Source organism: Azospirillum ramasamyi (assembly GCF_003233655.1).
GTDB lineage: Bacteria > Pseudomonadota > Alphaproteobacteria > Azospirillales > Azospirillaceae > Azospirillum > Azospirillum ramasamyi.
Genome location: NZ_CP029829.1, coordinates 1,963,733 through 2,187,782, shown reverse-complemented (window position 1 = coordinate 2,187,782; position 224,050 = coordinate 1,963,733). Strand labels below are relative to the sequence as shown.

General features: G+C 69.0%; 209 protein-coding genes, 2 tRNA genes, 1 other RNA gene and 1 pseudogene (2 of these 213 cut by a window edge). 113 read left to right on the top strand and 100 right to left on the bottom strand.

Going from position 1 to position 224,050, the window contains the following annotated elements; all coding sequences use genetic code 11:
* From DM194_RS10235 to DM194_RS10205, 7 genes are all read right to left on the bottom strand, one after another.
* A protein-coding gene (locus tag DM194_RS10235) for an ATP-binding protein (RefSeq protein ID WP_111067220.1) crosses the window boundary here: on the bottom strand, positions 1-98 show its 5' end (the start). The gene continues 1,456 nt to the left of window position 1, outside the view; the window shows 98 of its 1,554 coding nt (coding positions 1-98); the start codon lies at positions 96-98; its stop codon lies off the left edge, out of view.
* A 237-nt stretch (positions 99-335) separates the two neighbouring features.
* Positions 336-1,112, bottom strand: a complete 777-nt coding sequence (locus DM194_RS10230) for an ABC transporter ATP-binding protein (RefSeq protein ID WP_111067219.1) — start codon at positions 1,110-1,112, stop codon at positions 336-338.
* Between the two features lie 5 nt (positions 1,113-1,117).
* Positions 1,118-1,978, bottom strand: a complete 861-nt coding sequence (locus DM194_RS10225) for an ABC transporter ATP-binding protein (RefSeq protein WP_111067218.1) — start codon at positions 1,976-1,978, stop codon at positions 1,118-1,120.
* A 3-nt stretch (positions 1,979-1,981) separates the two neighbouring features.
* A complete protein-coding gene (gene nikC / locus DM194_RS10220; RefSeq protein ID WP_111067217.1) occupies positions 1,982-2,902 on the bottom strand; it encodes a nickel transporter permease in 921 nt (306 codons plus the stop codon).
* Positions 2,899-3,909, bottom strand: a complete 1,011-nt coding sequence (locus DM194_RS10215; protein WP_111067216.1) for an ABC transporter permease — start codon at positions 3,907-3,909, stop codon at positions 2,899-2,901. Before DM194_RS10215 ends, nikC begins: the two co-directional genes overlap by 4 nt.
* Before the next feature lie 255 nt (positions 3,910-4,164).
* A complete protein-coding gene (gene trxB / locus DM194_RS10210; protein WP_111067215.1) occupies positions 4,165-5,169 on the bottom strand; it encodes a thioredoxin-disulfide reductase in 1,005 nt (334 codons plus the stop codon).
* 51 nt (positions 5,170-5,220) lie between these two features.
* A complete protein-coding gene (locus DM194_RS10205; protein ID WP_111067904.1) occupies positions 5,221-7,146 on the bottom strand; it encodes a hypothetical protein in 1,926 nt (641 codons plus the stop codon).
* 193 nt (positions 7,147-7,339) lie between these two features.
* On the opposite strand from DM194_RS10205, the gene DM194_RS10200 reads away from it, so the two are divergent.
* The 10 genes from DM194_RS10200 (at position 7,340) to sigJ (ending at position 14,179) form a co-directional block, all read left to right on the top strand.
* On the top strand, positions 7,340-7,963 hold the full coding sequence (locus tag DM194_RS10200) for a PadR family transcriptional regulator (RefSeq protein ID WP_111067214.1): 624 nt from the start codon (positions 7,340-7,342) through the stop codon (positions 7,961-7,963).
* 20 nt (positions 7,964-7,983) lie between these two features.
* Positions 7,984-8,292: a DUF2218 domain-containing protein gene (locus DM194_RS10195; RefSeq protein WP_111067902.1), complete on the top strand. Its 309-nt coding sequence runs from the start codon at positions 7,984-7,986 to the stop codon at positions 8,290-8,292.
* Between the two features lie 237 nt (positions 8,293-8,529).
* The gene (locus DM194_RS10190; protein ID WP_111067213.1) at positions 8,530-8,985 is read left to right on the top strand and encodes an RrF2 family transcriptional regulator; all 456 of its coding nucleotides are present in this window, start codon (positions 8,530-8,532) and stop codon (positions 8,983-8,985) included.
* Positions 8,986-9,155: 170 nt separating this feature from the next.
* Positions 9,156-10,115, top strand: coding sequence for a cysteine synthase A (gene cysK, locus DM194_RS10185; protein ID WP_111067212.1), 960 nt, complete (start codon positions 9,156-9,158; stop codon positions 10,113-10,115).
* A gap of 154 nt (positions 10,116-10,269) precedes the next feature.
* A complete protein-coding gene (locus tag DM194_RS10180) occupies positions 10,270-11,058 on the top strand; it encodes a hypothetical protein (protein ID WP_111067211.1) in 789 nt (262 codons plus the stop codon).
* Positions 11,059-11,138: 80 nt separating this feature from the next.
* Positions 11,139-11,939: a HesA/MoeB/ThiF family protein gene (locus DM194_RS10175; RefSeq protein ID WP_111067900.1), complete on the top strand. Its 801-nt coding sequence runs from the start codon at positions 11,139-11,141 to the stop codon at positions 11,937-11,939.
* A 34-nt stretch (positions 11,940-11,973) separates the two neighbouring features.
* Positions 11,974-12,438, top strand: a complete 465-nt coding sequence (locus tag DM194_RS10170; protein WP_111067210.1) for a DsrE family protein — start codon at positions 11,974-11,976, stop codon at positions 12,436-12,438.
* Positions 12,439-12,466: 28 nt separating this feature from the next.
* Entirely contained in the window at positions 12,467-12,724 is a 258-nt protein-coding gene (locus DM194_RS10165; RefSeq protein WP_111067209.1) for a hypothetical protein, read from the top strand.
* A 106-nt stretch (positions 12,725-12,830) separates the two neighbouring features.
* Positions 12,831-13,283 (top strand): carboxymuconolactone decarboxylase family protein, encoded by a 453-nt coding sequence (locus tag DM194_RS10160; RefSeq protein ID WP_111067208.1) that lies wholly within the window; start codon positions 12,831-12,833, stop codon positions 13,281-13,283.
* A complete protein-coding gene (gene sigJ / locus DM194_RS10155; RefSeq protein ID WP_111067207.1) occupies positions 13,280-14,179 on the top strand; it encodes an RNA polymerase sigma factor SigJ in 900 nt (299 codons plus the stop codon). The genes DM194_RS10160 and sigJ overlap by 4 nt, the downstream gene beginning before the upstream one ends.
* Before the next feature lie 28 nt (positions 14,180-14,207).
* Here the strand turns inward: sigJ and DM194_RS10150 are convergent, their stop codons facing one another.
* From DM194_RS10150 to DM194_RS10135, 4 genes are all read right to left on the bottom strand, one after another.
* Positions 14,208-14,582, bottom strand: a complete 375-nt coding sequence (locus DM194_RS10150) for a response regulator (RefSeq protein ID WP_111067206.1) — start codon at positions 14,580-14,582, stop codon at positions 14,208-14,210.
* A gap of 76 nt (positions 14,583-14,658) precedes the next feature.
* Positions 14,659-15,405, bottom strand: a complete 747-nt coding sequence (locus DM194_RS10145; protein ID WP_111067205.1) for an HAD family hydrolase — start codon at positions 15,403-15,405, stop codon at positions 14,659-14,661.
* Positions 15,406-15,496: 91 nt separating this feature from the next.
* Complete coding sequence (locus DM194_RS10140) at positions 15,497-15,895, bottom strand: hypothetical protein (RefSeq protein ID WP_111067204.1); 399 nt, start codon at positions 15,893-15,895, stop codon at positions 15,497-15,499.
* 196 nt (positions 15,896-16,091) lie between these two features.
* Positions 16,092-16,523 (bottom strand): Fur family transcriptional regulator, encoded by a 432-nt coding sequence (locus DM194_RS10135; RefSeq protein WP_044550826.1) that lies wholly within the window; start codon positions 16,521-16,523, stop codon positions 16,092-16,094.
* A 425-nt stretch (positions 16,524-16,948) separates the two neighbouring features.
* On the opposite strand from DM194_RS10135, the gene DM194_RS10130 reads away from it, so the two are divergent.
* A complete protein-coding gene (locus DM194_RS10130) occupies positions 16,949-18,103 on the top strand; it encodes a sensor histidine kinase (RefSeq protein WP_246024180.1) in 1,155 nt (384 codons plus the stop codon).
* A 64-nt stretch (positions 18,104-18,167) separates the two neighbouring features.
* On the opposite strand, the gene htpG is transcribed toward DM194_RS10130, so the two are convergent.
* The 7 genes from htpG to DM194_RS10095 all read right to left on the bottom strand — a co-directional run bounded on the left by htpG (position 18,168) and on the right by DM194_RS10095 (position 25,935).
* Positions 18,168-20,048: a molecular chaperone HtpG gene (gene htpG / locus DM194_RS10125; protein ID WP_111067202.1), complete on the bottom strand. Its 1,881-nt coding sequence runs from the start codon at positions 20,046-20,048 to the stop codon at positions 18,168-18,170.
* A gap of 168 nt (positions 20,049-20,216) precedes the next feature.
* On the bottom strand, positions 20,217-21,848 hold the full coding sequence (locus DM194_RS10120) for a hypothetical protein (protein WP_111067201.1): 1,632 nt from the start codon (positions 21,846-21,848) through the stop codon (positions 20,217-20,219).
* 95 nt (positions 21,849-21,943) lie between these two features.
* Complete coding sequence (locus tag DM194_RS10115) at positions 21,944-22,612, bottom strand: glutathione S-transferase family protein (protein WP_111067200.1); 669 nt, start codon at positions 22,610-22,612, stop codon at positions 21,944-21,946.
* 134 nt (positions 22,613-22,746) lie between these two features.
* Complete coding sequence (locus DM194_RS10110) at positions 22,747-23,208, bottom strand: GNAT family N-acetyltransferase (RefSeq protein ID WP_111067199.1); 462 nt, start codon at positions 23,206-23,208, stop codon at positions 22,747-22,749.
* A gap of 129 nt (positions 23,209-23,337) precedes the next feature.
* The gene (locus DM194_RS10105) at positions 23,338-24,669 is read right to left on the bottom strand and encodes a TAXI family TRAP transporter solute-binding subunit (protein ID WP_246024179.1); all 1,332 of its coding nucleotides are present in this window, start codon (positions 24,667-24,669) and stop codon (positions 23,338-23,340) included.
* Positions 24,670-24,765: 96 nt separating this feature from the next.
* Positions 24,766-25,260 (bottom strand): HupE/UreJ family protein, encoded by a 495-nt coding sequence (locus tag DM194_RS10100; RefSeq protein ID WP_111067198.1) that lies wholly within the window; start codon positions 25,258-25,260, stop codon positions 24,766-24,768.
* 111 nt (positions 25,261-25,371) lie between these two features.
* Positions 25,372-25,935 (bottom strand): hypothetical protein, encoded by a 564-nt coding sequence (locus tag DM194_RS10095; RefSeq protein ID WP_111067197.1) that lies wholly within the window; start codon positions 25,933-25,935, stop codon positions 25,372-25,374.
* Between the two features lie 302 nt (positions 25,936-26,237).
* On the opposite strand from DM194_RS10095, the gene DM194_RS10090 reads away from it, so the two are divergent.
* On the top strand, positions 26,238-27,698 hold the full coding sequence (locus DM194_RS10090) for a Y-family DNA polymerase (RefSeq protein ID WP_246024178.1): 1,461 nt from the start codon (positions 26,238-26,240) through the stop codon (positions 27,696-27,698).
* Between the two features lie 90 nt (positions 27,699-27,788).
* On the opposite strand, the gene DM194_RS10085 is transcribed toward DM194_RS10090, so the two are convergent.
* On the bottom strand, positions 27,789-28,745 hold the full coding sequence (locus DM194_RS10085) for an acetyl-CoA carboxylase carboxyltransferase subunit alpha (RefSeq protein ID WP_111067196.1): 957 nt from the start codon (positions 28,743-28,745) through the stop codon (positions 27,789-27,791).
* Positions 28,746-28,939: 194 nt separating this feature from the next.
* On the opposite strand from DM194_RS10085, the gene DM194_RS10080 reads away from it, so the two are divergent.
* Positions 28,940-29,692 (top strand): class I SAM-dependent methyltransferase, encoded by a 753-nt coding sequence (locus DM194_RS10080; RefSeq protein ID WP_111067195.1) that lies wholly within the window; start codon positions 28,940-28,942, stop codon positions 29,690-29,692.
* A gap of 38 nt (positions 29,693-29,730) precedes the next feature.
* On the opposite strand, the gene DM194_RS10075 is transcribed toward DM194_RS10080, so the two are convergent.
* Complete coding sequence (locus tag DM194_RS10075; RefSeq protein WP_042688610.1) at positions 29,731-30,294, bottom strand: HNH endonuclease; 564 nt, start codon at positions 30,292-30,294, stop codon at positions 29,731-29,733.
* A 410-nt stretch (positions 30,295-30,704) separates the two neighbouring features.
* On the opposite strand from DM194_RS10075, the gene DM194_RS28435 reads away from it, so the two are divergent.
* Together DM194_RS28435 and gluQRS are read left to right on the top strand one after the other, a co-directional pair.
* Complete coding sequence (locus DM194_RS28435) at positions 30,705-30,872, top strand: hypothetical protein (RefSeq protein ID WP_014248815.1); 168 nt, start codon at positions 30,705-30,707, stop codon at positions 30,870-30,872.
* Positions 30,873-31,071: 199 nt separating this feature from the next.
* The gene (gluQRS, locus tag DM194_RS10070; protein WP_111067194.1) at positions 31,072-31,962 is read left to right on the top strand and encodes a tRNA glutamyl-Q(34) synthetase GluQRS; all 891 of its coding nucleotides are present in this window, start codon (positions 31,072-31,074) and stop codon (positions 31,960-31,962) included.
* Positions 31,963-31,965: 3 nt separating this feature from the next.
* On the opposite strand, the gene DM194_RS10065 is transcribed toward gluQRS, so the two are convergent.
* The 4 genes from DM194_RS10065 to DM194_RS10050 form a co-directional block, all read right to left on the bottom strand.
* Positions 31,966-34,176, bottom strand: a complete 2,211-nt coding sequence (locus tag DM194_RS10065) for a phytoene desaturase family protein (RefSeq protein WP_246024177.1) — start codon at positions 34,174-34,176, stop codon at positions 31,966-31,968.
* Positions 34,177-34,383: 207 nt separating this feature from the next.
* Entirely contained in the window at positions 34,384-34,905 is a 522-nt protein-coding gene (locus DM194_RS10060; protein WP_111067192.1) for a hypothetical protein, read from the bottom strand.
* Between the two features lie 28 nt (positions 34,906-34,933).
* The gene (locus tag DM194_RS10055) at positions 34,934-35,500 is read right to left on the bottom strand and encodes a hypothetical protein (RefSeq protein WP_111067896.1); all 567 of its coding nucleotides are present in this window, start codon (positions 35,498-35,500) and stop codon (positions 34,934-34,936) included.
* 135 nt (positions 35,501-35,635) lie between these two features.
* Positions 35,636-36,703, bottom strand: a complete 1,068-nt coding sequence (locus DM194_RS10050) for a GGDEF domain-containing response regulator (protein WP_111067191.1) — start codon at positions 36,701-36,703, stop codon at positions 35,636-35,638.
* 298 nt (positions 36,704-37,001) lie between these two features.
* Here DM194_RS10050 and DM194_RS10045 point away from each other — a divergent pair, with 298 nt between their 5' ends.
* Positions 37,002-38,894, top strand: coding sequence for a potassium transporter Kup (locus tag DM194_RS10045; protein ID WP_111067190.1), 1,893 nt, complete (start codon positions 37,002-37,004; stop codon positions 38,892-38,894).
* 45 nt (positions 38,895-38,939) lie between these two features.
* On the opposite strand, the gene DM194_RS10040 is transcribed toward DM194_RS10045, so the two are convergent.
* Both DM194_RS10040 and DM194_RS10035 read right to left on the bottom strand, forming a co-directional pair.
* Entirely contained in the window at positions 38,940-39,503 is a 564-nt protein-coding gene (locus tag DM194_RS10040) for a hypothetical protein (RefSeq protein WP_246024176.1), read from the bottom strand.
* Positions 39,504-39,659: 156 nt separating this feature from the next.
* A pseudogene (locus DM194_RS10035) lies at positions 39,660-39,988 on the bottom strand (transposase); the annotation flags it as partial.
* Positions 39,989-39,999: 11 nt separating this feature from the next.
* On the opposite strand from DM194_RS10035, the gene DM194_RS10030 reads away from it, so the two are divergent.
* Positions 40,000-40,728: an SDR family oxidoreductase gene (locus DM194_RS10030; protein ID WP_111067188.1), complete on the top strand. Its 729-nt coding sequence runs from the start codon at positions 40,000-40,002 to the stop codon at positions 40,726-40,728.
* A gap of 248 nt (positions 40,729-40,976) precedes the next feature.
* Here DM194_RS10030 and map read toward each other — a convergent pair whose 3' ends face one another.
* On the bottom strand, positions 40,977-41,786 hold the full coding sequence (gene map / locus DM194_RS10025) for a type I methionyl aminopeptidase (protein WP_111067187.1): 810 nt from the start codon (positions 41,784-41,786) through the stop codon (positions 40,977-40,979).
* 56 nt (positions 41,787-41,842) lie between these two features.
* The gene (gene sfsA, locus DM194_RS10020) at positions 41,843-42,592 is read right to left on the bottom strand and encodes a DNA/RNA nuclease SfsA (RefSeq protein ID WP_111067186.1); all 750 of its coding nucleotides are present in this window, start codon (positions 42,590-42,592) and stop codon (positions 41,843-41,845) included.
* A gap of 66 nt (positions 42,593-42,658) precedes the next feature.
* Here sfsA and DM194_RS10015 point away from each other — a divergent pair, with 66 nt between their 5' ends.
* Both DM194_RS10015 and DM194_RS10010 read left to right on the top strand, forming a co-directional pair.
* A complete protein-coding gene (locus DM194_RS10015) occupies positions 42,659-43,444 on the top strand; it encodes a competence/damage-inducible protein A (protein WP_111067185.1) in 786 nt (261 codons plus the stop codon).
* A 106-nt stretch (positions 43,445-43,550) separates the two neighbouring features.
* Positions 43,551-43,796 (top strand): hypothetical protein, encoded by a 246-nt coding sequence (locus tag DM194_RS10010; protein WP_111067184.1) that lies wholly within the window; start codon positions 43,551-43,553, stop codon positions 43,794-43,796.
* 63 nt (positions 43,797-43,859) lie between these two features.
* Here the strand turns inward: DM194_RS10010 and DM194_RS10005 are convergent, their stop codons facing one another.
* Positions 43,860-44,039 carry a hypothetical protein gene (locus DM194_RS10005; protein ID WP_111067183.1) on the bottom strand — a complete coding sequence of 60 codons (180 nt, stop codon included), beginning with the start codon at positions 44,037-44,039 and terminating at the stop codon, positions 43,860-43,862.
* A gap of 254 nt (positions 44,040-44,293) precedes the next feature.
* Here DM194_RS10005 and DM194_RS10000 point away from each other — a divergent pair.
* Positions 44,294-44,378 (top strand) — tRNA-Leu (locus tag DM194_RS10000).
* A 52-nt stretch (positions 44,379-44,430) separates the two neighbouring features.
* On the opposite strand, the gene DM194_RS09995 is transcribed toward DM194_RS10000, so the two are convergent.
* Together DM194_RS09995 and DM194_RS09990 are read right to left on the bottom strand one after the other, a co-directional pair.
* On the bottom strand, positions 44,431-44,814 hold the full coding sequence (locus tag DM194_RS09995) for a rhodanese-like domain-containing protein (protein ID WP_111067182.1): 384 nt from the start codon (positions 44,812-44,814) through the stop codon (positions 44,431-44,433).
* A gap of 252 nt (positions 44,815-45,066) precedes the next feature.
* Positions 45,067-45,151, bottom strand: a tRNA-Leu gene (locus DM194_RS09990).
* A gap of 218 nt (positions 45,152-45,369) precedes the next feature.
* Here DM194_RS09990 and DM194_RS09985 point away from each other — a divergent pair.
* Both DM194_RS09985 and DM194_RS09980 read left to right on the top strand, forming a co-directional pair.
* Positions 45,370-45,888 carry a disulfide bond formation protein B gene (locus DM194_RS09985; protein ID WP_111067894.1) on the top strand — a complete coding sequence of 173 codons (519 nt, stop codon included), beginning with the start codon at positions 45,370-45,372 and terminating at the stop codon, positions 45,886-45,888.
* Positions 45,885-46,457 carry a demethoxyubiquinone hydroxylase family protein gene (locus DM194_RS09980; protein WP_111067181.1) on the top strand — a complete coding sequence of 191 codons (573 nt, stop codon included), beginning with the start codon at positions 45,885-45,887 and terminating at the stop codon, positions 46,455-46,457. The genes DM194_RS09985 and DM194_RS09980 overlap by 4 nt, the downstream gene beginning before the upstream one ends.
* A gap of 52 nt (positions 46,458-46,509) precedes the next feature.
* Here DM194_RS09980 and aceB read toward each other — a convergent pair whose 3' ends face one another.
* Both aceB and pspF read right to left on the bottom strand, forming a co-directional pair.
* Positions 46,510-48,114, bottom strand: coding sequence for a malate synthase A (gene aceB / locus DM194_RS09975; protein ID WP_111067180.1), 1,605 nt, complete (start codon positions 48,112-48,114; stop codon positions 46,510-46,512).
* A 91-nt stretch (positions 48,115-48,205) separates the two neighbouring features.
* Positions 48,206-49,255 (bottom strand): phage shock protein operon transcriptional activator, encoded by a 1,050-nt coding sequence (gene pspF / locus DM194_RS09970; protein ID WP_111067179.1) that lies wholly within the window; start codon positions 49,253-49,255, stop codon positions 48,206-48,208.
* A gap of 179 nt (positions 49,256-49,434) precedes the next feature.
* Between pspF and DM194_RS28430 the strand changes: the two genes are divergently transcribed.
* The 5 genes from DM194_RS28430 to DM194_RS09950 all read left to right on the top strand — a co-directional run bounded on the left by DM194_RS28430 (position 49,435) and on the right by DM194_RS09950 (position 52,146).
* Positions 49,435-49,599: a hypothetical protein gene (locus DM194_RS28430; RefSeq protein ID WP_176581380.1), complete on the top strand. Its 165-nt coding sequence runs from the start codon at positions 49,435-49,437 to the stop codon at positions 49,597-49,599.
* Between the two features lie 17 nt (positions 49,600-49,616).
* A complete protein-coding gene (pspA, locus tag DM194_RS09965) occupies positions 49,617-50,288 on the top strand; it encodes a phage shock protein PspA (RefSeq protein WP_111067178.1) in 672 nt (223 codons plus the stop codon).
* Positions 50,289-50,362: 74 nt separating this feature from the next.
* A complete protein-coding gene (gene pspB / locus DM194_RS09960; RefSeq protein ID WP_111067177.1) occupies positions 50,363-50,590 on the top strand; it encodes an envelope stress response membrane protein PspB in 228 nt (75 codons plus the stop codon).
* 145 nt (positions 50,591-50,735) lie between these two features.
* Positions 50,736-51,137, top strand: coding sequence for an envelope stress response membrane protein PspC (gene pspC / locus DM194_RS09955; protein ID WP_111067176.1), 402 nt, complete (start codon positions 50,736-50,738; stop codon positions 51,135-51,137).
* 427 nt (positions 51,138-51,564) lie between these two features.
* A complete protein-coding gene (locus DM194_RS09950; protein WP_111067175.1) occupies positions 51,565-52,146 on the top strand; it encodes an MAPEG family protein in 582 nt (193 codons plus the stop codon).
* Here the strand turns inward: DM194_RS09950 and DM194_RS09945 are convergent.
* Positions 52,085-53,080 carry a glycosyltransferase family 2 protein gene (locus tag DM194_RS09945; RefSeq protein ID WP_111067174.1) on the bottom strand — a complete coding sequence of 332 codons (996 nt, stop codon included), beginning with the start codon at positions 53,078-53,080 and terminating at the stop codon, positions 52,085-52,087. The genes DM194_RS09950 and DM194_RS09945 overlap by 62 nt on opposite strands.
* On the bottom strand, positions 53,077-54,486 hold the full coding sequence (locus DM194_RS09940) for an O-antigen polymerase (RefSeq protein WP_111067173.1): 1,410 nt from the start codon (positions 54,484-54,486) through the stop codon (positions 53,077-53,079). The genes DM194_RS09945 and DM194_RS09940 overlap by 4 nt, the downstream gene beginning before the upstream one ends.
* Positions 54,487-54,731: 245 nt before the next feature.
* On the opposite strand from DM194_RS09940, the gene DM194_RS09935 reads away from it, so the two are divergent.
* Positions 54,732-56,684 carry a right-handed parallel beta-helix repeat-containing protein gene (locus tag DM194_RS09935; protein ID WP_111067172.1) on the top strand — a complete coding sequence of 651 codons (1,953 nt, stop codon included), beginning with the start codon at positions 54,732-54,734 and terminating at the stop codon, positions 56,682-56,684.
* 161 nt (positions 56,685-56,845) lie between these two features.
* Here DM194_RS09935 and DM194_RS09930 read toward each other — a convergent pair whose 3' ends face one another.
* The 4 genes from DM194_RS09930 to hemC form a co-directional block, all read right to left on the bottom strand.
* On the bottom strand, positions 56,846-58,195 hold the full coding sequence (locus DM194_RS09930; RefSeq protein WP_111067171.1) for a heme biosynthesis protein HemY: 1,350 nt from the start codon (positions 58,193-58,195) through the stop codon (positions 56,846-56,848).
* Positions 58,192-60,087 (bottom strand): mitofilin family membrane protein, encoded by a 1,896-nt coding sequence (locus DM194_RS09925; protein WP_111067170.1) that lies wholly within the window; start codon positions 60,085-60,087, stop codon positions 58,192-58,194. Before DM194_RS09925 ends, DM194_RS09930 begins: the two co-directional genes overlap by 4 nt.
* Positions 60,088-60,223: 136 nt before the next feature.
* Positions 60,224-60,994, bottom strand: coding sequence for a uroporphyrinogen-III synthase (locus DM194_RS09920; protein ID WP_111067169.1), 771 nt, complete (start codon positions 60,992-60,994; stop codon positions 60,224-60,226).
* Positions 60,995-61,019: 25 nt separating this feature from the next.
* Complete coding sequence (gene hemC / locus DM194_RS09915; RefSeq protein WP_111067168.1) at positions 61,020-61,958, bottom strand: hydroxymethylbilane synthase; 939 nt, start codon at positions 61,956-61,958, stop codon at positions 61,020-61,022.
* Between the two features lie 159 nt (positions 61,959-62,117).
* Here hemC and tsaD point away from each other — a divergent pair, with 159 nt between their 5' ends.
* Entirely contained in the window at positions 62,118-63,191 is a 1,074-nt protein-coding gene (gene tsaD, locus DM194_RS09910; RefSeq protein WP_111067167.1) for a tRNA (adenosine(37)-N6)-threonylcarbamoyltransferase complex transferase subunit TsaD, read from the top strand.
* 91 nt (positions 63,192-63,282) lie between these two features.
* Complete coding sequence (locus DM194_RS09905; RefSeq protein WP_111067166.1) at positions 63,283-64,302, top strand: NAD(P)H-dependent glycerol-3-phosphate dehydrogenase; 1,020 nt, start codon at positions 63,283-63,285, stop codon at positions 64,300-64,302.
* Positions 64,303-64,411: 109 nt separating this feature from the next.
* Here the strand turns inward: DM194_RS09905 and DM194_RS09900 are convergent, their stop codons facing one another.
* Positions 64,412-65,260 carry a LytTR family DNA-binding domain-containing protein gene (locus tag DM194_RS09900; protein ID WP_246024175.1) on the bottom strand — a complete coding sequence of 283 codons (849 nt, stop codon included), beginning with the start codon at positions 65,258-65,260 and terminating at the stop codon, positions 64,412-64,414.
* Positions 65,261-65,305: 45 nt separating this feature from the next.
* Between DM194_RS09900 and DM194_RS09895 the strand changes: the two genes are divergently transcribed.
* Positions 65,306-65,761 carry a DUF2141 domain-containing protein gene (locus DM194_RS09895; protein WP_211110587.1) on the top strand — a complete coding sequence of 152 codons (456 nt, stop codon included), beginning with the start codon at positions 65,306-65,308 and terminating at the stop codon, positions 65,759-65,761.
* 17 nt (positions 65,762-65,778) lie between these two features.
* Here DM194_RS09895 and DM194_RS09890 read toward each other — a convergent pair whose 3' ends face one another.
* The 9 genes from DM194_RS09890 to DM194_RS09850 form a co-directional block, all read right to left on the bottom strand.
* Positions 65,779-66,474 carry a helix-turn-helix transcriptional regulator gene (locus DM194_RS09890; protein WP_111067164.1) on the bottom strand — a complete coding sequence of 232 codons (696 nt, stop codon included), beginning with the start codon at positions 66,472-66,474 and terminating at the stop codon, positions 65,779-65,781.
* Between the two features lie 24 nt (positions 66,475-66,498).
* Positions 66,499-66,876, bottom strand: coding sequence for a VOC family protein (locus DM194_RS09885; RefSeq protein WP_111067163.1), 378 nt, complete (start codon positions 66,874-66,876; stop codon positions 66,499-66,501).
* 108 nt (positions 66,877-66,984) lie between these two features.
* Positions 66,985-70,140, bottom strand: a complete 3,156-nt coding sequence (locus tag DM194_RS09880; RefSeq protein ID WP_111067162.1) for an error-prone DNA polymerase — start codon at positions 70,138-70,140, stop codon at positions 66,985-66,987.
* A 187-nt stretch (positions 70,141-70,327) separates the two neighbouring features.
* Complete coding sequence (locus DM194_RS09875) at positions 70,328-70,879, bottom strand: hypothetical protein (protein ID WP_111067161.1); 552 nt, start codon at positions 70,877-70,879, stop codon at positions 70,328-70,330.
* 294 nt (positions 70,880-71,173) lie between these two features.
* The gene (gene recR / locus DM194_RS09870; protein WP_111067160.1) at positions 71,174-71,767 is read right to left on the bottom strand and encodes a recombination mediator RecR; all 594 of its coding nucleotides are present in this window, start codon (positions 71,765-71,767) and stop codon (positions 71,174-71,176) included.
* Positions 71,768-72,030: 263 nt separating this feature from the next.
* Complete coding sequence (locus tag DM194_RS09865; RefSeq protein WP_014248810.1) at positions 72,031-72,354, bottom strand: YbaB/EbfC family nucleoid-associated protein; 324 nt, start codon at positions 72,352-72,354, stop codon at positions 72,031-72,033.
* A 3-nt stretch (positions 72,355-72,357) separates the two neighbouring features.
* Positions 72,358-74,244 carry a DNA polymerase III subunit gamma/tau gene (locus tag DM194_RS09860; protein WP_111067159.1) on the bottom strand — a complete coding sequence of 629 codons (1,887 nt, stop codon included), beginning with the start codon at positions 74,242-74,244 and terminating at the stop codon, positions 72,358-72,360.
* Positions 74,245-74,348: 104 nt separating this feature from the next.
* An RNA gene (gene ffs / locus DM194_RS09855) (signal recognition particle sRNA small type) lies at positions 74,349-74,446 on the bottom strand.
* A 128-nt stretch (positions 74,447-74,574) separates the two neighbouring features.
* Positions 74,575-75,768: a phosphoglycerate kinase gene (locus DM194_RS09850; protein ID WP_111067158.1), complete on the bottom strand. Its 1,194-nt coding sequence runs from the start codon at positions 75,766-75,768 to the stop codon at positions 74,575-74,577.
* A 293-nt stretch (positions 75,769-76,061) separates the two neighbouring features.
* Between DM194_RS09850 and DM194_RS09845 the strand changes: the two genes are divergently transcribed.
* Both DM194_RS09845 and DM194_RS09840 read left to right on the top strand, forming a co-directional pair.
* Complete coding sequence (locus DM194_RS09845) at positions 76,062-77,666, top strand: CYTH and CHAD domain-containing protein (protein WP_111067157.1); 1,605 nt, start codon at positions 76,062-76,064, stop codon at positions 77,664-77,666.
* A 12-nt stretch (positions 77,667-77,678) separates the two neighbouring features.
* Positions 77,679-78,302, top strand: coding sequence for a ParA family protein (locus DM194_RS09840; protein ID WP_111067156.1), 624 nt, complete (start codon positions 77,679-77,681; stop codon positions 78,300-78,302).
* A 2-nt stretch (positions 78,303-78,304) separates the two neighbouring features.
* Here DM194_RS09840 and DM194_RS09835 read toward each other — a convergent pair whose 3' ends face one another.
* The 3 genes from DM194_RS09835 to DM194_RS09825 all read right to left on the bottom strand — a co-directional run bounded on the left by DM194_RS09835 (position 78,305) and on the right by DM194_RS09825 (position 80,998).
* Positions 78,305-79,087: a methyltransferase domain-containing protein gene (locus DM194_RS09835; protein WP_111067890.1), complete on the bottom strand. Its 783-nt coding sequence runs from the start codon at positions 79,085-79,087 to the stop codon at positions 78,305-78,307.
* 133 nt (positions 79,088-79,220) lie between these two features.
* A complete protein-coding gene (locus DM194_RS09830; protein WP_111067155.1) occupies positions 79,221-79,409 on the bottom strand; it encodes a hypothetical protein in 189 nt (62 codons plus the stop codon).
* A 119-nt stretch (positions 79,410-79,528) separates the two neighbouring features.
* Positions 79,529-80,998: a sensor histidine kinase gene (locus DM194_RS09825; RefSeq protein ID WP_111067154.1), complete on the bottom strand. Its 1,470-nt coding sequence runs from the start codon at positions 80,996-80,998 to the stop codon at positions 79,529-79,531.
* A 122-nt stretch (positions 80,999-81,120) separates the two neighbouring features.
* Here DM194_RS09825 and rfaE1 point away from each other — a divergent pair, with 122 nt between their 5' ends.
* Complete coding sequence (rfaE1, locus tag DM194_RS09820; protein ID WP_111067153.1) at positions 81,121-82,566, top strand: D-glycero-beta-D-manno-heptose-7-phosphate kinase; 1,446 nt, start codon at positions 81,121-81,123, stop codon at positions 82,564-82,566.
* A gap of 52 nt (positions 82,567-82,618) precedes the next feature.
* Here the strand turns inward: rfaE1 and DM194_RS09815 are convergent, their stop codons facing one another.
* Positions 82,619-82,777 (bottom strand): entericidin A/B family lipoprotein, encoded by a 159-nt coding sequence (locus DM194_RS09815; RefSeq protein ID WP_111067152.1) that lies wholly within the window; start codon positions 82,775-82,777, stop codon positions 82,619-82,621.
* Between the two features lie 262 nt (positions 82,778-83,039).
* Between DM194_RS09815 and lpdA the strand changes: the two genes are divergently transcribed.
* Complete coding sequence (lpdA, locus tag DM194_RS09810) at positions 83,040-84,437, top strand: dihydrolipoyl dehydrogenase (protein WP_111067151.1); 1,398 nt, start codon at positions 83,040-83,042, stop codon at positions 84,435-84,437.
* 133 nt (positions 84,438-84,570) lie between these two features.
* Here lpdA and DM194_RS09805 read toward each other — a convergent pair whose 3' ends face one another.
* The 5 genes from DM194_RS09805 to fsa form a co-directional block, all read right to left on the bottom strand.
* Entirely contained in the window at positions 84,571-86,622 is a 2,052-nt protein-coding gene (locus tag DM194_RS09805; protein WP_483960492.1) for a methyl-accepting chemotaxis protein, read from the bottom strand.
* A gap of 365 nt (positions 86,623-86,987) precedes the next feature.
* Positions 86,988-88,361 carry an IS1595 family transposase gene (locus tag DM194_RS09800; RefSeq protein ID WP_162629991.1) on the bottom strand — a complete coding sequence of 458 codons (1,374 nt, stop codon included), beginning with the start codon at positions 88,359-88,361 and terminating at the stop codon, positions 86,988-86,990.
* A 424-nt stretch (positions 88,362-88,785) separates the two neighbouring features.
* Complete coding sequence (locus DM194_RS09795; RefSeq protein WP_425457283.1) at positions 88,786-89,688, bottom strand: tyrosine recombinase XerC; 903 nt, start codon at positions 89,686-89,688, stop codon at positions 88,786-88,788.
* Positions 89,689-89,747: 59 nt separating this feature from the next.
* Positions 89,748-90,470 (bottom strand): DUF484 family protein, encoded by a 723-nt coding sequence (locus DM194_RS09790; protein ID WP_111067147.1) that lies wholly within the window; start codon positions 90,468-90,470, stop codon positions 89,748-89,750.
* A 17-nt stretch (positions 90,471-90,487) separates the two neighbouring features.
* The gene (gene fsa, locus DM194_RS09785) at positions 90,488-91,144 is read right to left on the bottom strand and encodes a fructose-6-phosphate aldolase (protein ID WP_063635338.1); all 657 of its coding nucleotides are present in this window, start codon (positions 91,142-91,144) and stop codon (positions 90,488-90,490) included.
* A gap of 195 nt (positions 91,145-91,339) precedes the next feature.
* Between fsa and DM194_RS09780 the strand changes: the two genes are divergently transcribed.
* Together DM194_RS09780 and DM194_RS09775 are read left to right on the top strand one after the other, a co-directional pair.
* Positions 91,340-93,556, top strand: coding sequence for a primosomal protein N' (locus DM194_RS09780; protein ID WP_111067146.1), 2,217 nt, complete (start codon positions 91,340-91,342; stop codon positions 93,554-93,556).
* A 196-nt stretch (positions 93,557-93,752) separates the two neighbouring features.
* Entirely contained in the window at positions 93,753-94,259 is a 507-nt protein-coding gene (locus DM194_RS09775) for a cache domain-containing protein (protein ID WP_246024174.1), read from the top strand.
* A gap of 138 nt (positions 94,260-94,397) precedes the next feature.
* Here the strand turns inward: DM194_RS09775 and DM194_RS09770 are convergent, their stop codons facing one another.
* Positions 94,398-94,781, bottom strand: a complete 384-nt coding sequence (locus DM194_RS09770; RefSeq protein WP_111067144.1) for a hypothetical protein — start codon at positions 94,779-94,781, stop codon at positions 94,398-94,400.
* A gap of 383 nt (positions 94,782-95,164) precedes the next feature.
* Between DM194_RS09770 and DM194_RS09765 the strand changes: the two genes are divergently transcribed.
* The 9 genes from DM194_RS09765 to gstA all read left to right on the top strand — a co-directional run bounded on the left by DM194_RS09765 (position 95,165) and on the right by gstA (position 104,385).
* The gene (locus tag DM194_RS09765; protein ID WP_111067143.1) at positions 95,165-95,734 is read left to right on the top strand and encodes a F0F1 ATP synthase subunit delta; all 570 of its coding nucleotides are present in this window, start codon (positions 95,165-95,167) and stop codon (positions 95,732-95,734) included.
* Positions 95,734-97,263 carry a F0F1 ATP synthase subunit alpha gene (gene atpA, locus DM194_RS09760; protein WP_111067142.1) on the top strand — a complete coding sequence of 510 codons (1,530 nt, stop codon included), beginning with the start codon at positions 95,734-95,736 and terminating at the stop codon, positions 97,261-97,263. The genes DM194_RS09765 and atpA overlap by 1 nt, the downstream gene beginning before the upstream one ends.
* An 87-nt stretch (positions 97,264-97,350) precedes the next feature.
* The gene (locus DM194_RS09755; RefSeq protein WP_111067141.1) at positions 97,351-98,235 is read left to right on the top strand and encodes a F0F1 ATP synthase subunit gamma; all 885 of its coding nucleotides are present in this window, start codon (positions 97,351-97,353) and stop codon (positions 98,233-98,235) included.
* 85 nt (positions 98,236-98,320) lie between these two features.
* Positions 98,321-99,742 carry a F0F1 ATP synthase subunit beta gene (gene atpD, locus DM194_RS09750; protein WP_111067140.1) on the top strand — a complete coding sequence of 474 codons (1,422 nt, stop codon included), beginning with the start codon at positions 98,321-98,323 and terminating at the stop codon, positions 99,740-99,742.
* Positions 99,743-99,886: 144 nt separating this feature from the next.
* Complete coding sequence (locus DM194_RS09745; RefSeq protein ID WP_111067139.1) at positions 99,887-100,303, top strand: F0F1 ATP synthase subunit epsilon; 417 nt, start codon at positions 99,887-99,889, stop codon at positions 100,301-100,303.
* A gap of 257 nt (positions 100,304-100,560) precedes the next feature.
* Positions 100,561-101,385 (top strand): acyl-ACP desaturase, encoded by an 825-nt coding sequence (locus tag DM194_RS09740; RefSeq protein WP_111067888.1) that lies wholly within the window; start codon positions 100,561-100,563, stop codon positions 101,383-101,385.
* Positions 101,386-101,892: 507 nt separating this feature from the next.
* The gene (locus DM194_RS09735; protein ID WP_111067138.1) at positions 101,893-102,207 is read left to right on the top strand and encodes a hypothetical protein; all 315 of its coding nucleotides are present in this window, start codon (positions 101,893-101,895) and stop codon (positions 102,205-102,207) included.
* 14 nt (positions 102,208-102,221) lie between these two features.
* Positions 102,222-103,673, top strand: a complete 1,452-nt coding sequence (locus DM194_RS28945; RefSeq protein WP_162629990.1) for a methyl-accepting chemotaxis protein — start codon at positions 102,222-102,224, stop codon at positions 103,671-103,673.
* A gap of 97 nt (positions 103,674-103,770) precedes the next feature.
* The gene (gene gstA, locus DM194_RS09725) at positions 103,771-104,385 is read left to right on the top strand and encodes a glutathione transferase GstA (protein WP_111067136.1); all 615 of its coding nucleotides are present in this window, start codon (positions 103,771-103,773) and stop codon (positions 104,383-104,385) included.
* 89 nt (positions 104,386-104,474) lie between these two features.
* Here gstA and DM194_RS09720 read toward each other — a convergent pair whose 3' ends face one another.
* Positions 104,475-106,010, bottom strand: a complete 1,536-nt coding sequence (locus DM194_RS09720) for a DEAD/DEAH box helicase (RefSeq protein WP_111067135.1) — start codon at positions 106,008-106,010, stop codon at positions 104,475-104,477.
* Between the two features lie 297 nt (positions 106,011-106,307).
* A complete protein-coding gene (locus DM194_RS09715; protein WP_111067134.1) occupies positions 106,308-106,862 on the bottom strand; it encodes a superoxide dismutase family protein in 555 nt (184 codons plus the stop codon).
* 142 nt (positions 106,863-107,004) lie between these two features.
* Between DM194_RS09715 and DM194_RS09710 the strand changes: the two genes are divergently transcribed.
* The 10 genes from DM194_RS09710 (at position 107,005) to DM194_RS09665 (ending at position 116,462) form a co-directional block, all read left to right on the top strand.
* The gene (locus DM194_RS09710; RefSeq protein ID WP_111067133.1) at positions 107,005-107,427 is read left to right on the top strand and encodes a Fur family transcriptional regulator; all 423 of its coding nucleotides are present in this window, start codon (positions 107,005-107,007) and stop codon (positions 107,425-107,427) included.
* On the top strand, positions 107,424-107,648 hold the full coding sequence (locus DM194_RS09705) for a hypothetical protein (protein WP_111067132.1): 225 nt from the start codon (positions 107,424-107,426) through the stop codon (positions 107,646-107,648). The genes DM194_RS09710 and DM194_RS09705 overlap by 4 nt, the downstream gene beginning before the upstream one ends.
* Before the next feature lie 313 nt (positions 107,649-107,961).
* Entirely contained in the window at positions 107,962-108,780 is an 819-nt protein-coding gene (locus DM194_RS09700) for a phage capsid protein (protein ID WP_111067131.1), read from the top strand.
* Positions 108,781-108,854: 74 nt separating this feature from the next.
* Positions 108,855-109,127: a hypothetical protein gene (locus DM194_RS09695; RefSeq protein ID WP_111067130.1), complete on the top strand. Its 273-nt coding sequence runs from the start codon at positions 108,855-108,857 to the stop codon at positions 109,125-109,127.
* A 77-nt stretch (positions 109,128-109,204) separates the two neighbouring features.
* Positions 109,205-109,774 (top strand): phage connector family protein, encoded by a 570-nt coding sequence (locus tag DM194_RS09690; RefSeq protein ID WP_111067129.1) that lies wholly within the window; start codon positions 109,205-109,207, stop codon positions 109,772-109,774.
* A 25-nt stretch (positions 109,775-109,799) separates the two neighbouring features.
* The gene (locus DM194_RS09685) at positions 109,800-111,698 is read left to right on the top strand and encodes a phage tail protein (RefSeq protein WP_211110586.1); all 1,899 of its coding nucleotides are present in this window, start codon (positions 109,800-109,802) and stop codon (positions 111,696-111,698) included.
* Between the two features lie 20 nt (positions 111,699-111,718).
* Complete coding sequence (locus tag DM194_RS09680; RefSeq protein WP_111067127.1) at positions 111,719-112,504, top strand: hypothetical protein; 786 nt, start codon at positions 111,719-111,721, stop codon at positions 112,502-112,504.
* A gap of 55 nt (positions 112,505-112,559) precedes the next feature.
* Positions 112,560-114,590, top strand: a complete 2,031-nt coding sequence (locus DM194_RS09675) for a glycosyl hydrolase family 28-related protein (protein WP_111067126.1) — start codon at positions 112,560-112,562, stop codon at positions 114,588-114,590.
* Positions 114,587-116,107 carry a phage terminase large subunit gene (terL, locus tag DM194_RS09670; protein ID WP_111067125.1) on the top strand — a complete coding sequence of 507 codons (1,521 nt, stop codon included), beginning with the start codon at positions 114,587-114,589 and terminating at the stop codon, positions 116,105-116,107. Before DM194_RS09675 ends, terL begins: the two co-directional genes overlap by 4 nt.
* A gap of 34 nt (positions 116,108-116,141) precedes the next feature.
* On the top strand, positions 116,142-116,462 hold the full coding sequence (locus tag DM194_RS09665; RefSeq protein ID WP_111067124.1) for a hypothetical protein: 321 nt from the start codon (positions 116,142-116,144) through the stop codon (positions 116,460-116,462).
* A 47-nt stretch (positions 116,463-116,509) separates the two neighbouring features.
* On the opposite strand, the gene DM194_RS09660 is transcribed toward DM194_RS09665, so the two are convergent.
* Positions 116,510-116,728 carry a hypothetical protein gene (locus DM194_RS09660; protein ID WP_111067123.1) on the bottom strand — a complete coding sequence of 73 codons (219 nt, stop codon included), beginning with the start codon at positions 116,726-116,728 and terminating at the stop codon, positions 116,510-116,512.
* Between the two features lie 371 nt (positions 116,729-117,099).
* Between DM194_RS09660 and DM194_RS09655 the strand changes: the two genes are divergently transcribed.
* The 3 genes from DM194_RS09655 to DM194_RS09645 are packed head-to-tail and all read left to right on the top strand — an operon-like array spanning position 117,100 to position 119,798.
* Positions 117,100-117,474 (top strand): DUF952 domain-containing protein, encoded by a 375-nt coding sequence (locus DM194_RS09655; RefSeq protein ID WP_111067122.1) that lies wholly within the window; start codon positions 117,100-117,102, stop codon positions 117,472-117,474.
* A complete protein-coding gene (locus DM194_RS09650) occupies positions 117,471-118,544 on the top strand; it encodes a quinone-dependent dihydroorotate dehydrogenase (protein WP_111067121.1) in 1,074 nt (357 codons plus the stop codon). The genes DM194_RS09655 and DM194_RS09650 overlap by 4 nt, the downstream gene beginning before the upstream one ends.
* A gap of 36 nt (positions 118,545-118,580) precedes the next feature.
* Positions 118,581-119,798, top strand: coding sequence for an EAL domain-containing protein (locus DM194_RS09645; RefSeq protein WP_111067120.1), 1,218 nt, complete (start codon positions 118,581-118,583; stop codon positions 119,796-119,798).
* A gap of 10 nt (positions 119,799-119,808) precedes the next feature.
* On the opposite strand, the gene DM194_RS09640 is transcribed toward DM194_RS09645, so the two are convergent.
* Both DM194_RS09640 and DM194_RS09635 read right to left on the bottom strand, forming a co-directional pair.
* Complete coding sequence (locus tag DM194_RS09640; protein ID WP_111067119.1) at positions 119,809-120,156, bottom strand: type II toxin-antitoxin system PemK/MazF family toxin; 348 nt, start codon at positions 120,154-120,156, stop codon at positions 119,809-119,811.
* Positions 120,153-120,398, bottom strand: coding sequence for an AbrB/MazE/SpoVT family DNA-binding domain-containing protein (locus DM194_RS09635; RefSeq protein ID WP_111067118.1), 246 nt, complete (start codon positions 120,396-120,398; stop codon positions 120,153-120,155). Before DM194_RS09635 ends, DM194_RS09640 begins: the two co-directional genes overlap by 4 nt.
* A gap of 203 nt (positions 120,399-120,601) precedes the next feature.
* Between DM194_RS09635 and thrS the strand changes: the two genes are divergently transcribed.
* A complete protein-coding gene (gene thrS, locus DM194_RS09630; protein ID WP_111067117.1) occupies positions 120,602-122,566 on the top strand; it encodes a threonine--tRNA ligase in 1,965 nt (654 codons plus the stop codon).
* 84 nt (positions 122,567-122,650) lie between these two features.
* Positions 122,651-123,178 (top strand): translation initiation factor IF-3, encoded by a 528-nt coding sequence (gene infC, locus DM194_RS09625; RefSeq protein WP_111067886.1) that lies wholly within the window; start codon positions 122,651-122,653, stop codon positions 123,176-123,178.
* A gap of 77 nt (positions 123,179-123,255) precedes the next feature.
* Here infC and DM194_RS09620 read toward each other — a convergent pair whose 3' ends face one another.
* The 3 genes from DM194_RS09620 to DM194_RS09610 all read right to left on the bottom strand — a co-directional run bounded on the left by DM194_RS09620 (position 123,256) and on the right by DM194_RS09610 (position 126,647).
* Entirely contained in the window at positions 123,256-124,638 is a 1,383-nt protein-coding gene (locus tag DM194_RS09620) for a CocE/NonD family hydrolase (protein WP_111067116.1), read from the bottom strand.
* Between the two features lie 117 nt (positions 124,639-124,755).
* Positions 124,756-124,953 (bottom strand): DUF2783 domain-containing protein, encoded by a 198-nt coding sequence (locus DM194_RS09615; protein WP_111067115.1) that lies wholly within the window; start codon positions 124,951-124,953, stop codon positions 124,756-124,758.
* Positions 124,954-124,979: 26 nt separating this feature from the next.
* Positions 124,980-126,647 (bottom strand): FAD-dependent oxidoreductase, encoded by a 1,668-nt coding sequence (locus DM194_RS09610; RefSeq protein ID WP_111067114.1) that lies wholly within the window; start codon positions 126,645-126,647, stop codon positions 124,980-124,982.
* A gap of 264 nt (positions 126,648-126,911) precedes the next feature.
* Between DM194_RS09610 and DM194_RS09605 the strand changes: the two genes are divergently transcribed.
* Positions 126,912-127,550 carry an acyltransferase gene (locus DM194_RS09605; protein WP_111067113.1) on the top strand — a complete coding sequence of 213 codons (639 nt, stop codon included), beginning with the start codon at positions 126,912-126,914 and terminating at the stop codon, positions 127,548-127,550.
* Positions 127,551-127,578: 28 nt separating this feature from the next.
* Here DM194_RS09605 and DM194_RS09600 read toward each other — a convergent pair whose 3' ends face one another.
* Entirely contained in the window at positions 127,579-128,127 is a 549-nt protein-coding gene (locus tag DM194_RS09600) for a MarR family winged helix-turn-helix transcriptional regulator (RefSeq protein WP_111067112.1), read from the bottom strand.
* A 171-nt stretch (positions 128,128-128,298) separates the two neighbouring features.
* Between DM194_RS09600 and DM194_RS09595 the strand changes: the two genes are divergently transcribed.
* From DM194_RS09595 to DM194_RS09585, 3 genes are all read left to right on the top strand, one after another.
* Positions 128,299-129,435, top strand: a complete 1,137-nt coding sequence (locus tag DM194_RS09595) for a homogentisate 1,2-dioxygenase (protein ID WP_111067111.1) — start codon at positions 128,299-128,301, stop codon at positions 129,433-129,435.
* A gap of 49 nt (positions 129,436-129,484) precedes the next feature.
* A complete protein-coding gene (locus DM194_RS09590) occupies positions 129,485-130,501 on the top strand; it encodes a fumarylacetoacetate hydrolase family protein (RefSeq protein WP_111067110.1) in 1,017 nt (338 codons plus the stop codon).
* Positions 130,502-130,798: 297 nt separating this feature from the next.
* Complete coding sequence (locus tag DM194_RS09585) at positions 130,799-132,883, top strand: methyl-accepting chemotaxis protein (RefSeq protein ID WP_111067109.1); 2,085 nt, start codon at positions 130,799-130,801, stop codon at positions 132,881-132,883.
* 63 nt (positions 132,884-132,946) lie between these two features.
* Here the strand turns inward: DM194_RS09585 and DM194_RS09580 are convergent, their stop codons facing one another.
* The 4 genes from DM194_RS09580 to paaX form a co-directional block, all read right to left on the bottom strand.
* Positions 132,947-133,999: a 2Fe-2S iron-sulfur cluster-binding protein gene (locus DM194_RS09580; RefSeq protein ID WP_111067108.1), complete on the bottom strand. Its 1,053-nt coding sequence runs from the start codon at positions 133,997-133,999 to the stop codon at positions 132,947-132,949.
* A 187-nt stretch (positions 134,000-134,186) separates the two neighbouring features.
* Positions 134,187-135,215, bottom strand: a complete 1,029-nt coding sequence (locus DM194_RS09575) for a hypothetical protein (RefSeq protein ID WP_111067107.1) — start codon at positions 135,213-135,215, stop codon at positions 134,187-134,189.
* Positions 135,216-135,489: 274 nt separating this feature from the next.
* Positions 135,490-135,975 carry a BLUF domain-containing protein gene (locus tag DM194_RS09570; RefSeq protein WP_111067106.1) on the bottom strand — a complete coding sequence of 162 codons (486 nt, stop codon included), beginning with the start codon at positions 135,973-135,975 and terminating at the stop codon, positions 135,490-135,492.
* Between the two features lie 160 nt (positions 135,976-136,135).
* Positions 136,136-137,080: a phenylacetic acid degradation operon negative regulatory protein PaaX gene (gene paaX / locus DM194_RS09565; protein WP_111067105.1), complete on the bottom strand. Its 945-nt coding sequence runs from the start codon at positions 137,078-137,080 to the stop codon at positions 136,136-136,138.
* Between the two features lie 446 nt (positions 137,081-137,526).
* Between paaX and DM194_RS09560 the strand changes: the two genes are divergently transcribed.
* The 7 genes from DM194_RS09560 to DM194_RS09530 all read left to right on the top strand — a co-directional run bounded on the left by DM194_RS09560 (position 137,527) and on the right by DM194_RS09530 (position 145,981).
* On the top strand, positions 137,527-138,693 hold the full coding sequence (locus tag DM194_RS09560) for an ABC transporter substrate-binding protein (RefSeq protein ID WP_111067884.1): 1,167 nt from the start codon (positions 137,527-137,529) through the stop codon (positions 138,691-138,693).
* Positions 138,694-139,023: 330 nt separating this feature from the next.
* Positions 139,024-139,899: a branched-chain amino acid ABC transporter permease gene (locus DM194_RS09555; RefSeq protein WP_111067104.1), complete on the top strand. Its 876-nt coding sequence runs from the start codon at positions 139,024-139,026 to the stop codon at positions 139,897-139,899.
* A gap of 14 nt (positions 139,900-139,913) precedes the next feature.
* Complete coding sequence (locus tag DM194_RS09550; protein WP_111067103.1) at positions 139,914-140,861, top strand: branched-chain amino acid ABC transporter permease; 948 nt, start codon at positions 139,914-139,916, stop codon at positions 140,859-140,861.
* Positions 140,858-141,682, top strand: a complete 825-nt coding sequence (locus DM194_RS09545; protein WP_111067102.1) for an ABC transporter ATP-binding protein — start codon at positions 140,858-140,860, stop codon at positions 141,680-141,682. The genes DM194_RS09550 and DM194_RS09545 overlap by 4 nt, the downstream gene beginning before the upstream one ends.
* A gap of 13 nt (positions 141,683-141,695) precedes the next feature.
* Positions 141,696-142,400, top strand: a complete 705-nt coding sequence (locus DM194_RS09540) for an ABC transporter ATP-binding protein (RefSeq protein ID WP_111067101.1) — start codon at positions 141,696-141,698, stop codon at positions 142,398-142,400.
* A gap of 218 nt (positions 142,401-142,618) precedes the next feature.
* Positions 142,619-143,269, top strand: a complete 651-nt coding sequence (gene maiA, locus DM194_RS09535; protein ID WP_111067100.1) for a maleylacetoacetate isomerase — start codon at positions 142,619-142,621, stop codon at positions 143,267-143,269.
* A gap of 117 nt (positions 143,270-143,386) precedes the next feature.
* Positions 143,387-145,981 (top strand): hybrid sensor histidine kinase/response regulator, encoded by a 2,595-nt coding sequence (locus DM194_RS09530; RefSeq protein ID WP_111067882.1) that lies wholly within the window; start codon positions 143,387-143,389, stop codon positions 145,979-145,981.
* Positions 145,982-146,001: 20 nt separating this feature from the next.
* Here the strand turns inward: DM194_RS09530 and DM194_RS09525 are convergent, their stop codons facing one another.
* Complete coding sequence (locus DM194_RS09525) at positions 146,002-146,904, bottom strand: DMT family transporter (RefSeq protein WP_246024173.1); 903 nt, start codon at positions 146,902-146,904, stop codon at positions 146,002-146,004.
* Between the two features lie 203 nt (positions 146,905-147,107).
* Here DM194_RS09525 and DM194_RS09520 point away from each other — a divergent pair, with 203 nt between their 5' ends.
* The 3 genes from DM194_RS09520 to DM194_RS09510 all read left to right on the top strand — a co-directional run bounded on the left by DM194_RS09520 (position 147,108) and on the right by DM194_RS09510 (position 149,001).
* Entirely contained in the window at positions 147,108-147,695 is a 588-nt protein-coding gene (locus DM194_RS09520; protein ID WP_111067098.1) for a hypothetical protein, read from the top strand.
* Between the two features lie 82 nt (positions 147,696-147,777).
* Positions 147,778-147,975, top strand: a complete 198-nt coding sequence (locus DM194_RS09515) for a hypothetical protein (protein WP_111067097.1) — start codon at positions 147,778-147,780, stop codon at positions 147,973-147,975.
* Positions 147,976-148,134: 159 nt separating this feature from the next.
* On the top strand, positions 148,135-149,001 hold the full coding sequence (locus tag DM194_RS09510; protein WP_111067096.1) for a cold-shock protein: 867 nt from the start codon (positions 148,135-148,137) through the stop codon (positions 148,999-149,001).
* Positions 149,002-149,019: 18 nt separating this feature from the next.
* Here DM194_RS09510 and DM194_RS09505 read toward each other — a convergent pair whose 3' ends face one another.
* From DM194_RS09505 to DM194_RS09495, 3 genes are all read right to left on the bottom strand, one after another.
* Positions 149,020-149,286: a DUF2934 domain-containing protein gene (locus tag DM194_RS09505; protein WP_111067095.1), complete on the bottom strand. Its 267-nt coding sequence runs from the start codon at positions 149,284-149,286 to the stop codon at positions 149,020-149,022.
* 35 nt (positions 149,287-149,321) lie between these two features.
* Entirely contained in the window at positions 149,322-149,756 is a 435-nt protein-coding gene (locus DM194_RS09500; RefSeq protein ID WP_111067094.1) for a CBS domain-containing protein, read from the bottom strand.
* Between the two features lie 79 nt (positions 149,757-149,835).
* Complete coding sequence (locus DM194_RS09495) at positions 149,836-150,507, bottom strand: NnrU family protein (protein WP_111067880.1); 672 nt, start codon at positions 150,505-150,507, stop codon at positions 149,836-149,838.
* Between the two features lie 169 nt (positions 150,508-150,676).
* Here DM194_RS09495 and DM194_RS09490 point away from each other — a divergent pair, with 169 nt between their 5' ends.
* The 3 genes from DM194_RS09490 to DM194_RS09480 all read left to right on the top strand — a co-directional run bounded on the left by DM194_RS09490 (position 150,677) and on the right by DM194_RS09480 (position 152,828).
* A complete protein-coding gene (locus DM194_RS09490) occupies positions 150,677-151,315 on the top strand; it encodes a DedA family protein (RefSeq protein WP_111067093.1) in 639 nt (212 codons plus the stop codon).
* A gap of 149 nt (positions 151,316-151,464) precedes the next feature.
* Positions 151,465-152,046: a DUF4398 domain-containing protein gene (locus DM194_RS09485; protein ID WP_111067092.1), complete on the top strand. Its 582-nt coding sequence runs from the start codon at positions 151,465-151,467 to the stop codon at positions 152,044-152,046.
* The gene (locus tag DM194_RS09480) at positions 152,043-152,828 is read left to right on the top strand and encodes an OmpA family protein (RefSeq protein ID WP_246024172.1); all 786 of its coding nucleotides are present in this window, start codon (positions 152,043-152,045) and stop codon (positions 152,826-152,828) included. Before DM194_RS09485 ends, DM194_RS09480 begins: the two co-directional genes overlap by 4 nt.
* Before the next feature lie 107 nt (positions 152,829-152,935).
* On the opposite strand, the gene DM194_RS09475 is transcribed toward DM194_RS09480, so the two are convergent.
* Complete coding sequence (locus tag DM194_RS09475) at positions 152,936-154,579, bottom strand: phospholipase D-like domain-containing protein (protein WP_111067090.1); 1,644 nt, start codon at positions 154,577-154,579, stop codon at positions 152,936-152,938.
* 394 nt (positions 154,580-154,973) lie between these two features.
* On the opposite strand from DM194_RS09475, the gene DM194_RS09470 reads away from it, so the two are divergent.
* Positions 154,974-155,372 carry a hypothetical protein gene (locus tag DM194_RS09470; RefSeq protein ID WP_111067089.1) on the top strand — a complete coding sequence of 133 codons (399 nt, stop codon included), beginning with the start codon at positions 154,974-154,976 and terminating at the stop codon, positions 155,370-155,372.
* A 130-nt stretch (positions 155,373-155,502) separates the two neighbouring features.
* Here DM194_RS09470 and DM194_RS09465 read toward each other — a convergent pair whose 3' ends face one another.
* Positions 155,503-156,279: a gamma-glutamyl-gamma-aminobutyrate hydrolase family protein gene (locus tag DM194_RS09465; RefSeq protein WP_111067088.1), complete on the bottom strand. Its 777-nt coding sequence runs from the start codon at positions 156,277-156,279 to the stop codon at positions 155,503-155,505.
* Between the two features lie 14 nt (positions 156,280-156,293).
* The gene (locus DM194_RS09460) at positions 156,294-157,316 is read right to left on the bottom strand and encodes an amidoligase family protein (RefSeq protein WP_111067087.1); all 1,023 of its coding nucleotides are present in this window, start codon (positions 157,314-157,316) and stop codon (positions 156,294-156,296) included.
* A 338-nt stretch (positions 157,317-157,654) separates the two neighbouring features.
* On the opposite strand from DM194_RS09460, the gene DM194_RS09455 reads away from it, so the two are divergent.
* Complete coding sequence (locus DM194_RS09455) at positions 157,655-160,759, top strand: PAS domain-containing protein (RefSeq protein WP_111067086.1); 3,105 nt, start codon at positions 157,655-157,657, stop codon at positions 160,757-160,759.
* A 116-nt stretch (positions 160,760-160,875) separates the two neighbouring features.
* On the opposite strand, the gene acnA is transcribed toward DM194_RS09455, so the two are convergent.
* Positions 160,876-163,563 carry an aconitate hydratase AcnA gene (gene acnA / locus DM194_RS09450; RefSeq protein ID WP_111067085.1) on the bottom strand — a complete coding sequence of 896 codons (2,688 nt, stop codon included), beginning with the start codon at positions 163,561-163,563 and terminating at the stop codon, positions 160,876-160,878.
* A gap of 345 nt (positions 163,564-163,908) precedes the next feature.
* On the bottom strand, positions 163,909-164,808 hold the full coding sequence (locus DM194_RS09445) for an SAM-dependent methyltransferase (RefSeq protein ID WP_246024171.1): 900 nt from the start codon (positions 164,806-164,808) through the stop codon (positions 163,909-163,911).
* Positions 164,809-165,226: 418 nt separating this feature from the next.
* Between DM194_RS09445 and DM194_RS09440 the strand changes: the two genes are divergently transcribed.
* From DM194_RS09440 to DM194_RS09425, 4 genes are all read left to right on the top strand, one after another.
* A complete protein-coding gene (locus tag DM194_RS09440) occupies positions 165,227-165,829 on the top strand; it encodes an NUDIX domain-containing protein (RefSeq protein WP_111067083.1) in 603 nt (200 codons plus the stop codon).
* A 22-nt stretch (positions 165,830-165,851) separates the two neighbouring features.
* Positions 165,852-166,481, top strand: a complete 630-nt coding sequence (locus DM194_RS09435; protein ID WP_111067082.1) for a 3'-5' exonuclease — start codon at positions 165,852-165,854, stop codon at positions 166,479-166,481.
* A gap of 86 nt (positions 166,482-166,567) precedes the next feature.
* Complete coding sequence (locus tag DM194_RS09430; RefSeq protein ID WP_111067081.1) at positions 166,568-166,852, top strand: YciI family protein; 285 nt, start codon at positions 166,568-166,570, stop codon at positions 166,850-166,852.
* Positions 166,853-166,869: 17 nt separating this feature from the next.
* Positions 166,870-167,289 (top strand): EVE domain-containing protein, encoded by a 420-nt coding sequence (locus DM194_RS09425; protein WP_111067080.1) that lies wholly within the window; start codon positions 166,870-166,872, stop codon positions 167,287-167,289.
* A gap of 106 nt (positions 167,290-167,395) precedes the next feature.
* Here DM194_RS09425 and DM194_RS09420 read toward each other — a convergent pair whose 3' ends face one another.
* A complete protein-coding gene (locus DM194_RS09420; protein WP_111067079.1) occupies positions 167,396-167,620 on the bottom strand; it encodes a hypothetical protein in 225 nt (74 codons plus the stop codon).
* Between the two features lie 412 nt (positions 167,621-168,032).
* On the opposite strand from DM194_RS09420, the gene acs reads away from it, so the two are divergent.
* On the top strand, positions 168,033-169,973 hold the full coding sequence (gene acs / locus DM194_RS09415) for an acetate--CoA ligase (RefSeq protein ID WP_111067078.1): 1,941 nt from the start codon (positions 168,033-168,035) through the stop codon (positions 169,971-169,973).
* Between the two features lie 100 nt (positions 169,974-170,073).
* On the opposite strand, the gene DM194_RS09410 is transcribed toward acs, so the two are convergent.
* From DM194_RS09410 to DM194_RS09400, 3 genes are all read right to left on the bottom strand, one after another.
* Complete coding sequence (locus DM194_RS09410) at positions 170,074-170,568, bottom strand: hypothetical protein (RefSeq protein WP_111067077.1); 495 nt, start codon at positions 170,566-170,568, stop codon at positions 170,074-170,076.
* Positions 170,565-171,104 carry a hypothetical protein gene (locus tag DM194_RS09405; RefSeq protein WP_162629988.1) on the bottom strand — a complete coding sequence of 180 codons (540 nt, stop codon included), beginning with the start codon at positions 171,102-171,104 and terminating at the stop codon, positions 170,565-170,567. The genes DM194_RS09410 and DM194_RS09405 overlap by 4 nt, the downstream gene beginning before the upstream one ends.
* A gap of 145 nt (positions 171,105-171,249) precedes the next feature.
* Complete coding sequence (locus tag DM194_RS09400; protein ID WP_111067075.1) at positions 171,250-172,287, bottom strand: DctP family TRAP transporter solute-binding subunit; 1,038 nt, start codon at positions 172,285-172,287, stop codon at positions 171,250-171,252.
* Between the two features lie 142 nt (positions 172,288-172,429).
* On the opposite strand from DM194_RS09400, the gene DM194_RS09395 reads away from it, so the two are divergent.
* The 6 genes from DM194_RS09395 to cowN all read left to right on the top strand — a co-directional run bounded on the left by DM194_RS09395 (position 172,430) and on the right by cowN (position 177,021).
* Positions 172,430-173,035, top strand: a complete 606-nt coding sequence (locus DM194_RS09395; protein WP_246024170.1) for an OmpA family protein — start codon at positions 172,430-172,432, stop codon at positions 173,033-173,035.
* Positions 173,036-173,125: 90 nt separating this feature from the next.
* Positions 173,126-173,590, top strand: a complete 465-nt coding sequence (locus tag DM194_RS09390) for a cupin domain-containing protein (RefSeq protein ID WP_111067073.1) — start codon at positions 173,126-173,128, stop codon at positions 173,588-173,590.
* A gap of 89 nt (positions 173,591-173,679) precedes the next feature.
* Positions 173,680-174,825 carry a UDP-3-O-(3-hydroxymyristoyl)glucosamine N-acyltransferase gene (locus tag DM194_RS09385; RefSeq protein WP_111067072.1) on the top strand — a complete coding sequence of 382 codons (1,146 nt, stop codon included), beginning with the start codon at positions 173,680-173,682 and terminating at the stop codon, positions 174,823-174,825.
* A gap of 107 nt (positions 174,826-174,932) precedes the next feature.
* Positions 174,933-175,709 (top strand): RNA methyltransferase, encoded by a 777-nt coding sequence (locus tag DM194_RS09380; RefSeq protein ID WP_111067071.1) that lies wholly within the window; start codon positions 174,933-174,935, stop codon positions 175,707-175,709.
* Between the two features lie 29 nt (positions 175,710-175,738).
* The gene (locus DM194_RS09375; RefSeq protein WP_111067070.1) at positions 175,739-176,467 is read left to right on the top strand and encodes a LytTR family DNA-binding domain-containing protein; all 729 of its coding nucleotides are present in this window, start codon (positions 175,739-175,741) and stop codon (positions 176,465-176,467) included.
* A gap of 257 nt (positions 176,468-176,724) precedes the next feature.
* The gene (gene cowN, locus DM194_RS09370; protein WP_111067878.1) at positions 176,725-177,021 is read left to right on the top strand and encodes a N(2)-fixation sustaining protein CowN; all 297 of its coding nucleotides are present in this window, start codon (positions 176,725-176,727) and stop codon (positions 177,019-177,021) included.
* Between the two features lie 13 nt (positions 177,022-177,034).
* Here cowN and DM194_RS09365 read toward each other — a convergent pair whose 3' ends face one another.
* On the bottom strand, positions 177,035-178,393 hold the full coding sequence (locus tag DM194_RS09365; RefSeq protein ID WP_111067069.1) for a PQQ-dependent sugar dehydrogenase: 1,359 nt from the start codon (positions 178,391-178,393) through the stop codon (positions 177,035-177,037).
* A gap of 270 nt (positions 178,394-178,663) precedes the next feature.
* On the opposite strand from DM194_RS09365, the gene DM194_RS09360 reads away from it, so the two are divergent.
* From DM194_RS09360 to DM194_RS09335, 6 genes are all read left to right on the top strand, one after another.
* A complete protein-coding gene (locus tag DM194_RS09360) occupies positions 178,664-182,563 on the top strand; it encodes a response regulator (protein WP_111067068.1) in 3,900 nt (1,299 codons plus the stop codon).
* A gap of 8 nt (positions 182,564-182,571) precedes the next feature.
* The gene (locus tag DM194_RS09355) at positions 182,572-183,489 is read left to right on the top strand and encodes a diguanylate cyclase (protein ID WP_111067067.1); all 918 of its coding nucleotides are present in this window, start codon (positions 182,572-182,574) and stop codon (positions 183,487-183,489) included.
* Complete coding sequence (locus tag DM194_RS09350; RefSeq protein WP_111067066.1) at positions 183,486-184,676, top strand: molybdopterin-binding protein; 1,191 nt, start codon at positions 183,486-183,488, stop codon at positions 184,674-184,676. Before DM194_RS09355 ends, DM194_RS09350 begins: the two co-directional genes overlap by 4 nt.
* Positions 184,677-184,700: 24 nt before the next feature.
* The gene (locus DM194_RS09345) at positions 184,701-186,677 is read left to right on the top strand and encodes a molybdopterin biosynthesis protein (protein ID WP_111067065.1); all 1,977 of its coding nucleotides are present in this window, start codon (positions 184,701-184,703) and stop codon (positions 186,675-186,677) included.
* A gap of 280 nt (positions 186,678-186,957) precedes the next feature.
* On the top strand, positions 186,958-187,533 hold the full coding sequence (locus DM194_RS09340; RefSeq protein ID WP_111067064.1) for a sigma-70 family RNA polymerase sigma factor: 576 nt from the start codon (positions 186,958-186,960) through the stop codon (positions 187,531-187,533).
* Positions 187,534-187,543: 10 nt separating this feature from the next.
* Positions 187,544-188,215, top strand: a complete 672-nt coding sequence (locus DM194_RS09335; protein WP_246024169.1) for a ChrR family anti-sigma-E factor — start codon at positions 187,544-187,546, stop codon at positions 188,213-188,215.
* A gap of 17 nt (positions 188,216-188,232) precedes the next feature.
* Here DM194_RS09335 and mtgA read toward each other — a convergent pair whose 3' ends face one another.
* A complete protein-coding gene (mtgA, locus tag DM194_RS09330) occupies positions 188,233-188,907 on the bottom strand; it encodes a monofunctional biosynthetic peptidoglycan transglycosylase (RefSeq protein ID WP_111067062.1) in 675 nt (224 codons plus the stop codon).
* 112 nt (positions 188,908-189,019) lie between these two features.
* Here mtgA and DM194_RS09325 point away from each other — a divergent pair, with 112 nt between their 5' ends.
* Positions 189,020-191,785: an ATP-dependent DNA helicase gene (locus tag DM194_RS09325; RefSeq protein ID WP_111067061.1), complete on the top strand. Its 2,766-nt coding sequence runs from the start codon at positions 189,020-189,022 to the stop codon at positions 191,783-191,785.
* Between the two features lie 3 nt (positions 191,786-191,788).
* Here the strand turns inward: DM194_RS09325 and DM194_RS09320 are convergent, their stop codons facing one another.
* Both DM194_RS09320 and DM194_RS09315 read right to left on the bottom strand, forming a co-directional pair.
* The gene (locus DM194_RS09320; RefSeq protein ID WP_246024168.1) at positions 191,789-193,933 is read right to left on the bottom strand and encodes a putative bifunctional diguanylate cyclase/phosphodiesterase; all 2,145 of its coding nucleotides are present in this window, start codon (positions 193,931-193,933) and stop codon (positions 191,789-191,791) included.
* Between the two features lie 497 nt (positions 193,934-194,430).
* Positions 194,431-195,378, bottom strand: a complete 948-nt coding sequence (locus tag DM194_RS09315) for an AEC family transporter (protein ID WP_111067876.1) — start codon at positions 195,376-195,378, stop codon at positions 194,431-194,433.
* 173 nt (positions 195,379-195,551) lie between these two features.
* Between DM194_RS09315 and DM194_RS09310 the strand changes: the two genes are divergently transcribed.
* The 6 genes from DM194_RS09310 (at position 195,552) to DM194_RS09285 (ending at position 201,646) form a co-directional block, all read left to right on the top strand.
* Positions 195,552-195,977 carry a tellurite resistance TerB family protein gene (locus DM194_RS09310; RefSeq protein WP_111067059.1) on the top strand — a complete coding sequence of 142 codons (426 nt, stop codon included), beginning with the start codon at positions 195,552-195,554 and terminating at the stop codon, positions 195,975-195,977.
* Positions 195,978-196,025: 48 nt separating this feature from the next.
* Entirely contained in the window at positions 196,026-196,913 is an 888-nt protein-coding gene (locus DM194_RS09305; RefSeq protein ID WP_111067058.1) for an NAD(P)-dependent oxidoreductase, read from the top strand.
* Between the two features lie 202 nt (positions 196,914-197,115).
* Positions 197,116-198,717, top strand: a complete 1,602-nt coding sequence (gene cimA / locus DM194_RS09300) for a citramalate synthase (RefSeq protein ID WP_111067057.1) — start codon at positions 197,116-197,118, stop codon at positions 198,715-198,717.
* A 160-nt stretch (positions 198,718-198,877) separates the two neighbouring features.
* A complete protein-coding gene (locus DM194_RS09295) occupies positions 198,878-199,345 on the top strand; it encodes a preQ0 transporter (protein ID WP_111067056.1) in 468 nt (155 codons plus the stop codon).
* Positions 199,346-199,460: 115 nt separating this feature from the next.
* A complete protein-coding gene (locus tag DM194_RS09290; RefSeq protein WP_111067055.1) occupies positions 199,461-199,997 on the top strand; it encodes a flagellar basal body-associated FliL family protein in 537 nt (178 codons plus the stop codon).
* A gap of 293 nt (positions 199,998-200,290) precedes the next feature.
* On the top strand, positions 200,291-201,646 hold the full coding sequence (locus DM194_RS09285; protein ID WP_111067054.1) for a DEAD/DEAH box helicase: 1,356 nt from the start codon (positions 200,291-200,293) through the stop codon (positions 201,644-201,646).
* Between the two features lie 114 nt (positions 201,647-201,760).
* On the opposite strand, the gene DM194_RS09280 is transcribed toward DM194_RS09285, so the two are convergent.
* The 3 genes from DM194_RS09280 to cobS are packed head-to-tail and all read right to left on the bottom strand — an operon-like array spanning position 201,761 to position 203,780.
* The gene (locus DM194_RS09280; protein ID WP_111067053.1) at positions 201,761-202,291 is read right to left on the bottom strand and encodes a pyridoxamine 5'-phosphate oxidase family protein; all 531 of its coding nucleotides are present in this window, start codon (positions 202,289-202,291) and stop codon (positions 201,761-201,763) included.
* A 53-nt stretch (positions 202,292-202,344) separates the two neighbouring features.
* Entirely contained in the window at positions 202,345-202,989 is a 645-nt protein-coding gene (locus DM194_RS09275) for a histidine phosphatase family protein (RefSeq protein ID WP_111067052.1), read from the bottom strand.
* Positions 202,986-203,780 (bottom strand): adenosylcobinamide-GDP ribazoletransferase, encoded by a 795-nt coding sequence (cobS, locus tag DM194_RS09270; RefSeq protein WP_342792438.1) that lies wholly within the window; start codon positions 203,778-203,780, stop codon positions 202,986-202,988. Before cobS ends, DM194_RS09275 begins: the two co-directional genes overlap by 4 nt.
* 151 nt (positions 203,781-203,931) lie before the next feature.
* On the opposite strand from cobS, the gene def reads away from it, so the two are divergent.
* Genes def through truA form a run of 3 tightly spaced genes read left to right on the top strand, consistent with a single transcriptional unit; the run spans position 203,932 to position 206,176 of the window.
* Positions 203,932-204,444, top strand: a complete 513-nt coding sequence (def, locus tag DM194_RS09265) for a peptide deformylase (RefSeq protein ID WP_111067050.1) — start codon at positions 203,932-203,934, stop codon at positions 204,442-204,444.
* Between the two features lie 32 nt (positions 204,445-204,476).
* A complete protein-coding gene (gene fmt, locus DM194_RS09260; RefSeq protein ID WP_111067049.1) occupies positions 204,477-205,433 on the top strand; it encodes a methionyl-tRNA formyltransferase in 957 nt (318 codons plus the stop codon).
* Between the two features lie 5 nt (positions 205,434-205,438).
* On the top strand, positions 205,439-206,176 hold the full coding sequence (truA, locus tag DM194_RS09255) for a tRNA pseudouridine(38-40) synthase TruA (RefSeq protein WP_111067048.1): 738 nt from the start codon (positions 205,439-205,441) through the stop codon (positions 206,174-206,176).
* Here truA and DM194_RS09250 read toward each other — a convergent pair.
* Positions 206,170-207,054, bottom strand: coding sequence for a LysR family transcriptional regulator (locus DM194_RS09250; protein WP_111067047.1), 885 nt, complete (start codon positions 207,052-207,054; stop codon positions 206,170-206,172). The two genes, truA and DM194_RS09250, sit on opposite strands and share 7 nt — an antisense overlap.
* Positions 207,055-207,138: 84 nt before the next feature.
* Between DM194_RS09250 and DM194_RS09245 the strand changes: the two genes are divergently transcribed.
* Positions 207,139-207,744, top strand: coding sequence for a cysteine hydrolase family protein (locus DM194_RS09245; RefSeq protein WP_111067046.1), 606 nt, complete (start codon positions 207,139-207,141; stop codon positions 207,742-207,744).
* Between the two features lie 48 nt (positions 207,745-207,792).
* Here DM194_RS09245 and DM194_RS09240 read toward each other — a convergent pair whose 3' ends face one another.
* A complete protein-coding gene (locus DM194_RS09240; RefSeq protein WP_111067045.1) occupies positions 207,793-209,403 on the bottom strand; it encodes an ABC transporter substrate-binding protein in 1,611 nt (536 codons plus the stop codon).
* A 236-nt stretch (positions 209,404-209,639) separates the two neighbouring features.
* Between DM194_RS09240 and DM194_RS09235 the strand changes: the two genes are divergently transcribed.
* Both DM194_RS09235 and DM194_RS09230 read left to right on the top strand, forming a co-directional pair.
* Positions 209,640-210,659: an aspartate-semialdehyde dehydrogenase gene (locus DM194_RS09235; protein WP_111067044.1), complete on the top strand. Its 1,020-nt coding sequence runs from the start codon at positions 209,640-209,642 to the stop codon at positions 210,657-210,659.
* 138 nt (positions 210,660-210,797) lie between these two features.
* The gene (locus DM194_RS09230) at positions 210,798-212,108 is read left to right on the top strand and encodes a branched-chain amino acid ABC transporter permease (protein ID WP_111067043.1); all 1,311 of its coding nucleotides are present in this window, start codon (positions 210,798-210,800) and stop codon (positions 212,106-212,108) included.
* A gap of 65 nt (positions 212,109-212,173) precedes the next feature.
* On the opposite strand, the gene leuC is transcribed toward DM194_RS09230, so the two are convergent.
* The 3 genes from leuC to DM194_RS09215 form a co-directional block, all read right to left on the bottom strand.
* Entirely contained in the window at positions 212,174-213,577 is a 1,404-nt protein-coding gene (leuC, locus tag DM194_RS09225) for a 3-isopropylmalate dehydratase large subunit (RefSeq protein ID WP_111067042.1), read from the bottom strand.
* A gap of 140 nt (positions 213,578-213,717) precedes the next feature.
* Positions 213,718-215,136 carry an FAD-binding oxidoreductase gene (locus tag DM194_RS09220; protein WP_111067041.1) on the bottom strand — a complete coding sequence of 473 codons (1,419 nt, stop codon included), beginning with the start codon at positions 215,134-215,136 and terminating at the stop codon, positions 213,718-213,720.
* Positions 215,137-215,246: 110 nt separating this feature from the next.
* A complete protein-coding gene (locus DM194_RS09215) occupies positions 215,247-216,242 on the bottom strand; it encodes an L-threonylcarbamoyladenylate synthase (RefSeq protein ID WP_111067040.1) in 996 nt (331 codons plus the stop codon).
* Positions 216,243-216,372: 130 nt separating this feature from the next.
* On the opposite strand from DM194_RS09215, the gene parA reads away from it, so the two are divergent.
* Positions 216,373-217,017: a ParA family partition ATPase gene (parA, locus tag DM194_RS09210; protein ID WP_111067874.1), complete on the top strand. Its 645-nt coding sequence runs from the start codon at positions 216,373-216,375 to the stop codon at positions 217,015-217,017.
* A gap of 60 nt (positions 217,018-217,077) precedes the next feature.
* On the opposite strand, the gene bfr (DM194_RS09205) is transcribed toward parA, so the two are convergent.
* Positions 217,078-217,557, bottom strand: a complete 480-nt coding sequence (gene bfr, locus DM194_RS09205; protein ID WP_111067039.1) for a bacterioferritin — start codon at positions 217,555-217,557, stop codon at positions 217,078-217,080.
* 14 nt (positions 217,558-217,571) lie between these two features.
* Positions 217,572-218,054 carry a bacterioferritin gene (bfr, locus tag DM194_RS09200; RefSeq protein WP_111067038.1) on the bottom strand — a complete coding sequence of 161 codons (483 nt, stop codon included), beginning with the start codon at positions 218,052-218,054 and terminating at the stop codon, positions 217,572-217,574.
* A 399-nt stretch (positions 218,055-218,453) separates the two neighbouring features.
* On the opposite strand from bfr (DM194_RS09200), the gene tyrS reads away from it, so the two are divergent.
* Positions 218,454-219,722 carry a tyrosine--tRNA ligase gene (gene tyrS, locus DM194_RS09195; RefSeq protein ID WP_111067037.1) on the top strand — a complete coding sequence of 423 codons (1,269 nt, stop codon included), beginning with the start codon at positions 218,454-218,456 and terminating at the stop codon, positions 219,720-219,722.
* A gap of 140 nt (positions 219,723-219,862) precedes the next feature.
* On the opposite strand, the gene DM194_RS09190 is transcribed toward tyrS, so the two are convergent.
* Positions 219,863-223,579: a YhdP family protein gene (locus DM194_RS09190; RefSeq protein WP_111067036.1), complete on the bottom strand. Its 3,717-nt coding sequence runs from the start codon at positions 223,577-223,579 to the stop codon at positions 219,863-219,865.
* Positions 223,580-223,684: 105 nt separating this feature from the next.
* On the opposite strand from DM194_RS09190, the gene DM194_RS09185 reads away from it, so the two are divergent.
* Positions 223,685-224,050, top strand: the 5' portion of a protein-coding gene (locus DM194_RS09185; protein ID WP_111067035.1) for a bifunctional [glutamine synthetase] adenylyltransferase/[glutamine synthetase]-adenylyl-L-tyrosine phosphorylase. It continues 2,655 nt past the right edge of the window; only the first 366 of its 3,021 coding nucleotides appear in the window; it begins with the start codon at positions 223,685-223,687; the stop codon falls past the right edge of the window.

Below are 224,050 nucleotides of genomic sequence, written 5' to 3'. Positions count from 1 at the left end.
TTGCCCTGGACCAGCAGACGGGTCGCCAGCAGCTCCTCCAGGTCGAGCGTCGCGGCGCTGCCCGCGTTCGTCGTCCCCATGTCGATGCCGACCTTCATCCCGCTCGCCTCCCACTCACCCGAACCGCCTCACCCGAACCGCCTCCATGAATGGCGGGGACTTCCTATAGCGCAGGCGGGCGCGGCGATACGAGGATTCGATTCGGGACGGCCGGGCCGCGGACACCATCAACGCGGTCATCGCCGACCACAAGGCCGTCGCCAAAGGGGCGGAGGACAAGCTGTGCGTGGTGCGGCTGGCGTGAGGGGAGTTACGGCGCGCGATTGCCCCCTCCCTCACGCATAATCCCGGAAGCCCTCCGCCGCCGCGCGGTCGTAGCCCTGGCTGGCGCGCAGGAGCTGCAACGTGTAGGGCTCGCGCGCGGCGCCTCGGCGCAATCCCTCGACATCCATCTCCTCCACCACCCGGCCGCGGTTCATCACCGCCAGCCGGTCGCACAGATTGGCGACGACGGCGAGGTTGTGGCTGACCAGCACCATGGTCAGGCCATGTTCGGCCCGCAGCCGGCGCAGCAGGTTCAGGATTTCCGCCTGGACCGACACGTCGAGCGCCGAGGTCGGCTCGTCCAGCAGCAGGATGCGAGGCTCCAGCACCAGGGCGCGGGCGATGGCGACGCGCTGGCGCTGGCCGCCCGACAGCTGGTGCGGATAGCGGAAGCGGAAGGCGGGGCCGAGCCCGACGTCGCGCAGCACCCGGTCGACGCGCGCGTCGGCGTCGCCCAGCCCGTGGATGGCGATCGGCTCCGCCAGGATGCGGTCCACGGTGTGGCGCGGGTGCAGGGAGCCGTAGGGGTCCTGGAAAACCATCTGGCAGAGCTTGTAGAAGCCCTTCGGCCGTCGGCGCCCCTGGTCCGTTCCGGCGACGGCGATGCGGCCGGTCCACTCGTCGTTCAGGCCGCTGACCGCGCGCAGGACGGTGGATTTGCCGGACCCCGACTCGCCGACAAGGCCGAAGCTCTCCCCCTCCCGCACCGACAGGGTGATGCCGTCCACCGCCGTGACCGTGTCGGCGCCCTGGCCGAAGCGGACATGCAGATCCTGGATGTCGATCATCGTCGTCACCCCTCCAGCCAGGCGGGATCGCGGTTCAGCACCGGCAGGTCGCCGTGCGCCTCGTCGATCCGCGGCAGGCTGGCCAGCAGGCCGCGGGTGTAGGGATGCCGGGCCGCGTGCAGCTCCGACGCGCGGCAGCTCTCCACCACCCGGCCGGCATACATGATGAGGATGCGGTCGCAGAAGGAGGCGACGAGATTCAGGTCGTGGCTGACGAAGATCATGCCCATGCCGCGCTGGGAACAGAGATCGTCCAGGATCGCCAGAACCTGCATCTGCACGGTGACGTCGAGCGCCGAGGTCGGCTCGTCGGCGATCAGCAGGTCGGGGTCGGGGATCAGCATCATCGCGATCATGATGCGCTGGCCCATGCCGCCCGACACCTCGTGCGGATAGCGGTCATAGACCCGCTCGGGATCGCGGATGCGCACGGCGGCCAGCATCTCCAGCGCGCGGCGCCTGGCCTCGGCCGTACCGGCCTTGCTGTGGACGCGGTAGGCCTCGGCGATCTGGCGGCCGACGGTCATCACCGGGTTGAGCGAGTATTTCGGATCCTGCATCACCATGGCGATGCGCCTGCCGCGGATGTCGCGCATGCGCCTGGGCGACGCCGCCAGCAGATCCTCGCCGTTGAAGGCCAGCCGGTCGGCGCTGACCCGGCCCGGCGGCGGCACGAGGCGCAGGATGGAGCGCCCGGTCATCGACTTGCCGGAGCCGGACTCGCCGACGATGCCGAGCTTCTCCCGCCCGAGCGTGAAGGAGACGCCGCGCACCGCCTCGGCCATGCCGGTGCGGGTCGGAAAGGCGACCCGCAGGTTGGAGACCTCCAGCAGGGGGGCGCCGTCCGTCGTCTTTTCATCGGCCATGGCTCAGTCCCCCTTCGGGTCCAGCACGTCGCGCAGCCCGTCGCCCAGCAGGTTGAAGCCGAGGCTGACGATGAAGATGGCGAGGCCGGGCATGGCGGCGACCCACCATTGCTCCAGCACGTATTGCCGGCCGTTGGCGATCATCGCCCCCCATTCCGGCAGCGGCGGCTGGGCGCCGAGGCCGAGGAAGCCGAGACCGGCGGCGGTCAGGATCACCCCGGCCATGTCCAGCGTCGTCCGCACGATCAGCGACGGGACGCACAGCGGCATGATGTGGCCCAGGATGATGCGCGGGCTGGAGGCGCCCTGCAGACGGGCGGCGCTGATGAAGTCGGCGCGGCGGACGGTCAGCGTCTCCGCCCGCGCGATGCGGGCATAGGGCGGCCAGGAGGTGATGGCGATGGCGATCACCGCATTCTCGATGCCGGGACCGAGCGCGGCGACGAAGGCCAGCGCCAGGATCAGCTTGGGGAAGGCGAGAGCGATGTCGGTGACGCGCATCAGCACGGTGTCGACCCAGCCGCCGAAATAGCCGGCGACCGTGCCGATCACCAGCCCGGCCAGCGGCGCCGTCGCCGCCACCAGCGCCACGATCATCAGCGTCAGCCGCGCGCCGTGGATCAGGCGGGAGAGGATGTCGCGGCCGAAGGCGTCGGTGCCGAGCCAATGGGCGGCGCTGGGCGGCATCAGCCGGTTGTTCAGATCCTGGGCATAGGGGTTGTAGGGCGCCAGCACCGGAGCCAGCGCCGCGACGACGACCAGGGCCAGCACGATAAGCAGCCCGGCGACGGCCAGCCGGTTGCGGCGGAAGGCGGTCCAGCCGGTCCAGGCGCGGCCCAGCCGGGCCTGGGCGCGGGACTGCGGCGTGTCGGTGGTCAGCCAGTCCCGCCAAGTGGCGGTGGGGGTATCGGTGCGCACGGTCATCGGGCCCGGGGATCCAGAAGGCGGTAGAGCAGATCGGACAGCAGGTTCAGCGCGATGAAAACCCCGCCGACCACGAGCGTCCCGCCCAGCACCGCGTTCATGTCGGCGCTGAGCAGCGAATTGGTGATGTAGAGCCCCAGCCCCGGCCAGGCGAACACCGTCTCGGTCAGGACCGAGCCCTCCAGCAGGCTGGCATAGGACAGGGCGATGACGGTGATCAGCGGCACCGCGATGTTGCGCAGCGCATGGCCCCAGACCACGCGGGTCTCCGACAGGCCCTTCACCCGCGCGGTGGTGATGTATTCCTGGCGCAGCTGGTCGAGCATGAAGCCGCGCGTCATCCGCGCGATGTAGGCGACGCTGTAGAGGCCGAGGATGGCGGACGGCAGCACCAGATGGCCCACCGCGTTCCAGAAGATCTCGGTCTCGCCGGCCAGCAGGGCATCGAGCGTGACGATGCCGGTCACCGGGTCGACCATCCCCTCATAGAAGACGTCGACCCGTCCCGGTCCGGGCGCCCAGTCCAGCTTGGCGTAGAACAGCAGAAGCGCCATCAGCCCCAGCCAGAAGACCGGCACCGAATGGCCGATCAGGCCGAGCAGGCGGATGGAATGGTCGGGCCAGCGCCCGCGATGGACGGCGGCGAACACCCCGGCCGGGATGCCCAGCACCGCGCCGATGACGACGGCGACCGTCGCCAGTTCCAGAGACGCCGGGAAGACGCGCAGCACATCCTCCAGCACCGGGCGGGAGGTCAGCACCGAGGTGCCGAGGTCGCCCTGCAGCACGTCGCCGACATAGTGGAGGAACTGCTGCCACAGCGGCAGGTCGAGGCCCAGCTGCGTGCGCATCTGCGCATAGCTTTCGGCATTCGCCCGGTCGCCGAGCGCCGACAGCACCGGGTCGATCGGCACCACGCGCCCGATCAGGAATGTGACCAGCAGCAGGCCCAGCAGGGTGGCGGCCACCGTGACCAGCAGGGTCAGGCCGCGTTTCAGCGTAGGCAAGAGGACTCCCTCGCGGTTGGAACGCCCAATCGAACGCGCCCAAGGGAATCACAGTCGGGGCTTTGTGCAAAGCCCGTCAAGGGCATAGAGGGGTATGGGGAGGGAGTTGCTGTCGGGATCCCCCTCCCTAACCCTCCCGCGCCGGCGCGGGAGAGGGAACTCCGCCTCTCCCTTGCTTTACATCAAGCCGACAAGCGTCCAACCCCCCTCTCCCGCAAAGCGGGGGAGGGATAGGGAGGGGGCAAATGCCTCAGTTCACCAGGTTCCGGCCGGGCTGGGATCGCCATGCGCGCCGGCGGCCGGCTCGTGGTGGGCGAGCCAGCGCTCGGCCTCCAGCGCCGCCATGCAGCCCATGCCGGCGGCGGTGACCGCCTGGCGGTAGATTTTGTCCTTCACGTCGCCGGCGGCGAAGACGCCGGGGATGTCGGTGGCGGTCGAATCGGGGGCGGTGATGATGTAGCCCGACTCGTCCATCTTCACCTTGCCCTGGAAGATGCCGGTCGCCGGCACATGGCCGATGGCGACGAAGACGCCGGCCACCGGGATCACCCGCTCCTCGCCCGACTTGACGTTCTTGACGCGCACGCCGGTGACCGCGCGCGGGTTGCCCATCGTCCCGTCGCCCTCGCCGACGATCTCCTCGACCGTGCTGTCCCATACCACCTCGATCTTCGGGTGGCGGAACAGGCGGTCCTGCATGATGCGTTCGGCTCGGAAGCTGTCGCGGCGGTGGATGACCGTCACCTTGGTGGCGTGGTTGGTCAGGTACAGCGCCTCCTCCACCGCGGAGTTGCCGCCGCCGATGACCGCGACCTCCTTGCCGCGGAAGAAGAAGCCGTCGCAGGTGGCGCAGGCCGACACGCCGAAGCCGCGGTAGATCTCCTCGGTCGGGATGCCGAGCCAGCGCGCCTGGGCGCCGGTGGCGATGATGACGCTGTCGGCGGTGTAGGTGTCGCCGCTGTCGCCCTTGCAGACGAAGGGCCGCCGGGTGAAGTCGACGTCGGTGATCAGGTCGAACACCATCTTCGTGCCGACATGCTCCGCCTGCTTCTGCATCTGCTCCATCAGCCAGGGGCCCTGGATCGGATCGGCAAAGCCGGGGAAATTCTCCACATCGGTGGTGATCATCAGCTGGCCGCCCGGCTGCATGCCCTGGACCATCAGGGGTTCCAGGTTGGCGCGCGCGGCGTAGATGGCGGCGGTGTAGCCGGCCGGGCCGGCGCCGATGATGAGGACCTTGGTGTGGTGCGTGGTGGCCATGAACGTGATCCCGCAAAATCCCGGCGAAGGGGAGTCGTGATTAAAACGGTTCTAGAAGCCGAACATATGGTCGAGGCTGAAGGCGCTGTCACCCGCAAGGCAGCCATGGTAGCCGAACAGGCGGCAGGTGGTGTCGCGGATCAGCACATAGGCGTGGTCGCCCGCGGCAATCCGTTCCGCTTCCGAAAACATCTCGTGATAGCGCCAGAAACGCGAGCCGCCGCAGGGAATCTCCAACTGCTTCCGCGCCACCTCCACGCCGTCGCGGCGGCGCAGGATCAGCTTGGTGTCCGACAGGGCATGCCATTGCGTCGAGGCAGGGTAGACGAGGTGGCAGAGCGTGTCCCACGGGGCGGTGCCCAGCCGCAGGAACAGGCGGGTCGACAGGCCGGGCGGACGGCCATGGTAGCTCTGCGGTTCGTCGCGGTAGATCATCGCCATGTTGAACATGTGGCTGCCGAAGCTGGTCTCCGCCACATGGCCGGTGTTTACGTCCTCGTAACGGACCAGCGCGTGCAGCCAGCCGTCGGCAACCGTTCCGGCTTCAAAATCATAGACCAGTTCGACATGGCCCCAGCCGTCGGCGACCGCCTTGTCGGCGACCAGCCCAGTCACGTCCAGCGCCACGCTGTCGGACCGCTTCAGGTTGCCGAAGCGGTGTTCGGCCACCGCGGCGCCGTTGCGGTCGTAGACGACGGCCTTCACCGGCAGCTCGGTCTGCGCCGTGCTCATCGGCGTCGGCAGCAGGATGGTGCGCCAGCGGCCCATCGGCAGCAGCGGCGCCGGCAGGATGTGGCCCTTGCCGACCACGCCCTTGTCCACCGCGCCGCCGGTCAGCAGCGGCAGCTTGGGGTCGGGCTTGAGGTCGGTGCGCTCCACATTGGCGTGGGCCATGCGGCGGCGGCCGTCGGCGGCGACGATCTCGTAGCGCGGGCGGACGAAATGCCTGCCGGCCTGCACCTCGAACTGCTGGGGCCAGCGCGCTTCGGGGAACAGGCTGGCGGTGTCCAGTTCGACGGTGGCGAAGGCGGGGACGGCGCGGTCGAGCACGCGGATTTCCGGAGACCCCATCAGGTTCAGCCCGACCGCCCCCGCCGGGATCGGGGTGGGATGGCTGTTCTGGATCCACAACGACACCCGCTCTCCCTCGCGCGGGGCGGGCAGGCCGGCATAGAGGTCGGCCGGCCAGGCGTTGGCGTCGTGGGTGCAGGACAGCACCGTGTCGTCGTCGCCATAGGTGTCGAGGGCGTATTTGACCACGTCATGCCCGGCGGCGCCGATGATGTGCAGGAACAGCGACCCGCAGAAGTCCGACAGGCCGAAGCGTTCGCGAATCTGCCGGCTGTCGATCACGACGGTGCCGTCGGTCGGCGGCATCGGCTCCGTCCAGTCGGCGATCGGGCGTCCTTCGCCGTCGAACAGGCAGGCCCACAGCCGGGTGCCCTTGGCGCCGTAGCGCGGCCAGTAGTTGGCCGACACCACGCGCGTGTGGTGGCCGTCGCCGTCGCGGAACCAGGCGAAATTGGTCGCCCAGTTGAACTTCGACAGGTAATGGCCGGGATCGTTCAGCATGTCTTCCGGCACGCGCATGGCGTCCAGCGAGACGACGCCCGCCTGTTTCGGGATCAGGTGGGCGATGTGGCCTTCCAGGCGCTGAGAGTCGAAGGCGACGATGAAGACGGTGCGGGCGCCGCTGGCCGGCAGGTCGGTCACCGGGCGGGCGGCGTGGCCGAACACCTCCTTCCCCACCTGCTCCACGTCCTGGACGTAGATGCCGCAGACCGGCACCGCCGACAGGTCGTAGAACTCCGCCAGCCCTGAAAGAAGGCCCAGCGGATCATAGACGGCCACCGGGCCGTAGGAGGCCAGGCGCGCGATCAGGATCGCAGCCTTGGGCGCCGCCAGGGGATGGCCCACCGCCTTGAAAAAGCTGGAACCGCCGGTGACGTTGGAAAAGGTCTCGATCCGAAGGGGCATCAGGTCACACACGCGCGAAAGCAAAGCCGGGGCGTCGGTTATAGCCCCTCCGCAGGGCGGGTGACAGTGATTTGCTGGCGACCGCGTATTGTCGGGGAGCATGTGCGTTCGCCGGAGCGCACCCCTTGTCTGAGAGCGGGTTCCGATATATCTAAGATTTCGTTATATCGAAACTGCATCGGAAGAGGGTTCCATGCTTCGTCATCTGTTTCGCGGCCATGGGTGCCGCTTCTCGCGTCCGGATTTCGACGACGAGGCGTCGGACGGGCGCGGACGCCATGGGCATCGTGGCGGCCGGGAAGGCTTCGGCGGCGGCCGGGGCGGCGGCTTCGGGGGTCGCCGGGGCGGCCGGGGAGAGCGGCGTGTCTTCGACCATGGCGACCTGCGCCTTGTCCTGTCCTGGCTGATCGCGGAAAAGCCGCGCTCCGGCTACGACCTGATCAAGACGATTGAGGAGATGGTCGGCGGCGCCTACAGCCCCAGCCCCGGCGTGATCTATCCGACGCTGACGCTGTTGGAGGAGCAAGGCCATATCCGCGTCGCATCAACCGAAGGCAACAAGAAGCTCTATGAGATCACGCCCGAAGGGACGGAGGCGCTGAAGGCGGCGGAGCCCGCCGTTGCCGCGGTGCGCGAGCGGATCGCCCGCGCGAAGGCCTGTCAGCAGCGCGAATCCTCGCCGCAGATCGTCCGCGCCGTCGAGAACTTCAAGCTGGCCCTGCGGTTGCGGCTGTCGCGCGGCGACCTGTCGGCGGAGCAGATCCAGGCCATCGCCGATGCCATCGACGCCGCCGCCCGCGCGGTCGAACGGACCTGACCATGGAGGAGGCGAAGAGCATGGCTGCATCGACCGCCCGTATCGCGACCGCCCGCATCAAGACCGCCAATGGCCGCCGCTACATGACCCAACTGTGCAAGCACTGGGCGCACAAGTTCGAGGTCGTCCATGACGAGAACCAGGGCCTGGTGCCCTTCTCTCCCGACCGCCGCTGCCGGATGGCGGCGGACGGCGAAGGGCTGACGCTGACCATCGAGGTCGAGGATGCCGCACAGCTGGAGCGCATGCAGGAGGTGGTGATCGACCATCTGAAGCGCTTCGCCTTCCGCGAGGATCTCGGGGAGGTGGCCTGGACCGCCGTGCGATGACGGTGGCGCTGCCGGACATGCGGTGTGTGTAGGATGCCATTTTCCCGAGTCTGTCTGGGACAAATCCTGTTGTGAATTCCCGCGTTGGAGGTGTAAAACACTCCTTAACCAACAGGCGGGAATGAGGGGGATGACGGAGTTTCCACCTGCGGACCGGTACGAGGCCGGTGCCCGCGGGATCCGTCGGTTTCCTTGCTGCCGCGGCATGCACTGTCAGAACACCGGGAGTCGCTCGTGATGCTCCGCATCTCCAAGAAGCTGATGTTCGCCATCGAGGCGGTCCTCGACATCGCCTACAACGCGGGCACCGAGCCGGTGCAGTCCGGGGAGATCACCCGGCGCCAGGGCATCCCGAAGCGCTACCTGGAGCAGGTGCTGCAGCAGCTGGTGCGCGAAGGCGTGCTGGCCGGCGTGCGGGGGCCGCGCGGCGGTTACCGGCTGGCGCGCGAGCGGCGGCGGATCACGCTGGGCGAGATCGTGCGGGTGGTCCGGTCGATGGAAACCGCCACCGACCCGATCGAGGAGCCGGCGGGCTCGATCCTCGGCCATCAGGTCGTGCGTCCGCTGTGGGGCGAGCTGCAGGAGGAATGCATGGCGAAGCTCGACACCATCACGGTGGAGGATCTGTGCATGCGCGCCCGCCGCGCCGGGGTGGAGAGCGAGACCGAGGACCGGATCGACTTCACGATCTGAAGCTTCGGCTGAAGCTTCGGCTGAAACCTCGGCCGGGACTTGAACCGAGCCGGCGGGGTCGTACGGACGGCCCGGCGACCCCACTTCCCGTTTGACAGGCCACCCGTGCTGGATAATGCTCTGCCCGGGGTGTTGAACTCACTTATAACACAAATCCAAGAGGTGGAATCATGGCTGCACCCGAATTCCGTGGCAAGATCTATGACAGCATCCTCGATACGATCGGCGCCACGCCGCTGGTGCGGCTGAACCGCCTCGCCGAGGATGCCGGGGTCAAGGCCCAGATCATCGGCAAGCTGGAGTTCTTCAACCCGCTGGCCAGCGTCAAGGACCGCATCGGCAGCGCCATGATCGAGGCTGCGGAGGCCGCCGGCACCATCGCCCCCGGCCGCACGACCCTGGTCGAGCCCACCTCCGGCAACACCGGCATCGCGCTGGCCTTCGTCGCCGCCGCCAAGGGCTACAAGCTGATCCTGACCATGCCGGAAAGCATGTCGGTCGAGCGGCGCAAGATGCTGAAGCTGCTGGGCGCCGAACTGGTGCTGACCCCGGCGTCGGAAGGCATGAAGGGCGCCATCCGCAAGGCGGAGGAGATCCTGGCCGCCGACCCGAACGCCTATCTGCTGCAGCAGTTCAAGAACACCGCCAACCCGGCCGTCCACCGCGTCACCACGGCGGAGGAAATCTGGAAGGACACCGACGGCCAGGTCGATTTCCTGATCTCCGGCGTCGGCACCGGCGGCACCCTGACCGGCACCGCCGAGGTCATCAAGTCGCGCAAGCCGTCCTTCAAGGCCGTGGCGGTGGAGCCGGAGGACAGCCCGGTGCTGTCCGGCGGCATGCCGGGCCCGCACAAGATCCAGGGCATCGGCGCCGGCTTCGTTCCCGACATCCTGAAGAAGGAGCTGATCGACGAGGTGGTGCGCATCTCCAACCAGCGTGCCTTCGAAACCGCCCGCAAGGTCGCCCGTCTGGAAGGCGTTCCGGTCGGCATTTCGTCGGGCGCGGCGCTCGCCGCGGCGCTGGAAGTCGGCGCCCGTCCCGAGAACGAGGGCAAGCAGATCGTCGTGATCCTGCCGTCCTTCGCCGAGCGCTACCTGTCGACCGCCCTGTTCGAAGGGCTGGAGTAACCGTCGACGCCGCGGGGCGGGGGCGGATAATCGCTCCCGCTCCGCATCCTATCCGCGAAATTCCGGCCCGAAATTTGACGGAATTGGTAGTTCGCGCTACTCTCCCCGGCAGCAGAAGAACCTTTTCCGTCCGCGCCGCCGGGGAGTGACCGCCATGTCGGATGTGACCGCCGCCACCTATGTCCCGAACCTGTCGAACAGTTCCTTCGCGCAGTTGAAGGGGCAGACGACCAAGATCGGGGCCGACGGAGCCAACGCCGACACCCAGACCTTCACGGTCAGCAAGGCCGGCGAGTTCAATTTCAAGGTCAACGACACCTTCACCAACGTCGAGATCCGCAACGACCGGAACGAGGTGGTGACGACCATCCGGTCGAAGGAATCGGCGTCGGAGGCCACCGCTCGGCTTGGGCCGGGCACCTACACGGCGACCATTTCGCAGGCCAACCGGGCGGCGGGCATCCGCGACTATTCGCTGGAGGTCACGGAACGGCAGAACGTCCTGGTGACCGGCGCCGGCGCGACGCTGAAGGGCACCGCCCAGCCGCCGGGCAACGGCGACACCGGCGTGCAGAGGCACACCTTCAACGTCCTGCAGGGCGGCACCTTCACCGCCAACATCTCGCTTCCCAACACCCGTTGGGCGATGATGGACAAGGACGGCAAGGTCGTCGCGGCCAGCGACTCGGGCAAACCCGACTCCCAGCAGACCTTCCTGCAGAAGCCGACCTACAAGCTGGAACCCGGCCAGTACACGATGGTGGTGGTCCCGCCCTCCAGCTTGAAGTCGCCGAGCGATTTCATGCTGAGCCTGGTGCCGCGCAATTCGGAGCTGTCCGAGGCGGGCGTTCAGGAAAGCGCCATTTCCAAGACGTTGCGTGAACGGCAGAACCGGCTTCGACAATGGGCGTCGGAAGCGAAGACCACCTCGACGCGGGCCTGACCATTCCGGCGGAGCCGGGCTGCGCCCGCAGGTCGGAAAATGCCGCATCGAATGTTGCCGCAACGGCGCATCCTTGCGCTATGCTGCCGGCCATGGACTTCACCGACACCCAGCTTCATCGTTATTCCCGCCACATCGTGCTGCCGGAAGTCGGCGGCATCGGGCAGGAGCGGCTTCTGCGATCCAAGGTGCTGGTCGTCGGCGCCGGCGGCCTTGGCGCCCCCCTTCTTCTCTATCTGGCGGCTGCCGGCGTCGGCACCATCGGCATCGTCGATGACGACACGGTCGACCTGTCGAACCTGCAGCGGCAGGTGATCCACGACGAATCGACGCTCGGCCATCCCAAGGTGGAGAGCGCCGCCGCCCGCATCCATGCGCTGAACCCCGATGTCCGGGTGGAGGCGCATCGGACGCGGATCAACCGCGACAACGCGCTGGAGCTGATCGGCGGCTATGATCTGGTCGCCGACGGGTCGGACAATTTCGCCACGCGCTTCCTGCTGAACGACGCCTGCTTCCTGGCGGGAAAGACGCTGGTGTCGGCGGCGATCCTGCGATTCGACGGACAGCTGAGCACCTTCAAGGCCCATCTGGGCGCGCCGCACCCCTGCTATCGCTGCCTGTTCCCGGAACCGCCGCCGCGCGGCACCGTGCCGTCCTGTTCGGAAGGCGGGGTGCTGGGGGCGCTGGCCGGTTTCGTCGGCTCGCTGCAGGCGACGGAGGTGCTGAAGGAATTGCTGGGATTGGGTGAAAGCCTGTCGGGCAGCCTGCTGATGATGGACACGCTCTATGCGTCCTATCAGCGCATCGCCATCCGGCGGGATCCCGACTGCGCGCTTTGCGGCGATCATCCGACCATCCACGACCTTTCCGCCCATTGACGGGCGCCACGGCAAAGATGGGAGGCGGCCCACCATGTCCACCACCATGTCGCAGTCCTCGGCCGAGAGCACCTCGGCCCTGTCGATCGTCCTCTTCGCCGGCGGCTTCGACCGCGTCCATTACGCGCTGGTGATGGCCAGCGCCGCGGCGGCCACCAACCGCAAGGTCACGCTGTTCTTCACCGGCCGCGCCCTGCGCGCGCTGGTGCATGAGAAGGAGCCGGGCGTGCTGGGCTGGCACGACCTGGATCCGGCCGACGACGGCAGCTCGCCGGTGGCGCGCGACCGCTATTTCGCCACCCACGGCCTCGCCACATTCGAGGAACTGCTGGAGGCCTGCGTCGCCATGGGCGTGACGGTGATGGCCTGCGAGATGGGGCTGCGCGCCCTCGGCCTGCCGGCGGGCGCTCAACTGCGCGCCGACGTGCCGGTCGCCACCGGCGGCGTCGTCACCTTCCTGAACGATGCGCCGAAGGGCGGCGCCATGCTGTTCATCTGACACCATTCTCCGATCCGGCGGAAAGAGCATGAACGACAACCGCGAGATCCTCGACCTCGCCAACCGTTTCGAATCGATCGCCACCGACGGGTTCGAAGGGCGCCCCTACCGGACGGCGCTGGCCGGTCTCGCCCGCCATGTGCGGGGGCATGCCGGGCTGGCGCCGCAGGTCGCCCATGCCCTGGGGGTGATGATCCGGCTGATCGGCGAAAGCGATCCCGAAGGCCGCTTCGCCGCCAAGATCGCCATCCTGCGCGAGGCCGTGGAACTGCTGACGGAGGATTGAGGGGGGGTACGTGCAGCCTTGAACGGAGCACGGGGCTGCCATGCGTCACGCCGGAGCTGGTCATCCCGTCATGGGGGCGATGACACTCCATGAGAGGATGCGAACCATGGCTTTCCGTTTCACCGTCGCCACCGACGCCCCGTCCCTGTTCGCCACGCTGTACGCCACCGCCAAGACCATCCGCGGCAGCGGCCTGCCGACCGGCTTGATTCATCTGATCGACCTGCGCGTGTCGCAGATCAACGGCTGCGCCTATTGCATCGACATGCACAGCAAGGAAGCCCGTCACGACGGCCAGTCGGAACAGCGCATCGCCGCCCTTGCCGAGTGGGAGCGGTCGGATCTGTACCTGCCCGACGAACGCGCCGCCTTCGCCTGGGCAGAGGTGCTGACTCGCGCCCGGCATGACCGTATCGACGAAGCCTATCGGGAACTGCAACGCCATTTCAACGCCGAGCAGATTGCCCAGCTGACCGTGACGGCGGCGCAGATCAACGCCTGGAACCGCATCGGCATCGCCCAGCACATCGAGGGCACCGCCGTCGGGATTGCGGCGTGACGGCGCTGGCCGACCCGGAGACCGCGCTCGCCGCCTTCGCGGGCGAGCGGGCGCGGCTGCGCGCCCTGGCCTACCGGCTGCTCGGGTCGGTGGCGGAGGCGGAGGACACGCTGCAGGATGCCTGGCTGCGCTGGGCCGCGGTGGTCCCCGGCAGCGTCGGATCGGCCCCCGCCTTCCTGACCACCCTGGTGACGCGGCTGGCGCTCGACCGGCTGCGCTCCGCCCGGGTGGCGCGGGAGCGCTATTATGGGCTGTGGCTGCCCGAGCCGGAGGTCGCCGGCTGGGCCGATGCGGCGGATGAGGCACCCGACACCGGGTCGGTGCCGATCGCGATGCTTCTGCTGCTGGAGCGGCTGGCACCGGACCAGCGCGCGGTCTTCGTCCTGCGCGAGGCCATGGACCTCGATTACGCCGAGATCGCGACGGTTCTCGGCAAGTCGGCGGAGGCCTGCCGCCAGATCATGCGGCGCGCCCGCAACCGGCTGAACGAGCCCTCTGGGGCCTGTGCCGATGCGGAGGCCGGGCGCCGTCTGGCCGATGCCTTCGCCGAGGCCAGCGTCCGGCGCGATTACGCCGCCATCGTGGCCCTGCTGTCGGACGATGCCCAGTGGCTGAGCGACGGCGGTGGCATGGTGCGGACGGCGGTCAACCCGCTCTTCGGCGCCGACCGCATCGCCCGCTTCCTGGTGGGCGTCCAGCGCAAGCGGGGCGTCGGGTTCGGCTTCGTGCCGGTGCGGGTGAATGGAGGACCGGGTCTGCTGACCGAACTGGGGGGCTCCTTCCGCAGCGTGCTGGCCTTCGACATCGCAGATGGCCGCATCCGGCGGATCTACCAGATCGCCAACCCGCAAAAGCTGGAGCATGTGGCGGGCTTCGGGGACGCCGGCGTCCAATAGGGAAAAGCGGCGGGGCACATGGCCGGGCCTATTCCGCCGCCTCGTCCAGCCAGCGGTCGAGCGCCGTCAGGTCGACCGGGCGGGGCAGGATGGGGAAGGGGGCGTTCTGCACGCGCCGGCCGGTCATCAGGATGCGGGTCTGCGGATAGAGCATCGCCGCCAGCGCCGCGGCGCGGTCGCCGTCGTCGCCTTCATGCACCAGCGGAAGCAATGCGACGGCCGGCGCCTCCGCGCCGATGATGGCCAGCGCTTCCAGCGCATCGTCGGTCTGCGAAACCTGGAAGCCGCGGCCGGACAGATGGCCGGCCAGCGCCGCGCGCTGAATGCGGTCGGCATCGGCCACCACGGCCCGGCGCCCGCCATAGCCCGGCATCCGGATGTCGGCGTCGATGCTGAAGCTCACATTCCCCTCCGTCCATCATATTTTCTTCATGGACGGGAGGGAGTATGCGGAGTATCTGGCGGGTTGTAAACGCCTGCTACCTGCGGTTCGACCTTCGTCGAATGCGGATCACTTCGCCCTTGTGCATCAGCGCCAGCATCGGCAGGTCGCTGGGATGGTTGCCGTAGCCCCAGGTGGCGGCGACCGGGCCGTTGCCGGCAATCCAGGCGGTCACCCGTTCCGCCTTGTCCAGGCGCACGCAGTTGGCGGTGCTGAGCCTGCCGGTCAGCTTGCCGTCCACCACCTCCATCCCCGTCGCCAGCAGGTCGTCCACCTCCAGCCCGCGCAGAAGCGCGGGCATGTAGAGGTCGAGTGCGCCGGTCGCGACCACCACCCGGCGTCCCTGCCGGCGATGCTCCTTCAGCACCTCCAGCATGGGCTGGTGCCAGCGGACGCGGGGCACCATCCGTTCCGACGCGGCCAGCGCCTCGGCCACCGGCAGGCCGCGCAGGGTGCGCTTCAGGTAGATGGCCTTCACCGATCCGGGAAAATCGCAGCCCGGCCCGCGGCCGCGGACATGACGGTGCATCGCAGAGCGGATGGCGTCGGCCAGAGCCAGCGCGGCGCGGCGCCGGCCGATCACCTCGCCGACGAACATCGGCAGGCTGTCTCCGTGGATCAGCGTGCCGTCGAAGTCGAAGAAGGCGACGCCGGACGGACCGCATACCGGCGAATCGAAAGCAGGCGAATCGGACGCCGGCATTTCGAGATGCTGCGTCGGCAGGAGCGCCGGCGGCGTCGGGCTGGCGCCAAGCGCGGGATCGGGAATGGAGCTGGTCTGCATGTACCGTTTATCCGGCCACCATGCCACGGCGGGCAAGGTCTTTTACGGCATCCCTGGAATCGGCTCCCGGCCTGCGCGAGCCGCGGGACCGTCAATGCAGCATCGTCGGGCCGCAGGGTGTTTCGAACAGAGGGCCGTCCTCCGCCCCGTCTTCGGACTCCTCCTCGGCCTCCGCGGCATCCAGCCCGTCCTCCAACTGTGCGATCAGGTCGCCGGAAGCTTCCTCCAGGCCGGCCTTGACGGCGATCAGGAGGTTGATGATCTCGCCATTGTCCTGCTCCAGACTGCGGACCCGCTCCTCCAGCCGGTCGATGCGGCGCAGCAGCAGATCCGACAGGCGGTCCAGCCGCTCGAGAACGGGATCCGGTCCGGCTGGGTTCGAGCCGGCGGGAGCCTGGACAGAGCCCAGGGAATTGATCGGTTCGGTCCCGGACGTGGTCGGCGGGCTTTCGGGCCGGGTGTCGGGGCGGTCGTCGTGGCGGTCATCCATGGTGCGGCCGGTTCCGGTCAGTGAGGTTTGCTCCTCGCCTAACCTCGGGCCGCCGGCCCGCAAGGTCCAGACCGGCACCCGATGCACCCCGCAAGCGATACCCGCCTGACCCGCCCGTCGCGCGTGTGGCGATTCCGGATGGGTGTAGGATCAGCCGCCACCTCTTGTGCGCAACGCCCCGGGGTCCGGTGTATAGTTAAGACTCAGATTTATCGGCACGCCGCTTGCGGGGAACCCCGTACAGTTCCAACCGATGGCCGATGAGGTCATAGCCCAGTTCGCGGGCGATGCTTTCTTTCAGCCGTTCCATCTCATCATTGGTGAACTCGATCACTTCACCGGAATCGACATCGATCAGATGATGGTGATGGTCGGTTCTTGCTTCCTCATAGCGCGCACGGCCATCCCCGAAATCGAGCCGGTCGATGACGTGCGCCTCCTCGAACAGCCGCATCGTCCGGTAGACGGTGGCGATGGAAATGCGCGGGTCGATGGCGGATGCGCGGCGATGCACCTCCTCCACATCGGGATGGTCCGTCGCCTCCGACAGCACGCGCGAGATCACGCGGCGCTGGTCGGTCATCTTCAATCCCTTCTTCACGCACAATTCTTCAAGGCGCGAGGGCATGGACATCCCCTGTAATCCTATTCTGTGTGACGGGCGGCGGATCGCCCCTCCGGTTCTCCCTGATGCCCGGAATGCCGACAACGAAGACCAGCCGGCCGGACAAGCCCCGGTCAGCCGAACGCGGCACCCCGAATATCCGAGCATCATACTGTGTTTCGGAACCATTCTCAAACACCCAGGTCACAGCCGGAGGGCCGAACGTGTAAATCCCTTTATTCCCATAGTTATAGGCTTTTAGTATTGTGGTGTGGCGGTGTTGATGGGCGGGGCGGAAACCAATTGCTCATAAATCCGCTGCTAGGTTTTGTCACAGGAGCACCGCGCATCCCGCGACCGGTGCCGACCGGGCGGATCGCACCGGAGAGGGGAGGGGGTGAGACGCCGTGACGCCATTCGATCCGCCGCTTCCCGTGCCGGAAGCGCACATGGATGAAGCCGCCTTCACCGCCGCCGGGCTGGCGGTTCCGGTGCTGCCGCTGGCGCCCGGACAGGATTGCGCGGCAGCGGCTGCCCGCTTCGGCCGCCAGCCTGATTTGCCCGCCCTGCCGGTGGTCGATGGCGAAGGGCGCGTCGTCGGTCTGCTGGAGCGCAGCCGTCTTGCGCCGGACGGGGGAACGGCTGCTCCGGCCGCAGCGGTGTCCGCACTCATGGACCCGCATCCGCTGCTGGTGGAGGGGACGACCCCGCTGGCGGAGATCGGGCGGCGGCTCGCCCGGCTGAAGCCGGCGGCGCTGGTGACCGGCTTTCTGGTGGTGGATCGGGGCCGCTATCTGGGCGTCGGCACGGTGACCGGGCTGATGGCGCGCTCCGCCGAACAGACGGATTTGCGTGCCCGCCAACTTGAGGAGGCGCGCCGGCAGGCCGAGCAGGCGATCCGGGCCAAGACCGCCTTCCTCGCCAACATGAGCCACGAGATCCGCACGCCGCTGACCGCGATGATGGGCTTTGCCGAACTGCTGGAGCAGGAGGTGGCGGGGCCGCACGCCATCCCGCTCTATCGCGACTACGCCCGCGACATCGCCGAGAGCGGCCGGCACCTGATGGAACTGATCAACGACCTGCTCGACCTGTCCAAGGCCGATGCGGACCGGCTGGAACTGGTGGACGGGACGGTGGACGTGGTGCGGGTGGCGATCGGCACGGCGCGGCTGCTGGCCGAACGGGCGGGGCGCCATGGCGTGCGCATCGTTACCGCCGTGCCCACGGACTTGCCGCCCTTGCGCGCGGATGAGCGCAAGCTGCGCCAGATGCTGCTGAACCTGCTGTCGAACGCGGTGAAGTTCACGCCGACCGATGGGGTGGTGACGCTGGGCGCCCGCGTGGCGGACGGCGGATCGCTGTGGCTGTCGGTGCATGACACCGGCATCGGCATGACCGGGGAGGATCTGGCGAAGGCGCTGGAACCCTGGGGCCAGATCGACAGCGCGCTGGCCCGCAGCCAGATCGGCACCGGGTTGGGTCTGCCGCTGACCAAGCGCCTGATCGAACTGCATGGCGGCTGCCTGGACGTCGTCAGCCGGCGTGACGAGGGCACCACCATGTCGCTGGTCTTCCCGCCGGAACGGGTGGGGCGGGGGTAAGGAAAAGCCCCCTCCTTTGGGGAGGAGAGGGCTTGCTTCTCGGATTTTCCCGCCGCGGCGATGCTTACGCCAGACCCTTCTCCATCGCGCTCGCCAGACGGCGGGCGAAGGCGGCAGGGTCGGGCAGGGGTTCGCCCTCGACGATGCGGGCCTGGTCGAGCAGCAGCCACGCCGCATCCTCCAGCGCGTCGGTGGCGCCGCTGCCCTTGGCCCGTTCGGCCAGACGCTTGATCAGGGCGTGGGACGGGTTGATCTCCAGGATGCGCTTGCCGACCTCGCCGCTCAGCTGCTTGTGCTGCTTCAGCAGGCGTTCCAGGTGCATGTCCATGTCGTTGTCGTCGGCCACCAGACAGACGGCGCTGTCGGTCAGGCGTTCGGACTTGCGGACGTCCTTCACCGCGTCGGACAGGGTCAGCTTCAGCAGGGCCAGCAGATCGGTCAGCTCGCCTTCCGGCGCCTTCTCCTCCGGCTTCTCGGGTTCGGCGCCCTTGATCTTGCCGAGATCGGCGCCGCCGCGGGTCACCGACTTGAAGGGCTTGCCGTCATAGACGCCGACCGACGGCATCCAGAACTCGTCCACCGGGTCGGTCAGCAGCAGAACCTCGACGCCCTTGGCCTTGAAGCCCTCCAACTGCGGGCTGCGCAGCAGGGTGTCGATGTCGTCGCCGCTGATGGTGTAGATGGCGTCCTGGCCTTCCTTCATGCGGGCGACATACTGCTCCAGCGACACCAACTCCTCGCCGGCGGTGGTGCGGAAGCGCAGCAGCTTCAGCAGCTCGTCCCGGTGCTCATAGTCCTCATAGAGGCCCTCCTTCAGCACCGCGCCGAAATTCTCCCAGAACTTGTCGTATTCGGCGGCGTTCTCGGTGTCCTTGGCCTTCTTCGACAGCTCCGACAGGACGCGCCGCGTGATGCCGGCCTTGATCTTGGCCAGCATCGGGTTGTGCTGCAGCATCTCGCGGCTGATGTTCAGCGGCAGATCCTCGCTGTCGACCACGCCGCGCAGGAAGCGCAGGTAGGGCGGGATCAGCCCTTCCGCCGCGTCGGTGATGAAGACGCGCTTGACGTACAGCTTCACCCGGTGGGAGCGCTTGGGATCGAACAGGTCGAAGGGCTTGGTCGAGGGCACAAAGAGCAGGTTGGTGTATTCCAGCGCCCCTTCGGCCCGCCAGTGCAGGGTCAGCCACGGATCGTCGAAGGCGTGGCCGACATGGTGGTAGAATTCCTTGTACTGGTCGGGGGTGATCTCCGACTTCGACCGGGTCCACAGGGCCGACGCGCTGTTCAGCGCCTTCGCATCGTCACCCTCGCCGAACAGGATGGGGATGGCGATGTGGTCGGAATACTTGCGGACGATGCCGGCCAGCCGCGCCTCGTCGAGATACTCGTCGTCGCCCTCGCGCAGATGCAGGACGATCTTCGTGCCGCGCGACAGGCCCTCGGCCTCGGCGATGGTGAACTCGCCCTTGCCGTCCGATTCCCAGCGCCAGCCATGGGCCTCGCCGGCCTTGCGGGTCAGCACCGTGACCTTGTCGGCGGCCATGAAGGCGGAATAGAAGCCGACGCCGAACTGGCCAATCAGGTTGACGTCCTTCTTGCCGTCACCCTTCTCGGCGGTTTCCAGCGACTTCATGAAGGCGGCGGTGCCGGAGCGGGCGATGGTGCCGAGATTCTCGACCAGATCCTCGCGGTTCATGCCGATGCCGTTGTCGGCGACGGTCAGGGTCCGCGCGTCCTTGTCGACCAGCAGGCGGACCTTGAGGTTCGGATCGTCGGCCGAGAGTTCCGGCTGGGTCAGGGCCGCGTAGCGCAGGCGGTCGCAGGCGTCCGACGCGTTGGAGACCAGCTCGCGCAGGAACACTTCCTTCTCGCTGTAGAGCGAGTGGGCGACGATGTCGAGCAGACGGCTGACCTCGGCTTGAAAACTGAGCCGTTCCTCGGTCATGGGGGCACCTTTGTTGGTTTTGCACTGGTGGTGGCGTCAAGACGGCGGAGATATGTGAAAGCGTCTCCGCCGTTCAAGAGGCTTGTGCCGTGCAACCGCGGGCGGTGTGCGGCGGGGTGTCGCGGCGCGGGGCTCTGTGGGAAGGTGCCGGCTGACGATGCCCCCGCCTTACTTCTTCTTCGGCGCCGGAGCCGGAGCCGGCTCGCTGCCGCCGGCCAGCAGGGGGGTCATGTCGGCGCCGTTCAGCAGGAGCTGGCCACCCTCCGTCACGTCGATCTTGTAGGTGCGGATCTCGGCGCCGCTGTCGTCCTTGCCGGCCTGGCCCAGGGCCTGGACCATCGCCAGCCCGGCCAGCAGCTCCTGCGTCTCCTGGTCGGGCTTGGCGCCCGGCGCCGGTTGCATCGCCTTCACAGCGGCGTCGATGCCGCGCAGCAGGACGGTGGCGCCGCCGGTGACGCCGAGGGCGGCCTGGGTCGCGACCTTGAACGCGCCGGTGGCGGTGCCGGCGGTGGCGGGGGTGTCGAGGTTCAGCGCCTCGATGCGCAGCTCGGTCCCGGCCTCGCCCATCGCGGTCATCGCCTGCTGCATGACGACTTCGGAGGAGGGCGGGGCGTTGGCGGGCTTGGCGCCTTTCTTCGGCGGCGGCGCCTCTTCCGCCTCGGCGGCCTTGGCGAGTTCGGTGAAGGCCTTCCACAGCGCGCTGTTCGGCAGCTTGGCGACCGACAGCTTCATTTCGAAGGTGCGCGGGGTGAAGGCGGCGGGGGCCGGCGACGGCGTCATGGCGAAGTCGCGGGCCTCGATGCCCATGCTGACGGTCGACAGGGCCTGATCGAGATCGGTCAGGCCGCTGCGGAAGGTGAGCTGGCCCAGCGAGATCTTCGCGCCGTCCTCCGGGTTGACCAGCGACAGGTTCGACAGGCGCATCGCGCCGGTGATGCCGCCGAACATTCCCTGCATCTTCGGCAGCAGCTCCGCCGCGGTCGGCGACACGCCCTGGGCGGCGGCCTGCTCCGACAGCTTCTGCAGCGCGCTGACCTTGGTCAGGTCGACGCGGCTGTAGGTGGCCTCGGCGGTGACGCCGCCGATCTTCACCAGCTCCTTGTTCTTCTCGTCCAGCACCGACAGCCCGCCGAAGGCGAAGGCGGCCGGGCCGCTCCACAGCGTGGCGCCGCCGGCGCCGGCCTCCGGCTTCAGATCCTGGACCATGGTCATGGAGGCGATGGAAATCTTGCCCTTGCCGTCGGCGGCGTTGACGGCGATGTCGTTGAAGGCGCCGTCGACCGCCAGCAGCGTCTCCAGCGTGCCCGACCAGGTGCTGGTGAAGGACTGCTTGCCGATGGAGATGGTGGCCGCGTCGACATACTCGTCGTTCTCGTCCAGGTTCTGCACCTTGATCGCGCTGGGCAGCGTGATCGAGACGCCATACTGGCCGTCGTCCTTCGGAGTCACCGACAGGAGGACGGTGCCGATGTCGAACAGCGTGCCTTCGGCATCTTCCGCCGACAGGCGCGGCAGGGCGACGTCGTAATGGTCGCCGGCCGGCCTGACGGTCGGGTCGCCCTGCCATTCGAAACCGATGCCCTCGCCATCCTCGCTGGGCGGCGGGAACCAGCGGGGCAGATCCTTCTTGAGCGACGCGGCGAGCGCCTTGGCGCCGGCCTCGTCGACCGCGGGAGCGGCCTGGGCGGCCTGGGAGAGTGGCCAGCCTGCCACCAGCGCCAGCATGCCGCCGGCGATCAGGGCAGGCCGCAGGGAACGGACCGGCAGGGCGGGAATGGACGAGAGACGGCGCGGACGCATCGAGGAGGAACTCCCAACATACGATTTTGGGAGCACGTTAAGCCTGATAAGCGAGGCCGGTCCATTCCTCTGATGTGTCGGTTCCCGGGATGGCGTCAAAAATCCAGATCGGCATAGTGCCGGGGCGGCGGGCAGCCGGTGATGTTGTCGGCCAGAATGGCGCGGAAACTGGGGCGCGACTTGATCCGGGCGTACCAGTCCTTGGCGTCCGGGCTGCGGTCCCACGGCACGTTGTCGATATAGTCCAGGCAGGACAGCTGGGCCGCGGCGGCGATGTCGGCCAGCGTGAAGGTGGTTCCCGCCAGCCAGGGCCGCCGTTCCGACAGGAAGGCGATGTAGTCGAGATGATAGGTGATGTTGGCCAGACCGGCGCGAATCGCCGGCGCGAAGGGATGGCCCTGGCCGGACAGCCGCTTGATCAGCTTCTCGCCCACCAGATTCTCACCCACCTCGCGCTCGAACTTGTGCAGGAACCAGTCGGCGACCCGCCGCACCTCCGCCCGCGCCGCGACCTCCCGCGGCAGCAGGGGAGTGTCGGGGTAGGCCTCTTCCAGATATTCGATCACGGCGAGGCCACCGGCGACGACCGTCCCATCCTCCTCCACCAGCACCGGCACCTCGCCGGCGGGGTTCATCTTCAGGAAGTCGGTGCGCCTCTCCCATGGTTTTTCGACCACGGATTCGAAGGGAAGGCCCTTCTCGGCGAGCATCACGCGCGCGACGCGCGACGCGGGGTGGATCGGGTGGTGGTACAGGGTTCGCATGGCGGCGGGACTTTACCGCAACGCGGCACGTGAAAACAGCCCGAGCATCGGTGCTTGCGCGTCTCGTTGGGGGAGGGGCAGCGGGGATTCCGGCGGAACCTGCGGCAATGATAGATGGTGGATGAGCGGGCCTCTCACCCCGCCCGCGAAAGGCGGTAGAGCACCAGCGTGTCCCCTTCGTCGGCCGGCCCGTCCACCGGCGTCCAGCCGTTGCGTTCGTAGAAGGCGCGGGCGGCGGCGTTGCGGGCGGCGCAGGCGAGTTCGGCCGGGCGCTGCCCGCCGCGCAGCAGGCCCAGGGCCTCGCGCAGCAGGGCGGAACCGATGCCGCGCTTGTGCCATCCGGGGTCGATGAACAGGTTGTGGATGATGCGGGCCTGCGGATCGAGTGAGACGAAGCCGACCACCGTTCCGTCGGCCTCGGCGACCAGCACCGCATCCTCGCGCACGCAGTCGTAATAATCGTCCAGTCTGAAGCGGTCGGCGGGCTGCCAGGAAAAGGCTTGGCGGCGTCCATGCAGGAAGATCTCGGCGCAGCGCGGCGCGTCGGCGCTGCGGATGGACCGGATCGCGATGCCCCTCCCTTCGCCGGCCGGCATGCCTCCCCCTTCTGCCCGTTGCGGTCGATCGCCTGGATCAACCGGATGGAAAGCAGAATATTCCCTTGGCGGGTCGTCCGGGAACGCTCCTTTCGTCTCGTCCGGGGAGCGGACGCCTCGGCGTATCGTCTACTCCGCCGCAGCCCGGTCCTTTGCGGCCCGATCCTTTGCGGCCTTGTCCCCGGCAGGCTTTTCCCCAGCCGGCTTTTCCCCAGCCGGCTTTTCCCGCGGCAGCTTGTCTTCGGCGGGCTTGCCGCCGGTGCCGGCGCCGTTTTCCGGTGTGGATGCGGGCGCGCGGTTCTCCTCGTTGGCGGCGTTGCCCAGCAGGCCGGCCTCCCGGTAAAAGCGCTCCGCTCCCGGATGCAGGGGGACGGAGACGTTGGCGACCGCGCGGGAGGGATCGAAATTGCGGCCCTGCGGATGCCCGTCGGCCAGGAGGCGGCGGGTGTTCTCGTGCCACAGCGCCCGGACGATGCCATAGATCAGGTCGGGGTCGCGGTCGGCGCGGGTCAGCAGTTCTGCCCCCAGGCTCAGCGTCGGGGTGAGGGCGCTGCCGGGATAGGCGTTGGCGGGGATCTCGTCCTCTATATAGAAGCGCTGGGTCCGCAGCAGCCGGGCGGCCGGCTCGCCATCCAGCGGCACCAGCCGGATCGGCACGCGCGCCGCCACGTCCGCGACCGCCGACACCGGATAGCCGCCGACCATGACGAAGCCGTCCAGCTCGCCCTTCGCCAGACGGTCGGCCGCCATGCCGGGCTTCAGGTAGTGCGGCGTGATCGTCGTCTCCGACAGGCCGTAGGCGTCCAGGATCAGCCGCGCTTCCACCAGCGTGCCCGACCCTTCCTCGCCCAGCGAGATGCTGCGGCCCTTCAGGTCGGCCATGCGGTCGATGAAGCCGTCGGAACGCACGACGATCTGGATCGCCTCCGGATAGAGCATGCCGAGCGAGCGCAGTTCCGTGAAGGGAGCCTTGCCGGTGAAGTTGCCGGTGCCGCTGTAGGCCCAATAGGCGACGTCGGCCTGGGCGAAGCCGGCTTCCACCGTGCCGGCGCGCAGCATCTCGATGTTGTCGACGGAACCGTTGCTGGCCTGCGCCACCACGATGAGGCCGGGAATGCCGCAGCTCCCCCCCTTGTCGCAGGGCCGGGATCCCGGCGGGTTGGAGATGGCGTTGGCGATCAGCCCGCCGATCGGGAAATAGGTGCCGGCGGTGGTGCCGGTGCCGATGCGGAAATAGCGCAGCTCCTGCGCCGCCGCCGGCCGCCCTCCCAACACCAGACCGCCGGCCAGACCGCCGGCGGAAGCCAGCAGCGGCGTCAGCGCCAAGCCGCCCAGCAGGTGCCGGCGGGTCAGCCGGCGGGGCGGTTGGCGAGTCGCGGGGGCCGCGTCGGAATGCGTCTGAGACCCCGGAGCGGGAAGCTCCGGCGGAGTTGGGCAGGCTTTGGCGGCTGCGCGGGGCACCGGGGCGTTCCGTTCGTCTGGCCCGGTCATCCGGGCTGGGAAGGGGGGTGCCTTCAAAGATTCCCGCACAACCCCCTCATTTCAAGGCGCAACCGGTCAAATCACGCCGACGAGGTCGAGAACGCCCGCGACTGCTACCGCACCGCCACACACGCGCACCCCCCGGCTCGACTCGGCCTGCGTCACCGCGATCGACAGGCCGAGCCCGCCGCAGGCCACCAGCATCAACCCGGCGGCGAAGCCGGCCCAGTAGAGCGGCGGCCCCTGGAGGCCGTGGCCGTGGAACACCGCGGCGACCGCGGCGACCAGAACCGCCACAATGGCCGGCGCCCTCACCCCCAGCGCCACCAGCGATCCGATCACGATCAGCGAAGCCGCCAGCCCCGGCCCGGCATAGGGCAGCCGCAGCCCCATCTGCGCCGCGAAGCCCGCCGCCAGCGCCGCGGTGACGGCGGCGGCCGGCACCTGCCAGACCGCGGTGCCGCCGGCCTGTCCCGCCCACATGCCGATGCCGAGAATGCCCAGCAGATGCTGCAGCACCCACACCGGCGTGGTCAGCCCGTTGCCGAAGGCCCCCGTCACCGTCGTCATGCGCCCGCATCCTCCGTCCGTTCCGAATAACCGGGCCGGTATGGCGGCAGAGCGGGGGCGGGGTCAAGCCGCCAAGGTGGAGGTTGCCGGAGGAATGCAGCCGGGGGGATGCTAGCGCGCCAGCGGGTCCCCCAATTGGCGCAGGTCGTTCTCGCGCCGCATCAACTCGCGCTGGCCCAGCGGGTCGAGCCGCCCCATGGCGTCTTCGGTGCGCAGGCGGTCGACCTCCGGCCGGATCAGGTCGCGCTTGAAGGCGTCGGTGGCGCTCTGCGAGGAGGGCGGGGGCGGCACCGGGATCGGGCGCGGCGGCTGCGGCAGGGCGGCCGGGTCGGGCGGGGGCGACGAGCTGCCGCGGGGACGCATGGGGGGCGGCCGGCCGATGTTTTCCGAGCCGGGGTCTCTGGAGTTGGCGCGGGGCTGCGGTGCCTCGGCCTGCCGCGGCCCGGCGGTGGTGCCGGGGCTTGAGCCGGCGCGCGACTGCTCCGCCTGGATCTGGCTCCAGGTCCGCCACTCCCCGCTTCCCGGGAGGACTGTCTGGTTGGAGACCGGCGGGACGGCCTGGGCGCGGCCGGGGGCGTCGTCGCGCAGCTGCGACGGTGCGCAGGCGCCTGCGGCCAGCAGAAAAGCCAGCGGTGCCAGGCGGCGGAGGACGAGAAGCGGGGGATGAGGGATCATGAACGGAATGTCGGTACTACCAAACGTTTCGGCAAGATAACCCTAAAGGAGGGACTCCCCTCGCGGCCAAGCCGGCGCTAGAGTGTTCTTTCTTTGTTCTGATTGTCGGTCCCCGTATGACTCGCTCCTTCCCATACCCGCACCGATCCCCTTCTCCGTTCCGGGGAGAGGGCCGGAGAGAAGGCTGGAGAGAAGGCCGGGGTGAGGGGGATGCGCGGCGGGCCTCCGGTCGGGAGAAAGGACGCCGCCGCATCCTCGCCCTTTGGCTGCCGCGGCTGTCCACCGATGCGCGGGAGCGGAGCATGCCGCCCGAGTTGCGGGGCCGTCCCTTCGCCCTGCTGCGGACGGAACGCCAGCGGCGGATGGTGGTGGCGGTCAACCGGGCGGCGGCAGCGGCCGGCATCGCTCCCGGCCATACCCTCGGTGACGCCCGCGCGCTGGAACCGGCGCTGGAGGTGGCGGAGGCGACGCCGGAGGCCGATTCGGCCCTGCTCGGCCGCATCGCCGACTGGGCGCGGCGCTACAGCCCCTGGACCGCGGCGGACGAACCGGACGGGGTGGTGATCGACATCACCGGCTGCGCCCATCTCTTCGCCAACCATTTATGGGAGGGCGAGGCGGCGCTGGCCGCCGACCTGACCGGCCGGCTGCGCGCCGCCGGCTTCAGTGCCCGCGCCGCCATCGCCGACACCCCCGCCGCCGCCTGGGGGCTGGTGCGGTTCGGCGGCCCGGAGGACCGGCGGCTGGAGCGGCTGGACGGTCTGCCGCTGGCCGCCCTGCGTCTGCCGGCGGAGACGGCGGAGGGGCTGCATGCGCTGGGATTGCGCCGGATCGGCGACCTGCACGTCATGCCGCGGGCCGGCCTTGCGGCGCGGTTCGGGGGCGGGTTGCTGCAACGCTACGATCAGGCCTTCGGCCGGCTGGACGAGCCGATCTCCCCGCGCCGGCCGGTGCCGGAGCACCGCGAGCGCCTGACCTTCGCCGAGCCGATCGCGACTCCCGAATCGATCGCCGGGGCGCTCCGCCACCTGCTGGGCCGGCTGTGCAAGGGGCTGGAGGCGGCGGGGCAAGGGGTGCGCCGGCTGCGGCTGGACGCCCACCGCACCGACCAGCGGGTGGACGACGAACCGCAGAGCCTGACGCTCGGCACCAGCCGCCCGACCCGCGACCCGGCGGCGCTGGCCCGGCTGGCCGCCCCGCTGCTGGAGCGGATCGACCCCGGTCCGGGGCTGGAGACGCTGGTGCTGTCCGCGACGGAGACGGGGCCGCTCACCGCCATCCAGACCGGCATCGACGGCGAGGGGACCGATGGCGGGTTGGCGGAGCTGGTCGACCGGCTGGCTCTGCGGCTGGGGGAGCGGGCGGTTCTGCGGCTGGTGCCGCGGGAAAGCTGGTTGCCGGAACGCTGCGTGGCGCCTCTTGCGCCGGTGGACGCCTTGCCGGCGCCGAAGCCCTGGCCGGCCGGCCGGCCGCGGCCTTTGCGCCTGCTGACCCCGCCCGAACCGGTCGAGGCCACCGCCCCGCTGCCCGACGACCCGCCGCTGCAGTTCGTCTGGCGCGGCCTGCGCCACCGGGTGAGCCGGGCCGAGGGGCCGGAGCGGATCGAATGCGAGTGGTGGCGTCCGGAAGGATCGCTGGGGCTGGCCGTGCGCGATTACTACCGCGTGGAGGATGGCGCCGGCCGCCGCTTCTGGCTGTTCCGCGCCGGACTGTACCGGCCGGGGGAATGGCCGCTCTGGTTCCTGCACGGGTTCCTGGGGTGAGGTGCGATCACCCCCTCACCACCCTCCCCGGAGGGACGGGGAGGGGGCATCAGACATGAGGGCAGGCATGTGGGGGCAGGCAGGCGGGGCTTACCCCAGCCCCTTCTGCCCCATCTCCAGGAACTTCTCGCGGCGCATGGCGCGCAGCGTGACGCCGTCGAGGCCGTCCAGTTCGGCCAGCGACTCCTCGATGCAGTCGCCGAGCTTCCTGATGGTGTCGGCCGGGTCGCGGTGGGCGCCGCCGATCGGCTCGCTCACCACGTGGTCGATGACGCCCAGTTCCTTCAGGTCCTGGCTGATCAGGCGCAGCGCGATGGCCGCCTCGCCGGCCATGTCGGAGCTGCGCCACAGGATCGACGCGCAGCCTTCCGGCGAGATCACCGAATAGATTGCGTGTTCCAGCATCAGCACGCGGTCGGCGGTGGCGATGGCGATGGCGCCGCCCGATCCGCCTTCGCCGATGACCGAGGCGACCATCGGCACGTTCAGCCGCAGGCAGCGCTCGATGCTCTTGGCGATGGCCTCGGCCTGGCCGCGCTCCTCCGCCTGGACGCCGGGGAAGGCGCCGGCGGTGTCGACCAGCGAGACGACCGGCAGCTTGAAGCGGTCGGCCAGATCCATCAGGCGCTGGGCCTTGCGGTAGCCTTCCGGCTTCGCCATGCCGAAATTGTGGCGGACGCGCGAATCGGTGTCGTTGCCCTTTTCCTGGCCGATCACCACCACCGAGCGGCCACGGAAGCGGCCCAGCCCGCCGATGACCGCCCGGTCCTCGGCGAAATGGCGGTCGCCGGCCAGCGGCGTGAAGTCCTCGATCAGGCCGTGCACATAGTCCAGGCAGTGCGGACGATTGGGGTGGCGGGCCACCTGAACCTTCTGCGCTGGCGTGAGCTTGGCGTAGGTCTGCCGCAGGAGCTTGTCGACCTTGGCCTGCAGCTTTGCGACCTCGTCGGCGATGTTGATGTCGCCGGCGTTGGTCAGGTGCCGCAACTCCTCGATCTTGCCTTCAAGCTCGGCGATCGGCTTCTCGAATTCCAGGAAGGTCTGCATGCCGGACACGGGTGGTTGGCGGGGCGCACGAAAAAGCGCGGGCTTGGTTACCACGCCCGGCGCGCCTGCGCCACAGCGGAAAGATGCGGGACGGCCTGGGAAGGGTTCCGCGACGAACCCACAGGGTTTATCCTCATCCGCCGGGGAATTCCAACCCTAAACATTGCGGGGCGACTCCAGGGCGACTCAGGGTGATGACCTCCTTCAAGGATCATTTCTCCGGCCATGCCGGCGATTACCGCGCTTTCCGGCCGACATACCCGGATGGGCTGGCCGCCGCGCTGGCCGATGCGGCTCCGTCCCGCGGGCTGGCCTGGGACGCCGGCTGCGGCAACGGGCAGGTCGCCGTCGCGCTGGCCGCCCGCTTCCGAACGGTCCATGCCACCGATGCCAGCGCGGAGCAGATCGCCCAGGCCGAACCGCATCCCAACATCCGCTATGCCGTCTCCCCGGCGGAAGCCGGCGGCCTGCCCGACGGCTGCTGCGACCTGATCGTCGCGGCGCAGGCGGCGCATTGGTTCGACCTCGGCCGCTTCTATGCCGAGGTGCGGCGGGCGGCGAAGCCGGGGGCGGCGGTGGCGCTGGTCTGCTACGCGCTGCAGCGGCTGGACGACCCGGCGCTGGACGCGGCGGTGGAGCGTTTCCACAATGGCACGCTGGGGCCCTATTGGCCGGCCGACCGCTGGAAGGTGGTGAACGGCTACCGCGACCTGGATTTTCCGTTCGCGGCATTGCCGGCGCCGCCGCTGGCGATGGAGGCGGTCTGGCCGCTGCCCCGGCTGCTCGGCTACATGAACACCTGGTCGGGGGTGAAGGCGGCGTCCAGGGCGTTCGGCCGGAACCCGCTGGAGGCGTTCGCGGAGGAGATCGCTCCGCTGTGGGGCGACCCGGAACGCGAGCGGCGGGTCCGCTGGCCGCTGACGGTCAGGCTGGGGCGGGTGGCGTAGAGCGGCGGCAAGACCCCGCCCCCGTCCGCATCGCGGTCCTACATCGGGTCCAGCTCCGAATCCCAGTAAAGAAAATCCCGCCAACTTTCGTGAAGGAAGTTCGGCGGGAAGGCGCGTCCGTTTTCTTGCAGCTCGTAGGCGGAGGGCTGGAAGGGCGGACTGAGCGGGATCATGCCGCAGACATGGGGAAGGCGGTCGCCCTTCGCCAGATTGCAGGCGGAACAGGAGGTGATGACGTTTTCCCACGTCGTCCGACCGCCGCGGGACCGCGGAATCACATGGTCGAAGGTCAGATCGTGGGTGGGGAAGGGGCGGCCGCAATACTGGCAGGTGAAGCGGTCGCGCAGGAAGACGTTGAAGCGGGTGAAGGCCGGACGGCGCGTTGCCGGAATGAACTCTTTTAAAGAGATGACGCTGGGCAACCGGACTTCGAAACTTGGGGATCTGACGACCCGGTCATAGTGCGATACGATGTTGACCCGTTCCAGAAAGACCGCCTTGACCGCTTCCTGCCAGGACCATAGCGACAAGGGGAAGTAACTGAGCGGGCGGAAATCCGCGTTCAGCACCAGAGCCGGACAGTGATCGGGTGGTGGAGCCAATGGCCACTCCCTTGTCTGAAACCGTGTCTGGATCCCGGCACGCGACACAGAGGCGGCTTCGTGCGCGGGGGTGTGTACTCCGCCCCGGCGGCCGGCCCAACTGCGGGATCGCCGATCCGGGACAACCAGATACATAGTGGATCGGCGGCCCGGACTCAACATCGTGACCCGGCGGGGCCGAATTTCTTCACCGTTGTGTAACCTTTTTCGCACTGTGGGCATTGCCGGCGGGAGCTAGGGAACCGGCCGTCCGCCACTGCGCGCGGCGGCTGTGACATCCGGAAAAAAGACTCGCGCCCGCTTATACGCTTACCCCTCGTTAACCATAGCGACGTCATGGTGAGCCTCGTTGATCCAAGCCGATCCTGCCGGCCCGAGCCGGCCGGAAGCGACCCCGAGGAAAGTTCGCCATGACCGCCGTCATCATCGACCTCGCCCAGAAGCGCCGTGAACGTGAGGAGCGTGAGCGCCAGATCCGCATCGACGCTTTCGATCGCGAGCTGCGCCGCCGTCTGGCGCTGTATCTGGAGGGCGAAGAGATCCCGGTCGAGCCGATCCGCGACAACCCCTACATCTGATACCGGCGAACGCTTGAACTGACCTTTCGAGCGTTCGCCGGCCGTCGCGACGGCGACGGCGCGCCCCCAGGGGCGCGGTAAAGCCTGCGTGGCGTTTGAACGCAATACGGCAGGTCAATTCATTGGCCCGCCGGTATGATACCAACCGGATCGTCACTTCCCGCGTCCCGTCCGGCGCGCGATCCGCTATAAAGCGGGGATGAGCGATCTCGTCACCCGCTTCGCCCCCAGCCCCACCGGGCACCTGCATCTGGGCCATGCCCATTCCGCGCTGTTCGGCTGGACCACCGCCCGCAGCGCCGCCGGCCGCTTCCTGTTGCGGATCGAGGACATCGATCCCAACCGCTGCCGCCCCGAATACGAACGCGACCTGATCGAGGATCTGGCCTGGCTCGGCCTCGACTGGGACGGTCCGGTCCGGCGCCAGTCCGACCATTTCGACGATTTCCGCGCGGCGTTGGCCCGGCTCGAGTCGCTGGGGGTGCTCTATCCCTGTTTCTGCACCCGCAAGGACATCGCCGCGGAGATCGCGCGGGCCGGCGCCGCCCCGCACGGCCCCGACGGTCCCCTCTATCCCGGTACCTGCCGCCACCGCCCGCCGGCGGAGCGGGCGGAGCGGATCGCCCGCGGCGATGCCTGGGCGCTGCGGCTCGACGTGGCCGCCGCCCACCGGCTGACCGGGCCGCTGCGCTGGCACGACCGCGCCCGGGGCTGGCAGGAGGCGACCCCGGAACTGCTGGGCGACGTGGTGCTGGCCCGCAAGGACACGCCGACCAGCTATCACCTCAGCGTGACGGTCGACGACCATCTGCAGGGCGTGACGCTGGTCACCCGCGGCGAGGATCTGTTCTTCGCCACCCACCTGCACCGGCTGCTGCAGGCCCTTCTGGGCTACGATCCCCCCGACTACCACCATCACGGCCTGCTGCGGAACGCGGCGGGCGAGCGGCTGGCCAAGCGCGACCGCGCCCAGACCCTGCGCTTGCTCCGCGACGAAGGCCGCAGCCCGGCAGAGGTCCGGGCGTTGGCGGGGTTCCCTGGGGCCGGATTTGGCGGGGCCGGGTTTGGCGGGGTAGGGATCGCGGGATAGGGCTCACCCCATCTGCGCCACAGGCAGGGGGTAAGCGCAGGCGGCGCTCCGCCCGGTGGCGTTGCGCAATGCATCGGAGGTCAGCCGCTCGCTGCCCAGCAAGGCCTCGGCGGCCAGCCGGCCGGAGATGACGCAGGCCTCCACGCCGGGGCCGGGGAAGACGCCGGCGCCCGTCAGGCACAGGCCGGGGATCGGGCTGCGGCGGGTCAGGCGTTGCTGGTCGGGAGCGATGCCGTAGATGCTACCGGCGCTGGTGTAGGCATAGCGGGCGAAGGTGGCGGCGCTGGCCTCCTGCCGGGTGATGATGTGGCGTTCCAGATCGGGGATCAGGCGGGAAGCGGCGGCGATCATCGCGTCGCCCTCCGCCCGCTTGCGCGCCTTGTAGGCCGGGTCGGCGCGGTTCCAGCCGGCATCGGCCGGGGCCAGCCGCAGCAGAGACACCGCCGCATGCCCTTCGGGCGCCAGGCTGCGGTCGTGGATGGACGGAACGGCGATGGCCATGCCGAAGCCGGTCCGATCCCGCGGCAGGAAGGTCATCGCCGGCAGGTCGGGGATCATGTCCAGCCCAAGCGTGACCATGAAGGCCGAGGTGGACGGACGCATCGCGGCGCAGCGGGCGGCGTAGGCGGCCGGCAGATGCTCCGCCCCCACCAGTTCCAGCATGGTCCGCCGCACATCGGCGTTGGAGATCACGGCGGGCGCGCGGATGATACGGCCATCTGCGGTCCTCACCCCGGCGGCGCGGCCGTTCTCGATCAGGATGCGCGTGGCGGCGTTGCGCAGCCTGATCTCCCCGCCATCGGCGCGGATCGACTGGGCCAGCGCGTCGGCCAGAGCCTGCGACCCGCCGGCAGGATAGCGGCCGCCGGAAAACCAGTAGCCGAAGATCGGCGCCATCTGGCCGACGGTCAGCAGATCCGCCCGGTCGCTGAGATAGCCGGTCAGCACGGTCAGCAGGCGCTGGCCGGCGCGGTCGGGGATGTAATGGTCCAGCATCTCCTGGAAGGGGCGGGCCATCCAGCGCATGGCATGCGGGCTGTCGGTCACATAGCGGCGCATCGCCGCCACCGATTGCGGGATGTTGGGCAGGCCGCGTTCGGGGCAGCCGCGATACATGTCGTCATAGACCGCCCGCATCTCCGCCAGGAAGGCGGCGGCCCCGGCGGCGCTGGCGGGATGGTCGGCGGCGATCTGGGTTGCCAGTCCATCAGCGTCATCGGCCAGTAGGCGCAACCTGCCGTCCAGCGCGACGCCGCGGTTCACCGGCTGCCACCCCACCCGGTCCCCAACCCCCAGCGAGCGCAGCAGATGGTCGACCGGACCGCCGGGATGGGCGCCGCTGATGTCGTGGACGCCGGCATCGAAGACGTAGCGGAAGGGTTCGGCGCCCGCTTCGCCGCGGTTGCGCGCCTTGACCGTCCAGGAGGTGCAGAAGCCGCCGGGGCGGTCATGCGCCTCCAGCACCGTCACCCGCGCCCCGGCCCGCGCCAGCAGCGCCGCCGCCGTCAGACCGCCGATGCCGGAACCGACCACCACCACGTCACGCTCGTTCGGCGTTGCGCGCGTCCGGTTCAGGATCGCGGGAGCCGGCCAGGGGTGCGGATCGGCCTCCGCCAGCCGGCGCCGCATCGCCCGCCCGACGATCCAATCCGGCAGCAGCCGGTTGGCGACGATGCCCAGCGCGCTGGCGCCGATGGAGAAAGCGGCCTCCCAGCCGGGCAGGGCGGCGAAGCCCAGACCGCCGATCAGGAACAGCACGCCCCAGACCGCCGTCATCAGCCGGTTGACGGCGACGAACTGCGGCAGGTGCCAGTATTCGCGCGGCCAGTCGTCGCGGGCGTATTGCAGGGTGAAGGGGCTGCCGGCGGCGATGCTGCCGAAGGCCATGGCGGACAGCGCCAGATGGATCGTGAGGCCGAGATTGCGGACCGGCCAGTCCCAGCCCAGCGGACCGCAGGCGGGCAGGACGGCGAAGAAGGCGGCGGCCACCAACTCGGGCGCCTTGTAGGAACCGCGCAGCTTGTCGAGGACGCAGAGGGCGAGGCTGGCCGCCAGCGCGGTCAGGGAGGCCGGCAGCAGTCCGGCGAGCGGCAGAACGGCGCCGAACAGCAGCCACGGAGAGAAGCCCAGCAGGATACGGAACGCGATGGGAAGCTTGACGGGCGTGCGCATCGGGATGGTGCCTTCGCGGTGGTGGAAACTGCGAAGGACCATCTGCGGGAGGCGGGTGTACGTGCCAGCGCAACTGCGTAAGGAGCGGGTCTGGCTTCGTGAACTGCGGCGTATGGCGGTTCGCGATGCGTGAAATGCGGGGACGTACGGGGCAGTACATGGCGGGACTGTACCTGTCGTGTACGCGTGCCCCCTCTCTTGACCCTCCCCCTGTTCGAGGGAGAGGGGACAGCCGCAAAACTCACGGCTTCAACCCAGATAGGACTCCACGCCCATGACCGTGAAGCCCTTGTTCTCGGGGAAGCGGGCGTTGACCTTCTCGCGGGCTTTCTTCTCGTCCAATGCCCAGACCAGGAAGCGGCGGCCGCGTTTCCAGCTGTCCAGCGCGGTGGAGGTGAGGTTGGCGTTGACGCGGGCGCCGTATTCGATGTTGACCACCCGCAGAAGCCAGCCCTGATCGTTCTGGGTGCGGCGGTCGTCCAGAACATAGATGCGGCGGTCGGCGGCACCGGCGGCCTTAAGGCGCCGCTCCAGTTCCTCGCAGCCCAACTCGGCCTTCTCCTTGCGGCGGCGGGCATCGCGCAGGTCGCGGGCCTGCTGAAGCGTGGCGCGGGCGACCCTCTTGATCCGCTCGACCTGCGCCTGCTTGCGCGAGACGGCGTTGGCGATCCGTTCCTCCGAGGTCTTCAGCCGGCGCATGGCCAGCAGAATCGACACGGACAGGGAGGCGAGGCCGACCAGACCGGCGAAGATGTAGGGCATGCTGTCCATGGGCGCGTCCTTCTCAACCGGCTTTCTCTCAACCGGCTTTGGCGATGGGGGCGTCGGCGGACAGGAACTCCTGCATCCGCGTCACCGCATAACCGAAGGCGGGCGGGTAGCGCCGCTCGATCTCCGTCCGCGCCTCCGCCATCGAGCGCGCCCACACCTCGATCATCTGCGGCTGGGCCCAGCCGGGGTCAACCAGCGCATGCTGGCTCTGCTGGGCGGCGCTGGTGCCGACATATTTGTTCACGATCATCGCGACGTAGCAGGGGCTGCCCTGGACCTCCTCGCCGATCAGGCGGACCAGCCTTTCGCCGGACTGCCGCGACTCCTCGATCTGGCGCTCCAGCACCTTGCGGCGGCGCAGGACATCCTCCACCGCGCCGTCCAGCTCCTTCAACTCCTGGACGCGGTCGGCACGGCGGGCTTCGAACTTCGTTTCCATCTTGGCGCGGCGGGCGATCACGTCGCGCACCCCTTCCGACCCGTGGCGGCGCTCGATGGCGCGCTCACCCAGCAGGATGACGAGCTTGCCGATGCCGAATCCCAGGCCCGCCAGCCCGAAGGCGGAGATGAGCGCGTTGCCGTAGTTCTGCCACATGTGCGGATTCCCGGTCGGGAGCACCATCCGAGTGGATGCCTCCAATGATAGGAGTACCCCCTGGTTCTTCGCCGTTCAATCGCCGCGCTGTAACGATATTTCACATGAAACGCACAGTCGCCGGCGGTGGAGCGGCTACCCGGCCGCCCGCTCCACCCGGTTGCGGCCGCCCTGCTTGGCGGCCCGGAGAGCCCGCTCGGCGCGGTGCAGGGTCTGTTCGACGCCGGGCTCGCCGGGCAGCCAGTCGGCGATCCCGATGCTGGCGGTGACGGCGACGGTGACGGCGCGGCCGTCCACGATGATCGGGCTGTCGGCCAGGGCGGCGCGCACCCGTTCCGCCACCACGGCGGCGCCGGCGGAGTCGGTTTCCGGCAGCAGCGCGGCGAATTCTCCCCCGCCGGATCGGGCGACATGGTCGGAGATGCGCAAGGCGGCCCGCATCCGCTTAACCACCGCGCGCAGCACCGCGTCGCCGGCGGCGTCGCCATGGGCGTCGTTGACCGCCTTGAACCCGTCCAGGTCGAGCAGGAAGACCGTAAGCGGCCGCCCATAGCGCCGCGCCCGCGCCAACTCCGTCGCCGCCAGTTCCAGGAAGCGGCGGCGGTTCCATACGCCGGTCAGCGGATCCAGCACCGCCAGACGGTTCAGGCGGACGGTCGCCTCCTCCAGCGCGCGGGTGCGCTCGGCAAGCTGTCGTTCCAGCGCTTCGAAGGCGGCATAGGCGCGCAGCGCCGTCACCACGCTGGTGAACAACCGGCGCGCGGTCAGTTCCGTCTTCGCGGTGTAGCCGTCGATCTCGTAGGCGAGGACGAGTTCCTCCTCCGGGATCCGGGCGGGCTGGCCGGTGCGCAGGACGATGCGGACGGCCCGGTTGCCCAAATCCTCCCGGATGGTGCGGACCAGCCGCAGACCGGCATCCTCCGTCTCCATCACCACGTCGAGCAGGATGACCGCGATGCCGGGCGTTTCCCGCAGGATGCGTTCCGCCTCCGCGGCGCTGGCGCAGTCCAGCAGGCGGACGGGGCGGCCGCGGAAGCGCAGGCGGGCCAGGGCCAGCCGGGTGACGGCATGCACCTCCGGCTCGTCATCGGCGACCAGCACCAGCCAGGGCGGTGACTGAGGGTCCGGGTTGTCGGTGTCGGATCGGTCCGGGAGCGGTGTCGCGGGGGACTCGTCCGAGGCGAACAGGAAATCGTTGGACATGGCTGCCGGCTCGGAGCTGCGCGCGGTACACGCATGGATGGAAGCATGTCGGCGTACCGGATGCAACGGTGCCGAGTGTCGTGCTCCGTTGCATCGGATCGGACTATCGAAAGGGTGTGGATGGCGGGGGGATCGGACCGCCCTTCGGCGTGTTTCGCCATTCGGTGCTTGCGCGGCCACCGCGAGCCACCTTAGGCAAGACAGTGCGTATGTCGATGGCCGGTCCGGACGATGTAGCGGGCGGTCCGGCGGCGGTCCTTCACGGGCGCGATGAAACGGCACAGGAGCGGACCTGGTCATGGAAGCAGGCATCGACGGGCCGGCGCATGCGGCGAAGCTGCGTGCGCTCGCGCTGGGGGCGCTTGGTGTCGTCTATGGCGACATCGGCACCAGCCCGCTCTACACGCTGCGCGAATGCCTGACCGAGGGCGGCGGCTTTCCGCTGGTGCCCGAGATCATCCTGGGCGTGCTGTCGCTGATCTTCTGGGCGCTGATCATCACGGTGACGGTGAAGTACGTCGTCTTCGTCATGCGCGCCGACAACCAGGGCGAGGGCGGCATCCTGGCGCTGACCGCGCTGGCGTTGCGCGGCATGCGGCCGGGGCACCGGCGTACCGGCGCCGTCATGGCGATCGGCGTGATAGGCGCCTCGCTGTTCTACGGCGACAGCCTGATCACCCCCGCAATCTCGGTGCTGAGCGCGGTGGAGGGGCTGCATGTCGTCGCCCCCGCCCTGGACCACTACGTCCTCCCCATCACCCTGACCATCCTGATCGGGCTGTTCGTGCTGCAGCGCTTCGGGACGGAGAAGGTCGGCCGGCTGTTCGGGCCGGTGATGCTGGTCTGGTTCATCACGCTGGGCATGCTGGGGGTGTGGCAGATCGTGCGCTATCCCGGCGTGCTGGCCGCGGTCTGGCCCGGCCATGCCGCGGAGATGCTGTTCAACCATGGCTGGCACGGCTTCCTGCTGCTGGGGGCCGTGGTTCTGGCGGTGACGGGGGCGGAAGCGCTCTACGCCGACATGGGGCATTTCGGCCGCAAGCCGATCCGCGGCGCCTGGTACACCATCGTGCTGCCGTCGCTTCTGCTGTGCTATTTCGGCCAGGGCGCCCTGCTGCTGCACGAGCCGGAGGCGATCGAGAACCCCTTCTTCCATCTGGCGCCGGACTGGGCCCAGGTGCCGCTTCTGCTGCTGGCGACCGCGGCGACCATCATCGCCGGGCAGGCGGTGATCTCCGGCGCCTATTCGGTCACGCTGCAGGCGATGCATCTGCGCTATCTGCCGCGGATGGAGGTGATGCACACCTCGGAGCACGAGAAGGGCCAGATCTACATGCCGCAGCTGAACTGGCTGCTGCTGGCCGGCGTCCTCATCCTGGTGCTGACCTTCCAGACCTCCAGCAACCTCGCCGCCGCCTACGGCATCGCGGTGACCGGCACGATGGTGGCGACCACGCTGCTGGCCTACAAGGTCGCGCGCTCGCTCGGCCGCTGGAAGCTGTGGCAGGCGGTGCTGGCGCTGGCGGTGTTCCTGACCGTCGACATGGCGCTGTTCCTGGCCAATCTGGTCAAGGTGGAGGAGGGCGGCTGGTTCCCGCTGGTGGTCGGCGCGGCGGTCTTCCTGCTGATGGCGACCTGGCGGCGCGGGCGCGAGGTCGTGCGCAAGCGGCTGGCCGAGGACGCGCTGCCCTTCGACCTGCTGGTGGAGCGGCTGAAGAGCGGATCGGTGCAGCGTGTTCCGGGCACCGCGGTGTTCCTGACCGGCAACCCGCGCGGCCTGCCGCCGGGCCTGCTGCACAGCCTGAAGCACTACAAGGTGCTGCACCAGCGCATCGTGCTGCTGACCGTCGACATCGAGGACGTGCCCCATGTGCCGGACGAGCGGCGGTTCGAGTTGAAGACGCTGTCCGCCGGATTCTTCCGGCTGATCGTCCATTTCGGCTTCAAGGACGAGCCGGACATCCCGCATGCGCTGGAGACGAAGCGGATTCCCGGCCTGCCCTTCGAGCCGATGGAGACCACCTATTTCGTCAGCCGCGAGACGCTGATCCGCAGCCACGGCAAGCTCGGCCTGCCGCGCTGGCAGGAACCGCTTTTCATCTTCCTGTCGAAGCTGTCGACCAGCGCGTCGGAGTATTTCTGCATCCCGCCCAACCGCGTGGTCGAACTGGGCATGCAGTTGGAGATATAGGGCGCTGGGCAGGGTCCGTCCGTCCGGCCCCCTGCCACGGGCGGGTCAGCGCCGGACCATCGGCGCCAGATCCTTTCGGATGCCGGCGTCGAGGCGGGCGTTCAGGTCGTCCATCATCCGGCGGGTGATCTCGAGGAAGGTCGCCTCGCGGTCGGCCAGCGAGATGTTCTCCGGCACGGTGGTGGAGTGGGTAACGGTGGAGCGGGTCACGCCGCGGAAACCGCCATTGCCGGTGTCCGGCACCTCGCCGGTGATCTCCACCTCGATCCGGCCGTCATAACGCTGGGCCTGATCGTTGGTGAAATAGCCGGAGATGCCCTTCCTGGTCGGCAGTTGGACCTCGACGATGCTGGCGTCGCGGATGGTGACGCGCACGCGCCCCTGACCGCCGGCCGCCTGCAGCCGCTCCGCCGCCCAGCGCCGCACCGCCTCGCCCGGCGGAACGGCGGAACGGCCTTCCACATGCTTGGCCCCCATCGGGCGATAGGCGTCGACCACGTCGATGCTGCCGGCATTCAGCACGATCGGCCCGAAATTGGAGAAATCGATCGGACGCGGCGCCGGCCGGGGCGGGGTGCTCTGGCAGGCGGCAAGCAGGAGAGTCGTCATTCCGGCGGCAATAACAAGGCGGCGCGACAGCATGGAGGCTCCGGGTAAGGGAGAAAAACAGTTGATCGGCGAGGCACTATAATCGCCTCCATACGGCGCTGCATCATGTCTCTTTTGGGGAACTCAAAGGGGATTGCCTCAACCTTATGGGAGTCTTCCTTTGCCCGCGCCTGCCGAACGATGGGCGCGCATCGCCGTGGAGCCCGATCATCGCCTGGGCCGGGGAGCACCCGCCGCCAAGGTATGGAGGATGTCTTCCCGGACCCCCTTGGCCCCCCCTTGGACGCCCGGCGGGCGAAGCGGTTGTCGAGCGTCTTGCCGGGGCCGTAGACCGGCGGAGCTTCCGCCCAGCGCCCGCCCGACTCCAGCACATGGAGGGTTCCGCTGATCGAACGGCGATCGTCCACACGCGGCTTGCCGGGGGTGTCGCGCGAAGGTTGCGGCTCAAGCCGCCCAAACTGCTCCGCCGTCAACCGGAACCTCACAGGACAAGGTCGTGATTATCACCGGTGCATCGTCGGGGATCGGCGAGGCCACGGCTCGACTGCTCGCGCAACAGGGCGCCAAGGTCGTGCTGGGCGCGCGCCGCGAAGACAAGCTGAAGCGGAGGATTGCCGATGACATCGGCAAAGGTGGCGGGCAAGCCGCCTATCAGGTGCTCGATGTCACCAAGCCGACCGACAGCGAAGCAATCGTGCGTCTGGCGAAGGAGAGGTTTGGCCGCGTTGATGTTGTCTTCCTGAATGCCGGCATCATGCCGACGTCGCCCGTCTCTGCTCTCAAGACCGATGAGTGGAACCAGGCTGTCGACATCAACATCAAGGGCGTGCTCAACGGTGTCGCCGCCATAATGCCCGACTTCATCGCGCAGAAATCCGGACAGATCATCGCGACATCTTCGGTCGCCGGCATCAAGGCATATCCCGGAAGTGCGATTTATGGTGGAACAAAATGGTTCTTGCGCAATTTCATGGAGGCTCTGCGCATGGAATCGGCCATGGAGGGCACGAATATCCGCACGGCGACGATCTATCCCGCTGCGATCAGTACCGAGTTGCTGAACGGAATCACCGATCCGGCCGCAGCCGAGGGTATGAAGAAGCTGTACGATACCTACGCGATCCCGCCGGACCGGATCGCCCGCGTCGTTTCCTTCGCGATTGACGCGCCGGAGGACACCACGATCAACGAGTTCACGGTCGGACCCAGCAAACAGCCATGGTGAAGAGGGTCGAGCAGGCCGCAGGCAGGGTCAACTTGCCGACCACTCAGCTGCCGGGGGGGGGCCGTGCGGGGAGAGTGACGACGCCCCCCCGCCCCCGCGGAGCCCCATGCCTCGACCAGCGATCCCGAGGCCCGGCTGTACCGCAACACCCCACTCCAGCCCAAAACGGGCACCGCAGTCCCCGCATTCAAGCCTCAGCGAAGGAAAGGGCATCGCAGGGAGCCGTTTTTCCCGTGTCCTGCCGGGCCTCACTCCACCGGGTAAGGCGGCTTGGTGTACCCTGCCGGCGACAGGGTGAAGATCTCGGCACCGTCCGCCGTCACGCCGATCGAATGCTCGAACTGGGCGGACAGCGACTTGTCCTTGGTCACGGCGGTCCAGCCGTCGCCCAGGATCTTCACGTCGGGGCGGCCGGTGTTGATCATCGGCTCGATGGTGAAGATCATGCCTTCCTTCAGGACCAGACCCTCGCCCGGCTTGCCGTAATGCAGGACCGACGGCGGTTCGTGGAAGACGCGGCCGACGCCGTGGCCGCAGAAATCGCGCACCACCGAGAAGCGGTGGGATTCGGCGAAGGTCTGGATGGCGTGGCCGATGTCGCCCAGCGTGGCGCCCGGCTTCACCGCGGCGATGCCGATCATCAGCGCGTCATAGGTGACGTCCACCAGCTTGCGCGCCTTCACGCCGACCTCGCCGCACAGATACATGCGGCTGCTGTCGCCGTACCAGCCGTCGACGATCGGGGTCACGTCGATGTTCAGGATGTCGCCGTCCATCAGACGCTTGTCGCCGGGGATGCCGTGGCAGACGACATGGTTGACGGAGATGCAGTTCGCGCGCGGGAAGCCGCGATAGCCCAGCGGAGCGGGGACGCCGCCATGGTCGCGGATGAATTGCTCCAGCAGGCGGTCGAGCTCGCCCGTGGTGACGCCCGGCTGCACATAGGGGACGATGTAGTCCAGTGCCAGCGCGGCCAGCCGGCCGGCCTTGCGCATGCCTTCGAATCCCTCCGGACCATGAAGACGGACGCGGTTGGATTCGACGTGATCCTGTTCCAAGACGAAAGCCCCTATGCCAAGTAACCGAAAGCCCGATGCCGAAACCTGCCGCGGCCCTAAAGCCGGATCGGCAGCGGCCGGTCCAATTCAATCGATTCGGGTGTGATCGCGCAAGACCAACACAGCGCCTCCACCCCCGAATCCAGTGCGCGGCGCAGACCATCGTGATAGGTCGGGTCGAGATCGGCCGCCGTGCGGAAATGGGTGCAGTCGCCGCGCTGGACAAGGTAGAGCATGACCGCCCTGCAGCCCTGGGACACCATCGCCGCCATCTCCTCCAGATGCTTGGCGCCGCGGGCGGTGACGCAGTCCGGGAACTCGGCGGCCCCATCTTCATCGGGGCCATGCGGGCCTTGCGGGCGGCGCAGATGGACGTTCTTGACCTCGACATAGGCGGGCGGACGCGGGTCGGGCTTGGCCGGATCGTCCTCCAGCAGCACGTCGATCCGGCTGTTGCGGCCGTATTTCACCTCGCGCCGCAGCCGGTCGTAGCCGGCCAGTTCCGGGATGGTGCCGGCGGCGATCGCGGCGGCGACCAGCGCGTTGGGATGGCCGGTGTTGACGCCGACCAGCCCCTCGCCCCAGGGGGCGGCGGCCTCGACCAGCTCCAGCGTGTAGGCCAGCTTGCGGTTGGGGTTGGCGGAGCGCGACAGCCAGACGGCGGAACCGGGAAGGTCCAGGCCGATCATGCTGCCGGAATTGGGCACATGCGCCGTCACCTCCACCCCGTCCAACAGGACGTCGGCGAGGAACCGTTTGTAGCGGCGGATCAGGCGGCCTTGAAGAAGGGGGGTGGGAAAGCGCATCTTGGCGGCGACGCTACCCTCGGCCTTCCCGCTCGACAAGAGCGTTCCCATGGAGACCCCTGCCAGATGACGTCCGAAGCCGCCGCAATTCCGACCGGAACCAATCCGACCGCCGCCGTCCTGGTGATCGGCAACGAGATCCTGTCGGGCCGCACCAAGGACGCCAACCTGGGCCACATCGCCGAGAAGCTGAGCGAGATCGGGGTGCTGCTGCGCGAGGCCCGCGTGGTGCCGGATGTGGAGGAGGAGGTCGTCGCCGCGGTCAACGCCCTGCGCGCCCGCTACACCTATGTCTTCACCACCGGCGGCATCGGCCCGACCCACGACGACATCACCGCCGCCTGCGTCGCCAAGGCCTTCGGCGTGGCGCTGGAGCGCAACCCGGAGGCGGTCGCCCGGCTGGAGCGTCATTACGCCGCCGGCCAGCTGAACGAGGCGCGGCTGCGCATGGCCAACGTCCCGGCCGGCGGCATCCTGATCGACAACCCGATCAGCCAGGCGCCGGGCTTCCAGATCGGCAACGTCTTCGTCATGGCCGGCGTGCCCAACATCATGCGGGCGATGCTGGACGGCATCCTGCCGCGGCTGGCCGGCGGGCCGGCGCTGCATGCCCGCACGGTGGCCTGCGAGTTGGGGGAGGGGGTGATCGCATCCGACCTGTCGGCCTTGCAGGACCGCCATCCGAATCTCGAGATCGGCAGCTATCCTTACTTCCGCAACGGCTTCTTCGGCGTCAGCCTGGTCCTGCGCGGCACCGACGAGGCCGAGGTGACGGCGGCGGCGGATGAATTAGCGGCGATCATTCGCCGTCTGGGCGGTACGCCGACCATCACCGTTGGTACGAAAGGGTAGTGCGCCGCCATGATCGGGGCTATGTCGGCGGATCGATTGTCCCGGACCGATTCGGTCCTACATTAGCCTCTCATCATCTCAACCGAGTCTGCCGGGAGGCTCCGCCATGAAGAGCTTTGAGAAAGCGGCGTTGCTGTTCCTTCTGCGTCATCTGGCCGCAGGCGTCGCGGGTGCGGTGGTGCTGGCAACTGGCCTCTTGTGGTTCGACGTCGCCAATTTGGCGACGCTGATCGGCAGCAGCGAATACGGGATCACCGCGACCGTCATGCTCTATGCCGGCCTGATGCTGACCTTCGGCAGCGTGTCGATGGGGATCGGCATCATGGCGATGAACGAGGACACCCGGCCCTGAAGCACTCCGGTCCCTGAGGCACTTCGACGCAGTTGGCCGGCGGGCCGTTCGGATTGTCCGCGCTCAGAAATTGCCGCCGAACGGTCCGAAGCTGTTATAAATCCACACCAGCGCCACGATCACCGCCAGCCAGAGCGCGGCATTGCGCAGCGCGACGCCGCGGTTCCGGCGAAGGGCCGCCGGCACCACCAGAACGGCCACCATCAAAAGCGCCACCAGCGACAACCAGTTCGTCTCGCTCACGCCGCGTCCTCCCATTCTCCGGCCCTGCTCAGGGCCGGTCCCACAGTTGCGCTTCCTTCCATATGGGAATGCCCGCGGTATTGCGAAGGCCCCTTGACCCGCAGCCCCGCGATTGTCTAAGTCATGACCACGGAACGGTGCGTTGCATATCACGGTATGCAATCTGTGCGGGCAGCGCGGGGCCGCTCCGTCGACATGGGCTTTGCCGTCATGATCCGGTTGCCTGACCGGCCTATGATGGCGGAGTCCGGGGCGCGGGCGTGGCGAAACTGGTAGACGCAAGGGACTTAAAATCCCTCACCCTTAGGTATGCGGGTTCGAGTCCCGCCGCCCGCACCATCTTCATTGCAGTCCGGCTTCATTGCAGTCCGGCCTTCTTCCAAACCGACAATCAGCGCTCCACCGGACCCCCGGCATTGACCCAGGCGGCGAAGCCGCCGCGCAGGCGGTTGATGGTGCCGGTGTGGCCGGCGGTCATCATGCGTTCGGCGGCGGAACCGCAGCGCATGCCTCCCTGGCAGTGGAAAACCAGATGCTTGGCCGGGTCGGCCGGTACCCGCGACGGGTCGAAAGAGGACAGCGGGTTCAGGATGGCGCCGGGAATATGGCCGGCGGCATGTTCATGGGGTTCGCGGACATCGACGATCACCGCTTTGCCGCTGGCCTGCAATTCGATGGCGGTCGCCGGGTCGATCTGGCGGATGGCACCGGTGCCGGTCTGATCGGCCGATGGGGCGGCGGGGAACAGTCGGCGGATCAGTGTGCACAGGAGCATGGTCGGCTTGCCTTGAAACAGGTGTGATCGTCGGGCCGGGCGGATGCCGGGAAAACCCCTGCCTTTAAAATCAGCAAATTCTAATTTAATGTCAATGGGCGCGCCTGCCGATCCTGTGCGAGCTGGGTCAGATGGAGCGCAGTGTCGGTCAGCCAGTCGGCCCTGCCGCTGTCAGCGACGCCGTGTGCGATCCGGTTTTCGAAGAGGGGGCGGCGACTTGCCGGTCGGGACCGGGAGGCCGGTCGGAGTAGGTGGTGCGGGCGGTCGGACTCGAACCGACACTCCTTGCGGAACCGGATTTTGAGTCCGGCGCGTCTACCAATTTCACCACGCCCGCAGCGACGCCTCTTCTAACGCAACAGTCCGCAAACGGAAAGCGCAAAAGAAAGGCTGCTCCATCCCATCGGCGATGGGCGACGCCGCCACGGCCGCGCCTATTCCCCGGCGGCGGTGCCGTCCCTGCCATGCGGTCGCAGGGGCGGTGCGCGCGTCGCGGACGGCTGGTCGAACGGTCCGGCACGCGCTACCTTGTCGGTCATGACGACCAAGCCCCTCATGTCCCGCATCTTCGACGATCCCCGCGTCGCGGCGCTGCTGCTGGCGCTGGCCAGCGCGGGCGTGCTGCTGTCGGCCCTGTTCTTCCAGTTCGTGCTGGATTACCAACCCTGCATCCTCTGCATCATGCAGCGCTGGCCCTATGTGGCGGTGATGGTGTTCGGGCTGGTGACCTGGCTGTTCCGCCGCTGGAAGGGGCTGGGCGACGCGCTGCTGGTGGCGAGCGGGCTGGCCCTGCTGGCCGGTGCCGGCATCGCCGCCTATCATGTCGGGGTGGAGCAGCATTGGTGGGCCGGCACCTCGTCCTGCGGCGGCTCGGCTCCGGCGAACTCGCTGGAGGCGTTGCGGGCGCAGGTGATGGCGGCGCCGGTCACCCGTTGCGACGAAGTGGCCTGGTCGCTGTTCGGCATTTCCATGGCGGGCTACAACGTGGCGATCTCGCTGGCGCTGGCGGCCTACGCCTTCGTCGCGGCGCGCACCGCCTACATCCGCACCCCGGTGTCGAGGACTGCATTGTGAGCGAAACGACTTCTCCGACCGCCATCCCGCGCCATGGCGCCTTGCCCGGCGACCTGCCGCGGCGGGAACGGCTGGCCCGCATCGTCCGCGTCGACCATGCCGGCGAATATGGCGCCAAGCGCATCTATGAGGGCCAGATCGCCGTCATCGGCAAGGGCCGGCATGGCAAGACCCTGCGCCACATGGCGGAGCAGGAACTGGTCCATCTGCAATATTTCGAGAAGCAGCTGAACCGGCGCCGCGTGCGGCCGACCATGCTGCAGCCGCTGTGGCACGTCACCGGCTTCCTGCTGGGGGCCGGCACCGCGATCCTCGGCGAGCGTGCGGCGATGGCCTGCACCGTCGCCGTCGAAGAGGTGATCGAGGAGCATTACGAGGCGCAGTTGAAGCACCTCGGCCCCGACGAACAGGAACTCGCCGACAGTATCCGCAAGTTTCAGGCGGAGGAGGTCGAGCACCGCGACATCGGCATCGTCAACGAGGCGGAGCGCGCGCCCGGCTATCCGGTGCTGTCGGCGGCGATCAAGGCCGGCACCCGTGCGGTGATCTGGGTGGCCGAGCGGGTCTGACGGAATCGCGGGTTCGAGGGGGCGGTCACTCCCCCTCTCCCCGCAAAGGGCTTTACGCCCCTTCCGCCACCACGCGCTGGTAGGCCGGCAGCGTCAGGAATTCGGTGAAGTCCTCGCGCGCGACCAGATCGCGGAACAGGGCGGCGGCATCGGCGTAGCGGCCCTTGGCATAGGCGTCGGCGCCGACACGCGCCTTCCAGGCGGACAGTTCCTCCGCGATCACGCGATCGACGAGGTCCAGGGTGACGGGCTGTCCGTCGTCCAGCGCCGTGCCGGTGTGGACCCATTGCCAGATCTGGGTGCGGCTGATCTCCGCGGTGGCGGCGTCCTCCATCAGGTTGAACAGCGGGACGCAGCCCTGGCCGCGCAGCCATGCCTCGATATAGCCGATGCCGACTGCCACGTTGTTGCGCAGGCCGGCTTCGGTCTTCGGCCCGGCGGGCACCGCCAGCAGGTCGGCGGCGGTGACGGTCACGTCGGTGCGCTTGCGGGCGATCTGGTTCGGCGTGGTCATGTAGGCGTCGAACACCTCGCGCGCCACCGGCACCAGACCGGGATGGGCGACCCAGGTGCCGTCATGGCCGTTGGACGCCTCGCGCTCCTTGTCGGCGCGCACGCGGGAGAAGGCGACCTCGTTCGCCTCGGGGTTGTCCTTGACCGGGATGAAGGCGGCCATGCCGCCGATGGCGGGCGCGCCGCGGCGGTGACAGGTTTTGATCGCCAGCTGGCTGTAGGCCGACAGGAAGGGGGTGGCCATCGTCACCTCGGCCCGGTCGGGCATGACGGCGGCGGGATCCTTCCGGAACTTCCTGATGAAGCTGAAGATATAGTCCCAGCGCCCGCAGTTCAGGCCGGCGGAATGCTCGCGCAGTTCGTACAGGATCTCGTCCATCTCGAAGGCGGCGAGGATGGTCTCGATCAGCACCGTCGCCTTGATCGAGCCGTGCGGCAGATGGAGGTATTCCTCCGCCACCAGGAAGACCTCGCGCCACAGCCGCGCCTCGAAATGGCTTTCCAGCTTGGGCAGGTAGAAATAGGGGCCGCTGCCGCGGGCCAGAAGCTCCTTGGCGTTGTGGAAGACATGCAGGCCGAAGTCGAACAGCGCGCCGGTCATCGGCTCGCCTTCCATCAGCACATGGCTTTCGTCCAGATGCCAGCCGCGCGGGCGGATTTTCAGCACGGCCGTCTTGTCGCTCAGGCGGTATTTCTTCCCGCTGGCCGGATCCTCGTAAGAGATGGTCCGGCGCACGGCGTCGCGGATGTTGATCTGTCCCTCGACCAGATTGGTCCAGGTCGGACAGGTGGCATCCTCGTAATCGGCCATGAAGACCTTTGCGCCGCTGTTCAGCGCATTGATGACCATCTTGCGGTCGACCGGCCCGGTGATCTCCACCCGGCGGTCGAGCAGGTCGACGGGCAGCGGGCTGATGGTCCAGCCGGCTTCGCGGATGGCACGGGTTTCCGGCAGGAAGTCCGGCTTGTGGCCCTGGTCGAGCAGTGCCTGGCGCTTGGTCCGCACGTCCAGCAGCCGCAGCCGTTCCGGCCCGAAGCGACCCTCCAGTTCCGCCAGGAAGGCCATCGCCTCCGGCGTCAGGATCTCCTCGAAACCGGGCTTCATCGGACCGCGGATCTCAAGGCTGGGCATGCTGGTGGCCATCGTGCTGCTCCCCTTCCCGTATGGTGACGAACCGCTCGCTCGACGGTTGAGCGACCGGTATAGCATGGTACGGGCGCGACCTGGGGACGGCCTATGGTCGCAGAGGGGGTGGCGGGATCAGCCCGTGCTTCTTCAGCATGCCGCGCAGCTGGTGGTAGCCGAGCCCCAGCGCCTCGGCGGTCTGGCGCTGGTTGAAGCGGTTCCGCTCCAGGGCCTCGCGCAGCTTGGCGGCCTCGAAGGCGCGGACCTGATCGAGGATACCGCCGTCGAAGGCGGGGAGGGCCGGCGCAGGCGCCTTCGGGGCGGGCGCCGGCGCCTGTGTCTGAGCAGGGAGGGCGGTCGGCGCGGGGATCGGCGCGGCGGCCGGGCGCCAGGGCGAGTCGAAGGGGTCGAGGATGATGCGGTCCAGCGGCTCGTCGGTCTCGGCGGCGGCGACCGAGCGCTCCACCGCGTTGCGCAGTTCGCGCACGTTGCCGGGCCAGTCATGGGCGCGCAGCCGGTCGAGCGCGGCGGCGGTGAAGCCGGAAAACAGCGGGCGCTCCAGTTCGCGCACCATGCCCAGCGCGAAATGCTCGGCCAGCGGCGGGATGTCCTCGGGCCGGGCGCGCAGCGGCGGCAGGGTCACCACGTCGAAGGCCAGCCGGTCCAGCAGGTCGGCGCGGAAACGGCCTGCCGCGGCCAGGGCCGGCAGGTCGGCGTTCGTCGCGCCCACCACCCGCACGTCGACGGTGGCGGTGCGTCCGCCGACCCGCTCGATCTCGCCATACTCCACGGCGCGCAGAAGCTTTTCCTGCACGGCGGGGGAGGCGGTGGCGATCTCGTCCAGGAACAGCGTGCCGCCGTCGGCCTGTTCGATCCGGCCGATCTGCCGGCGGGTGGCGCCGGTGAAGGCCCCGGCCTCATGCCCGAACAACTCAGAATCGAGCAGCGATTCGGGCAGCGCGGCGCAGTTCACCTTGACGAAGGGACGGTCCCACCGCTGCGACAGGTAGTGCAGGCGGGCGGCGATCAGCTCCTTGCCCGTCCCACGCTCCCCGATCACCAGCACCGGCCGCTCCAGCGGCGCCACCCGCGAGACATGGGACAGCGTCGCCAGAAAGGGCGGCGATTCACCGAGCAGGGAGGGAGGAGCGGCTTTCATCGTGCATTCAACCACTTCATCGCCATATATGCGATGATATTGCTGAAACGGCGATGCGGCAAGCCGGGAGGCGCCGCCTGATCCAGGGCGAAAAATCTATTAATTTCAATTGTTTGACAGATTTTCGGCCGAGTTGGCACGCTGGTTGCGATAGAGACGGTATGGCAAGGAGGTCAAGCATGAGCGACTTCAGCGATTTCCGCCGCCGCTATGGCGGCGACCGATTCAACACCGCGCAGAGCCGCCCGACGCTGCGGCGCGTGCGCAACTATCTCGCCACACGGCCGGTCGAAAGCTGGCTTTTCTTCGTCGCCGGCATCGTCGCCGGCGCCATCATCGGCTGATACACGGGACACCGACCATGAGCATCTTTTCGCGCCTGACCGACATCGTGCAGTCGAACCTGAACTCCCTGCTCGACCGCGCCGAGGAGCCGGAGAAGCTGATCCGCCTGATCGTCCAGGAAATGGAAGACACCCTGGTCGAGGTGCGCTCCTCCACCGTCAAGATCATCGCGGAGAAGAAGGAGATCGAACGCCGCGTCGCCGACCTCCACCGCGAGCGCGACGAGTGGGACCGCAAGGCCGAGGTGGCGCTGACCCGCGACCGCGAGGATCTGGCCAAGGGCGCCCTGCTGGCCAAGGCCAAGGTCGCCGAGCAGGCCGACGCGCTGACCGAACAGCTGGTGCAGGTCGAGGCCGCGCTGTCCAAGGCCAACGAGGACATCGCCCGCCTGCAGGCCAAGCTGACCGACGCCAAGACCCGCGAGAAGGCGCTGGTCGCCCGCACACAGACGGCCAGCAACCGCGTGAAGCTGCGCGGCGCCCTGCATGACGAGCGCATCAACGAGGCGCTGTCGCGCTTCGAGCAGGTCGAGCGCAACCTGGACGAGATGGAGGGCCGGGTCGAGGCCTATGACGTGGGCCGCACCAAGAGCCTGACCGAGGAAATCGCGGAACTCGAGGCCGCCCACAAGGTCGAAGAGGATCTGGCTGCGCTGAAGGCCCGCATCGCCGCACGGCGCAACGGCTGACCGTGCTCCGGTGCCCGGGTGGGGCGGTGACGCCCCGCCCGCTTCCCTCACGACAACAAGAAGGCCCGACGACCATGGGGTTCCTGGGTTTCGTCCTCGCGGTGCTGTTCATGGTGGTGGTGGCGCCGGTCTGGATCGTCTTCCATTACATCACCAAATGGCGGGCGCAGCGCGGGCTCACCGCGCAGGACGAACGGCTGCTGGCCGAGTTGTGGGAGATCTCCAACCGGCTGGAGGCCCGAGTCCATGCGCTGGAACGCGTGCTCGACGCCGAGGCGCCGAACTGGCGCAACAAGGTGTGAGCGCTTTGGCGAACGCCCCCTCCTCTCCAACCCTTTCCTGCTCTCGTCCGATCGGGGGCGGGGGCGGGGGAGGTGGCAGCCGGAGGGGCAAGCGCCGCACGACGCCCTCACCAACCTGAAACTGAACGAAAGGAACGAGGCCGCCATGGACCGCACCTCCTTCTACGACTCGCCGAATCCGCATCGGCTGTATCGCGATCCGCAGCGCGGGGTTCTGGGCGGGGTGTGCACGGGCGTCGCCGATTACTTCGGCGTGCGGCCGGGGGTCGTCCGGCTGGCGATGCTGGTCGCCCTGTTCTTCTTTTCGGTGCCGCTGATCATCGCCTATGTGATCGCGCTGCTGGTGCTGCCGGTGCGTCCGGCGCAGCTCTATCGCGATGCCGAGGAGGAGGCGTTCTGGCGGACGGTATCGACCAAGCCAGACCGGACGCTCGCCGGCCTGACGCAGCGCTTCCGCGACATGGAGAAGCGGATCGTCGGAATGGAGGCCTACGTCGCCTCGAAGGAATACGAACTGAACCGCGCGATCCGCGACCTGGACCGCTGAGCATTCCGCACAAATGCGTTCGGAGCCGGTGACGTCAGCGACGCTGACGGCGCCGGTCGCGGACGCGGACAGGAATCGGTTTCGGCGTAGGCATCGTGGCGATCAAACCGGCCAACGCCGCGGCCGTCGCCACCGCACCACCGAGCAGAACGAGATCCATCATAGGCCCTCCACCATCGAGATCCCCGCATTCACCCACATGGTGATGCAGATGGTTAGAACATGGTAGCGAAAAGAGAGGCTGGCAACATCTATCCCCTTGGGAAGGCTCCCAGTACCCATCGGCATGGGACGCGCGCCATGCTCGGCGGGCCTTGATCCAAATCACGGGCTGGGCCGTTATTGGAAGGACCGGGCGCCCTCTTTTCCAGATGGGAAGGGCCGGCGCCTTTGTCGAATCCCCGCCCTTTGACGGAGCCCCGCCCCGATGTCCGACGGCACCCTCGGCCAAGACACCCCCCATGGGCCCGGTCCCCGCCGGCGCAAATCCCTGGTTCTCCGCGCCCTGATGCTGAACGGAGCGTCGGTGGTGGTGACGCTGCTGCTGTTCGCCCTGCTGCTGTCGCTGGTGGCGCCGCCGATGGGCGTCAACGCGCCCGGCGCCCGGATGGCGCTGTGGGCGCGGCTGGCGGTCTGGCCGGCGCTGGTCCTGTTCGGCATGGTCGTCGGTGTGATGGCGATGCGCGGGCGCACCCAGGCCTTCAACCCGATCGAGGATCCCGAATCGCGCGGCCAGCGCGTAGCCCAACGGGTGCTGGCCAACAGCGTGGAGCAGTCCGCCATCTTCGTGCCGGCGCTGGCCGCCCTGGTCGCGACGCTGCCGCAGCCCTCGCTGGGCGCGGCGGTGGTGGCGACCGGGCTGTTCGTGCTGGGGCGGCTGCTGTTCTGGGCGGGCTATCTGGTGCATCCCTTCGCGCGGGCACCGGGCATGGCGATGACGCTGACCGTCAATCTGATTGTGCTGGGCTGGGCCGTTCTGCTGCAATTGGGCGGGGTCCAGCCGGGCTGACCGGCTTCTCAACCAGCTTTTTTTCCGCCGGCCTTTTTTCCGCCGGCCTTTGTTCCACTGGGGGCGCGCTGGCCGGAGCCGCCGTCTTCGCCAGATGCAGCCAGCGGCGGTAGGCCTCCACGCTCACCGGCGCGCGGTGCTTCAGCCCGATGCGGAGGATCCGGGGCAGGGCCAGCAGCACCTTCAGGTCGGTCAGGCGCGGGCCGTGGCGCAGGTTCTTCCAGCTGTTGCCGGCCCAGGCGCGCGCCAGCCGCCACGCCATCAGCGAGGACGGGCAGCGCGCCACCTCGCGGATCAGGTCGTTGCGGTGGTTGTAGAAGCGCTCCATCCCCGGCTTGCGGCCCTTCTCGCTCTTGTCGTGGTAGACCATGACGTCGGGCAGCGCCACGACGCGATAGCCGGCGCCGACCAGCCGCAGGCAGCGGTCCTTCTCCTCCCCCTGGCGGTAGAGTTCCGGCATGTAGAGGCCGATCCGCTCGACGGCGCTGCGCCGCAGCAGATGGCCGCAGCCGACATACCAGGGCACATCGAAGGGGGCCGCATCCTTGGGGAAATAGACCAGCCCGTCGCGCGTCTCGATGTTGCAGGCCACCGCGGCGACCTCCGGGTTCCGCTCCAGATAGGCGACGCAGCGGGCCAGCCCGTCGGGATCCTCGAACCAGCTGTCGTCGTCCACCGACAGGACGCAGTCGCCGGTGGTGTTCACGAAGCCGAAGTTGCGGGCCAGGATCAGCCCGGCATTGTGCGGCTGGCGGACATAGCGGACGGTGGGGAACTCCGCCCGCATCATCGCGCCGGTGCCGTCGGTGGAGCCGTCGTCGATGACGATGATCTCCATCGGCGGGGCGGTCTGGCTTATCAGCCGGGTCAGCGCGGTGCGCAGCTCCGGCCCGCGGTTGTAGGTGGCGATGACGGCGCTGACGGTCAGCGTCATGACGGCTCCCTTCGAGCGATATGGGGCGGCGCCACCACCGGGCGCAGCGGATCGTCCTCCAGGATCCCCCAGGCGCGCAGCGCGCGGGTCAGCCCGATCCACAGCAGGATCGGCAGCAGCGAGAAGAAGCCGAACTTCACGATGGTGATGTTGCCGTCGCGGAACCATTGCAGGCACAGCGGCAGGAAGGCGCAGTAGAACAGCACGGCGTAGCGGTTGCGGAACCCGCTGGTCCAGAACCAGCGGTGCAGCCGCCCCAGGATCAGCCCGACCACCACCATGGTGACGATCATGCCGATCCAGCCGCCGCTCATCCAGCCGTCGCCGGGCAGCGAGGTGGTCAGGTTGTAGAAGACGCCGTAGTCGTTCAGGTCAACCCACTTCACCGGCGCGCCCACCGGCTTGCTTGGCCACAGTATGCGCGGGATCGGCTCGGTGAACAGCTGCAGATATTGGGTGAACCAGGTGTAGGTGGCCGACTGGTTCGGCACCACCCACAGGATGTAGGCGAGGAAGTCGAAATTGGCCAGATCCTGGCCGGCCAGCGCGTCGACCGCCCGGCCGCCGCCGCTGCCGCCGTTGAACCTCAGCAGGACCGAGGGCGGCGCGTCGCCGGCCAGCACGTCGCGGAAGGCACCGCGGTTGTTGCCGAGCAGCGTGAACAGCCCCATCACCGGAACCGCGGCCAGCACATGCCACAGCCGGAACCATTTGGTGCGGGTGCGGTACAGCAACAGCAGCACCAGCCCCAGGATGCCCATGATGATCGCCCAGCGGCCCCAGCCCAGATAGGCCCGGTAGGCGACGAAGGCGCCGAAGGGGATGAAGGACAGCGGGTGGAACCGGGAGATCCAGATCAGCCCCAGCGTCAGCGGCAGGCCCATCGAATGGGCTTCGGCGATGTAGCCGGTGGTGTTGGTGTAGATCGGCTGGCCGGTCAGCGGATCGCGCTCCATCTGCACGTCGCCGGTGCCGTCGAAGCTGGCGCCGCCCTGGCGCTGGATCGCCGAGTAGATGGCGAGCGGACCCAGCAGCGCCGCGGTGGTCAGGAAGGCCACCACGTCCACGCGGTCGAAGGTGAAGGACGGGGCAGGCTCCCCGTTCGGGGTCCAGTCGGGACGGACCATCCCGGCCCAGGTGCAGGCGGCGGCGAAGGCGACCAGCCCGACCGAACTGACCACCAGCGTCATGACGAATTCCTGCGGGCTGGGCCAGAAGCCCATGAACAGCCACACGTCGTCGAAATTCTGCGTGTAGACCAGGATCGGCCGCATGACGAAGACCAGAGCGTGGAAGATCAGGTACAGCGTCAGGGGATGGAACATCGACGCGCTGCCGGTGCTGAAAAACACCACGGTCACCAGCACCAGCACCAGGACCTGCGCGATCAGCGCCATTTCGATCATCGGCAAACGGTCCCCGGTTGTAGGCTCCGCCTGAACGGGGGACGCTCCGCGGGCAAGCGGATACGACCGGCCGGTCAGGCTAGGATGAAAAGCCAGCCTATACGTCCCGTCCCGGCCCGGCAGGGGTGCAGAGGGCGTGGCCCCTTCGCACCCGCACACCCCCTTCGCGCTTTTGCCGGTTGCTGTCGGCCTGGGTCAGTCTCCCCCTTCGGCGGATGGTCTGCCGCAACGGAGGAGCTTTCTTCATGCCCCGTTCCCACCCCGGTCCCCCGGGCAGCCACCCGAGCAATCTCTGGAACCGCATGCTCTGGAGAGCCTGCCTCCTGGCGATCTGCGCGCTTCTGCTGCCCGCTGCCGCATGGGGACCGGCGGCCGCCGCGCAGATAACCTTCTACGTGTCGCCCGCCGGCAACGACCGCTGGTCCGGCCGCCTGTCCCGGCCATCGGCGGACGGGCGCGACGGTCCCTTCGCCACCCCGGCCCGCGCGCTGGCCGCCGCCAAGGGAAGCGGCCCGGCGACGGTGCGGCTGCATGGCGGCACCTACCGGCTGACGGCGCCGCTGGTGGTGGACGGCTCGCTGTCCGGCCTGCGGCTGACCGCGGTGGAGGGGGAACAGCCGGTGCTGTCGGGCGGCGAGGCGGTGGGCGGCGCGCGGCTGGCCAACGGCGTGCTGTCGGCGCCGCTGGCGCGCGATCCGGGGCTGGACGTCGCCATCGGCGCTCCCGGCGACGGACGGCGGCTGGATGCCGCGCGCAGCGGCGACTTCACCCCCGGCGACCCGCGCAGCGGCTGGTTCCCGGCCAAGGCGGTGCAATCCGATCCCAAAAGTCCCGGCTCCAAGCGGCAGATGCAACTGCCTCCGGGCGTGCTGAAGGCCGCCTGGGCCGGGCCGGGGGTGCGGGCGCAGGCGTTGGACCGCGAAAGGCTGTCCGACGATCTGCTGGGCGTCGTTTCCGCCGACCCGAAGGGGCTGCTGAGCTTCGCCGCCGACGGGCAGTATCCCTACCGCGACGGCTCCACCGTGCGGCTGCTCGGCCATCCCGATTTCCTGACGCGGCCGGGCGAATTCGCCTGGGACGCCAAAGCGAAGCGGCTGCTGGTGAAGCCGCCGACCGGGCTGGACGGCGGGCGGGCGGAACTGACGGTGGCGAGGACCGCCAATCTTCTCCGGCTGGACAACGCCCGCAACGTGACGGTGGAGGGGCTGACCTTCACCGACGTGCCGTGGGACGGCAGCGCCGTGCTGGCGAAGGGCGGCAGCGGCCTGCGCATCGCCGGCAACCGCTTCGCCCTGGTCGGCACCGCGGTAACGCTGGACGGGGCCACGCGCAGCGAGGTGTCTGGCAACCGGATGGAGCATCTCGGCCGTTCCGGCATCGCCCTGGCGCCGGGCAGCAGCGACAACCGCATCCTGGCCAACCGCATCAGCGACGTGGGCGAGGTGCGGTTCTTCGGCGGCGGGGTGATGGCGGCGGGCATCCACAACACGCTGATCGCCCACAACGACATCCGGCGGGCGGCGCGCTACGGCATCTCGGTGAAGAACTGGAATCCGCAGACGGTGAACAGCGGCAACACCATCGAATTCAACCGCATCCGCGACAACGCCCGCCAGACCGCCGATGCCGGCGCCATCGAGATGCTGGGCCGCAGCGGCAACGACACCCGCAGCATCGTCCGCTTCAACGACATCCGCGACACCGGCGGCCTCGCCACCGATGCGCAGGGGCGCTGGCTGGTGCGCTACAAGGGATTCGGCATCTATCTGGACGACATGACCAGCGGCGTGACCGTGCAGGGCAACCTGCTGGAGAACACCGGCATGGCTGCCATCTTCCTGCATGGCGGCGACGACAACCGGGTGGTGGACAACATCAGCGTGTTGACCGAGCCCAAGGACCGTTTCCTGCGGCTGGAATGGGTGCCCAGCGCCGGCAAGAACGGGCTGATGCATGGCAACGTCGCCGACGCCAACGTGGTGGCCGGACCTTCGCCGAAGGAGCAGCTCGTCGTCAGCCTGACCGGCGGCGAATACCGGATCGAGAACACCCTGCTGGAAGCCGTGGCGCCGGCCGCCGGCGCGGCGAGCGCGGCCAGGGCGGCGGCCCCGCCGGCCGGCGGGCGCCTGCTGGACCGGTTGCTGGCGTTGAAGCAACTGCCGCTGGACCGTGTCGGGCCGGAGGGAATGCGGCAATGAAAAACCCCTCTCCCGGGTCGGGAGAGGGGCTTTCGGTGAACGGAGTGCTTAAGGCGAATATGCATTCGCTTTAGGTTCATATGACCTCATCCGCCGGTCGGGCTTCGGCCGCATGAGCGGCCGGGACCGCCGTCGCGGTCCAAAGCGGATTGCAATCCGCTTTAGGCCGTCGCCGGGCGAGCCAGCACCGGGGGGATGTCGGTCGGCTCCATCAGCGGGACGGGGACCGCCGGGGACTTCCAGGTCAGGCTGTCGAAAGCGCCGCAATGGCCGCACAGCCCGCCCCAGTTGTGGCTGACCGCCCCGCAGGAGTCGCAGGTCCACACGGGATCCTCCGGCGCGTTGACCGCCTTGGCCAGCCAGTCCTTCGCCGCGTCCTCGTCATGGCGCTCGTTCCGGTCCAGCTCGGCCATCAGGCGATAGACGCGGCGGCTCGGCGCGATCTCCATGGCGCGGTTCAGGTGCTGGCGCGCCTCGCCCCACAGCTGGGCATCGATGGCGGCCTGGGCGACGGCGAGATGCGATTCGGCGGAATCCGGGGCCTGACGCACCAGCTTCTGGAACAGGCGGACGCGGGCCAGCGGGTCGTAGCTGGACACCAGGCCGCGGTAGAGCTCGGCCAGTTCCGGATGCGGCGACTTGCGCCACGCCCGCTCCACCACCTTGGCGGCCTGCTTGGGCCGGTCGGCGGCGATCTGCAGGCGGGCCAGACGCACCGCGGCGGGAACGAAGCCCGGCAGCATGTCGTGCGCCGCCTGGGCGTGCGACAGGGCGGAATCGGCGCGGCCGCGGCGCTCCGCCTCGAAGCTGCGCTCCAGCAGCAGGACGGCGCGGTGGCGGCGGCCCTCCTCGGTCGGGATGGCGCCGGACTGGATCGCCTGCTGCAGCGTGCCTTCGGCGGCGGCCCAGTCACCGGCCCGCGCCTCCAGGTCGTAAAGGGTGTTGAGCAGCCAGGGCGTGTTGGGCTGCAGCGCGCGCGCCTTGCGGGCGAGGGTCAGCGCCTCCACCCGGTCGCCCGACTTGATCGCCTGGGTCAGCAGACCGCGCATGCCGAGGAAGGCCGTCTCCGGCCGTTCCAGCATCGCTTCGAAATACTGCTTCGCGGCGCGCTCGTCGCCCTGCAGCTGGGCGGCCTGGGCCGACAGCAGCATGGTCAGCGGCGGCTCGTTCAGCAGACCGTCGGCCTTGCGCGCCATCTTGCGCGCCGTCGGCGCGTCGCCGGCGGCGATGGCGACCATGCCCTGGGTCAGGGCGCGGTAGCCGCGTTCGCGGCGGCGGGCGCGGCTGTGGCGGCGGATGCGCCGCGGTGCGAGGATCAGCGCGCGGAGCAGCCGGTAGCCCAGCGCCGCGATGCCCAGCGCCGCCAGCGTGACCAGCAGGGCGACCCAGAAGGGCGCCTCGACGGCGTAGCCCAGCCAATGGATGCTGACGGTGCCGGGACGGTCGGCGAGCCAGATCGCGATCGCAATGACGACCGCGACCTTCAGCAGGAACCAGAGGGCGCGGGTCATTGGGCCGTCCCCTTCCCGCCGGCGGCGGTGGTCATCAGGGCGATGGCGCTGTCGTTCAGCTGGCGGGCGGCCTGATCGGCGGCCAGACGCGCCTTGGCGTCGGCCAGCCACGGGCCGACGGTCTGCGCGGCCGGACCCTGCAGGGTCGACAGCTCCTCCACCGCCTTGGCGAGGTTGCCCTCGTTCAGCGCGGCCTCGGCACGGGCGACGACGGCGTCGGCGGTGGTGCCGACGACCCCGCCGCCTTCACGGCGCACGGTGACCAGGGTGGACAGCTTGCCCACCGCCGAGTCGATCCAGCTGTTGCCCTCGCCCCGGATGTCGGCGCGGACGATCTCGCTGGCCAGCGGCTCGAACCGGTCGGTCAGCTGGGCGCGGGTCGGGATGCCCTTGGCGGCATAAGGCGCCAGGGCGTCGAGCGGCTGGGTCACGGCGGGATCGGCGATGTTCAGCGCGCGGACCGCCTGCAGATCCTGCTGGAACGGCTGGCCGCCCGACAATGCGGCGCGCAGCTGGCCGGCGGCGAGCACCAGCGCCTGGGAGGCGGTGGCGGCATCCTGGCGCTGCGTCACCGCCTGGTTGACGCTGGCGACCTGCTGCTTCAGCGAGTCGATCTCGCCGCGCAGCTCCTGCACCGTCTGGGCCTCGGCATCGGCGGCGGAGACCTTCTGCTCCAGCGCGGCCAGCCGGTCGGCCAGCGCCTTCTGGGCGTCGGCGATGCCGGTGTCGGGCGCGGCGGCAGCCGGGCGCTGTTCCAGCGCGTCGACCCGCTGGGTCAGCGCGGCGATGTCGGCGGTTTCACCGTTGCCGCCAGTGCCGGGCTCGGCCGACGGACGCTGCTCCAGCTGGCCGACGCGGTCGACGAGTTGCTGGATTTGGGCGCGGAGCGCCGGATCGGCCGGGGCGGAGGCGGAAGTCTGGGCGGGGGCGGGAGCGGCCGGCGACGGCCAGCCGGGCAGGGCCGGACCCCACCAGGGCGCCGACAGGGCGGCGGCGCCGACCAGCAGGGCGACCACCGACAGGGCGGTGGCGAACCCGCTGCCGGAGCGCGGCTCGTCGATGTAGGACGGCGTCGGGGCGATGGTCGGACGGGCCGGCTCGGAATCGCCGCGGCTGTAGCCGGCGCTGCCCGTGGTGCCCGTGCCGGCCGACGGCTTCGGGGACGAGGCGGCGGATGCCGTCTTCGGCTCGTCGGACGCGGCGGCGGTGGCCGGCTTGGCCGTAACGGGCTTGGCCATATCGGGCTTGGCCGTATCGGCTTTGAAAGGGGCGGGCTTGATGGCGTCGGACTTGACGTCATCTGGCTTCGAGGAGGCGGCCTTCGAGGAATCGGCCTTCGAGGAATCGGCGGGCTTCAGGGGATCGGCCTTCGTCTCCGCGGCCTTTTCCGCTTCGGTCTTCGGCGTGTCGGACAGGCCGTCCGTGGCGCCGAGCGGCGTGGCCGGCGGGATCAGGGCGTCGGAGGGCTGCAGTTCGTTCACCGGGCCGGCGGTGGTCCCGGCGGACGGGGTGTCGGCGCCGGGGATGGTGTCGGCAGGGGAGGCGGTCGGCACCGGCTCCACGACCGGAACCGTCTCGGCGGGGGTGATGACCGCGGCCGATGCCGCGTCGGTCGGCCGGTCTTCGCTGGGGGTGGCGGCGTCCAGGTCGGCGTCGTCCAGCTTGATGCGGTACTTGGCGGCGGCGGTGCGCAGGTCGGCATGGCGGGCCAGCGGGATCGCACCGCGCTTCTTCCAGCCCTGGACCGTCGTCACCGGGGTGTCCAGCTTGTGGGCCATGGGGCGGATGCCGCCGAAACGTTCGACGATGCGGTCGACCGCCGCATTGCCGGTGCTGGCGCCGTCGCCGTCACGGTCGGTGCCGGGGCGATCGGAGCCTGGACGAGAGGTCATGGGCTGTACCTTCGGTTCGCTGTTGTTCGTCTTAACGTCACAGCCCCCTGACCGGTCCCCCTCGTCCCCCGTACGGCTGACCTACCCACCCGGAATGACTCCGGGGTGTAAGCCGTACGGCCGGACCGCGCCGGGGTTATCCGGCGACCGGCAACAGATCGAGCAGGGAGTCCTGCTCCGGTCTGGCCGCCACCCGTACGCTTCGCCACGGCGTCACTCCCTCGTCGCCGTACGTACGGGCAGCCTCCGCGACCGCGGGGCTGAGGCAGAACGCATCGACCGTACGACAACAGTCGACCAGCCCCGCCTCGGCCAGCAGCCTAACAAAGGAAACCGCGGTACGGGGAGAGAAAAACAACACACCGTCGAGAGCCGACGTACGCAAATATGTCGCGGTATCGTCCGACAGGGTTAGCGCGGGTACGGCGTCGTACATTACGCTGCGCCGCAGCGTGAAGCCCGAGCTTGCCAGCATGCCGCCGAGGTCGCCCGCCACCTTGCTTCCCGCCACATGGAGAAGCGTACCGGCGGACGGATCGAGCAGGCGGCGGACCCGGTCGGCCAGCGCGTACACGTCGCCCGACGCGCTGTCGACCTGCTCGAATCCGGCCGCCCGCGCCGCCCGCGCCGTGGCGTCGCCGACGGCCTGCACCGGACGGTCGCGGCGGTTCGTACGTTTGGCATAGGCGCGTACGCCGTTCGCGCTGGTGAACAGCAGGGCCTGTACGTCGGACAGGTCCGGCTCCGGGCCGTCGAGCCAAACCATCGACAGCATGGGTTCGACCACCGCGTCGAAGCCGAGCGCCTCCAGCCGGCGGACCAGCGGCTCGGCATCCTTCGCCGGACGCGTCACCAGAAGACGCGTACGGCGGGGCGGGAATGTGGGGTCGGGCTGTTTTCCCGTCATACGGAAAACCTGCCGGTGGGAGGGGTCAGTGCGGCGCGGCGGCGAAGAAACCGGGCGGCAACTGCGCCCGGATCTCGGCCCCGGCATCGGCACCCAGCGACTCGGCGTCGGCCGCCTTGCCGCGGCGTTCGGCCCGGAAGATGGTTCGGCCGTCATAGGACAGCACCTTGGCCCGCAGATGCAGGTCGTCGCCGTCAAGCATCGCCAGCGCGGCGATGGGGGTGCGGCAGGAGCCGTCCAGCGCGGCCAGCAGCGCGCGCTCCGCCGTGACCCGGACGGTGGTGACCGCGCAGTTCAGCGGGGCCAGCAGGGCGCGGGTGGTGGCGTCATCGCTGCGGATCTCGATGCCGATGGCGCCCTGGGCGACCGCCGGCAGCATGGTCTCGGGTTCCAGCACGGCGGTGATGCGGTCGGTCAGACCGAGGCGGCGCAGGCCGGCCAGCGCGAGCAGGGTGGCGTCGACCTCGCCGGCGTCCAGCTTGGACAGGCGGGTCTGCACGTTGCCGCGCAGCGGGAAGATCTTCAGGTCGGGGCGCAGTTCAAGAACCTGGGCCTGGCGGCGCAGGCCGGCGGTGCCGACCACGGCGCCGGCCGGCAGATCGGCCAGACCGCCGCCGTCGCGGGAGAAGAAGGCGTCGCGCGGATCTTCGCGCGGCAGCATGGTGGCGATCTCCAGCCCGTCGGGAAGCTGGGTCGGCACGTCCTTCATCGAATGGACGGCGAGGTCGGCGCGGCCGTCGAACAGCGCCTCCTCCAGTTCCTTGGTGAACAGGCCCTTGCCGCCCGCTTCCGCCAGGGTGCGGTCGAGGATGCGGTCGCCGGTGGTCTTGAGGGCGACGATTTCGATGGCGCCGGGAGCGGCCAGATGCGGGTGGGCGGCGATCAGGCGGTCGCGGGTTTCATGGGCCTGCGCCAGCGCCAGCGGGCTGCCGCGCGTCCCGATACGGAGCGGGTGGGTCGTCATAGGGCGTGTTCTAGGGGATCCGCGCAGCTTTGCAAGGATTCGTCTACCCCTCATACATAAGATTGAGGCTGATCAAATTCCACGCGCCCGCATTCCCGCACCCGCCCGCGCGCAAACTCCATCCTGTACCCGGACGGCCAAGGCGGCTAGTTTGGCGCCATGATCGTTCTTGGAATCGAAACGAGCTGCGACGAGACGGCCGCCGCAGTCGTCACTGACGCGCGCGAGATCCGCGCCGACGTCGTGCTGTCGCAGTTGGACGACCACACGCCCTATGGCGGGGTGGTCCCGGAGATCGCCGCCCGCGCCCATCTGGAACATCTGGACGGTCTGATCCGCCGTGCCATGGACGAGGCCGGGATCGGCTTCGGCGACCTCGACGCGGTGGCGGCCACCGGCGGGCCGGGGCTGATCGGCGGCGTCATCGTCGGCGTGATGACCGCCAAGGCCATCGCCGCGGCGCGCGGTCTGCCCTTCATCGCCGTCAACCATCTGGAAGGCCACGCGCTGACCGCGCGGCTGACCGACGACGTCGCTTTTCCCTACCTGCTGCTGCTGGTGTCGGGCGGTCATTGCCAGCTGCTGGCGGTGGAGGGGGTCGGGCGCTACCGCCGTCTCGGCACCACCATCGACGACGCGGTGGGCGAGGCGTTCGACAAGACCGCCAAGCTGCTGGGGCTGGGCTATCCCGGCGGGCCGCTGGTGGAGAAGGCGGCGGCGCGTGCGGCCAACCCGGCGCGCTTCGAGCTGCCGCGGCCGATGCTGGGCCGTCCGGGCTGCGATTTCTCCTTCTCCGGGCTGAAGACCGCGGTGCGGCGGCATGTGGAGGAGTTGGGCGGCGTGCTTTCGGAAGCCGACCGCGACGACCTCGCCGCCGCCTTCCAGTCGACGGTGGCGGAGGTGCTGGCCGATCGCTGCGCCCGCGCCATCCGCCGCTTCAGGGAGGATCATCCGCAGGGCGGTGCCCTGGTGGTCGCCGGCGGCGTCGCCGCCAACAAGGCGATCCGCAGCCGGCTGTCGACCCTGGCGGAGAAGCAGCGCATGCAGTTCGTCGCGCCGCCGCTGCGCCTGTGCACCGACAACGCGGCGATGATCGCCTGGGCCGGGATCGAGCGCTTCCGGCTGGGCGAGAGCGACCCGCTGAACTTCGCCCCCCGCCCGCGCTGGCCGCTGGACCCCACCGCCGCGCCGGTGATCGGACGCGCCGGGGTCGGGGCAGGGGTGAAGGCGTGAAACGCATCCTTACATCCCCTCTCCCCCTGGGGAGAGGGAGAGGGGGGCGTGATCGCTTTGGTGATCGTTTCCTTAGCGTGAGTGAAATGCCATGAGTGCCGTGCCCTCCTCCCCTCTCAACCGCATCGGTGTCGTCGGCGGTGGCGCCTGGGGGACGGCGCTGGCCCTGGCGGCCTTGCGGGCCGGGCGCGAGACCTGGCTGTGGGCGCGCGAGCCGGCGGTGGTGGAGGCGATGAGCATCCGCCGCGAGAACCGCGATTACCTGCCCGGCGTGCCGCTGCCCGACGCGCTGCGGGTCACCGGTGAACTGGCCGATCTCGGCGATTGCGACGCGGTGCTGCTGGTGTCGCCGGCCCAGCATGCGCGCAGCGTCACCGCGCGGATGGCGCCGCTGCTGAAACCGGGCGCCCCCGTCGTGGTCTGCGCCAAGGGGATCGAACTGGACAGCCACGCGCTGATGAGCGAGGCGGTCGCCGCCTCCCTGCCGGGCGGAAATCCGGTGGCGATCCTGTCCGGCCCGACCTTCGCGGCGGAGGTGGCGCGCGGGTTGCCGACGGCGGTGACGCTGGCCTGCGCCGACGAGTCGCTCGGCACGGCTCTGGTCGCGGCGCTGGGCAGCCGCACCTTCCGGCCCTACCGCTCGGACGACGTCGTCGGCTCGCAGATCGGCGGGGCGGTGAAGAATGTGCTGGCCATCGCCTGCGGCGTGGTCGAGGGGCGGCGGCTGGGCGACAATGCCCGCGCCGCGCTGATCACCCGCGGGCTGGCGGAGATCACCCGGCTGGCGCTGGCGCTCGGCGGCCGGGCGGAGACGCTGATGGGGCTGTCGGGGCTGGGCGACCTGACGCTGACCTGCTCCAGCCTGCAGTCGCGCAACATGTCGCTGGGGGCGGCGCTGGGCGAGGGCAAGGCGCTGGCCGAGATCCTGGCGGTGCGCCGGTCGGTGGCGGAAGGCGTCTACACCGCCGCCGCGGTGGTCGGGCTGGCGACGAAGCTGGGCGTCGACATGCCGATCTGCACGGCGGTCGACGCCATCCTGAACCGCGGCGCCGGGCTGGACGAGACCATCGACGGGCTGCTGTCCCGTCCCTTCCGCGGAGAAGGGGTTTAAAGCGGATTGCCATCCGCTTTGGACCGCGACTGCGGTCCCGGCCGCTCATGCGGCCGAAGTGAGAGCGGCGAGTGAGGTCATATCAATCTAAAGCGAATGCAAATTCGCTTTAGGAAACGGCCTTCTCGGTCCAGCCGGCGGCGCGCACCGAGGGCGCGTGGGTACGGCTGACCGGGACCAGCAGGCCGTTGGTCAGGCGCAGAGACAGCTTGCCGTCCGGCTTGCGCTCCACCGCCGTCACCGCCGAGGCGGCGACCCAATAGGAGCGGTGGACCTGCCGCCCGTCGATGCCCGCCAGTTCCGCCACCGCGTCGCGCATCCGCATCAGGATCAGGTCGCTGCCCAGCGCGGTGTGGACGCGGACGTAATGGTCCTCCATCTCCAGCGCCAGCAGGTCGCGCCCCAGCCTCGCGGGGATGCGGTCGAGGAAGGGGGCGGGACGGGGTGCGGCCGGGTCGCCGCCGATGGCAGGGGCGGGCGGGGCAGGCGGGAGTTGGCCGAGGATGCCCTGCTCCCGCAATTCCAGCCACACCGGCAGGGCCGACACCAGGGTGGTGATGACCAGGACATAGCCGAACAGTTCGGCCAGACCGGCGGGGGTGAGGAAATCCTGGCCGCGCAGCCGGTTTTCCAGCAGGGCGACCGCCAGGGTCTGCAGGACGCAGACGGTCAGGTAGGCCGCGGCCAGCATCAGCGGCCATGTGCGCTCCAGGTTCGGCAGGACCCGGCGGGCGACCAGCACCACCAACTCGAACATCGACCAGCCGGTTGTAATCAGCCCGCCCCAGTAGCCAAGACGCGGGAGAAGCCCCATTTCGCGAAATGTGCCGAACGGCCCCAGCAGAGCCAATGCCAGGGCGGAACCCGCCAGCAGCGGCAGGCGCCGGCGCAGCATGCGCCGCCCGTAGGGAACGGGCGGGGTGGAGGCGGCGCCGTCCGGCACGGTCGCGTCACGCATCGCGCGCTGCCCGGCCGGCCGGGAGCCGCCAGGAAGGATCGGGGAATGAAGTCACGCCGTTGGTTCGCGCATAGCTTTGCAAGGATGATCGCCCCGGTGACGCTGCTGGCGCTGGCCGCTGCGGGAACGGCCTCCGCCGGGGAGCTTCGCGCAACCGTCCGCAACGTCAAGCCCAATCAGGGCAAGGTGATGATCGCGCTGTTCGACAGCGCCGAGGCGCAGGCGGCGAAGGCGCCGCGCGCCGGCTATTTCGCCGCGGCGGTGGGGACGGAGCTGGTCGCGGTCTTCCCCGACCTGCCGGCCGGGCGCTATGGTCTGATCGCCTTCCAGGATCTGGACAACGACGGGGAACTCGCCACCGGCCTGTTCGGCATCCCCGCCGAACCGCACGGCTTCAGCCGCTCCGCCCGCGGCAGCTTCGGCCCGCCGAAATTCGACGACTATGCGGTGCCGGTCGGCGCCTCGGGCGTGGTGACGACGGAGATCAGGCTGGTTGAGTGAAGGGGCACGGACGGCCTTCACCCCTGCGGACAGCTCTCCTCGTGCGAGAGGGCGAGATAGTCCTCCAGGCCGCGGCCGGGGAGTTCGTCGAACCGGCGCTCCAGAGCCATCAGGGTCTCCATGCGGTCGATGCGGAAGCTGCGGAACTCCTCCCGCAGCTCGCACCACGCGCCCAGCGTCCAGACGCGGCCCCAGAAGAACAGGCCCAGAGGCTGGACCGCGCGGGCGGAATGGGTGCCGTCCTCGCGCCGGTAGTCGAACAGCACGACGCGCCTGGCGTTGATGGCGCAACGCAGCACGTCCATCCGCTCGCGCAGGGGGGCGGGGAAGGAGAAGTCGGGGACGAAGATCCGGCTGTCGGCCAGCTCTCGCCGCCGCGCCTGCGGCACCACCGCCTCCACCTTGTCCAGCGCGCGGGCGGCGGCATCGGCCAGACCGCCGCCGACCCAGGCGCGGGCGAGGCGGGCGCCGACCACCAGCGCCTCCACCTCGTCCCGCGTGAACATCAGCGGCGGCAGGTCGTAGCCGTCGCGCAGCAGATAGCCGACGCCGGCCTCGCCCTCCACCGGGACGCCGGAGGCGGCGAGGTCGCGCATGTCGCGGTAGACGGTGCGCTCCGACACCTCCAGGCAGCGCGCCAACTCGGCAGCCGTCACCAGCCGCCCCTTGCGGAGATGCTGGACGATCTGGAACAGGCGGTCGGCGCGGCGCATGGCGGCGGCTCCGGGCCGGCAGGATCAGTGCATCGAATAGAGGCCGACCCGGTTGCCCTCGCTGTCGATGAACTGGGCGAAATAGCCGATCTCCGGCGAGATCTGCGTCTTCGGCACGACGATGGTGGCGCCGGCCTGCTCGGCACGGGCCAGCGGGACGGACAGGTCGTCGCCGCCGTTCAGGTAGACGGTGGTGCCGTCGGCGCTGGGTTTGCACGACTCGTGCTGGACCAGACAGCCGTTCACCGCCTCCTTCTCGGCCGGGAAGACGGCCATCTTCATGCCGCTGGGGCAGGCATCCTGATTCAGGGTGATGGCGAAGACCGTCTCGTAGAAGCGCACGGCACGGGCGAGGTCGGAGACGGGGATTTCGAACCAGGTGACGACATGCGGGTAGTTCATGGAACCTGCTCCTGACAGTGGGGAGTGGGATGTTCGTGGTTCGTGCCGGCACGCCCTCTTGATAGCACACCCATCCTGACAGCGTGATGTCAGGAGCAATCAGCCCCTTCAATGAAAATTGCGGCCCTTGGAGAAGGAGCCGGCGGCGGGGCGGTCATCGCCGGTCAGCTCGGCCAGCCGATGGGTCAGGTCGATCAACGATTCCACGCGCAGATGCACAACCCCCTCGTGGTTCTGCACCCGGCCGGTGGCGGCCATCATCCTCGCGGTCATGATCGGGCGGCGGAAGGTCTCGAAGGCGTCGGGCATGACGACGAGGTTGGCTATCCCGGTCTCGTCCTCCAGCGTGATGAAGACGACACCCTCGGCGCTGCCCGGCCGCTGGCGGACCAGCACCAGCCCGGCGGTGGTCAGGCGCCGGCCGTCGCGCGTGCGGGCCAGCCGCTCCGCCGGGGTGATGCCGGGCAGGCCGTCGCGCAGCAGCGACAGCGGATGGGCCTTCAGCGACAGCGACAGGCTGGTGTAGTCCATCACCACATGCTCCCCCAGCGCCATGGCGGGCAGCGGGGCTTCGGGCTCCTCGGCCATCGGGCCGTCGAGCCGCGCGAACAGCGGCAGCGGCTGGTCGCCCAGCGCCCGCACCGCCCACAGCGCCGCCCGGCGGTCGAGCCCGACGGAGCGGAAGGCGTCGGCCCGGGCGAGCTTTTCCAGCGCCGAGACCGGTAGGCGGGCGCGCCGCCACAGGTCGTAGGGATCGCGGTAGCCGCCGGCGCGGGACAGGACGACGGCCTCGGCCTGGGCTTCGGTGAAGCCCTTGATGAGGCGGAGGCCGAGGCGGAGGCTTATCCCCTTCTCCCCAAGGGGGAGAAGGGAATTGGGTGGGACGGGAGAGGGAGCAACCTCCACCGCGCAATCCCATCCCGACAGGTTCACGTCGGGCGGCAGGACCGTCACGCCGTGCTCGCGCGCATCGCGGACGATCTGGGCCGGGGCGTAGAAGCCCATGGGCTGGCTGTTCAGCAGGGCGGCGGCGAAGATGGCGGGGTGGTGGCGCTTGATCCAGGCGGAGACATAGACCAGCCGCGCGAAGCTGGCGGCATGGCTTTCCGGGAAGCCGTATTCGCCGAAGCCCTCGATCTGCTGGAAACAGCGTTCGGCGAAGGCGGGGTCGCAGCCGTTGGCGGTCATGCCGGCGATGAACTTGTCATGGAACAGGCGCACCTTGCCCGTCCTGCGGAAGGCGGCCATGGCGCGGCGCAGCTGGTCGGCCTCCTCGGCGGTGAAGCCGGCGCCGACCATGGCGACCTTCATCGCCTGTTCCTGGAACAGCGGCACGCCCAGCGTCTTGCGGAGAACCGGCTTCAGCGCCGGCATCGGATAGGTGATGTCCTCCGCCCCGCTGCGGCGGCGCAGATAGGGATGAACCATGCCGCCCTGGATCGGGCCGGGGCGGACGATGGCGACCTCGATCACCAGATCGTAGAAGGTCCGCGGTTTCAGCCGCGGCAGCATGCTCATCTGCGCACGGCTTTCGACCTGGAAGACGCCCAGGCTGTCGGCGCGGCAGAGCATCTCGTAGACCGCCGGATCCTCCTTGGGCACGCTGTCGAGCGTCCAGCGCCGTCCATGCACCCGGTCGATCAGGTCGAAGGCGCGATGGATGCAGGTCAGCATGCCCAGCGCCAGCACGTCGACCTTCAGGATGCCGAGCGCATCGATGTCGTCCTTGTCCCATTCGATGGTGGTCCGGTCCTCCATCGCGGCATTGGCGACCGGGCAGAGGTCGGACAGCGGGCCGCGGGTGATGACGAAGCCGCCGACATGCTGGGACAGGTGGCGGGGAAAGCCGACCAGCTCCTGCGCCAGTTCCAGCGTCCGGCGCAGGCGCGGGTCGTCGGGGTCGAGGCCGAGCGAGCGGGCGCGCTCCTCGTCCACGCCCTGGCTGCTCCAGCCCCATATCGTTCCGGTCAGCCGCGCCACCAGATCGGCCGACAGCCCCATCGCCTTGCCGACCTCGCGCAACGCGCTGCGGGCGCGGTAGCGGATGACGGTGGCGGTCAGGCCGGCGCGGGCGCGGCCGTATTTCCCGTAGATGTACTGGATCACCTCCTCGCGCCGTTCATGCTCGAAATCGACGTCGATGTCGGGCGGCTCGCCGCGGGCGGCGGAGATGAAGCGTTCGAACAGCAGATCGACTTCGGTCGGATCGACCGAGGTGATGCCCAGGCAATAGCAGACGACGGAGTTGGCGGCGCTGCCGCGCCCCTGGCAGAGGATGCCCTGTTCCCTGGCGAAGCGGACGATGTCGTGGACCGTCAGGAAATAGGGGGCGTAGCGCTGGCCGGCGATCAGGGCCAGTTCGCGCTCCACGGTCTGCCGGACCGGATCGGGGATGCCGGCGGGATACTTTCCGGCGGCGCCTTTCCAGGTCAGGATTTCCAGCGTCTCCTGCGGATCGCGGCCCTCCGCCACCTCGTCGGGGTATTCATAGCGCAGCTCGTCCAGCGAGAAGCGGCAGGCCTCGGCGATTTCCAGGCTGCGGACGACGGCGTCGGGGTGGTCGCGGAACAGGCGCACCATCTCGACCGCCGGCTTCAGGTGGCGTTCGGCATTGGCGGACAGGCGCCAGCCGGCCTCGTCGATGGTGGTGTGGTGGCGGATGCAGGTCATCACGTCGGCCAGCGCCCGCCGCCCGGCGCCGTGATAGAGCACGTCGTTGGTGGCGACCAGCGGCACCCCCTCCGCCTCCGCCAGCCCGGCCAGCCAGCGCAGGCGCCGGCCGTCGTCGCCCCGGTAGCGGTGGCTCGCCGCCAGATAGAGCTGCCCGCGCGCCAGCCCGCCGCGCCAGGCGCGCAGCTCGCGCAGGAACGACTCGTCGCGCCGGTCGGGCGACAGCAGCAGGAACAGCATGCCTTCGGCATGGGCCAGCACGTCGGCGCGGGCGATGAAGCACTCGCCCTTCGGCGCCCGCATCTTGCCCAGGGTCAGCAGCCGCGACAGCCGGGCGTAGGCGGCGCGGTCGGTCGGATAGGCCAGCAGGCTGTCGGCGTCGGTCAGATCCAGCCGGCAGCCGATCAGCGCCCGGATGCCCGCCCTCTTCGCCGCCGCATGCATCTGCACCACGCCGGCCAGCGAATTGCGGTCCGTCACCCCCACCGCCGCCAGCCCCAGAGCCGCCGCGGTCAGCGCCAGCTCGTCAGGGTGCGACGCCCCCTCCAGGAAGCTGAAGCTGGTGGCGAGCTGCAGTTCGGCGTAACGGATCATGGCAAGGCTCCCCGGCGCGCGTGGATGGGTGCGCGTGGGGATGATAGTCCGAGAATGGGATTGATGTCATTATTGCGGCGGGGGAAAGGATAGGTGTCTGGTGCCGGTGCCTGATGCGGATGCTTCCCCCTGCGGAATCAGGCCAGGTTAGGCATGTGGTTCCGGCTCATCGGCGTGCCGGCACCGCTCATGCGCCGACGTTGGGCCGGCGATATTCCGGATACCATGACGTGAATTTGATTGCTGCAACAAGAGCCAGCACCGTTGCGATGATACCGAAATGCGGAGGGTATTCGGGCATATAGAGCAGGGCGAGATCCGCGATCACCATAATCAGGAACGCCAGCGCCCAAACCCCTGTGATGACATAATTCGTACGGACGAAATCTGGATTCTCCCAGAAATCAGGAGCAGCCTGCTCGCGCGCGTATTGCAGAGTGAAGGGACGGCGGACCGCGATCGAGATCAGCACGATCAGCAAAAGGCCGGCGTCGACGCACAATCTGACGCCGATGATGGACCAGGTCGGACCGCCCAGCACGGCGTAAAGCGCCAGCGCGCCAAAGAGCAGCACCGTGCCGATTTCAAGAATTTTCAGCGTCTTTCCAGGAGTTACCCAATCGCGCGCCAGCAAAGCCGCTGAAACGAGAGCGCCGGCGATCAGGCCCTCCGTTGGTCCGATCGACCTGTCCACGAGCACGAATACGATGAAGGGCGCAAAAGCCAGGAGGGTTCCCATCGCATGCCCCTTTCTGGGTGGGGCCCAACCTCTGGGCTGGGTCTCGGGCACCCGGAAGATGGAACAGTAGGGTGTGGAGGCTCCACCCTTGCGATGCCAACGGCAAGCGTTCTCCAGGATGGGCGCATAGCAATTGCGAGTATAAAGACTTCACAGGATAGCCTGTTTTCCGTATCGCCTTCGCCGCCCGGCCTTCCTCAACAAGGCGCGTTTGATTTGTTGCACGCCCCTCCCTCTCCTGCGATCGGAGCGGCTTTCGGCGGGCCGAGGGCGTGGGGGCGCGCGCGGTTGCGGCTACAGCGGCCGCCGTGCCTTCAGCGCCGCGGTCAGCGTGCCGTCGTCGAGATAGTCCAACTCGCCGCCGACGGGGACGCCATGGGCGAGGCGGGACACCGAGACGTCGGCATCGGTGAGGCGGTCGGTCACCACATGGGCGGTGGTCTGGCCGTCGACGGTGGCGTTCAGCGCCAGGATGATCTCGCGCACCGCCGGATCCTTGGCCCGTTCGGCGAGGCCGGCGATGTTCAGGTCGTCGGGGCCGACACCCTGCAAGGCCGACAGCAGGCCGCCCAGCACATGGTAGGTGCCGCGGAAGGCGCGGGTGCGTTCGAGCGCCCACAGGTCGCCGGCATCCTCCACCACGCAGATGACCGAGCGGTCGCGGGTGGGGTCGGAGCAGACGGTGCAGGGGTCGCGGCTGTCCAGGTTGCCGCAGACGGAACAGGCGCGGATCGACTCGCCGGCCGCCGCCATCGCCTCCGACAAAGGCACCAGCAGGCTGTCCCGCCGTTTCATCAGATGCAGCGCCGCCCGCCGCGCCGACCTGGGACCGAGCCCCGGCAGCTTGGACAGCAACTGGATCAGGCGTTCGATTTCAGGTCCGATCATTCACTTGGCGGCCGACACATATCTCCCTCTCCCGCCCCGGGAGAGGGAAGGGGCCCAAGCGGAGCTTGGGAAGGGTAAGGGGTGATGCGGGGATCAGGGGAGCCATGTACGGACACCCCTTCACCCACCCCGCCTTCGGCGGGGCCAAGGCCGCTCGCAAGTCTCGCGACCGCGCTCCGCCTACGATCACCCGCGGTGCCCGTCCGGCCTGAGGCCGTCGGCTCCGCGCCCTCTCCCGGGGCGGGAGAGGGTGAAAAGACCGATCAGAACGGCAGCTTCATGCCCGGCGGCAGCTTCAGGCCGCCCATCAGCTTCGAGGTCTCCTCGGCGACGTGCTGCTCGACCTTCTTCTTGGCGTCGTTGAAGGCGGCGACGATCAGGTCCTCCAGCACCTCGACGTCCTCGGGATCGACGACGGACTTGTCGAGCTTGACCTTCTTCATCTCGCTCTTGCCGTTGACGGTCACGACGACCATGCCGGCGGCGCTCTGGCCGGTCACTTCGACCTGCTCCAGGCTCGCCTGCATTTCCTGCATCTTGGCCTGCATCTGCTGGGCCTGCTTCATCATGTTGCCGATATTCTTCATCGGTCAGTACTCTCCTTCGTCGTCGAGGGGGTAATAGACCCCGTCGTCCTGCTGCTGAACCATGAAATCGGGTGTCTCGCCGTCATCCGCAACCGCCGCACTCTCCGCTGCGGCAACTTCGGCGAGGTCGCGGATGTCGATGATCTTCGCGCCGGAAAATGCGTCGAGCACGGCGCGCACCACCGGGTTGGCCTCCGCCTCGGACAGGGCGCGGCGCTTTTCGGCCTGGCCCTGCTCGGCCAGCGTCGGCTGGGCCTGGCCTTCGGACAGGGCGACGATCCAGCGATGGCCTGTCCATTCGGTCAGGAACTGCCCGACCTTGGCCGGCAGGGTCGGCGGAGCGCCGGGGCGGAGCTTCAGCTCCAGCCGGCCCGGCTCCATGCGGACCAGCTGCACCGTCTCCATCAGATAGCCGTAAAGCGCGCCCTCGCGCCGGTCGGAAAACAGCTGCACCAGCGCACGGAAGTCGTGCGGCATCGGCGACAGCTCTTCGCCGGCCTGGACCGCGGCGGGGGCAGGGCTGTGAGCGGCTTGCGCCACGGGGGCGCTTTGCGGCTGGGCCGAGCCCATCGGGCGGGCGACCGCGTGGGCCTGCTGGCTGGCGACGGCAACCGGTCCGCCGCCGCCGCCGGGACCGCGGCCCATCGGCGCGCCCCCTCCGCCATTGGCCCCGCCATTCGCCTGCTGGGCCTGGAACTGGCGGATCAGCTCGCCCGGCGTCGGCAGGTCGGCAGCGTAGGACAGGCGGACGATCACCATCTCCAGCGCCTGCTGCGGCACCGGGGCGGCCTGCACCTCGTTCAGCCCCTTCAACAGAAGCTGCCAGGCGCGGGTCAGCGCCGGCATGCCGAGCTTGCCCGACAGGGTGGAGCCGCGCGTGCGCTCCGCCTCCGGCAGGGAGGGATCGTTGGCGCTGTCGGGCACCACCTTCAAGCGGGTCAGGTTGTGGACGAGGTCCAGCAGGTCCTGCAGGATCACCACCGGATCGGCGCCGACACGGTGCAGGTCGGCCAGGATGTCCATCGCCTCGGCCGGGCGGGCGGAGACGGCGGCCTCGAACAGGTCGATGACGCGGGTGCGGTCGGCCAGGCCCAGCATGTCGCGCACCTGCTGCGCCGTGACGGTGCCGGCGGCGAGTGCGATGGCCTGATCGAGCAGGGACAGCCCGTCGCGCACCGACCCGTCGGCGGCGCGCGCGATCAGGGCGGCGGCATCCCCCTCGATGTCGGCGCCCTCCAGGGCGGTGACGCGGGTGAAATGCTCCTTCAGCACCTGGGCGTCGACGCGGCGCAGGTCGAAGCGCTGGCAGCGCGACAGCACCGTCACCGGCACCTTGCGGATCTCGGTGGTGGCGAAGACGAACTTCACATGGCTCGGCGGTTCCTCAAGCGTCTTCAGGAGCGCGTTGAACGCGCTCTTCGACAGCATGTGGACCTCGTCGATGATGTAGAGCTTGTAGCGGGCCGAGACAGGCGAATAGCGCACGCCGTCGATGATCTCGCGGATGTCGTCGACGCCGGTGTGGCTGGCGGCGTCCATCTCCATCACGTCGACGTGGCGGTCCTCGGCGATGGCGCGGCAGTTGTCGCAGACGCCGCAGGGGCTGACCGTCGGCCCGCCCTTGCCGTCCGGGCCGGTGCAGTTCAGCGCGCGGGCGATGATGCGGGCGGTGGTGGTCTTGCCGACGCCGCGCACGCCGGTCAGCATGAAGGCCTGGGCGATGCGGCCGGACTGGATGGCATTGGTCAGGGTGCGGACCAGCGCGTCCTGTCCGATCAGCTCGTCGAAGGTCTTCGGCCGGTATTTGCGCGCGAGCACCCGATAGGCTTGCCCGGTGGCAGGAGCCGTGGCGGGTGCGGAAGCGGGGATGTCGGCTGTGGTATCGGTCACGCGGCTGGCCTGTCGAAACGACGGGAGGGGAATTTCGGGCCGCAGAATAGCGTCCCGGCGCCGCGCTGTCGCCGTCTGTTTCGTGCTGGCAATTTTTGAAGAAGGTAGGAGACTGGACGAACGACCCGAGCCGTAACTCGTTGCGGCTGCTTCCTTCCGGACCTGACCGGGTTGGCGAGGGACTCGTCCGACGCCAGCCTCCCGCCGCTGTTATGGACATTCGCGCGGGCGGATGCAAGGGGAAACGGTTGGCGGGCGGGCGGCGGGGGCAATGAAAAAGGGGGCGCCGTGACGCGCCCCCCTTCCCGAACCCGCTGGACCGGGTATCCCTTACTTCTTCAGCGCCGCAACGCCCGGCAGTTCCTTGCCTTCCAGCCATTCCAGGAAGGCGCCGCCGGCGGCGGAGACGTAGGTGAACTTGTCCTCGACCCCGGCATGGGCCAGCGCCGCGACGGTGTCGCCGCCGCCGGCCACCGACAGCAGGCCGCCCGATTCGGTGCGGGCGGCGACCAGACCGGCCACGGCATTGGTGCCGGCGTCGAAGGGCTGGATCTCGAAGGCGCCGAGCGGGCCGTTCCAGACGATGGTCTTGGCGCCCTGCAGCTTCACGCCCAGGAACTCGACGGTGGCCGGGCCGATGTCGAGAGCCATCTCGTCGGGGCCGATGGCGTCGAAGGCGACGACGTGGTTGGCGGCGCCGGCCTTGAACTCCTTGGCGACGACGAAATCCTTCGGCAGCAGGATCTCGCAGTTCGATTCCTTGGCGGTCGCCATGATGGCGCGGGCCTGGTCGGCCATCTCCTTCTCGCACAGCGAGGCACCGACGTCGGTGCCCTGGGCGAAGAGGAAGGTGTTGGCCATGCCGCCGCCCAGCACCAGCAGGTCGACCTTGCGGACCATGTTGCCGAGCAGTTCCAGCTTGGTGGAGATCTTCGCGCCGCCCACGACGGCGGCGACCGGACGCTCCGGCTTCTCCAGCGCGAGCGTCAGGGCCTTCAGCTCGGCCTCCATCAGGCGGCCGGCGGCGTTCGGCAGCAGGCGGGCGACGCCTTCGGTCGAGGCGTGGGCGCGGTGCGCGGCGGAGAAGGCGTCGTTGACGTAGATGTCGCCCAGCTCGGCCATCTGCTTGGCGAAGGCCGGGTCGTTCTTTTCCTCTTCGGCGTGGAAGCGGGTGTTCTCCAGCAGGACGATGGCGCCGTCATGCACCTTGGCGATGGCCTCCTTCGCCTTGTCGCCGACGCAATCCTCGGCGAAGGCGACCTTCTGTCCGACGGCGGCGCTGAGCGCGTCCAGCACGTTGCGCAGCGAGTTCTTGGCATCCGGGCCGTTCTTCGGGCGACCGAAATGCGACAGGACGATGACCTTGGCGCCCTTGGAGGACAGCTCCTTCAGGGTGGGGGCGAGGCGGTCGATGCGGGTGGTGTCCGACACTTTGCCGTCCTGCATCGGGACGTTCAGGTCGGCGCGCACCAGCACCGTCTTGCCGCTGACCTCGAGATCGTCGATCGTGTTGAAATCGGTCATCGTCGCACTTCCCCTAATAATGGCCGCTTCCCGTCCGGGATCGGCTCTCGGTCGATTTGCCGGAACCCAATCACAGCGCCGACCGCATTGCAACGCCCCATGGGTAGGGTGAAATGGGGCATATTGACCATCAACCCCCTGTCAAAGCGCCAAGAACGAAGGGCAGACGCGGGGGCAAGGGCACTACAACCCCAGGCTTCTGCAACATTTCCGTAACTTGACCCTGTCCATGGCCTGTGCAAACACCCAATTGTAGGCCCGAGGGCCGCAAAACGGGGGTTGAAGCGCAGGCGATGGCTGAGGCGGACATCAACCGCGAGACGGAATTGAAGCTGGCGGCGAAGCCGGAAGACTTTGACACGCTGCGTGCCGCTCCCGCCATCGCCGACCGGGCGACCGGACCGGCAACGGCGAAGACCCTGGAAAGCACCTATTACGACACCGAAGACCGCCGGCTCGCCGCGCGCAAGGTGACGCTGCGGGTGCGCAAGACCGGCGACGGCTATGTCCAGACGGTCAAGTCCGCGCCGGACGAGGACGGGCTGGGACGCGGCGAATGGGAATGCGCGGTGACCTCCGCCGCGCCCGATTTGACGCTGATCACCGACGCCGCCGCCCTCGATCTGCTCGGCTCGCTCAGCGAATCGGAGCTTCGGCCGGTCTTCACCTCGATCGTCGAGCGCACGATCCAGGACGTGACGCTGGGCGAGGGGGATGACGCGGCCTCCATCGAGGTCGCCTTCGACCGCGGCCGGATCCTGCTGCCCGATGGCCGGTCCAGCGACCTGTGCGAGGTGGAGCTGGAGCTGAAGAGCGGTTCGCCCACCACGCTCTACGATCTGGCGCAGGAGTTGACGAAGACGGCGCCGCTGCGGCTGGAGATGCGCACCAAGGCGGCGCGCGGCCACGCGCTGGCGACCGGTGCCGCCGACAAGGCGCTGAAGGCGGAAAAGCTGCAGCTCGATCCCGAGACGACGGTGGAAGGGGCCGTGGCCCGCATCGTGCGCGCCTGCCTTGCCCACATGGTCGCGAACGAGGCGGTGACGCTGGCCGGCGACGATCCTGAGGGCGTCCACCAGATGCGCGTCGCCTTGCGCCGGCTGCGCTCGGCCATCGCGCTGTTCCGGCCCTTCATTCCGGCCTCGCAGTATCAATGGCTGGTCGGCGAGATCAAATGGCTGGCCGGCAGCCTGGGGCCGGCGCGCGACTGGGACGTGTTCGGCGAAGAACTGCTGGCTCCGGTGCGCGACGCCTTCCACAAGGCCGACGGGCATGGCCGCTCGGCGGTGGAGGATCTGGACACGCTGGCCGCCGCCGCCGAGGCGAAGCGGCTGCGCGCCTATGAGGGTGTGCGCGAGGCGATCCGGTCGGACCGCTACACCGCCTTCCTGCTCGGCGTCGGCAGCTGGGTGGAGAAGCGCGGCTGGCGCGACCAGCCGGTCAGCGAGGAATCGGTGCGTCTGTTCCAGCCGGTGATCGGGCTGGCCGACCATCTGCTGAACAAGCGCCACAAGAAGGCCAAGCGGGCCGGGCATGGCTTCGCCCATCTGCCGGTGGCCCAGCGCCACCAGCTGCGCATCGCCCTGAAGAAGCTGCGCTATGCCGTGGAGTTCTTCCGCAGCCTGTATGACGACAAGCCGGTGCGCCGCTACATCCAGCAGCTCGCCGCCCTGCAGGACGCGCTGGGCCACCTGAACGACGTGGCGACGGCGACGCGGCTTCTGCACGAGCTGCATGACGACGGCAGCCGCTCCGCCCCCGGCGAACCGCGCGCGGCCGGCATCGTCATCGGCTGGCATGCCCGCGGGGTCGCCGACACGGAAGCGGCGCTGGTCGCCCTGTGGCATGATTTCATCGACACCAAGCATTTCTGGTCGAAGCCGGACCCTGCGGTGTAGAGTCCGGCAGCCATGCTCACAATCCTCGTCGCCAACATCAAAGGCGGCTGTGGCAAGACGACCGTCGCCACCCATCTCGCCGCCGCATCCGCCGTGGCGGGCCTGTCCACCGTGCTGGCCGACGTGGACCGTCAGCGCTCCTCGCTCGGCTGGCTGGAGCGCCGGCCGGGTCAGGCGTCGACCCTGGTCGGGCTCGATTGGGCCAAGGACTTCTCCGATACGCCGCGCGGCACCAAGCGGCTGGTGATCGACGCGCCCGCCGCGCTGAAGACCAGGCAGATCGAGGATCTGGTGAAGATGGCCGACGTCGTCGTGCTGCCGGTGCTTCCCGGCGCCTTCGACGAACAGGCGACGCAACGCTTCCTCGGCAAGCTCGATGAGCTGAAGCGCATCGCCAAGAAGAAGACCACGGTGGCGGTGGTCGGCAACCGCTTGCGCGCCCGCACCAAGGCCGCCGACCGGCTGGACCGTTTCCTCGGCGGCATCGGCCATCAGGTGGTGACACGGCTGCGCGACAGCCAGATCTACGCCGACGCGGCCGAAAGCGGCCTCAGCCTGTTCGACATGCCGGGCAAGCGCGCCGCCGAGCATCGCGGCGACTGGCAGCCGCTGCTGAGCTACATCGACGGGGTTTGAGGCTACACCCGCGCCACGACGAACAGCCATTTGATCGGGATCAGCGTGTTGCCGCTGGAATGCTCCGGGTAGGCGGCCTCCAGCCGGCGGCGGTAGGCGGCGAGGAAACCGTCCAGTTCGGGGCCGGTCAGCCGGTCCATCACCGGGGCCAGTGCCGGTTGATGAAGCCATTGCAGAAGCGGAACGTCGCCGTCGATCGCGTGGAAATACTCGGTCTCCCACAAATCGATGGCGGCCGCCTGCGGGCTGAGCCAGTCGTAATAATCCTGGGCGCCGTAACGCCGGCCGTCGGTCAGCGGGGCCGCGGGCCATGCGTCATGCAGCCGGTCCGCCCATGGCCCGTCGGCCGCGGTTTCCAGGAGCAGGCGGTGGGCGGTCTGGTCCTGCGGGCGGGGCAGGGCGGCGGCAAGCACCCCGCCGGGGCCGAGCGATTGCAGCAGTTCGGGAAACAGCCGGTCATGGCCGGCCAGATGGTGCAGCCCGCCGGCGGAAATGGCGAGATCCACCGGCCAATGCGGGCGCCAGACCGCCAGATCGGCGTGGTGATAGCGCACGGTGGACGGCGTGTCGGCGGCCCAGCGCAGCATCGCCCGGGAATGGTCGACCGCCAGCACGTCGGCCCGCGGCCAGCGCGCCGCCAGCAGCCGCGACAACTGCCCGGAACCGCAGCCGAGATTGACGACCGACCGAGGCGCGAGGGAGGAAGGGAGCGCCGCCGTCAGGTCGATGACGGGACGGCGGCGCAGGACATCGAGCGTCGCGAAGGCGTCAGGGGTCCATGCCATGCCCTGTGTCATGTGGCACCCGCTCTGTTGGGCGCATGCCGTTCGGGCCTGGCCGTCCGGGTTCGGCCCTCCGGGCTTTGTCGCCCGGCCTTCGCGCCGACCGTCGGGGCTTCGTGGACGGAAGCCCGTCAGGTCAGTGGGCGGAGCCCATGCGGTCGAAATAACGGCCGATCGACGCGAAGATGAAAAGCACGCAGCCGAGGAAGACGATCAGGCCACCGATGGCGAACGCTTCGTCCGCCGCCCGCGAGGAGGCGAGCAGGCCGACGAAGGCCATGATGCCGGCGAGGATGGGATTGATCCAGTAGGAGAGAGCTTTCACGTCCCGAAGTCCTTTCAGAACAAGGCGTTGTCAGAGGGAAAGCGCCCGCCTCCCGCCCCGCCGGGCTTCCCGCGAACGCTTTGACTTTGAAGGGATTCTGCGGGAGGGAGCCCGCGGAATCAATGCGACACAAACGACTTGTGCCCTGCAACATCTAGCGGATCGGTTGCCGTGCCGCCTTGCGGTATGTCAAGCGCGAAGGCCGTTCCGGCCGCATCGCTGCGCAGCAGCCGCAACTCCCCGCCATGGGCGCGCAGCACCTCCCGCGCGATGGCGAGGCCGAGCCCGATCCCGCCGGCGCGGGCCGATCCGGCGAAGGGCTGGAACAGGTTCTCCCGTGCCCGCGGGGCAAGGCCGGGGCCGTCGTCGGCGACCGTCAGGGTCAGGGAGCCCGCCGGCCCGGCCTCGACCGCGATCCGCACCCGGCCGGCGCCGGCCTGCACCGCGTTGCGGCCGAGATTGACCAGCGCGCGGCCGAGCTGTGCCGCATCCACCGGCGCCATCGTGCCGGCGGGGATGTCGTTGATCCACTCCGCCTCGACCCGGCCGCCGTCGGGGTGGACGGTGGCGAGCACCTCCGCCCCGGCCTCCTCCGCCACACGATGCAGATCGGCCGGCGCGGGCGACAGCGGCAGCACGCCGTCGCGGGTGAAGGACAGGGTCTGGCTGCACAGGTCAACCGCACGGTCCAGCGAGGCGACCAGCCGCGGCGTCACCCGCCGCACCTCCGGATCCGCGCTCTCCGTCAGCCGTTCCGACAGGAGGGAGGCGGTGGACAGGATGCCGCGCAGGTCGTGGTTGATCTTCGCCACGGCGGTGCCCAGCGTTGCCAGACGTTCGCGCTGGCGCAGGGCGGCGCGCACCGTGCCCTGCATGGCGGCAAGCTCGCGCTCCGCCACGCCGATCTCGTCGGCGCGGGCGCTCGGCACCAGCGGCGGGGCGCCGTCGGGGTCGTGGCGGAAGGCGACGACCCCTGCGGTCAGCCGCCGCATCGGCCGCACCAGCAGGGCATGCAGCGTGAGATAGACCAGGATCGCCGCGATCAGCGAGATGGCGACCGACACCGCCAGGATGCGGCGGGAGAACTCCACCATCGCATGGATCAGCGGCCGCTCGTCCATCGTCACCTCGACGCGCTGGGCGGGGTCGTTGGGCGAACGGTCGATCACCCGGATCACGCGGTCGCGCGGCGGTCCGAAGGCGCCTTCCAGGGCCATCCACAGGGCGTGGCCGGCATCGACGATCTGCATGCCCATGCCGGTGTTGCGCAGGTCGTACACGGCATCGACCTGCGGCGGCATCGGGCGCGACAGCATGTAGACCCGCGCGCCCGGCTGGATCAGGTCGATGACATGGGTGCCGGTGTAGGACAGCAGCTTCGCCTGCAGCTCCTTCGTCACCATCAGGTCGGGGGCGGCCTCGACCGACAGGGCCGCGATGTGGGCGGCGGCCAGCCGTTCCTCCAGGTAGCTCATGCGGAAACGCGCGATGGAGGGGGTGTAGATCAGCACCTCCGCCAGCAGCACGAACAGGATGGTCAGCACCAGCAGCTTGGCCGACAGGCCGGCCGCGACGATGGGGCGGGGCATGGGCGGGGGAACGGAGCGTGTGTTGCAGGAGCGCCATCCTACGACGGTGACAAACGGGCGTCATCCCCGCGAGGCCCCCGACGCGCTGGCGTTACCGCTTTGGCGTTGGTAAGACAGGCGCCATGAGCGACCTTGCCCGTCACATCGACTCCCTGTCGCGCGCCAACGTGCTTTGCCTTGGCGACGTGATGCTCGACCGTTTCGTCTATGGTTCGGTGGACCGGGTGTCGCCGGAGGCGCCGATTCCCGTCCTGCGCGTGGAGCGCGAAGTCCCCAAGCTGGGCGGCGCCGGCAACGTGGCCGCCAACCTCGTGGCGCTGGAGGCGGATTGCCACTTCGTCTCGGTGGTCGGGCATGACGGCATCGGCACCGACCTGCTGGCCCTGCTGCGGTGCGAGGGCGTCAGCGACGGTTCCATCGTGGTGGAGGACGGGCGCCAGACCACGGTGAAGACCCGCTTCATCGCCGGCCAGCAGCAGCTTCTGCGCACGGACATCGAGACGGTGGTGCCGATCACCGTCGCCGGCCGCGTGCTGGACCGGGTGCGCGAACTGCTGCCCGGCGTGGGCGGCGTCATCCTGTCCGACTACGGCAAGGGCGTGCTGACCGACGATCTGGTGACGGCGGTGATCGCCGCCGCAAGGCAGGCCGGGCGCATGGTGGTGGTCGATCCCAAGGGGCGCGACTACCGGCGCTATCGCGGCGCCGACATCGTGACGCCCAACCGCAAGGAACTGATGGAGGCCACCGGCCTGCCGGCGCGGACGGACGAGGAGGTGATCGCCGCCGCCCGCCACCTGATCGCCACCTGCGGCATCGGCGCCGTCGTCGCCACCCGCAGCGAACAGGGCATGTCGGTGGTCACCGCCGAGGACGCGGTGCATCTGCCGGCCGAGGCGCGCGAGGTGTTCGACGTGTCGGGCGCCGGCGATACCGTGGTGGCGACGCTGACCGCCGCGCTGTCGGTGGGGATCGATCTGGTGGATTCGGCGCGGCTGGCCAATCTGGCCGCCGGCATCGTGGTCGGCAAGGTCGGCACCGCGGTCGTCCGCTCGGCCGAGCTGCTGGCCGGCCTGCACGAGCAGGAATGGCGCCAGGGCGAGGAAAAGGTGGCGACCCGCGACACCGCGGCGGAGCGGGCGGAGCGCTGGCGGCTGCGCGGCAAGCGGGTGGGCTTCACCAACGGCTGCTTCGACCTGCTGCACCCCGGCCATATTTCGCTGCTGAAGCAGGCGCGGGCGGCCTGCGACGTTCTGGTCGTCGGGCTGAACAGCGACGACTCGGTGAAGCGGCTGAAGGGCGAAAGCCGGCCGGTGCAGAACGAGACGGCGCGCGCCACGGTGCTGGCGTCGCTGGGCTGCGTCGATCTGGTGGTGATCTTCGGCGAGGACACGCCGGAAACGCTGATCCGCGCGCTGCGCCCGGACGTGCTGGTCAAGGGCGCCGACTACACCATCGCGACGGTGGTGGGGGCGGATTTCGTCCAGAGCTATGGCGGAAAAGTGGTGCTGGCCGAACTGATCCAGGGACAGAGCACGACCAACACCATCAAGCGCATGAAGAGCTGACGGGGGAAGCCGCGGCTGGCGGACGCTCCCCCCTGTCGGCCCCTTGGCGGAGTCACATCTTCTTCTGGACGTTGTCGGCGCCGCGCTCGATGGCGCGGCCGCCGGCCTGCACGTCCTGGCCGGCGCCCTCGACGGTGTTGCAGGCGGCCAGCGTGGTGCCCAGCAGCGTGCCCATGGCGGCGAGCAGGGCGAATTTCTTGACGATGGTCATTGGTGGTCTCCGTTGCGGTGGCGTGCGATGCCGGTGGAACGCAAGCGGGGCCGTAAAGGTTTCCGCGCGCGATCGGAGAGGGGGGCTGCGCAAAGGTGGTGCCCTTCGCTCTCGCCTCGTCCGCAGCCGCAGGGACGAAGTGTCCCGTTGCCACCGGCCGTGAGCGCGGGCATAAATCGCCCCGCGGAACTTCCCGCTTGCCCTCCCCGCTGGATGGGACGGCTTTTGGCAACGAGCAAGAATGGCGAAAGGAAAGCCTCTCATGGCTGAAAGCACTTTTGACGTCGTTGTGATCGGCGGCGGCCCCGGCGGGTATGTCTGCGCGATCCGCGCGGCGCAGCTCGGCTTCAAGGTCGCCTGCGTCGAGAAGCGGGGGACGCTGGGCGGCACCTGCCTGAATGTCGGCTGCATCCCGTCCAAGGCTCTGCTGGCGGCGTCGGAGAAGTTCGAGGAAGCGGCCCACGGCCTCGCCAAGTTCGGCATCAAGGTCGGCGGCGTGGAACTGGACCTGCCGGGCATGCTGGCCCACAAGGACAAGGTCGTTAAGGACAACGTCGGCGGCATCGAGTTCCTGTTCAAGAAGAACAAGGTCGCCTGGCTGAAGGGCGCGGGCAAGATCACCGCCCCGAACACCGTCGAGGTCGAGGGCGTCGGCCCCATCACCGCGTCGAAGGCGATCGTCATCGCCACCGGTTCGGACGTGACCCCGCTGCCGGGCATCGCCATCGACGAGAAGCGCGTGGTGTCCTCCACCGGCGCCCTGTCGCTGCCGGAGGTGCCGAAGCATCTGGTCGTCATCGGCGGCGGCGTGATCGGGCTGGAGCTGGGCTCCGTCTGGGGCCGTCTGGGCGCCAAGGTGACGGTGGTCGAGTATCTCGACCGCGTGCTGCCGAGCATGGACAACGAGCTGTCGAAGCAGGCCCAGCGCATCTTCGCCAAGCAGGGCATGGATTTCAAGCTGGGCACCAAGGTGACCGGCGCGTCCATGACCGACACCGGCGTGACCCTGACGGTCGAGCCCGCCGCCGGCGGCGAGGCGCAGACCATCGAGGCCGATACCGTCCTGGTCGCCATCGGCCGCCGCCCCTACACCGAAGGCCTCGGCCTGGAGGCGGTGGGTGTCGAGCTGGAGCGCGGCCGGGTCAAGATCGACGGTCATTTCCAGACCAACGTGCCGGGCATCTACGCCATCGGCGACGTGGTGGAAGGCCCGATGCTGGCCCACAAGGCCGAGGAAGAGGGCGTCGCCCTGGCAGAGCAGCTGGCCGGCCAGAAGAGCCACGTCAACCACGACCTGGTTCCCGGCGTCGTCTACACCTGGCCGGAAGTCGCCGCCGTCGGCAAGACCGAGGAGCAGCTGAAGGCCGCGGGAATCGCCTACAAGGCCGGCAAGTTCCCCTTCACCGCCAACGGCCGCGCGCGGGCCGGCGGCAACACCGACGGCTTCGTGAAGATCCTGTCGGATGCCTCCACCGATCAGGTGCTGGGCGTCCACATGATCGGCCCGAACGTGTCGGAGATGATCGGCGAGCTGGTGCTGGCCATGGAGTTCAGCGCGTCCGCCGAAGACATCGCCCGCACCTGCCACGCCCACCCGACCCTGTCGGAAGCGGTCAAGGAAGCGGCGCTGGCGGTGGACGGCCGTCCGCTGCACATCTGATCGCCCGCCCATCCGATCTGCGTTCCGCCAAATTGGGGGCCGCCGATCTGGAGGCAGCAAGCTCCGTAGCGACGAAAGGCTCCCCCGCTCCTTGGCGGGGGAGCCTTTTTCGTTGAGGTGTCCGCCCAGCCGATCAGGCCGCGCGGATCGTCGACAGGAAGCCGTTCACCACGTTGCGCAGACGGCCGGCGTCGCCGGCGAGCTGGCCGGAAACCGACAGGACGTTCTCGGCGGAATGACCCGCCTCGACGGCGGCGCTGCGGACGTCGGCGATGGTCTTGGTCACCTCATGGGTGCCGCTGGCGGCCTGCTGGACGTTGCGGGCGATCTCGGCGGTGGCAGAGCCCTGCTCCTCCACCGCGGCGGCAATGGCGGTGGAGATCTCGTCGATCTGGGCGATGATGCCGCCGATGCCCTTGATGGCGCTGGCGGTCTCGCCGGTGACGCGCTGCATGCCGGAGACGTGGCCGGCGATGTCCTCCGTCGCACGGGCGGTCTGGCTGGCGAGGCTCTTCACCTCCTGCGCCACCACGGCGAATCCCTTGCCGGCCTCGCCGGCGCGGGCGGCCTCGATGGTGGCGTTCAGCGCCAGCAGGTTGGTCTGGCTGGCGATGTCCTGGATCAGCTGGACCACCGTGCCGATCTTCTCCGCCGCCTCGGTCAGGCTCAGCACCTGCCCGTTGGCCTGCTGGGCAGCCTCCACCGCCTCGCGGGCGATCTGGGCGGAACGGTTGACCCGCTCGCCGATCTCCTGGATCGAGGAGGACAGCTGTTCCGTGGCGCTGGCCACCGTCTGCACGTTGCTGCTGGCATCCTGCGAGGCGTTGGCGACCACGCCGGCCTGCTGGCTGGTCTGGGTCGCGGTGGCGGTCATGGTCTGGGCCGTGCCGGTCATCGACTGGGCCGCGCGGTCGACGCCGTCCACCACATTCATCACCTGGGCTTCCAGGTCGTTGGCGAGCTGCAGCATGGCGGCGCGGCGTTCGGCGTCGGCCTTGGCCTGATCCTCGGCGCGCTGGTCGATCATCCGCTTCAGGTCGGCCAGCATCTTGCGCAGGGCGTCGGCCAGGGCGCCGACCTCGTCGGACTGGCGGATATCGAGCGTCTGGTCGAAGCGGCCGGCGGCGATGCCCTCGGCGAAGCTGACGCTGGCGCGGATCGGCCGGGCGACGCCGCCGGCGACCACCCACATCACCGCGACGGCGCCGAAGGCGACCAGGGCGCCGACGGCGACCTGCCACAGGATGCTGGAACTGGCGCGCTCGCCCAGGGCGGAGGACAGCGCCATCCCGTCGGCCAGCACGAGATCCTTCGGCACCTGGACCAGCACCGCCCACGGCTTCTCGGTGTTGCCCATGGTGATGGGGGCGAAGCTGCGCAGCATGTTGGTGGAGGCTTCGATATCGACATGGGCCTTGCCGGCCTGGACATTCGCCAGATCGGCCTGCCAGGAGGCATCGAAGGTGGAAATCGGCTGGCCGATCAGGTCGGGCCGGGCGCTGTGGGCGACGATCAGGCCCATGTTGCTGATGATGACCACCTGGCTGCGGCCGTCGAACACGGCGTTGCTGACCTTGGTCGACAATTGCTGGACGAAGTCCAGGTTGAAGTCGGCGCCGGCCACGCCGCGGAACTTGCCGTCGATCACCACCGGCACCGACAGGGTCGCCAGGAACACCTGCTTGCCCTGCACGATGTAGGGCAGGGGGTCGAGCACGCTTTCGCGCCCGTTCTCCTTCGGGCCGATGTACCAGCCGCCCTTCATGACGCCGTTGGAATGGCGCTCGCGGCTGTCATACTCGACCAGGGGCTGCATGGCGATGCGGCCGTTCTGGTCGCGGTTCCAGTAGGGAATGAAGCGGCCGGTGGCGTCGGTGCCGGATTCGCGGCGGTTGCGGAACTCGCCGTCCCGGCCGTCGAGAGCGTCGGGTTCCCAGGCCGAATAGGTGCCGTTGAACAGCGGGTTGCGCTGCAGCACCGACAGCAGCACGCCGTTGAAGGCGTCGCGGCGCTGATCGGACGGGACATGGCCGCCCGCGCCGCCGTCGGCGAGGCTGGAGAAGCTGGCGGCCATGGTCCGGGCGGCGTTCAATGCGGTGTCGAACTCCGACCGCAGAAGCCCGGCCTGGGTGGCGGCGAGATTCTGAAGCGACTCCGTCGTCTTGCTTTCAAGAATTCGCTCCACGTTGCCCGTGACGAATTCGTTGCTGGAGCGCGTCGACAGGACTCCAAAGCCGACGAGTACGGCAACCGTCCCAGTCAGGCAAAATCCGGACAGGATGGATATCTTTGATTGGATTGACTTGATTTGCATTCATTTATCCACCGCATGAGAATTGCGCTGGACAATCATTAGCAAACGTAGCTATGTTGCAGACACAGGTCAGCAGGCAAACTGTTTAGAGGCATAGCCTAGATATGGTAGGCGACCTGCGGCCGATCATCGGCGTTCGTCTCCCCGCATCGGCGCAGGACACAGTTTTTAGGCGAGCAGAGTAGTCTCCAGATGCGACAGTCCACCGGTCGGTGGAAGCCCCCGACACGGCGTCGTCAGTAGAGTCCGTCGATCTCTTCGTCGGTGTAGTCGGGCGGCGGCGGGGCCGGACGCAGCGGTCGTAGCGGTGGAGATGTCGCGCGGAGGCGCACCGGGCCCGGAAGCGAGCGAGTTCTACGTGTTCCCTTTGGGGCCTCGCGGTATTTCCGCGGCAGGCCGTGTCCTTTGCTGTCTTTCTCCTCTGCCCGCGCCAGCATCAGGACCCGCGACGGTGCCGGAGGATCCCCGTCCTGCAACGGCGGCGGCCAGAACAGACCGCCCTTTGCCGACCAGCGGATTTGTCGGCCGAGCGCCCGGGGCATCAGCGTCATCAACTGAAAGACGAACGGCTCCGCCTGGACTTCGCCCTGCGAATGTCCATCGGTCGTCGTCATCGTTCTCGACGAAGCCGAACTCCACAGCCAGGCGGCTTCGTCGAGATAGCGGCTCAGGTGAACGCGACTAAACCTATGGTAGACACCAAAACGGCTTCGTTCGAGAAGCCCCGCGAAGCCCTCGGCGTGATTGACGTGAACGTTCCGTTCGTCGTCCCGCAACTCAGCATTGCGCCGCCGTTTGCGCGGTCGCTTGCCGTCCTTCCGCTCGACACGGGCGTATTCTTCCGCTCCGTGATTGACGCTGGAGTGTCCGCCGAAATCCCGACCGACGACCGCGAGGGCCTTGTCTCCGTCGGTCATCAGGTGCGCGTCGGGCTTCACAACCGCCTTGATGACCGAGGCCAATTCCGCGGCGGACTCCCCGGAGACAACGCCGGTTCGAACCCGCCCCTCCCGGGCGTTCATAATGACTACGATCGCCTTGTCCGACCCCTTGCCGCGCGGATTCCACACGTATTTCGTGTATCCGTCCTTGCGCGGCTCGCCGCCGATTCGTTTCGTATCGATCTCGACCTCGCCGTCGAGAACCGGTTCGCTTTCGTGCCGGTAATCGAGAAGTTCGCGGACAGCATGTGCCATTTTCCAGGCCGTCGGCTGGGTCACGCCGAGATGCCGGGCCAGAACGACGGACGAGACGCCCTTGCTGCTGCTGAGCAGGTAGAACAGCGCCTTTATCCACTTGAGAAGTGGGAGTTTTGTCCCGTGAAGCGGCGTGAAGGTCTTGACGGTGAACTGGGCGGCGCAGTTTCCACACTCGAACAGCCCGACACGCGGGGCGCGGGCTTCTCCGCTACGGGTCGTTTTGACCGAGTTGAAGCGGTAGACCTTGACGGATTTGCAATGCGGGCAGAACGGACCGTCCGGCCAGACCAGGGTTTCGAAGAAGGTTCGTGCCTGCGCCTCGTCTGTGAAACGAGCTGTCAACTCGTCAGCATCGGTGTGGATGCTGAGGTCAAAGTCCTGGCAGATTTTGTAGAAGCGCTCGTTGCCCACGGCCGACCTCCCCCGAGGCCGACACTCTACCGGAAGACGCATCCGATTTGAATCAATATGTAGGAGGTGCGCGCGGAGCGCCGCCGTTATCGTAAGTCTATGTTTTTGTTGATTTTTGCGTCTGCACCTGTGTCTGCAACATAGCTACGTTAGCAAACCTAAATATTAAGCAAAGAATAACGGTTTATAGGGGCTTTTCACCAATATTCTGTACTAAAGCCTTAGAAGAGTGGAGAGCGAGGCGGTAAATATTGATGTATATTCTGAGTCATGCAGAGTTCTTTTGATCGGCGTTGCAGTGAACGCGGCCGGTTCGATTGTTGCGCGGTCTGCAGCGCGACCGCGAGTGCTTCAAAGGGAAATTCGGCCCGACGCTGGATCGTATATCGGAATATGCTGATTCGGTTGTGCGATCGAGCGCCGGTCAGGCCTTGCGTGCCCGAGGATGGGCGTTGCGGTACACGTTCATCAGCTGCTCGTTCTCCACATCCGTATAACGCTGGGTTGTGGAGAGCGAGGCGTGGCCGAGCAGGTCCTGGATGGCGCGCAGGTCGCCGCCGTCCGCCAAAAGATGGGTCGCGAAACTGTGCCGCAGCGCGTGCGGGGTGGCACTGTCCGGCATGCCCATCAGGGCGCGTAGCTTCTGCATCTGGTGCTGGGCGACGCTGGCGTTCAGCCGGCCGCCGCGGGCGCCGACGAACAGCGGGCCGTCGGGCGCCAGCGTGAAGGGGCAGCTGTCGATATAGGCGCGCACCGCCTCCGTCACCGCCGGCAGGACGGGGATCATGCGGTCCTTGCGGCCCTTGCCGGTGACGCGCAGCGTGTCGCCCAGCGGCGCGTCCTTGCGCGCCAGGCCCAGCGCCTCGGAAATGCGCAGGCCGCAGCCGTAGAGCAGGGTGAACAGGGCGCGGTCGCGCTTGCCGATCCAGGGTTCGTCGCGGTCGCGCTCGGCCTCCTCCAGCAGGCGGTCGGCGTCGATCTCCGTCAGCGGGCGCGGGGCCGGACGCTTGACCTTCGGCGTGGCGAGGGTGGCGACGGCGGGATTGTGCAGGCGGCCGCTGCGGTCCATCCAGCGGAAGAGATTGCGCACCGCCGCAAGCTTGCGCGCCCGGCTGGCCCCGACCAGCCCGTCCATCGCCAGCCGGGACATCCAGGCGCGGAAATCCGCCGCCTTCAGGTCGCCTAGATCGTTCAGCGAAGGCGGGGAGCCGCCGCGGAATTCGGTGAGGAAGCGCAGGAACTCGCCCACATCGGCGGTGTAGGCCGACAGGGTGTGGCGGGAAACCGCCTTCTCGCTCTCCATCCAGCGCCGCCAATGGGCCAGCATGTCCTGGACGTCGGGCTTGGCGGAGAAACCCAGGCTCGGAGCGGCGGGAACAGGCTCGCTCACGCCGGCAACTCCAGCCAGCCGCGGATCACCCGCTCGATGACGCGGGCGAGGAAGCCGACCAGTTCGGTGCCCTGGCCGTTGTGGAAGGTGTCGGGCTCGCGGCTGCCGAAGGCGAGCAGGCCGTCGGGCGTCTCGCTGGAGACCTGGATGCGGATCAGCGCCTCGGACCGGACGAGACCGGCGCCGGGGCCGTAGATCTCGGGATCGCCCTGGATGTCGGTGTTCAGCACAACGTCGGCGCGGCCCAGCCGCTCGGCGATCGCGCCCGGTTCCACCACCCGCACGCCGGAGCGGTGGACATGGGGGATGTCGGTGCCGTTGGATTCGATGACGAGGCAGGCGACGTCGAGGTCGAGCAGGACCGCGAGGTCGGTCGTGATGGTCTGGATCAGCTGCTCGAAGCTCTGGGCGTCGAGCAGAAACAGCACCGCGGCATGGATGCGGTTCTGGCTGTTCAGGTTGGCCCGGCTGGTGCCGATCAGCTCGCGCTGCTGGTCCTTGAGGGCGCGGACCTCGGCGCGCAGGCGGTCGACCATGAAGGCCTGGAGGTCCACCACCCCCCGCCCGCGGTCGATCGACGGCGGGGTCAGGTGGTGGACCAGATCGGCGTTCTGGGCCAGGAAGTCCGGGTGGCTCCGCAGATAGGCGCGCACATCCTCCGAAGAGAGCGTGGTCGCACGTTGCGGGCTGTGACCCGGTTCGCGGCCCCTGTCGGCCATGATCGTTCCGGCCCGCCTTACAGGATCGACTGGCCGGTCTTCTTCCAGTCCTCGACGAACTGGGAGAGACCCTTGTCGGTCAGCGGGTGGTTGAACAGCTGCTTCAGCACCGACGCCGGGGCGGTCACGACATGGGCGCCCAGGCGGGCGGCCTTGACGATGTGCATCGGGTTGCGGATCGAGGCGACCAGCACCTCGGTCTTGAAGGCGTCGTAGTTGTTATAGATCTCGCAGATGTCCTTGATGATGCCCATGCCGTCCTGGCCGATGTCGTCCAGCCGGCCGACGAAGGGCGACACGAAGCTGGCGCCGGCCTTCGCCGCCAGGATCGCCTGGGCGGGGGAGAAGCACAGCGTGACGTTGACCATCGTCCCTTCGGACGAGATGATCTTGCAGACCTTCAGGCCGGCCGGGGTCAGGGGCACCTTCACCGCGACGCGGTGGGAGATCTTGGCGATCTTGTGGGCCTCGGCGAGCATGGTCTCGAAGTCGGTGGAGGCCACCTCGGCGCTGACCGGACCGTTGACGACGTCGCAAATCTCGGCCACGAGGTCGAGGAATTGACGGCCGGACTTGGCGATCAGGGAGGGGTTGGTGGTAACACCGTCCAGCAGACCGGTATCGGCCAGATCGCGGATCTCGGCGATGTCGGCGGTGTCGACGAAGAACTTCATGACGAAGGGTCCATGCTTGCTGATGTTGACCGGAACCGGCCGCGCCGGAAAACTGACCGACGCGCCGTCCCGCCCGGTGCCCGGGACATGAGGCCACTCTAGCCGATGCGTTCGACTTCCGCCAGTTCCGCCCCGGGCATTCAGGGGGATCTTCTTGGGGACACGCCCGAAACGGGGCAGCCCGAAGGCGATTCCATGCGCGAAACCACGGATTTCCCGGCAAAGCCGCAGCTTCGCGGTCCCGACCGCCGCGTCGCCGTCCTGCTGCCGCTACCGCTGCGCGAGGCCTACGACTACCGCGTGCCGGACGGGATGGAGCTGGTTCCCGGCGATTACGTCGAGGTGCCGCTGGGGCCGCGCCGGGTCATCGGCGTCGTCTGGGGCCCCGGCGCCGGGACGCTGGACTCCGGCCGGCTGAAGCCGGTGGTGCGCCGGTTCGACGTGCCGCCGATGACCGAGGTCGGCCGCCGCTTCGTCGAATGGGTCGCCGCCTACACCATGACGCCGCCGGGCTTCGTCCTGCGCATGGCGGTCAGCGTGCCGGCGGCGCTGGAGCCGCCCAAGCCGATGCTGGCCTATCTGCGCAAACAGGGTGCCGAGCCGCCGCCCGGCTTCAAGATGACCGACCCGCGCAGGCGCATCCTGGCCTTGCTGGACGATGGCCCTCCCCGCACCCCGGCGGAACTGGCCGACGAGGCCGGCTGCGGCGTCACCGTGGTGCGCGGGCTGGCGGAGGCCGGGCTGCTGGAGCCGGTGATGCTGCAGCCGACCCGGCTCGGCCGGCCGGACTGGCAGCGGCCCGGACCCGCCCTGTCGCCCGACCAGCGGGCGGCGGCCGACGACCTGCGCGAGCGGGTGGCCTCGGGGCGCTACTCCACCGTGCTGCTCGACGGCGTCACCGGGTCGGGCAAGACGGAGGTCTATTACGAGGCGATCTCCGCCGCCCTGGAGCAGGGCAAGCAGGCGCTGGTGCTGCTGCCGGAGATCGCGCTGTCGGCGCAGTGGCTCGACCGCTTCGCCCGGCGCTTCGGCGCGCCGCCGGCGGAATGGCATTCGGAACTGACCGGGGCGCAGCGCCGCGACACCTGGCGCGCGGTGGCCAAGGGCGAGGTGCCGGTGGTGGTCGGCGCCCGCTCGGCCCTGTTCCTGCCCTATCCCGAACTGGGCGTCATCATCGTCGATGAGGAGCACGACTCCGCCTACAAGCAGGAGGAGGGCGCGATCTACCATGCCCGCGACATGGCGGTGGCGCGGGCGCATCTGGGCGGGCTGCCCATCGCGCTGGTCTCCGCCACGCCGTCGCTGGAAACCAAGGTCAACGCCGACAGCCACCGCTATGCCCGCATCGCCCTGCCGGCCCGCCATGGCGGCGCCGTGCTGCCCGACGTGGAACTGGTCGACCTGCGGCGCGACCGCCCGCCCGCCCGGCACTGGCTGGCGCCCAGCCTGCGCAAGGCGCTGACCGACACACTGGCGGGGGGCGAGCAGGCGATGCTGTTCCTGAACCGCCGCGGCTACGCCCCGCTGACCCTGTGCCGCGCCTGCGGCCACCGCATGCAATGCCCGAACTGCACGGCGTGGCTGGTCGAGCACCGGCTCGCGCGGAAGCTGCAATGCCACCATTGCGGCCTGCAGCAGCCCTTGCCCCATGCCTGCCCGGAATGCGGGGAGGAGGGAACCATGGCCGCCTGCGGTCCGGGGGTGGAGCGCATCGCCGAGGAGGTGGCGGAGCTATTCCCCGAGGCCCGCGCCGCCATCATGGCGTCCGACACCCTGCACGGCCCGCGCGCCATCCAGGAGATGGTGGAGAGCATCGGCCGGCACGAGCTGGACATCATCATCGGCACCCAGGTGATGGCGAAGGGCCACCATTTCCCGATGCTGACCCTGGTGGGGGTGGTGGATGCCGATCTGGGCCTCAACGGCGGCGACCTGCGGGCGGCCGAACGCACCTACCAGCTGCTGCATCAGGTGGCCGGGCGCGCCGGACGCGGCGAGCGGCCGGGGCGGGTGATGCTGCAGACCTTCATGCCCGAGCATCCGGTGATGCAGGCTCTGGCGGCTGGCGACCGCGACGGCTTCTATCAGTTGGAGGCGGAGATGCGGCTGGAGGCCGGCATGCCGCCCTTCGGCCGGCTGGCCGCGCTGATCGTGTCGGGCGAGGATCCGACGCTGGTGGAGCGGGTGGCGATGGCGCTGGGCCGCGCCGCGCCGCGCAGCGACGACGTGCATGTGCTGGGGCCGGCCCCGGCGCCGCTGGCCCTGCTGCGCGGGCGGCACCGCCGCCGCCTGCTGCTGAAGGCGCCGCGCAGCACCCAGGTGCAGCCGCTGATCGCGGAATGGCTGGAGCGGGTGGAGATCCCGCCGGCCATCCGGGTGCAGATCGATGTCGACCCCTACAGCTTCCTTTAGGCGTTCTTAGCGCCGCCCGGCGAGGCTGCGGCGAATCGACCCGAATCGGTCGCCGCTGCGGTCGGGCATGGCACCTGTGACGTTTGGTCCATTGCGTGGCGGCGGGCGCGGTATTACCACGGTCGGGATGGTTCCGTGTACAAACATCCTTCCCGGACCCGAACATCACAGGCACAGGTTCAGGCTGATGATGGGCATGATCTCCAAGCTTCGTCTGCGCGTACAGCGTCAAACCCTGCTGACCGTGCTGCCGGTTCTGCTGCTGCTGGTGGTCATCGCCTTCGCCGCCGGCGCGCCGGCCCACACCCGCGGCACCGATGCCGAGGCGCTGACCATGATCGACCGTGCCCAGCATCTGCTGGAGCGGATCGGTCCGGACGCGGCGGCCGAAGCCTTTGCCGGTCATGATAGCGCTTACATCGACCGCGACCTCTACCCGATGCTGCTGGACGACCAGGGTGTGATGATCGCCCATGGCTGGACCGCGACGCTGAACGGATCGAACCTGAAGGATCTGCGCGACGTGGACGGCAAGCCCTTCATCCGGGAGGCGCTGGCCGGTGTGGCGCGCGACGGACGCACCAACGTCACCTATCAGTGGATCGATCCGCTGACCGGGCAGGTTGCGCGCAAGACGATGCACGCCCGCCGCCTGGTGCTGAACGGCAAACCCTACATGCTGGCGGTCGGGGTCTACCGATAAGCAGGGAGGGCGCCGGCACGTCTTCAGGTTCGACAGTGGAACTCATGCGGCGGGATGCTGCACGTCTCTTTTCTACATGGTGAAATTCAAAAGCCGCTCTTCCCGGGCCATCCGGCGGTCACGGGCGGTCCGGGGCTGTCACGGCATGCGCGGGCGGCGCGGGCGCCAGATCGACAGGCATTCCGCGGCGCTGTCGCCGGCGCCGATGCCGTACCAGCCGGAACGGTCGTGGAAGGACAGGCTGTAGCGGCCCTTGGCGTCGCGTTCGAACCGGAAGACCGGGCGGTCCACCTCCGGCAGAAGCACCAGCAGGCGGTCATGGTCGCGGCCCGACTCGCGCAGCACGCCGGCCCAATGGCCGCGGCTCAGCTTGGCTTCGGCGACCGCCGAGAAGGCATCCAGGTCTTCCGGAGTGAAACGGGCGCGGCAGAATTGGATGACGTTCGACGGACGGGATCCGCTGCCCGGTTCGGCGATCGCACGGGTGTCGGAAACGGAATCGGACGTCGGCAGGATGGTCATGGCGGAAGGGCCCCTGATCTCACTGGATCGGCCTCGAGCGTGGCGAAACCGCTGGAAACGGTGGCGGATCGGCCGGCTGGGCGGTTCGGACCGACCCTGGATCAGATTGGTTAACCTTGAATTAAGCCGAGATTGGCGCCACATCGAAGTCACAGCCGGTATGACCAATCACGCCCGACCCGAGTCCTCGGGGCGCGCAGTTGCGACCGATGATTCCGCAGTTGCTCAAAACGCCGCGGTCAAATTGTCCAGACGCCGTTGCGTGGGCGCGATTCCTGTGATATTGGACCGCTCGCTTTCGCGGCCGGGGTGTTTGTGCCTCGGGTTGACACCCTATAAGGCCGCCGAATTCACCGTCTACCGAACTCAATTCGAGGGATCAGGTGGCATCCGAAGGAACAGGCGTATCCGAACTCACCGCGCGTTACTCAATCGCGCTGTTCGAGCTTGCGGACGAAAACCAGGCGTTGGACACGGTCGCGAGCGATCTGACCACGCTGAAGCAGATCCTGGCCGAGAGCGCTGACCTCCGTCGCCTCGTCCGCAGCCCCGTCATCAGCCGCGCCGATCAGGGCAAGGCCATGGCCGCTGTCCTGGACAGCGCCGGCGTGTCCGATCTGACCAAGCGCTTCATCGGGCTGGTGGCGGCCAACCGCCGCCTGTTCGCGATCGATGGGATGATCGATGGCTTCCTGGCCGAGCTGGCCCGGCGCCGCGGCGAGGTCACGGCCCAGGTCACGACGGCCAAGCCGCTGAACGACGCCCAGCGCAATGCCGTCATCGACGCGCTCAAGGCGTCCATCGGTTCCAAGGTGTTGGTGAACACCTCCGTCGATCCGGAGCTGATCGGCGGCATGATCGTTAAGTTCGGCTCGCGCATGGTCGATACCTCGGTGCGCACGAAGCTGAACAAATTGCAACTCGCCATGAAGGCCTCAGGGGGATCAGTCTGATGGATATCCGCGCCGCAGAAATCTCTGCGATCCTCAAGCAGCAGATCGCGAATTTCGGGACCGAGGCGGATGTCGCCGAGGTTGGTCAGGTTCTGTCGGTGGGTGACGGCGTCGCCCGCGTGCACGGCCTGGACAACGTCCGCGCCGGCGAGATGGTCGAGTTCCCAGGTGGCCTGCAGGGCATGGCGCTGAACCTCGAGACCGACAACGTCGGTATCGTGATCTTCGGCGACGACCGCGGCATCAAGGAAGGCGACACCGTCAAGCGCACCGGCACCATCGTCGACGTTCCGGTCGGCCGTGGCCTGCTGGGCCGCGTTGTCGACGGCCTCGGCAACCCGATCGACGGCAAGGGCCCGCTGGTCAACGTCGAGCGCAAGCGCGTCGAGGTGAAGGCCCCCGGCATCATCCCGCGCAAGTCGGTGCACGAGCCGATGCAGACCGGCCTGAAGGCCGTCGACAGCCTGGTTCCGATCGGGCGCGGCCAGCGCGAGCTGATCATCGGTGACCGTCAGACCGGCAAGACCGCCGTCGTCATCGACACCTTCCTGAACCAGAAGCCGATCAACCAGGGCGACGACGAGAGCAAGAAGCTCTACTGCATCTACGTCGCCGTCGGCCAGAAGCGTTCGACCGTCGCCCAGATCGTCAAGACCCTGGAAGACGCCGGCGCCATGGAATACTCCATCGTCGTCGCCGCCACCGCGTCGGAGCCGGCTCCGCTGCAGTTCCTGGCGCCGTACACCGGCTGCACGATGGGCGAGTATTTCCGCGACAACGGCATGCACGCCCTGATCGTGTACGACGATCTGTCCAAGCAGGCCGTCGCCTACCGCCAGATGTCGCTGCTGCTCCGCCGTCCGCCGGGCCGCGAAGCCTATCCGGGCGACGTGTTCTACCTCCACAGCCGCCTGCTGGAGCGCGCCGCCAAGATGGGCGACGCCCATGGCAACGGCTCGCTGACCGCCCTGCCGGTCATCGAAACCCAGGCCGGCGACGTGTCCGCCTACATTCCGACCAACGTGATCTCGATCACCGACGGTCAGATCTTCCTGGAAACCGGCCTGTTCTATAAGGGCATCCGCCCCGCCATCAACGTCGGTCTGTCGGTGAGCCGCGTCGGCTCCGCCGCCCAGATCAAGGCGATGAAGCAGGTTGCCGGCACCATCAAGATGGAACTCGCGCAGTACCGCGAGATGGCCGCCTTCGCCCAGTTCGCCTCGGACCTCGACGCCTCGACCCAGCGCCTGCTGGCCCGTGGCGCCCGTCTGACCGAGCTGCTGAAGCAGGGCCAGTTCCAGCCGCTGCCGGTGGAAGAGCAGGTCGTGTCGATCTTCGCCGGCGTGAAGGGCTACCTGGACGCCATCCGCGTCGAGGACGTGAACCGCTTCGAGGCCAAGTTCCTGTCGGAAATCCGCGCTAAGGGCGCCGATATCCTGGCGGCGATCCGCACCGACAAGCAGATCACCTCGGCGACCGAAGAGAAGCTGAAGGCGTTCCTCGACGGCTTCGCCAAGGTCTTCGTCTGACCGACCGCGTGCGGGGGCGGGAAACCGCCCCCCACCGTCCTGAAGAGACGGTCACGGAACGACCTCGAGCGGAATTGAAGGGCCGGCATGCCTAACCTCAAGGACCTAAAGAACCGGATCTCGAGCGTCCAGTCGACGCGCAAGATCACCTCGGCCATGAAGATGGTTGCGGCTTCCAAGCTGCGCCGCGCTCAGGACCAGGCGGAAGCCAGCGGTCCTTACGCGGAGCGTATGGGCCGCATGCTCGCCTCCCTGGCCGCCAACGTGCAGGACAGCGGCAACGGTCCGAAGCTGATGACCGGGACGGGCGCCGACACGGTGCATCTGCTGGTCGTCATCAGCTCCGACCGCGGTCTGTGCGGCGCCTTCAACGGCTCCATCGTCCGTGAGGCCAAGCGGCAGATCACGCGCCTGCAGGGCGAGGGCAAGACCGTCAAGGTGTTGACCGTCGGCCGCAAGGGCCGCGACCAGCTGAAGCGCGAATTCGCCTCGCTGATCGTCGAGAGCTACGAGGATGTCGGCCGCCGCCGGCTCGGCTTCAGCGACGCCGACATGGTGGCGTCGAAGGTGCTGGCGATGTTCGAGGCCGGCGAGTTCGACGTCTGCTCGGTCATCTTCAACAAGTTCAAGTCGGCGATCTCCCAGATCGTCACGGTTCAGCAGCTCATTCCCTTCGCCGTCCCCGTCGCCGAGGCCGCGGCCACCGACGAGGCGAAGGCGCTGTATGAGTTCGAGCCCGACGAGGAGCAGATCCTCGCCGAACTGCTGCCGCGCAACCTGTCCATCCAGATCTACCGCGCCCTCCTGGAGAGCGCCGCGTCCGAACAGGGCGCCCGGATGACCGCGATGGACAACGCGACGCGCAACGCCGGCGACATGATCAACAAGCTGACGATCACCTACAACCGGACGCGCCAGGCCTACATCACCAAGGAGCTGATCGAGATCATCTCCGGTGCCGAGGCACTCTAACGGCCGCATCCGCACGTAGCGTCCAGCCAATTTGCGCCGGCGACGGCATACCGACACTTACCGAGTTCCTAGGGAGCTTTACTCCATGGCCACCACCAATTCTGTCGGCAAGATCACGCAGGTCACGGGCGCCGTCGTGGACGTGCAGTTCGACGGCGATCTGCCGGCGATCCTGAACGCGCTGCACACCGAGAACGACGGCAAGACCCTCGTTCTGGAAGTGGCGCAGCACCTGGGTGAGAGCACGGTCCGCACCATCGCCATGGACAGCACCGACGGTCTGGTGCGCGGCGCCGAGGTGACCGACACCGGCGCGCCCATCGCCGTGCCGGTCGGCCCGGAGACGCTGGGCCGCATCATCAACGTCATCGGCGAGCCGATCGACGAGCGCGGCGCGGTCAACGCCGCCCGCTCGCTGCCGATCCACCGTCAGGCCCCGGAATTCGTCGACCAGTCGACGGACGCCGAAGTGCTGATCACCGGCATCAAGGTCATCGACCTGCTGGCCCCCTACGCCAAGGGCGGCAAGATCGGCCTGTTCGGCGGCGCCGGCGTCGGCAAGACCGTGACGATCATGGAGCTGATCAACAACGTCGCCAAGGCGCACGGCGGCGTGTCGGTGTTCGCCGGCGTGGGTGAGCGTACCCGCGAGGGCAACGACCTCTACCACGAGATGATCGAGTCGGGCGTCATCAAGCTCGACGGCCCGGGCTCCAAGGTGGCCCTGGTGTACGGCCAGATGAACGAGCCGCCGGGCGCCCGCGCCCGCGTCGCGCTGAGCGGCCTGACGCTCGCGGAATACTTCCGCGACGAGGAAGGCCAGGACGTGCTGTTCTTCGTGGACAACATCTTCCGCTTCACGCAGGCCGGTTCGGAAGTGTCGGCTCTGCTGGGCCGCATCCCGTCGGCGGTGGGCTACCAGCCGACGCTGGGCACCGACATGGGCGCCCTGCAGGAGCGCATCACCTCGACCAAGAAGGGTTCGATCACCTCGGTGCAGGCCATTTACGTGCCCGCCGACGATCTGACCGACCCGGCCCCGGCCGCGTCCTTCGCCCACCTGGACGCCACCACGGTGCTGTCGCGCTCGATCGCCGAAATGGCCATCTTCCCGGCCGTGGACCCGCTCGACTCGACCAGCCGCATTCTCGACCCGCGCGTCGTCGGTGAAGAGCACTATTCGGTCGCCCGCTCGGTGCAGAAGGTTCTGCAGACCTACAAGTCGCTGCAGGACATCATCGCCATCCTGGGCATGGACGAGCTGTCGGAAGAGGACAAGCTGGTCGTGGCCCGCGCCCGCAAGATCCAGCGCTTCCTGTCGCAGCCGTTCCACGTCGCCGAGGTGTTCACGGGCACCCCGGGCGTGCTGGTCCCGCTCGAGGAGACCATCAAGGGCTTCAAGGGCATCGTGAACGGCGACTACGATCACCTGCCGGAGGCCGCCTTCTACATGGTCGGCACCATCGACGAGGCGATCGCCAAGGCCAAGAAGCTGGCCGCCGCCTGATCCCCACCCTGGGATCGCGGCATTCCGGCCCGGCCCCATCGCGCCCCATCGGGTTCGAGACGGCCGGGCGGAAATCGACATCAGCACACCCCCTCCCCCCGTCAGCGGGGGAGGGGGTTCCTATGAAGAGGCACCAGGAAACCCATGGCCGATAAAGTCGAATTCGAGCTGGTCTCGCCGGAAAAGCTGCTGAAGTCGCAGCCCGTGGACATGGTCGTGGTGCCGGGTTCGGAAGGCGATTTCGGCGTGCTCGCCGGCCATTCGCCGATGATCTCGACCGTGCGTCCGGGTGTCATCGACGTGTATGAGGGCGACCGCGTGGTCGACCGCGTCTTCGTCGCCGGCGGCTTCGCCGAGGTCACCGAGGCCCGCTGCACCGTGCTGGCCGAGGAAGCGGTGGCGCTCACCGACCTGGACCGCGCCACGGTCGAGAAGCAGATCAAGGACCTGTCCGAGGATCTGGACGACAGCAAGTCGGACGCCGAGCGTGCCGTCGCCGAGTCCAAGCTGGCCGTTGCGCGCGCCAAGCTGGACGCGCTGAGCCAGTCCGCCGCTCACTGAGCGGAAGGCCCGCCGGCTCGGGTTTCCCTGGGCAGACGGCATACATCTCTTCGGTCGAGCGGGCGGCTTGGGCTTCCAGGCCGCCCGTTTTCGTTGCGACTTGGTTGCATCGGCGAAAAGACGAATTACATTCGAGGGCCTGAACCGCAAACCCCGGCGCACCCCGACGGCATCGGCGGGGGCAACGCAGCGGATCTTTCCCGATATTGGCCACGGCCGCCGGCAAGGCGGCCCAAGACGAGGCGGCAGAGCGGATCATGGCGCGTGCGCATTGGCGGATCGATGAGCTTCCCTGGGACCGTTTCGACGCAGGCCGTGTCGATCCCGATCTGGTCCCCCTGATCAAGGCGGCGGCTCTGGTCGAGTTCAACGCCGACGACTACACGGCCTATCTCTGCAACGTCTTCAATGACGATCCGGAGTTTCAGGAGGTCGCCCGCGGCTGGGCGGTCGAGGAGGTCCAGCATGGCGAGGCGCTGGGCCGCTGGGCCGAGCTGGTCGACCCGACCTTCGATTTCCGGGCGGCGGTCGAGCGCTTCCGCGCCGGCTACCGCGTGCCGATCGATCTGGACGCCTCGGTCCGCGGGTCGCGCACCGGCGAGATGATCGCCCGCTGCATGGTGGAAACCGGAACCAGTTCCTACTACGCGGCCATCGGTGATTCGACCGACGAGCCGGTGTTGAAGGAGATCTGCCGCAACATCGCCGCCGACGAACTCCGCCACTACAAGATCTTCTACACCTACGCCAAGAAGTATCTGGACCGCGAGGGGCTGAACAAGGTTCAGCGCCTGAAGGTGGCGCTGTCACGCATCGGCGAGTCCGAGGACGACGAGTTGGCCTACGCCTATTACGCCGCCAACGCTCCGGCGGATGCCGCGTATGAGCACAAGGTCTACAACGCCGCCTACATGCGCCGTGCCTATGGCCGCTATCGCCGCAAGCATGTCGACCGTGCCGTCGCCATGGTGTTCAAGGCTTGCGGCCTGAAGCCTCACACCCGCCTGTGCCAGATGGCGTCCACCGGCGCCTGGTGGCTGATCGACCGCCGCGCCAGGAAGCTGGCGACCCAGGCTGCCTGATCGCGGCCCCGGCCGCTCATGCGGCCGAAGCCCGACCGGCGAAAGAGGTCATGTGAACCTGAAGCGAATGAAAATTCGCTTTAAAGGCCGTTTGAACGCGTCAGAGCCGCCGGTGCTCCTGCCCGCCTCCGCAGCATTGGCTGCGCATCCAGGCGTAGGGCGGGGGTCCGGCGGTTTTTTTCTTTCTAAGAGTCGATTTCTTTATTTCGCCTCTGCGTAATTAAAGCAAGAGGCCGTCCGCCGCCATTGGGGAGAACACCAAAAGCGGCGTTGATGAAAATCAAATCTCCCGGGTTCATTGTTGCTATACTTCCCTCGGTGGATGTGTTCATCGCTGCAGGTTGACCACGATGACTGAGTTTCTGTTCCTCCATAGGCGCTCTCCGCCTTGGTGGTCTGTCTTGGTGCAAGACGAACCTTTGAGAGAGTCTTGGTCAAGATGTGCAAGCTCAGCGCGGCTGTCGCTGTGAGCATGTCCGTTCGTCTGCGCATGGGTGCCTTCCGCCGATGATCCGTTCCTATCTCCCCGCCGTCCTTCTGCTGGTGGCCGGTGCCGCCGCCCTGCCGGTTGCCGCATCCGGCCCGGGTGATCCGGCCGAGCCGGTCGCCGCGGTGTTCGCTCCCGGCACCACGCTGGCCGAGGCGATGGCGCGTGTGGCGGCGGCCGGCGGAACCCCGCTGCGTGCCGGTCCCTTCGCGAACATCGTCGTCGCGCGGTCGGCCCACCCCGACTTCGCCGCTTCCCTTTACCGGCATGGCGCCTGGTTGCTGCTCGATCCGCTTCTCGCCGGATGCGCGGACCCGCGCCGACTGCCGTCCTGACCCGGAGCCACCCCATGAACAATCTCGACCGCCTTCGCTTCGCCAGCGAGCGGGCGCTTCTCGCCTATCTGTGGAGCTATGTGCCGATCCTGGCCCTGTTGTCCTGGTCGATGGACCGGGGTTGGGTCATTCCGGCACTGGCCCTGTTGGTCACGGCCGGCGCGACGCTGGGGCGGTTCTCGGCCAACGGCGCCACGCGGCGCAGTCTTTCGGCGGTGGCGCTGATGCTCCAGAGCGCCCTGGTCGTCGCGGCGGGGGAGGGCCAGCCCTGGCAGGTCGATCTGCATTTCCTGTTCTTCGCCAATCTGGCGGCGCTGATCGCCTTCATCGACGTCGGCGCTCTGGTGATGGCGACGCTGACCGTTGCGGCGCATCACCTGATCCTGAACTTCCTCCTGCCCTATGCCCTGCTGCCGGAAGGCGGGAACCTCCTGCGGGTACTCTTCCATGCGGCGGCGGTGCTGGTGGAGGTGACGGTTCTGGTGGCGGTCGCCTGGAAGGGGCAGGGCCTGCTGAACAGCCTGGAGGCGACGCTCGCCACCGCCGAGGAGGCCCGCCGCCAGGCCGAGTTGCTGGCCGCCGAACAGCGGGCGACGGAGGAACGCGCGGGCGAGGAGCGCCGTCGCACCCTGGCCGAGGTGGCCGGCAGGCTGCAGGCGGTGATCGGCGCCTCCGCCGACCAGATCCTGACGGAGTCCGATGCGCTGAGCGGCGACTCTCACGCCGTCGCTTCCACCATCGGCAGCACGCGCGTGCAGTTGGGTGAGGCCTTGCGCTCCATCGGCGGCGCGGTGGAGCGGACGCATGACATGACGGCGGCGGCGGATCAGCTCGCCGGATCGACCGGCATCATCCGCGGGCAACTCGACCGCGCCACCGGAATCGTCTCCACCGCCAGCCGGCAGGCGTCGGCGACACGGGAGATCGTCTCCCTGTTGGAAGGCACCGCCGCCCAGATCGAGGACATCACCCGCCTGATCGGCGACATCGCCAGCCAGACCAACCTTCTGGCGCTGAACGCGACCATCGAGGCGGCGCGGGCCGGCGAGGCGGGCAAGGGCTTTGCCGTCGTCGCCGGCGAGGTCAAGCAACTGGCCAGCCAGACCGCGCGGGCGACCGACGACATCGCCCGGCAGGTGGCGGACATCCAGGCTTCGTCCCGGCGCACCGCGCAGGCCATCGGCGAGATCGTCGACACCATCGGCAGCATGAACGAGGTGACCGTGGGAATCGCCGATGCGATCGAGCAGCAGGGATATGCCGCCCAGTCGATCATCGGCCGGATCCAGGCTACGGCGGAGGAGGCCCGCGATCTGGCGTCGACGGTGGAGGGGGTGCGCGCGGTCGCCGACGGCTCCGGTTCCGCGGCGGAGGCGATGGAGCGGCGGCTGGACGTGGTGCGACGGAGTGCCGCCCAGCTGCGGAGCGATGTGGCCTCGCTCGCCAGCTCGATCCGGGCGGCGTGAAGCGATGGGGACGGGGCGGGCGGGAACTGGCGGCGGCCGGCGGACTGCGCTACCCCTTCCGTTCCAACCACCGACACCGAAATGGGGTTACGGAGACATGAAGCTCTATTACAAGCCGGGTGCCTGTTCGCTGTCGCCGCACATCGTCCTGCGCGAGGCCGGGCTGCCCTTCGAGTTGGTGAAGGTCGATCTGGTCGCCAAGACCATGCCCGACGGCAGCGATTTCCGTGCGGTGAATCCGAAGGGGCAGGTTCCGACCCTGGCGCTCGACGAGGGCGGCATCCTGACCGAGGGCGCCGTGATCGTGCAGTACATCGCCGACAAGGCGCCGGGCAGCGGCCTGATCCCGCCGGCCGGCACGATGGAGCGCTACCGCGTCCAGGAACTGCTGAACTTCATCGGGGCGGAGTTGCACAAGGGCGTCGTGCCGCTGTTCCCGATGCTGAAGGACGTGGTGTCCGACACCCACCGCGAATTCGCCGCCAAGGTGTTGAACGGCAAGCTGTCGGTGCTGAACCAGGAATTGGAGGGCAAGGCCTATCTGACGGGAGACGTCTTCACCGTTGCCGACGCTTATGCCTACACGGTGCTGAGTTGGATGCCGCGCATCGGCTTCGACCTGTCGGCCTTCCCTGCTCTGGTCGCCTTCAGCGAACGTGTCGGCGCGCGTCCGGCGGTGCAGGCGGCGCATGCCGCGGAAGCCCAGGGCTGACAACTGCGTTTGCCATAGGAAAGTTCGCCAAAGGAAAAGGCCCCGTCTCGGCGAGAGACGGGGCCTTTTCCTTGCGGGCGCTGCCCGGATCAGGCGGCGTTGGGCTTGCGGCGCAGCGGGGTGTTGCCGCCGGGGGTGCCGGCCGCGCGCGGGGCCTGCTTGCCGCCCCCATGGTTGCTGTTGCCATGGGCGTTGCCGTGCGAAACGGCATGCGGGGCCGGGCGGCGGTCATGCCGGTTCTGGTCATTGCGGGCGGCGTCCGGCCGCGGCGCGCCGGCCGGCTTGCCAGCCTTCTGCGGGGTCTTCTGCGGGGCCTTGGCGGCAGGCTTCGGCTGCGCGGCCTTGGGCGCCGCCGGCTTCGGCGCGGCATTGGAGCCGGCGTTTCCAGAGCGGGCCTGCTGCTGGTTGCGGTTGTTCTGGTTGCGGTTGCTGCCCGGCGCCTTGGGGCGGGGCGGCGGCTTGCTGGAGGCGTGGATCTGGGCCACCTCCACCGCATGGTAGGGGTGGGTGGCGTCGGCCGGGATCGGCTGGCGGATCGTCTTTTCGATATCCTTCAGATAGCCGACCTCTTCATGGTCGCAGAAGGACACCGCGCTGCCGTCGGTGCCGGCGCGGGCGGTCCGGCCGATGCGGTGGACGTAGCTTTCCGGCTCGTTCGGCAGGTCGAAGTTGATGACGTGGCTGATGCCGTCGATGTCGATGCCGCGGGCCGCGATATCGGTCGCCACCAGCGCCCGCAACTCGCCGCTGCGGAAGCTTTCCAGCGCGCGGACGCGGGCCGACTGCGACTTGTCGCCATGGATGGCGTCGGCGGCGATGCCCGCCTTCTTCAGGTGGTCGGCGATGCGGTCGGCGCCGTGCTTGGTGCGGGCGAAGACGATGGTGCGGGCCATCGCCGAATCTTCGAGCAGATCGGCCAGCAGGCGGCGCTTGTCGCTGCGCTCCACGAACAGGACCCGCTGGTTGATGCGCTCCACCGTGGTGGATTGCGGCGTCACCTCGATCCGTTCGGCATCGGTCAGGATGCTGTTGGCCAAGTCGACCACGGCGTCCGGCATGGTGGCCGAGAACAGCAGCGTCTGCCGTTCCTTCGGCAGCACCGCGACCACCTTCCGCACGTCGCGGATGAAGCCCATGTCGAGCATGCGGTCGGCTTCGTCCAGCACGAACACCTCGATCTGGTCGAGGCGGACATGGTTCTGCGCCATCAGGTCGAGCAGGCGGCCGGGGGTGGCGATCAGCACCTCGGTCCCGCGGGCGATGGCGGCAACCTGCGGGCTCTGGCCGACGCCGCCGTGGATGACGGTGCGGCGGATCGGCAGATGGCGGCCGTAGGTGGTGAAGCTGTCGCCGATCTGCAGCGCCAGTTCCCGCGTCGGGGTCAGGATCAGCACGCGCGGCGACTTGGCGGCCACGCGCTTCTTGTTCTGGAACAGCCGCTGCAGGATGGGCAGCGTGAAGGCCGCGGTCTTGCCGGTGCCGGTCTGGGCGAGGCCCAGAACGTCGCGGCCGGCCAGCAGGAGCGGGATCGCGCCGGCCTGGATCGGCGTGGCCGTGGAGTATCCCTCCTCCGCGACGGCGCGCAGAAGAGGCTCGATCAGGCCGAGGCCGGAAAATTCGGTCATGGAAGCGATGGTCCTGGTCACCAGAATGGGGGCCGCGCCAGGAGGGAGCGGCCGGGCTTGCGCGCTCCGCGGCGGGTTGGCGCGGAGCCGTCGGGCGGCGGGCGATCCGGGCGCGCGCAAGTCCTGCGCGGCGACGGGCGCCGTCCGACCCCGGACAGATAGGCCCGGTGGCTTGATTTGGCAAGCAAACTCGGTGCGCGGCAGGGGTGCGCCGGTCGGGACGCGCGGGAAAGGGGCGCGAATCGACGCCGCGACGCCGCGGCAAATGATCGCGCCCCGCGGGTGTGCAGGAGGGGCTTACGGCTTCTTGATCACGCCGCAGGCGATGCGGTCGCCCGAGTTGCCGGCGGGTTGGCTGAGATAGTCGTCGGGCTCGGCATGGACGACGATGGAGGTGCCGCCCTGCTTGAACAGGCCGTCCGGCCCGTCGGTCAGGGTGACCGTGTGGGTGATCGCCTCGAACCCGGCCTTGCCGGCCTCGTTGGCCCAGATGTTGGGAAGCTCGCCATAGTGCATGTGCTCGGATTCCAGGCCGTGCTTGGAGCCCTGGGCGCCGAAATGGCCGCCGGCCGCCTTGAAGTCGGGCGTGCAGGCGCCGTTTTCATGGATGTGGATGGCGTGCCAGCCCGGCGGCAGCCCTTCGAGCTGGCCGTGGACCAGGATGCCGTGCGGGAAGCGGGTGAAGGTGACGGTCCCCAGCGGCTTGCCCTGGGCATCGGCGACGGCGGCCTGGGCGGCGGGAGCGGGAGCCGGGGCCGCCTGCTGGGCCAGGGCCGGGGCGGCGAACAGCGACAGGCCGGCGATCAGCAGGGCCTTCGTCGTCCCGATCCGGGGCGGGTGGGCACGGGTCATGCGGGTCAGTCCTCCATTTTGGCCGGGCCACGGGTGGCGCCGGCGGGTTCAGCGACCTTCGGTCGCTGCGAAACCGTTCTGGGCTTGCGAACGGTTTTCAGTATGATGGGGGTCTCGGGAAGCAAAGACCAGGGTTGGGGTGATGACGTCGCGTCTGGAAACGTTGTGTATGGAGAAGGGGCTGAAGATGACCGGGCAGCGCCGCGTCATCTCCCAGGTGTTGTCGGATGCCGACGACCACCCCGATGTGGAGGAGGTGCACCGCCGGGCCGTGCAGATCGACCCGCGCATCTCCATCGCCACGGTGTACCGCACCATGCGGCTGCTGGAGGACGCGCAGGTGATCGAGCGTGTCGACCTGGGTGACGGCCGTGCGCGCTACGAGGAGGCGTCGGCCGACCACCATCACCACCTGATCGACACCCGCACCGGGCGGATCATCGAGTTCGCCAGCCCGGAGCTGGAGGCGATGAAGGAACGCATCGCCCGCGAACTCGGCTACAAGATCGTCGGCCACCGGCTGGAAATCTACGGCGTGCCTTTGGATGAGGAGGAGCGTTCATGACCGATCCCCGTTTTTCCGAGGCGGAGCAGCCGATCCTCGACGCCATCGCCTGCCGCGATGCGGTGCAGCGCTGCTATTCCGGCCTGTGCCGCTGCGGCCAGCCGGAACGCTACGCGCTGGAGGCGGCGGTCACCGTCTACCGCTACCACCATCCTGATATCCCACCGGCCCAGGCGGAGACCATCGTCAGCCATTGGGTGGCCGGGTCGGTTCGGCACTGAGGGGAATGGCCGCTGCGGCGGAAAATATGAAAATAGTCCTTGATCTTCTCCGCATAAAATCCTAAAACCGAGCTCGTCAAGGCGACGGGTCCGCCCCTCGGACCTGTCGCCCGACAGCACCAGAGCTCTCCCCTCGCTTCGGTCCGAAAAGGGCCGGCCGGACACTCGAAAGTCCGGCCGGCCCTTTTTGTTTTCGCGTTTCGCCCGCGGCCGGCGCTGCGCCTCGCGCGCATCTCCGACAACCGGGTGGCGGAACGACTCCTCCCGCCACGCCGTCGCGGGATCCGCAGGAACGCGAAAGGAAATCATCCCCATGTCGACCACCATCGCCCAGGCGTTCGTCAAGCAGTTCGAACGCGAGGTCCACGAGGCCTATCAGCGCATGGGCTCCAAGCTGCGCAACACGGTGCGCAGCAAGAACAACGTGCAGGGCGCCTCCACCGTCTTCCAGAAGGTCGGCAAGGGCGCCGCCTCCACCAAGTCGCGCCACGGCGCCGTTCCGGTGATGAACCTGGACCACACGCCGGTCGAATGCGCGCTGTATGATTTCTATGCCGGCGACTGGGTCGACCGGCTGGACGAGCTGAAGACCAACATCGACGAGCGGCAGATCATCGCCAATGCCGGCGCCTATGCGTTGGGCCGCAAGACCGACGAGCTGCTGATCGCCGAGCTGAACAAGTCCGTCAATTACGCCGGCAGCGCCGCCGACGGGCTGACCAAGGCCAAGATCCTGACCGCCTTCGAGATGATGGGCGAGGCCGACGTGCCCGACGACGGCCAGCGCTACGCCGTCGTCGGCTGGAAGCAGTGGAGCCAGCTGCTGGGCATCGAGGAGTTCGCGAGTTCGGACTATGTCGGTGCCGACGAACTGCCCTGGCGCGGCACCCAGGCCAAGCGGTGGCTCGGTACGCTGTGGCTGCCGCATTCCGGCCTGACGTTGAGCGGCAATGTCCGGCTCTGCCACTGGTACCACAAGACGGCGGTCGGCCACGCCGCGGGCGCCGACGTGAAGACCGACATCACCTGGCACGGCGACCGCGCGGCGCATTTCGTCAACAACATGATGAGCCAGGGCGCCGCGCTGATCGACACCACCGGCGTGGTGACCCTGCGCTGCGTGGAGAACTGAGCGGGTGTGAGTTTCCCTCTCCCGTGGCGGGAGAGGGCATTTCCCCTCCACACAGATTCCGGAGACTTCGATCCATGGCCTATGCGTCCAAGGATTTGAGCGTGCTCGCCTATGCGAACGGCTTCACGCTCTGGCACTACACCACGCCCGATGCGGCGACCGATGTCGACACCGCCGGCTATTTCAACGGGGCGGCCGACCTGCTGCGGGTGGGCGACATGCTGCTGGCGAACTGCGCGGTCGGCGCCGCCACGCCGGCGACCGGCGTGCTGGTGGTCGCGGCCAGCGGCAGCGGAGCGGTCGACGTCGCCAACCTGACGCCGTTCGGCGCCGCCAACAGCGACTGATCCGTCGAGGCGAGAGGCGCCGCACGCCGACCATGGAGGGCGGCGCCTTTCCGAAACCCTGGAAAGGGAGACCGTCCATGGCCCTGACCGCCATCGGCCTGTGCGGCCGCGCGCTGATCAAGCTCGGCGCCACCGCCATCGCCTCCTTCGAAGACGGCTCCGCCGAGGCGGAGGTGGCCGCCGCCCTGTATGGACCGACGCGCGATGCGCTGCTGTCGGCCAACGCCTGGAGCTTCGCCAGCGTGCAGGCGGCGCTGCCGCGGCTGGCCGAACCGCCGGTCGCCGATTACGCCTGCGCCTTCCAGTTGCCGGCGGATTTCCTGCGGGCGCTGGCGGCGGGCGGCGGCGGGCGGGCGCGCGGCCTGTCCTACCGCATCCATGGCCGGACGCTGCTCTGCGATGCCGGCGCCGTCACCCTGTCCTACATCGGCCGCCCGGCGGAGGAGGAGTTTCCCGCCTTCTTCGACCAGGCGCAGATCGCGCGGCTCGCCGCCGAATTCTGCCTGCCGCTGACCGAAAGCTCGACGCGGGCGGAACTGCTGGCCCAGCTGGCCGAGAGCGAGTTCCGCCGCGCCCGCCAGATCGACGCGCAGCAGGACAGCCAGCCCGGCTTCGAGGACTTCACCCTGATCGATGCGAGAGCATGAGGGGGCGCGGGCATGATGGGAGGACATGATGGGACGGCTGCATCAGGTCAAGACCAACTTCACCGCCGGCGAGGTGTCGCGCCGCCTGCTGGGGCGCGGCGACCTCAAAGCCTATGACAACGGCGCCCTGGCCCTGCGCAACCTGTTCATCGACCCGACCGGCGGGGTGACGCGGCGGTCGGGGCTGGCCTTCACCGCGCTGGCCCGCGGCGACGGCCGGCTGGTGGCGTTCGAGCGCAACAGCGAACAGACCTATCTGCTGGTCTTCACCGACGGCTGGATCGACGTTTTCCAGGGCGGGAGCAGGCTGGCCTCGGTCGCCGCGCCCTGGACGTTGACGCAACTGGCGCAGATCACCTGGACGCAGAGCGCCGACACGCTGCTGGTCTGCCATCCCGACCTGCCGCCGCGCAAGCTGACGCGCGGCGACGACGGGGGGTGGACGCTGTCGGAATGGGCCTTCGCGGTGGAGGGGGAGTTGCTGCGTACGCCCTTCTACCGGTTCGGCGATCCGGCGGTGACGCTGACGCCGTCGGGGACGAGCGGGGCGATCAGCGTCACCGCGTCGGCCCCGGTGTTCGACCCGCGCCACGACGGCACCCGCATCCGCATCAAGGGCAGGCAACTGCAGGTGACCGGCGTGGTTTCGGCCACCCAGGTCAACGCCACTGTGAAGGAGGCGCTGGCCGACACCCAGCCGACCCCGAGCTGGGAGGAGCAGGCCTTCTCCGCCCTTCGCGGCTGGCCGGTGTCTGCGGCCTTCCATCAGGACCGGCTGGTGATCGGCGGATCGCGCGACCTGCCCAACCGGCTGTGGCTGTCGCGCTCCGCCCAGATCTGGAACTTCGACCTGGGCGAGGGGCTGGACGACCAGGCCATCGAGTTCGGCATCCTGTCCGATCAGGTGAACGCGGTGCGGGCCGTCTTCTCCGGCCGGCATCTGCAGGTCTTCACCTCGGGCGCCGAATACATGGTGACCGGCGATCCGCTGACCCCGCAGAGCATGCAGGTCAAGCGGCAGACGCGCATCGGCTCGCCGATGGACCGCGCCATCCCGCCGCGCGACGTGGAGGGGGCGACGCTGTTCGTGCCGCGCAACCGGCGCGAAATCCGCGAGTTCCTCTATACCGATACCGAGGCGGCCTATCTGGCGAACGATCTCGCCCTGCTGGCCCGTCATCTGGTGGCGAGCCCGCGTGACCAGGATTACGACCAGAACCGCCGGCTGCTGTTCGTGGCGATGGAGGACGGTTCGCTGGGGGCGCTCACCGCCTACCGGGCGGAGGACGTCACCGCCTGGACCCTGCTGGAGACCGACGGGGCGGTGCGCTCCGTCGCCGCGGTTGGGGACGAGGTCTACACGCTGGTGGAGCGGCGCGGCGTGTGGACCGTCGAGCGCTTCGACGATGGGCTGAACCTCGACGCGGCGATCGCCGCCGAGCGGGCGGACGCAACCGCGGTCTGGGGCGGGCTGGCGCATCTGGAGGGACGGACGGTCGCCGTCGTCGCCGACGGGGTGGTGCGCAACCCGGCCACGGTCCAGGCCGGCAGCGTCACGCTCGACCCGCCGGCGCGCAAGGTCGAGATCGGGCTGCCCTACACCCACCGGATCGAGCCGCTGCCGCCCAACCTGCTGGGGCAAGCGACCGGGGCCGACATCGTCCGGCTGATCGCCGTCACCTTCCGTCTGGAGGAGACGGCGGCGCTGCGCGTCGATCTGGGGCGCGGGTTGCAGGAACTTCCGCTTCACCGGCTTGGGCCGCAACCGGCCGGCGGGGTGCCGCCGCGCGTGTCGGGGGACCGCCGGCTGCGGGCGCTCGGCTGGCGCCGCGACCCCAATGTCCCGCTGTGGCGCATCGAACAGGACGCGCCGCTGCCTTTCACGCTGCTGTCCGTGACCATGGAATTGAAGGTGAACGACTGATGGGTGGAATTGCTCCTCTCGTGACCACCGCGCTGCCGCTGGCGAACTCGGTCGTCGGAACCGTGCGCAGCGCCAACGCCGGCCAGTCCGGTGCCGCCGCGCAACAGGCCGCCGCCCAGCAGGCCGCTGCCGAGCTTGAGTACAAGCGACAGCAGGACGCCGCGCAAGCCGCCGCGGCCCAGGCGGCGCTGGAACAGAAATACCGCGAGGAGGCGGCGGCGGCCGAACGCAACGCCCAGGCCGCCGCCGCCGCCCGCCTGCAGCAGGCCCAGCTTGAGGCCGAGGCGCAGGCCCGCCAGTGGGCGCATGACGCCGAGTTGCGTCAACAGGAGCAGGAGCTTCAGCGCCGGAGGGACGAGGCTGCCGCCGCTGCTGCGGCGGCGGCGCGGGCAAGGGAAATGGACGATTTCCGCTCCGCCCAGGAGCAGACGCTGGCGCAACTGCGCGCAAGCCAGGAGCAGGCCGTCCGCGCCAAGGAAACCGACGCCCAGACCCAGCTTGCCCAGCTGACCGCCGCGGCCGATGCGGCCGAGCAGCGCCGCCTGGCCGCGCTGCGTCAGGCGGTCAGCAAGACCCGCGCCGGGCTGGGCGCGCGCGGCGTCATCGCGCAGGACGGGTCGGGCGAGGCGATCCTGCTGGGGCTGACCAACTCCAGCGACACCGAACGGAAGGACGCGCAGGCGACCGACCAGCTGAAACGTGCAGCCATCCAGCAGAGCCTGGACGAGGCCAAGCGCCGCAATCTGCTGGAGTTGTCGCAACTCGCCGACCGGCAGCGGCTGGAATACATGAGCAAGTTCTTTTGAGGGATGGCGCCCTCTCCCGGTGCGGGAGAGGGCGCTTTTCTTTTGGAGCCCCCCGATGTCCACGTCGCTTCTCATCCCGCGCGGAACCCCGCGCGTGCAGTATCTCGCCGACGGCATGCAGCGGGTCTTCATCTACCCGTTTCCGATCTTCGTCGACGAGGATCTCCAGGTCTTCCTGGGTGCCGCGCTTCAGAGCACCGGCTATGCGGTCGGCGGGGCCGGCGCCACGGCGGGCGGGGCGGTGACCTTCGCCGCCGCGCCGGCGGAGGGAACGGTGGTGCTGCTGCGCCGCCGCCTGCCCATCGAACGGCGCAGCGATTTCGGCGAGAGCGGGCCGCTGCCGGCTGCCGCCCTCAACGGCGAACTGGACCGGCTGACCGCTGCGCTCCAGCAGGTGGCGGGCGACCAGGAACTGATGCTGCGCTATGCCGACAGCGACCTGCCGGCCTCCCCCCTGCTGCCCGAGCGGGGCCTGCGCCAAGGCAAGCTGCTGGCCTTCGACAGCGCCGGCAACCCCACCGTCCGGCCGCCGGTGGACGAGGAGGCGCTGGCGACCTATGTGCCGCCGGGCCCCGGGGCCACCGCGCGGCCGGTGCGCGACAAGCTGGCCGACCTCGTTTCGGTCAAGGATTTCGGCGCGGTGGGAGACGGGCTGGTCGACGACACGCTGGCTCTCCAGACGGCGCTGACCTCCGCCCGCGCGGTGTTCGTGCCGCCGGGAACCTACCGCATCGCCAACACGCTGACGCTCGGCTATGGGCAGGCCCTGTATGGGGCGGGACAGGCGTCGGTGATCCGCGGGGTGTCCAACGGCTTCGACCTCGTCCATTTGCCGGACGGCTACGCCACCCTGTCGGGCCTGCGGCTGGAGCAGGGCAGGGCGGGGGTGCGGCTGTTCGGGCGTGACGGGCCCTGCGTGCAGAACAGCCTGATCGACCTGACCCTGTGGGAACCGGAGGTGGGGCTGTTGTTCGACGGCTACATCGACCCGAACCTGCCCTGCTATTGGAACAACATCGCCCGCGTGCTGGTGGCGCGGCCGTCGCGCCACGGGGTGTGGCTGACGCGGACGGGGGCCGGCGATACGCCCAACGCCAACCGCTTCCACGCCGTGCGGGTCTATTCGCTGTCGGCGCCGATGAGCGGCTGCGGCTTCTTCGTGGAGCAGGGGCGCTACAACAACGCCTTCTTCGACTGCGAGGCCAATCTTTGGCCGGAGGCGGAGGCCTGCTTCCGCGTCGGGCCCGTCACCGACAAGACGCTGATCGTGAATTTCTATGCCGAGGCGCTGGGCGCCCTGCCGAACCTGCAATTGGATGCGGGATCGGTGGAGACGGCGGTCGTCAACCTGTTCTCCGCCGCCGCCGGGCCGGCGATCCTCGACCGGTCGGGCGGGCAATACACCGCGGTCAATGCCGGCTATCCGGAGAAGAACCGGTTTCAGCGCAGCCGCATCACCGAACTGGTGGTGGAGGCGCTGCGTTACGATACCGATTACATCGAGCCGGCCAGGGGCGGGGTGGTGGCTTTGGATCTGACCAGCTCCGTCTGTCTGGCAAGCGCCTATGGCGGGGCGGTGGAGTTGCGTCTACCCAAGGCCGAGACCGTCAACGGCCATGCGGTGACGATCAAGCGCACCGATGCCTCGGCCAACCCGCTGACCGTGACGGAGACCGGCGGGCCGGGGCCGGACGGGCGGGTGCTGTCGCTCGGCAACCGCTACGACTTCGTGACGCTGGTGTCGAACGGGGCGGGCTGGTGGATCGTCGCCGGCAACAATCCGCCGGGCAACGCCCATTATCACGCCGCCCCCGGCCTGTTCGAGCCGGACCTGAACCAGCAGCTCTATCTGGTCAGCGCCTGGAGCGGGGCGGTGGAGGTGCGGCTGCCTGCGCCCTCGGCCCCGCATGCAATGGGGCGGACGGTCACCATCAAGAAGTCCGACACCGGCGGCAACCGCGTCACCGTCACCCAGGCCGGCGGCGGCGGACCGGACAGCGAGGCCATCGCGCTGGCCGCTCAGGGCCATGCGGTGACGGTGATGTCGAACGGCGCCGGCTGGCACATCCTGGGGCGGAATCCATGAGGGCGGGGAAGGACGACAGCTTTCGCGCCTTCGTTCGGGGCTGGAACGACATGGTGGAGCTGAAGACCCCCGCCCATCATGCGCGGATGGCGGGCTGGCTGGAGGCGTGCATGGCCGGGCAGAACCGGCGCATGCTGCTGATGGCCTTCCGGGGGTCGGGCAAATCGACCCTGGTCGGGCTGTTCGCGGCATGGCTGTTGCTGCGCGATCCCAACCGCCGGCTGCTGGTGCTCGCCGCCGACATGCGGCTGGCGACGAAGATGGTGCGCAACGTCAAGCGCATCCTGGAACGCCATCCCGATTGCAGCCACCTGAAGCCGCCGTCGTCGATGCGCGACCAGTGGGCGGCCGACCAATTCACGGTCGTGCGTCCGATGGAACTGCGCGACCCGTCGATGGCGGCGGCCGGCATCGGCGGCAACATCACCGGCAGCCGCGCCGACGTGGTGATCTGCGACGACGTGGAGGTGCCGCGCAACGCCGACACCGCGGTCAAGCGTGCCGTCCTTCGCGAGCGCCTGTCGGAGTTGGAGTATGTGCTGGTGCCGGGCGGGGCGCAGCTCTATGTCGGGACACCCCATGCGCAGGACAGTCTCTATGCCGAGGAGACCGACGACGGCTGCCCGCCTTTCCTGGAGGGATTCGAGCGGCTGGTCCTGCCGGTCTATACCGAGGACGCCGAGGGCCGCCGCACCTACACCTGGAAGGAGCGCTTCGGCGAGGCCCATGTCGCCCGTATCCGCAAATCCACCGGCCCCAACAAGTTCACCAGCCAGATGCTGCTGCGCCCGGTCAGCGTCGCGGACGGCATGCTGGACGTCGCCAAGCTCGGCCGCTACGACGCGGAACTGGTGTATCGCGAGGCGCTGGGCCGCGCGGTTCTGACGCTGGACGGGGTGCGGCTGGTCTCCGCCTCCTGCTGGTGGGATCCGGCCTTTGCCCGGCTGGACGTGGACGGCAAGACGAAAGGCGGCGACGGCAGCGTGGTGGCCGTGGTCTTCGGCGGTACCGACAACCGGTTCTACCTGCACCGGGTGCTGTATCTGACGGTCGACCCGCGTTTGGAGGAAACGGAGGCCGACCAGCAATGCGGGCAGGTCTCCCGCCTTCTGGCCGACAACCACCTGTCGTCGATCCATATCGAAATCAACGGCTTGGGCCGCTTCCTGCCCGGTCTGCTGCGCGAGCGGCTGCGCCATGACCGGCTGGCCGCCGGCGTGGTCGAGCAGACCAGCCGCAAGCCCAAGGCCCAGCGCATCACCGAGGCCTTCAACGCCCTGATGGCCGACCGCCGCCTGCTGGCCCACCGGTCGGTGTGGGACACGCCGCTGATCCGGGAAATGCGCGACTGGCGACCGGACGGCCGCTACCGCGGGCCGGACGACGGGCTGGACGCGGTGGCCGGCTGTCTCGGCGCCGAACCATTCCGCTTCGATGACCCCGGCGCCCGTCCCGAACGCCGCCCCGACTGGCGGGGGGCCGGCGCGGTGGTGGCGCCGTCCGATTGGGAGCTTTGAGCGGCTTCCCCCATCTCAACGACAGGAGACACCGATGCACGACACCCTGACCACGGGCCTGGATCTCGCCTGGTGGATCACCGCGGTCGAATTGCCGGCCTTGGGCGGGCTGTTCTGGCTGATCGCGCGGGTGCGCAAGGATGCCGACAGCGCGCTGGACGAACTGCGCGCCCGGGCGGACGAGGCTCAGGCGCAGGTGCGCGAGAATCTGGCCGCATACAAGCTGGAGGTCGCCAAGACCTACGTTTCCTTCGCGACGCTCAAGGACGTGGAGCAGCGCCTGACCGACCATCTGCTGCGGATCGAGACCAAGCTCGATTCGGGCTTCATGCCTTTCGAGGGCGGACGACGTTGACGCAAGGGCGCCGGCGGCGAGGGTCGGGGCGGCTCAGTCGCCGTGGCTCAGTCGGCGTGGTGGATCATCGCCTGGTAGATCTTCCATGCCACTTCGACCGACACGCCGCCGGCCCGCGCGCCCGCCGCCAGCATGGTGGCGCTCGGCTTCAGCGGGACCGCGGTCTGACCCGGCTCGCACAGCGTGCCCATGGCGGTGATCGACGCGGCCAGCTCCGTGTCGCAGCACTGGGGATTCTTCAACAGGCTCATGGAAATGGCGTTCATGACGGGTCCTCCGTTGACTTGCTTCCGTCACAGCAAAAGCGGTGCCACTCCGCGAAGGCGGCTGCGGCCCTTGGAATTGCGGGGGTTGAACCGGATGTCACGCCGTTTCGGCAGGAATGGGGGCGGCGAAACCTCAAAAATACCCGCAAAATGCCGAATGGTTTGGAGTGCGCTTTGCAAAATGCAACGCTCGGCGCGTGCGGAGTTGCATTCGGGGAGTCGATCCTGCGTTGCGGCCGACGGCCCTGCCGGACCCGGCCGCATGGGACACCCCGGACTGCGGGTAACTCCGTCTTTCTGACCGCGGCTTCCGAACTGCGGCTTTGATGTGTCTGGCCGGTGGCCGCGCCTTGGGATAGTGTCCGATTATCATGACCGACCGAATCATCCACCACATGTGCCGCGCGGACGAGTGGGACGCCGCCCGCCCGGCCGGCAGCTACCCGGGTTCGTCGCAGGATGTCCAGGACGGCTTCATCCATTTCTCCACCGCCGGCCAGGTGGTGGAGAGCGCCGCCAAGCATCGCGCCGGCCAGGACGGCCTGCTGCTGCTGACGGTGGACGCCGACCGGCTGGGCGCCGCCCTGCGCTGGGAACCCTCGCGCGGCGGACAGCTGTTCCCGCATCTCTACGGGCCGCTGCCGGCGGATGCCCTGCTGCGGGTCGACCCGCTGCCGCTGGGGCCTGATGGGCGCCATGTCTTCCCGGCCGGCTTTCCCTTCACCCTCCAGGACCTCGTTCCGTGATCGACCTCTATCCGCTTGCCGGCCCGCTGCTGTTCCGCTTCGACCCCGAGACCGCGCATGGCCTGACCGTCAAGGCGCTGAAGACCGGACTGGTTCCGCCGGCCCGCGGCAAGGACGACCCCGCGCTGCACACCCGCGTCTGGGGTCTGGACTTCGCCAACCCGGTCGGGCTGGCCGCCGGCTTCGACAAGAATGCCGAAGTGATCGACGCCACGCTCAATCTCGGCTTCGGCTTCGTCGAGCCCGGCAGCGTCACTCCGCGTCCCCAGCCCGGCAACCCGCGCCCCCGCCTGTTCCGGCTGGTGGAGCAGCGCGCGATCATCAACCGCATGGGCTTCAACAACGAGGGGCTGGAGGTCTTCGCCCAGCGTCTGGAGCGCCGCCGCGACTCGGCCAGGCGCGTGCCCGGCATCGTCGGCGCCAATCTGGGCAAGAACAAGGACACCGCCGACGCCGCCGACGATTACGTCATCAGCGTGCGCCGGCTGGCCTCGCTGGTCGATTATCTGGTCGTCAACGTCTCCTCCCCCAACACGCCGGGCCTGCGCGCCCTGCAGGGCCGCGACCCCCTGCGCGCCCTGCTGGACCGGGCGCTGGAGGCGCGGGCCGCCTGCGGCCTGACCCGCAATCCGCCGCTGCTGCTGAAGATCGCCCCCGATCTGACGGTGGAGGACAAGAGCGACATCGCGGCGGTGGCGCTGGAATCCGGCATCGACGGGCTGATCATCTCCAACACCACCATCGCCCGGCCCGACGGCATCCCGGCGGCGATGCGCAGCGAGTCCGGCGGCCTGTCCGGCGCGCCGCTGTTCGAGGCCTCCACCTCCGTCCTGCGCGAGATCTACGCGCTGACCGGCGGCAAGCTGCCGATCATCGGCGTCGGCGGCGTGGCCACGGGCGAGGACGCCTATGCCAAGATCCGGGCCGGCGCCTCGCTGGTGCAGCTCTATTCGGCAATGGTCTATGCCGGGCCGGCCGTGGTCCACCGCATCCGCCGCGAGTTGGCGGATCTGCTGCGCCGCGACGGCTTCCGCTCGGTCGCCGAGGCGGTGGGGGTGGATCACCGCTGATCCCGCGTTGCCGCTTCCACCACCGTGGTTCCCGCGATGACCCTGCTGACGCACCTCGTCTATGCGCTGGCTTACCTGATCGCCGGGATTTCGGCCGGAGCCGCCCTATGGGCGCTCCGCCCGGAAGCCGATCCGCTGGTGGCGTGGATGGCCGGGGCGCTGGTGGTGCTGGCCGGGGCGCTGGTCCATGACGTGGTGACCCGGCTGGAGCGCGAGCGCAGGGCCGCCCGCCGCATCGCCCGCCTGAACGACCGGGTGGAGGAACTGGCCCGCCTGCTCGAGCAGCGCCTTGCATCGGATCATGGCGCCGCCGCGCCGGAAAGCACCGTCCGCTACGATGCCGTGATGCAGGAGGTGAAGCTGCTGCAGTCGCTGGTCGCCCGCCTGACCGAGCGGCGCGCCCCGCGCCCGCCGGCGCCCAGCAGCGATCCCGGCGGCGGCCGGCGTCCGGCCGCGGTGCCGTTCCCGGCTCCGCAGCCGGCGCCGCTCTCCGCTGCCGCATCGCCGCCGGCTGCGATGGACGACGCCGCGGTGCTGGAGGCGGTGCGCGACGCGCTGAAGGCCGACCGCATCGACGTCTATCTCCAGCCCATCGTCAGCCTTCCCCAGCGCAAGCACCGCTTCTACGAGGTGTTCTCGCGCGTGCGCGCCGCCGATGGGCAGCAGATCATGCCCGACCGCTATCTCGACATCGCCGAGCGCGAGGGGCTGATCGCCACCATCGACAATCTGCAGCTGGTCCGCTGCGTCCAACTGATCCGCGAGACGGAGCGGCGCCAGCACGCCATCGGCTTCTTCGCCAACATCTCCGCCGCGACGCTGGCCGATGCGGAGTTCATGCGCCAGTTCCTGAACATGATGGCGCAGAACCACGCCCTGGTGCCGAAGCTGGTCTTCGAGTTGAGCCAGCACGCCCTGAGCGCCGGCGGGGCGGTGACGATGGGCATCCTGTCGCAGCTGGCCCGGCTGGGCTTCCGCTTCTCGATGGATCAGGTGACGGATCTCGACATCGACCTGGACCGGCTGCTGCGCCATGAAGTCCGCTGCATCAAGCTGGACCGCGCCCTGGTGCTCGACCCCGCCAACGCCGAGCGCATCCGCGAGCTGCGCCGCCGCTGCGCCGCCGACGGCATCGACCTGATCGTCGAGAAGATCGAGACCGAGAGCCAGCTGGTCGAGGTGCTCGACACCGGCTTCGACTTCGGCCAGGGCTATCTGTTCGGCGAACCGCGGCTGAGCCGGAAGCCGGAGTGAGGTGAAACCCTTAAAGTCCGATCAGTGCCGCAAGCTTTCCACGCACTTCCGCCAGAATGGCCGATGGGGCGCGTGCGCCGGAGAACAGCAGTGGCCGGGCCATGGTATCGATGCTGCGAACATGGCTGGTGAGGATTTCGCCGGAAATCGGCGGGCCTGGCGGCAGCACGGCACTGCTGGGAAATGGGCGGACGCGCGTGGTGATGGGGCATACGATTGCAAAGCGCGTCGCTTGCCAGAATGCACGCGGTGACACGATCAGTGCCGGTCTGCGTCCGCCCTGTTCACGCCCCGTTCGGGGATCGAAGTCGGTCCAGATGAGATCGCCGGCATCCGGCTCCCATTCGTCTCCGGTCATTCTTCGACGATCTCGCGACCGACATCGGGACCCCAGTCGAACGCCTCCCGCATCGCCTCAGGCGTGACGCCTTTCATAAGTTCGTCCAGGCTGTAGCGGGGGCGCTCCGTGGTAATGATGATCCGATCGCCTTCTGCGTGAATGTCCACCCTTGCGCCGTCGCGCAGCCCCACTTGATTGGCAATGTCCTTGGGGATGCGGATGCCCAGGCTGTTGCCCCACCGGGCGAGTTGGACCTGCATGCGCGTGGCCTCCTTGCCGCTGCGATGGCCGTCTATCGGATATCCACAGGATATACGGTGAGCGTGGCAAAAATAAAGCCGTGGGTTGCCCGGAGTTCTTGATTTCCGCCGCCGCGCTTGACATTCCCCCACGCGGCGATGGAAATTTCGCCTTCCCGGTCCTGTCCGGGCACCCGATGCGGGTGACATGCAACACTAGTGAAATGGTGACTTCGGTGACGTCCAACATCGCCATCACGCTGCCCGACGGCAGCGTGCGGGAGTTCGACCGGCCGGTGACGGGGCTCGAGATTGCCCAGTCCATCGGTTCGCGCCTTGCCAAAGATGCGCTTGCCGTCAAGGTCGACGGCACGGTGAAGGACCTCACCACCACCGTCACTACCAACGCCAAGATCGAGATCGTCACGCGCAACCACGCCGACGCCCTCGAGGTCATCCGCCACGACGCCGCCCATGTGCTGGCCGACGCGGTGCAGAAGCTGTATCCCGGCACGCAGGTCACGATCGGCCCGTCGATCGCCACCGGCTTCTACTATGACTTCGCGCGCGACGAGCCGTTCACGCCCGACGATCTGGAGAAGATCGAGGCGAAGATGCGCGAGATCGTCGCGGCCGACATCCCGATCGTCCGCGAGGTCTGGGACCGCGACGAGGCGGTCGCCTATTTCAAGAAGCTGGGCGAGCACTACAAGGCCGAGCTGATCGCGGCGATCCCGCAGGGCGAGCCGGTGTCGATCTACCGCCAGGGCGACTGGCTGGATCTGTGCCGCGGACCCCACGCCATGACGACGGGCAAGGTCGGGCAGGGCTTCAAGCTGATGAAGGTTGCCGGCGCCTATTGGCGCGGCGACAGCCGCAATCCCATGCTCCAGCGCATCTACGGCACCGCCTGGCGCGACGAGAAGGAGTTGAAGGCCTACCTGCATCAGATCGAGGAGGCGGAGAAGCGCGACCACCGCAAGCTGGGCAAGGAGCTGGACCTGTTCCACGTCCAGGAAGAGGCGGTCGGCTCGGTCTTCTGGCATCCGAAGGGCTGGACGCTCTACCAGACGCTGGAAACCTACATCCGCACCAAGCTGAAGGCCGCCGGCTATGTCGAGGTCAAGACGCCGCAGCTGATCGACAGCTCGCTGTTCAAGGCGTCGGGCCACTGGGACATGTATGGCGACAACATGTTCAAGGTGGAGGCCGACGGCGGCGAGAAGCTGCTGGGCATCAAGCCGATGAACTGCCCCGGCCATGTCCAGATCTTCCGCCACGGCCTGCGCTCGTACCGCGACCTGCCGATCCGCATGGCGGAGTTCGGGGCCTGCCACCGCAACGAACCGTCGGGCGCGCTGCACGGCATCATGCGCGTGCGCGCCTTCACCCAGGACGACGCGCACATCTTCTGCACCGAGGATCAGGTGCAGAGCGAGGCGGCCGAGTATTTCAAGCTGCAGCTCGGCGTCTACAAGGATCTGGGCTTCGACAAGATCTCGGTGAAGCTGGCCCTGCGTCCGGATGTCCGCACCGGCACAGACGACCTGTGGGACCGGGCCGAAGGGGCGCTGGGCCAGGCGCTTCGCGACGCCGGGCTGGAGTACGAGGAACTGCCGGGCGAGGGCGCCTTCTACGGCCCCAAGGTGGAATTCCACCTGACCGACGCCATCGGCCGGACCTGGCAGTGCGGCACGCTGCAGTACGATCCGAACCTGCCGGAGCGGCTCGATGCCAGCTATATCGGCGAGGATGGCGCGCGCCATCGGCCGATCATGCTGCACCGGGCGATCCTGGGCTCGATGGAGCGCTTCATCGGCATGCTGATCGAGCATTACGCCGGCAAGTTCCCGCTGTGGCTGGCGCCGGTGCAGGTCACCGTCGCCACCATCACCAGCGAGGCCGACGGCTATGCCGAGGAAGTGGCCAAGCTGTTGAAGCGCAAGGGCCTGCGCGTCGAGCTCGACACCCGCAACGAGAAGATCAACCTGAAGGTCCGCGAGCACAGCCTGAAGAAGGTTCCGCTGATGATGGTTGTCGGAAAGCGCGAGGCGGAAGAGCGGACGGTCGCGCTCCGCGTGCTGGGCGGCAAGGATCAGGAAATTCTTGCCCTTGACGCCGCGGTTGCTAAACTGGTTGAGGAAGCGAAATCGCCTGCCGGCGATGCCGTGACCGATTCGCCATTTTAACCGACCGCGCGACGCCGCCGGCTGCTCCTCTGGACGGCCAGCTTCCGCGTGGTTTCAGACCATGGAGAAGCGTCCATAGCCAGGATCCCGTCCGAAGCCGCCCCGACCCGCGATGGCCCGCGGGTTAACCGGGAGATCTCGGCTCGTTCCGTTCGTCTCGTCGGTGCAGACGGCGAGATGATCGGGGTGGTGTCGTTGCGCGATGCTTTGCTGGCCGCCGAGGATGCCGGCCTCGATCTGGTCGAGGTCGCTCCCCAGGCGGAACCGCCTGTCTGTAAAATCCTCGACTATGGCAAGTTCAAGTACGAGGCGCAGAAGAAGGCGAACGAGGCCCGCAAGAAGCAGAAGATCATCGAGGTCAAGGAGATCAAGCTCCGGCCGAACATCGATGACAACGACTATGGCGTGAAGATGCGTTCGGCGCGCCGTTTCCTCGAGGAAGGCGACAAGGTCAAGGTGACCATGCGCTTCCGCGGCCGTGAAATGGCGCACCAGGATCTGGGTATGAATGTGCTGGTCCGCGTCCGCGACGAGCTGGACGAACTGGCGAAGGTCGAGCAGATGCCGAAGCTCGAAGGCCGCCAGATGGTCATGGTGCTGGCTCCGCGCTGAAGCGTGATGTTACGGAAAAGGCCCGTCCGGGATGCCGGACGGGCCTTTTCCGTTGTGGATTTGCCCGCCGTTTCCCGTCAGCGCAGCGGCCGGTCGTCGACGATCACGACATAGCAGGTGTGGCGGGTGTATTTGGCGCAATTGTCCAGGGCGCCGCGGCGGGCGGCGTCCTCGCTGGACATGCCGGATTTCCAGCCGAAGGCGCCGTCCCGCGACACCGCGAAGGCCTTGCGGCCGGCGGCTTCGAGATAGGCGCTGAATTTCGGCCGGTTGGCGCCGGACAGTTCGGGCGGCGGCTCCAGCCTGACTTGGGTGCCGCGCGGCGGGTCCGCCGGGACGGCGGCTTCGCTATCGGCGGCGGCACCGCCGGCCGGGCTGTCGTTGAGATAGGCGATGCGGCAGCCCTTCCGGGTGTGGGCCGCGCAATTTTCCAATGCGCCCTTCTGCGCCTCGTCCAGGCTGCGCAGGCCGGATTTCCAGCCGAAGGCGCCGTCGGACGACACGGCGAAGGCCTTGTTGCCGCCGGCCGCGACATAGGCGGGAAACTTGGCGCGGTTGGCGGCGGACAGCTCGGGCGGCGGCGGGAGCGCCGGCAGCGACAGTGCCATCGGCGTCTTGCGCGGGACCAGCCCGTTCTGCGCCAGGAACCCGTCGACCATCGGCGTCCATTGCGGGATGGCGGCGCTGAAGAAGGAATGCCCGTCCTTTCCGTGCGGCGGCGCGGCGATGAACTCGCCCCGGCCGCCTTCATGGGTGAACGCCTCCCACAGGCGGCGGGCGAGGTCGGGGCCGAAGAACAGGTCGTTCTCCGCATAGATCCACAGGGTCGGAACGCGGGAGCTGCGGCCCAGCGTGCCGAAGGCGGCGACCAGCCGCTCCTCCCGGCAGACCTCGCGGTCGGCGATGGACCCGCGCCCGCCGGCGAAGCTGATCGCCGCCTGCAGGCCGGGCGGGGGATCGGCGCTGAGCGCGATGCTGGCGAGCCCGCCGGCCGATACACCCACCGCGATGACCCGATTGGGATCGGCATAGGGCTGGGCCGCCACATAGCGGACGGCCTGGCGCAGGTCCTCGGCGCTCTGCCGGGCCGAGCGCAGGTAGTCGGGGTTGTTGCAGGCGCCGGTCGTCTCGCTGTAGGGGCCGTCCGAACCGCCATAGCCGCGCCGCATCACCGCCACCGTCGCCCAGCCGCGCCGGGCGAACTCACGGGCTTCCGGCAGATAGCGCAACGGCGTCATCTGCGCCCGCTCCGCCGGGTCGCGCGGGGTGCCGTGGCTGATGATCGCGATGGGGTAGGGACCGGGACCGTCCGGCCGCAGCAGCATCGCCTCCAACGTTGCGGAGGAGCCGTCGGGGAAGCGCGCGGGGATCGACAGCGGCGTCTGCGCCAGCCCTTCGGCCAGCGCCGGTCCGCACCACGACAGCAGGAACAGCAGGGCGATCAGGCGGCGCAGGGTCATGGCTGGCGCAGTCTCCGCAAGGGAAGGGAACCGCGCCTTTGTACGCCATCTTGGGCTTGGCGTCAGTGGAGAGGTGGGGAGCGTCGGCGGGCGACCGGCCCCCACCACCCCGATCCGCTACTCCACCCCCTGCCGCGCCACCCGCAGCGCCTCGGCCAGCACCTCCGCGTCGCCGATGTGGTTGGCCAGCAGCAGGATCAGCTTGGCGTTCAGGCGGGTGCTCTGGTCGGGGGTCAGGTCGCGGTGGCTGTCGATCAACAGTTGATAGACGTCGTCCGGGCTGGCGAATCGCTGCTCGGTCATCAGTTCGGCCATGGATGGAACTCCGGGAAATCGGGGGGTCAGCGGCCGGTGGCGCGGTCCAGCGCGGCGGACAGGGCCGCGGCGTCGAAGCGGCGCCAGCGGGCGGCGATGTGCTGGTCGGGGCGGATCAGATAGACGCAGCCGGGCGTCAGGTCGTAGCGTTCGCGCAGGCGGCCGGCGCAGTCCACCAGTTCCCCGGCGATGCCCCGGCGGCGGTCGGTCACCGCATGCCAGGCGAGCGGCAGCGGCCCGGCGGCGAGACCGTCCAGGGCCTCCGCCACCTGGGCCGGGACCGGCCCGCCCATATCGTCGCCGGCGGCGGCGTAGAGCACGATGAAGCGGCCGTCCAGCGCCTCCATCAGCCAGCCGGGCTGGCCGTCGCGCTCCACCGGCGCGTCGGTGGCCGGCGCCCCCGGCACCATCCGGCCGGCGAAGGCGTCGGCGTCCGGCGTGTTCAGCGGGCTGTCGGTGTAGGTGGTCGGGGTGGACAGCCGGCCGGAATTGACCAGCGAGCGGGCGAAGGGCTGGTCGACCGCCAGTTCCAGCACGGCGTCGCGGAAGACGCGGCTCATCTCGCTCTTGGGCGTGATGAAGTCGGTGGAGCGGGTGGAGTTCAGGATGTTCTCCTTGGCCGCCGCCACCCGTTCGTCGCTGTAGCTGTCCAGCAGCGACTCCGGCGCCTTGCCCTCCAGCACCAGCGCCAGCTTCCACACCAGATTGTCGGCGTCGGGCACGCCGCTGTTGGCGCCGCGCGCACCGAAGGGCGAGACCTGATGCGCCGAATCGCCGGCGAACAGGATGCGGCCATGGCGGAACCGTTCCAGCCTACGGCATTGGAAGGTGTAGACCGACACCCATTCCAGTTCGAACGGGGTGTCGGCGCCCAGCATCGCCTGGACGCGGGGAATGACGCGCTCCGGCTTCTTCTCCTCCTCCGGGTCGGCGTCCCAGCCCAGCTGGAAATCCAGGCGCCAGACATTGTCGGGCTGCATGTGCAGCAGGGCCGACTGCTTGCGGTGGAAGGGCGGGTCGAACCAGAACCAGCGCTCGGCCGGGAAATCGGCCTTCATCACCACGTCGGCGATCAGGAAGCGGTCCTTGAACACCTCGCCCTGGAAGTCGAGCCCCAGCATCTTGCGCACCGACGACTTGGCGCCGTCGCAGGCGATCACCCAATCGGCCTCCACCGCATGGACGCCGTCGGGCGTCTCGACCTGAAGCACGACATGGTCGGCCTCCTGCCTGGCGGAGATGACGCGGGAGAGCCAGCGCAGGTCGATCAGCCCGCTCTTGCGCGCCTGCGTGACCAGGAAATCCTCCAGGTAATATTGCTGGAGGTTGATGAAGGCCGGGATCTTGTGGTCCGGCTCCGGCAGCAGGTCGAACTGGTAGACCATGCGGTCGCCGTTGAAGACCTTGCCGATCTTCCACACCACGCCCTTGTCGATCATGCGCTGGCCGACGCCCAGCCGGTCCCACACCTCCAGCGCGCGCTTGGCATAGCAGACGGCGCGGCTGCCGACGCTGACGGTGTCCTCCGCGTCGAGCACCACCACCGGCACGCCCTTGCGCGCGAAGTCGAGCGCCGCGGTCAACCCGACCGGGCCGGCGCCGATGACCACCACCGGATGGCGCCGGACGCTGCCGGTGCGCTGTTCCTCCGATGGGACGAAGCTGTATTTCGGATAGCTGAAGGTCGCGTGCATTGGGCGTTTCCTCCCCCGGAAACCATGATCGCCGAAAAGCATGGATTGGCGCGTTGGCGCGCCGGCTTCTAACGAGCCGTTATGGCGAACCGTTATGGTTGCCAACGATACAGTTTCAAATGATACCAATCAAGCCTTCAACGCGGGCGTTGTCGAAGCGATACAGCAGAAAGCTACTATGACGGAAAATCGGTATCGCGTACAGGGTGCGGCGGTGTAGCCTTGCGGCAAAAGACCGGATAGAGACACCGAGGAACGCCGATCATGACCGCTCCCGCCATCACGCCCACACTGCCGCGCCCCACCGTCTATGCCATCGACGGGGTGATTCCCGTCATCGATCCGACCGCCTTCGTCCATCCCTCCGCCGTGCTGATCGGTGACGTGGTGGTCGGCCCCGGCTGCTATGTCGGCCCCTGCGCCAGCCTGCGCGGCGATTTCGGCCGGATCGTGCTGCAGCGGGGCAGCAACGTGCAGGACAACTGCACCCTCCATGCCTTCCCCGGCCATGACGCCATCGTCGAGGAGGACGGGCATGTCGGCCATGGCGCCGTGCTGCACGGCTGCATCGTCCGCCGCAACGCGCTGGTCGGGATGAATGTGGTGGTGATGGACGGGGCGGAGATCGGCGAGGAATCCATCGTCGCCGCCATGGCCTTCGTCAAGGCCGGCTTCGTCGTGCCGCCGCGCACGCTGGCCGCCGGCCTGCCGGCCAAGGTGATGCGCGAGCTGCGCCCCGACGAGATCGCCTGGAAGTCGGAAGGAACCGACGAGTATCAGCGTCTGGCCCGCCGCTCGCTCGCCACCATGGTCGCCTGCGCGCCGCTGGAGGCGGAGGAGCCGGGCCGCGGCCGCGTCGATGCCGGCACCAGCCAGCCGCTGCACAAGGTGAAGGGAAGCTGACCGGCCTCTTCCCCCACGCCTGTCCGCCTTATTGTTCCGCCCTATCCGCCTGCGCCCCGACCGGCGCCGGGCGGACGGCCAGCTGGTCGGCGCGGGCCTGCAGCTTGGTCAGCAGCGTGTCGAGCTGCGCCCGCTCGTCGATCGACAGGGCGTCGCTGACTTCGGCCTCATAGGTCAGGGCCAGCGGCACGATCTCCGCATAGATCGCCAGCGCCTTGGGCGTGAGGGTGAGCAGGGCCTTGCGCCGGTCGGTGTCGCCCGATTCGCGCAGGATGAGCCCTGAGTCGAGCATCCGGCCGATGGCGCGGCTCACCTGGACCTTGTCCATCGCCGTGCGCTGGGCGATCTCGCCGGCGCTCATCGTCTCGCCGCCGCCCAGCACGGCGATGATCCGCCATTCCGGGATCGTGATGCCGAACCGCTTGTCGTAGAGCTTGGCCAGCGTGTGGCTGACCGTGTTGGACAGCACCGACAGCCGATAGGGCAGGAAGCGCGTCAGATGCAGAGCCGGCAGGTCCATCCGGCCGGACGCCGGCGGGGGGGTGGAGGCGGTGCGGGAACGGCGGGCAGGCGGCATCGGCGTCGCATCGTCTGTAAAGGGGGAGCGCGGGTGCCCCCATCCTGCGCCGAAATTTGGCTCTTGCAACAGTTTCAAACGAAACTAAAATGGCGGCAACGGAACGAGCTTGCCGACGCGCGATACGGAAGCGGCCGGCGGCATCCCAATGATAGCGAGGGGGGAAGCGCCATGAAGAACTGGATTTCGTTTCCAAGGGTCGAGGGAACCGCGTCGCGTCAGGCCCATGTCCGGCTTCCCGCCGGCACCTACGAGCGCGAGATGGGGCGGGAGGGCTTCTTCGGCCCGGCAACCCAGATGCACCATGCCCACCCGCCGACCGGCTGGACCAGCTTCGACGGACCGCTTCGCCCGCGCGCCTTCGACCTGAACCATCTGGAGCAGATGCCCGGCCAAATCCCGGGCTGCCCGCTGGAGGCGCCGGCCCTGATGGGCAACGGGGCGACCCAGGTCCGGCTGTGGCGCTTCAAGGGCAGGATGGACCATCTCGTCCGCAACGCCGACGGCGACGACCTGCTGTTCTTCCACCAGGGCGGCGGCCACCTGTTCTGCGACTACGGCCATCTGGAGGTGCGCGAGGGCGACTATGTCGTGCTGCCGCGCAACACCAGCTGGCGGCTGGAGACGGACGAGGCGGTGATGGTGCTGATGGTGGAGGCCACGGGCGACGCCTACAAGCTGCCGCACAAGGGGCTGGTCGGCACCCACGCCATCTTCGACCCGGCGGTGCTGGACGTCCCGGCCCTGGACGATGCCTTCCAGGCGCAGAAGCACGAGCGCGAAACGCTGGTCCGGGTGAAGAAGCGCAATCGGATCTGCGCCATGACCTATCCGTTCAACCCGCTGGACGCGGTGGGCTGGCACGGCGATCTGGCGCCGGTGCGGCTGAACTGGCGCGATATCCGGCCGCTGATGAGCCACCGCTACCACCTGCCGCCCTCGGCGCACAGCACCTGGATCGCCAACGGCTTCGTCGTCTGCACCTTCGTGCCGCGGCCCATCGAGTCGGATCCGGAGGCGCTGAAGCTGCCCTATTACCACTCCAACGAGGATTACGACGAGGTGCTGTTCTATCACCGCGGCCAGTTCTTCTCGCGCGACAACATCCACCCCGGCATGGTGACTTATCACCCCTCGGGCTTCCCGCACGGGCCGCATCCGAAGGCCTACGAGGTGGCGCAGAAATTCGAGCGCAAGGAGACCGACGAGGTGGCGGTGATGATCGACACCCGCGACCCGCTGGACGTCTACCCGGCGATGGAGGGCGTCGAATGGGGCGGCTACGCCGACAGCTGGAAAGCGAAATGAGCGGCCATAAGGCCGCCGCAGGCTGATATTTCAGGAAGGGAAGAGACGAATGAAGCTGGCAAGTTTGAAGGCGGGCGGGCGCGACGGCACCCTGGTCGTGGTGTCGCGCGACCTGACCCGCGCGACGCCGGTGCCGGAAATCGCGAAGACCTTGCAGGCGGCGCTGGACGACTGGTCGGCGCTGGCGCCCAAGCTGGAGGAGGCCTATCGCGCGCTGAACGCCGATCCGGCATCGGGCCGGCCCTTCGACCCGGCCGAGGCGGCCTCGCCGCTGCCGCGCGCCTATCAATGGGCGGACGGCTCGGCCTACGTCAACCATGTTGAGCTGGTGCGCAAGGCTCGCGGGGCGGAGATGCCGCCCAGCTTCTGGACCGACCCGCTGATGTATCAGGGCTGTTCCGACAGCTTCCTGGCGCCGACCGACCCGATCCCGGCGGCGACCGAGGCCTGGGGCATCGATTTCGAGGCGGAGATCGCCGCCATCACCGGCGACGTGCCGATGGGCGTCTCGGCCGAGGCGGCGCGCGGACAGATCCGGCTGCTGATGCTGGTCAACGACGTATCCTTGCGCAACCTGATCCCGGCGGAGCTGGGCAAGGGCTTCGGCTTCTTCCAGTCCAAGCCGGCCTCCAGTTTCTCCCCCGTCGCGGTGACGCCGGACGAGCTGGGCGACGCCTGGGACGGCGGCAAGCTGCACCGTCCGCTGGTGACGACGCTGAACGGCGAGCCCTTCGGCTGCCCGAATGCCGGGGTCGATATGACCTTCGATTTCCCGACGCTGATCGCCCATGCCGCCAAGACCCGCCATCTGGCGGCCGGCAGCATCGTCGGGTCGGGCACGGTGTCGAACAAGCTGGACGGCGGACCCGGCAAGCCGGTCAGCGCCGGCGGCGTCGGCTATTCCTGCCTTGCGGAGCTGCGGATGATCGAAACCATCGAGCATGGTGCGCCGAAGACCCCCTTCATGCGCTTCGGCGACCGCGTGCGGATCGAGCTGTTCGACGAGTCCGGCGCCAGCGTGTTCGGCGCCATCGACCAGCAGGTGGTGCGGTACGAGGGGCCGTAAGGGACGCCACCCGCACCGGGGCACCGTACATTATTGGTTGTGAACATGATGCGGGCGGGGCTTCTTTGCTCCGCCTGCGCTCTTTTATCGCAGCTGCAGCAATATCGGATGCCTGGGCGTCCAGGAACGGCGCCGGGTCCGAAAGCCGCTCCAAGGTTGAGACCCTGGCCGCCAAGTCATGAGATTTGACGTGCCTTCCGGTCGTTATCGATTATATGGTGCCGGCCCTTACCCCTATTTTGTACCGCCTTACCGTTCTTTCCAGAACATCTGGCGGACCGGAAAAAGGCGTGCGGCATGACGGCTCGGTTCAGGACGAAGATCATCATCGGCGTGGCGGCGGTTCTGGCGGCGGGCGCCGCCGCGGTGACGGTGGTGTCGCTCACCCTGTCGCGCGACGCCGGGCACAAGGCGGCCCAGACCCTGGCGGCCGAGATGGCGGACCGCCATGGAGCGCGGGTCGCCGCCGATCTTTCCGCGGCGCTCGACGCCGCCCGTGCCGCCGCTGCGCTGGTGGAGGTCGAACGGTCCACCGGAACCCCGCGGCGCGAAACGGTGAACCGTTACCTGCGCCGCGTGGCGGAAGCCAACCCGCTCTATGTCGGGGTGTGGGTGGACATGTCCGACGACGGGTTCGACGGCCGGGATGCGGTGTTCGCCGGCCATGACCGCTCGACCGAGATTCTCGGCCTGCCCAAGACCGGCCGGATGAGCCTGCTGTGGCTGCCGGGGGAAAAGGGCGTGCAGGCCGACGACAGCGAGGGCTATCCCTTCTCCGACGTGCAGGAGAAGGAATATTACAAGTCTGCCGCCGCCGCTCGAAAGCCCGTCCTGACCGAGCCCTATCTCGATGACTTCACCCAGCGGCTGATGACCAGCGCCGCGGCGCCGGTGATGGACGGCGCGGCGGGTGGAGGGCGGGTGGTCGGGGTCGCCGGGGTCGACATGGCGCTCAGCGGCCTGACCGATCTTGTCCGCTCGGTGAAGCCCTATGGCGACGGTTTCGCCGCGGTGCTGACCGGATCCGGCCTCTATGTCGCCCATCCCGACGCCGGGCGGCTGTCGAAGACCGCCGACGACCTGCCGGAGGCCGCCCGCCGCGCGGTCGCCGAGGGGCGCGCCTTCGACGGCGTCGTCACGCTTGCCGGGGCGCCGCATTACCTGCGGCTGGCGCCGGTGCGCTTCTCCGGCGCGGAGGGCGCCTGGTCCTTCATGGTGGCGGCGCCGCAATCCAGCGTGATGGCCGATGCGAACCGGCTCGCCCTGCTGATCGTGCTGGTCAGCCTGGGTTGCGTCGCGTTGGGATGCCTGGTCGCCTGGAGGGTCGGCGACGGCATCGCCCGGCCGGTCAGCGCCGTCACCGTCGCCATGGACCGGCTGGCGGCCGGCGATCTGGCGGTGACGGTGCCGGGCGCCGACCGCGACGACGAGGCCGGCGGCATGGCCCGCGCCGTCGAGGTGTTCAAGGAAGGGCTGGTCCGGGCAAAGGAGCTTGACCGCCGGCAGCAGGCCGACTGGCACGCCAGGGAAGCCCGCACCGCGGCGCTGGCCGACCTTCAGGAGAGCTTCGAGCATCGGGTCGGCGGCCTGACCGGGGCGCTGGCCTCGTCCGCCCAGCAGCTCGAATCGACCGCCCGCGCCCTGACCGGCATCGCCGACCAGAGCCTGGGCCGGTCGGAGCAGGTGGCCGCCTCCGCCAGCGCCGCCGCCGACAGCGTGCAGACCGCCGCCGCGGCGACGGAGGAGCTATCCGCCTCGGTCCAGGACATCGGCCGGCAGGTGGCGGACTCCGCCCGCATCGCGGATGCCGCGGTGTCGGATGTGAAGCGGGCCGACGATGCGGTCGCCGTTCTGGCGGAGAGCGCCGAACGGATCGGCGCCGTGGTGGAACTCATCAACTCCATCGCCGGCCAGACCAACCTGCTGGCGCTGAACGCCACCATCGAGGCGGCGCGGGCCGGTGAAGCGGGCAGGGGCTTCGCCGTCGTGGCATCGGAGGTCAAGAACCTCGCCAACCAGACCGCGCAGGCGACCGAGGACATCGTCGGCCAGATCAAGGGCATCCGCGATGCGACGCAGGATGCGGTGACCGCCGTCCACGGCATCGGCGAGACCATCGCCCAGGTCAGCCGCATCGCGTCGGGGATCGCCGCGGCGGTGGATCAGCAGGCGGCGGCAACCCAGGAGATCGCCCGCAGCGTGAGCCGCGCCGCCGACGGGGCGCAGGAGGTCAGCGGCGGCATGGGCAAGATCCGGGCGGGCGCCGGCGAAACCGGCGCGGCCGCCGACCAGCTTCTCGCCGCCGCCGCCGCGCTCGCCGGCCAGTCGAAGGATCTGACCCGCGAGATCGACGGCTTCATCGCCGGTGTCCACAAGGCTTGAAACCCGCGCATTCCGGGGCCAGCGCCTTACAGGACCAGCGTTTCCCGGAATGCGCGCGTCCGTTCACCCCACCGCCATCAGCCGGTCGGCCGGCAGCGTCTCCGGGATGTGCTGCGAGACATAGCCTTCGCTGTGGATCTGGTCGTCCCTGGCGCCCAGCGAACGGGCGGCGGCGACGCAGGACTCGACGAAGGCGGGGCTGCCGGCGGTGAAGATGGCGTGGCCGGACAGGTCGGGGAACAGGCCGGGCAGGATGGCGGGGATGCGGCCCTTGAGATGGCCGGCGGCTTCCTCCCGCGTCAGCGTCACCTTGACCTTGAAGTTGCGGTACTTGGCCTGCCAGTAGCTGAGCAGACCGAGTTCATACACGTCGGCCTGCGTGCAGGCGGAGAACAGCAGCGTCACCGGCGGACGGTAGCCGCGGCGCAGCGCCGCGTCGGTCAGCGCCAGGATCGGCGCGAGGCCGGAGCCGGCGGCCATGCACAGCACCGGGCTGTCCACCGACGGGTCGCCGATGAAGGTGCCGTAGGGGCCGGACAGCTTGACCATGCTGCCGACGGTCAGCGTGTCGTGGATCCAGCCGCTGGTCGGCCCGCCGTCCACGCGCGTCACCTGCAGCACGATCTCGCCGTCGGGGCGGGGGGCGTTGGCGATGGAATAGCAGCGCGGCGGCGCTCCGGCGGAGTCGTCGCCCAGCATCACATACTGGCCCGGCCAGTAGCGCAGCGGCTGGCCGAGCGGGCGCAGGCGCAGCTCCACGATGCGCGGCGTGCGCGGGATGCGGTCGGTGACGATGAACAGCACGTTCTCGCGCGGCGGGAACAGCTTGGGCTGGGCGTCGGCGGTGCCGTATTCGATCACCAGCTCGTCGGAGATCGGCTTGGCCATGCACATCAGGCCGTAGCCGTCCTTCCGCTCGCCCTGGGACAGCGCCATGTCCAGAACCATGCCCTGGTCGAACTGGCCGCTGAGCACCTTGACCTTGCATTCGCCGCAGGCGCCGGCGCGGCAGTTGTTGGGCAGGGCGTAGCCGGCCTGTTCCAGCGCCGACAGGACGGTCTCGCCGTCACGGCACTCGACCGTGCGGCCGGAGGGGTGGAGGCGGATTCGGCTCACCGGGGGGATCCTTGGGATTTGATCGGTCGGGAAAACACGTGCCCCACCCCGACCCTCTCCCGCTCTCGGCCGACCGGAGGCCGGTCCGATGCAGGGGAGGGGGACAGGAGCTTCGCGGGAGATCGGCGGAGCTCCCTCCCCCGCCCAGCGGGGGAGGGGTAGGGTGGGAGCAAATCTTGCGGGCGCCTCAGAACACCGGAATGATCTCGTCCATGTCGACGTCCCGCACTTCCTCGCCGGTGATGCCGACTTCGGGGATCGCCGGGAACGGGATGCCGTAGCGGTCCAGCACGCCCTTGAGGTTCAGCATGGCGTTGCGCCAGTTCTCCTTCTTCGCCTCGTAATCCGGGATGTGGAAGCCGGCGTTGCGGGCGATGGCCTCGGCCTCGCGCTGGGTGGCGATGAAGTCGTCCGGCAGGTCCCAGAACTGGGGCGGCGGTTCGAACAGGACGGCGGACAGGAACAGGTAGCCGGCGCGGATCTGCTTGGTGATGACGGATTTGTCCTCCACCGCCAGATGGGGATAGTCGCGCTCCATCACCGACATGCAGATCGCCATGTGGCGGCCCTCGTCGCGGCCGATGTTGCGGAAGGCCTCCTTGAACACCGGCTCGGTGCAGCCCGCCGCCATCTGGTGGAAGATGGTCGCCGCCGCGATCTCGCCCATCAGGAAGGAGCTGAACAGCACCGCCAGCGAGTATTTCGGAACCGCCTTCTTGTAGCCGTCCCAATAGCGTCCGCCATTGTAGTACAGCCAGTGGGCGTTCTTCTGCAGCCGGCGGCCGAGATCGGTCTTCGGCTCGTAGGTCAGCGGGCTGTCGGCCTCCAGCAGCTTGGTGATGGCCAGCCCGCACATCTGCTCGTGGTTCTGCTCGTCGCGGGTGACGGAGAAGAAGCAGCGGCGGACGGGATCCTCCTCATGCACCTCGTAGGTCTTGATCAGCGCATGGGCGAAGACCGGCGGGGCGGAAGCGTCGAACACCGACAGGATGGTCCACCAATAGGCGATGGCCTCCCGCTCCTCCCAGCTGTAGCGCGACACGTCGAAGCTGTCCCAGGGCAGCTTGGCCGGATCCCAGTTCTCGCGCTGGGCGGCGGCGTAGACCTCTTCCAGCTTCTTGGTCTGCGACACCCAGGACAGCGGGTAGACATTCGGCTGGGGCGTGGCGGGGGGGAGCTCCATCGTGTTGGCGATGGGGGCGTAGTCCTTGGACATGGGGGCGTTTCCTCCGGGAATTTCGGCGGGCGCTCACTTTTCCATCGGCGCCCTGTGGTCTTTATATGACACGAAAAATCAGATCGTTCAACAAATTGTGTATCACGTTGAGGGGCGGGCCGGACGTCATAATGCATTGATTTGAAAAGAAAGGCATGTGGAGGTGCCGAATTGATCCAGATCAATTCGTACGGGATGTGCTCGATATTCGGGTAATTGGTATCGGAATTGAGGACGCCGCCGGAGCGGCGTCGGACCCGCGTCGGCCGCTAGGTCAGCCGACCGGGAAACTGGGGATGGTGCCGCGCACCAGGTCGCGGGTGGCGGGATCGATGTCGGCCAGGATGCAGGCATGCATGTAGGCGCGGGCCAGCACGTCGAGTGCGAAGCCGGCATCGTGCGACCGGCGGCGGAACTCCTCGACCCGGACCGGGGAACCGAACACCGCCTGCCAGAAGGTCGGGGTGTCGAGCGGTCCGAAATTCATCGCCCAAAAGCCGAAATTTGGTTGGCCGGCCGAATGCTCGCGCAGGAGCAGTTGGACGTTGCGGTGGCGCGGGTCGGCGGCGATGCGGGTGTATAGCGGCTCGACCACCTCGGCTTCGCCTTCCAGGACCTGCAGGAAGATGCCCTCGAACTCCACCAGAAAGCCGGTCACTCCCAACTCGCGGTTCTTGCGGGCGCTGAACAGACAGATGTCGGCGAGGGCGCTGTAGGGCAGCCGGTCAATAGCCTCGCTGCGGTAGATGATGGTCAGCATACGGCATCCCGGAAACGGTCGGATCGAACGGCGACAGTCCCAAGCCTACGATGATTCCTTGCATTCGATGTATAGGCCTTTAGCCGAGGCGGCCGGCGGGACGGGCGCCCATTGCCGCCGGGCCGCTACAGCCGCTGGGGTACCGTCGCTGGGGTGCGGGTCAACCGGCCGGGATGCTCTCCAGCCCGCCGAACCGCCCCTGGAAGGCCGGCTGCGCATCGGGCAGCGGACCGTTGGCCGTGGTCGCCGCCTGCATCAGGAAGGCTTCGGACGGACCGGCCAGCCGGCGATAGAGGTTGCGGGTGAGCATCCGCGATTCCTGGCCCGGCCAATCAGCCGGCAGCAGGTCGGGCGGCAGCATCGGGTCGCGCAGCAGGATGCGGCGGAAGTCGTGGATCATCAGCGTGCGCAGGACGAAGCAGGATGCCGGGTCCGGGGTGTCGGCGGCATCGACCGCCGCCCAGACCGGACGGAAATGATCCAGAAACGCCGCATAGTCGTGTTCGAGCTGATCGATGTCCCAGCAGCCGCGCACCAGATCGCGCAACGCCCCGAAGCCCTCCGCCCGGTCCAGGCTGGCCTTCATGTGGACGATCTTGTCGGCAACCCCCAGTTCCGCCAGCGAGCGGTGCATCGCCGCCTCGTCGCAGTTGGGATGGGCGTAGACGGTGGCCGAGGCGGCGCCGAACCCCTGCCAGGTCAGTTCCCGCCGCAGGGCGTCGCGCGTCTCCGCGTCCAGCGCGTTTGGCGGTACCATCAGCAGATCCCATCCGCGATCCCATTCGCGGGCCAGCGGCGCGTAGATCCGCCGCTCCGCCGCGGCGAAGCGTTCCTTGCCGCTGTCGGTGACGCGGTAGAAGCTGCGCCGGCCGATCTGGGTGTTGGTCAGCCAGTCGTCCTTGCACAGCCGGAAGACGGAGGTGCGGATGATCCGCTCGCTCATCCCGAACAGCCCCATCAGGTCGATCAGGCTGCCCAGCCACAGCGATCCGCCATGCGGCAGCACGGCGTCGCCATAGACGGTGATGATCAGCGACTTCGCCCGCGGCGCGATCGTCTCGGTCAACTGGGCGGCAAGGTCTTCGGTGCGGCGCGGGCGGGCCATGCGGTGGGGGCGTCCTTATCGATACGGCTGGTGATGCGGGAGGAGCCGGGCGAGGCGGTACGATGGAGTTGTATACGCAACCCGGACCCGGTTCGGCCAGCGCCACGACAGCGCGGGAGACCGGAGCGGATACCGGCCGGCGGCCGATAGGAGGCAATCCGGACTTTCCGTTTGACAATCATTAATGTGATACACTACGTTGGATCATCAAAGCAAAATTGTGTCATAAAACGAAACGGCGATCCCCTGGGCCGAAGATGCAGGGATCGCATTGGGAAACGGGGGCGGGCGGAAACATCCGCACTTCGATTGTGGTCACGGAGGCCAAAAATCCTCTTCCGAAATCGTTTCGTTTGAAACATTATGTGATGCAAATCGTCCCGCCGCTCCGGGATCGGGCCCTCGTCCGGTCCGGTGTCAAGGCGGGCAGCCAAAGGGAGGACATCATGCGCAAACGCCTGCTTGCCACCATCGCCTTCACCGCCATGACCGCCATGACGGCGGTGTCCGGGCTGCTGTCCGGGGCGGCGCAGGCCGCGGACCCGATCAAGGTCGGCGCCATCGTCTCGGCCACCGGCCCGGCCTCCTTCCTCGGCGATCCGGAGAAGAAGGTGCTGGAGCTGTATGCCGACCGCATCAACAAGGCCGGCGGCGTCGACGGCCGTCCGGTGAAGCTGACCGTCTATGACGACGGCGGCGCGGCCGACAAGGCGGCCTCCTTCACCAAGCGCCTGATCGAGAGCGACGGCGTCGACTTCATCGTCGGCGGCACCACGACCGCGGCGACCATGGCGGCGGTGCCCCTGGTGGAGCGCGCCGGCGTGCCCTTCATCTCGCTGGCCGGCGCCGTGGTGATCGTCGAGCCGGTGAAGAAGTGGGTGTTCAAGACCCCCCATACCGACCGCATGGCCGCGGAAAAGGTGATGGAGGACATGAAGAAGCGCGGGCTGACCAAGCTGGCGCTGCTGTCGGAGGATTCCGGCTTCGGCAAGTCGGGCCGCGACCAGACCATCGCCGTCGCCAAGGAACGCGGGATCGAGCTGGTCGCCGACGAGACCTATGGCGCCAAGGACACCGACGTCACCGCCCAGCTGACCAAGATCAAGAACAACGCCGCGGCGCAGGCGGTGCTGGTGTTCGGCCTGGGCCAGGGCCCCGCGGTGGTGACCAAGAACTACCGCCAGCTCGGCATCTCGCTGCCGCTCTACCAGTCGCACGGCGTCGCGTCGAAGGAGTTCATCCGGCTGGCCGGCGGTGCCGCCGAGGGTGTCCGCCTGCCGGCCGCCGGTCTGGTCGTCGCCGCGCAGCTGCCCGACAACGATCCGCAGAAGAAGGTCGTGACCGAGTTCACCAAGGTCTACGAGGACAACTTCAACACCGAGGTGTCGACTTTCGCCGGCCATGCCTATGACGGGCTGATGATCGCGCTGGAGGCGGTGAAGCGCGCCGGCGGCACCGACAAGGCCAAGCTGCGCGACGCCATCGAGCAGACCAAGGGCTATGTCGGCACCGGCGGCACCGTGACCATGAGCCCGACGGACCACATGGGCCTGACGCTGGACGCCTTCCACATGGTGGAGGTCAAGCAGGGCGACTGGTCGCTGGTGAAGTAAACCCAGCTCTCTGACGGGCGCAGCGACCCTCTCCCGCCTCTCGCACAAACTCTGTTTGTGCTGACGGCGTCAGGCGGATCGAAGATCCGCTGAGAGCCCCGGGAGAGGGAGGGAACCCGCCGCAGGCGGGGAGGGTGAGGGGGAATCCAAGGATTGAAGGCCTGGATCCTTGCCGCACCCTCACCCTTCCCATGCTGCGCATGGGCCCCGAGGCCGCTCGCAAGTCTCGCGGCCGCATTCCGCCTACGACCGCCGTCGGCGCTCGTCCGGCCTGCGGCCGTCGGCTCCATGCCCTCTCCCGGATCGGGATAGGATCACAGGAACCCAACGATGTTCGCGGAACTGCTGCAATACATGCTGTCGGGGCTGACCATCGGCGCGATCTATGCGCTGGCGGGGCTCGGCTTTTCGATCATCTACAACGCCAGCCATGTCATCAACTTCGCCCAGGGCGAGTTCATCATGGTCGGCGGCATGGCGTCGGCCACGCTGACCGCGTCGGGGGTGCCGCTGCCGCTGGCGATCATGATCGGCTGCGGCGGCGCCATGCTGGTCGGCGTGCTGGTGGCGAAATTCGCGGTGGAACGGGCGCGCAACGCCTCCACCGTCACCCTCATCATCATCACCATCGGCGCGTCGATCTTCCTGCGCGGCATCGCCGAGCTGATCTGGGGCAAGGATTTCAAGCGGCTGGAGGCTTTTTCCGGCGAAACGCCGATCCAGATCCTGGGCGCCTCGATGCAGCCGCAGTCGCTGTGGGTGGTGGGCACCGCATGCGTGCTGATCGTCGCCATCGGCCTCTTCTTCAACAAGACGCTGACCGGCAAGGCGATCCTCGCCACCTCGCACAACCGTCTGGCGGCGCAGCTGGTGGGCATCGACGTGAAGCGGGTGGTGCTCGCCTCCTTCGCGCTGTCGGCGGCGCTGGGCGCCATCGGCGGGGCGGTGGTCGCCCCCATCACCTTCTCCTACACCGAGATGGGCATCATGCTGGGGCTGAAGGGCTTCACCGCCGCGGTGCTGGGCGGTCTCGGCAACGGGCCGGGCGCCGTCGCCGGCGGGCTGATCGTCGGCGTCGCGGAGGCGCTGGGCGCCGGCTACATCTCCTCGGCCTACAAGGATGCGGTGGCCTTCGTCATCATCCTGGCCGTCCTTCTCTTCATGCCGAACGGACTGTTCGGCAAGCGCGGCACCGAACGGGTGTAAGGACCGGATAACCGATGAACGCACTCCTTCACGGGCGGCTGACCGGGCTTTTGGCGCTGGGCGCGGTGATCGCGGTCCTGCCGGCCTTCCTGCCCAACAACTTCTATCTCGACATCGCCATCCTGGCCGGCTTCAACGCCGTGGTCTGCGTCGGGCTGAACCTGCTGATCGGCTATGCCGGGCAGATCAGCCTCGGCCATGCCGGCTTCTTCGGCATCGGCGCCTATGCGTCGGGCGTGCTTGTCGGCAGCTACGGCTGGCCGCCGGTGGTGGCGCTGCTGGCCGGCGCCGTCTTCGTCGGGCTGCTGGCCTTCCTGGTCGCCAAGCCGATCCTGCGGCTGAAGGGCCATTACCTCGCCATGGCGACCCTCGGCATCGGCATCATCGTGTCGATCGTGCTGCGCACCGAAAGCGGCCTGACCGGCGGTCCCGACGGCATGATGGTGGAGCCGTTCAAAATCTTCGGCGTCGAGCTGTATGGCGAGAAGGTCTGGTACTGGGTGGTCGGCGCGTTCCTGCTGGGCGTGGTCTGGCTGTCGCTGAACCTGATAGACAGCCCGATGGGCCGGGCGCTGCGCGCCGTCCACGGCTCGGAGGTGGCGGCCGAGGTGGTCGGCGTCGATACCGCGCGCTTCAAGGTGCTGGTCTTCGTGCTGTCGGCGGTGTTCGCCAGCGTCGCCGGCAGCCTGTTCGCCCATTACACCGGCCTGATCACCCCGGCCAAGGCCGACTTCTTCAAGTCGATCGAGCTGGTGACGATGGTGGTGTTCGGCGGCATGGCGTCCACCTTCGGCGCCGTCGTCGGGGCCGTGGTGCTGACCCTGCTGCCGCAGGCGTTGACCGTCTTCCAGGATTACCAGCAGATCGTGCTGGGCGGCATCCTGATGGCGACGATGGTCTTCATGCCGAAGGGCCTTCTTCCCACCCTGGCGGCGCTGGTCCCGGCGCGGAGGCGGGCATGAACATGCTGACCACTCCCGATCTCGCTCCCGACACCAGCGCGCAGGCGCGCCGCGTCGGCCCGCCGATCCTGCAGGTGGAGCATCTCAGCCGCGAGTTCGGCGGCGTGCTCGCCGTCGGCGATCTCAGCTTCACCATCGCGGCCGGCGACATCCATTCGATCATCGGGCCGAACGGGGCGGGCAAGACCACGCTGTTCAACCTGGTGACCGGCGTCTACAAGCCGTCGGGCGGCCGGGTGCTGTTCGACGGGGCCGACGTATCGGGCATGGCGCCCTACAAGCTGGCCGCCCGCGGCATGTCGCGCACCTTCCAGAACCTGCAGATCTTCTTCAACATGACGGCGCTGGAGAACGTCATGGTGGGGCGGCACCTGCACCTGAACACCCGGCTGCTGCCGGCGCTGTTCCGCTTCCCCTCGCTGGTGCGCAGGGACCGCGAGGCGCGCGACCGGGCCGCCCAGCTGATGGCCGAGGTCGGGCTGGAGAAGTACATCGACGCCGACGCGGCCTCCATGCCCTACGGCGCGCTGAAACGGCTGGAGATCGCCCGCGCGCTGGCGTCTGAACCGAAGCTGCTTCTGCTGGACGAACCGGCCGCCGGCCTGAACGCCACCGAAAGCCGCGAGATCGACGAGGTGATCAAGACCGTGGCGAAAAGCGGCGTCACCATCGTCCTGGTGGAGCACGACATGAAGATGGTGATGGGGATCTCGCACCGGATCACCGCGCTGAACCAGGGCCGCATGCTGGCCGAGGGCACGCCGCAGGAGGTGGCGGCCAACCCCGACGTCATCGCCGCCTATCTCGGCGCGGCGCCGTAAGGGAGGTCCGGCCATGCTTCTGGAGATCGAGGGCCTCAACAGCCATTACGGCCGCATCCACGCGCTGAAATCGGCCAGCCTGTCCGTGCGGGAAGGCGAACTGGTGGCGCTGGTCGGCGCCAACGGCGCCGGCAAGACGACGCTGCTCCGCACCCTGTCCGGCGTCCATCCCGCCAGCAGCGGGCGCATCACCTTCGACGGTTGCGACATCACCCGGATGAAGGCGTCGCGCCGCGTCGCCGAAGGCGTGGTCCAGGTGCCGGAGGGCCGGCAGCTGTTCGGCCCGCAGACGGTCGAGGACAACCTGCGCCTCGGCGCCTTCCGCCGCGGCAGCGGCAAGCCCGACGACGACATCGAGCGGCTGTACGAGATGTTCCCGGTGCTGAAGGTCAAGCGCGACCAGCCCGCCGGAACCCTGTCGGGCGGCCAGCAGCAGATCGTGGCGCTGGCCCGCGCGCTGATGGCGAAGCCGCGCCTGCTCCTGCTCGACGAGCCCAGCATGGGGCTGGCGCCGCTGCTGGTGGCGGAGATCTTCGACGCCGTGCAGCGGCTGAAGCGGGAAGGCACGACCATCCTGCTGGTGGAGCAGAACGCCCACGCCGCGCTCGCCATCGCCGACCGCGGCTATGTGATCGAGACCGGCGAGATCGTGCTGAGCGACAGCGGCGCCGCGCTTCTGAGCAACGAGCGGGTGCGGCAGGCTTACCTGGGGCTGTGATAGGGTGGCGGCGTTAGCCCCCTCCCAACCTCCCCCGCTCTCAGCGGACCTACGGTCCGCCTGTCGCGTCAGCACAAAGCGCAGCTTTGTGCGAGAGCTGGGCGGGGGAGGGACTGTCGTCGCTGTCCCGAATCAACACTTCCCCCCTTTCCCGCCGACGGTTGAGGGCGGGATGGGGAGGGGGCAAAGCGCAGCATCAACCTAGCGGACCAACGCCCGTGAAACTCCACACCTACTTCCGCTCCTCCGCCGCCTACCGCGTGCGCATCGCCCTGAACCTGAAGGGGCTGGCGCCGGACCAGGCCTTCGTCCATCTGCGCCGGGGCGAGCAGGCCAGGCCGCCCTTCGCCGCCCTCAACCCGGAGCATCTGGTGCCGGCGCTGGAGGTCGACGGGCCGGACGGGCACCATGTGCTGACCCAGTCGCTCGCCATCATCGAATATCTGGACGAGACCCATCCCGCTCCGCCGCTGTTGCCGGCCGATCCGCTGGGCCGCGCGCGGGTGCGGGCGCTGGCGCTGGCGGTGGCCTGCGACATCCATCCGTTGAACAACCTGCGGGTGCTGGGCCGGCTGAAGGCGATGGGCCACAGCCAGGAGGAGGTCGACGACTGGTATCGCCACTGGATCGCCGTCGGGCTGACGGCGCTGGAGGCGCAGCTGGCCGGCGATCCGCGCACCGGTCGCTTCTGCCACGGCGATGCGCCGGGGCTGGCCGACGTGCTGCTGGTGCCGCAGATGGCGAACGCCCGCCGGCTGGCCTGTCCGCTGGACGGCTATCCGACGCTGCTGCGCATCGACGAGGCCTGCCGCTCCCTGCCGGCCTTCGCCGCCGCCGCCCCCGACCGCCAGCCCGACGCGGAGGCCTGATACCGCATCACATCTCCCCGTCGGTGTTAGCGGTTTTGCGACACCCATCCGTGGTATAAGGGTGGCCGGAACTGGTGCGGGGACGGCGACCGGGCGATGTTGGGCAACTTTTCCTCGATGGCCTACGACCTTGCCGAAAACATCGCGGCAAGCGCCTTCGTCGTTCTCGCCTACACCTTCCTGATCCGCCGGTCCGGCGGCTGGAGCCAGTTCACCCGGCAGGTCGTCTTCGGCACGGTCATGGCGATGACCGCCCTGTTCTCCATGGTCCACCCGATCCATCTCGGACCGGGCATCTTCATCGATGCGCGGGCGCCGCTGGTCGGGCTGGCCGCCCTGTTCGGCGGGCCGGTCTCCGCGGCGATGGCGGCGGCCTGCGTGGCCGGCTACCGCCTCTCCCTGGGCGGGGCGGGGATGGAGGCCGGCGTCGCCAATGCCGGGTTGTCCTTCCTGGTCGGCATCGGCTTCGCCGCCTGGATGAAACGGCGCCGCGTCGGGTTGGGGGTGCTGCCGCTCCTGCTGTTCGGCCTGCTTTTGACGCTGGCGTCGCTGTCCACGCTGGCCTTGCTTCCCAGCCTGGAGCTGGCGTTGCAAGTGGCGGAGCGGACGGCGGCGCCCATGCTGGCGATCGTGCCGCTCGGCACCCTGGTCCTGGGCGGCCTGCTGCTGCGCGAACAGCGCCATCACGGTTCCGAACAGCGGCTGGGCGAGAGCGAGGCGCGTTACCGCCTGCTGGCCGACAACGCCACCGACATGATTCTGGAGATGAAGGCGGACGGGGCGGTGCGCTATCTGTCGCCGTCGGTGCGCGACATCCTGGGCCATGATCCTGTCGAACTCGTCGGCCGGGCCCCCGCCATCCTGCTGCACCCCGACGACCTGGAAAGTGCGGCGATGGCCTTCGCCGGCATGCAGCCGGGCTCGCCGCCCGTCACCTTCACCCACCGGCTGCGCCACCGCGACGGCCATTACCTGTGGGTCGAATCCAGCATGCGCCCGACGGTGGGGGCCGACGGCGAGTTCGTCGTGGTCGGCGTCGTCCGCGACGTGACCGAGCGCAAGCGTTATGAGGAGGAACTGTCCGCCGCCCGCGCCGAGGCCGAGGCGGCCAACCGGGTGAAGTCGGAATTCCTGGCCTCCATGAGCCACGAGATCCGCACGCCGCTGAACGGCGTCATCGGGTTCGCCGACCTGCTGCTGGGCACCGACCTGACGGCGGAACAGCGCCAGTATGTCTCGCTCCAGCGCGAGGCCGGGCGGGGGCTGCTGGCGATCATCGGCGACATCCTGGACTATTCGAAGATCGAGGCCGGCAAGCTGGAGCTGGAGGAGCGCGCCTTCGACCTGCACCGGCTGCTGCGCGACTGCCGCGATCTGATGAGCAACGCCGCCTCGCAGAAGGGGCTGCTGCTTCAGCTGTCGCTGGGCGGCACGGTGCCGCGCTTCGTCCGCGGCGACGAGGCGCGCATCCGCCAGATCCTGCTGAACCTCGTCGGCAATGCCGTGAAGTTCACCGAACGCGGATCGGTGCTGGTCTCCGTCGGCCTGCTGTCGGGAGAGGCGGACGGCCATGGCGAGGATGCGCCGGCCCTGATCCGCTTCTCCGTCAGCGACACCGGGCCGGGCATTCCGGCGGCCGATCAGGCGAAGCTGTTCCAGCGCTTCAGCCAGGGCGACCGCTCCACCACGCGGCGCTTCGGCGGCACCGGGCTGGGGCTGATCATCTCAAAGCAGCTGTCGGAGCTGATGGGCGGGCGGATCGGCGTGCAGAGCAGCCCGGGCGTCGGCAGCACCTTCTGGTTCGAGCTGCCGCTTCCGGTGGCGGAGGCCCCCGGCCTCGCGGCGGAGCGGCGGGCGGAGCGGCGGGCGGAGGGCGCCGCCGGGCGCAGCGCCCGCATCCTGCTGGCCGAGGATGTGCCGATGAACCAGATCGTCACCTCCTCCATCCTCTGCAAGGCCGGCCACACGGTGGAGGTGGCGGAGGACGGCGTGCTGGCGCTGGAGGCCGTGCGCGGCGGCAGGTTCGATCTGGTCCTGATGGACATGCAGATGCCCCGGATGGACGGGTTGCAGGCGACCGCGGCGATCCGTCAGCTTGGCGGAAGGCGGGGTGCTGTGCCTATCATCGCGCTGACCGCCAACGCGCTGACCGATCAGCTGCAGCTTTGCCTGGATGTCGGCATGAACGACCATGTGACCAAACCGATCGAGCGCGACACCCTGCTGTCGACGGTCGACCGCTGGCTGGAGGCCGGGGCGGAAGCGGATGCGAAGGCCGCGGCGGATGCCGCCCGGTCCGGCGACGACGCGGAGGCGGCGGCGGCGCTGGCCGGGGTCGCTCCGGTGTCCGGCGGCGCCCCCGTGCTGAACCGCGCCACGCTCGACACGCTGGCCGATATGCTGGGCGGCGACGTGCTTCCCCGCTTCGTCACCGGCACGCTGGAGGAACTGGCCCTGCGCGCAGACCGCATCGGCGGGGCGGCGACCATGAAGGAGGCCGCCACCGATGCCCATGCCATGGTGTCGCTGGCCGGCAATGTCGGCCTGCTGGAGCTGTCGCGGCTGGCCCGCATGCTGCAGCATGCCTGTGAACAGGATCGCCCCGAGGTGCCGGCGTTGAAGGCGCAGTTGCGCGACGCCGTCAACCGCGCCTCCGCCGCGCTCCGGGCGGCGCTGCCCACCCTGGGCGTCGCGGTGGAGCAGGCCCGCTGAGGGCGGGCATAAACCAACGGTCAGCGGTTGACGATCAGGGCGACGCCGGCCACGGCGACCGCGGCGCCGGCCCAGGCGCCCAGAGACGGACGCTGGCCGGTCAGCAGCCACATCATCGGCAGGATCAGCACCGGGCTCAGGGCCGACAGGGTGGCGACCACCCCGGCATTGCCATGTGCCAGCCCGACCAGCAGCAGCGTCATCCCCACACCGACGCCCAGCAGCCCGTTGCCGGCGATCTGCAGGGCAAGCTTCGGCGTCAGCCCGCGCGGCAGGAACAGGCCGCCGCCGGCCGCCGCCGCATCGCCGCCCCGCATCGCCGACAGGGCGCCGATGGCGGTGAACATCAGCGCCGCCGTCGTCACCCGCACGGTGGCCGACGCGACCGGATCGGCGCCGGCCGCCATCACCGGCTTGGCGATCACCGATCCCACCGCCTGCGCCACCGCCGCCACCAGGCAGACGCCGACGCCGGCCAGCAGGCTGCCCTGCACCGCTTCCCAATTGTGGGTGGAGCCGGACCGCAAGGCCACCGCCATCATCACCCCCAGCGTCACCAGAACGATTCCCAGCGTCGTCCACGGCCCCAGCGCCTCGCCCAGCAGGGTGTAGCCGAGCAGGGCCGTCAGCGGCGCGTTGGCGGCGTAGATCACCACGTTGCGCCGCGGCCCCAGCCGGCTGAGCGACCAGAACAGCGCCATGTCGCCCATCACGATGCCGGCGGCCCCCGACAGGGCCAGCGTCAGGACGGCTCCGGTGTCCAGTGTTTCCCAGCCGCCCAGCAGCGTGGTGGCGACGAGCAGGACCGCGGCGACGATGGTCAGGCGCACCCGGTTGAACGCGATGGAGCCGAGCACCCGCACCGGCCCGATGGCGATCAGGCCGCCCGCGGCCCAGCACAACGCCGCGCCGAGCGCAGCCATATTGGCGATCATGATGGAACTGTGAACCCGTGGTTGAGGTCGTGGGCCGGCACTCTACAGCAGCAGGAGACTGCCCGCGAAATGAGCAAGCTGCATGGCCGGGCCGATCTTCCGCCCGGCCATCGGAACCCACCCCCGCCGGTTGCCGTTGAGTCCGTCGACATACCCGTTCGTGGCACAGCCAATCGAGGAGGATGCGACCGATGCGGACAGATTTCACGAGGTCCGGCCCCGCCGTCCCGCTGGCGCTCGCGGTGGCGGCCGGGCTTCTGGCCGTCCAGCCGGCAGCCGCACAGAGCGGGGCGCAAACCGGATGCGCCGCGATGGTGGAGCAGTTCGCGGCCAACCACGGCCTGTCGACCGAACCGCCGCCGGTCGCCGTCCCCGACAGCGCTGCGCCCGGCCTGTCCGGCTCGACCCCGCGCGACGAGCAGGGCTCCGGTTCCGGGTCGGGCATCGGCAGCGGGGGGTTGGCCCAGTCCGGCGGCATGGTGGCGCCGCCCGCCGTCGGCGACCAGGCGGTGATCGAACCTCCGGCGATCGGCAGCAACATGCCGACCGCTCCTTCCGTCGCTCCGCAGGCCAACTCCCGCGCCACGCCGGACAGCGGACCCGGCGGTTCCGGCGGGGCCAACGGGCTGATGGGGCAGGCGGCGCGCAACGCCCAGATGGAATCCCTGGTCACGGCGGCCCGCAGCGCCGCCCGCGAGGGCGACGAGGCCCGCTGCATGGAAAGCCTGAACGACGCCCGCCGCCTGTCGCAGACCACGCCCGACGGCCAGGGCGGCTGACCGGCCGCGCCCGTTCCAATCACTGCCGCGCTTTCGCCGCCCCTTCCACCGCCGCCCCTTCCACCGTTGGAGGACGCCGAGCATGAATTTCAGCCTTGGTCCTTTTCCGCCGTCTCCGCCGCGCGAGCCGTCCATTCCCCCGGTCGGCCCCGACGAACCGTTGCCGGTGCCGGGCGATCCGTCCCGCCCGCCGGTGGGGGAGCCGCCGTCCCCCATCCCGGTTCCGCCGCGGGAACCGCCGCCGGTGCCCGACCGTTTGATGGACCGCCTGATGGGCTGAGGCCCCGGGTGTGATATTTTACTGCCTGTCCGGTGTATGCGGAGCGGTCCCGACTTGCCAAAGCCGCCGGGACGGGCGATGAGTCAGGGGTTGGCGTTCGCCGGTCCATGTCGGGACCGTTCCGGGCGCCGCTTCTGTTTGCCGGAGTTCGGGTTTCCCATGTACAATCAGCCGCCCCGCAGCCACGTCTATCGTCAGCCCAACGTCGTCGCCACCCAGGTGACGGCCATCGTGAAATGGTTCAACCCCGAACGCGGCTACGGCTTCGTCAAGGTCGGGGACAGCGGCAAGGATGCCCTGTTGCCGGCCTCGCTCGTCGTGCCCGCCGGCCACACCACCCTGCCGGACGGCGCCACCGTCGTCGTCGACATCGTCGAGGACCGCAAGGGCCAGCAGGTCAGCGTCCTGCATTCCGTCGATCTCTCCACCGCCGCCCCGGCCCGTCCGCAGGGCCGCGACCGTGGCTTCGGCGAGCGCAGCTTCGGGGATCGGGGCGGCGATCGGGGCGGTGACCGCGGTTTTGGCGACCGTGGCTTCGGTGACCGGGGTGGGGACCGCGGGTTCGGCGCGCGCCGCGATGCCGGCGGTCCGCGTGACCGCAACTTCGGCGACCGCAACTTCGGGGATCGGGGCGGCGACCGCGGCGGTTTCCAAGACCGTGGGCAGGGCCGCGGCTTCCAGGACCGTGGGCCGGGCCGTGGCTTCCAAGATCGTGGCCAGGACCGTGGTTTCCAGGACCGGGGCCAGGACCGTGGCCAGGACCATGGTGGTTTCCAGGATCGCGGTCCGCGTCGCCCGCAGCAGGACAGCGGCCCGACCAGCGAGATGGGCGCCACCGTGAAGTGGTTCAACGGCGGCAAGGGTTATGGCTTCGCGCAGCCCGACGGCGGCGGGCGCGACGTGTTCATCCCGGCCCGCGCGCTGGAGAGCGCCGGCCTGCGCGGCCTGGATGACGGACAGCGCGTGCGCATGACCGTCCGCCAGACCGAAAAGGGCATGGAGGCGGTCAGCCTCAAAGTCGAGTGACCGCTTCCGCCGCCCGGCCTATTTGTCGGACGGCAGCGTGGATTGCCCCAGATGCTCCGCCGCTTCCCGCTGGTTGCGGGCGGCGGGGTCGTCGGGGGTGGCGAGCCCGGCGTCCGGGCCGTTGACACGGGGACCGCCCGAGTTGCGGCGGTCTTCCTCCTCGATCTCGCGGGCGGCCTGCGCCCAATGGTCGAGATGGCGGTGTTCGGGCCGCCCTTCCTGCTCCCAAAGCCGATAGGCGCGTTCGCGGATCCGCGGGTCGTCCGGGCCCAGTGTGTGTTCCATGATGCTCGCTTCCAATCCGAAGGGTTGCGGGCCGGTCAGCCCCGGTCCGGCTGGGAGGGGGAGGAGATCCGCTCCAGCGCGCCCTGCACGGCGCGGTCGTTCTTGGCTTCGGTGGCAAGATCGCCCAGCGACACGATGCCCGTCAGCCGGTCGTTGCGGTCGACCACCGGCACGCGGCGGATCTGCTGGCCGGCCATCAGTTCGGTGACGCTGCCGACCGGGTCGTCCTCGTAGCAATAGCGGGGATTCGAGGTCATCACCTCCGCCACCTTGCAGCGGTCGGGTTGCTTTCCGGCCGAGATGGCGCGGATGGTGATGTCGCGGTCGGTCACCACGCCGACCAGATCCCGCCCTTCGCAGACGGGCAGGATGCCGACGTTCAACTGGTCCATCAATTGCGCGGCCCGGCGGATGCTGTCGTCGGGCCGGACCGTCTGCACGTCGCGGGTCATGATCTCGCGGATTTTCATGCGGGGCTTCCTGGCACAGTGGCGGTGAGGCGCGGTACTCCGGTCCCGCTTCAACAGATGCGCCGGTCCACCGTCGCGCTCAACCTATCCAGTAGAGGGGATCCACACCGAAGAGCCAGGCATGAAGCAACAGCATGCCCCCATAAGCGGCCAGCCCTCCGGCCAATCGCGCCGGCCCCATCTCCGCCAGTCCCGTCAGCGCGCCGCGCACCCCTTGCGGTCCGGCCAGCGGCAGAAGCGAGGTCTCCGCCCGGAAGGCGCGGCCGGCCGGGCTGCGGCCCAGGACGATCTCGTTCTTGACCAGCGCGAACAGCGCGATGGCCGCCATGGTGCCGAACAGCAGCACGCGGCGCCCGTCGCCGGTGGCGTTCAGATGCGCCAGCGCCCACAGCAGCAGCGCCAGGCTGCCCGGCGCGCGGGTGAGGCGGTAGATGCCGTGCGGCGGGTTGGGCGCGCTCTGGCTGCCGAAGCGCATGGTGACGCGGGCGACCAGCAGCAGGAAGACCACCGGCATCACCACCGCCACCAGCGCCGCCGCCCAGCCGAAGGGCGTGAACACCACCTCCCCGCCGTCTGCCGCCCGGTAGGCCAGCACGAACAGGGCCAGCGTCAGCAGTGAACCGGCGGAATGGAGGGTCACGAAGCCGCCGCGGCCGAACCGGGCGATCAGGGCGGGCCGGACCCCCGGCCAGGAGGGCAGGGCATGGCTGAGGAACAGCAGTGCGGCGGCGAGGGCGAGGGATGCGGTCATGATGGAGACACCCAACCGTAGACGAACGGTCCGCGCCTTGACTCCGGTCAAAAGAACCCCCGGTCAAGGGAGACTCCGACGAGGAGAGGACCGGGTCGGGAACGCCCGCACCGGCCGCGCGGTTCAAGATATCGAAACCGCGAAGTCCACCACCGACCCGATCAGGCACATGACCGAGTGGATCATCCAGATCGTACAGCAGTTCGGCTATCTCGGCATTTTCCTGATGCTGATCCTGGCCCGTGCGCTTCCGCCGATCCCGGCGGAGACGGTGATCCCGCTGGCCGGCATGGGGGCGGCGACGGGGGAGTTCAACCTGCTGCTGGTGGCGCTGGCCGCCGGGCTCGGCTCCGCGGTGGGGGAACTGGTCTGGTATGCGCCGGCCCATTGGATGGGGCGCGAGCGGTTCGAGGTCTTCCTCGGCCGTCACGGCCATTGGCTGACCGTGAAGCCGGAGCAGGTCCACCGCGCCACCGGATGGTTCGCCCGGCACGGCGGCCTCGCCGTCCTGCTGTGCCAGCCGCTGCCGGGCCTGCGCACCCTGATTTCCGTCCCCGCCGGAGCCTGCGGACTGCCGATGGGGGTGTTCCTGCTCTATGCCGCGGCGGGAGCGACGCTCTGGTCGCTGGTGCTGGCCTGCACCGGCTATCTGGTGCGGGTGGGCTTCCCCTGGATCGCCGACCTGATGGTGCCGGGGACGCTGCTGCTGTTCATCGTCCTGATCGGCGCCTATGCGCTGCGGCTGTTCCGCCACCGCCGCGACAGCCGCCGTGCGGTACGGGGCGGGGCATCGCGCAGCGAAGGTTGATCTTCCGGGTGACGGTAGTCGAACCACCGTGGAACCTTCTGGCAGGCTTGCGCGTTGGAGGCGCGAACAACCCGAACGGACATGGCCTTGCGGCCAGGAGCGTCGGCCAGGATGTTCGGCATGAGCCGTTTCCGAAAGGATCCACTGCGATGACCCGCAATTTCGCAACGACGAACCGGTGGCGTGCCGCCGCCGTCCTGTCGGCGGCGCTCGGCATGGCCGCCTGCGCCTCCGACGTGCCGCCGCCCACCGCACAGCTCGGCGCCGCCTCCCAGGCGGTGCAGGAGGCGGAGCGCGCCAACGCCCTGCAGTATGCCCCGGTCGCCCTGCAGAGCGCCCGCGACAAGCTGGCCGCCGCCGACAAGGCGATGCGCGCCGACGAACGCACCCGCGCCCGCCGCCTTGCCGAGGAGGCCCGCGTCGATGCCGAGCTGGCCACGGTCACCTCGCAGCGCGCCGTGACCCAGCAGGCCGCCGCGGCCGTCCGCGAGTCCGTCACCCCGAACCGGCCGCAATCGGCGATGGCGCCCAATGCCGCGCCGAACGGCGCGCCGGCCTACAGCGGCTCGACGCTCGGCACGCTGCCCGCGCCCAACTCCACCACGGGCGGCTCCAGCATGAGCGGCTCCAGCCATCCCGCACCGTCCGCCGTCCCGCCGGTCCCCGCCGGGTCGCTCGGCACAAGCACCGGCAACAGCTGGGGCTACAGCTATCCGGAGGTGCGGCAATGAGCGCGCCCGTTCCTCGCAGCATGGCCCCCCGCACTTTGCTGGTGCTGGCCGGCCTCGGGCTCGGCCTTGCCGGCTGCGCCACCCAGCCCACCGACAGCGCCGCCCTGATCCAGGCGCGCCAGGACTACAGCCTCGCCGCCGCCAACCCGCAGATCGCCGGCAATGCCCCGCTGCAGCTGCGCGACGCCGAGCAGGCCCTGCGCCAGGCCGAAGCGCTGCGAGACCGGGGCGCCGACGCCTCCGAGGTCGATCACCAGGCCTACATCGCCAGCCGCCGCGTGCAGATCGCACAGGAAACCGCCGGGGTGAAGGGCGCGCAGACCGTGGTCGCCAACGCCGACACCTACCGCCTCCAGGCCCGCAACACCGAGCTGGAGCAGCAGCTGCGCGACCTCCAGGCCCAGCGCACCGAGCGCGGCCTCGTGATGACCCTGGGCGACATCCTCTTCTCCACCGGCCGGGCCGACCTGACCCCCGGCGCCTATGAGCGCATGGACCGGCTCGCCCAGTTCCTGCAGGCGCATCCGGCCCGCACCGTGCGGATCGAGGGCCACACCGACAACACCGGCAGCGACGCCACCAACCTGCGCCTGTCGGAAGCCCGCGCCCAGGCCGTCCGCGACGCGCTGTCGGCGCGCGGCGTCTCGCCGTCGCGCATCGTCACCCAGGGCATGGGCGAGGCGCAGCCCGTCGCCTCCAACAGCAACGATGCCGGCCGCCAGCAGAACCGCCGCGTCGAGATCATCATCTCCGACGACGGCACGGTGGCGCAGGTACGCTGAAGGGGGCCTCGGACCCCCTCTCCACAACCTCGCATAAGAAATCCCCTTTCCCACGCGAGCGGGACGGGGGATTTCGACCGTGGCGACGAAAGTTGCCCTGCCGACAGCTATCCCTGCCGGCTGCGCTCCTCCTTCCGCGCCGCCCGCACCACCCCCCAGGCGCCGGCGGCCAGACCCACGGTCAGCAGCGCCGCGGCGGCCACGCGCAAGGCGGAGCGCGGCGGGGCGGGCAGGCGCTTCCAAGGGGCCCAGGCCTCGTCCGGGTCGTCGGGATCGGCGATGCGCAGGGCGGCGAAGGCCTGATCGGTCAGGCTGGGATCGGTGGCGGGAAGGTCCACCAGACGGCGGCCGGAGTGCCGGCACAGGCGGTCGATGGCGGCGACCAGGCTTCCCGTCTCCCGCAATTCGGCCTCCAACCGCTCCTGGTCGATGCCCATATGCTCGGCCAACAGACGGTTGCGCACGCCGGTGATGGCGTCGGCCGCCCGGTCGCGCTCGGGACCGTCCTCCGGCGCCTCGATGGTCAGGTCGCATTCGGAATCGTAGCCCATCGAGCGGTTGTTCAGGTTGGATGAGCCGATGCGCAGCAGCCGGCCGTCCACCGCCACCACCTTGGAATGGACGATCACCGGCGCCCCCTGTGCCGTCACCGGGGTCATGGCGCGCAGGCGGCCGAAGCGGTCGGCCTCGCGCAGGCAGCGCAGGGCGACCGCCCGCGAGGTGTCCATCGCCATCCGGTCGAACCAGCTCGGGCTTTCCATCGACACCACCACCACCACCTCCGGCCCATCGGGCTCGGCCAGCCGGCGGGCCAGCGCGCTGGCGATGCGGGCGGAGGCGAAATACTGGCTTTCCAGATAGATGGTCCGCTCCGCCGCGGCGATGGCGGCGAAGGTCAGCGCCTCGCTCTCGCGGATCGCCGGTTTGTCCTCGGTCGCCGGCACGGTGCGTGACACGCCGATCACGGCATCGGTCAGCACCGGGTGGGAGCAGTCGCGCAGCGGGCAGTCGGGCCAGGGGTCGTGGCCCGAGGGATCATGGGCCGAGGGATCATGGGCCGAGGGAGCCCGGCTTGGCGGCGGGCAGGGTTCCAGCGCCTCGCCGGTGGCGCAGCGCCAACGCTCCCGCGCCAGATCCGCCAGCGCGCGGGCGGCGTCGCCGTCGACCATCATCATCACGTCGTGGCGGGGGCTGTAGGGCTCGCCATCCGGGCCGAGGCGGCGCGGGTCGTCGTCGCGATGCTCCGACGTGTCCCAGCGGTCGAAGGAGAAGTCGATGCCGCCGCAGAAGGCGAGCGCGTCGTCGATCACCAGGATCTTCTGGTGCTGGGCGGCGCCGACCGGCAGTTCCCCGTCCAGCCGGGCGTTCAGCCGGCGGCCGGTGTTGCGGTCCAAGCGCTCCAGCGGCTCATGCGGGTGATCGAGCGCGATGGGGAAGGGCATGTCCCATTTCAGCGCCCGCACATGCAGGCCGGGGCGCGACCGCACCAGCCGGGCCAGGAAGCGGCCGAGCGTTTCCGGGCTGTGGGGATCGAGCCGCATGCGCGGATCGACGTCCCAGCCGATCAGCAGGATCGAATGCTGTGCCTTTTCCATCGCGGCGCGGGCGGCGACGAAATAATCGGCGCCGTCGACCAGAACCGCCACTCGCCCGGCCCGCTCCGTCCGCCAGCAGGTGACGCCGGACCGCAGCACCGGGCCGGCTGCGGGATGAGGGACAAGGACCGGCGTGGCGGAAGGATTGAGCTTCATCGGGGAAAATCGACTCCGGGCGCAGCGGAAACGCATGGCAGGCGGAAACGCATCAAAGGCGGATACGCATGGAAATCGTCCGGCTGGCTGCCCGGCACACTGTCCGCCTCGCGGCTTGAACCCCGGCGCGGGCCGGTTGTTCCCGCCGCCGGTCCGGTGCGTCGGGATCTTGCCGAATGAGGTTCCGCGGGAACGCTTTTGCCGCTGATTTTTGAAAAAAGCGCATTCGACCACCGAAACCATGGCCGGATTGCTCTGTTGAACCCGGTGAAGGAGGCGATGGCCCGGCCGGCAAGCGCGACGCCGACGCGGCACGCGATGCAGGGTTCGCCATTCGCCCCGATCCGAAAGACGCCCAACTGCGAGGCGTTGCCACCATGCAAGGAGTTCGAGGATGCGTAACCTGATGATCGGCGCCGTTTCGGCGGTTCTCCTGATGGCCACTCCGGCGCTTGCCCAGACGGGCACGCAAGTTCCGCAGGGTTCGACCAGCGGCACCTCCAGCTACACCGGTTCGGACGGCGTCGTCCGCACCACGCCGGGCGCCACCACCTCGCCGTCGGCCGGCTCGGCCACCAACGGCCCGATGAACGCTCCGGGCACCTCGGGTTCGACCGGCACCTCCAGCGGCAGCATGTCCGGCTCGTCCACGCCGGGCGTGACCACCGCGCCGTCGGGCATGGGCAACAACACCGGCAGCAACATCCCGCGCGACAACCAGACCGCCACGGGCACCCACTGCCCGCCGGGCACCCCGAACTGCGGCCCGGACCAGGGCGGCGGCAGCCAGTAACCTCCGCTTAGCGGCCAACACGGCGCGGGCGCCCCGGAGCTTACCCTCCGGCGGCGCCCGTGTCCGTTTTGGGCCGGAGCATCTTGAAAGGGGATGGCGCGGAAGCGGCTGGAAACCTACCGCTCCCCGTTTACCCCCGCGCCCGCGCGGGCCGCTGCATGGTTGGGGCTTCGGCAGGATCGGCGTCGGTCTGGCAGGTTCCGGCGATGTCGTCCAGCGGGGCGACGCCCATGGCGGTGGCGACCAGACGGCGGAACAGGCCCTGCTGGCGGCTGTCCGTCACCAGATATTCCGGGTGCCACTGCACGCCGATCATGAAGGGTTCGTCCGGCGCCTCGATGCCCTGGACGATGCCGGCGCGCTCGCGGGCGACGACGCGCAGACCGTCGCCGACGCGGTCCACCGACTGGTGGTGCAGGGCGTTCACCCGGCATTCGGCGATGCCGAGGATGCAATAGAGCCGGCTGTCGGGCTCGATGCGGATGCGCTTGCGCGGCAGAACGGTGCGCATGTGCGGCGCTTCCTCGTACACCTCGTGGATGTCGACGTGCAGCGAGCCGCCGCGGTGGACGTTGATCATCTGCGAGCCGCGGCAGATGCCCAGCACCGGCAGGCCGAGCTTCGCTGCGCAGTCCAGCGCACGCATCTCCAGCCGGTCGCGGTCGGGATCAATGCGGATTTGCGGCCGGGCGGATTCGCCGTAGAGCGACGCGTCGATGTCGTCGCCGCCGCCGACCACCAGCGCGTCCAGCCGGTCGATGGGGAAGGGCGCCTCGGCCGTGATGCGGACCGACGTGGCGCCGGCCCGCCACAGGGCAAGGCGGTTGGCCATGGCGGCGATGCGGCTGCCATGGACGGAGGCGGTGATGCCGACCAGCGGCCGGGATCTTCCGATGACGGCTGCCATGGCACGCTCCCTTTTCAGCCGGCCTGCCGCAGGGTGCCGTCCGCGGCGCCGTTCTCCTCACCGGAAAGGCCATGGATCGTGGGGTTCGCGGCCAGGAAGCCGTCGATCCGCTCGGCCCAGCGATCGGGCGCCTGGGTGGCGGCCATCTGCATGAACTCGGCGCCCAGCCCGTCCAGCAAGGCGCGGTCCGACGCCAGCCGCTCCACCGCCACCCAGCGGTTCCAGTCGGCGGCGAGCGACCAGTCCGGATCGCTCAGCCGCGCGTTGGGCAGCCGATAGTGGAAGGTCGGACGCGGGCGGACATGCGGATCCTCCATCGCCTTCGCCAGGCGATCGGGGGCGAGATGGGCGAAGAGCGGAAACAGGTCCAACTCGCGGTTGCGGCTGGGGTTGTCGGCCAGATAATCGTCGATCAACCCGCCCAGATCGGGGCGATAGGCCGGATCGGCGAGCTTGGCGGCATAAGGAACGGGGAAGGCGGCGATGAAGCCGGACAGGCGGCGGGTCGGATCGACGCGGATCTCCCGCCGCAGCCAGGGCGCCAGGATCAGGAAGGCCTTCAGGTGGTCCAGCACATAGTCGCCGTCCGTCCGCGCCACCTCCGGATTGAAATGCAGGCCGAAGGCGAACAGCGGGCTGGCCTCCGTCCCGGCGGCGCCGCGGTCGCGCAGGCAGGCGACCAGTCTTTCCAGGTCCGGCATCTGCTCCACCGTCACCGGCGGGGCGGCGATTTCGAACGGCATCACCAGACTGCCGATGTTGCCCCAGATCGGACGCAAGGGGTCCAGCACCTTGGACCCTCCCTTGCCGGGATGGGCGGAGCGCATGTCCAGTTCCACCGTGAAGTCGCCCAGGCTGGTGCCGCTCACCAGACATCTGTGCGGGTCCTCGACGGTGACCGTCCCTCCGAACAACTCGCGCACGCAGGACGCGGCCGACGGCGCGTCCAGGTCGGCGAATTCAAGTTCCACCCCGACGCGGCGCGGTGTGCCCTGGGGGGTGTTGCGATGCGGGGGGAGGAAGAAGGGATGGGTCATTGCAAGCCATCAACACCCGATTCCCCTTGCTGTTCCCGCATGTCGGAAATCCAGATCCACCCTTGAATGGGGGTTTCAGGTCGTAGAAACGGCATACCTCTTTTGGCCGTAATCACTCGTTGGGGGTAAGCTCTGGATTTTTATGCAAATGCGGCTAACCAACCGGCATTCTTTGAGATGATTCTTTCGATTGTCTCAGAACATTTGACCCATTCTATCCAATTTTTGTCTAAATTAACGACCGCTTAACCATAAGTGCGTTAGCGATAGGCAAGCGGCACGGCGGCGCGCGCGATGCGCCATCCGGTCGGATTCGCGGTGGGAGCCTCGTCTACGCCATGACCCTTCTGGCACGCCTCTTCATCCTGGTCCTGCTCGCGGTCCTGCCGGCGATCGGAATCCAGATCTACAGCGTGCTCGACCAGCGGGCGGAGCGCGAGGCGGAGGTCACCCTCCAGGCCGAACGGCTGCTGACCCAGGTGGAGAGCGAAAATGCCCGCATCCTGGAAAGCGCCCGGCTGATGGTCACGGCGGTGACGGAGGCCCCCTTCCTGCGCGGGGGCGAGGTCGCCGGCTGCCAATCATATCTGGAGCGGCTGTCCGCCCGTTCCGCCGACTACCGCACCCTGTCGGTCACCGATGCCGGCGGACGCATCACGTGCAGCGCCGACCCGTCGCGCATCGGCTCCTCCCTGGCCTCCCAGCCGCATTTCCGCCGGGCTATGGCCCAGGGCCGTTTCGTCGTCGGCGAATGGACGATCACCCATTCCGGCGCCGCCGACGGCGAGCTTCCGGTCGCGGTCCCCTACACCGACGCCGAGGGCAAGCGGGCCGGGGTGATTGCCCTGTCGCTCGACCTGCCGCAGCTGACCGCCATCTTCGCCACCCGCCCGATGCCGGAGAACACCGCCCTGACCGTCGCCGACCGGTCCGGCACCGTCCTGGTAAAGCTGTCGGACACCCAGGGCCGCGTGGGCGAGCGGCTGCCGGACAACTACCTGCCGCTGCTGTCGGAGACTGATTCGGGTGTGACGATGCTGTCGGGAACCGACGGCGTCTCCCGCATCCTGGCCTTCTCGCCGCCCACCGCCGGAATCCGCGACCTGTTCATCAGCGTCGGCGTCGACCGCGGCGCCGCGATGGGGGCGGTGGACCGCGCCACCCGCGACGGGCTGCTGATGACCCTGTCGGGCTTCCTGGTCGCCGCCGCCGCGGCCTGGATCGGCGGCACCCTGTTCATCCGCCGCCCGGTCGACGCGCTGGTCCGTGCCGCCCGCGACTGGAGCGAGGGCAAGACCGCCACCCGCGTGAAGCTGTCCGACCGCTCGTCGGAGATCGGTCAGCTCGGCCATGCCTTCGACATGATGGCCGACCGGCTGGAAGCGCGCGAGGCGGCGCTGCGCCAGTCGGAAAGCCACATCCGCGCGGTTCTGGACGCGCTGCCGGCCTATGTCGGCGTGCTGACGCCGGACGGCGCGGTGGCCCAGGTCAACCGTGCCGCCGCCGATGCCGCCGGGCTGCCGCCCGCCCGCATCGTCGGCCGCTCCTTCGACGAGATCTGTTGGCTGTCCTTCGACGAGTCCGGGCGTGAACGGCTGCGCCAGGCGCTGGCGCTGGGCGCGCACGGCCGCTCCTCCCGCTTCGACTCCGGGCTGCGGATGGGCGATGGGCGCGAGGTGACCGTCGACGTCAACCTGACGCCGATGGTCGATGCCGATGGCCATGTCACCCACCTGATCGCGTCGGGCATCGACATCACCGAGCGCAAGCGCACCGAGGAGGCCCTGCGCGTCGCCGAGGAGCGCGTGCGCACCGGGTTGCGCAATTCGGGCGTGGCGGTGTTCAACCAGGACCGCGACCTGCGCTACACCTGGTCCCATTCCGAATTGCTGGGCTTCACGCCGGAGACGCTCAACGGCCGCACCGATGCCGACCTGTTCGACCCCGGCGAGGAGGTCGACAACCTGATGGCGCTGAAGCGCCGCGTGATGGAGAGCGGCGTCGGCGCGCGGGAGGAGGTCCGCATCCGCTTGAAGGGCGAGGAGCGATTCTTCGACCTGACCGTCGATCCGCTGCGCGATCCCTCCGGCCGGGTGGAAGGCGTCACCTGCGCCGCCGTCGAGGTCACCGACCGCAAGAAGGCCGAGGCCGAACTGCAGCGGGCGCGGGAGGAGGCCGACCTTGCCAACGAAGGCAAGTCGAAGTTCCTGGCCGCCGCCAGCCACGACCTGCGCCAGCCGGTCCAGTCGCTCTACCTCTTCACCGCGGCGCTGAGCGACCGGCTGCAGGGGCACCCGGCCCTGCCGATCCTGGACAACATCCGCCAGGGATTGGACACGCTGAAGACCCTGCTGGACGGCCTGCTCGACATGTCTCGTCTGGAATCCGGCAAGATCGTCGCCACCCCGGTCGAGGTGCGGCTGAACCAGATGCTCGGCCGGCTGGTCGCCGAATACGGCCCGCGCGCCGCCCAGAAGGGGCTGGAACTGCGCGCCGTGCCGACCCGCGCCTGGGTGCGCACCGACCCGGCCCATCTGGAGCGCATCCTGCGCAATCTGGTGGAGAACGCCCTGCGCTACACCGCCAGCGGCAAGGTGCTGCTGGGCTGCCGCCGCACGCCGTCGGGCATGCGGGTGGAGGTCTGGGACACCGGCGCCGGCATCCCCGCCGAGCGGCTGGAGGACATCTTCGAGGAGTTCACCCAGCTCGGCGAGCGCAGCGAGCGCGGCCTGGGGCTGGGGCTGGCCATCGTCAAGCGGCTGTCGCGGCTGCTCGGCCATCCGGTGACGGTGCGGTCGTGGGAGGGCAGGGGCTCGGTCTTCACGGTGGAACTGCCGCGGGTGATCCTGGGCAATGCCCGTCCCGCCATCGGCACGGCCGCCGCCGCGGCGACGCTGGCCCGCCGCTCCGCCGCCGCCAACGATGCGGCCGACGCCGCCGCCAACGACCGCGGGCAGGCGATCAGCGCCATCGCCAGCGCGTTCGGCGGCGGCAAGGGCAGGGTGGCGACGGGTGGACGTGGTGGCGACATTGCGGTCAAGACGGCGGTCACGCCCGGTCCGGGAACGGATGCCAAGGGCATGGTTCTGGTGATCGACGACGAGGCGATCATCCTGCTCGGCCTGAAGGCGATCCTGGAGGGCTGGGGCTATGACGTGCTGACCGCCAAGTCGGGCGATCAGGCGCTGGAGCGGCTGCGCGCCGACGGACGCTGCCCGCAGATCGTGCTGGCCGACTACCAGCTCCAGCAGGGCCGCACCGGCCCGGAGGCGGTTGTCGCGGTCCAGGCCATGATGGGGCGGACCGTTCCCGGCATCATCCTGACCGGCGACACCAGCTCCGAACGCCAGGAAGAGGCCGAGCGCCGCGGCTTCCGCCTGCTGCACAAGCCGGTCTTCCCCAACGACCTCCGCCGCATGATGGCGAGCGCCGGGGCGGCATGAGGCGCACGCGGAGGCGATAGCCTCCACCCGCGCATCGAGGCGACTGCATTCGCCAGGAAAAAGGGCCGCTCCCCACACCGGGAAGCGGCCCTTTCCTTATTCAGGTTGCGATCCCGTTACTTCGCCAGATTCCGCAGGACGAAGTTCAGCACGCCGCCGTTCCTGTAATACTCCACCTCGTCCACCGTATCGATGCGCAGCAGGAGCGGGTAGGTCTCGACCTTGCCGTCGGCGCGGGTCAGGGTCAGGGTGACGTCCTTGCGCGGGCGAAGATCCTGTTCGATGCCGGCGATGTCGAAGGTCTCCGACCCGTCCAGCTTCAGGTCGGCGCGGGTGAGGCCGTCCTTGAACTGCAGGGGCAGGATGCCCATGCCGACGAGGTTGGAGCGGTGGATGCGCTCGAAGCTCTCGGCGATCACCGCGCGGATGCCCAGCAGCCGGGTGCCCTTCGCCGCCCAGTCGCGGCTCGACCCCGTGCCGTATTCCTTGCCGGCGACCACCACCAGCGGCACGCCCTCGTCGGCGTAGCGCATGGCGGCTGTGTAGATCGGCAGCTGTTCGCCCGACGGATAATGCTTCGTCTCGCCGCCCTCCACGCCGGGGATCAGCTCGTTGCGGATGCGGATGTTGGCGAAGGTGCCGCGCATCATGACTTCATGGTTGCCGCGGCGGGCGCCGTAGCTGTTGAAGTCCTGCGGACGGACCTGATGGCTCAGCAGATACTCGCCGGCCGGGCTGGTCCGCTTGATCGAGCCGGCGGGGGAGATGTGGTCGGTGGTGATCGAATCGCCCAGCACCGCCAACACCCGCGCGCCCCGCACATCCGACACCGGCTCCAGCGTCCTGGTCAGGCCGCTGAAGAAGGGCGGCAGCTTCACATAGGTGGAGCCCTCCTGCCACTGGTAGGTCTGGCCCTCCGCCGTGGCGATGGCCTGCCACTGCTCGGGCCCCTTGAACACGTCGGAATAGCGGCTGCGGAACATGTCCGCGGTCAGCGAGGCGTCGATGGCGTCCTGTACCTCGCGGTTGGTCGGCCAGACGTCCTTCAGATAGACCGGGCCGTCGGTGCCCTCGCCGATCGGGTCCGTCGTCAGGTCGATGTTCAGGTTGCCGGCCAGCGCATAGGCGACGCACAGCGGCGGCGAGGCCAGGTAGTTGGCGCGGGTGTGCGGGTTGACGCGGCCTTCGAAGTTGCGGTTGCCCGACAGCACGGCGCCGACCACGAGGTTGCCCTCCTCCACCGCCGCGGCGATCGGTTCCGGCAGCGGGCCGGAATTGCCGATGCAGGTGGTGCAGCCATAGCCGACGATGTTGAAGCCGATGCGGTCCAGATAGGGCTGCAGCCCGGCCTTGGCGAGATAGTCGGTGACGACCTGGGAACCCGGCGCCAGCGAGGTCTTGACCCACGGCTTCTGCTTCAGCCCCTTTTCCACCGCCTTCTTGGCCAGCAGGCCGGCGGCGACCAGCACCGCCGGGTTGGAGGTGTTGGTGCAGGAGGTGATGGCGGCGATGACGACCGCGCCCTGTTCCAGGCTGTAGTCGGCGCCCTTCACCGGAACCGCCTTCTTCGGGTCGTCGGCCTTGTAGATCCCGGTCATGTCCTGGGCGAAGCCCTGGGCCAACGCCGACAGGGCGACGCGGTCCTGCGGACGCCTCGGCCCGGCCAGCGACGGCTCGACCGTGCCCATGTCCAGTTCCAGCACGTCGGTGAAGACCGGATCGGGGCTGTCCGGCTCGCGCCACATGCCCTGGGCCTTGGCATAGGCCTCGACCAGCGCCACGCGGTCGGGATCGCGGCCGGTGAAGGTCAGGTAGCGGATGGTCTCGGCGTCGATGGGGAAGATGCCGCAGGTGGCGCCGTATTCCGGCGCCATGTTGCCGATGGTGGCGCGGTCGGGCAGCGTCATGCTGTCCAGACCCGGCCCGAAGAACTCCACGAACTTGCCGACCACGCCTTTCTTACGCAGCATCTGGGTGACGGTCAGCACCAGATCGGTGGCCGTCGTGCCCTCCTTCAGGCGGCCGGTCAGCTTGAAGCCGACGACCTCCGGGATCAGCATGGAGATCGGCTGGCCCAGCATGGCGGCTTCCGCCTCGATGCCGCCGACGCCCCAACCCAGCACGGACAGGCCGTTGACCATGGTGGTGTGGCTGTCGGTGCCGACCAGAGTGTCGGGATAGGCCACCGGCTTGCCCGACGGGTCGTTGTCGGTCCACACCACCTGCGCCAGATACTCGGTGTTGACCTGGTGGCAGATGCCGGTGCCCGGCGGTACGACACGGAAGTTGTCGAAGGCCTTCTGGCCCCAGCGCAGGAAGGCGTAGCGCTCCAGGTTGCGTTCGAACTCCAGTTCGACGTTCTTCTCGAAGGCGTCGTTGCCGCCGAAGTAATCGACCATCACCGAATGGTCGATGACGAGGTCGACCGGCACCAGCGGGTTGATCTTCGCCGGATCGCCGCCCAGCGACGCCATCGCTTCGCGCATCGCCGCCAGATCGCAGACCGCCGGCACGCCGGTGAAGTCCTGCATCAGCACCCGCGCCGGTCGATAGGCGATTTCACGGTCGGACCGCTTGTCGACCAGCCATTGGGCCACCGCCTTCACGTCGTCGACGGAGACGGTGCGCCCGTCCTCGAAGCGCAGCAGGTTTTCCAGCAGCACCTTCATCGAGAACGGCAGCCGCGACAGATCGCCGAGGCCCGCCTCCTCGGCGGCCTTCAGGCTGAAATAGTCGTAGCTCTTGCCGCCCGCGCTGAGCGAGCGGCGGGTCTTCAGCGAATCCTGACCGGTGAAGGTGGTCACGGGAAGCCTCCTTGGCTTTGGGTCGGGCATGCGCCTTGAGCGGCGCTTGGGAGGGCGCTTCGGTTACGGTCCGGCTGATGACGGTCAAAAGGACGCTGGAGATCGTCCAAAAGACTGGGACGGCCGCAACGGCGCCCGCGCGTCATGCAGGCAAGATGTAGGGCGTGGTCTGTACAGATCAAACGCTTGGCCCGAAGAAAGCGGGAGCATGGGCATGGTTGTTGAGCGTCGCCCAAAGCCTGTCCATCGGGGCGGCATTAGACGGGGATGCATCGAATATCATATGCCGCCTTATGAGACGCCCTCTTTATTCATATGAGCATTAGAGGGGTCTGCTCCGCCGCCTCAAGCGGGCTTCATCGCCACATAGCGGACGAAGCGCAGGCCGCTGCCCAGCACGCGCAGCCGCGCCCACCACAGGGCAAGCTCGCGCTTCAGCGCCGCCAGCACCGGCGCCGGCGGTACGGCGGCGGCCAGCGTGTCGGCCAGCTTTCGCACCCGGTCGATGATGTGGCGGCGGTGCAGCAGGGTCAGATCCTCGCAAATGCGGAGGTCGAGGTTGCGTTGCGTCAACTCGTCCGCCATGCGGGTGGCGGTCCAGGGATAGACCTCCATCGGCTCCTCCTCCCGCCAGGTGTTCCAGGCATCCCAGGAGCCGGGGGCGCCGTCGATCACGTAATCGAACAGGGCGATGCCGCCCTTGCGCTTCACGCAGTCGCCGACGCGGTCCAGGAACAGTTCCTTGTCGCGAACGCGGTGGACGATGCGGTCGGCCATGACGAGGTCGAAGCTGCCGGCCTGGTTGAAATGCTCCGGGTCGTACTGGGCGATCGGCGCCTTCTTCGACAGTCCCAGGGCCTTCGAGCGGTCCATCGCCAGTCTCGCGAGCAGCGGCGACGATTCCAGCCCGGTCACCCAGGTGTCGCAGCTCTCCACCAGGGCGCGGGCGGTGCCGCCGAGGCCGGCCGACAGGTCCAGCACGCTCTTGGCCGGGTTCAGCCCGAAGGAGCGGACGGAGTCGATCATCCACTCCGCCTCCTCCGGCCCGGTCATGTCCCGGCCCCACAGAAGCTGCGCCCCCTCGCTGCGTGCCGGCGACCAGACGGGTTCGCCATGGCGGTCGAGTTGCATCAACGACAAGCGGTCCAGTTCCGGATTGCCGCCGGCCGCCGGGCCGGATGGAGGCGGATCGACGGCAGTGGGGAAGGGGGCGGAGAGGCCGGGGCCGCCGCCGACCGCATTCACCGGCCCGTGTTTGCGCTCGTCCCTCAGGTTACACAGGGCAGACCGGTTCGTGACGCGGGGCAGTCGGGAGAGGTCATACCCCTCCCACCAGGCGGCCAAACGGATACGCCAGTCGGGATTTCGCCACCGCTCCAAATCCTGTGGACTGCGCTGCGGAGCCACGTAGCTGCCCTTTCCAGGTGAATGGGCAAGCTATCGCTCACCCATTCGGAGTATGCCGCGACTTCTGCTGTCGCGATTTAGAAGTAAGCGCGGTCAATTTGGCTGTCAAGAAGCCGATATTCAGGGGTTTAAACTTCGACTCCGCCAATTGTTGGAAAATTTTATCGGCTTTGTCTGTGACCTGTCGAGGTGGGGCCATTGCGACCGCGAAGCTGCCTCCCTATACTCCGGCCGCAACCGACGGAGGGGGCCTCGCGTGGCGATCGAAACCGGTGAGAACACCGGCAATCCCTGGACCGTGCTGACCAGCACGACGAAGTACGAGAATGCCTGGATGCAGGTGGTCGAGCATAAGGTTCTGACCCCGAAGGGCGCTCCCGGCATATACGGCGTCGTCCATCCCCGCAGCCTCGCCACCGGCGTGGTGCCGATCCACGACGACGGCACGGTGACGCTGGTCGGCCAGTACCGGTTCCCGCTGAAGCAATACAGCTGGGAGATACCGGAAGGCGGCGGGCGCAAGGGGGTGGAGCCGCAGGAATCGGCGGCGCGCGAACTGCGCGAGGAAACCGGCCTGACGGCACGGCGCTGGATGCCGCTGATGAAGCTGCACCTGTCCAACTGCATCACCGACGAGGTGGCCTATACCTTCGTCGCCTGGGGCCTGGAGCAGGGCGAATCCGCCCCCGACGAGACCGAGGTGCTGGCGGTCCGCCGCGTGCCTTTCGCCGAGGCGATCGACATGGTGCTGGCCGGCGACATCACCGACGCCATGGCGGTCGCCAGCCTGCTGAAGCTGCGGGTGCTGGCGGCGGAACAGGCGCTGCCCGAGGATCTCGCCGGAATTCTCCGCCTCTGACCTGCCTGCAGAGCGGACATCAATGACCGTCATTTCCGGCCACGCCGTCGCCATCGATTTCGAGACCGCGAACGAGACCCGCACCAGCGCCTGCTCCATCGGCGTCGCCTGGATCGAGAACGGCCGCGTGACCGGGACGGAGGAACACCTGATCCGACCGCGCGAACTGCGATTCAACTCCTTCAACAGCGCCATCCACGGCATCCGGGAGGAGGACGTGGCCGGAGCGCCCGAATTCCCGGAGGTTTGGGCGGCCTTGCGCGAGCGGGTGCAGGGCCGGCTGATCCTGGCGCACAACGCCGCCTTCGACCTCAGCGTTCTGCGCCACACCCTGACCGATTACGGGCTCGACTGGCCCGCCTGCGACTATCTCTGCACGGTCGTGCTGGCGCGCCGCGCCTGGCCGACGTTGAGCGCGCACCGGTTGAACCATCTGGCCGATTTTCTGGGCATCGCGCTCGACCATCACCGGGCCGGCAGCGATGCCGAAGCCTGCGGCCGGATCGCGCTGGCCGCGACGCGGGAAATGGGGCTGCGCGGCTTCGGCGAAATCGAGGGAACCGGCATCAGCCTCGGCCGCATCACTCCCGGCGGCTACAGCCCGTGCAAGGGAGGCAGGTCCTCGCCGCGGCGCCCGCGCGTGGTGGCATAACATAACGCCGAAGGGGCAAGCCCACGCTTTCCCGCCGCCGCCCCCTGCGCTAGGCTCCCGCTCCACCGTATGGAGGAGGGAAGCGTATGCTGTTCATGTTCCATTGCGTCGACAAGGCGGGTGCCGCCGATGTCCGCGCCGCCAACCGCGCCGAGCATCTGGCCTATCTGGAAGCCAACGCCGACCGCATCTTCGCCGGCGGCCCGCTGTTGTCGGACGACCAGAGCGGCATGGTCGGCAGCCTGCTGATCGTCGAATGCGCCGATGCCGCCGCCGCGCAGGCCTTCGCCGCCGGCGACCCCTATGCCAAGGCCGGCCTGTTCGACAGCGTGACGATCCGGCCCTGGCGCCGCGTCTACCCCAAGGCCTGAGCGGGAGAGTGCCGGCGATGGCCTATTGGCTGCTGAAGTCCGAGCCGTTCAAATATTCGTGGGACCGCATGGTCGCCGACGGCCGGACCCATTGGGACGGGGTGCGCAACTACCAGGCGTCCAACAATCTGAAGGCGATGGAGGTGGGCGACCGCGCCTTCTTCTATCACTCCAACGAAGGGCTCGAGATCGTCGGTATCGTCGAGATCGTCCGCACCTATTACCCGGACCCCAGCGACGAATCCGGCCGCTTCGGCATGGTCGACGTGGCCCCGGTGATGCCGGTGAAGACGCCCGTCACGCTGAAGCAGATCAAGGCCGATCCCCTGCTGCAGTCGATGGCGCTGGTCCGCCAGTCGCGGCTGTCGGTCTGTCCGGTCAGCGAGGAGGAATGGGCGCGGGTGTGCGATCTGGCGGGGCTTGGGGTGCCGGCTTGAGCCGGGTGATCTGGGGCTGAATTCCTGCCTCCTCCCGACCTTCCCCGCCCAGCGGGAAGGTCGGGTGGGGGCCGACCCCGGCACTCCATAGCACTCGATGAAGGAACTACTCCGCCGCGTCCTGCATCGCGGCGCGGAAGTCGTTGGTCGCCTGCTTCATGCGCCGGGCGATGTCCGCCACGCTGGAGGCGGAATTGGCGGTGGGGGGAACGCCGAGCGCGCGCAGCGTGGCGTCGATGGCCGTCAGGCTGGTGCGGTCGGCCAGGCCGGCGAGACGGTCGCTGCGCTCGCCGGTTTCGGGAAGATCGTCCGCGTTCGTGGTGCTGGGCATTGCGATCCTTGCCGGCGATGATCGTTACCGTGATGCAGCAATTCTATACCCGCCACCCGGTTAAGGTCGGGTTAAGCAAGGGATCGTCCGTTACAGGCCCGTTACAGGATGGTCATGGCGTGTTTTTGCACTGCGGCGCGGCGGATGGTCGCGGCAAATGTTCGCCGCCGCGCGGTCTTCGACGGCGCAGGATTCCGCATACCCTGATCTGCTTGGAGTATGCTTGGAGAAGAAACAGTCTTGCGCTGCAAAATCAGGGGCACAATCCTCCTTTGGTCGGGGGGGCCGCGGGGGTCGATTTGCTTGTTAGTCCTGCAACATGTGTGGATAATGCCGCTCAATTCCGGGCGGCGGCCCGCCGCCCTGCAACATCTTCCGGCCAATTCGGAAGCACTACGGGGGAATCGCACTCATGACCGACAACAGCTTCTTTCCGGTGAAGCCCGAGATCGCGGCGACCGCCCACGTGAATGCGGAAGCGTATGCCCGCATGTACGAGCAGTCGGTCAAGGACCCCGAGGGCTTCTGGGGCGAGCAGGGCAAGCGGCTCGACTGGATCAAGCCCTACAGCAAGGTGAAGGACGTCAACTTCAACGACGACGTTCACATCCGCTGGTTCTACGACGGCACGCTGAACGTTTCGGCCAACTGCATCGACCGCCACCTGGCCACCCGCGGCGACCAGACCGCCATCCTGTTCGAAGGCGACGACCCCGGCGTTTCCAAGGCGATCACCTACAATGAACTGCACGAGAAGGTCAGCCGTCTCGCCAACGTCCTGAAGAAGAACGGCGTCAAGAAGGGCGACCGCGTCACCATCTACCTGCCGATGATCCCGGAGGCCGCCTATGCGATGCTGGCCTGCACCCGCATCGGCGCCGTGCACTCCATCGTCTTCGGCGGCTTCTCGCCCGACAGCCTGAAGGACCGCATCGTCGACTGCGACAGCCATTTCGTCATCACCTCCGACGAGGGCCTGCGCGGCGGCCGCAAGGTGCCGCTGAAGGCCAACGCCGACAAGGCGGTCGCCGGCGCGCCGTCGGTCAAGCATGTGCTGGTCGTCAAGCACACCGGCGGCAACGTCGCTTGGACCGAGGGCCGCGACCTCTGGTATCATGAGGAGATGGAGAGCGTTTCCGCCGACTGCCCGCCGGAGGAGATGAGCGCCGAGGATCCGCTGTTCATCCTCTACACCTCCGGTTCGACCGGCAAGCCGAAGGGCGTGCTGCACACCACCGGCGGCTATCTCGTCTATGCGTCGATGACCCACCAGTATGTCTTCGACTACAAGGACGGCGAGGTCTACTGGTGCACGGCCGACGTGGGCTGGGTCACCGGCCACAGCTACATCGTCTACGGCCCGCTCGCCAACGGCGCGACCACGCTGATGTTCGAAGGCATCCCGACATATCCGGATTCCTCGCGCTTCTGGCAGGTCATCGACAAGCACAAGGTCAACATCTTCTACACCGCCCCCACCGCCATCCGGTCGCTGATGCGGGAGGGTGAGGGCCCGGTGAAGAAGACGTCGCGCGCCTCCCTGCGCGTCCTGGGTTCGGTCGGCGAGCCGATCAACCCGGAAGCCTGGCTGTGGTACTACAACGTCGTCGGCGATGCCCGCTGTCCGATCGTCGACACCTGGTGGCAGACGGAGACCGGCGGCATCCTGATCACCCCGCTGATCGGCGCCATCGGTCAGAAGCCGGGTTCGGCGACCAAGCCGTTCTTCGGCGTCCAGCCGGTCGTCGTCGACAACGACGGCCAGATCCTGGAAGGCGAGACCGAGGGCAACCTCTGCATCGCCGATGCATGGCCCGGCATGATGCGCACGGTGTTCGGCGACCACGAGCGCTTCGTCCAGACCTACTTCTCCACCTTCCCGGGCAAGTACTTCACCGGTGACGGCTGCCGCCGCGACGCCGACGGCTATTACTGGATCACCGGCCGCGTCGACGACGTCATCAACGTGTCCGGCCACCGCATGGGCACCGCCGAGGTCGAAAGCGCCCTGGTCGCCCACCCGAAGGTCGCCGAGGCCGCGGTCGTCGGCTATCCGCACGACCTGAAGGGCCAGGGCATCTACGCCTACGTCACGCTCAACGCCGGCGAGACCCCGACGGAAGAGCTGCGCAAGGAGCTGGTCGCCTGGGTCCGCAAGGAGATCGGCCCGATCGCCTCGCCCGACCTGATCCAGTGGGCTCCCGGCCTGCCGAAGACCCGTTCGGGCAAGATCATGCGCCGCATCCTGCGCAAGATCGCCGCGAACGAGCATGACAGCCTGGGCGACACCTCGACCCTCGCCGATCCGGGCGTGGTGACCGACCTGATCGACAACCGCATGAACAACGCTTGATCTGAGAGTGACGGGGAAGGGGGCGCTCCGCTTGGGGCGCCCCTTTTCCTTTGGGTGTGCTGAGGAAAGCGAAGCCGGCCACTCCCCGACCGTGAGAGCCTCAACGCTCCGGCAGCACCAACTGCGCGGCGGGGGAGATGGCGAAGGCGGTGGGCGAAGGATAGCGTTCGGCGATCCGCTTGCGCGCGTCCTCCGCACTCTCGGCGGCGACGGCGTAATGGCGCACGCCCGACCATGGGGCGGCGGCGTCCAGAGCCTCCACCGCGACGTACCACAGCGGGCCGCCGGAACGGGCGACGCGGTCGACGGAGTAAAACTCCATCGGCGCGAGCGCGGCCTCATCGGCCGCGGCCGATTGCAGGGACAGGATCTCGCCCTCCGCCTCCGCCACCTCGCGGCGCAGGGCGGCCAGCGTTTCCTCCGTCTCCGCCCGGCGGATGGCGGCGAGCTTGGCGTAATTGGCGTAGACGTCCAGCCGTTCCTTCAGCGCGGCCAGCTTCTGCGACTGCCGGCGGGCGCGGATGCCGAGGATCCGTTCCCCCACCACACCGGCCCCGAGGCTGGCGACCGCCCCCAGCACCCAAAGGATGGTCATGGCGCGGGGCCTCCTGAAACGGCGTCCTGCTCGGCATCTTCGCCGGAAACCGTCACGCCGACGCCTTCATGGAAAATACTGCGGGTCAGCATCTGGGCGGCGGCGAAATCGGCGGCCCACACCTGCGCCACATTCTCGAAGCGCCATAGGGCGGGATGGACCACCGCCTTGGCGTCGGGCCGGGCGGCGAAGCCGGGCGCCATCGCCAGCCGGAAGACGAAGCATTTCCGGCCCGGCTCCGGCCGGCCGATCTCGTGGATGAAGCGGCGCGACGCCGCGGTTCGCTTGCCGCCGCGGCGGCTGAGGACCAGCCTGTCGGTGGACAGCTCGACCAGCTTGGCCTTCATCGCGTCGACGCCGGCCTGCATGGCCTCAAGCTCGTCGGCCTGACGTTCCAGCGCATCGCGCTCCGTCATCAGGGTCGCGCCGGCGTGGCGGATTTCCCGGTCGGTGCGAAGGATCAAGCCGCGGCGGACCGCCAGGAACAGCAGGGTGGCGCCGATGCAGAACAGCGCCAGCAGCATTTCCGACGTCATCCGCGCCCGCTCCGCAAACCATCCGGCAAGTTGGGGAAGTTGTAGCGCAATCCGTCCAGGCACGCATCACAAGCAAGTGCTTTGCGGCCATGAAAAAGCGGCGCCCCGCAGGACGCCGCTTTTCGTGACACGGGCGAGAAGGCGCTTACTTCCGCTCGGCGATGGCGGCCTGGGCCGACTTCACCAGATCGGGGCCGATCTGCTTGGTCCACTTGTCGAAGACCGGCTGGGTGGCGGTCTGGAAGGCCTTCTGCTGCTCCGGCGTCAGGCGGACGACCTCGACGCCCTGGGCGGCGATGTCCTTCAGCAGGCTGTCGTCGTCGGCGGTGATGCCCTTGCGGGAGAGGGCGACCTCTTCGGCCGCGGCCTGCACGGCGGCGGCGCGCACGGCCTCCTGGTCCTCCTTCGACCAGCTCGCCCACACCTCCTTGTTGACCACGAAGATCAGCGGATCGGCGACATAGCCCCACAGCGTCAGGTTCTTCTGGCCCAGCGTCGCCAGCTTGGCGGCGACGAAGATGGTCAGCGGGTTCTCCTGGCCGTCGACGGCGCCGGTGGACAGCGCGGGCTGCGCGTCGGCCCAGCTCATCTGCGTCGGGTTGGCGCCCAGCGCGGTGAAGGTGTCGAGATAGAGCGGCGAGCCGACGACGCGGATCTTCAGCCCCTTCAGGTCGGCGGGCGTGCGGATCGGGCGCTTGGAATTGGAGATCTCGCGGAAGCCGTTCTCGCCCCAGGCCAGCGGCACGACGTCCTTGGTGGCGAGTAGGTCGAACAGCTTCTTCCCCACCTCGCCCTGGGTCAGGGCGTCCAGCGCCTTGTGGTCGGGCATCAGGAAGGGCAGGGAGAAGAGGTTCAGTTCCTTCACCTGCGGCGACCAGTTGATGGTGGAGCCGACCGCCATGTCGATGGTGCCCTGGCGGAGCGCGGTGAATTCCTTGGTCTGGTCGCCGTTCACCAGCGAGGTGCCGGGATACATCTTGATGTTGATGCGGCCATTGGTCTTCTCCTTGACCAGTTCGGCCCAGCGGTCGCCGCCCACGCCCCAGGGGAAAGGCTTGCCCAGAACGGTGGAAAGCCTGTACTCCGCCTTGTAGTCGGCAGCGTTCGCGGCACCGGCCAGAACGGCGGGAACCGTCAGCGCTGCCAGCGCGATGCCGGCGAGCAGAGCCTTAAGCGATTTCATGCTTGTTTCCTCCCAAGCGCCCTATACGAAAGACACGAACGGGATCGTACAGATGCACGCAGGACTGTTCCACGGGCAATGCAATACGACCGTCCGCGATACGAACAATACGGCCATGCGGTGGCGGAGCCGTGATGCGGTTATGCAACTCGGCCTGAAGCTCGGCGCCTGCATCTGGCTGACGCTGCCGGTGGCGGCCGTCGCCCAAGCGCTGCCCAACCCGGCCATGCCGATGGGGCCAAACCCCAGCGAATGCGAGATCCAGGCGGCGCTGCTCGGCACCACCGGCCCCAACTGCCCGCCGGTGACGATGCAGCGCCCCGCCGCTCCGCCGCCGGCGACCGTGGCCGCTCCTCCCGGTCCGGTGGCGGTGCCGCCGCTGCCGGGGCCGGCCGCCCTGCCGGCGCCGGAACTGCGCGCCGCCTTCCGGGTGGAGTTCGACTTCAATTCCACCCGCATCAAGCCGGAGTCGCGGGCGATCCTGGACAAGGTGGCCGCGGTGATGGCGGCGGCGGGCGACACGCGCTTCCGCATCGTCGGCCACACCGATGCCGTGGGCCGCGACGGGGCGAACCTCGCCCTGTCCAGGCGGCGGGCGGCGGCGGTGGTCGAGTATCTGGCGTCGAACCACAAAATCCGCCGCGACCGGCTGGAGGCGTCGGGCATGGGCGCCCGGGAGCTGCTGCTGCCCGAGGAACCGAAGGCGGCAGCCAACCGGCGGGTGGAGATCGTCAATCTGGGCGGCTGATTTTTTTTGGTCCTGCCGGGAACCTTCGGGCACTTGCGGTGTTGCGCAGGAGCGCCGCCCGTACCTACACCTCCGCGACCGGGAGAGCCGATGCCCGATTTCACCCCCGTGCCGATCGAAAGCCGCCGCATCGCCGATGACGAGATCGGCAAGCCCGCGGTCTTCGGCGCCATCCTGTCCGGCCAGCCGCAGGAGATTCACCGCAACCTGTTCGACGGCGATTACGGCCGCTTCAAGTCGGGGGTGTGGCAATGCACGCCGGGCATCGTGGCGATGAAGGACTGGCCGTACCACGAGTTCTGCGTCCTGCTGTCCGGCCGCGTCATCATCACGCCGGAGGGCGGCAGCCCCCGCGAATACCGGGCCGGCGACGCGCTGGTCCTGCCGATGGGCTTCACCGGCACCTGGGAGATCCTGGAGACGGTGCGCAAATACTACGCGGTCCAGGCGCGCCAGCCGCTGCTGCGGCGGGTGAAGGAGAGGGTGAAGGGCTGGCTGCGGCCGGGGGCAAAGGGCGGTCGGGCGAGGGATGCGCAGGCCGGTGCCGCGTTCTGATACCTCGCCATCCGCCGGACGCCCGTGTTAGGGTCCGCCGCGCCGTCCGGCAGGGCGGTTCGTGACGACTTTGACACCGGTGCTCCCCCATGACCCAGCCTGCCATGACCCAATCTCCCCGTACCCTGGCCGAGATCGCCGAAGCGCTGGGCGCGACGGTCGAAGGCGACGGATCCCTGACCGTCCGCCGCGCCGTCCACCCGTCTGAGGCGGAAGGGCCGGAGGATCTGGCGCTGGCGATGGACAAGGATCTTCTGGCCCTGCTGTCCGGCAGCAAGGCGGTCGCCGCCGTGGTCGCCGAAGGGGTCGAGGTGCCGGCCGGCATCGAGAACCGCATCGTGGTGAAGCGCCCGCGCTATGCCATGGCCGGGATGCTCGACATCTTCGAGAGGCCGGTCCATGCCGAGCCGGGGGTGTCGCCCCAGGCCTATGTGGCGCCCGACGCGGTCGTGGCGCCGGATGCCTCCATCGCCCCCTTCGCCTATATCGGTCCGCGCGCCCGCATCGGGGCCGGCGCCATCGTCCTGCCGCATGTCACCGTCGGTGCCGACGCGGTGATCGGGGAGGGCTGCCTCCTGCATCCCGGCGCCCGCATCGGCGAGCGGGTGGAGATGGGCGCGCGCTGCATCATCCATCCGAACGCCGCCATCGGCAACGACGGCTTCAGCTTCGTCACGCCGGAACCGGGCAGCGTCGAATCGGCCAAGACCACCGGCCGGGTCGTCGGCACCAACGTGCTGATCCGCCGGGTGAACTCCATCGGCACGGTGATCCTGGGCGACGACGTGGAGGTCGGCGCCGGCGCCACCATCGACCGCGGCACGGTGACGGCCACCCGCATCGGCAACGGCACCAAGATCGACAACCTCGTCCAGATCGGCCACAACGTCCAGGTCGGCACCAACTGCATGCTGTGCGGCCATGTCGGCATCGCCGGCAGCACGGTCATCGGCGACCGCGTGGTGCTGGCCGGCAAGGTGGGCGTCGCCGACCATGTGAAGATCGGCAGCGACGCGGTGGTGGCCGCCAATTCCGGCGTCGGCATGGACATCCCGCCCAAGTCGGTGTGGATGGGCTATCCCGCCGTGCCGCGCGCCCGCGCCTTCGAACAATACAAGGGCCTCGCCCGCCTGAAGCGCCTGTACGCCGATGTCTCCGACCTGAAGAAGCGCCTGACCGCCATCGACGGCGGCCCGGTGAAGGTCGAGGAGGAGAAGGCGGAGCAGCAGGAATAGGCGGAACCCGGCTTCGGGTTGCCCCCCTCCCTGATCATCTCCCGCAGAAGATGGGAGGGCTCAGGGAGGGATCCTCAGCACTTCATCTCAAAACGAACCTACGTACCATGACCTCCGGCCAGAACCCCACGCGTGAGTCCATCCTTGGCGGTCCCGCCGTCATCCTGGTGCAGCCGCAGCTCGGCGAGAACATCGGCGCCTGCGCGCGCGCGATGCTGAATTGCGGGCTGACCGACCTGCGTCTCGTCAAGCCGCGCGACGGCTGGCCGAACCCGAAGGCGAGCGCCGCGGCCTCCGGCGCCGACATCGTCATCGACAACGCCAGGATCTTCGAGACGACGGCGGAGGCGGTCGCCGACCTGGAGGCGGTCTACGCCACCACCGTGCGCACCCGCGACATGATCCAGCGCTTCGTCACCCCGCGCGTCGCCGCGGGCGAGATGCGGGAACGTTATGCCGCCGGGCAGAAGGTCGGCGTGATGTTCGGGCCGGAGCGCACCGGACTGGTCAACGACGACCTGACCTTCGCCCAGACGCTGGTGACGGTGCCGCTGAACCCGGCCTTCTCCTCGCTCAACCTGGCGCAGGCGGTTCTGCTGATCGGCTACGAGTGGTTCCAGGCCGGCGACCGCACGCCCGACCGCTTCCTGCACACCGGCCAGACCCGCCCGGCGACGATGGCGGAGCGGGTGAACTTCTTCGAGCGGCTGGAGGCGGTGCTGGACCGCACCGGCTTCTTCACCAGCGAGGAAAAGCGCCCGTCGATGGTCCGCACCCTGCGCAACGCCTTCGAGCGCATGGAGATGACCGAGCAGGAGGTCCGCACCTTCCACGGCGTCGTCGCCGCACTGGTCCAGGGCAGCCGCCGGAAAGGCGAGAGCTAAAACCAAAATCGCGGCTATAGTGGGCGTCCATGGACTACGCGTTGCAGAACATGGACGTCGGGCTGGTGCTGCTGGACAGCGCACGGCGCGTGCTCGCCCTCAACCCGGCGGCGGTGCGGCTGCTGGGGGAACGCGCGGCCGGGCTGGTCGGCGCCTATCTGCACGACCTCCACCCGCCCTCGCACCGGGCAAAGGTGGAACTGCTGCTGGCCGCGGCCGGCGATCCGGCGGCTCCCGCCGCCGCCAGTTCGATGATGGTGGCGCTGCCCGGCCGGGTGCTGGTGGTGAAGGCCACCGCGCTGGCGCCCGCCGCGACCGTGGCGGATGGCAGTGCCGTCACCGCGCTGATGCTGATGGAGGCCGCCCGGCCCACCGTAGCGGATGCGCAGGCACCCGCCGTCCCGCCATCCGCATCGCCGCCCGAACCGCTGGTCAAGCTGCCGGTGGAAAAAGGGCAGGGCATCGTCCTGCTCGACCCGGCCGACGCCGTCTATCTGCAGGCCGACGGCCATTACACCACTGTCCACACCGGCGATGGCGCCTTCTTCTGCGGCCTGCCCCTGTCGGAGCTGGAGGCGCGGCTCGACCCGCGCTCCTTCGTGCGCACCCATCGCGGCTACATCGTCAACCTGCGCCATGCCCGCGCGGTGGAACGGCAGGACGGCCGCGCCGCCTTCGTCATGGCCGCCCCCGGCGCTCCCCGCGTGCCGGTCAGCCGCAACCGGGCGGACGCGCTGAAGAAGCGGCTGGCGCTATAAAGCGCATTGCAATCCGCTTTGGACCGCGACGGCGGCCCCGGCCGCTCACGCGGCCGAAGCCCGACCGGCGGATGAGATCAAAAAGAATCTAAAGCGAATGCAAATTCGCTTCAGGCGTTCCCATTCACGCAGCGATTCCACCATTCGCGCGGGTGGACTGCCGCTGGTGCGGCATGGCTTGCGGGCGGGGTCACGGCTGGGAAAGCATCGCCGTCACGTTTCCCACCCCTGGCAACCGGCATGAGGAGGCCGATCCCGTGGACAGCATCGACGCGCCCGACCGTTACGTATCGTTCAAGGGAATCGACTGCGAGGGCAACAGCCGCCGCATCATCGAACGGCTGTACATGCACATCGACGACCCGGCCAAGACGAACGCCTTCTGGGAGCGGTTCCGCGCCAAGCTGGCGGTCGCCGAGGATCCGCTGAAGCGGCAGGCCGACGGGCTGTGCCTGCTCTGCTCCAACATCTATTACATCGCCGACCTGTTCGAGGAGCATGACGACGAGGAAGGGCTGGCGATGCTGCGCCAGCTGGAGGACGAGTGCTGCTGACGGGGCAGGGCGGTCAGGGCTTGGCCGCCGGCTCCGGCTCCCGGTCCGCCGCGGCATAGGCCACCCGCCAGACCGAGCCGGAGGTGTCGTCGGCGATCAGCAGGGCGCCGTCGGCGGCGACCGCCAGTCCGCTCGGCCGGCCCCACACCCGTGGGGTCTCGTCGCCGTCGGGCCGGCTGTTGACGCGGAAGCCGGTGACGAAGGTCTCGTAGGTGCCGGTCGGGCGGCTCTTGTCGAAGGGGGCGGAGTCGAAGGGCACGAAGGCGATGGCGTATCCGGTAGGGCGGGAGCGGTTCCACGACCCGCGCAGAGCGACGAAGGCGCCCATGCGGTAACGCTCCGGGAAATGGGTGGCGTCGCCGAAGACCAGGCCGATCGGCGCGGAATGGGCCTGGAACAGCAACCCGGGCGCCAGCGCCGCCTTGACCAGATCGGGCCGCTGCCCGGCGAAGCCCGGCTGCGGGTTGCCGCCGATGTAGGAGTAGGGCCAGCCATAGAAGCCGCCGGGGGTAACCGAGGTCAGGAAATCGGGAACCAGCTGGTCGCCCATCCCGTCGCGCTCGTTTACCACCGTGTAGAGGTCGTTGGTGCCCGGTTTGAAGGCGAGGCCGACGGGGTTGCGCAGCCCGCCGGCATACTGGCGCTGGCCGCTGCCGTCGATGCGGAATTCCTGGATGGTGGCGCGCGGTTCAGGTTCCACCCCGATATTCCCTTCCGACCCGATGCCGACGTAGAAATGCCGGCCGTCCGGCGCCACCGCGAGCGAGCGGGTGTTGTGGCCGCCATGCTTGCCGAAGGCGCCCTCCGGGGTCAGCCGCCGCCGCTCCCCCGCCTTCGCGGTCCCGGCCGTCCAGGGCAGCCGCCACACCCCGTCCAGGTCGCCGACCAGTACCGCCCCGTCATGGAAGGCGAGGCCGAAGGGCTGGTCGAAGCCCTCGGCCCAGGTCTCGGCCATCTCGGCATGGCCGTCGCCGTCGGCGTCGCGCAGCAGGGTCAGGGTGCCGGGCTTCTGCTGGGCCACCAGCACGTCGCCGTTGGGCAGGACCAGCAGGTTGCGCGCATTCTCCACCCCGTCGCGGAACAGGCTGACGGTGAAGCCGCGCGGCGCCCGCAGCGGCTGGCCGCCGGGCCGCGGCACCAGCACGGCCTCGTTGTCGACGGACGGGGTGGCATAGGGCTTGGGCAGCGTATCCATCCCCACATGCACCTCGGCCCCGACCGTCTGCATCGGGTCGGTCCGTACCTGCCTCGTCATCGTCCCCTGCGCCAGCGCCGTCACGGCCGGGGCGGTGCAGACCGCCAGGGCCAGCAGGCCGGCGCCCAACAGGGTGGTCGGGAGAAACTTGACTGGGACGAGGCGGTGGTCGGCCATCGATCGGGCACTTTCAGCGGAGCGGGAGCGGAAACGGTCGGTTTGACAAATATGGGGGCACGATGCCGCCGGCCGCGCGCAAAGGCAGGCGGAGCAAGGGGGGCTGTACCGTCGGGGTTCCCCACAAGCGCCAGATGTCCCCAACTTCACCGCGGAGCATATCAAGTTGCTTGCGGTCAAGGAGCGCACAAGACCATACTCCGACCGATGTAGGCGGAATGGCTGGCGACGGGCGCCGGCCGACCGCAGCGATGCGGCGGCGGTTCGGCAATGATGGACAGAAACGCGATCGACGCTGCGGCGCTTGCCCTGTCTCCCACCCGCACCCGCCTGCTGCATGCCGCCGGCTTTTCGCTGATCGCATTGCTGGGCGTCGGTTTCTGGGGCTATGTGGTCTGGGCCGACCGGACGGAGACGTTGCGCCATGCGCAGGAGCAGGCGCAGGCGTCGGCGCGGCTCATGCAGGAGAATGTGCGCCGGACGGTCGCGACCGCCGATCTCGCCATCCGGCGGGCCCAGGATCTCGTCGACCGCTACGGCATGCCGGGGCTGGACACCAACCGCGAGGCGTGGATCACCGTCCGCGACATGGTGGACAATCTGCCGGAGATCGCGGCCCTGTGGATCCATGGCCCCACCGGCGACAACGTCCAGTCCAGCCGGCAGTTTCCGGTGCCGCCCGGCAATGTCGCTGACCGTACCTATTTCCAGGTCCACCGCGACGGCGCGGAATTCCATGTCGGCGAGCGGATCACCGGCAGGCTGACCGGTTCCCTGTCCTTCACGGTCAGCCGGCCGCTCCTGCAGGACGGCCGCTTCCTGGGGGTCGTCCACGCCAACATCGACCTCGACTATTACCAGCAGCTGTACGAAAGCCTCGATCTCGGCGCCGGTTCGGCGGTCGCGGTCTACCGCACCGACGGCAAGGCGATCCTGCGCTTCCCCGACAGCGAACCGCTGGACGGGCCGGACGGCAGGATCGTGCTGCGCCACGCCGCCGAAGCCGCCACGGAAACCTTCGACGTGGACGGGCCGGTGCCGGGCGAGCGGCGCATCCTGTCCTATCAGCGGGTGCCGACCCTGCCGCTGGTCGTCTTCGTCGCCCTGTCGGAGCGGACGGAACTGGCGGCGTGGCGGGAGCGGGCGGTCCGCGGCGGCATCCTCGTCGGGCTGGCGGTGCTGGCCTGTGCCGCGCTGGTCTATGGCGCCCTGCGCAGCCTGGAGCGCGAGATGGCCGGCCGCCGCCGGCTGGCCGACACCAATGCAGAGCTCGACGCCAAGAAGCGGGAGCTGGAGGCCGCCAACGAGGCCTTCGCCAGCGCCAACCGCCGCCTGAACCTGATCCTGCATTCCGCGTCCGACAGCATCTGCGGCGTCGACCGCGAGGGGCGGATCACCTTCGCCAACCCCGCCACCTCCGTGCTGACCGGCTATGGCAACGAGGAACTCCTGGGCGGCAACCTGCATGTGCTGATCCATTCCCGCCGCGCCGACGGTTCGCCCTTCCCGGCGCTGGAATGCCCGGTGACGGCGGTGCTGCTGAGCGGGGAAAGCCGGCGCGGGCTGGAGGACACCTACTGGACCAAGGCCGGGAAGCCCCTCCTGGTGGAATACACCGCTTCGCCCATGCTGGCCGACGGCAAGGTGGAGGGGGCGGTGGTGGTCTTCCACGAGATCGCCGAGCGCAAGCGGGCGGAGGCGGCGATGCAGCGCGCCCGGCTGGCGGCGGAGGCGGCGAGCCGCGCCAAGAGCGAGTTCCTGGCCAATATGAGCCACGAGATCCGCACGCCGATGAACGCGATCCTCGGGCTGATCCACCTGCTTCAGCAGACGGAGCTGACCGACCGGCAGGCGGATTACGTGCACAAGGTGCGGGTGTCGGCGCAGTCGCTTCTGGGCATCCTGAACGACATCCTCGATTTCTCCAAGGTGGAGGCCGGCAAGCTGGAGCTTGAGCGGGTCGATTTCCGCCTGGACGACCTGCTGCAGACGTTGGCGGTGATCATCGGCTCCGCCGCCCAGGAAAAGGATATCGACGTCCTGTTCTCGGTGGCGCCGGACGTGCCGCTCGACCTGATCGGCGACCCGTTGCGCCTGCAGCAGATCCTGATCAACCTCGCCGGAAACGCCATCAAGTTCACCGAGACCGGCGAGGTGGTGGTGGCGGTCAGGGTCCGCTCGCTGTCCAACGACCGCGCCGTGCTGGACTTCGCGGTGCGCGACACCGGCATCGGCATCGCGCCGGAACAGCGCGAACTGCTGTTCCAGGCCTTCAGCCAGGGCGACAGCTCCACCACCCGGCGCTTCGGCGGCACCGGGCTGGGGCTGGCGATCTGCGCGCGGCTGGTCCGGCTGATGAACGGCGCCATGGAGGTGGAGAGCGAGCCCGGCAAGGGCAGCGTCTTCCGCTTCCGCGCCGAGTTTGGGCTTCATGCCGGGAACGCGGCGGGGATCGGGCCGGGCGCCGGGATCGCGGCCGGGCCGGCCGGGCGGCTGCCGCGTCTGGTTCCGCGCGACCTGGCGGTTCTGGTGGTGGACGACAACGCCACCGCGCGCGAGGTGCTGGGCGAGATCGCCGCCGCCTTCGGCTGGGCGGTGACCGCCTGCGCCGACGGACAGGCCGCCATCGACGAGCTGGAGCGGGCGGCGGCGGCCGGCACCCCCTATGACGTCGTGCTGATGGACTGGAAGATGCCGGGAATGGACGGGATCGAGGCGGCGCGCCGCATCCGCGCCGATGCCCGTGCCGGCACCCCGATGATCATCGTCATCAGCGGCTATGGCCGCGACCGGCTGGGCGCCCGTTTCGAAGAGACCGGAGCCGCCGGATTCCTGGTGAAGCCGGTCACCGCCTCCACCCTGCTCGACGCCGTCACCGTCGCCTATGCCCGGAAGGCGCCGGACGGCGAGGGCGTCCGCCTGCCCGCCGCCATTCCCGCCCCGGATTATCCCGCGCTTCGGTCCGGCGCGGAGGGCGGGCGGCCGGATGGGGGCCTTTCCGGGGCGGCCTGGGATGCCAGCCGGGCGCTGCACGGCCGCCGGCTGCTGCTGGCCGACGACAATGCCATCAGCCAGCAGGTGGCGCGCGAGATCCTGGAGCGGGCGGGGGCGGCCGTCACCGTGGCCGCCACCGGACGGCAGGCGGTGGACTGCGTGCGCGCCGCCCACCAGCCCTTCGATGCCGTGCTGCTCGACGTGCAGATGCCGGACATGGACGGGTTCGCGGCGACCGCGGCGATCCGTGCCCTGCCTTGCGGGCGGCATCTGCCGATCATCGCGATGACCGCCAGCGCCTTGCCCGCCGACCGTCAGCGCTGCCTGGACAATGGGATGGACGCCCATGTGCCGAAGCCGCTCGACCTGCCGCAGCTTTTCGCCACGCTGGCCCGCTGGATCGGGCCGCCGCTGGTGGCGATCCGGCCCTGTACGCCCTGCGCCCCCGGACCGGTCCCGTCGCGCGGCCAGGCCATGCTGACCGCCGCGGCCCCTTCGCGCATCGCCATGCCGCCCGTGGCGGTGTCGGACCGCCCGGCAGGCGATCTGCCGGGCGACCTGCCGGGAATCGATCTGGCCGACGCGCTCGACCGGCTTAGCGGTGATGCCGGGCTGTTCCGCCGCTTCATCGGTCAGTTCGCGTCGGGCTACGGCGAGGTCGCCGACCGGATCTCGGCGGCACTGGGTTCCGGCGACCTGACGGCCGCCAAAGGCATCGCGCATGAACTGAAGAGCGTCGCCGGCAATGTCGGCGCCGTGCGCCTGTCCGCTGCCGCCGACGCGGTGCAGGTCGCCGCGCAGCGGGGCGATGCCGCCGCGGCCGACGCCCAGCTCCCGGTGCTGCACGCCGAACTGGCCCTGGTGCTGGAGAGCGCCGTCCTGCTGGCGGCGGCCGATGGTTCCGGGCGCCCGGCGGGCGCCGGCAACCCCGGCCGGCCGGCGGAAAACCGCAAGGAGCTGGCGGAGCGGCTGCCGCGGTTCGCGACGTTGTTACATGACAGCAACTTCGCAGCGGCGGAAGAGTTCGCTATGCTGGCGCCGTTGCTGACGGATTCGGTCGAGCCCTCGACGATCAAGGGGCTGTCATCCGCCATCGACGGTCTGGATTTCACCAAGGCGCTTGGGATCGTGCAGCGGATCGCGCGTGACCTCGGCCTTCCACTGCCGATGGTCTGAACGCGCCCATGGCCGAACCCCGCCCAAAAATCCTGGTGGTGGACGACATCCCGTCCAACGTCCATGTGCTCAGCCGCATCCTGAAGGACGACTACGACATCTATTTCGCCACCGACGGCGAGAAGGCGCTGGATCTCGTCCAGGCGCGGATGCCCGACCTTGTTCTGCTGGACATCATGATGCCGGGAATGGACGGCTTCGAGGTGTGCCGCCGCATCAAGTCCGACCCGGCCACCCACGACATCCCCGTCATCTTCATCTCCGCCAAGAGCGAGGTGGAGGACGAAACCCGCGGGCTGGAGGTCGGGGCCATCGACTTCATCACCAAGCCGATCAGCCCGCCGATCGTGAAGGCGCGGGTGCGCAACCACCTGCTGCTGAAACGCCAAGCCGATCTGCTGCGCAGCCTGTCCTTCCTGGACGGGCTGACCGGCATCGCCAACCGCCGCCGCTTCGACGATGCGATGACGCGCGAGTGGCGGCGCTGTACCCGGTCGCACCTGCCGCTGTCGCTCATCATCCTCGATGTCGACCATTTCAAGGCCTACAACGACGAGTACGGCCATCAGGCCGGCGACGAATGCCTGCGCCTGGTGGCCGAGCTGCTGGCGGATCGGGCGAGGCGGCCGAGCGACCTCGTGGCCCGCTATGGCGGCGAGGAGTTCGTCTGCCTGCTGCCGGAGACCGACGGAACCGGCGCCATCCGCGTCGCCGAGGGCTTCCGCGCCGCCGTGGCCGAACAGCGCATTCCGCACGCCCAGTCGCCCGTCGCCCCCTTCGTCACCATCAGCCTCGGCGTCGCCACCGTGACTCCGTCCGCCGACGGCAGCCCGGAACGGCTGGCGGAGATGGCCGACCAGCTGCTCTATCGTGCCAAGCGCGCCGGCCGCAACCGCGTTCAGGATGCAATGGTGAGGGCGCTATGACCGCCCCGCCGTTCCGCGATGTCCGCGGCCGGGGCTTCTCCCGCCGCTCGACGCTGGATGCCGCCTGGGCCTGGATCGACGGCCGGGTCGCGGCGCCGTCCGCGCGGCCTTTGCCGCTGGCGGAGTGTTGCGGCCTGGTGCTGGCGGAGGCGGTCGCGGCACTGGGCGATTGGCCGGCGGCCGACCGGGCCGCGACGGACGGCTATGCCGTGGCCGCTGCCGATACGCTGGGTGCCGGCTCCTACAATCCGGTGCCGCTGACGGGCGCGGTTGCGGTGGTGGCCGGCGATCCGCTGCCGCCGGGCTGCGACGCGGTGATCCCCTATGAATCGGCGCAGGCCGCCGGCCCCTTCGTCGAGGCGGTCGATGCCGTGGCGCCCGGCGGCGGGGTGGAGCGCCGGGGCGCCTGGATGGCGGCCGGAAGCCCGCTGCTGCCGGCCGGCCGGCGCCTGCGCCCCGCCGACCTCGGCCTGCTCGCCGCCGCCGGGCACCGCATCCTGCCGGTCCTGCCGGCGCCGCGGGTGAGGCTCCTGCTGGCCGGCGGTCCCAAGGCCGGCGCGCCGGAGCAGTTGGGGGACATGCTGGCCGCGCTGGTCCGGCGTGACGGCGGCGTTGTCGAGGCGGTGGCCGCTCTGCCCGCCGACATGGATGCGCTGGCCGAGACCTTCGCCCAGCCCGGGGCCGACCTGATCCTGTCGGCCGGACGCACCGGAACCGGCCCGGACGATGCGGCGCCCCCCGCCCTGGCGAAGGCCGGCAGCCTCGATCTTCACGGCATCGCCATGCGGCCGGGCGGCAGCGCCGGGTTGGGAAGCGCCGCCGGTGTTCCCGCTCTGCTGCTGCCGGGCGAACCGATGGCGGCGCTGGCGGCCTACGAGTTGCTGGCCGGGCGCGCGGTGCGGCGTGCCGCCGGCTTGCCCGCCGCGCTGCCCCATGCCACCATTCAGGCGGTGACCGCGCGCAAGCTGGTTTCGGAAATCGGCTGTCTCGACCTGCACCGGGTGCGGCTGGACGATGACGGCAAGGTGGAGCCGGTCGCCTCTCCGGGCTGGCCGGGGCTGGCGGCGGCGGCGCGGGCCGACGGCTTCGTCCTGATCGGGGCGGACAGTGAAGGCGTGCCGGACGGTGCCCCTGTCACCATGTATGATTTCACCATGTATGATTTCACCATGTATCGTTTCGCCTGATTTGACTCTGCAAGGGTTTGCCGCGTGCACAGTTCCGACCGCAGCCGCGAGGACATCCGCCGTTTCGTCGCCCAGGCCGCCCGCCAGGACCAGTTCCTGGAGGTGGTGAGCGGGGAGGAGGCGCGCGCCCGTTTCCACCGCCATCTCGACCTGTCCCCGCGCGGGGAGGAGCGGGTGCCGCTGTCCGCGGCCCTCGGCCGCGTGCTCTCCGCCGACGTGACGGCCGAGGTGGACGTGCCCGGCTTCGACCGTTCGGTGGTGGACGGCTTCGCCGTGCGTGCCGCCGACACGGCCGGCGCCGCGGAGGACAGCCCGGTCGCCCTGCGCCTGAACGACGAGGTTCTGGCCGCCGGCCATGCCCCCGAACTGACGGTGGAGCCGGGAACCGCCACGGTGATCGCGACCGGCGGCATGCTGCCGCGCGGCGCGGATGCGGTGGTGATGGTTGAGACGACGGAGGCGGTGGAACGCCCCGACGGCCTGTTCGTCACGCTGACCCGCCCCGCCACCCCCGGCGCCTTCGTCGCCGCCGCCGGATCCGACATCGGCCGGGGCGAGGTGGTCCTGCGCAAGGGCCAATCCCTGACCTCGCGCGAGATCGGCGTGCTCGCCGCCATCGGACTGGCCGAGGTCGCGGTGGTGCGCCGGCCGCGCGTCGCCATCCTGTCCACCGGCGACGAGATCGTGGCGCCCGGCCAGCCGATCCGCACCGGGGCGGTCTATGACAGCAACGGCGCCATCCTGGCCGCCGCGGTGGCCGAGCTGGGGGCCGAGCCGGTGCCGCTGGGCATCGCCCCGGACGAGGACGAGGCGCTGGAGCGGCTGGTCGCCCAGGGGCTGCAATGCGACGCGCTGCTGCTGTCGGGCGGCACGTCGAAGGGGGCGGGCGACCGCTCCCACCGCATCGTGGCGCGGCTGTCCGATCCCGGCATCGTCGCCCATGGCGTGGCGCTGAAGCCCGGCAAGCCGCTGTGCCTCGCGGTGACCGGCGGCAAGCCGGTGGTGATCCTGCCGGGTTTCCCGACCTCCGCGATGTTCACCTTCCACAGCTTCGTCGCGCCGGTGATCCGCGCAATGGCCGGACTGCCGCCCGCGGCGGCGGAGGAGGTGCCGGCCACCCTGCCGGTGCGGCTGGGATCGGAACGCGGACGCACCGAATACGTCATGGTCTCGCTGGTCCATGGCGCCGACGGCGATGCGCTGGCGGCCTACCCGCTGTCCAAGGGATCCGGCGCCGTCACCGCCTTCAGCCATGCCGACGGCTTCCTCGCCATCGACGCCCAGGCGGAGGCGGTGGAGGCGGGCACGCCGGTCTCGGTCCAGCTGCTCGGCCGCTCCGTTGCCCCGGCCGACCTGATCGTGGTGGGAAGCCAGTGCATCGGCCTCAACGCCGTGCTCGGCGGCCTGATCGGCGAGGGGATGACGGTCAAGGCGCTGAATGTCGGCTCGATGGGCGGGCTGGCGGCGGCGCGGCGGGGCGAGTGCGACATCGCGCCGGTCCATCTGATGGATCCCGCCACCGGGGCCTACAACACGCCCTTCCTGGCGCCGGGACTGGAGCTCGTTACCGGCTATCGCCGGATGCAGGGCATCGTCTTCCGCCGCGGCGATCCGCGCTTCGAAGGCAGGACCGCGGCCGAGGCGGTCGCGGCGGTGGCGGGCTTGCCCGACTGCATCCTGATCAACCGCAATGCCGGCAGCGGCACCCGCATCCTGACCGACCGCCTGCTCGGGCCGGCGCGGCCGACCGGCTATTGGACCCAGGCCAAGTCGCACAACGCCGTCGCCGTCGCGGTGGCGCAGAACCGCGCCGACTGGGGTGTGGCCATCGAGACGGCCGCGACCATGTACGGGCTGGGCTTCCTGCCGCTGCAGGAGGAGCATTACGACTTCATCGTCCCCGCCGCCCGCCGCGACCGTCCGGCGGTCCGCCGCTTCGTCGAGGCGCTGGAGACGCCGGAGGTGGCGGAGGCCCTGCGCGCCATGGGATTCATCCGCTAAAGCGGATTCCGATCCGCTTTGGAATTATATGACCTCATTTGGCGGCCGGACGAATCCGAACAAAATGCCGGAAGTCGGGATTTTTCGTGATCCGGCGGCCGGGCGGTTGCGTACCGATGGTCACGATGCGACATACAGCCCCGTGGTGGCGGCCGGAGGCGCGGGAGACCGGTGCGGGAAACCTGAAAAATCGGACCAGGAAGGGGAGGGTGCTGCGAATTCCGGGAATGGATGCCATCCCCGGCTTGTGCGGCGGCCGATGTTCCCCTTGAATGGGGCCATGCAGGACCAGCACACCCCCGCGGCCGACATGGCCCCCAGCCTGGAAGAACTGCTCGTCGCCGTCGGGCGCGAGCGGGACCGTCAGGCGTTCGGGGTTCTGTTCGGCCACTTCGCGCCACGGCTGAAGACGTATCTGCGCCGGTTGGGATGTGATTCCGGTGCGGCGGAGGAGCTTGTTCAGGAGGTCATGCTGTTGGTCTGGCGTCGTGCCGAAACCTACGATCCGATCCATGCCTCGGCCGGCACCTGGGTGTTCACCATCGCGCGCAACAAGCGAATCGACGTGTTGCGCCGCGAACAGCGGCCGGAGATCGATCCCGAGGATCCGGCCCTGGTCCCCGAACCCCAGGAGGCCGCCGACAACCGGATCGAGGCGAAGGAAAGCAGCGGCCGCCTGCGGGCAGCGCTGAAGGAACTTCCGCCCGAACAGGCCGAACTGCTGCGCATGGCCTATTTCGAGGACAAGCCGCACAGCGTCATCTCCGCGGAACACGGCATTCCGCTCGGCACCGTGAAATCGCGGCTGCGTCTTGCGATGGAACGCCTGCGCCGGTCGCTGAGGGATGTGGGATGAGGCATTTCCGATGATCCGGCCGAGCCACCATCCGGGCGATACCCTGCTGATCGACTATGCCGGCGGCGCCCTGTCCGAAGGCGCGTCGCTCGCCGTGGCGACCCATCTCGCCTTCTGCCCCGCCTGCCGCCACGAGGTGGCGGAGATGGAGGCGATCGGCGGCGTCCTGCTCGACGAGCTGGAGCCGGAACCGCTGTCCGACGGCTGCCTGGAAGCGCTGATGGCCCGCCTCGACCACGAGCAGCCGGCGCCATGCCGTCCCGCTCCGAAGCCGCCGGCCGAGCGTTCGCGCTATCCGGAGCCGCTGCGCAGCTATCTGCGCGGCCGCCTCGACCGCAATGGCCGGATCGCGGAGGGCGGCTGGCGCTTCCTGCAGCCGGGCATGCGCTGCATCGATCTGCTGTCCGGCCCGGATGGGACGACCCGGCTGATCCGCATGAAGGGCGGCGTCGGCGTGCCCCAGCACACCCATGGCGGCATCGAACTGACCGTGGTGCTGGAAGGCGGCTTCTCCGACGAGTTCGGCGCCTTCCTGCCGGGCGACCTCGCCATCGGCGATCCGTCGCTGGTCCACCGGCCGGTGTCGGACCCGGAGGGCTGCCTGTGCCTCGCCACCACCATCGGCGGCCTCAGGCTGACCGGTCCGGTGGGGCGGCTGTTCAACCGCTTCATCAAGTTCTGAGGCGGGATCGGCCGGCGCTACCTTGCGCAGTCCGCCAGCCCGTCCCGGCGCACCACCGCCATCCGCCGCTCGATCACCGCCGCCCTCCGGGAGACATAGGGGCCGGGGCGGGCGGGCGACCAGTTGCGCGGGCTGGGCAGCACCACGGCCAGCAGCGCCGCCTCGCGCCGGGTCAGCGCCGCGGCGGATTTGCCGAAATGGTGCCGCGCCGCCGCCTCGGCGCCATAGACGCCGTCGTCCCACTCCACGATGTTCAGATAGACCTCCAGGATGCGGCGCTTGGTCCACATCCCTTCGATCAGAAGGGTGAACCAGGCTTCCGCCCCCTTGCGGGTCCAGCTGCGGTCGGGCCAGAGGAAGGCGTTCTTGGCGGTCTGCTGGCTGATCGTGCTGCCGCCGCGCAGGCGCTTGCCCTCCTCGTTGTCCTCGAAGGCGCCCTCGATCGCGGCCCAGTCGAAGCCGCCATGGCCGCAGAAATCGCTGTCCTCCGACGCGATCACCGCCTCCACCAGCGCCGGGGAGATGCGCTCCAGCGGTTCCCAGTCGCGCGTCATGCCGGAGCCGCCCAGCGCCCGCATCAGCATCAGCGGGGTGGCCGGCGGCGGCACGACCCGGTAGAGGGCCGCCCACAGGATGGTGAAGGCCACCAGCCCCGCCATCCCGATCAACGCCCAGCGCAGCAGTCTCCGCATATACCCCCGTCCCCGCTCGGCCCATCAGGACTTCCCTCAATGGGGGTGAGGCGGCGCTCCGTCAACATCCGGCGCTCGCTTTGCGGCACGCCGCCGCCATATAGTGCCGCCGATGGACCTGACCGCCAATCCCACCCCGCTCCACAGTCTCGACGACGCGCCCGCCATGGTTGCCGGCGCGCGCCGCGTCGTGTCGCTGACGCTCGACGGCGAGGTGGAGGAACTGTCGCTGGCCGCCGCCGCATCCAGGGTGCGCCGCCAGCCGCCGCTGGTCTGCCATGCCCGCGCCTTCGCCCGCCGGCTGGGGATCGACGGCTTTCCCGCCTTCGACGTGCTAGAACTGTTCGCCTTCGTCCATCCCGCCCGCTTCTGCGTCCCCACCCCGCGCGGCATCGCCGAGGCGCTGGATCTGCCCACTCCCGACGGCCACGAGGCGGAGGCGCTGGCCCTGCAGCGCGCCGTGCGCCGCCTGCTGGGCGATCTCGGCGCGGTGGGGCGCGAGGAGTCCTCCGACCCCGTCGCCTTCGCCTGGGAGATGGGGCGTTCCGGATGGCCCTGGGCGGCGGCGGTGCTGGCGGCGCTCGGCAAGCCCGACGGGCCGGAGAAGGGCGCCGCCCGGTCGGGACTGCGCGTCTGGACCCGCATCAAGGAGTGGGAGGAGGGCGCTCCGCCGCCGCCGCCCGCCCAGAACCCGGTGGACCCGGAGGAGGCGCGCCGCCGCCTCGCCGTCATGCTGTCGGCCAATGTGCTGGGCAAGGTGGCGGAGCCGCGGCCGCAGCAGGCCGATTACTCCAGCGCGGTGTCCGCCGCCTTCGCCCCGCGCCAGCTGCCCGACACCCCCAACGTGGTGCTGGCGGAGGCCGGGACCGGCGTCGGCAAGACGCTGGGCTATCTGGCCCCGGCCACGGTGTGGGCGGAGAAGAATGGCGGGACGGTGTGGATTTCCACCTACACCCGCAACCTCCAGCACCAGATCGACGCCGAACTGGACCGGCTCTATGCCGACCCGGCGACCAAGGCGCGCAAGGTGGTGCTGCGCAAGGGGCGCGAGAATTACCTGTGCCTGCTGAACCTGGAGGAGGCGGTGCGCGCCATGCCCTTCCAGCCGCACAACGCCGTCGGCGTCGGGCTGATGGCGCGCTGGGCGGCGGCGACGCGCGACGGCGACATGACCGGCGGCGATTTTCCCGGCTGGCTGGTCGACATCGCCGGGCGCGGGCCGACCATGGGGCTGGCCGACCGCCGCGGCGAATGCATCTATTCCGCCTGCGACCACTACGCCCGCTGCTACATCGAGAAGAGCGTGCGGCGTGCGCGGCGTGCCGACATCGTCATCGCCAACCACGCGCTGGTGATGGTGCAGGCGGCGCTGGGTGGCGGCGAGGAGCCGACGCTGCCCAGCCGCTATGTCTTCGACGAGGGCCACCACGTCTTCGACGCCGCCGACAGCGCCTTCGCCGGCCACCTGACCTGCCGCGAGACGCAGGAACTGCGGCGCTGGCTGCTGGGCGCCGAGGAAACCGGCCGCAGCCGCGCCCGCGGCCTGAAGCGCCGGCTGGAGGACATCGTCGCCAACGACGAGGAGGCGCTGCGCCACCTCGACGACATCCTGATGGGCGCCCGTGTCCTGCCCGGCGACGGCTGGTCGGCGCGGCTGGCCGCCGACAATCCGCAGGGGCCGACCGAGCGCTTCCTTCTGCTCGCCCGCCAGCAGGTCTACGCCCGCACCGCCGGCCAGGGCGGATCCTACAGCCTGGAGGCCGACAAGGCTTATCCGGTGGATGGCCTGCTGGAAGCGGCGGCGGAGCTGGAGCAGGCGCTGGTCCGCCTGTCCGAGCCGGTGGAGGCGCTGGCCCGCCGGCTGGCGCAGCGGCTGGAGGACGAGAGCGCCGAACTCGACTCCGACCAGCGCCGCCGCATCGACGCGCTGTCGCGCAGCCTGCACCGCCGCGGCACCCTGACGGTGGAGGCGTGGCGCGCCATGCTGCGCACCCTGCCGACCGAGACGCCGTCGCATTTCGTCGATTGGTTCGCGGTGGAGCGGATCGACGGCCGCGACGTCGATGTCGGACTCTACCGTCATTGGGTCGATCCGACGGTTCCCTTCGCCGAGGCGCTGGCCGGTCCGGCCCATGGGCTGGTGGTAACCTCCGCCACCCTGACCGACGGCACCGGCGATACCGGGCAGGACTGGCGCGCGGCGGAGGACCGCTCCGGCGCCAGCCATATGCCGGCCCCGGCGATCCGCGCCCAGGTTCCGTCCCCCTTCGACTACCCGAATCGCACCCGCGTCTTCGTGGTCAACGACGTGCGCAAGGACGATCTGGGACAGGTGTCGGCGGCCTACAAGTCGCTGTTCCTGGCGGCGGGCGGCGGCGGGCTCGGCCTGTTCACCGCGATCAGCCGCCTGCGCGCGGTGCGCGAGCGCATCGCCGAGCCGTTGGATCAGGCCGGCATCCCGCTTTACGCCCAGCATGTCGATCCGCTCGACGTGTCCACCCTGATCGACATCTTCCGCAACGAGGAGCACGCCTGCCTGCTCGGCACCGATGCGGTGCGCGACGGCGTGGACGTACCGGGCCGCTCGCTGCGCCTGATCGTCTTCGACCGCGTGCCCTGGCCGCGTCCCGACATCCTCCACCGTGCCCGGCGCGACGCCTTCGGCCGCCGCCGCTACGAGGACATGATCACCCGCCTGCGCCTGAAGCAGGCCTTCGGCCGTCTGGTCCGCCGCGCCGACGACACCGGCGTCTTCATCCTGCTCGATTCCATGATGCCGAGCCGGCTGGCCGGCGCCTTCCCGGAGGGGGTGGAGATGCGCCGCGTCGGCCTGAAGCAGGCGGTGGAGGAGACGGCGGAGTTCCTGCGGGGCTGGTGAGGGTCAGCCCGCGGAGGGGGCGGGGGAGAAGGCAGGGCCGTCCCCGGCCACGGCTTCCAGCAACTTCGGCGGAGGCGGCGCGGCGTCGGCGGCGAAACGGGTGGCGAAACGGGCGGCGATCTCGGCGAGCGGGGCGGGGCGGCCCATCAGATAGCCCTGCATCAGGTCGCAGCCCTTCGATTGCAGGAAGCGGAACTGCTCCTCCGTCTCGACCCCCTCGGCGATGGTTTCCAGGCCGAGGCCATGGGCCATCATGATGATGGTTTCGACCAGCCGGGCCGCCGCCGCCTCATCGGTGGCGTCGGAGACGAAGCAGCGGTCGATCTTCAGCATGTCGAAGGGATAGCGCTGCAGATAGCTCAAGCTCGAATAGCCGGTGCCGAAATCGTCGATCGACAGGCGGACGCCGTGGCCGCACAGCGTGTTCAGCGCGTCGGTCACCTCCGGCGCCTCGTCCATCAGGACGCCTTCGGTGATCTCCAGCTCCAGGCGGCCCGGCGGCAGGCCGTGGGCGGCGAGCGCCGCCATCACGCGGATGACGAAGCACGGGTCGCGCAGCTGCCGGGGCGAGACGTTGACGGCGACCCGCGGTGCCGAGGCCTCCCTGCCGAAAAGCCCCGCCGTCTCACGGATCGCCGTCTCGACCACCCAGGCGCCGATCTCGCCGATCAGCCCGGCCTCTTCCGCCACGCAGATGAAATGTCCCGGCGCCAACAGCGTGCCGTCGGGCTGGCGCCAGCGCAGCAGCGCCTCCAGGGCGGCGGGCCGGCGGCTCTCGGCCTCGACGATCGGCTGGTAGTGGAGCACGAATTCGGATTGCAGCACGGCGAGCCTCAGGCGGCTTTCCAGCATGATCCGCCGCTGGACCCGCTCGTTGATTTCGGCCGTGAAGAACTCGTATCGGTTCCGCCCGCGCTCCTTCGCCCGGTAGAGGGCGAGGTCGGCGTTGCGCAGCAGCTCCGGCCCGTCACCGCCGTCCGACGGGTAGAGCGCGATGCCGATGCTGGCCGTCACGTAATGATCCTGGCCGCAGATGCGGAAGGGCGGGGCGAAGGACTCCAGCACCCGTTCCGCGATGCCGCGCGCCGCGACGTTGCCGGCGATGCCGGGCAGCACGATCAGGAACTCGTCCCCGCCCATGCGGGCCAGCGTGTCGCCCTGCCGGATCGACGCCGACAGCCGGGTCGCCGCCTCCCGCAGCAGAGTGTCGCCCGCCTCGTGGCCGAGCGTGTCGTTGACGTTCTTGAAGTTGTCGAGATCGATGAACAGCAGCGCCGACGGCAGCTGGCTGCGCCGGGAGTTCAAAATCGCCTGTTCGAGACGGTCGCGGGTCAGCAGTCGGTTGGCCAGCCCGGTCAGCTCGTCGAAATGCGCCTGCCGGTACAGCTGCTCCTCGTAACTGCGGCGCAGGGCGATGTCGTTCTCCAGCGCGGCGTTCGCCCCGGCCAGCTCGCAATTGGCGGCGTAGAGGTCGCCGGCCAGATCGTTGAGCGACCGGATCAGCTGGTCCAGCTCGTCGGGCCGCTTCCGCTGCGGCCGGTCGAGGGTGAGAAGCGGCGGCGAGGAACGCCGATCATGCTGGCGCAGGCTGGCCGCGATGGAGATCAGGTGGCGCGTCAGCAGCCGGTGGAAGATGAACAGGATGAACCCGGAGACCAGGAAGGTTTTGACGCCCTGGCTGATCAGGATCACCTCCGCCGTGGTCAGCAGGCGATGGTACACGTCGTCCAGGGACGCTTCGACCCGCAGCGTTCCAAGCGTCAGGGACTTGCCCTCCGCCACGCGGATCAGCGGAATTTCCGCATGCAGGTCGGGCCGCTCCTGCGGCGTGCCGACCGTGAGCACCAGGGGAGTCCTCGCGGTCGCGCTGAACTCCCTCACCTCCGCCATCCGAATGTCCGGCAGGAGGATGATGCCGTTGAGCAGCAGGCGCAGCTGGTCGTGGTCGACCACCCACAGGCTGTTGCTCATGCTGGGAACGGTGCTGACCCGTATCTCGTCGAACCGCTCCTCGATCCCGCTCACCCCCCGCCGGAAATCGAAGTAGAGCTGGAGCGCGGTGGACATCAGCGTGATGAGGGTGCTGAACAGAAGGATCCTGTACAGAAGACTGACCGCGATCCCGCCGCCGGCCCACGGGATGGACAAGTGTTGCCGCAAGGGGGGCGGATTTCCATCATTGCCCGGACGGAGCGTTATGCCCCGGCCCGGAGCGCCTCCGTCAGACATGGCCCAGCTCCGCGCTGTTGAGGACTTGCAAGGTAGCGGAGGGCCGGCGGGCGCGGACAGTTGGGGCAGATGCTGATCCTGAAGCGCGGCATCGGACGGCGGACGGACGGAAGCGCGGCGGGCGGGCCGTGGCCGCTTCGGGAAGCCGATGGTTCATGGCGTGCCGCATCGCTTGCGCTCCGCTCCATCCGCACCGGCGCGAGGCCGCCGGTTCAGGCGCCCGCGTCAATGCCGCACTTTATTATCCAGTTGGCTATTATCCAGCCGGGCGTCCCGCACTCTCCAATATGCATTCTTGCCGCCGCCGGGCGATGACGCAAGAGTTTCATGCAAGGGTTACATTTCGCTTTATTGGCCGCTGGCTCCGTCTGCTCATGCCGTCGCCTTGTCCCCGCCGATCCTTCCCTTGCGCTGCATCATCCGGCGGGGGCGTAGACTGCGAGAAGCGCCGACAAAGTCACCACGCTGAGCACCGTGGAGACCAGGATCGCCGAGGAGGTGCGCTCCACATAGGTCTGGTACTGGGTCGCCACCACGAAGGTCAGGGCGCCGGTGGGCAGTGCCGCCAGGATCACGGCGCTTCCGGTCCAGAACGGATCCATCGGGAACAGGGTCTGCGTCAGCACCCAGGCCAGCGCCGGATGCACCAGCAGCTTCAGCGCGCTGATCCACCCGGCTTCCGCCAGCCCGGCGGTCAGCCGCTGCGAGGCCAGGAACAGGCCGATGGCGAACAGGGCGCAGGGACCGGCGGGGGCGCCCATCAGTTCGCAGAAGGTGGCGATCGGCTTGGGCACCGCCACGCCGGGCAGCAGCGCCGACCAGGCGATGCCGGCGGCGGTGGACAGGATCAGCGGATTCTTCGCCAGCGCCCGCCCGACGTCGCGCAGCGCCTTGCCCAGCCCGCCGCCCTGGCTGTTGGCGAACTCCATCCAGACCACGGCGATGCCGACCATGATGGCGCTCATGATGACGGTCGCCAGGATGGTGGGGGCCAGATGGTCCGGGCCGAAGGCGGCCAGGAACAGCGGGATGCCCATGTAGCCGGTGTTGGAGAAGGCGGCGTTCAGCCCCTGCATGCACTGGATCTGCGTGCGCTCCCGCCGCAGGAGCCGGCCGATGATCGCCCCCAACGCATAGACCAGCAGCATCGACCCCAGGAAGGCGCCGATGAAGGGGCCGTTGAAGATCTCCGGGATCGACCGTCGCGCCGTGCCCAGGAACAGCACCGGCGGCAGCGCCATCCAGTAGACGAACTTGTTGAGCGCTTCGGACGAGGCGGGACCGAGCAGCTTCGTCTTTCCCGACAGGAAGCCGGCCAGGATGATGGCGAATACGGGAAAAGCGACATTGAGGACGACGTTCATGACGCGCGACAATAGGGGGAGCCAACCGTCGCGTCGAGCGGCCAACCTCTCCGCCGCGAGCATGGCACCCTTGACGCCGCATGGGCGGTGTCGGACGCCGGGCTTGACGCGGCCGGGGCGCCGTTCGAGATTGCCGGGCGGACACGCGACCGCTCCCCAAGGGAGACCGCCTCATGAGAAAGCCGACAGACGCCATGATCGACCACCACAGCGCCCTCATCTACGTCATGGTCCTGGTTTCCGCCTGCGACGGCGACATGACCGACGCGGAACTGGAGGCCATCGGCGAGAACGTGCGCTACCTGCCGATCTTCAAGGACTACAGCGGCGATCAGGTGATGGCCGCCACCCGCGAATGCACCGCCATGCTGTCCGACAGCGACGGGCTGGACACCGTTCTGACCATCGTCGAGCAGGCGCTGCCGATCAAGCTGCGCGAAACCGCCTATGCGGTCGCCTGCGACATCGCCGCCGCCGATCCCAAGGCCTCGCAGGAGGAACTGCGCATGCTGGAGCTGATCCGCCACCGGCTCGGGGTGGACCGTCTGTGCGCCGCCGCCATCGAACGCGGCGCCCGCGCCCGCCACATGCGCCTGTGATCCCGCCGGCCTTTTCCGTAAGCCCGGAATTCCACTGAAAGCCTGGACATGAGCGAAGAGACCACCCGCCCCGACCTTTCCGGCCAGCGCATCGGCTTCATCGGGCTCGGCCTGATGGGCAAGCCGATGGCCCGTGCCCTGGCCCGCGCCGGTGCGGAACCGGTGGTGACCAGCCGCAGCCCCGGCCCGGTCGCCGAACTGGCGGGGGAGGGCATGATCGCCGCCACCGGTCCGGCCGCGGTCGCCGGACAGGCCGGGATCGTCATCCTGATGCTGACCGACACGGCGGCGGTGGAGGCGATGGCCGACGCGCTGATTCCGGTCCTGCGCCCGGGTCATCTGGTGATCGACATGGGCACCACCGCCGTCGCCGCCACCCGTTCGCTCGCCCAACGGGCCGCTGCGGCCGGTGCGGACTGGCTCGACGCCCCCGTTTCCGGCGGCACGGTGGCGGCGGAGGCCGCGGCCCTGACCATCATGGCCGGCGGTTCCGACGCCGCCTTCGCCCGCGCCCTGCCGGTGCTGCAGGCGATGGGCCGCCGCATCACCCATGTCGGGGCCAGCGGCGCCGGACAGATCGCCAAATCCGCCAATCAGGTCATCGTCGGCCTCACCATCGGCGCCGTGGCGGAGGCGCTGGCCCTGGCGCGCGCGGCCGGCGCCGATCCGGCGAAGGTGCGCGAGGCCATCCGCGGCGGCTTCGCCGAATCCCGCATCCTCGACCTGCATGGCGGCCGCATGGTCAACGGCGACTTCACGCCGGGCGGCCGCGTCACCACCCAGGTCAAGGATCTGCGCCAGGCGGAGGAGCTGGCCCAGCAGTCCGGCATCGACCTTCCGACCCTGGGCCTGTCGCTGGAACTGTTCGAGCTGCTGGTCGAACAGGGCGACGGCGCGCTGGACCATTCCGCGCTCTACCGCCTGTTCGCGCGTTGAGCCGGCCGGGGACGGGCGGGGCGTCATCCCCGCCCGCTTGCGGGCATCGCCGGGTATTCTCGTCCGTTGCGGCAAAGCTGCGGTTTTCGCAAGTTTCTTTTCAAAACGGTTGAGCGCAGGCGCCGCATCGTCCATTCTCCCGGCTTTCCACGGTGCGGCAGACCTTCTGCCGTTCCATCGGCTTAAGACGGGTCAGACGGCGATGACGGGCGAACGCATCTATCTTTACGACACCACGCTGCGCGACGGGGCGCAGACCCAGGACGTGGATTTCTCGGTCGCCGACAAGATTGCGATTGCCAAGGATCTCGACCGTCTGGGCATCGACTATGTCGAAGGCGGCTGGCCCGGCGCCAACCCGACCGACGACCAGTTCTTCGCCGAGGCGCCGGAGCTGACCCGCGCCACCTTCACCGCCTTCGGCATGACCCGCCGCCCCGGCCGCAGCGCCGCCAACGACCCGCAGCTGACGGCGCTGGCGCAGTCGCGCGCCAAGGCGGTCTGCATGGTCGGCAAGACCTGGGACTTCCATGTCGACGTCGCGCTGAACATCCCGCGCGAGGAGAACCTCGACCTGATCCGCGACAGCATCGCCGCGCTGCACGCCGCCAAGGGCGAGGCGCTGTTCGATGCCGAGCATTTCTTCGACGGCTACAAGCGCAACCCGGACTATGCCGTTTCCTGCATCAAGGCGGCGTATGAGGCCGGCGCGCGCTGGATCGTGCTGTGCGACACCAACGGCGGCACCCTGCCGCACGAGATCGACGCCATCGTGCGGGAGGTGGTGGAGACGCACGGCATCCCCGGCGACAATCTCGGCATCCACTGCCACAACGACACCGAGAACGCCGTCGCCAACTCGCTGGCGGCGGTGCGGGCCGGCGCGCGCATGGTCCAGGGCACCATCAACGGCCTGGGCGAGCGTTGCGGCAACGCCAACCTCGTCTCGCTGATCCCGACGCTGATGCTGAAGCTGGGGTACGAGACCGGCATCCGGCGCGAGGATCTGCATCTCCTGACCCAGCTGAGCCGCGCCTTCGACGACCGCCTGAACCGTGCCCCCAACCGGCACGCCCCTTACGTCGGCGCCAGCGCCTTCGCCCATAAGGGCGGGCTGCATGTCTCGGCGGTGGAGAAGGATCCGTCGTCCTACGAGCATGTGGTGCCCGAGGCCATCGGCAACCGCCGCCAGATCGTGATGTCGGACCAGGCCGGCCGCTCCAACCTGATCGTGCGGCTGCGCGACATCGGCATGGCGGTGGACGCGAAGGACGACCGGCTGGCCGGCCTGCTCGATCTGGTGAAGCAGCGCGACAGCGACGGCTACGCCTATGACACGGCGGAGGCCAGCTTCGAGCTTCTGGTCCGGCGCGAGCTGGGCGAGGTGCCGCGCTTCTTCGAGCTTCTGCGCTTCCACGTCACCGACGAGCGCCGCTACAACGCCGTCGGCAAGCTGGTGGTGGAATCGGAGGCGGTGGTGCGCGTCCGCGTCGGCGACGCCATCCGGCTGGAGGTGGCTGACGGCAACGGCCCGGTCCACGCGCTGGACGTCGCCATGCGCAAGGCGCTGGAGCCGGTCTATCCGGCGCTGGCCCAGCTCAGCCTGTCCGACTACCGCGTCCGCATCCTGGCCGCCAAGGACGGCACCGGCGCCATGCCGCGCGTGCTGATCCGCAGCGCGCACACCGACGGCAGCGAATGGTCGACGCTGGGTGTCTCCACCAACATCATCGAAGCCTCGATGGAAGCGCTGGTGGACAGCTACACCTACGCCCTGATGAAGAGCGAGGCCAAGCCGGTCTGAGGGTCGGAGGCACGCGCGTCCGGGGGGGGCACGCGGCACCTTTCCACCATGGCGATGTTCTGTTAGCTACAGCGGCTTCGGGGCGCTCGCATTCACGCGGGGACTGCTCCGGTCACAGGCGCCCGTATTGCCGCGGGTCCGCTTTCGGAGGATCATCGCCATGCTCTGGCTTGCCGCCTATATCGGCAGCATTCTTGCCATCAACTTCGCCTTCAGCCTGTTTCCGCACCTGGATCTGGTCTGGTCCTGCTGGGCCGGGCTGATCTTCATCCTGCGCGACATGGTGCAGGTGCGATTCGGCCATTGGTCGCTCGCCGCCATGCTGGGCGGCACCGTGCTGTCCTATCTGTTGACCGATCCCGTCGTCGCCACCGCCAGCGTGCTCGCCTTCGCGGTGTCGGAGATGATCGACTGGGCGGTCTTCACCATCACCCGCCGTCCGCTGCGCGACCGTCTGTGGATCAGCGCCGCCCTGTCGGTGCCGGTCGACACCGCCATCTTCTTCGGCATGCTGGACATCTGGGATCCCGCGGTGTGGGCCGCCAGCTTCGCGTCGAAGCTGCTGGGCGTGTCGGCGGTGTGGCTGCTGATGCGTGCGCGGGCGGGGCGGATGGCCGTGACGGCCTGAAGCCCGGCCGAAAGCCCGGGGCGCCGTCGCCGGCGGCGCCCCGCCTCCACCGAATCTTAACCGCGGCGGCGGTAGACTCCTCCAAGCCCCTGTCCGGCCCGGAGGAAGGCCGACCATGGCCACCCATCGAACGCTGCACGGAACGCCGTACCCGGCCCCGCCTCCCGATCCGTTGCGGCGGGATGCGCCGGACGCGCTTGCTCCGCAGCAGGCTCCCCATTCCGAAGCCGCCCATCCGACCCGCACGCTGATCGTCGTCCTGATCGCGCTGCTGACCCTGGCCGGGCTGGCCTATGGCGGCGGCGTCGCGGTGGACCGCATCGTGGAGCAGCGGCGGATCGAGGAGCGCATGGGGCCGAAGCCCAACCTCGCGCGGCTGCCGGCGATCGAGGTGCCGCTGGGCGGCCTGCGCGCGGTGGAGATGCAGGTCTCGCTGGTGCTGGCGCCGCAGGTGGAGGCCGACCGCGTCCTGCGCTACCAGGACCGCATCGCCGACCGGCTGTTCCAGACCGTCGGCCAGGCCGGCGCCGAAGCCCTGACCGGAACCGGCTCCGCCGCCTTCATGAAGGCGCGCGTCAGGGAGGCCGTGAACCGCGAGGCCGGGACCGGCCTGATCCGCGACATCTACATCGAACGCATGGTCGTCAAGTGACGGACGCGTGGCTCGTTCCGCGATGGGGCTTGTCTTGTGCGGCGCAATAGACTATCTAGGGCGTCTTGATCGCTGGAGGCTCGCGCGTCTCTTGAGCGAGACGCGCTGTGATTGCGCAACGGCAGCCCCTTGCGGGGCAAACGTCCCGGTGTTCTAGGGACGATCTCGCCGCTGCATCGGATAGACGCCTCTCCCTCTATCGACCTCCTCCCGGCGAGACCGCCGGTATGTCCCACGCCCGCCATCGGGGCGCGCGGGGCCGTACCGTGTTGCTTTGAGAAGGTTGTTACGACTTGACGTTTTCCGAACTCGGCCTGCACCCGCTCGTCCTGAAGGCCCTCGAGGCGTTCGAATACACCACCCCGACCCCGGTCCAGCTCGCCGCCATTCCGCCGGCGCTGCAGGGTCGCGACATCCTCGCCACCGCCGAGACCGGCACCGGCAAGACCGCCGCCTTCATGCTGCCGGCGCTGACCCGCACCGCCGAGATGCCGCTGAACGGCGCCGCCACCCCGCGCGTGCTGGTTCTGGCCCCGACCCGTGAACTGGCCAAGCAGGTCACCGACGCCGCCCGCAAATACGCGAAGTTCATGAAGCTGAACATCGTGGACGTGGTCGGCGGCATGCCCTACCGCGAGCAGCTGCGCCTGCTGTCGCGTCCGGTCGACGTTCTTGTCTGCACCCCGGGCCGCCTTCTGGACCATGTCGCCCGCCGCCGCATCGCGCTGGACGAGGTTGAGGTGCTGATCCTCGACGAGGCCGACCGCATGCTGGACATGGGCTTCCTCGACGATGTCGAGACCATCGCCAAGTGCTGCCCGCCGACGCGCCAGACCCTGCTGTTCACCGCCACGCTGGACCGCCGCATGGCGCAGCTGGCCGGCAACCTGCTGCGCAACCCGGAGCGCGTGGCCGTCGAAAGCCAGGCGACTGCGATCAACGTCGAGCAGCGCCTGCACCATGCCGACGACATGGAGCACAAGCGCCGCCTGCTGCAGCATTTCGCCGCCCAGGAAGAGGTCGGCAAGGCGATCATCTTCGCCGCCACCAAGCGTGATGCCGACACGCTGGCCGAGGAGCTGAGCGCCGCCGGCCATGCCGCCGCCGCCCTTCACGGCGACATGGACCAGACCAAGCGCAACCGCACGCTCCAGCGTCTGCGCACCGGTCAGGTCCGCCTGCTGGTCGCCACCGACGTCGCCGCCCGCGGCATCGACGTGCGCGACATCACCCACGTCATCAACTTCGACCTGCCGCGTTCGGCGGAGGACTATGTCCACCGCATCGGCCGCACCGGCCGCGCCGGCGCCTCGGGCGTTGCGATCTCCTTCGCCGCCCGCGCCGACCGCGAGACCCTGGTCCGCATCGAGCGCTACACGAAGGCGACGCTCGAGGTGCATGTGGTGCCCGGCCTGGAGCCGACGCGCCCCTTCACCACCGCCGGCCGTCCGCCGGCCCGCAACGGCCGTCCGGGCGGCGGCAAGCCGTGGCACCGCAACGGCGAGTCCAAGGGTCCGCACGCCCCGCGCGGCCCGCGCCCGGACTATGCCCGCAACGACAACCACCGCGGCGACTCCCGCCCGGACCACGCCCATGCCCGCCGTGAAGCCCACGGCGGCAAGCCGGCGGCCCGTGCCAAGAGCTGGTAAGTCGGCAGCGTCCCTGACGCCTCCGACCGTCGAATGAAAAAAGCCCTCCCTGCCGGCCTTGTGGTCGGCAGGGAGGGCTTTTTTCATGTCAGGAATGATTGGTTCAGCGAGATTTTACTGGAACGCGATCTTCGCGTTGTCGCCGGGATCGGGCGACTGGCCGGTCAGCTTCGCCTTCACATAGCCGTAGGCGTAGACCATGGTGCTCGATGGGCTGTCCCAGTATTCGGCCTGATCGACCGACACCTTCAGCAGGGCGATCTCCGGGTCGTCGGGGCCCTGGGGGAACCAGGTGGTCATGATGTCGCGCCACAGGAACCGGATCTTGTCGCGGTCGCGCACGACCTCGGCGATGCCGGAGACGGACACGTAGTCCTGCTTTTCCGGGTTGGAATAGGCGAGATTGACGCGCCAATGGCGGTCGATCTCCGACACCTTTTCGGAATGGGCGCGGGTGAAGAACCACAAGGTGCCGTCTTCGAACCCCGCATGGGACAGAGTCGCCATCGGACGGGAGTTCAGCCGGCCGTTGTCGTCCAGCGTCGTCATCATCGCGACCTGAACGCCCTTCATCATCTCCCAGAGCTTCTTGACGTCGCCCTGGTCGGGGCTGTGGCCGTGGCCGGCGGTGGTGCTGTGGACCATGGTCTGCCTCTCGTTCGGTAGCCCAGCGGAGACAGGGGGAACGCCCTTATCCGTCAAAAGGTTCCGGGTTGGGCGTTCACTCCTCCGACCGACCATGAACCCGTCCCGGCGTGGAAATGGTCGATCCGGGTCAGCGACCAGGGATCGATCCGCAGCCGCAGCGCCGCCTCCGGCGTCAGATCCAGCGCCAGCGCCAGCGCGCCGCGGATGGTGCCGGCATGGATCACCGCGACCAGATCGCGTCCTGCATGCAGCTCCGTCAGCCGCCGCAGCGCCGCCGCCGTGCGCTCCATCACCGTGGCGAAGCTCTCGCCGCCGGGCGGGGCGTGGCGGGCCGGGTCGCGCCAGAAGCGCGCCGCCGCCTCCGCGTCACGCTGCGCCGCGGTGTCGTGGCTGATGCCTTCCCAAACGCCGAAATCCTGCTCGGCCAGCGCCGGCTCCACCACCGCGGTGTCGGCAAGGCGGGGGTTGCGGGTCCACAGCGCCTGGGCGGTCTGCCGGCTGCGGCGGAGCGGGCTGGTCAGCCACAGCGCGTTGGCGGGCAGGCCGGCGGCGAGCGCCGCCGCCGCCGCGCGGTTGCCGGTATCGGCCTCGCGGTCGCTCGACCCGCAGATGACGTTGCCGGGGTTGTGGACCGGCGCATGGCGGATCAGCCACCAGCGGGTGACGATCAGGGGGGTGAGGCTCACCGCGTTCATGCCGATGTTCCCAGGACGGAGGATAGGGTCAGCAGGACCGCGGCCTCCGCCACCTGCTGGGCCGCGCCGAAGACGTCGCCGGTCTGCCCGCCGAGATGGCGCCGGGCGAGCGCCCCCACCGCGGCCACCCCCAGCAGGGATGCCCCCAGCGCCGGCAGGGCAAGGCCGCCGAGAACGGCCGCCGCGATCGCGATGCCGGAAACCAGCGCCAGAAGCACGGTCGCCATTGCCGGCCGCCCCTGTGCCGCCGCCAGCCCGTCTCGCCGGGCCGGGGGCAGGATGCGCGCCATCGCCGCCAGTCCGCAGCGCGACAGAGCGCCCGCCGCCACCAGCGCCGCGACCGCCGCCGGCACCGGCAGGGCCGCCAGCGCCGCCGCGCGGATGCCGACCGAGAACACCAGCGCCAGCACGCCATAGCTGCCGACGCGGCTGTCGCGCATGATCTCCAGCTTGCGGACCGGATCGCGCCCGCCGCCGAAGCCGTCGGCGACATCGGCCGCGCCGTCCTCGTGCAGTCCGCCGGTCAGCCGCACCATCGCCGCCAGGGCCAGCAGCGCGCCGGCCAGCGGCGGCAGGTTCAGCGCCGCCGCCGCCGCGAACACCGCTCCGCCGGCCAGCCCGACCAGCGCCCCCACCGGTGGAAACCATCCCATCGCCCGCGCCCCGGCCCCCTCCGCCAGCGGCCCGTTGAGCGGACCCAGCGGCGGGAAGGGAAGGCGGGTAAGGAACACCAGCGCCAGGGCGGCGTCCTGGGTCCAGCGCGGGGGAGGGGCGGCGGTCGCATCACGCATGATCGGCATCGACTACGCCCAAGCGGCGTTCGGCGCAACCCTGCTCGGCGGACGGCGTCGGCGCTCGTTCCCGCCGGTCCGATTCCTTGACCGGAACACTCGGTCCGCCTACCTTGTCCGTTTGAACTCCCCCTATCAGCATCGAGCACCCATGGCCCGTCTTCCGATCCTCGTCGCCCCGCATCCGATCCTGAAGCGCAAGGCGCAACCCGTCGCCGAAGTGGATGCGCGCGTCGTCAAGCTGATGGATGACATGGTGGAGACCATGTACGACGCCAACGGCATCGGTCTGGCCGCCCCGCAGGTCGGCGTGCTCGACCGCGTCATCGTCGTCGACGTCCATGAGAAGGGCGAGCCGCCGAACCCGATCCGCCTCGCCAACCCGGAAATCGTCTGGTCGTCCGACGAGAAGTCGGTGTGCGAGGAGGGCTGCCTGTCGGTGCCGGAGCAGTATGCCGAGGTCACCCGGCCCCAGCGCATCCGCGTCCGTTATCTGGACGAAAAGAACCAGCAGCAGGAGATCGAGGCCGACGGGATGCTCGCCACCTGCATCCAGCACGAGATCGACCATCTGAACGGCGTCCTGTTCGTCGATTACCTGTCGATGCTGAAGCGGAACATCCTGCTGAAGAAGGTCCAGAAGATGCAGAAGGCGACGGCCTGACCAGCCCGAAAACCAAGCCTCGACAGGAACAGATGACCCCGCTCCGTCTCGTCTTCATGGGCACGCCGGATTTCGCCGTGCCCAGCCTTGCCGCGCTGATCGAGGCGGGGCATCAGGTCGTCTGCGCCTACAGCCAGCCGCCGCGTCCGGCCGGCCGTGGCCAGCAGGTGCAGAAATCGCCGGTCCACCGCTTCGCCGAGGATCGCGGCATCCCCGTGCGCACGCCCAAGAGCCTGCGCAATGCCGAGGCCCAGGCCGAGTTCGCCGAACTCCAGGCCGATGCCGCGGTGGTCGCCGCCTATGGCCTGATCCTGCCGCAGCCGATCCTCGACGCGCCGCGGCTGGGTTGCGTCAACGTGCATGGCTCGCTGCTGCCGCGCTGGCGCGGGGCGGCGCCGATCCAACGCTCCATCCTGGCCGGCGATGCCGAAACCGGGATCACCATCATGCAGATGGACATCGGGCTCGACACCGGCGCCATGCTGTCGAAGGAGGCGGTGGCGATCACCCCCGCCACCACCGCCAGCAGCCTGCATGACGAGCTGGCGGCGCTCGGCGCCCGCATGATCGTCCCGGCGCTGGAGGGTCTGGCCGCCGGCACGCTGACCGCCGTGCCGCAGCCGGAGGACGGCGTCACCTACGCCGCCAAGCTGACGCGCGAGGATGGCCGGCTCGACTGGAGCCAGCCCGCCGCTTATGTCGAGCGGCAGGTCCGCGCCCTGACCCCTTGGCCGGGCTGCTGGTTCGACGCGGCGAATGGCGAGCGCATCAAGGTTCTGGCGGCGGAACCCGCGGCCGGCACGGGCACGCCCGGCACGCTTCTGGACGACCGGCTGACCGTGGCCTGCGCCGATGGCGCGGTGCGGCTGACCAGGGTGCAGCGGCCCGGCAAGGCGCCGGTGGACGGCGCGGCCTTCCTGCGCGGCTTCGCGCTGGCGGTCGGGCAGCCGGTTTCCGCCCCCGAATCCGCCAATTCCGTTACGGACTGACCGCCGTGCAGCGCTGGAAACTGACCGTCGAGTATGACGGCCGTCCCTTCGTCGGCTGGCAGCGCCAGGACAACGGCCCCTCCGTGCAGCAGAGTCTGGAGGAGGCGGTGCAGCGCCTGTCGGGCGAGGCGGTGCGGGTCCATGGCTCCGGCCGCACCGATGCCGGGGTGCATGCGCTGGGGCAGGTCTGCCATTTCGACCTGGAAAAGCCCTTCACCGGCCTGAAGCTGCGCGACGCCCTGAATTTCCACCTGAAGCCGGCGCCCATCGCGGTGCTGGAGGTGGAGGCGGTGACCGAAGCCTTCCACGCCCGGCTGACCTCGACCGGCCGCGCCTATGTCTACCGCATCGTCAACCGCCGGGCGCCGCTGGCGCTCGACGCCGGCCGGGCATGGCACGTCACCCGCCCGCTGGATGCCGAGGCGATGCACGCGGCGGCGCAGATCCTGGTGGGGCAGCACGACTTCACCAGCTTCCGCGCCGCGCTCTGTCAGGCCAAGTCGCCGGTGAAGACGCTCGACCGGCTGGATGTGGAGCGCCAGGGCGAGGAAATCCGCGTCCATGCCGCCGCGCGCTCCTTCCTGCACCATCAGGTGCGCAACATGGTCGGCACGCTGGAACTGGTCGGGGCCGGCAAATGGACCCCCGACGATGTGCGCCGTGCGCTGGAGGCCCGCGACCGCGCCAAGGCCGGGCCGACCTGCCCGCCGGACGGGCTGTATTTCATGGCGGCGCGCTACTGAGCGTAGGCGCTTCCCTCCAGCCGCGTCCGTTCGGCGCCGAAGACCGCCACCAGATGCTCGATCACCGCCCGCACCCGCGGCACCTCCCGGCGGTCGCGGTGGACCAGCAGCCAAGCCTCGCGGGTCAGCGGCGGGCCGGGCAGCGGTAGACGCTCCAGCCCGGGTACGCCGTCCGCCAGCATGCGGGGCAGGAAGGCGGTGCCGAAGCCGGCGACCGCCGCGGCAAGCTGGCCCTGCACGCTGTTGGAGCGGAAGGCGATGCGCCGCCCGCCGCCATGGCGGTCCAGCCACAGCGCCTCCGGCAGCTCCGCCATCGACTCGTCATAGGCGATCAGCGTGTCGGGCGCGCCCGGCGCGGCATAGAGCCCATAGCCCAGCGTCGCCAGCCGCCGGCCGACCAGATCGCCGCGCTGCGGCCGGGCCAGCCGGATCGCCAGATCGGCTTCCCGCCGCGCGAGGCTGAGGGTGCGGTTGTCGACGATGAACTCCAAATCCAGGGCCGGGTTGGCCGTCCGCAGCGGTCCCAGGCGTGGGATCAGGAAGATGTCGGCCAGCGCCTGGGTCATGGTCAGCCGCACGGTGCCGGTCAGCCCGGCGTCGTCGCCCTCGCGGCGGCGGATCGCCTGCGCCCGCTCGTCCATCGCCTCGGCCAGGGCGCGGACGCTCTCTCCCTCTTCGGTCAGGACATAGCCGTCGGGCCGGCGTTCCATCAGGCTGCGGCCGAGAGCGCTTTCCAGCGCGGCCAGCCGGCGCCCGACCGTGGCGTGGCTCAGCCGCAGGCCGCGTGCCGCCGCCGACAGGCTGCCGGCCCGCGCCAGTTCCAGGAAGACGCGCAGGTCATCCCAATCGAGCGGCCCTGTGAATTTCTGAACAGGCATCGTGCAAGGATAGCGGATGGCTGCGCATCGGTGAACGGGGCAGCATCGCCGTCATCAACGCTCACCTGACTGCGGAGCCCCCCGATGACGAACCCAACCGCCAAGACCCTGCGCCAGATCGCCGGCGCGCCGGACACGCCCAGCCCGTTGGACAAGGCGGTGCTGGTGCTGATCGACCTTCAGCGCGAATACACCGACGGCGCCCTGCGCCTGTCGGGCGTCGATGCGGCGGTGGAGAAGGCGGCGGCGCTGCTGGACCTCGCCCGCGCCAGCAAGGTTCCGGTGATCCACATCGTCCACCACACCGCGGCGGGAGCGCCTGTGTTCGACCCGACCGGACCGATGGCGGAGATCGTCCCGGCAGTCGCTCCGCGCGACGGCGAACCGGTGATCGTGAAGAGGCTCGCCAACGCCTTCGCCGGCACCGACCTGCAGCGGGTGGCCGGCGACACCGGGCGTGCCGAGATGATCGTCGCCGGTTTCATGACCCACAACTGCGTCAGCAGCACCGTGCGGTCGGCGGTGGATCACGGCTGGCGGGTGACGGTCGTGGCGTCGGCCACCGCCACCCGCGACCTGCCGGACGGCAAGGGCGGGGTGGTGCCGGCGGCCGGCATCCAGCGCGGCGTGCTGACCGGTTTGTCCGACAGCCTCGCCGTGGTGGTGGAGGATGCGCGGGCCTGGAAATAATCCCCCTCTCCCCGGGGGGAAGAGGGGGATTTGCATAGCCCCGCTCCCTTACTTCTTCTCGGCCTTCCAGTAATAGTTGGTGTCGAAGCTGGGGCCCCAGACGAGGCCGGAGACGTTCTTGCGCTCCGCCACCATCTCGGTCTGCTGGAACATGATGACGAAGGGCGAGTCGGCCAGGACCGAGCGCTGGAGTTCCTCGTACATCTGGGCGCGCTTGGCGCTGTCGCGCTCCTCGACCGCGGCGGCGGTCTTCCTGGTCAGCTCCGGGATGTCCCAGGCGTTGCGCCAGGCCAGCGGCTTTGCCTTGGCGTTGTCGCTGTTGTCCGGGTTGGAGGCGAAGGTGTCGGCGTTGGAGTTCGGATCCTGATAGTCCGCGCCCCATTGCTGGATCATCAGTTCGTGGTTGCGGGCACGGTACCTGGTCAGCACCTGCTTGCCGTCGCCGGGGATGATCTCGATCTTCACGCCGGCCTTGGCGGCGCTGGCCTGGATCGCCTGGGCCATGTCCTGGGTCGGGTTGGTGTTGCGCACGTCCATGCTGACGGTGAAGCCGTCGGGATAGCCGGCCTTCGCCAGCAGCTCCTTCGCCTTGGCCGGATCGTATTTGTAGGGGTTGTCGTTGACGGCGCCCAGGAAGCCCTTGGGCAGGAAGGCCTGATGGACGGCGCCGATGCCGTTCATGATGGTTCCGGCCATGCCGTCGTAATCGACCAGATACTTGAACGCCTCGCGCACCTCGGGCTTGGCCAGGGTGGGATTCTTCTGGTTCAGGGCGAGATACCACAGCGTGCCCTTCGGCGCCTGGACCAGACGGATGGCGTCGCTGGACTTCAGCGGCTCGAACTGCTCCGGCTTCAGGTTGCGGGCCACGTCGATGTCGCCCTTCTCCAGCAGCAGGCGCTGGGTCGCCGGTTCCGGGATGTGGCGGATCAGCACGCGCTTCAGCTTCGGCGCGCCCTGCCAGTATTTCGGGTTGGCGTCGAGGGTCAGCAGCTCGCTCGCCTTCCACTGCCGCAGGACGAAGGGACCGGAGCCGGCGGAGTTGGTCTTGAGCCAGCCGGCGCCGAAGTCGCCGTCCTTCTCCTTGCTCTTGAGCAGCTTGGAGTCGACGACCGACGCCACGTCGGCGGTCAGGCAGTAGAGCACGAAGGTGGGAGCGTAGGCCTTGTCGGTGGTGAAGACCAGCGTGCGCGGGTCGGTGGCGCGGACCATCTGCTCCACATTGTCCGGGGTCAGGCCGAACTGGGTCAGGATGAAGGCCGGACCCTTGTTCATCTTCACCGCGCGGGTGAAGGACCATGCCACGTCCTCCGCCGTCAGCGGGTTGCCGGAATGGAAGGCGATGCCGTCGCGGATCTTGAAGGTGAAGGTCTTGCCGTCGGGCGACACGGTCCAGCTTTCGGCGACCTCGCCCTCGATCTTGCTGACGTCGTTGACGTCGAAATGGATCAGGCGGTCATAGATCTGGGCGCTGTATTCGGCCCCCGACAGCTCGAAGATCTCGGCCGGGTCGAGGCTGACGATGTCGTCGAACTGCCAGGCCATCACCAGCGCGTCCTTCGGCGTGTCGGCGATGGCCGGAGCGGCGAAACCGGCGAGGGCGAGAGCGGCGGCGCCGAGAACCGTCTGCGCAATGAGGCCGCGCTTGAAGCTGGTCATCCGTGATGTCTCCCTGGAGGCCCGTTCGGGCGCTGTTGAGGGACGGAATCTTCCCGCCGCCTTCCATGGCATGTCAACTCGGCCGGAGGGCAGGTTTCATGGGATGGTTTGGCAGGCCAAATTGGCAGTGCAAATTGGCGGGACGGGTTGCAATTCGCGGGGAAAGCGCCTAGCTCCTAACGCCCCCCGGCACCATTCTTGTATTCGCGGATACTCGGCAGAAGGAAACCACCGTCATGGGCTATACCGTCGCGGTCATCGGCGCCACCGGCAATGTCGGGCGCGAGATCCTGCAAACGCTGGCCGAACGGAAGTTCCCGGCCGACAAGGTCATCGCCCTGGCCTCCGAAAAATCGATCGGGCAGGAGGTGTCCTATGGCGAGGACGACATCCTCAAGGTCCAGGATCTCAACAAGTTCGACTTCCACGGCGTGGACATCGTTCTGTCGTCGCCGGGCGCCAAGGTGTCGGCCGTCCATGTGCCCCGCGCCGCCGCGGCCGGTGCCGTCGTGATCGACAACACCTCGCATTTCCGCATGGACCCCGACGTGCCGCTGGTGGTGCCGGAGGTGAACCCGGAGGCGCTGGCCGGCTATCGCAAGCGCGGCATCATCGCCAATCCCAACTGCTCCACCATCCAGATGGTGGTGGCGCTGAAGCCGCTGCACGACCGCTTCAAGATCCGCCGCGTGGTGGTGTCGACCTACCAGTCGGTGTCGGGCGCCGGCAAGGAGGCGATGGACGAGCTGTTCACCCAGACCCGCGCCATCTTCGTCAACGACCCCATCACCAAGAGCGTCTTCCCCAAGCAGATCGCCTTCAACGTCATCCCCCACATCGACGCCTTCATGGAGGACGGGTCCACCAAGGAAGAGTGGAAGATGATGGTGGAGACCAAGAAGATCCTCGATTCGAAGATCAAGGTCGCCGCCACCTGCGTCCGCGTTCCGACCTTCATCGGCCATGCCGAGTCGATCAACATCGAGACGGAGGAGCCGATCAGCGCCGAGGAGGCCCGTGTCATCCTGCGCGCCGCCCCCGGCGTGTCGGTGGTCGACCAGCAGACCGGCGACGGCTATGTCACCCCGGTCGAGGTCGCCGGCGACAACCCGGTCTTCGTCAGCCGCATCCGCGACGACTTCACGGTGGAGAACGGCCTGTCCTTCTGGTGCGTCGCCGACAACCTGCGCAAGGGCGCCGCGCTGAACGCCGTGCAGATCGCGGAGCTGCTGGTGCGGGACTACATGGTGGAGTGAGGGTCGGGCAACGTTTCGCCCCCACCCTAACCCTCCCCCGGTTCACGGGGGAGGGGACAGCCGTGCAGCCACTCTCCCACCTTCCCACCCTCCCGGATTGCCGGTAGGCTGAACCGTCCCACCTGACCGGGCGGTTCCGTGCTCCGCATCCTGCCGCTGTTGTGCCTCGTTTTGCTGGTGCTCACCGGGTGCGGCATCGATGCCGACCAGGATGTCCTGTGCCGGAAGCTGATCCCGGCCTTCGAACCCGGTCCCGTCTCCGATCTGTCCACCCGGACCTATGCCGAGGACCGCCGGGTTCTGCGCATCGACTACCGCAGCGGCGACCAGCGCCACTGGATCGCCTGCCGCTTCGCCGGAACCGGCATGGAGGAGGGGCGGCGCAGCCTGGTGTCGGTGGCGACCGACCGCACCGGCTGGCTGACCGACATGCGATTCGCCATGCTGCAGCAATGGCTGCGCATCAAGCCGCCGCGCGATGCCGTCGGCGCCGCGGTCGAAGTCGAACGGGCGCAGCCGACGCGCTGGACCCCCCTCCTGTTCCTGGCCCAGCAGATCGTCAACGCTGCCACCGTCGCCTGCGTCTACGGGCTGCTCGCCCTGGGCTACACCCTGGTCTACGCCATCCTCAGCCAGATCAATCTGGCGATGGGAGAGCTGACGATGCTCGGCGCCATGCTGACGGCGATCGCGGCGGCCGGGCTGGGCATGGCCGGCTGGGCGACATGGCCGCCGGCGCTGCTGGGCGTGCTGGTGCTGGCGATGGGCTTCACCGCGGTGCAGGGCTGGGCCATGGACCGGCTGGTGTTCCGCCGCCTGCGCGGGGTGCGCAACCACACGCCGCTGATCGTCGCCGTCGGGCTGTCCATCGCCTATCAGGAGGGGGTGCGGCTGCTGCAAGGCGCCCGCGACTGGTGGCCGGCGCCGGTGCTGACCGGCCGCCACGACCTGCTGAGCGACGGCGCCTTCACCGTGACCGCGCTGACGGCGCAGCTGGCGATCCTGGCGTTGACCGGCGGGCTTTATGCCCTGTTGTGGGGGATCATGCAGCGCACCGCCTTCGGCCGGGCGCATCGTGCCTGCACCGACGACATCGCGGCGGCGGAACTGGTCGGGGTGGACGTCAACCGCACGGTGGCGGCGACCTTCGCCATCGGCGGCGGGCTGGCCGCGGCGGCGGGGGCGGTGATCGCGCTCTATTACGGCGGGGTGAACTTCTTCACCGGCTACCTGATCGGCTTCAAGGCGCTGGCCGCGGCGGTGGTCGGCGGCATCGGCTCGGTGCCGGGGGCGATGCTGGGCGGCGCCCTGCTGGGGCTGGTGGAGACCTTCTGGTCTGCCTATTTCGCCATCGCCTACAAGGACATCGTGGCGTTCGGACTGCTGACGCTGTTCCTGATCTTCCGGCCGCAGGGACTGATGGGACAGGCGCGGGGGAGGGGAGATTAGGGGGTGTTGCTGTGGATGCCCCTTCCCTCCCCGGCCTTTGCCGGGGAGGGAAGGGGCAAAGATCCTTACAGAGCGCGGACGTCCGCCAGACGCCCCGTCACCGCCGCCGCCACGGCCATCGCCGGGCTGACGAGGTGGGTGCGGCCGCCGCGGCCCTGACGGCCTTCGAAGTTGCGGTTGGAGGTCGAGGCGCTGCGCTCGCCCGGAGCCAGGCGGTCGGCGTTCATCGCCAGGCACATGGAGCAGCCCGGCTCGCGCCACTCGAAGCCGGCCTCGGTGAAGATCTTGTCCAGACCCTCTTCCTCGGCCTGCTCCTTGACCAGACCCGAACCGGGAACCACCAGGGCGCGCACGCCCTCGGCGACCTTGCGGCCCTTGGCGACCTCGGCGGCGGCGCGCAGGTCTTCGATGCGGCCGTTGGTGCAGGAGCCGATGAAGACGGTGTCCACCTTCACCTCGGTCAGCGGCTGGCCGGGGGTCAGGCCCATATAGGCGAGCGAGCGCTCGACGGCGGCGCGCTTGCCGGCGTCGGCGATCTCGGCCGGGTTCGGCACGGTCGCGGTGATCGGCAGCACGTCCTCGGGGCTGGTGCCCCAGGTGACCTGCGGGACGATGTCGGCGGCGTTCAGAACGACGGTGGCGTCATAGACCGCGCCCTCGTCCGACGGCAGGGTCTTCCAGTACTGGACGGCCTGCTCCCAGGCGCCGGCCTTCGGGGCCAGGGCGCGGCCCTTGACGTATTCGAAGGTCTTCTCGTCCGGGGCGATCAGGCCGGCGCGGGCGCCGCCTTCGATCGCCATGTTGCAGACGGTCATGCGGCCTTCCATCGACAGGTCGCGGATGGCTTCGCCCGCGAATTCGATGACGTAGCCGGTGCCGCCGGCGGTGCCGATCTTGCCGATGATGGCCAGCACGATGTCCTTGGCGGTGACGCCCGGGTTCACCTTGCCGTCCACGCGGATCAGCATGTTCTTGGCCGGCTTCTGCAGCAGGGTCTGGGTGGCCAGCACATGCTCCACCTCCGACGTGCCGATGCCGAAGGCCAGCGCGCCGAAGGCGCCGTGCGTGGCGGTGTGGCTGTCGCCGCAGACGATGGTCGCGCCCGGCAGGGTGAAGCCCTGTTCCGGGCCGACGATGTGGACGATGCCCTGGCGGACGTCGTCCATCGGGAAATAGCGGACGCCGAAGTCGCGGGCGTTCTTGTCCAGCGTCTCCACCTGGATCCGGCTCTCCTCCTCGGTGATGCCCTTGGAGCGGTCGGTGGTGGGGACGTTGTGGTCGGGTACGGCGAGAGTGGCTTCCGGACGCCGCACCTTGCGGCCGGCAACGCGCAGTCCTTCGAACGCCTGCGGGCTGGTCACTTCATGGACCAGATGGCGGTCGATGTAGAGGATGCAGGTGCCGTCGTCCTGGCGATGCACGACGTGGCTGTCCCAAATCTTGTCGAACAGAGTGCGCGGCTTGGACATCGGAAAACTCTCTCTCGCGGTACGACAGGCGCAGAACAATCGGAGGCCGCACCATAGCCTTGTGTCGCGCCGGGGACAAGCACGGCCATACGTCTTTCGCCGCAAGCCTGTCCCCCGCAACAATATATCGCGCTAAGGCCTTACGGCAGCATCTTGCCGGGGTTCAGCAGGCCGTCGGGATCGAGCGTCGCCTTGATGGCGCGCAACATGTCGAACTCCACCGGCCCCTTGATGACCGGCATCTCGTCCTTCTTGAAGCGGCCGACGCCATGCTCGGCGGAGATCGAGCCGTCGAGCTTGAAGATCACCTCGTTGACGACGTGGCAGATCTCGTCCCAGCGGTCGAGATAGGCTTTGGTGTCGGCGCCCTCGGGCTGGCTGAGGTTGAAGTGGATGTTGCCGTCGCCGACATGGCCGAAGGGGGTCGGGCGGATGCCGGGGCAGGCCCGCTCCACCGCCGCCTCGGCCAGTTCGATGAACTCGGCGACGCGGGACACCGGGATCGACACGTCGTTCTTGATCGACCCGCCCTCGAACTTCTGCGCCTCGACGATGGCCTCGCGGATGAACCACAGCTGCTTGGCCTGGGCGTCGGACCGGGCCAGCGTGGCGTCGGTCGCCAGCTCGGCCTCGAACGCCTCGCCCAGCGCGGTCTCCACCGTCTCCTGGAAGGCGTCGGACTGGGTGCCGGCCGTCAGCTCGGTCAGGACATACCAGGGCGACGGCTCCGACAGCGGGTCGATGGTGCCGGCGACATGGCGAAGCGCGAAGTCCAGGCAGCGGCGCGACATCAGCTCGAAGGCCGAGACGGCGTCGCCGGACGCGGCGCGCAGGCGGGCCAGCAGTTCGATGGCGGCGGCGGGGCTGGGCACCGCGACGAAGGCGGTGATCGACTGGCGCGGGCGCGGGAACAGCTTCAGCACCGCGGCGGTGACGATGCCCAGCGTGCCTTCGGCGCCGATGAACAGGTTCTTCAGGTCGTAGCCGGTGTTGTTCTTGCGCAGCCGGCGCATGCCGTCCCAGACGCGGCCGTCGGCCAGAACCACCTCCAGGCCCAGCACGAGGTCGCGGGTGTTGCCATAGCGCAGGACGTTGATGCCGCCGGCATTGGTGGAGATCAGGCCGCCGATCTGCGCCGTGCCCTCCGCCCCCAGGCTGAGCGGGAACAGGCGGTCGGCGTCGGCCGCGGCCTCCTGGATGCTGGTCAGCACCACGCCGGCCTCCACCGTCATGGTGTAGTTCAGCGTGTCGATGTCGCGGATGCGGTTCATGCGCGACAGGTTGAGAACGATCTCGCGCCCTTCCTCGTACGGGATGGATCCGCCGACGAGGCTGGTGTTGCCGCCCTGGGGGACGATGGGGATGCCGGCCTCGGCGCAGACCTTGACGACCGCGGCGACTTCCTCGGTGCTGGCCGGCCGGACCACCGCCGGGCTGTTGCCCTTGAAGCGCCCGCGCCATTCCGACAGGTAGGGCGCCATGTCGGCGGCGTCGGTGAGGAGGCCGGACGGTCCGACGATGGCGCGGATCTGATCGAGGGCGGCGGCGATGTTGGTCATGGCGCGGGGTCCGGCAGATGGAGGTGGACGCATCGAAACGCGACACTTCTACAATCTAGCCGCCCCCATTTCCATGCAACTGTTGCGCAGACCAGCCGCCACGGGCGGGATTAGCTCCGCGGTGCCGCCGCCCGGCGCAGGCGGTCGTTGATCGCCATGCCCAGCCCGACCTCGGGAATGGGCATCACGGCGATCCGCCTGGCCCCGCTCTGGTCCAGGCTGCGCAGGTGGGAGAACAGGTTGGCCGCCGCCTCGTTCAGGTCGCCTTCCAGGCTCAGGTTCAGGCGGGTGGCGCCGCCGAAGACGAAGCGGTCGGGGCCGAAGGTCAGGAACGCCTCGTCCTCTTCCGCCGAGGAGGCGTTGAGGCGCACCGCGGCATTCGGGGCGTAGTGGCTTGCCAGCTGGCCGGGCGATTTCGGCGCGGCCGGGTCGCCGGCCGACAGGCGGATCGGGCCGATCAGCCGCTCCATCTCGTCGGGCAGCACGGCGCCCGGACGCAGCAGCACCGCCTCGGGTCCGGTCAGGTCGATGACGGTGGATTCCAGCCCGACCATGCATTTGCCGCCGGTGACGATGGCGTCGACCCGATCGCCCAGGCTTTCCAGCACATGGTGCGGCGTGGTCGGGCTGACGGCGCCGGAGCGGTTTGCGCTGGGCGCGGCGATCGGCTTGCCGGCGGCGCGCAGGATGGCCTGGGCCACCGGGTGGTTGGGCACGCGGATGGCGATGCTGTCCAGCCCGGCGCTGACCAGCAGCGACAGGGCGGAATTGGCCGGGCGCGGCACGACCATGGTCAGCGGGCCGGGCCAGAACTGCGTCGCCAGATCGTGGGCGCGGTCGTCGAACAGGCCCCAGGAGTGGGCGGCGGCCAAATCGGGCACATGGACGATCAGCGGATTGAACTGCGGCCGGCCCTTGGCGGCGAAGATGGCGGCCACGGCGCGGTCGTCGGTGGCGTCGGCGCCCAGGCCGTAGACCGTCTCCGTCGGGAAGGCGACCAGACGGCCGCTGCGCAGCAGCTCGGCCGCGCGGGGGATGCCGGCGGGGGTGGCCGGGATCAGCGCCGGGCGCTTCTCACCGGTATCGGGTGCGGAATGGTCGGTCACGGCGTCTTTCTAGTCGGCACGACGCGGCTGTCAATCATGATGGCGGTCAATTCGCGCGGTTGCACCGGTGCCATGCCCAAGGTTATGAGGGGAGTGCGCAATCACCGAACACAACATGATGGGTGCGGGCATGACGGGCAAGGTCTTCACGGTGGCGCAGCAGAAAGGCGGCGCCGGCAAGACCACGCTGGCCGCCCATCTCGCCATCGCCTGGGCGCAGCTGGGATACAAGGTCGCCACCGTCGACATCGACCCGCAGGGCAGCCTGACCCGCTGGCACGCCGTCCGGGCCGAGGCCACCGGCGGACAGCCCGGCTTCACCCATGTGCAGATCACCGGCTGGCGCACCCAGGCGGAGGTGGAGAAGCTGGCGCGCGGCCACGACATCGTGGTGGTCGACAGCCCGCCCCATGCCCAGACGGAGGCGCGCATCGCCGTCCGCGCCGCCACGCTGGTGGTGGCGCCTGTGCAGCCGAGCCCGATGGATCTGTGGGCGGTCCATCCGACCATCGATCTGGCCGGGCAGGAGAAGCGCCGCCTGCTGCTGGTGCTGAACCGGGTGCCGCCGCGCGCCCGCATCGCCGACGAGCTGATCGCCAAGGTGCATGAACTGGCCGCCCCGCCGGCGGTCGAACTGGCGACGGCGCAGGTCGGCAACCGCACCGCCTATGCCGGCACGCTGATGACCGGGCTGTCGGTGACGGAGGCCGCGCGCAAGACCCAGGCGGCGGCGGAAATGCAGGCGCTGGCGGAGGAAATTCTGGGGCGGGTTTGAGGGGGGAGGGCTTGGTATCGGGGGAATGAGACCCCCACCTAACCTCCCCCGCTAATTCCCTCAGTCCTTGAACTCGCCCATCGCCGCCTGGATGTAGTTGGGCAGGCCGATGTCGTCGATCAGGCTCAACTGGGTTTCCAGATAGTCGATGCGCTCTTCCGACTCTTCCAGCAACTCGGCCAGCTCGTCGCGCGACACGAAGTCGGCCTTCTCCTCGCACACGGCGATGGCGTGGGCGATGCGGTCGCGGGCCTCACGCTCGGCGGCGAGGTCGCTGGACAGGATCTCCGGCACGTCCTCGCCGATGCGCAGCTTGCCGAGATCCTGCAGGTTGGGGATCGCCTCGATGAACAGGATGCGTTCGATGATTTCGTCCGCGCTCTTCATCACCTCGATCGAGGCGTGATATTCCCACTTGCCCAGGGCCCTGACGCCCCAGTTCTTCAGCATGCGGGCGTGCAGGAAATACTGGTTGATCTGCGTCAGCTGGTCCTTGAGGACGATCTGAAGCTGGGCGATGACGTCGCTGTTGCCCTTCATGGTCCGTCCCCCTCTCAGCTCGGGAAGCCGCCCATGGCCGACTGCAGGTAGTTCTGCAGGCCGATCATGTCGATCAGGCGAAGCTGCTGCTCCAGCCAGTGGGCATGGTCTTCCTCGGTGTCGTACAGCAGTTCGACCAGGATGCGGCGGGTGTCGTAATCCTTCACCTGCTCGCAATAGGCGATGACTTCCTTCAGGGCGGCCACCACCTCATATTCCAGGTTCAGGTCGTTCCGCAGCATCTCCGGCACGGTCTTGCCGATGTGCAGCGGGTCGCGGCTGGAGACGTCGGGCGTGCCTTCCAGGAACAGGATGCGGCGGATCAGCTTGTCGGCATGCTCCAGCTCTTCCATCCGCTCGTGCGAGATGCGCTCGCTCAGCGCCTTGAGGCCCATGTCCTCCATCGACCGCGCATGGGACAGATACTGGTCGGCCGCGCTCAACTCGCCGGTGAGCAGCTTGTTCAAACGGTCCAGGACCCCTTGATCGCCTTGCATGGTGGGATTCTCCTAAATAGACGATTTGTCGCACCTTGGCACAACCGAAGGACTCGAACAATAAAAATATCGTTTTGGAACAGAGATGTAGTTGATAGTCACTATCAATTGGACCGGGCGGTGGCCGCCCAAAATACAGTCAGGGCCGGTTCCCTGTTTTGCGAATCAATGTCAATTGCGATTGGCGGGGATTTCGGTGAATTCCCCGCCTGACATTGCGGGTTTTGACTTGCGGCGGCGCAGCGATGCTTGAGCGGGAAAACAGGCGGGTCCGCTTGCCGGTTCCCCCTTTTGCCATCGGGGCGCCGCATTGAGGCAAGGGCCGTTCCGTGCTAACAGACCGCGGGATTTCCCCGACCCTGCTTCGCCCTTCTTTCCAACGACAGCCGGATTGCGGCCATGACGACGACTTCCTCCTCGGCCCCCTCCTCGGAGTTTCTGCGCACCCTGCAGGAGCGCGGATTCATCCACCAGTGCACCGATCTCGCCACGCTGGACGAGCGGGCGCAGAAGGGGCCGATCGTCGCCTATATCGGCTTCGACTGCACCGCCGATTCCTTGCATGTCGGCAGCCTGCTGCCGATCATGATGCTGCGCTGGCTGCAGAAGACCGGCCACAAGCCGATCGTGCTGATGGGCGGCGGCACCACCAAGATCGGCGACCCGTCCGGCAAGGACGAGGCGCGGCAGCTGCTGACCGATGAGGTCATCGCCGGCAACATGGCGGGCATCAAGCGCATCTTCGGCCGCTACCTGACCTTCGGGGACGGACCGACCGACGCGGTGATGGCGAACAATGCCGACTGGCTGGACGAGCTGAAGTACATCCCGCTGCTGCGCGACATCGGCCGCCATTTCACCATCAACCGCATGCTGTCCTTCGAATCGGTCAAGCTGCGGCTGGACCGCGAGCAGCCGCTGACCTTCCTGGAATTCAACTACATGATTCTCCAGGCCTATGATTTCGTGGAGCTGAAGCGGCGCTACGGCTGCAGCTTGCAGATGGGCGGGTCGGACCAGTGGGGCAACATCGTCAACGGCGTCGAGCTCGGCCGCCGCACCGACGGGGCGGAGCTGTTCGGCCTGACCACGCCGCTGCTGACCACCTCGTCGGGCGCCAAGATGGGCAAGACCGCCGCCGGTGCGGTGTGGCTGACCGCCGACAAGCTCAGCAGCTATGATTTCTGGCAGTATTGGCGCAACACCGAGGATGCCGACGTCGGCCGTTTCCTGCGCCTCTACACCGAACTGCCGCTCGACGAGGTCGCCCGTCTGGAAAACCTCCAGGGCGCCGAGATCAACGAGGCCAAGAAGATCCTCGCCAACGAGGTGACGAAGCTCGCCCATGGCGAGGAAGCCGCGCTGGAGGCCGCCGAGACCGCCCGCCGCGCCTTCGAGGAAGGGGCCGCGGCCGAAGGGCTGCCCAGCATCGAGGTCGCCCGCGCCGATCTGGAGGCCGGTCTGCCGGTGGTGGACCTGCTGGTGTCGGCCGGTCTGGCGGCGTCGAAGGGCGAGGCGCGCCGGCTGATCAAGGGCGGCGGCGCCAAGCTGAACGACGGCCCGATCGCCGACGAGACGGCGAAGGCGACGACGGCCGACCTGAACGCGGATGGTGTGGTGAAGCTCAGCGCCGGCAAGAAGCGGCATGCGCTGGTGAAGCTGGGGTAAGGAGCGCCGGCAATTTGCGGGGGTAGAGTCCCACCTGACCTCCGCTCTCGGCGGACCTATGGTCCGCCTGTCGCGCCAGCATAAGGCGCGGTTTTGTGTGGGGAGTTGGGCGGGGGGAGGTCAGGTGGAGATCTGCCCCCTCACCGCGTATGCGCTTCCGGCGGCGCCTTGGTGTCCGGCATCGGGGTGCCGTCGCCGCCCAGGAAGAACAGGTTGCGCAGGAAGCCGGGGGCCAGAACCGCCAGCGGGTTGACCGACACGTCGGGATCGGAGAGCGGACCCTGGACATGCCAGGTGGCGGAGAAGATGCCCTGGCCCTCGCCGCCGCTCAGCACGTCGCCCAGCAGCGGGATTTGGCCGATCAGGCGGTTCAGACCATAGACGGGAACGATGGTGCCCTGGAGATTGGCGGTCTCCGTCTCCAGATCGACCTGCCCCTCCAGCGTCAGGCCGAGCGCCGAGCCCGAGGTGCGCAGATCCTTCACGTTCAGCAGGCGGCCCTCCTTGCGGAAATCCGCCGACATGCGGCCGAAATTGATGCCCTTGCCGCCACCCAGCAGCTCCGCGAAGCCTGACGGCGAGATGGCGTTCAGGATGCGCGCCAGGGCGGGGACGTCGATCAGCGTGTAATCGCGGATTTCAGCCTTGCCCACAATGGCGGCGTCGGCCCGCGGCTCCACCGACCGGCCGGTCAGGGTCAGCCGGCCGCCGCGCATGCGGTCGTTCAGATCCATCGCCTGCAGGGCGGAACCCAGATCGTCGGCGTTGATGGCGAGGTCGTAGACGCCCTGCGCACCCGGCCGCCACTTCATCGACACGCCGCCGCCGTCGCTGCGCCCGGTGAGGTCCAGCAGGGTCCAGGCGCTGGTGTCGCGCCGCATGGTTCCGGCGACCTGGCGCAGCCGCCGCCCCTCGCCGAACACCACCGAATCGAACTTGATGGCGACGTCCAGCGGCGTCTTGCGGCCGTCGCCGGTCCGGGCCTTTTGCGGGTCGGGGGCGACGGCGCCCTCGCCGGACGGCGTCTTGCCGGTCAGGCCGCGGGCGTCCAGGCTGCTGCCGGTGATGGTGCCGGCATAGCCGCCGGCCGGACCGCCGGGCTTGGCCGGGGGCAGAACGGTCAGGTCGGCGCGCAGGTCGGTCTGGCCCAGCTTGAAGCTGGGGGTCTGGATCCGCGCCACCCGCTTGCCGCCGTCGGCCAGTTCCAGGTTGGTGACGGCCTTCAGCCCGCCGGCATCGACGGTCAGGTTGCTGATGCGGGTCGGGCGGTCCTTGTCGAACTCCAGCGTCAGCTTGCCAGTGCCGGGCTTTCCGGGCGGCTTGGCCCAGCCCAGTTCCTCGATGGACAGCCGGGTCTTCTCCAGGTTCAGGTTCGCCGTCAGCGCCAGCTTGTGGCGGCGGTCCACCGTGAACAGGATGTCGGCGCCGAAGGGGCCCTGGACCCGGTCCTCAAGGTCGATGCCGTGGGCGCGCAGATCGTCGGCGGTGGCGTCGCCCTTCACCGCGATGCGGGTGCGCGGGCCCTTGGCCGCGCTGTCGAAGGATTCGTTCCAGTCGACGCTGACGGGGATGCCGTCCAGCTTGGTCGTGCCCTTGATCTGCATCGCGTTGAGGTCGAGCGCCAGCGACAGCTCGCCGTCGGTGGCGTTCATTCCGGCCGCCACCTTCTCCACCGCCACCTTGCGCAGCTTGCCCGCCACCTCCAGGTTCAGCTGCTCAACCTTCAGGTCGACCAGCAGCGGGAAGGCGAAGTGAAGCTGGGCTTCCGCCGTGCCCTGGGTCCGCTTCGGGTCCATCTCCAGCCTGGTGGGATAGCCCAGCGGCGGCATGTCGAGCAGGGTCAGAATGGAGCGCACCGGCCCCTGTACCGGGATGCGGATGTCCATCGTCTCATGGCCGGTGTCCAGCCCGCCGATCACCACCTTGCCGTCGCCGATCTCGATGTCGCCCGATTTCGGATCGGCGATGCGCCCGCCCTTGGTATTGACAGTGAAGGTCTTGCCGTCGGTGGTGGCCTCCACCCCGGCGCCGGTCACCGGCGTCAGGTCGTGGAAATAGCGGACGCTGATGTCCTCCCCGGCCATGGTCGCCAGGAAGTGCTTCATCTCCGGCTTGACCGGGCGGTCGAGCGGCAGCGACAGCGCCACCTCGGCGCGCGCCTCCGTCACCGTGCCGTGGGACAGGTTGGTGACCACCCACTCCCGCGCGTTGGGACCGGCGACCTTCGGCCAGTAGCGGCGCAGCTCGTCCAGCGCCATGCCGCTCGCGCTCGCCTGCGCCTCCACCGCCATGCGGTCGCCCTGGCGCAGGGCGGTGCCGCTGGCCTCCACCCGCGGCTGCGGCTTGCCGGGTTCGCCCAGCACCGCCGTCAGGCCGTCCAGCTCGACGCGGTCGCGGTCGCCATGCAGGCGCAGCCGGGCCGACTCGACGGGCACCGGGCCCTCGAACAGGTCCGGGCGGAGCAGATGGCCGCGGCCGGCGGTGAGATCGGCCTTGCCGGAGGTCGGCTGCAGGGACGAATCGAAGGCGACCTCCACCATGCCCGACAGCGGCAGGGCGGCGGCCTTCAGCGGCTCCAGCGCCGGGGCGATGCCGGCGAGCGCCGCGGGGGTGAGGCCGGCCAGCCGCGCCGTCGCCCGCCCGTCCTTGCCGGGGCCCTGCTGCCCCGACAGCTCGAGTTCGCCGGTCCGGCCCCCGGCGGTCAGCGACAGCGACGCCTGGAGGTCGCGGCCCCGGTCGTTCTCCGTCAGCTCGCCCCGGCCGTACAGCGTCAGAGCTTCGCCGCCGGCCGTGGACTCGGCCTTCAGCGACAGGTCGTCCACGCGGAGCCGCCGGCCCGGCACGTCCAGGCTGCCGCGCAGGGCCATGCTCTGCACCGCGAGCGGCTCCGGCCGCAGGGCGGGCAGGGCGATGGCGCCGGTGCCGCCGCGCAGGTTCAGGTTGAGCATCGACGGCTCGAACCGGGAATCGAGCTTGCCCGTGACCGTGCCCGACAGCGGCAGCTTCACCGCGGCCAGCGGCTTCAGCGCCGGCCCGACCTCCGCCAGCGCCGCCGGCTCCAGCCCATCGACGGACAGGGTCAGGTCGGTGGTGGAGTCCGAGAGGTTGTAGTGGCCGGAGGCGGCGACCGTCACCGGAAGCCGATTCGCATCCCCCTGGTTCCGGGGGCCGAGATCGAGGGTCAGGCGGGCGCGGCCCTGGGCGCCGTGGTCGTCGCGGGTCAGGATCATGTCGGCGCGGGTCGCGTGCCAGGAGAGATCCAGCATGCGGTTCTCGATCCGCAGGTCGGCCCCCACCACCGACAGCCGGCGCAGCAGCCCGAACGGCCGATCGATGTCGGGCGGCCGGCGCAGGCTGTCCAGCGCCTCGTTCAACAGGTCGGGGCCGTCGCTTTGCTTCTGCACCGCCTCCGTATCGGACCGCACGTCGAAGGCGATGCTGCCGTCCGCCCGCCGCAGCACGCTGAGGCGCGGCCGGACCAGATCGAGTCGCGTCGGCGACAGCGTGCCGCGCATCAGCGCCGTGACCGAGAAGCCGATGCCCATCTCCGGCACCGCGGCCAGTTCCGCCCCCTCGGCGTTCAGCGCCTGCACCCGCCGGGCCCGCAGGTCGAGACGCCGCCCGCCGTCGCCGGCCTGGAGCGCGTCGTCCTTTTCCAGCGACAGCACCAGCTCGCCGACATCGATGCGGAACCGGCCGTCGCGGTCGCTGAGCGCCTTCTCGACATAGGGGATCAGCGGATCGAGCGCGATCGGCCCCTGCGACAGCCGCCAAGCGAACAGCCCGCCCGCCGCCAGGGCCACGGCCCCGATTCCGGTCAGCGTCAGGCCGAGAATCTTCGCGGTGCGCCGGATCATCGGGCACCATGGAGGCGGGAGAAGGCGCGGGAATCGGCCCGATTGACGTTCTCTCCCGACGCGTGCAGCTTTCTGCACATGTTTTGAGCAGGAAAGACCGTTCCCATGTCGAGCCCCATTCCGTTCCCCGCCCCCTTGCCGAAGCCCTTCGACGCCGCGCAGGCGGCGCTGGGGATGGAGCGCTGGCGCCAGCAGGCCGCCGCGGCGGATGCGGAGACGCGGGGCTGGGCCGAGGCCTTCGCCGATTCGGAGCCCGGCCGCGCGCTGATCGGTGCGGTGTGCGGCAACAGCCCGTATCTGGGCCACATCCTGACGCGGGAGATGCCCTTCGTCCGGCGGCTGATGGAGGACGGGTTCGACGCCACCTTCGCCGGGCTGATCGCCGCCCTCCATGCCGAGCATGACGGCGAGACGTCGATGGACCGGCTGATGGCCGGGCTGCGGGTGGCGAAGCGGCGGTCCGCCCTGCTG

What these genes read in the sequence shown, in the direction of transcription:
- DM194_RS10230 (WP_111067219.1), bottom strand. Translation starts at nt 1,112, where the DNA reads ATGATCGACATCCAGGATCTGCATGTCCGCTTCGGCCAGGGCGCCGAC.
- DM194_RS10225 (WP_111067218.1), bottom strand. Translation starts at nt 1,978, where the DNA reads ATGGCCGATGAAAAGACGACGGACGGCGCCCCCCTGCTGGAGGTCTCC.
- nikC (WP_111067217.1), bottom strand. Translation starts at nt 2,902, where the DNA reads ATGACCGTGCGCACCGATACCCCCACCGCCACTTGGCGGGACTGGCTG.
- trxB (WP_111067215.1), bottom strand. Translation starts at nt 5,169, where the DNA reads ATGGCCACCACGCACCACACCAAGGTCCTCATCATCGGCGCCGGCCCG.
- DM194_RS10205 (WP_111067904.1), bottom strand. Translation starts at nt 7,146, where the DNA reads ATGCCCCTTCGGATCGAGACCTTTTCCAACGTCACCGGCGGTTCCAGC.
- DM194_RS10200 (WP_111067214.1), top strand. Translation starts at nt 7,340, where the DNA reads ATGCTTCGTCATCTGTTTCGCGGCCATGGGTGCCGCTTCTCGCGTCCG.
- DM194_RS10195 (WP_111067902.1), top strand. Translation starts at nt 7,984, where the DNA reads ATGGCTGCATCGACCGCCCGTATCGCGACCGCCCGCATCAAGACCGCC.
- DM194_RS10190 (WP_111067213.1), top strand. Translation starts at nt 8,530, where the DNA reads ATGCTCCGCATCTCCAAGAAGCTGATGTTCGCCATCGAGGCGGTCCTC.
- cysK (WP_111067212.1), top strand. Translation starts at nt 9,156, where the DNA reads ATGGCTGCACCCGAATTCCGTGGCAAGATCTATGACAGCATCCTCGAT.
- DM194_RS10180 (WP_111067211.1), top strand. Translation starts at nt 10,270, where the DNA reads ATGTCGGATGTGACCGCCGCCACCTATGTCCCGAACCTGTCGAACAGT.
- DM194_RS10175 (WP_111067900.1), top strand. Translation starts at nt 11,139, where the DNA reads ATGCTGCCGGCCATGGACTTCACCGACACCCAGCTTCATCGTTATTCC.
- DM194_RS10170 (WP_111067210.1), top strand. Translation starts at nt 11,974, where the DNA reads ATGTCCACCACCATGTCGCAGTCCTCGGCCGAGAGCACCTCGGCCCTG.
- DM194_RS10165 (WP_111067209.1), top strand. Translation starts at nt 12,467, where the DNA reads ATGAACGACAACCGCGAGATCCTCGACCTCGCCAACCGTTTCGAATCG.
- DM194_RS10160 (WP_111067208.1), top strand. Translation starts at nt 12,831, where the DNA reads ATGGCTTTCCGTTTCACCGTCGCCACCGACGCCCCGTCCCTGTTCGCC.
- DM194_RS10145 (WP_111067205.1), bottom strand. Translation starts at nt 15,405, where the DNA reads ATGCAGACCAGCTCCATTCCCGATCCCGCGCTTGGCGCCAGCCCGACG.
- DM194_RS10140 (WP_111067204.1), bottom strand. Translation starts at nt 15,895, where the DNA reads ATGGATGACCGCCACGACGACCGCCCCGACACCCGGCCCGAAAGCCCG.
- DM194_RS10135 (WP_044550826.1), bottom strand. Translation starts at nt 16,523, where the DNA reads ATGCCCTCGCGCCTTGAAGAATTGTGCGTGAAGAAGGGATTGAAGATG.
- DM194_RS10130 (WP_246024180.1), top strand. Translation starts at nt 16,949, where the DNA reads ATGGATGAAGCCGCCTTCACCGCCGCCGGGCTGGCGGTTCCGGTGCTG.
- htpG (WP_111067202.1), bottom strand. Translation starts at nt 20,048, where the DNA reads ATGACCGAGGAACGGCTCAGTTTTCAAGCCGAGGTCAGCCGTCTGCTC.
- DM194_RS10120 (WP_111067201.1), bottom strand. Translation starts at nt 21,848, where the DNA reads ATGCGTCCGCGCCGTCTCTCGTCCATTCCCGCCCTGCCGGTCCGTTCC.
- DM194_RS10115 (WP_111067200.1), bottom strand. Translation starts at nt 22,612, where the DNA reads ATGCGAACCCTGTACCACCACCCGATCCACCCCGCGTCGCGCGTCGCG.
- DM194_RS10110 (WP_111067199.1), bottom strand. Translation starts at nt 23,208, where the DNA reads ATGCCGGCCGGCGAAGGGAGGGGCATCGCGATCCGGTCCATCCGCAGC.
- DM194_RS10100 (WP_111067198.1), bottom strand. Translation starts at nt 25,260, where the DNA reads ATGACGACGGTGACGGGGGCCTTCGGCAACGGGCTGACCACGCCGGTG.
- DM194_RS10095 (WP_111067197.1), bottom strand. Translation starts at nt 25,935, where the DNA reads ATGATCCCTCATCCCCCGCTTCTCGTCCTCCGCCGCCTGGCACCGCTG.
- DM194_RS10090 (WP_246024178.1), top strand. Translation starts at nt 26,238, where the DNA reads ATGCCGCCCGAGTTGCGGGGCCGTCCCTTCGCCCTGCTGCGGACGGAA.
- DM194_RS10085 (WP_111067196.1), bottom strand. Translation starts at nt 28,745, where the DNA reads ATGCAGACCTTCCTGGAATTCGAGAAGCCGATCGCCGAGCTTGAAGGC.
- DM194_RS10080 (WP_111067195.1), top strand. Translation starts at nt 28,940, where the DNA reads ATGACCTCCTTCAAGGATCATTTCTCCGGCCATGCCGGCGATTACCGC.
- DM194_RS28435 (WP_014248815.1), top strand. Translation starts at nt 30,705, where the DNA reads ATGACCGCCGTCATCATCGACCTCGCCCAGAAGCGCCGTGAACGTGAG.
- gluQRS (WP_111067194.1), top strand. Translation starts at nt 31,072, where the DNA reads ATGAGCGATCTCGTCACCCGCTTCGCCCCCAGCCCCACCGGGCACCTG.
- DM194_RS10065 (WP_246024177.1), bottom strand. Translation starts at nt 34,176, where the DNA reads ATGGTCCTTCGCAGTTTCCACCACCGCGAAGGCACCATCCCGATGCGC.
- DM194_RS10060 (WP_111067192.1), bottom strand. Translation starts at nt 34,905, where the DNA reads ATGGACAGCATGCCCTACATCTTCGCCGGTCTGGTCGGCCTCGCCTCC.
- DM194_RS10055 (WP_111067896.1), bottom strand. Translation starts at nt 35,500, where the DNA reads ATGTGGCAGAACTACGGCAACGCGCTCATCTCCGCCTTCGGGCTGGCG.
- DM194_RS10050 (WP_111067191.1), bottom strand. Translation starts at nt 36,703, where the DNA reads ATGTCCAACGATTTCCTGTTCGCCTCGGACGAGTCCCCCGCGACACCG.
- DM194_RS10045 (WP_111067190.1), top strand. Translation starts at nt 37,002, where the DNA reads ATGGAAGCAGGCATCGACGGGCCGGCGCATGCGGCGAAGCTGCGTGCG.
- DM194_RS10040 (WP_246024176.1), bottom strand. Translation starts at nt 39,503, where the DNA reads ATGACGACTCTCCTGCTTGCCGCCTGCCAGAGCACCCCGCCCCGGCCG.
- sfsA (WP_111067186.1), bottom strand. Translation starts at nt 42,592, where the DNA reads ATGCGCTTTCCCACCCCCCTTCTTCAAGGCCGCCTGATCCGCCGCTAC.
- DM194_RS10015 (WP_111067185.1), top strand. Translation starts at nt 42,659, where the DNA reads ATGACGTCCGAAGCCGCCGCAATTCCGACCGGAACCAATCCGACCGCC.
- DM194_RS10010 (WP_111067184.1), top strand. Translation starts at nt 43,551, where the DNA reads ATGAAGAGCTTTGAGAAAGCGGCGTTGCTGTTCCTTCTGCGTCATCTG.
- DM194_RS09995 (WP_111067182.1), bottom strand. Translation starts at nt 44,814, where the DNA reads ATGCTCCTGTGCACACTGATCCGCCGACTGTTCCCCGCCGCCCCATCG.
- DM194_RS09985 (WP_111067894.1), top strand. Translation starts at nt 45,370, where the DNA reads ATGTCCCGCATCTTCGACGATCCCCGCGTCGCGGCGCTGCTGCTGGCG.
- aceB (WP_111067180.1), bottom strand. Translation starts at nt 48,114, where the DNA reads ATGGCCACCAGCATGCCCAGCCTTGAGATCCGCGGTCCGATGAAGCCC.
- pspF (WP_111067179.1), bottom strand. Translation starts at nt 49,255, where the DNA reads ATGAAAGCCGCTCCTCCCTCCCTGCTCGGTGAATCGCCGCCCTTTCTG.
- DM194_RS28430 (WP_176581380.1), top strand. Translation starts at nt 49,435, where the DNA reads ATGAGCGACTTCAGCGATTTCCGCCGCCGCTATGGCGGCGACCGATTC.
- pspA (WP_111067178.1), top strand. Translation starts at nt 49,617, where the DNA reads ATGAGCATCTTTTCGCGCCTGACCGACATCGTGCAGTCGAACCTGAAC.
- pspB (WP_111067177.1), top strand. Translation starts at nt 50,363, where the DNA reads ATGGGGTTCCTGGGTTTCGTCCTCGCGGTGCTGTTCATGGTGGTGGTG.
- pspC (WP_111067176.1), top strand. Translation starts at nt 50,736, where the DNA reads ATGGACCGCACCTCCTTCTACGACTCGCCGAATCCGCATCGGCTGTAT.
- DM194_RS09950 (WP_111067175.1), top strand. Translation starts at nt 51,565, where the DNA reads ATGTCCGACGGCACCCTCGGCCAAGACACCCCCCATGGGCCCGGTCCC.
- DM194_RS09945 (WP_111067174.1), bottom strand. Translation starts at nt 53,080, where the DNA reads ATGACGCTGACCGTCAGCGCCGTCATCGCCACCTACAACCGCGGGCCG.
- DM194_RS09940 (WP_111067173.1), bottom strand. Translation starts at nt 54,486, where the DNA reads ATGATCGAAATGGCGCTGATCGCGCAGGTCCTGGTGCTGGTGCTGGTG.
- DM194_RS09935 (WP_111067172.1), top strand. Translation starts at nt 54,732, where the DNA reads ATGCCCCGTTCCCACCCCGGTCCCCCGGGCAGCCACCCGAGCAATCTC.
- DM194_RS09930 (WP_111067171.1), bottom strand. Translation starts at nt 58,195, where the DNA reads ATGACCCGCGCCCTCTGGTTCCTGCTGAAGGTCGCGGTCGTCATTGCG.
- DM194_RS09925 (WP_111067170.1), bottom strand. Translation starts at nt 60,087, where the DNA reads ATGACCTCTCGTCCAGGCTCCGATCGCCCCGGCACCGACCGTGACGGC.
- DM194_RS09920 (WP_111067169.1), bottom strand. Translation starts at nt 60,994, where the DNA reads ATGACGGGAAAACAGCCCGACCCCACATTCCCGCCCCGCCGTACGCGT.
- hemC (WP_111067168.1), bottom strand. Translation starts at nt 61,958, where the DNA reads ATGACGACCCACCCGCTCCGTATCGGGACGCGCGGCAGCCCGCTGGCG.
- tsaD (WP_111067167.1), top strand. Translation starts at nt 62,118, where the DNA reads ATGATCGTTCTTGGAATCGAAACGAGCTGCGACGAGACGGCCGCCGCA.
- DM194_RS09905 (WP_111067166.1), top strand. Translation starts at nt 63,283, where the DNA reads ATGAGTGCCGTGCCCTCCTCCCCTCTCAACCGCATCGGTGTCGTCGGC.
- DM194_RS09900 (WP_246024175.1), bottom strand. Translation starts at nt 65,260, where the DNA reads ATGCGTGACGCGACCGTGCCGGACGGCGCCGCCTCCACCCCGCCCGTT.
- DM194_RS09895 (WP_211110587.1), top strand. Translation starts at nt 65,306, where the DNA reads ATGAAGTCACGCCGTTGGTTCGCGCATAGCTTTGCAAGGATGATCGCC.
- DM194_RS09890 (WP_111067164.1), bottom strand. Translation starts at nt 66,474, where the DNA reads ATGCGCCGCGCCGACCGCCTGTTCCAGATCGTCCAGCATCTCCGCAAG.
- DM194_RS09885 (WP_111067163.1), bottom strand. Translation starts at nt 66,876, where the DNA reads ATGAACTACCCGCATGTCGTCACCTGGTTCGAAATCCCCGTCTCCGAC.
- DM194_RS09880 (WP_111067162.1), bottom strand. Translation starts at nt 70,140, where the DNA reads ATGATCCGTTACGCCGAACTGCAGCTCGCCACCAGCTTCAGCTTCCTG.
- DM194_RS09875 (WP_111067161.1), bottom strand. Translation starts at nt 70,879, where the DNA reads ATGGGAACCCTCCTGGCTTTTGCGCCCTTCATCGTATTCGTGCTCGTG.
- recR (WP_111067160.1), bottom strand. Translation starts at nt 71,767, where the DNA reads ATGATCGGACCTGAAATCGAACGCCTGATCCAGTTGCTGTCCAAGCTG.
- DM194_RS09865 (WP_014248810.1), bottom strand. Translation starts at nt 72,354, where the DNA reads ATGAAGAATATCGGCAACATGATGAAGCAGGCCCAGCAGATGCAGGCC.
- DM194_RS09850 (WP_111067158.1), bottom strand. Translation starts at nt 75,768, where the DNA reads ATGACCGATTTCAACACGATCGACGATCTCGAGGTCAGCGGCAAGACG.
- DM194_RS09845 (WP_111067157.1), top strand. Translation starts at nt 76,062, where the DNA reads ATGGCTGAGGCGGACATCAACCGCGAGACGGAATTGAAGCTGGCGGCG.
- DM194_RS09840 (WP_111067156.1), top strand. Translation starts at nt 77,679, where the DNA reads ATGCTCACAATCCTCGTCGCCAACATCAAAGGCGGCTGTGGCAAGACG.
- DM194_RS09835 (WP_111067890.1), bottom strand. Translation starts at nt 79,087, where the DNA reads ATGGCATGGACCCCTGACGCCTTCGCGACGCTCGATGTCCTGCGCCGC.
- DM194_RS09825 (WP_111067154.1), bottom strand. Translation starts at nt 80,998, where the DNA reads ATGCCCCGCCCCATCGTCGCGGCCGGCCTGTCGGCCAAGCTGCTGGTG.
- rfaE1 (WP_111067153.1), top strand. Translation starts at nt 81,121, where the DNA reads ATGAGCGACCTTGCCCGTCACATCGACTCCCTGTCGCGCGCCAACGTG.
- DM194_RS09815 (WP_111067152.1), bottom strand. Translation starts at nt 82,777, where the DNA reads ATGACCATCGTCAAGAAATTCGCCCTGCTCGCCGCCATGGGCACGCTG.
- lpdA (WP_111067151.1), top strand. Translation starts at nt 83,040, where the DNA reads ATGGCTGAAAGCACTTTTGACGTCGTTGTGATCGGCGGCGGCCCCGGC.
- DM194_RS09795 (WP_425457283.1), bottom strand. Translation starts at nt 89,688, where the DNA reads ATGCTGGCCCATTGGCGGCGCTGGATGGAGAGCGAGAAGGCGGTTTCC.
- DM194_RS09790 (WP_111067147.1), bottom strand. Translation starts at nt 90,470, where the DNA reads ATGGCCGACAGGGGCCGCGAACCGGGTCACAGCCCGCAACGTGCGACC.
- fsa (WP_063635338.1), bottom strand. Translation starts at nt 91,144, where the DNA reads ATGAAGTTCTTCGTCGACACCGCCGACATCGCCGAGATCCGCGATCTG.
- DM194_RS09780 (WP_111067146.1), top strand. Translation starts at nt 91,340, where the DNA reads ATGCGCGAAACCACGGATTTCCCGGCAAAGCCGCAGCTTCGCGGTCCC.
- DM194_RS09775 (WP_246024174.1), top strand. Translation starts at nt 93,753, where the DNA reads ATGATCTCCAAGCTTCGTCTGCGCGTACAGCGTCAAACCCTGCTGACC.
- DM194_RS09770 (WP_111067144.1), bottom strand. Translation starts at nt 94,781, where the DNA reads ATGACCATCCTGCCGACGTCCGATTCCGTTTCCGACACCCGTGCGATC.
- atpA (WP_111067142.1), top strand. Translation starts at nt 95,734, where the DNA reads ATGGATATCCGCGCCGCAGAAATCTCTGCGATCCTCAAGCAGCAGATC.
- DM194_RS09755 (WP_111067141.1), top strand. Translation starts at nt 97,351, where the DNA reads ATGCCTAACCTCAAGGACCTAAAGAACCGGATCTCGAGCGTCCAGTCG.
- atpD (WP_111067140.1), top strand. Translation starts at nt 98,321, where the DNA reads ATGGCCACCACCAATTCTGTCGGCAAGATCACGCAGGTCACGGGCGCC.
- DM194_RS09745 (WP_111067139.1), top strand. Translation starts at nt 99,887, where the DNA reads ATGGCCGATAAAGTCGAATTCGAGCTGGTCTCGCCGGAAAAGCTGCTG.
- DM194_RS09740 (WP_111067888.1), top strand. Translation starts at nt 100,561, where the DNA reads ATGGCGCGTGCGCATTGGCGGATCGATGAGCTTCCCTGGGACCGTTTC.
- DM194_RS09735 (WP_111067138.1), top strand. Translation starts at nt 101,893, where the DNA reads ATGATCCGTTCCTATCTCCCCGCCGTCCTTCTGCTGGTGGCCGGTGCC.
- DM194_RS28945 (WP_162629990.1), top strand. Translation starts at nt 102,222, where the DNA reads ATGAACAATCTCGACCGCCTTCGCTTCGCCAGCGAGCGGGCGCTTCTC.
- gstA (WP_111067136.1), top strand. Translation starts at nt 103,771, where the DNA reads ATGAAGCTCTATTACAAGCCGGGTGCCTGTTCGCTGTCGCCGCACATC.
- DM194_RS09720 (WP_111067135.1), bottom strand. Translation starts at nt 106,010, where the DNA reads ATGACCGAATTTTCCGGCCTCGGCCTGATCGAGCCTCTTCTGCGCGCC.
- DM194_RS09715 (WP_111067134.1), bottom strand. Translation starts at nt 106,862, where the DNA reads ATGACCCGTGCCCACCCGCCCCGGATCGGGACGACGAAGGCCCTGCTG.
- DM194_RS09710 (WP_111067133.1), top strand. Translation starts at nt 107,005, where the DNA reads ATGACGTCGCGTCTGGAAACGTTGTGTATGGAGAAGGGGCTGAAGATG.
- DM194_RS09705 (WP_111067132.1), top strand. Translation starts at nt 107,424, where the DNA reads ATGACCGATCCCCGTTTTTCCGAGGCGGAGCAGCCGATCCTCGACGCC.
- DM194_RS09700 (WP_111067131.1), top strand. Translation starts at nt 107,962, where the DNA reads ATGTCGACCACCATCGCCCAGGCGTTCGTCAAGCAGTTCGAACGCGAG.
- DM194_RS09695 (WP_111067130.1), top strand. Translation starts at nt 108,855, where the DNA reads ATGGCCTATGCGTCCAAGGATTTGAGCGTGCTCGCCTATGCGAACGGC.
- DM194_RS09690 (WP_111067129.1), top strand. Translation starts at nt 109,205, where the DNA reads ATGGCCCTGACCGCCATCGGCCTGTGCGGCCGCGCGCTGATCAAGCTC.
- DM194_RS09685 (WP_211110586.1), top strand. Translation starts at nt 109,800, where the DNA reads ATGATGGGACGGCTGCATCAGGTCAAGACCAACTTCACCGCCGGCGAG.
- DM194_RS09675 (WP_111067126.1), top strand. Translation starts at nt 112,560, where the DNA reads ATGTCCACGTCGCTTCTCATCCCGCGCGGAACCCCGCGCGTGCAGTAT.
- terL (WP_111067125.1), top strand. Translation starts at nt 114,587, where the DNA reads ATGAGGGCGGGGAAGGACGACAGCTTTCGCGCCTTCGTTCGGGGCTGG.
- DM194_RS09665 (WP_111067124.1), top strand. Translation starts at nt 116,142, where the DNA reads ATGCACGACACCCTGACCACGGGCCTGGATCTCGCCTGGTGGATCACC.
- DM194_RS09660 (WP_111067123.1), bottom strand. Translation starts at nt 116,728, where the DNA reads ATGAACGCCATTTCCATGAGCCTGTTGAAGAATCCCCAGTGCTGCGAC.
- DM194_RS09655 (WP_111067122.1), top strand. Translation starts at nt 117,100, where the DNA reads ATGACCGACCGAATCATCCACCACATGTGCCGCGCGGACGAGTGGGAC.
- DM194_RS09645 (WP_111067120.1), top strand. Translation starts at nt 118,581, where the DNA reads ATGACCCTGCTGACGCACCTCGTCTATGCGCTGGCTTACCTGATCGCC.
- DM194_RS09640 (WP_111067119.1), bottom strand. Translation starts at nt 120,156, where the DNA reads ATGACCGGAGACGAATGGGAGCCGGATGCCGGCGATCTCATCTGGACC.
- DM194_RS09635 (WP_111067118.1), bottom strand. Translation starts at nt 120,398, where the DNA reads ATGCAGGTCCAACTCGCCCGGTGGGGCAACAGCCTGGGCATCCGCATC.
- thrS (WP_111067117.1), top strand. Translation starts at nt 120,602, where the DNA reads ATGGTGACTTCGGTGACGTCCAACATCGCCATCACGCTGCCCGACGGC.
- DM194_RS09620 (WP_111067116.1), bottom strand. Translation starts at nt 124,638, where the DNA reads ATGACCCTGCGCCGCCTGATCGCCCTGCTGTTCCTGCTGTCGTGGTGC.
- DM194_RS09615 (WP_111067115.1), bottom strand. Translation starts at nt 124,953, where the DNA reads ATGGCCGAACTGATGACCGAGCAGCGATTCGCCAGCCCGGACGACGTC.
- DM194_RS09610 (WP_111067114.1), bottom strand. Translation starts at nt 126,647, where the DNA reads ATGCACGCGACCTTCAGCTATCCGAAATACAGCTTCGTCCCATCGGAG.
- DM194_RS09605 (WP_111067113.1), top strand. Translation starts at nt 126,912, where the DNA reads ATGACCGCTCCCGCCATCACGCCCACACTGCCGCGCCCCACCGTCTAT.
- DM194_RS09600 (WP_111067112.1), bottom strand. Translation starts at nt 128,127, where the DNA reads ATGCCGCCTGCCCGCCGTTCCCGCACCGCCTCCACCCCCCCGCCGGCG.
- DM194_RS09595 (WP_111067111.1), top strand. Translation starts at nt 128,299, where the DNA reads ATGAAGAACTGGATTTCGTTTCCAAGGGTCGAGGGAACCGCGTCGCGT.
- DM194_RS09590 (WP_111067110.1), top strand. Translation starts at nt 129,485, where the DNA reads ATGAAGCTGGCAAGTTTGAAGGCGGGCGGGCGCGACGGCACCCTGGTC.
- DM194_RS09585 (WP_111067109.1), top strand. Translation starts at nt 130,799, where the DNA reads ATGACGGCTCGGTTCAGGACGAAGATCATCATCGGCGTGGCGGCGGTT.
- DM194_RS09575 (WP_111067107.1), bottom strand. Translation starts at nt 135,215, where the DNA reads ATGTCCAAGGACTACGCCCCCATCGCCAACACGATGGAGCTCCCCCCC.
- DM194_RS09570 (WP_111067106.1), bottom strand. Translation starts at nt 135,975, where the DNA reads ATGCTGACCATCATCTACCGCAGCGAGGCTATTGACCGGCTGCCCTAC.
- paaX (WP_111067105.1), bottom strand. Translation starts at nt 137,080, where the DNA reads ATGGCCCGCCCGCGCCGCACCGAAGACCTTGCCGCCCAGTTGACCGAG.
- DM194_RS09560 (WP_111067884.1), top strand. Translation starts at nt 137,527, where the DNA reads ATGCGCAAACGCCTGCTTGCCACCATCGCCTTCACCGCCATGACCGCC.
- DM194_RS09555 (WP_111067104.1), top strand. Translation starts at nt 139,024, where the DNA reads ATGTTCGCGGAACTGCTGCAATACATGCTGTCGGGGCTGACCATCGGC.
- DM194_RS09550 (WP_111067103.1), top strand. Translation starts at nt 139,914, where the DNA reads ATGAACGCACTCCTTCACGGGCGGCTGACCGGGCTTTTGGCGCTGGGC.
- DM194_RS09545 (WP_111067102.1), top strand. Translation starts at nt 140,858, where the DNA reads ATGAACATGCTGACCACTCCCGATCTCGCTCCCGACACCAGCGCGCAG.
- DM194_RS09540 (WP_111067101.1), top strand. Translation starts at nt 141,696, where the DNA reads ATGCTTCTGGAGATCGAGGGCCTCAACAGCCATTACGGCCGCATCCAC.
- DM194_RS09530 (WP_111067882.1), top strand. Translation starts at nt 143,387, where the DNA reads ATGGCCTACGACCTTGCCGAAAACATCGCGGCAAGCGCCTTCGTCGTT.
- DM194_RS09525 (WP_246024173.1), bottom strand. Translation starts at nt 146,904, where the DNA reads ATGGCTGCGCTCGGCGCGGCGTTGTGCTGGGCCGCGGGCGGCCTGATC.
- DM194_RS09520 (WP_111067098.1), top strand. Translation starts at nt 147,108, where the DNA reads ATGCGGACAGATTTCACGAGGTCCGGCCCCGCCGTCCCGCTGGCGCTC.
- DM194_RS09515 (WP_111067097.1), top strand. Translation starts at nt 147,778, where the DNA reads ATGAATTTCAGCCTTGGTCCTTTTCCGCCGTCTCCGCCGCGCGAGCCG.
- DM194_RS09510 (WP_111067096.1), top strand. Translation starts at nt 148,135, where the DNA reads ATGTACAATCAGCCGCCCCGCAGCCACGTCTATCGTCAGCCCAACGTC.
- DM194_RS09505 (WP_111067095.1), bottom strand. Translation starts at nt 149,286, where the DNA reads ATGGAACACACACTGGGCCCGGACGACCCGCGGATCCGCGAACGCGCC.
- DM194_RS09500 (WP_111067094.1), bottom strand. Translation starts at nt 149,756, where the DNA reads ATGAAAATCCGCGAGATCATGACCCGCGACGTGCAGACGGTCCGGCCC.
- DM194_RS09495 (WP_111067880.1), bottom strand. Translation starts at nt 150,507, where the DNA reads ATGACCGCATCCCTCGCCCTCGCCGCCGCACTGCTGTTCCTCAGCCAT.
- DM194_RS09490 (WP_111067093.1), top strand. Translation starts at nt 150,677, where the DNA reads ATGACCGAGTGGATCATCCAGATCGTACAGCAGTTCGGCTATCTCGGC.
- DM194_RS09485 (WP_111067092.1), top strand. Translation starts at nt 151,465, where the DNA reads ATGACCCGCAATTTCGCAACGACGAACCGGTGGCGTGCCGCCGCCGTC.
- DM194_RS09480 (WP_246024172.1), top strand. Translation starts at nt 152,043, where the DNA reads ATGAGCGCGCCCGTTCCTCGCAGCATGGCCCCCCGCACTTTGCTGGTG.
- DM194_RS09475 (WP_111067090.1), bottom strand. Translation starts at nt 154,579, where the DNA reads ATGAAGCTCAATCCTTCCGCCACGCCGGTCCTTGTCCCTCATCCCGCA.
- DM194_RS09470 (WP_111067089.1), top strand. Translation starts at nt 154,974, where the DNA reads ATGCGTAACCTGATGATCGGCGCCGTTTCGGCGGTTCTCCTGATGGCC.
- DM194_RS09465 (WP_111067088.1), bottom strand. Translation starts at nt 156,279, where the DNA reads ATGGCAGCCGTCATCGGAAGATCCCGGCCGCTGGTCGGCATCACCGCC.
- DM194_RS09460 (WP_111067087.1), bottom strand. Translation starts at nt 157,316, where the DNA reads ATGACCCATCCCTTCTTCCTCCCCCCGCATCGCAACACCCCCCAGGGC.
- DM194_RS09455 (WP_111067086.1), top strand. Translation starts at nt 157,655, where the DNA reads ATGACCCTTCTGGCACGCCTCTTCATCCTGGTCCTGCTCGCGGTCCTG.
- DM194_RS09435 (WP_111067082.1), top strand. Translation starts at nt 165,852, where the DNA reads ATGACCGTCATTTCCGGCCACGCCGTCGCCATCGATTTCGAGACCGCG.
- DM194_RS09430 (WP_111067081.1), top strand. Translation starts at nt 166,568, where the DNA reads ATGCTGTTCATGTTCCATTGCGTCGACAAGGCGGGTGCCGCCGATGTC.
- DM194_RS09425 (WP_111067080.1), top strand. Translation starts at nt 166,870, where the DNA reads ATGGCCTATTGGCTGCTGAAGTCCGAGCCGTTCAAATATTCGTGGGAC.
- DM194_RS09420 (WP_111067079.1), bottom strand. Translation starts at nt 167,620, where the DNA reads ATGCCCAGCACCACGAACGCGGACGATCTTCCCGAAACCGGCGAGCGC.
- acs (WP_111067078.1), top strand. Translation starts at nt 168,033, where the DNA reads ATGACCGACAACAGCTTCTTTCCGGTGAAGCCCGAGATCGCGGCGACC.
- DM194_RS09410 (WP_111067077.1), bottom strand. Translation starts at nt 170,568, where the DNA reads ATGACCATCCTTTGGGTGCTGGGGGCGGTCGCCAGCCTCGGGGCCGGT.
- DM194_RS09405 (WP_162629988.1), bottom strand. Translation starts at nt 171,104, where the DNA reads ATGACGTCGGAAATGCTGCTGGCGCTGTTCTGCATCGGCGCCACCCTG.
- DM194_RS09400 (WP_111067075.1), bottom strand. Translation starts at nt 172,287, where the DNA reads ATGAAATCGCTTAAGGCTCTGCTCGCCGGCATCGCGCTGGCAGCGCTG.
- DM194_RS09395 (WP_246024170.1), top strand. Translation starts at nt 172,430, where the DNA reads ATGCAACTCGGCCTGAAGCTCGGCGCCTGCATCTGGCTGACGCTGCCG.
- DM194_RS09390 (WP_111067073.1), top strand. Translation starts at nt 173,126, where the DNA reads ATGCCCGATTTCACCCCCGTGCCGATCGAAAGCCGCCGCATCGCCGAT.
- DM194_RS09385 (WP_111067072.1), top strand. Translation starts at nt 173,680, where the DNA reads ATGACCCAGCCTGCCATGACCCAATCTCCCCGTACCCTGGCCGAGATC.
- DM194_RS09380 (WP_111067071.1), top strand. Translation starts at nt 174,933, where the DNA reads ATGACCTCCGGCCAGAACCCCACGCGTGAGTCCATCCTTGGCGGTCCC.
- DM194_RS09375 (WP_111067070.1), top strand. Translation starts at nt 175,739, where the DNA reads ATGGACTACGCGTTGCAGAACATGGACGTCGGGCTGGTGCTGCTGGAC.
- DM194_RS09365 (WP_111067069.1), bottom strand. Translation starts at nt 178,393, where the DNA reads ATGGCCGACCACCGCCTCGTCCCAGTCAAGTTTCTCCCGACCACCCTG.
- DM194_RS09360 (WP_111067068.1), top strand. Translation starts at nt 178,664, where the DNA reads ATGATGGACAGAAACGCGATCGACGCTGCGGCGCTTGCCCTGTCTCCC.
- DM194_RS09355 (WP_111067067.1), top strand. Translation starts at nt 182,572, where the DNA reads ATGGCCGAACCCCGCCCAAAAATCCTGGTGGTGGACGACATCCCGTCC.
- DM194_RS09350 (WP_111067066.1), top strand. Translation starts at nt 183,486, where the DNA reads ATGACCGCCCCGCCGTTCCGCGATGTCCGCGGCCGGGGCTTCTCCCGC.
- DM194_RS09340 (WP_111067064.1), top strand. Translation starts at nt 186,958, where the DNA reads ATGCAGGACCAGCACACCCCCGCGGCCGACATGGCCCCCAGCCTGGAA.
- DM194_RS09335 (WP_246024169.1), top strand. Translation starts at nt 187,544, where the DNA reads ATGATCCGGCCGAGCCACCATCCGGGCGATACCCTGCTGATCGACTAT.
- mtgA (WP_111067062.1), bottom strand. Translation starts at nt 188,907, where the DNA reads ATGCGGAGACTGCTGCGCTGGGCGTTGATCGGGATGGCGGGGCTGGTG.
- DM194_RS09325 (WP_111067061.1), top strand. Translation starts at nt 189,020, where the DNA reads ATGGACCTGACCGCCAATCCCACCCCGCTCCACAGTCTCGACGACGCG.
- DM194_RS09315 (WP_111067876.1), bottom strand. Translation starts at nt 195,378, where the DNA reads ATGAACGTCGTCCTCAATGTCGCTTTTCCCGTATTCGCCATCATCCTG.
- DM194_RS09310 (WP_111067059.1), top strand. Translation starts at nt 195,552, where the DNA reads ATGAGAAAGCCGACAGACGCCATGATCGACCACCACAGCGCCCTCATC.
- DM194_RS09305 (WP_111067058.1), top strand. Translation starts at nt 196,026, where the DNA reads ATGAGCGAAGAGACCACCCGCCCCGACCTTTCCGGCCAGCGCATCGGC.
- cimA (WP_111067057.1), top strand. Translation starts at nt 197,116, where the DNA reads ATGACGGGCGAACGCATCTATCTTTACGACACCACGCTGCGCGACGGG.
- DM194_RS09295 (WP_111067056.1), top strand. Translation starts at nt 198,878, where the DNA reads ATGCTCTGGCTTGCCGCCTATATCGGCAGCATTCTTGCCATCAACTTC.
- DM194_RS09290 (WP_111067055.1), top strand. Translation starts at nt 199,461, where the DNA reads ATGGCCACCCATCGAACGCTGCACGGAACGCCGTACCCGGCCCCGCCT.
- DM194_RS09280 (WP_111067053.1), bottom strand. Translation starts at nt 202,291, where the DNA reads ATGGTCCACAGCACCACCGCCGGCCACGGCCACAGCCCCGACCAGGGC.
- DM194_RS09275 (WP_111067052.1), bottom strand. Translation starts at nt 202,989, where the DNA reads ATGAACGCGGTGAGCCTCACCCCCCTGATCGTCACCCGCTGGTGGCTG.
- cobS (WP_342792438.1), bottom strand. Translation starts at nt 203,780, where the DNA reads ATGCGTGATGCGACCGCCGCCCCTCCCCCGCGCTGGACCCAGGACGCC.
- def (WP_111067050.1), top strand. Translation starts at nt 203,932, where the DNA reads ATGGCCCGTCTTCCGATCCTCGTCGCCCCGCATCCGATCCTGAAGCGC.
- fmt (WP_111067049.1), top strand. Translation starts at nt 204,477, where the DNA reads ATGACCCCGCTCCGTCTCGTCTTCATGGGCACGCCGGATTTCGCCGTG.
- DM194_RS09250 (WP_111067047.1), bottom strand. Translation starts at nt 207,054, where the DNA reads ATGCCTGTTCAGAAATTCACAGGGCCGCTCGATTGGGATGACCTGCGC.
- DM194_RS09245 (WP_111067046.1), top strand. Translation starts at nt 207,139, where the DNA reads ATGACGAACCCAACCGCCAAGACCCTGCGCCAGATCGCCGGCGCGCCG.
- DM194_RS09240 (WP_111067045.1), bottom strand. Translation starts at nt 209,403, where the DNA reads ATGACCAGCTTCAAGCGCGGCCTCATTGCGCAGACGGTTCTCGGCGCC.
- DM194_RS09235 (WP_111067044.1), top strand. Translation starts at nt 209,640, where the DNA reads ATGGGCTATACCGTCGCGGTCATCGGCGCCACCGGCAATGTCGGGCGC.
- leuC (WP_111067042.1), bottom strand. Translation starts at nt 213,577, where the DNA reads ATGTCCAAGCCGCGCACTCTGTTCGACAAGATTTGGGACAGCCACGTC.
- DM194_RS09220 (WP_111067041.1), bottom strand. Translation starts at nt 215,136, where the DNA reads ATGACCAACATCGCCGCCGCCCTCGATCAGATCCGCGCCATCGTCGGA.
- parA (WP_111067874.1), top strand. Translation starts at nt 216,373, where the DNA reads ATGACGGGCAAGGTCTTCACGGTGGCGCAGCAGAAAGGCGGCGCCGGC.
- bfr (WP_111067039.1), bottom strand. Translation starts at nt 217,557, where the DNA reads ATGAAGGGCAACAGCGACGTCATCGCCCAGCTTCAGATCGTCCTCAAG.
- bfr (WP_111067038.1), bottom strand. Translation starts at nt 218,054, where the DNA reads ATGCAAGGCGATCAAGGGGTCCTGGACCGTTTGAACAAGCTGCTCACC.
- tyrS (WP_111067037.1), top strand. Translation starts at nt 218,454, where the DNA reads ATGACGACGACTTCCTCCTCGGCCCCCTCCTCGGAGTTTCTGCGCACC.
- DM194_RS09190 (WP_111067036.1), bottom strand. Translation starts at nt 223,579, where the DNA reads ATGATCCGGCGCACCGCGAAGATTCTCGGCCTGACGCTGACCGGAATC.